Raw genomic sequence first — 230,686 nt, forward strand, 5'->3', positions numbered from 1 at the left:
CTCAATAGCTCAGTTGGTTAGAGCATCTGACTGTTAATCAGAGGGTCCCTGGTTCGAGTCCAGGTTGAGGAGCCAAAGGCAACGTAGAAGCCGATAATTTCTACAACAAATATAGATTGTTCTACATGAACATTCCTCAATAGCTCAGTTGGTTAGAGCATCTGACTGTTAATCAGAGGGTCCCTGGTTCGAGTCCAGGTTGAGGAGCCAAAAAAATCCGATCTACGAAAGTAAATCGGATTTTTTATTTTGCCTAAACTTAAAATTACACAAAAGCCCAACTTACAAACAACTAGTAAGCCAGACTTCTGCTCTTGTATATGCTAAATTAATGAAACAAAGCTTTCATTATAAGGTTATTGCGCACTCCAACCACCATCTAAGGCAAATGAAGTTCCAGTAATAGTTGATGAAGTGTCTTTTGCCAATAACAGAGTCATATCAGCAATTGTTTCCAACGGAACAAACTGTTTTACCGCCTGTTTTTTCAGCATTACTTTTTCAACAACTTCTTCTTCTTTCATCTGATGCGCTTTGCCCTGGTCTTTTATTTGCCCTTCTACTAAAGGTGTTTTTACATACCCTGGACAAATTGCATTACATGTTATATTATAAGGCGCACCTTCTAAAGCCAGAACCTTTGTCACACCTATTACACCGTGTTTTGCTGTTACATAGGCTGTTTTAAACTCAGATGCCCTCAAGCCATGAACTGATAAAACATTGATAATTCTACCAAATTTCTGATCCTTCATAAAATTCCACGCTTTTTTTGAAGCATAGAAAGCAGCATTCATATTAATAGCAATAATTTTTTCATACTTATTATTCGGAAAATCTTCTACAGGAGAAACATACTGTATCCCTGCATTATTAACCAACACACGCAATGCATCGAACACTTTTATTGTTTGCTCTATTAATTCTTCAACCTCATCTGTAACCAATAAATTTGCATTTGAAAAAGAAACTTTCACATTATACTTATCTCCTACGCTTTTTGCTATTTTAGCACCATCCTCCTCCAAACCATGAAACATAATATTGTAACCTGCTTTGGCAAAAGCCTCTGCAATACCTAAGCCGATACCGCTAGTACTTCCTGTTATCAACGCTACTTTATTCATGATTCAGAAAATTTCCAAGCACTTTGTTAAAAGCTTCAGGTTGATCTATTACCGCTCCATGTCTTGAGTTTTCAATTACAGACAGTGTTGCATTCGGCATTCTTTTCAGTAAAGCTGATAAATTTAACCTTATTTAAGTGAGACTTTTACACAAAACCCATCAAAAACTTTAATTTTTAACTAAAAACATTAAGGAATTAAAAATGAGACTTAAAAAAACAAACACTTTTGCCTCTAAAAGATTTCTAACTAAATAGCTACGATATTAAAAAGCGCTTCTTTATTTTTACATTATGCAATTTCCTAAGAAACTACATAAAAAAATTATACAACGAGAGACACAAAACTCTTTAAGAAAACTTGGTAAAGAAAATTCATTAATCGATTTTTCTTCCAACGATTATTTAGGATTTGCTAAATCGGAAATTATCTTTGACAAAACACATCAATATTTAATTAATAATAATAGTAAGATTAACGGAGCTACAGGTTCTCGTTTACTCTCAGGAAACCATGCACTTTATACTCAAATTGAAAAACAACTTGCTAATATTCACAACTCAGAAACTGCATTGATTTTTAATTCTGGTTATGATGCTAATATTGGCTTTTTTGCTTCGGTGCCTCAACGTGGTGATATCATTTTATATGATGAACTTATTCATGCATCCATAAGAGATGGAATTCAATTATCCAATGCAAAATCTTTTAAGTTTAAACATAATGATATAACTCATTTGGATGAGATGCTGAAACGAGTTCAGCATGACGACATAGAAATTTATGTAGTTACCGAATCTGTTTTTTCTATGGATGGTGATTCTCCTAATTTGGTAACAATGTCACAAATCGTAAAAAAACACACCAATGTTCATTTGGTAGTAGATGAAGCGCACGCTTTGGGTGTTTTCGACTTCGGTTTAACTCAAAAACTACAGTTAGAAAACGCTGTTTTCGCTCGAATTATTACCTTCGGAAAAGGCTTAGGGTGTCACGGATCAGCTATTTTAGGATGCAAGCAATTACAACAATACCTCGTTAATTTTGCGCGTAGTTTTATTTACACAACAGGGCTTTCTCCTCATTCGTTAGCTACTATAAAAGTTGCTTATAATGAATTATCAAACTGTCATTCTAGAGAAAAATTAGAGCAAAACATTCAACATTTCATTTCAGAATCAAACAGGCTACAATTACATTTTATTGAGAGTACTTCTGCAATTCACTGTTGTATTATTTCTGGTAATGAACGTGTAAAAAACATCGCTTCTCAATTGCAACAAAAAGGATTTGATGTAAAACCTATTTTATCACCAACCGTTCCATTAAATCAAGAACGTTTGCGTTTTTGTTTGCACTCCTATAATTCTAAGGAAGAAATCACCAATGTTTTAGAGAACCTTGCTACTTTTGCTTAAAAATTTAAGTAGATGAGAAATGATTTTACCATTTTGGCACTTTTTGAATATTCTACTGAAGCTCAAGTAATAAAAGCTAAATTAGATTCAGAAGGTATTCAAACGATGTTAATGGATGAAAAAACAGTAGATTCTGATCCATTAATTAGTCAAGCTATCGGCGGAGTAAAACTACTTATACATAATACTGATTTAGAAAAAGCCACTATTATTTATAACGACATAAGGAGCTATCAAAAAGACGAACGTGGAAATGATATTCATTCTCCTAAATGTAATTCAACAAAAACATTAGTTGCAGATTTACAACGTAAAAATATCTTTTTTATGCTTTTTCCTTTTTTTGAAAGCAGAAAATTAATCTGTAACGATTGCAAAACAGTTTTCAAATGAAAAAATATTTTATCACAGGAATTTCAACAGAAGTAGGTAAAACAGTTGCTTCTGCTATTATAACCGAAGCCTTACAAGCCGATTATTGGAAACCTATTCAATCAGGAGATTTAGACTATTCCGACACTCATAAAGTTCAAAAACTAATTTCAAATACAAAAACCGTTTTTCATCCAAATTCGTATGCTTTACAGACTCCTATGAGTCCACATGCTGCTGCTGAAATTGATGGAATTACTATTGAAATTGACAACATCAAAGAACCTGTAACCAAAAACCACTTGGTTATTGAAGGTGCAGGTGGATTACTGGTTCCTTTAAATGATAAAAACACCCTACTTGACGCCATAAAACCCGGTTATAAAGTAATTGTAGTGTCTCGTCATTATTTAGGAAGCATCAATCATACACTACTAACAGTAAACTTATTGAAAGAAAAAGGTTTTGATGTTTCATTAATTTTCTCAGGAAATGAACACAAAACTACCGAGGATATTATCAAAAAAATGACTGAAGTTCCTGTAATTGGTCGTATTGAAGAAGAGCCTTATTTTGATCAAAATGTAATTAAAGAATATGCAGATAAATTCAAAGAAAATTTATGACTTTAACCGAAAGAGATAAAAAACATTTGTGGCATCCGCTAAAACAACATCAAACACATCCAAATAGTTTAGGAATTGTAAAAGCAAAAGGATGCATACTAACCGACGAACACGGTAACGAATATATCGATGCTATTTCGTCTTGGTACACCTGTATGTTTGGACATTGTAACGACTATATTACAAGCAGAGTTTACCTACAAATGCAAACATTAGATCAAATAATGTTTAGTGATTTCACCCACGAACCTGCTGTAAAATTATCAGAAGAATTGATTAAAATTCTCCCTGAGAATCAAAACCGAATTTTCTTTAATGATAACGGTTCTACTGCTGTAGAGGCGGGAATTAAAATGGCGCTACAATACTATTTTAATAAAGGTGAAAAGCGCACAACTTTTATTGCCTTTGAAGATGGTTTTCATGGCGATACTTTTGGCGCCATGTCGGTTTCTGGATTATCGGTATACAACGGTCCGTTTGAAGATTTTTTAATGGATATTCAACGTATTCCTGTTCCAAACGGAGAAAATAATGACCTCATAGCAGAACAACTACAAGAAATTATTTCAGAAAATAAGGTTGCGGGATTCATCTACGAACCTTTAGTTCAAGGAGCGGCTGGAATGAAAATTCACCAAGCTGAAGATTTAGATAAAATCCTAGAAATTTGCAAAAAGAACGACATTTTAACTATTTCTGATGAGGTTATGACTGGTTTTGGAAAAACAGGTAACAATTTTGCTTCTGATGAAATTACCACCAAACCAGACATCATGTGTTTAAGTAAAGCGTTGACTGCTGGATTGGTTCCTATGTCCATTACTTCATGTACCGAAGAAATTTACACGGCTTTTTTAGACAATGATATTTCTAAAGGTTTTTTCCATTGCCATACATATTCTGCAAATCCGATAGCTTGTACTGCTGCTTTGGCTAGTATTGAATTGTTACAGACACAAGAAATTCAAGAGAATATTAAAACTATTGAAAGAAGTAATAAAGCCTTTGCTGAGAAAATAGAAAACCACCCAAAAGTAAATTCAACAAGATGTAAAGGTGTCATTTTAGCGATTGATTTAAACACCAATTCTGGTCGTTATGGAACGCTTCGAGACCAACTTTTAAAGTCTTTTATGGATGAAGGCGTTTTCTTACGTCCGCTTGGAAACACTGTTTACATTCAGCCACCATACGTAATTACGAAAGAGCAACTTGAAAAAATATATACAACTATTAAAAAGGTTCTAGATACTCTCTAGAGCCTTCACTTTTTCTAACAAGTTAATCTCTTCTTGGGTATCTCTAATTCGAACGTACAAATCTTCATAAACCCATTCTCCATCTACCTTAATTCCTCTAACTACAAGAGTTCCTTCCTCTTTATCTCCTCTTATCGGAATAGAAAAATCTACATTCCCATCGTCATTCGTAAGAGAAATATTTCCTGATGGAATTCCATATTTTTCAATAGACTGTCCCAAAATTTCAATAACCAACTCGTTTTTAGATGCCTGCTCAATAGCATATTCAACAGGAGTAGAACTTGTCATTATTTTCGACACTCCGAAAAATGCTGCTCCCACACCTAAAACAATTAATAAAACAACCCCTAAACAACCAGTTAATGGTATAAACCACAACCAGTTTCTTCCAAACCAACTTTTTTGATTTTGCTCACTCATAACTTCAATAATTTTATCCCAAGATAAATATTTTTATTTTCTTTAGAATACTTGATTTTACCTTTATTTTTGCTGAAATTTTATCGTGTTGAAAGAACTTATCTCTATAACATCATTTGCATCTGTTTCAGCCTTGGGAAGCACTTCTGAAAAAATTTGGGAAAACTACCAAAAAAAGCAACATTTTTTAAGCTCTAAAGAGTTTGAGGATTCTAAAGCATGGGTAGCACAATTGACTGATGAGGATAAACACGCTATTGAGGAAGTTCAAAATTCAGATAACAAGTATAAAAACTTAGATCCGTCTGTTTTATATACATTATTTGTTGCTCGAAAAGCAATAGAGCAAACCAATTGGAAAGCTTCTGACAACTTCGGAATTAACATCGGTTCTTCTCGTGGAGCCACTTCTTTGTTTGAAAAGTACCACAAAGAGTTTTTAGCAACTGGCAAATCATCTACCTTAAGTTCTCCAACTACCACTTTAGGGAATATTTCTTCTTGGATAGCACACGACTTACAAACCAACGGACCAGAAATTTCACATTCTATAACCTGTTCAACCGGATTACATTCTTTGTTAAATGGTGTCGCTTGGTTACAATCTGGAATGTCAGAAAAATTTATGATTGGCGCTAGCGAAGCTTCACTAACTGATTTTACCATCGCGCAAATGCAGGCATTAAAAGTATATTCTAAAGAAAATGATGAATATCCATGTAAGGCTTTTGACCTCAACAAAACCAAAAACACCATGGTATTGGGAGAAGGTGCTTCTGTATTTTGTTTAGAGAGTGGAAGTAAAGAAAATGCTATCGCTTTTATTGAAGGAGTTGGATATGCTACAGAGGTTTTAAAACACAATACCTCCGTAACTACCGATGCTGAATGTTTTCAAAAATCAATGAAAATGGCATTAGGTACTGTTTCTCCTGATGAAATTGACGCTATTGTAATGCATGCTCCAGGTACAATTAAAGGAGATCAATCGGAAATTAATGCGATTCAAAAAGTATTCTGTAACAAAACTCCATTTTTAACTACTAATAAATGGAAACTCGGTCATACGTTTGGTGCTTCTGGCTTGTTAAGTTTAGAGTTAGCAATGTTAATGATACAACATCAACAAGTAATTGAAGTTACTTTTGCTGAACCTCAACAAACTCCAAAAAAACTCAATAAAATACTAGTAAATGCTGTTGGTTTTGGAGGGAATGCGGTTTCTGTTTTAATTACAAAATAAAAATTGTCGATTTCAGGCAATTTATATACTTTTAGTCACTCATTTAAATAATTGCTTTATGATGGAATGGTTTTCTGAATTGACCTCTTTTCAACAAGTTTATTGGGGAATAGCGGGTGTTTTTACATTAATTTTTGTGTTTGTTCTTATTAGTAGCTTTGTAGGCGCTGATACAGGTGACATAGGCGATATCGATACTGAAATAGATGCCGACACTGGTGCTGGATTTCAATTTTTTACCTTTAAAAATATGGTTGCATTTTTTACCATTTTTGGGTGGAGTGGTATTGCTAGTATGGATGCTGGTAATTCAAATACAATCACACTACTTATTTCTGTGATTTGCGGATTGATCATGATGACTATCATGGCAACCTTATTCTACTACATTAGCAAACTAACAGATAGTGGTACCTTACAAATGAAAAATGCACTAAATCAAATTGGCGAAGTGTATTTAACCGTAGGAGCAAATCGCTCTAAAATGGGAAAAGTGCATATAAAAGTACAAAACTCCCTTCGTGAACTTGATGCCTTAACAGATAACGATACTGACTTAACACAAGGCATGGTTGTTAAAGTAATCGAAGTTACCTCAAATGGAATATTAATTGTTGAATCTCAAAAATAAAAATTAACTATGTTAAAACTTACATTATTACAAATTGATGGCTTTGGATTTGCAGGTCCTATTGGACTTGTTATTGCCATTCTATTTATTTTTATCTTACTAATAACTTTAATAAAACGCTATAAAAGGTGTCCTTCTGACAGAATCTTAGTTGTATATGGTAAAGTTGGTGGCGGACAATCTGCTAAATGTATTCATGGTGGTGCTGCATTTATCTTTCCAGTAATTCAAGATTATGAATTTTTAGACTTAACACCAATTTCTATCGAAGTAAACTTGGTAAATGCTCTTTCTAAACAAAATATTCGTGTAAACGTGCCTTCACGTTTTACCATTGGGGTTTCTACAGAGCCAGGAGTAATGCAAAATGCTGCCGAACGTTTACTTGGTTTAGCAATGAACGATGTTCAAGAATTAGCTAAAGAAATTATTTTTGGACAGTTACGTTTAGTGGTTGCTTCAATGGATATTGAAGAAATTAACTCTGATAGAGATAAATTTTTAACCAACATTTCACAAAGTGTAGAATCGGAATTAAAAAAGGTTGGTTTAAAATTAATTAACGTAAACATTACTGATATTGTTGACGAATCAGGATATATCGAAGCATTAGGTAAAGAAGCTGCTGCTCATGCAATTAACGCCGCTCGTAAATCTGTTGCTGAGAAAAACAGAGATGGTTCTATTGGGGAAGCAAATGCTGTACAAGATGAAAGAACTCAAGTAGCTGCCGCTAATGCACAAGCTGTAGACGGAGAAAACACTGCAAAAATTGCTGTTGCAAACTCAGACTCTTTACGTCGTCAAAGAGAGGCTGAAGCGGAAAGAGTAGCTATTGCTTCTGAAAAAGTGCAATCAGCAAAAGCTTTAGAAGAATCGTATGCTGCCGAGAAAGAAGCTGAAATTGCCAGAGCTGAAAGAGAACGTTCTTCACAAATGGCAGATGTAATCGTTCCTGCTGAGATTGATAAACGAAAAGTAGAAATTGATGCAGAGGCAGAAGCTGAAAGAATTCGTAGAAAAGCAAAAGGTGAGGCAGACGCTATTTTATTCAAAGCACAAGCAGAAGCTCAAGGTTTATACGAAGTATTAACCAAACAAGCAGCTGGTTTAGACCAAATAGTTCAAGCTGCTGGTAATGATTCTCAAAACGCTGCTTTATTATTAATTGCTGATAAATTACCTGAATTGGTAAAATTACAATCTGAAGCAATTAAAAATATTAAGATTGATAAAGTTACTGTTTGGGAAAATGGTGGAGGAAAAGATGGAAAAACATCTACTTCAAACTTTATTTCTGGAATGTATAATGCAGTACCACCACTACAAGAAATGTTTAATATGGCAGGTATGCAATTACCCGATTATTTAAAGGGGAAAGAGCTTCCTAATGAAGACTCAAAAATAATTGAAGAAGACAATTCTCCTTCCAAAGAAAAATAAGACTCATAAAATTCCGCTTTCGAAGCGGAATTTTTTATTTTTACCACCACAAACAACTCGAATTTATGACTGAAATTAGACACGATTGGACGAAAGAGGAAATTCTAGAAGTATACAATAAGCCTTTAATGGAGCTTTTGTACGAAGCTTCAACTATGCATAGAAAATATCACGACCCAAATACAGTACAAGTAAGTACCTTAATTTCTATAAAAACTGGTGGGTGTTCTGAAGACTGTGGATATTGTCCGCAGGCAGCACGTTATCATACCAATGTTGAAGGAAATGATTTGATGACTGTAAACCAAGTTAAGGCACAAGCTTTACGTGCCAAAGAAGGTGGATCATCAAGAGTTTGTATGGGTGCAGCTTGGAGAAACGTAAAAGACGGACCAGAATTTGACCAAGTGTTAGAAATGGTACGTACTATTAACAAACTAGACATGGAGGTTTGCTGTACCTTAGGTATGGTTACCGAAAATCAAGCAAAACGTTTAGCCGAAGCTGGTTTGTATGCTTATAACCACAATATTGATACTTCAGAAGATTATTACGATGATGTAATTTCTACACGTGCCTTTAAAGATAGAGTAGACACTATTGAAAATGTACGTAAAACAAATGTAACTGTTTGCTCAGGAGGTATTATTGGTATGGGAGAATCGTTAGAAGACAGAGCTGGAATGCTGGAAACGTTAACTCGTTTTTCTCCACATCCTGAATCTGTGCCTATTAATGCATTAGTTGCCGTTGAAGGTACTCCGTTAGAAGAGCAACCTCCTGTAAACATTTTTGAAATGGTTCGTATGGTAGCTACTGCTCGTATTGTATTACCAGACTCACAAGTACGTTTATCAGCAGGTAGAACGCAAATGAGTAGAGAAGGTCAAGCAATGTGTTTCTTTGCTGGTGCAAACTCAATTTTTGCAGGAGACAAATTATTAACTACTCCAAATCCTGATATTAACGAAGACATGAAAATGTTTGAAGATTTAGGTTTAAATACGCAGAAGCCTTTCTTTAAGCATGAACAAAGAGAATCTGTTGAAGCAGAAAACTCACAATACCAATCGTTAGGTGAAAAACCAAAATGGACAAGACCAGACCATAAAATTGAGCGTAACGAACAAAAGAAGCAAGAGGCTAAAGAAATAAGAGCCTAACATCAAATAAGAAATAACCGTTGAATTAAATTTAACGGTTATTTTTTTATCATTTTCACAAACAACTCCATACCTTTTCTTCCTCCTGATGAATTGTAACAAGGTTCCATACTTCCTGTAAAATAGGGTGTGAAGTATTTTTCATATTCATTTTTATTCCCTCCAAAAGGTGGATGGTCTTCATTTAGTACTGCATCAAACAGCAAACCAACTAGTTTACCTTTATCAGTTAGTAATTCATGTGCTTTTTGTGCATATTCTGCTCGTAATTCTGGATTGATAGCACAGAAGAAAGTTTGTTCTATAATTAAATCAAAAGTGCTTTCTAATTCAAAAAAATTAGCGTGAATTAAATTTTCCTTCGGGAAATTAGGAACTCTTTTTTGAATTCTCTTTAAAGGTTCTTTGGCAATATCAACTACAAAAACATTCTCAAATCCTTTATTAAATAAATACTCCGCTTCATAAGAATTTCCTCCTCCAGGAATCAGAATCCGTAAACTTTTATCTTCTAACTGATTAAAATATTCTTTTAATGGGTTAGAGATTTCACCTAAATCCCATCCTGTTTTATTATTCAAATATTTATTATTCCAAAAATTCTCAGATAATTCAATCATTGTATTAACTTTATTATACCACAAATTTAAGGATAAAGTGTCGTAACGATTTCTTAACTTTGCTTTTTTAAACAACATGTTATGGGATTAAATCTTTCTCAAATCGAAAGAGTCGAAACAATTACCAAAGAAGACTTTATCAAGAATTATTTTAAACCGCAAAAACCTGTGGTTATTGAACGTTTTATTGAAGATTGGCCAGCCTATTCTAAATGGTCTTTAGAATACATGAAAGAAGTAGCAGGCGATAAAACGGTACCTTTATACGATGACAGACCTGTTGATTATAAAGATGGTTTTAACGAACCTCATGCGACCATGAAAATGAGTGAGTATGTTGATTTATTAAAACGTGAACCAACTAAATTTAGGATTTTCTTATGGAACATTTTAAAAGAAGTACCTCAATTACAAAAAGACTTTAAATTTCCTGATTTTGGTCTAAGTTTAATGAAAGGCTTACCGATGTTATTTTTTGGCGGACGTGATTCGTACACGTTTATGCACTATGATATTGATTTAGCTAACATTTTTCACTTTCACTTTGAAGGAAAAAAGAAGTGTATTTTATTCGATCAAAAGCAAAACAAATACTTATATAAAATTCCGCATTCGTTAATTACTCGTGAAGATATTGATTTTAACGATCCTGATTTTGAAAAATGGCCTGCATTAAAAAATGCCAAAGGTTATGTTGCTGAATTAGAGCACGGAAATGTTTTGTATATGCCTGAAGGTTATTGGCACTATATGCGTTATGTAACCCCAGGTTTTTCAATGAGTTTACGTGCCATTGCTCGTAACCCTAAAAACTTAGGAAAGGCTGTTTATAATGTATTTATTATGCGTACAATAGATAATGTGATGCGTCGTATTAAAGGTCAAAAATGGATTGATTGGAAAAACGAACAAGCCATTATTAAAACAAACAAAGCAAATAATATTGCCTCATAAAAAAAGCGCCTAATAGGCGCTTTTTTATTATTTCTTTCCAAAAAGTCGTTGAAAAAAACTTTTTGTTTTGGTTTTAGTTTCTTGAAATTCTTCTTTAGTATCTTCTGCAAAATCGGCTATATGTTCACTAGCTTCTCCTGCAACTTCTGAAGCTTTTTCAGTTATATCTTCTAATACTTCTTTTGCTTCATTAGTTAATTCATTTGCTTTTTCTTTAGCTTTCTGAACTGATTCATCTGAAATAATTTCTTCAACTTTTTCTTTTACATCTTCTACTATATCTACTAAATGTTCACCAGCTTCTCCTGCTAAATTACTTGACTTTTCTGTTATATTATCCATAACTTCCTTAGCTTTATCTAGCCCTTTGTTTAAGCTATCATTGGTGTTTTTATTTTCAGACATAATATAAAAATTAAAAAAGAATGTTTAGAACCAACCTTTTTTGTTAACCTGATATGTTTCTACAAACTCTTGGTCTGATTTTGTTAAGTACATAATTCCTTCTATCAAACCTATAATGCTACTTATAAAAGCTCCCATACCACAAGTTAAAATAGTTATTAGTAACATTATTACACCTTCTTTAGTGTATCCTAACACAAACTTATGAACTCCAAAAGCACCTAAAATAATACCTAAAACACCAGCTAACACACGTTTACTTTCTTGATTAGGAACAGTATTCCCATTTTCATCAATTACATTCATTTTTTTAATTTTTTATTTATTAGACGGTGCTAAATTTATAAAAAAGCTTCGTCTTTTGGCTCCCATAACTCAATTTTATTTCCATCTAAATCTAAAATCCAACCGAATTTCCCATAATCATACTCTTCTATCTTATCCATTACCTTAACTCCCTTTTCCTTAAGATCTTCTAATAATTCAACTAAATTTTCTACCCGATAGTTAAACATAAAATCTTTTTTAGATGGCTCAAAATAGTTGGTGTCTTTTGCAAACGGACTCCATTGTGTAGAAGCTTTTTTATCTTCATTATCTTTCCACCAAAATGTACAACCCCAATCATCTGTATTAAAACCTAAGTTATTTTTATACCAATCTTTTGTTGCTTTTAGGTCTTCTGTTTTAAAGAAAACACCTCCTATACCAGTTACTTTACCTTTTTTCTTCATTTTATTTCTTTTTTACAGCTGATTCATAAGTAGAAACCCATTCATCAACAGACATTTTAGTACACAATTCAGCAATTAATTCATACGGAATATCATCTAGTTTTTTAAAACGAATACAGCTTTTTCCCATATCTAGTTTCCTTTTTGAATATTTAGGATATTCTGCTACAAACCAATCGTGTAAATCTTTATTTGCATAGATTCCACTATGGTATAAATTCACTGAATTCTTCTGCGAAGCTAAATTCATAAAAGGTAACGGAAGTTTTGGATCACAATGATAACCATCTGGATACTTCGAATGAGGAACATAATACCCAATCATATTATAATTGATTCCTTCTTCAAAACCTTCAGGTAAGTTTTCCTTAATTATATTTCGTAGTTTTTGTAAAACTTCTTGACGTTCTTCAGGAAGTTGAGAAATATATTCTTCTACTGTAGATGCTTCATACTTCATGTTATATGAGTTTAAAGCTACAAGTTAGCAAAATTTCTCTCTAATTTTATCAACTATCGTTTGTGCTAGTTTTTCCTTACTTTCTATGGTCCAACCTGCTACATGAGGAGAAAGCAACACATTTTTAGTATTGATTAAATATTTAAAAGCTTTTGGTACTTCGGCTACGCTCAGCACCCCATCTTTTGTTTTAAACAGGTTTTCGAAAGATTTTTTCTCATATTCCAATACATCCAATCCTGCACCTAATACTTTTCCTGATTTTAAAGCCTCAACCAAGTCTTTCGTTACTACAGATTTTCCTCTCGCCGTATTTAACAACCAAAAAGGGTTAGAAAAATTAGCTATGAATTCCGCATCAATCATATTTGTTGTTAATGCTGTTTGTGGAGTATGCAAACTTAGAACATCTGCTCTTTTTTGCAGTTCTTCTAAAGAAACTTGAGCACAGTTTTCATCACCAACATTTGGTTTGATATCGTAACAAATAACATTTACATCAAAACCTCTAAGCTTTTTAGCAAATGCCTTACCCATATTACCATAACCAATAATTCCTACGGTTTTTCCGTCTAACTCAATTCCTCGATTTTCTTCTCGTAACCATTTACCTTCGCGAACTTCTTTATCTGCCTTGTTCAATTTATTAAAAAGCGAAAGCAACATTCCTAAAGCATGCTCTCCTACTGCATTTCGATTACCTTCTGGTGCTGATATTAAACGTATCCCTTTCTTTTCAGCATATTCACAATCAATATTTTCTAAACCAGCACCTACTCGTCCAATAAACTTCAAGTTTGATGCTTTGTCTAAAAACTGCTTATCAATTGTAAAACGACTACGAATTATAATTCCATCGTATTCATGAATTTTTGCTTCAATTTCTGATTTAGTAGAAGTATAATCCTCGTGATTTTCAAAACCTAACTCTTGAAGTTGTTTTATTAATAAAGGATGGTTTGTATCTAAATGAAGTGTTTTCATTAAAATAGATTTGTTGGATTTTTAGATCTTTAGATTTTTGGATAGTTTAATGGCTGGATCTAGACTAATGTTGAATTGAATTTAGACATCATTTTTACAATACTCATAAGAATTTCTGTATGTTTTTCTAAATCATTTGAAGAAATAAACCCCAAATCATAACTAAGTAATAATTGAGTTTCAACTTCATAACATGAACCTAATGCAATGACCAAAAATCTAGAAAAATCTTTATTGGATGTTCTTGAGCAACCTTCTGATATATTAGAAGGAATTGACACAGAAGCTCTTCTTAATTGAGATACTAATCCATACTTTTCATCTTCAGGAAATTTTGATGTGAGCAAATAAATACCTTTACAAAAAGACCTGCTCACTTGCCAAAATTTAAAATCCTTGTATCTGTGCATCTCTTAACTTCTAGAAATTGAATAATCCAACTATCTAAAAATCCAATAATCTAAATTAATATTGTTCGTTTTCGTTTGGAAAGTCCTTGCTTTTTACATCAGCTATAAACTGTTCAAAAGCATTTGTCATTTCGGTATGTAAATCTAAATATCTACGTAAAAAACGTGGATTAAATTCGTGAGTCATTCCTAACATATCATGCATAACCAATACTTGACCATCTACTCCACCACCGGCTCCAATTCCTATTACAGGAATCGTTAATGCTTCTGCTACTTTTTGAGCCAATTTAGCTGGCACTTTTTCAAGTACTATTGCAAAACATCCTAATCTTTCTAACATTAAAGCATCTTGCATAAGCTTCTCTGCTTCTTCCTCTTCTTTTGCTCTTACTGTATAAGTACCAAATTTGTATATAGACTGTGGAGTTAATCCTAAATGCCCCATTACTGGAATTCCTGCATTTAAAATTCTTTTGATTGAATCTTTTATTTCTTTTCCTCCTTCTAATTTAATCGAATGCGCTCCACTTTCTTTCATAATTCGAATAGCAGAACGTAATGCTTCTTTAGGGTCAGATTGATAGCTACCAAAAGGTAAATCAACCACAACCAAACAACGGTCAATTCCTCTTACAACAGAACTTGCATGGTAAATCATTTGATCTAAAGTAATAGGCAATGTAGTTTCATGACCTGCCATTACATTTGATGCAGAATCACCTACCAAAATCACATCAATTCCTGCTCCATCAACAATTTTTGCCATGGTATAATCGTATGCCGTAAGCATCGATATTTTTTCTCCGTTGGCTTTCATCTCAACAAGAGATTTTGTAGTAATTCTTTTATATTGTTTTTTTGCTACTGACATTTCTTTTGTTTTATAGATTGTAAAAATACACAATTATTCACTGGTTTTATTTATTACGTTTTTATAACCTGCTTAATTCCCTTTTTCAATCGCCGTTAATCTTGTGTTAATTAAATTTTAGCCCTTTATTTTTTTAATAGCTTTACCTAACTAAATCAAACTAAAATGCAAAAGATATTTACTTTACTTATTGTTTTTGTAATTTCTACTGTTGTAAATGCTCAAGAAGATCTTCAAGAGAAAGCCATAAAAAACACCGTTGAAACCTTTTTTGAAGGCTTGCATAAAGGTGATAGTACAATCGTAAGTTCTACTTTACACCCAACAATTACTATTCAAACTACATTTACCAATAAAGAGGGGAAAAATGTATTAGTTACCGAAAGTAAAAACAAGTTATTAACTAGTATCGCTAATAAAAAACCTGAACATACTTATTTAGAAAAGTTACTATCATGGGATATAAAAATTGATGGAAACTTAGCTTCTGTATGGACTCCTTATGAATTTTATTTAAACAATAATTTTAGTCACTGCGGAGCAAATTCATTTCAACTTTTTAACAACAACGGTAAATGGGAAATTATTTACTTAGTTGATATGAGACGTAGAAGTGATTGTGATGCTAATAAACAATAAATACATGAAAAAGTTCAGTTTACTTTTCTTACTTTTTTCTTGTTTCAGTTTTGCTCAAGAATCAAAATTATTTCATCCAGAATTGTTTAATAGTTTACCAAACGTCAGAGATTTTTCAATGAGTAAAAATCAAAATGAATTTTACTTCACCATTGAAAGCTACTTGAAAGAATATTCGTTTATAGCTTATTCAAAAAAAGTAAATGGAAAATGGCAAAAACCTGAAGTTGCTAGTTTTTCTGGGCAATATAAAGATTTAGAGCCTTTCCTTTCTCCTAACGGATTACAACTCTTTTTTGCTTCTAACAGAAAAGACAACTCCTCTGGCGAAATAAAAAATGACATGGATATATGGTATGTTACTAGAAATTCTTTGGAGGATGCATGGTCAGAACCTATAAATATTGGAACGACTGTAAACACAAATGCCGATGAATTTTATCCTTCTGTAACCGAAAAAGGCGATTTATTTTTCACTGCAGAATACAAAGACAACACCACAGGAAAAGAAGATATTTACGTAAGTAGATTGGTGAATGGAGTATACACAAAACCAACTCCACTAAGTTCAGGAGTGAATTCAGATAAATATGAATTTAATGCCTTTGTTGCACCTGATGAAAGTTTTATAATTTTTACCTCTTACGGAAGAAAAGATGATTTAGGCAGAGGTGATTTGTACATCAGTAAAAAAGGAACCAATAACGAATGGTTACCTGCTACTCATTTAACAGGTGTTAATTCTAATAAACTAGACTACTGTCCGTTTGTCGATTTACAAACGAACACCTTGTATTTTACTTCTAGTACTTCTTCAATTCCTAAAGTACTTTCTAAAAAAATGACTTTGTCTGAATTTAAAGAGTATTTGAATACTAACCCTAATGGATTGAGTAGAGTTTATGTTAGTCCTTTCAGTAAAAAATAACCTATCTTTGAAAAGATGAGCCAATCGAATCCTGCAAATATTTTATTTCCTAATAAATGGGTAGACAATTATGCTGATTATTTGTTTAATTACGCTATTGCTCGTGTAAACAACTCAAATATTGCTAAAGATTTAGTGCAGGAAACTTTTTTTGCTGGATTAAAATCTGCTAAAAATTTTGAAGGAAAATCTAGTGAAAGAACCTGGTTGGTTTCCATTTTAAAAAGAAAAATTATTGACTATTATCGAAAAATAAATTCTAAAAAAGGACAAGCTGAAATTAGAATGAGCTTTTATGATAGCGGTGATAATGAAGGAAATTGGATTGAAGAACGCGTTCCTCAATCATGGAACAATGAAGCTGAAAAGAACATTGAAAATGAAGAACTGAAAAATCAGCTAGATAAATGTATTGATAGCCTTCCCGAAAAATATGCAATAGTTTTTAAAATGAAAACTATTCAACAATTTGAAACAGAAGACATTTGTAAGGAACTAAATATTACTCCGTCAAACTTATGGGTAATGATACATAGAGCAAGAACACAACTAAGAAACTGTATGGAGCAAAACTGGTTTAATAAGTAAAAAGATGTTTAAATTTTTTAAAATTACATGTGATGAAGCCACTACTATTTGTGATAAAAGCCAATATGGTGAAGCCTCAATATATGAAAGAATGCAGCTTAGTTGGCATTTAGTAGTTTGTAAAATTTGCATTTTATACTCTAAACAAAACAGAAAAATGTCTGATATTTTAAAACTAAAATCAGGCAATTGTAAAAAAAATAACCCTTGTTTTTCTCAGAAAGAAAAAGAGGCTTTAAAAAAACAATTAAATAACTTTAATTAACAAGTTTGGTTTTTATAACCAATTTTTGATTTTTTGTTAGATTGAAACGGAATTTATTGTAGCGATAAATTCCGTTTTTTTAATTTTGCCACAGAAAAAATAATCACATGCACTTTTTACCAGAAAAACTAGATAATTATGTTGTTGAGCATTCTCAAGCTGAACCTAAACTACTACAAGAATTAAGTAGAGAAACTTGGCAAAAAGTATTAAATCCGCGTATGCTAAGTGGTGCTTTTCAAGGTAGGGTTTTGTCAATGATTTCTAAATTAGTACAACCAACAACTATTTTAGAGATTGGTACCTACACAGGGTATTCTGCCTTATGTTTAGCTGAAGGACTTTCAAAAGATGGAATGATTCATACGATTGATAAAAATGAGGAATTGGAAGAATTGCAACACAAATATTTTCAAAAATCGGAATACAAAGACCAAATAACTCAATATGTTGGAAACGCCATAGACATTATTCCTACAATTGATGCTAAGTTTGACTTGGTATTTATTGATGCCGATAAATCTAATTATGTAAACTATTTTCATTTGATTATCGAAAAAATGAACAAAGGAGGTATCATTTTATCTGATAATGTGCTTTGGAGCGGCAAAGTAATTGAGGAGCTAGATCCTAAAGATATAGACACAAAAGTGCTTCTTGAATATAATAGACTTTTAAATGAAGATAGTCGCTTAGAAACGGTTTTATTGCCTATACGCGACGGATTAACAATTAGTAGAGTTATTTAAAACAAAAAGGTAAATCATATGATTTACCTTTTTGTTTTTATGATATATTGAAATTAAAATTTAATTACACGTTAATCTTTCCGCAATAAATAGTTCTTTTTTGTAATCTTCAACAAAAGCATCTATTTGCCATTCTTCAGTTCCTGGAACACATATAATATGCGCCATATCATTTTCTGAAGCTAACTGATACTTTTTACATAAAATATCTGAAGGTTTATCTAGTACAACAGTTAATGCTTCATTATTTCTCCATGCATTAACACCTATTTCTTTTAACTTTTGTTCTGTATAAGCAGCTAATTCTTGTGATTTTTTTGTTCTTGAAATTAACCCTTCTTTTCCGTGCTTTTCTATAAAAGCCCATAATAATAAAGGTGTTAATCCATTTCTTGATCCTGTAATTGTAGTATCTAAAGTTCCTACATACGAAACTGAGTTCACAATTCTATCTCTATGTTTTCTCTTTGCTAAAACTATTCCACAAGGTATTGGCCCTCCAATGAATTTATGTCCAGATATAGAAATACTATCAATCCCTTCAGCAAAGTCAAATTTTGGTTTTGGTTCAACAAAAGGAGCTATACATCCTAAAAATGCAGCATCACAATGAATATAATAATCTTTGATAGCGTACTTTTTAATAATTGCTTTAATTCTATCTAAATCATCAACAGCCTCTGTCATGGTAGTTCCTATATTTAAAAAGAAAACTGCTGGTTTATCTCTGTGTAATGTTATCAAATTCTCTAAATCTTCATAATCCATTTCTCCATTATCTTGACTTCTAACAACGATATTCTTTAAGTTTAATAAGTGTAAATTCTTTTTAACACTATAATGTGTAGATTCACTATAATAAACCACTGGATTATTAAAACTCTCACGTGCTAAATACAGACCGTATAGATTTCCTTCTGTTCCTCCATTCGTTACATAACCCCATACATCTTTGGTTGAAGATGATAATATATCAGCAAAAAAACTAACTACTTCTCGCTCTATATCTTTTGTATCAATAGATAATGTAGAAGGAGATTCTGGATCACCTACATTGTTAATACATACATTTAAAAAAGGTGCAAATTCACTGTAATTGAAATCCTTTGCTAAAGGATACCCAAGAAAGTTAGCTGAAGCATCACTAATTCTGTCATAAATGTCTTTTATTCTACTCATAACTACCTGTTTTTAAATATTAATAAATTACTTAACAAATATATTCTTAAAGTATAAAAATCTGCAATAATACTATCAATAAAGAAAAAACACCTATTTTTAACCTTTAAAAAGATTAAATTTCTTTTTAAATTCTGAAAATCATTTTAAAACAGAAAAACATACCATGCATCAACTAGATAATGTAGATAAAAAGCTATTAGAAGAATTGCAAAATGACTGTAAGCAATCTATAAAACAACTAGCCAACAAAGTAAACCTATCTATAACACCTACTCACGAACGTGTAAAAAAGATGGAGGCTAACGGAATTATAGATAAATACGTGGCTTTAGTAAACTTAGAAACTATTGATAAGAGTTTAATTGTTTATTGTCAAGTTACTTTAGTAAAACATCAAGAAAGTGCTTTTAAAGAATTTGAAGAGTACATGTCTAAAATAGATGAAATAGTAGAGGTGTCTTATATAGCTGGTGTGTATGACTTCTTGTTAAAAGTTGTTTTGAAAGACATGAATGAATATCAGGATTTTGTACTAAAAAAATTATCACAGTTAGAAATAATATCAAACATTCAGAGCTCGTTTGTAATGAAGCAAGTTAAGAATACTACAAAAATAAAATTGACATAGTTCTTACGTACTATGTCAATTTTATTGATTTAACGGCTTCTTTTTATAGGGCCTGTAAAATCATCAATATTATCTTTTACTTCGTTAATTTCATTGTTTATGTCTTTAACAAAGTCTGTATCTATACCTTGATTTTTTGCACTGTCATTAATCTCTCGCTTAATGTCGTTTGTTGCATCTTTAATTTGACGCATTCCCTTTCCTAGCCCTCTTGCTATTTCAGGAATTTTATCAGCCCCAAATAACATAACTACGATTAATAAGATTACAAAAATCTCTGGTCCTCCAATAAATAAAAATATTCCATTCATCACTGCAAAGATAGTTAAATTCAATGTCCTATACTTTATTGAATAAAAAAAAGCAACCAAATTTGGTTGCTTTTTTATTTTATATAAAATGCATTAGTCTGCAAGAATAATCACTTTATTATCTTTCATTTCAAGAGTTCCTGATTTGATTTTTAAAGTTAATACTTTATCATCTTCTGGTAATCTTTCAATGTTTGCATGTAAATCATCAAAAACTAAATGAGTTTGAGTGTGTACATGTACTTTTATTCTTCCTTCAGTTAAAATAGACACCACTGGTGCGTGATTATTTAACATTTGAAATTCTCCATTTACACCTGGTACTGCTACAGAATCAACTTCTGATGAAAACAAGATAGCTTCTGGTGTTACAATTTCTAAATACATATTTTAATGCTTTAGGGCTTTAAGCTATTGCTTAAGGCAATTAATTACGCTTCGGCTAACATTTTCTCTCCAGCATCGATTGCTTCTTGAATCGATCCTTTTAAGTTGAATGCTGCTTCAGGATACTTATCTAATTCACCATCCATAATCATGTTGAATCCTTTGATCGTATCTTTAATATCTACTAATACCCCTGGAATTCCTGTAAACTGCTCTGCTACGTGGAATGGTTGAGATAAGAAACGTTGTACACGACGTGCTCTGTGAACTACTAATTTATCTTCTTCAGATAATTCTTCCATACCTAAGATTGCGATAATATCTTGTAATTCTTTATAACGCTGTAAGATTTCTTTTACTCTTTGTGCACAGTTATAGTGCTCATCTCCTAAAACATCCGCAGTTAAAATTCTTGATGTAGAATCTAATGGATCTACCGCTGGGTAAATACCTAACTCGGCAATCTTACGAGATAATACTGTAGTAGCATCTAAGTGAGCAAACGTTGTTGCTGGTGCTGGATCCGTTAAATCATCCGCAGGTACGTAAACCGCTTGTACAGATGTAATAGATCCTTTCTTAGTAGAAGTAATACGTTCTTGCATTGCTCCCATCTCTGTTGCTAATGTTGGTTGATATCCTACCGCAGATGGCATACGACCTAATAATGCCGATACCTCAGAACCTGCTTGTGTAAAACGGAAGATATTATCTACGAAGAATAATACATCTTTTCCTTGTGCTTCTCCTGCTCCATCACGGAAATACTCAGCAATTGTTAATCCAGATAAAGCTACACGAGCACGTGCTCCTGGTGGCTCATTCATCTGACCGAATACAAAAGTTGCTTTAGAATCTCTCATTCCTGGCTTATCAACTTTAGATAAATCCCATCCTCCATCTTCCATAGAGTGCATGAAATCATCACCATACTTGATAATTCCTGATTCTAACATCTCACGTAATAAATCGTTTCCTTCACGAGTTCTTTCACCTACACCAGCAAATACAGATAAACCTCCGTGTCCTTTTGCGATGTTGTTAATTAACTCTTGAATTAATACAGTTTTCCCTACTCCTGCTCCTCCAAACAATCCAATTTTACCTCCTTTTGCATAAGGTTCAATTAAATCGATTACTTTAATTCCTGTAAATAGTACTTCGGTAGAAGTTGATAATTCTTCAAATTTTGGTGCTTGACGGTGAATTGGCAAACCTGCATCACCTTCTTTAGGTAAATCTCCTAATCCATCAATAGCATCACCTGTTACATTAAATAAACGACCGTAGATATCATTACCTATTGGCATTTGAATTGGGTTACCTGTAGCAAATACTTCTTGCCCTCTTTGTAAACCATCAGTTGCATCCATAGAAATGGTACGAACTGTATCTTCACCAATGTGTTGTTGAACTTCTAAAACTAAAGTTGAACCGTCTGCTTTTTTAATTTCTAACGAATCATAAATCTTTGGCAATTCAGCATTTTCTGTATTAAACTCAACATCGATTACTGGACCAATAATTTGAGAAACTTTACCTGTTATTGTAGACATTACTATATGTAATTAAAGTTATTTTATTTACTATATGAGTTTTAACTCATTTTTTCAAGGTGCAAAGGTAATTTTTTTAGTGGAATTTAAAAAACCTTTCGAAGTATTTTTCCATAAAAAAAAGCCTCACGAATGTGAGGCCTTTATTGATGTTATAATTGTAACTAAATTACTTTACTAATTTAATCTCAACACGTCTGTTTTCAGCTCTACCAGCTCTTGTTTTGTTATCAGCAATTGGGTAGTCTTCACCAAATCCAGCAGAAGTTAATCTTTTTGAATCAATTCCTCCTTTAGTGATTAAGTAATCTAAAACAGCTTTAGCTCTTTTTTCAGATAATCTTTGGTTTAAAGAGTTAGATCCTGAACTATCAGTGTGACCTTGAATGCTAAAGTTAGCTTTAGGGTACTCCTTCATAATCCCTGCAATTAAATCTAATTTACCTGTAACTCCTTTTCTGAATGAAGCTTTCCCTGAGTTAAAGTAGATAGCTCTTGCGAACTCGTTTAATTTCTTGACAGCCTCTTCTTTAATTACTACTTCAGGACATCCGTTGTTAGATGCTACACCTGCTTCGTTTGGACACTTATCGTCTTTATCTAATACTCCGTCTCCGTCAGTATCTGGCCAAGGACATCCGTTGTTAGCAGCTGGACCAGCAGTGTTTGGACACTTATCTTTTCCGTCTACAACACCGTCTCCGTCAGCATCAGGACATCCGTTGTTAGCTTTAGTTCCTTTTTCAGTTGGACAAGCATCATCTTTATCAGCGATACCATCACCATCAGCATCAGGACATCCGTTTAAAGCAGCTAAACCAGCAACTTCTGGACATGCATCGTCAGAATCTTTGATTCCATCTCCATCTGTATCAGGACATCCGTTGAATTCTTTTAATCCAGCAACTTCTGGACAAGCATCTTCTTTATCGTATACTCCATCTCCATCAGTATCTTTTCCTCCAAATTTGAATACTAAACCGATTGAGTGTTGGAAGTGATCTTTTACTTTATCAGCAAACTCTTTCTTACCTCCTGTTTGGAAGTTTAACCCTAAATTGTCGTTAAACCAAACGTTGAATCCAGCACCAGCATTTAACATACCTTCACCTAAATCATCAACAGAAGTATAACCTCCACCAACGTATACATAAGGATCCCACCATCCAGTGTGTCCAAATAAGTTGTTCATGTCATACTTTACGTTAGCATCAATAGCCCAGTAAAGCATATCTGAATCGTTTTCTGCGTAAACAGTTTCGATTTTATTTAAAGACCCTGCTAATTGTAAAGAGAATCCATCGTTTAAATATCTATCAACAGTTACTCTTGAGATAGATGGTAAAATGTTCCAGTCACTAGTACCGATGTAATCTTTAGCATAATCTCCAAATTTAGAAGGAACTCTAATGTCTACTGCATTAGCCCCGAAACCAACCGCCCAAGGGTTGTCTGAATCCTGTGCGCTAACGTTTACAGCAGCAAACGCAAATAAAGCCATCACAGCTAATTTTAATTGTTTCATTATTAAAAATTTAAATTAAAAGTTCGTTTATATATTACGCAAATGTAAGTTGTTAAAACTTATTTACAAAAACAAATCTACAAAAACTTACAACAAATACAAGTTTTTGAGCTACTAATTTAGATTACTTTCAGTTCTTTTCCTACCTTAATAAATGCATTTATTGCCTTATCTAAATGCTCTTTTTCATGAGCTGCTGACAACTGTACTCGAATTCTTGCTTGTTCTTTTGGCACAACTGGATAAAAGAACCCAATTACATAAATACCTTCTTCTAATAGTTTATTCGCCATTACTTGCGATAACTTTGCATCGTATAACATTACAGGCACAATAGCAGCATCAGCCCCTACTAAATCAAAACCTGCTTTTTCCATTTCTGTACGGAAATAGTTGGTGTTCCACTCTAATTTATCACGTAACGATGTATCGTTTGATAATAAATCAAATACTTTTAAAGAAGCTCCAACAATAGCTGGTGCTAATGAGTTTGAGAATAAATACGGACGAGAACGTTGACGTAAAATTTCAATAATTTCTTTTTTTCCTGTTGTATATCCTCCCATAGCTCCTCCAAGAGCTTTCCCTAAAGTTCCTGTAACAATATCAACACGATCCATTACATTTTTAAGCTCTACTGTACCTCTACCTGTTTTTCCAATAAATCCAGCAGCATGACATTCGTCTACCATTACCATAGCATCGTACTTATCAGCTAAATCACAAATCTCATCTAACTTAGCTACGATTCCATCCATAGAGAAAACACCATCAGTTACAATAATTTTAAAGCGGTGACCTTTCTTGTTCGCTTCTATTAATTGCTCTTCTAATGATGCCATATCATTATTATTGTATCTGTAACGTGCCGCTTTACACAAACGCACCCCATCAATAATAGATGCATGGTTTAAACTATCAGAAATAATTGCATCTTCTTTAGTTAATAACGGTTCGAAAACTCCTCCATTTGCATCAAAAGCTGCTGCGTACAATATGGTATCTTCTGTCGTATAAAAATCGGCAATCTTTTTTTCTAATTGCTTATGAATATCTTGCGTACCACAAATGAAACGTACAGATGACATTCCAAAACCATGAGTATCCATAACATCTTTTGCTGCTTGAATTACTTCTGGGTTATTCGACAACCCTAGGTAATTATTAGCACAAAAGTTAATTACCTCTTCTCCCGTAGAGATTTTAATTACCGCATCTTGCGACGAAGTAATAATGCGCTCTGATTTATACAGTCCAGCATCTTTAATATCCTGAATTTCTTGTTGTAATTGTTCTTTAATTTTTCCGTACATAATTTATGTTTGAAAGTTGTTTGCTATGAGAGGTCAAAGTTAGGTTTTAAACTTCTTCAACCAAAATTTCTTCATCAATATATATGAGGAGTTTCTTCTGAACTTTAAAATTCATCGTTTGCAATACTCTTGCATACTTTAATAATTGTTGATGATATACTTTGGAAGACTTCCCTGTTTTATAATCAATAATCACTACTTCATTATCTTGATTAAACACCAATCGGTCTGGAATTACAATTTGACCATCGACATCTACAATTTCACGTTCATTATAAATTGTTACCTCATCCGAAAAATATTCTTGTAATAATGGATGATTTATAATTTGTTCAATCTTCTTAGTTATTCCTTCTATTTTTTCTTTCGGAAGAGCTCCTTGCTGCTCATACCTGAGTATTGCTTCATTAATATCTTCTTTAGTGGTTACTTCCGCCATCATTTCATGGATTAAGTTACCAAACTCAATGGCTTTTCCTTGTTCAGTATCCCATAATTTAGAAGCACTAGCCAACATTTGAATATTGTGCTCTTGCCAAGGAGTAGAAATAAACGCTTCTTGAATTTCAGTTGCGTTATTCTGTTCTTTGGATTCACTCATCCTTTCAGGAATACCAATAGTATATTCTAGTTGGTCATCATTCCATAAATTTTGAGCTTTTAAATAATTGATAAAAACCCCTGAGTAAAAATTCGTATTCTCTTCTCCTTTCGAAGAAATTTTCTTTTCGGTTATAACATGTAACTGTTCTACAGCTCTTGTTAATGCAACATACAACAAGTTAAAATTATCCAACTCTAACTCCTCTCGCTGCTGCTGATAAATCTCCGAACCACGATCATTTACATAATTCAAATCTTTATTGAAGGGAACTAATAATTCTTTAAATCCATCAAAATTATCAGGTAATTCATCTAACCAAACTTTCGGATTGACTTGTCTATATACATCTAAATCATACGGAAAGATAACCACAGGAAACTCCAATCCTTTCGATTTGTGAATCGTCATTACTTGTACCGCCTTTCCACTTTCAGGAGCCACGATACTCAGTTTATCTTTTTTTTCTGACCAGAAATCTAAAAACTCTTGAATACTTGTTCCTCTTCGTTGTTGTTCTAGCACTACATCTAAGAAAAATTGCACATAGGCATCTGAAGAAGTAATTAATTGAAAACCTCTGATAATCTCTTCTACTTTTTCATAAAAAGGTAGTTGATGAAAAGTTGATAATTCAAAAGTAGTTCCGTAGTTTTTTAATTGTTGAAAAATAGCTTCATTAGGTAGACTAATCAACTCAGCAATAAACGAATGTTTATGTTCTGTTACTTTTAAATGTTCTTGCAAAAAATAGAGCATTTCTAAGCATGTTTCTTTATCATTCGGATGTTGTATTACCTGCAAAACATCTATAATAAACTTGACTTTAGAACTATTTTCTAACAATAAGGTTTCTGAAGAAATGATATCAATTCCGTTTTCTGACAAGTAATTTGCCACAGCAATTCCATCTTTCTTTTTTCGAACCAGAATACAGATTTCATTCAGCGAAAACTCTTTTTCTAATCTTTTGACAAGCTCTAGAACTTTCTTCGGATATTTTATCTGTTCATCTTCTTTTTCATCTTCTTTTTCCAAAAAAGTCAGCGATACACAACCTCCTTTTTTTGAGTTTTCAAGCTGTTTATTTCCATCAATAAACAATTGTTTGTAGGATTCATTTTGCAAGAAATTTGCTGTATGTTGAAAAAACTGATTATTAAAATTAATCACCTCAGCATAACTCCTAAAATTAGTTTCTAAAGTTCTAACTTCTTTCGAAACAGGAAACGGATTGTCTTTCTCTGATCCCAAGCCTATAAACTGTTCCGACTTTCCTCCTCGCCAGCGATAAATAGCCTGTTTACCATCACCCACCAATAACAAATTACTATTTTCTTGCGCCAGTGCATTATCGATTAACGGAATTAAATTTTGCCACTGCAAAGTGGAAGTATCTTGCATTTCATCGATAAAGTAATGCATGAATCGTTGCCCTATGCGTTCATAAATAAATGGCGCAGGCTGATCTTTAATATTGTCAGAAATTAACTGATTGAACTCAGCATTTAGTCGTAAGTTATTTTCTTCTTTTAAGTATGAAAGTTCTTGATTAATATTGTTTAAAACTGCCAGCGGAATCAAACTTTTTAACGCCAAGTTATTCATCAAAAATTGTTGATACAATTTTTCTGACTCAGTATATAATCGTAGTAACTCTGGCAAAAGTCCTTCAATAGCAGCTTTTACATCATCTGACTTTGACTTGGTATAAAAATTACTCTCCTCAATTCGCTCTCTTAATTTACTTTGATCAAAAAACTTTGCTTTTTCAGGATTATTGGCTAGCGCTACAAAATGATTTGGCAACATTGATCGATAAAAATCTTTATGATTTAATTGTACTAATTGAATAGCTTGCAAACCTTCTTCTCCAATTTCTTTCCAACGTTTTTTTATTTCTTTTTGATGTTTGGATAGTTTTGTTTTTAAATTGGTAAAATCAGCGAGCTGTTTATCTGCTAATTTTCTAAAATGCTTTGTATCGTCTTCATTCAATAAAATTTTAGAAAACTCATTTAGTTCACGAGAAATATCCCACGATTTATCATCATCTGCTTTATCTAATGAAAAATCAATCAACAACTTTGTTAAAGCTTCATCGGTTCCAATTTTTGAAATGAGTACATCTACTGCCTCATTCAATAATGAAGCCGCATCCATTTCTACTTCAAAATTGAGCGGCAATCCTAAGTCATAGGCAAAACTCTTAATGATTTTATGTGTAAAACTATCAATCGTAGTAATTGAAAAAGCAGAGTAGTTTCGAAGAATTTCATCTAGTATTTTTTTACTTCGGTCTTTTACAACAATTCGGTCAAGTAAAGTTTCTTTTAAAATAATCTCTAGTAAATCATTACTCTCCCCTTCTGAAAAAACTTCTAAGTTTTGCAACACACGCTCTTTCATTTCACCCGCAGCTTTGTTGGTGAATGTAATTGCCAATATTTTTTGAAAACGGAAAATATCTTCAGATTGCAGCAAAACTTTTAGATACTCTTTTACTAAAGTAAATGTTTTACCGCTACCTGCCGAAGCGTTATATACCTGAAAATTTGATGGATTTTGTAACAAAATGAAAATATAATTGAGCTAGCAATTTAACCAAAAAAAAGATTCCCGCTTTCGCAAGAATCATAATTTTATGCTTATCAAAATAGCTTACACTCTAGCCAAGACCGACATCTAACGACATCATAACAATGAATCCGCCAATAAAACCGAGTGTAGCAATATCTGTATATTTATCTCGTTGAGTTTCAGGAATTACCTCTTCTACAACCACAAAAATCATTGCTCCTGCAGCAAATGCTAAAGCATACGGTAAAATTGGTGTAAAAAACGATACCGCTACCGCTCCTAAAACAGCTGCCATTGGCTCTACAATTGCCGACATTTGACCATACCAAAAACTTTTAAAACGACTTACTCCTTGTCTACGAAGCGGCATTGCTACTGCAAATCCTTCAGGAAAGTTTTGAATCCCAATACCAATAGCTAATGAAATTGCTGCAATAATCATTTCCGTTTGCTCTACTCCTACCATTGTTGATGCTGCCCCAAACAACACTCCTACTGCTAATCCTTCCGGAATATTATGTAAGGTTATTGCTAAAACTAACAAAGTTGTTTTATGCCAGCTCGTCTTAACACCTTCAACTTCATGTTCTTTAAAATTAATATGTAAGTGTGGTAATAATTTATCCATTCCGAATAACGCTAAAGCTCCTAAAGCAAATCCAATTGCTGATGGAATTACTTTTACAAACCCTTCACCTGGACTATTATCAATTGCTGGCGATAACAAACTCCAGAAACTCGCTGCAATCATTACTCCTCCTGTAAAACCAAGCATTCCATCTAAAACTGCTCGGTTCATTTTTTTGAAAAAGAACACTAAACTAGCTCCTAAAGCTGTTAATCCCCAGGTAAAAAGCGATGCATATAATGCTGCTTGAATTGGGTGTTCCTTCCCAAATTCTACTAATTGATTAAATAAATCCATCTATAATACTATCTCTTATTAGTTGTTTAACGTGATTTTTGAATATATAAGTTACTTGCTATTTTATTTGAAACAGACAGTGTTTTTCCATCCATTTCTATAACTAGAGAACCATCAAAAGGTTCTTTTTCTACTACTTTTATTTGTTTTCCTAAAGCAACTCCTTGTTTATCTAAAAAGCGTAAAAATTCTGAAGAACTGTCATCAACCCCTACACAAACTCCTATTTCATTTTCCTTCAACGTTGATAATAAACTTTTTTCTATAATCTGTAAATTTCCTTCCTTATCTGGAATAGGATCTCCGTGTGGATCTCTCTTAGGGTACTCTAAAAAAGCATCTAGTTCGTTGATTAATTTCGGAGACTTGATATGCTCAAGCTGTTCTGCTACCTCATGTACCTCATCCCAAGAAAAATTTAATTTATCTACTAAAAAAACTTCCCATAATCGATGCTTACGAACAATATTAGCTGCTGTTTTTTTTCCAAAATCGGTCAAGGTTACTCCTTGATATTTTTTATAAGTCACAACATCTTTTTCAGATAGTTTCTTAATCATATCTGTTACCGATGATGCTTTAGTATCTAACTTTTTAGCTATAGCATTTGTACTTATTCCTTTTTTAAAATCAGCTTCTAAATGATAGATCGTTTTTATATAATTTTCTTCAGATTGACTAAACATCATATTCTTTTTTAGATGTACAAATATATAAATTTTAGTTTAATAAAATATATTTTTAGACTAACCTAAAAATATATTTATATTTGTATCAAATTTTATTTAGAAACCACCACAACAAACTATTTTCAAGATGAAAAATCTAGTTGCTTTCACAATTCTATTGCTATCAAATATTGCTATCGGACAAACTATTAAAGGAAAAATCAGCACATCATCAGGCGATATAGTACCATTTGCTAGTGTATTTATAAAAGGAACAGAAAAAGGAACAACTACTGATGAACATGGAAACTACAAGTTAAAAACCACTAAACGTAAATTTGTTTTAGTTGCTTCTTTCGTAGGTTTTTTATCTGAAAGAAAAACAGTAACCTTAAACTCTTCCGAAGAAAAAATAGTTGATTTTATATTGACTGAAACCGCAGAAATTTTAGACCAAATAACCATTACGGGAACACGCACAGATAAACGTAGAACGAATAGCCCTGTGATTGTAAATGTTATCAATAGTCAAACTTTAGCAGATGTTCAGGCATGTAATTTATCTGAAGGATTAAAATTTCAAACGGGTTTACGTGTAGAAACTGACTGCCAAACTTGCAACTACACACAACTTCGCATGAATGGTTTAGCTGGCGGATATTCACAAATATTAATTAATGGTCGTCCTATTTTTAGTCCATTAACTGGTTTATACGGATTGGAGCAAGTACCTACCAACATGATTGAACGCATCGAAGTAGTTCGCGGTGGAGGTTCCGCTTTATACGGTTCAAGTGCGATTGGAGGGACAGTAAACGTCATTACTAAAATTCCAAAGAAGAACAATTATAGTATAGGATATACTCATCAGAATATAAAAGGAGTTTCTGACCATATTATTACTGGAAATGCAACCATAGTTAATGAAGACAGAAACGCAGGTGCTTCATTTTTTATCAACAACCGAAGAAGAGCCATGTATGATGCTAACGATGATAACTTTTCTGAACTTCCAGAGTTAAAAAACAACTCATTTGGAACAAACCTATTCTTCCTTCCAACTGAAAACCAAAAAATAGAAATCAACTTCAGTAAAATGAATGAATATCGTTATGGTGGAGAAATGATTGATAATGCTCCGCATTTTACAATGCAATCGGAAGAACGTGTGCATGACGTGTATGTGGGAAATGTTGATTATCAAATTAATTTTAACGATGATAAAAGTTCAATCATTACCTATTTTGCTACACAATATACTGGAAGAGATCATTACACAGGTATTCGTCCAAATGTTGGAACTACTGAAGACACAGCACATTTAGCAAATCCACCTTATGGAAATTCAACCACAACCACCTTTCAAGTAGGACTACAACTCAACCATAAATTAGAAGAATTTCTTGGAGGTAACAACGTACTTACACTAGGAAGTGAATTTGTACAAGACGATGTTTTTGATGTTATTGATGCATACCAATACAAAGTAGATCAGCTTACTAAAAACTACGGATTCTTTTTTCAAAGTGATTGGGAAATCTCAGATAAATGGAACTTATTATCAGGAATACGATACGACAACCATACATTAAACACACTTAAAACAGATGGTACTCAAAAAAACATTACGAACAATGTTGCGAGTCCGAGAGTATCATTATTATTCAAACCATTTGAAAACACTCAAATTAGAGGAACTTGGGGCACTGGTTTTAGAGCTCCGCAAGCTTTTGATACCGATTTACACATTGCTTTTGCTGGTGGAGGAGTATCACGAGTTGTATTAGCTAATGATTTAAAAAGAGAGCGTTCTAATAGTTATACGCTTTCCTTTAATTACGACAAACCTACAGAACATTATATATATGGTTTTACCATTGAGAGTTTTTACACCAGTTTAAAAGATGCTTTTTATTTAGAAGCTATTGATAGAGATAATTTTGGAGAAATTTTTGAAAAAAGAAATGGAGACGGAGCTGTTGTACAAGGAATTACTTTAGAAACCCGTTTAAATTACGATGGAATTTTTCAGTTAGACGCAGGATTCACATATCAATCTAGTAAATTTAATACAGCTGTTGATAATTTTCACAACCTATCACCTAAAAGAGAGTTTTTACGAACACCCACAACTTACGGGTACGCTACAGCTACCTATACTCCTAATCAAAAATTTAAAACTGCTTTAAATTTAGTATACACAGGACAAATGGATGTTTTACACATTATACCTAATCCTGATTTTAATCCACCAACTGATAACAATGAAAATATTGGTGAATATTTTAGCTCTCCTTCATTTTTTAACTTAGGTGTTAACACTAGTTATACTTTTAATGTAGAAAAACTTAACACCAATATAGAACTTAACGCTGGTATTAAGAACATTTTAGACGATTATCAAAGTGAATTTGATACAGGAAAAGACAGAGACAGTAACTTTATTTACGGTCCTGCTACCCCAAGAACCTTTGTTTTTGGTATAAAGTTTACCAGTAATTAACATTAAAGAAATATAACTAAAAGCACTTAACATTAAGTAAACATTCTAATAATACAAAAGTAATCCCTACATAACATTAGCTTTACTGTTTAACTTGAATTTTGCGCCATAAATAAACAGAATTCAAAGATTAGAATGAAAAAAATATTATTTATAGCTTTTTTAAGCTTATGTAATTTAGCATTTTCTCAAAGCAAAGGTACTGTTACTGGTACTGTTACTGACAAAGAAATGAGCGGTGAAGCATTGCCTTTTGCTAATGTTTTTATTAAAGGAACATCTATTGGTGCTACTACCGATATGGAAGGTAAATACACTTTAAGTGTTCCAGCAGGAAATCAAACTATTGTTTTTAGTTTCGTAGGATACCAAACAGAAGAAAGAGCTATAGTTGTTAAAGCAAACGAAACACTTGCAGTAAACCAAGAAATAGGAGCTAACCAAGGAGTTGCTTTAGATGAAGTAAAAATTAACGCAACCGTTAGTAGAGAAAAAGAAAGTGCTTTACTTTTAGAACAAAGAAAAGCTGTAACTATTGAAACCAAAATTGGTAATCAAGAACTTTCAAGAAAAGGAGTTAGCGACATTGCTACTGCTGTAACAAAAACTACAGGTGTTTCTAAACAAGAAGGCTCTGGAGGTAGTGTTTTTGTTAGAGGGCTTGGAGATAGATACAATGTAACTTCATTAAACGGACTTCCACTACCATCAAATGACCCATCAAGAAAAAACATCGACTTAAGTATATTTTCTACTGATATTGTTGAATATATTGGTTTAGATAAAACGTACTCTACTAAAAACTACGGAGATTTTGGTGGAGCTAACATCAATATTGCTTCAAAAGTATATAAAGGTGCCGGTTTTGCTGAAGTTAGCTTAGGGTCTTCATTAAACACTGTAGCATCGCAAAAAAGTAAGTTTTACGTTGCTGATGGGCCTAACAATTTCGGATTTTACAAAACATATTATCCTGCTTTTCCATTAAACAACTACAACTTTACAACTAGTTGGGACAGACAAACGGGTAACTTCCCAGTAAGTTCTTCTATCGCTATTAAAGGAGGGGATTCTTACAACTTATCTCCTGAAACTAAAATAAGCTTTTTTGCTGTTGGATCATTTGACAATGGTTACAGTTATAAAGAAGGAGTAGCTAGAGGAGATGTTAACGTTTCTGGAGTAGCTAGAAAAGATTTAACTAGAGAATCTTATTCTTATGACACTAATACTACTTTTATGGGTAATATTAGATTAAAGCACAAAGGTCAAGAGATAAAGTATAACGCCTTAATGGTAAACAACTCTAGCAATTCTCACGATGATTACCAAGGAATATATGATGTTTTTGATAATGCGCCTGAAGGTGGAGCTGTAATTCAAAGACAAACATTTATGAGAAACACTTTATATGTTCACCAATTATTAGGAGATCATAGAATTAGTGATGCTTTTAAAGCAGAATGGGGAGCAGCTTACAACTTTAACAAAAATAATGTTCCTGACCGTAGACAAACAACGGTATTACCACATAGAAACGACGATCCAAATGGTCCTAAATCATTTTTCTTAATCAGTAATGATTCTGACAACCATAGATTCTACTCAGATTTAGAAGAAGAAGAAATAGCAGCTAACGCAGCATTTACATATCAATTTGCTAAAAACAGTGATGATATATACAGAGCTAAAGTTAAATTAGGGTATAGTGGAAGATTTAAAAATATAGATTTTGATGCTACTCAGTTTAACTTTGTGATTAACCAAAGAACAGCGCAACCATTCATTGATGATGTTTATAACTTAGATAGCTATTTTAACCAAGCAAACTTTAATGCAGGTTTATATTCTATTGGAACTTTTAGAGGAGGTTTAAATGCTTCTATTGATGTTTTATTACCTCAAACTTACGGAGGAAATCAAAATATAAACGCAGGTTATTTAGAGTTTGAATACAAATTCTCTGATAAATTCACAGGTGTTTTTGGTGTAAGAGGTGAGCAAGTTAAACAATCATTAAATTACAACACTTCTGTTAATGTTGGTCAAAGTGAATTAGATGAATTCCAAATATTACCAGCAACATCTTTAAAATATGCTCTTAACGATAAGCACAACTTAAAATTTGCTGCAAGTAAATCATATACTTTACCTCAATTTAAAGAAAGAGCTCCTTTCCTTTACGAAGGTGTAGTAAATAGTTCTCTTGGTAACCCTAACTTATATTCTTCAGACAACTATAACGCTGACTTTAAATGGGAATTTTTCCCTGAAAGAGAAGAGATTATCTCTGTAGGTGTTTTTGGTAAATACATTGAAAACCCAATTAACGAAATCAGAATTAACTCTGCTTCTAACGATATTAGTTATGCTAATACTGGAGACTGGGGTATGGCTTATGGAGTTGAACTTGAATTAAGAAAAGTATTATTCAACAAAGAAATTGGAGAAAATGCTTTAAACAACAAATTATCTTTTGGTTTAAACGCTTCATACATGAACCATGAGCAAGAACTAAATAAAGATAAAGTTATTGAAGAAAACCCTGGAACTAGTGTAGACTTTAGTAAAACTGAAGACGGCTTTGCTGGTGCTTCTGATTTACTAATCAACACAGATTTAAGTTTTTCAAAAGACTTCAATAATGGAATGAACTTTCAATCAACATTAATATACAATTACTTCTCTGATAGAATCTTTGCTTTAGGTACTGATGGAAAAGGAAACTTAGTTGATAAAGGTTTCGGAACATTAGACCTAGTATTAAAATCTAAATTAAACGAAAGATTAAGTCTTGGGGCTTCTGCAAAGAACCTTTTAAATCCTTCAATAGAAAGATTCCAAGATAATCAAGACGTTAGAATACTTTCTTACAAAAAAGGTATTGACTTTAAGTTATCATTATCATATAACTTTTAATTAACAATCCAATAACCCAACATTAATTTTAGCAGAACACTAAGTTAATGTTGGGTTCTTTCTTTTGTAGCATTAAAATAAATTAACTAAAAAAAATGAGAAAACAACTTTTTACTTTAATGATAGCAGCTGCTACCCTAACAATGGTAGTTTCTTGTGGAGAAGATGATCCAATACAGACTTCTTCTTGTTCTGATGGAATTCAAAATGGAGATGAAACAGGTGTAGATTGTGGAGGATCTTGCCAACCATGTACTTCAGTAGATTTAGCTGGTGAAGTAACTACTGAAGTAACTTTAGACGCTAGCGTTACTTATAAATTAACTGGGTCTTATATAGTAAAAGAAGGTGGAATTTTAAGAATTCCTGCTGGTACAAGAATCGAAGCTACTGGTGGTACTTCTGCTTACATTGCTGTAGCTCAAGGAGGAAAAATATTTGTTGATGGTAGCAAAGAAAACCCAGTAGTAATGACATCTGGTGCAGCTACTCCTGCCGCTAAAGATTGGGGAGGATTAGTAGTATGTGGTCAAGCACCAACAAACGTAGGTGATACAGCTACTTCTGAGGTTGCTGGTTTAACTTATGGTGGTAACGTTGCTAATGATAACTCAGGATCTATCCGTTACTTAAGAATTGAGTACACTGGAGCTACTTTTAACTCTTCTAAAGAATTTAACGGACTTTCTTTATTCGGTGTTGGTTCTGGAACTACTGTAGAGTATGTTCAATCATACGAAGGTGGTGATGACGGAATCGAGTTCTTCGGAGGTACTGTTAACGGTAAATATTTAGTTTCAACTAACTCAGGAGATGATTCAATTGACTTTGCTGACGGATGGGCTGGAACTGGTGAATACTGGTATATCTCAGGAAGTGCTAAAGCTGGTATCGAAGGATCTAACAACGGTAACGATGGTGATGCTGCTCCTGTAACAAACGCAACTTTAAGAAACATCTCAATCGTAGGACCTGTAACTGAAGGTGCTTTATATTACAAAGAAGGTGGTGGTAACTTTACTATCGAAAACTTCTACGTATCTGGTGTAGATTTAGGAGTAAAAGTAAAAGATACTGACGCTGAAGCTGCTGTAAGAATTGAAAATGGAGATTTAAAAATGACTAACGTTCAGTTTGCTGAAAATGTTGATGGTTTCGCTTTAACTGACTATACTGGAGCTAATCAAGATTTCATCGGTCAAGGAGTTACTTCTGGTGCTGGTAATGGTGCTGCTGCTCCTGATTGGACTGCTGGTTGGACAAGAGGACTAAGTAACAGTGGAGTTTCTAAAGAAAACTTAGCTGGTGAAGTTACTGGTGAAGTTACTTTAAAAGCTGATATTGAATACCAATTAACAAGCTCTTTCATAGTAAAAGATGGTGGAAAATTAACAATTCCTGCTGGAACAGTTATTAAAGCTACTGGTGGTACTTCTGCTTACATCGCTGTAGCTCAAGGAGGACAAATCTTCATTGATGGTGAAGCAAACAATCCTGTAGTAATGACATCTGGTGCAGCTACTCCTGCTCCTAAAGATTGGGGAGGATTAGTAGTGTGTGGTCAAGCACCAACAAACGTAGGTGATATTGCTACTTCTGAAGTTGCTGGTTTAGCTTATGGTGGTAACATTGCTAATGACAACTCAGGATCTATCCGTTACTTAAGAATTGAGTACACTGGAGCTACTTTTAACTCTTCTAAAGAATTTAACGGACTTTCTTTATTCGGTGTTGGTTCTGGAACTACTGTAGAGTATGTTCAATCATACGAAGGTGGTGATGACGGAATCGAGTTCTTCGGAGGTACTGTTAACGGTAAATATTTAGTTTCAACTAACTCAGGAGATGATTCAATTGACTTTGCTGACGGATGGGCTGGAACTGGTGAATACTGGTATATCTCAGGAAGTGCTAAAGCTGGTATCGAAGGATCTAACAACGGTAACGATGGTGATGCTGCTCCTGTAACAAACGCAACTTTAAGAAACATCTCAATCGTAGGACCTGTAACTGAAGGTGCTTTATATTACAAAGAAGGTGGTGGTAACTTTACTATCGAAAACTTCTACGTATCTGGTGTAGATTTAGGAGTAAAAGTAAAAGATACTGACGCTGAAGCTGCTGTAAGAATTGAAAATGGAGATTTAAAAATGACTAACGTTCAGTTTGCTGAAAATGTTGATGGTTTCGCTTTAACTGACTATACTGGAGTTAACCAATCATTCATTACTGAAGGAACTGCTACAGGTGCTGGTAACGGTGCTGCTGCTCCTGATTGGACTAACGGATGGACAAAAGGTTTATAATAGCCTAAAACATAAATCAAGAAAAACCGAGCTATACGCTCGGTTTTTTTTATTCCTTTTTATTAGAAATACTGTAAAGTAAACCTTCTAACTTCTTTAATTCCGTTGGAGGGTTCCCAGCATCAAACGTAATCGATTTATATTCCTTATCACCTATTTTTATGGTGAATTCTGCATGTAAGGCTCCATCAGTAATTCTTTTTTCACTCGGTGCAGTTAAACTCCCTATTTCTTCTAAGTTCAACTCATCTATTACTTTTTTTAATTCTTCGAGTTGTTCTTTTGAAATTTCCTTTGTTCCTTCTTCTTGATTAGTTTTATAAGTTACCTTATTATCATCAACAGTTATTTGTATTAAACTTCCTCTTGTTTGCGCTTCATAAGCGATCATATCAAAGTTTTTAGAGGTGTTTTGTGCTGCACAGTTCATCATCAAAAAAAATACCGCAGGGGCTATTACTTTTAGATATTTCATGTATTCTTAGTTTTTATAATTTATAATAATGAAAAGACGCTCTTTAAGTAAAGAACGTCTTTAAGTATGAAATTCGTATGAGTTTTGATTAGTCTGCCATTGTAGCTCTAAATCCTCCTGGAGCGAAAACTGCATTCATTCTAGCTTTTTGATCTTCTGTAAACATATACATACAGCTATCATCAGAGTAGTCCATGAAGTTCATAGTCATGTTAGCACTTCCACACTCAATTACTGGGTAAGTAGGACATCCTCTACTATTTCCATCAGCGTCTGGAGTATTAGCAACAAAGTCGCTAGCACCACATCCACCATCACCCCAAATGTGACTTAAGTTTAAATAGTGACCAACTTCATGTGTAGCTGTTCTTTGATTACGACCTACAAATTGATGTGCTAAAACTATACCGTCTGTAGAACAACTACCTCCTGGAAATTGTGCATATCCTAAAATTTGCCCTCCTCTATATGGCATTACGTTAACAATCCAAATGTTTAAAAACTCTTGTAGATTAACAACGTCACTACCTCCTGAAGAAGTGAATTTCATTGAATCATCTGGTCTGCAACTTCTCTTTTTAGTGTTTTGAACTCTGATTACATCTTCTATAACAAAATCGATATTTACATTTGCTTCAACTCCAGCAAACTCAGCAGGCATTGCTCCTCTGTTAGGGTTCTGCATGTTAAAATCTTCATTCATTGCATCAATTTGGTCTTGTAATACTGATAAAGATAAGTTTTCACTTGCTTGACGGTAAATTACCTGATAAACAACTGGAGTTTAGATTTTTCCGTTTACTAATCTAGCCTGAATCTCTCCTTTTGCTATTTTTTAAAGATAATTAGCTGTAAAGCTTTTCATGTTGTGAAAATTTAGTTTTTTAAAACACTTAAAGTGTCTTTTTGTTTTTAAAAAACGACAAACAAAACTTTTAAGGAAGATATTGTTAATTTTTTGTTGTTTTAATAACGAAATGAAAAGTTTCTTAACGATACGCAATATATAATTTTCACCATACAATCAAAAATATTTTTAAAGACTGTATTACAAGTACTTAAACCCTTTAAATATTACTTGCGAACAATAATAGACAATAATATCTTTTTTAAAATTCATAGCGATTAATAGAGTTATAAAAGTCATTTTAACCATAAAGTATAAAAAAAGGTGCCTAATTAGGCACCTTATATGTTCTATATTAAAGTAAGTAATTACTTAAGTTTTTTCTTAACTGCTACTTCAGTATAAGCTTCTATAACATCACCTTCTTTAATGTCGTTATAACCTTTGATTTGAAGACCACAATCGTATCCTTTGGTTACCTCTTTAACATCGTCTTTAAAACGTTTTAACGAAGCTAATACACCGTCATGAACAACGATTCCTTCTCTAATAATACGAACTTTAGAATCTCTTGTAATTTTACCTGACATTACCATACATCCTGCAATGTTACCAACCTTAGAAATTTTATAAACTTCTCTAATTTCAACATTACCAAGAACTTCTTCTTTCATTTCAGGAGATAACATTCCTTCCATTGCATCCTTCAAGTCATTAATTGCATCATAGATAATTGAATACGTTCTGATGTCTACTTCTTCTCTGTCAGCTACGGCACGTGCATTTCCTTGCGGACGTACATTGAACCCAACAATAATTGCATCTGAAGCTGTTGCTAATAACACATCAGATTCTGTAATTGCACCAACTCCTTTATGAATTATATTTACTTGAATTTCTTCTGTAGATAATTTTTGGAATGAATCTGTTAAAGCTTCTACCGAACCATCTACATCTCCTTTTAAGATAATGTTTAACTCTTTGAAGTCTCCTAGTGCAATACGACGACCAATTTCTGCAAGTGTTAATGTTTTTTGTGTTCTAACAGATTGTTCACGTTGTAATTGAGAACGTTTTGCTGCTATTTGCTTAGCTTCACGCTCATCCTCAAATACATTGAACTTATCACCTGCTTGTGGTGCACCGTCTAAACCTAAAATTGATACTGGTGTAGAAGGTCCTGCTTCTTTTACTTTTCTTCCTTTATCATCAAACATAGCTCTCACTTTTCCACTATGTTTTCCTGCTAAGATATAATCTCCAATTTTTAATGTACCTGCTTGTACTAATATTGTAGATACATATCCTCTACCTTTATCTAATAAAGCTTCTACAACAGCTCCGTTTGCATTCTTATTAGGGTTTGCTTTTAACTCTAATACTTCAGCTTCTAATAATACTTTTTCTAATAATTCATCAACCCCCTGTCCTGTTTTAGCAGAAATTTCTTGTGATTGAATATTACCTCCCCAATCTTCTACTAATAAGTTCATAGAAGAAAGTTGTGTTTTAATATTATCTGGATTTGCGTTAGGCTTATCTACCTTGTTTATTGCAAAAATAATTGGAACTCCTGCTGCTTGTGCATGAGAAATTGCCTCTTTTGTTTGTGGCATCACATCATCATCGGCAGCTACTACGATAATTACTAAATCGGTTACCTGAGCACCACGAGCACGCATTGCTGTAAAGGCTTCGTGACCAGGTGTATCTAGGAAGGCTATTTTCTGATCCCCTACCTTTACTGCATAAGCACCAATGTGCTGTGTAATACCTCCTGATTCACCTTCAATAACATTCGCATTACGGATGTAATCTAGTAACGATGTTTTACCGTGATCTACGTGACCCATTACTGTGATAATTGGAGCACGTGTAACTAAATCTTCTGGTTTATCTTCAGTTTCTTCAATAGATTCTTCTACTTCAGCCCCAATAAACTCAACTGTATAATTGAATTCTTCAGCTACAATTGATAACGTTTCAGCATCTAAACGTTGATTCATTGTTACCATCATTCCTAACATCATACAACTAGAAATAATTTGAGTAACAGGAACGTCCATCATCGTTGCTACTTCGCTTACAGTAACAAATTCCGTTACTTTTAGCACTTTACTTTCTGCTTGTGCAGCCTGTAATTCTGCTTCTGATTGTTGACGGTGAGCGTCTCTCTTATCACGACGATACTTGGCACCTTTCCCTTTTTTAGATTTACCTTGAAGTTTTTCTAAGGTTTCTCTAACTTGTTTTTGGATTTGTGCTTCTGTTAGTTCTTCTTTTGGAGCGGTATTTTGTCTTCCTCTTCCTCGTTGTCCTCCGCGGTTTTGACCTCCTCTGTTTTGACCTCCTCTGTTTTGTCCTTGATTTGATCTAGTGGTATTGTTACCACTTCCTGCAGGTTTGCTTATTCTTTTACGCTTCTTCTTATCTCCATCATTTGCTGCAGCACCTTTATTATCAGGTTTCTTCTTCTTAGGTCTTTCAAACTGCTTTAAATCAATTTTTTGACCTGTAAAGTTAGGACCATCTAATTTCTTATACTGAGTTTTAATCTTTTCAGCATTCTCAGGAGTAACTTCTACCTCTTTTGTAGGTTGCTTTACTTCCTTAGCCTTTTTCTCGATAGGCTTATTTTCTTGCTTAGGCTCTTCAGCTTTCACCTTCTTCTTTGGAGTTTCTACTATTTTTTCTTCTTTTGAATGCTCTACTTTTTGAGGCTCTGGCTTTTTCTCTTCTACTTTAACTGTAGTTTCTACTGGCTTTTCTTCCTTAGGCTCTTCTTTCTTAGAAGCTTCTACCTTTTTTTCTACTACAGGCTCTTCCGCTTTATCTTCTACAGCTTTACCTGTTTCAACATCAATCTTACCTACCGTTTTAAGCTCTAACTTTTCTGCTTTGGCTTTTAAAACTTCTTGCTTTTTAGCTTCTTCCTCTAATCTCTTCTTTTCTTGTTCTTCTTCTAATTGCTGACGAATTGCCTCTTTTTCTTTTCTCTTTTCTTCGCTAACTTCTTTAGAGGCCACCTTTTTAGATTTATCAGTTTGAAAACCATCAAATAAAATTTGATATTCTTTATCTGATATTTTGGTAGTAGGGCGAGCTTCTATCTCATAGCCATTTTTAGCTAGGTGTTCTACAGCTCTATCTAAAGAAATGTTTAGTTCTCTTAAAACCTTATTTAGTCTTAACTTTTTGCCTTCAGCCATATATTGTTTTATACTTTTTATTGAAAAAACACACTTTACACGTAATACGCATAGTTATGCTTTTTTTCTACTTTTTGCTAGATTTTATATGGATTTCCCACAAAGGATACTAGCTTCCTCACTATATATTAGTCTTCGAATTCTTCTCTTAAAATTCGTTGAACATCTAAAATTGTTTCTTCTTCTAAATCGGTTCTTTGTACTAGCATTGATACGTCTTTTTCTAAAACGCTCTTTGCTGTATCTAAACCAATCTTCTTGAATTCTTCAATTACCCAAGCTTCGATTTCATCTGAGAATTCTGTTAATTCAACATCTTCTTCTTCAATTCCTTCTCTCTGAACATCTATTTCGTAACCTGTCAATTCACTTGCTAAACGAATATTAACACCTGCTCTACCAATTGCTTTTGATACTTCTTCTGGCTTTAATAAAACGTTTACACGTCCTTTTTTACCATTTTTCTCTTCCTCATACATTTCGATATCTACAGAAGTTACTTTTGCAGGGCTTAATGCTCTTGCTACGAATAACTGCTCGTTCTTCGTGTAATTGATTACATCAATATTTTCATTACCTAGTTCACGAACGATACCGTGAATACGAGAACCTTTTACACCAACACAAGCTCCAACAGGATCAATTCTATCATCGTAAGAATCAACTGCTATTTTTGCTTTGTCTCCAGGAATTCTTGCAACACCTTCAATAGTAATTAAACCGTCGAAAACTTCAGGAATTTCTTGTTCGAATAATTTTACTAAGAACGCTGGCGAAGTTCTTGATAAAATAATAGCTGGCTTGTTACCTCTTAATTCTACTGATTTTATCACTCCTCTAACTGCATCTCCTTTTCTAAAGAAGTCAGAACGAATTTGTTCACTCTTTGGTAAAACAATCTCGTTTCCTTCGTCATCCAACAAAATTACAGCATTATGACGAATATGATGCACTTCTGCACTATAAATTTCTCCTTCTAAATCTTTAAATTGCTTAAAAACGTTTGTACTATCGTGTTCGTGAATTTTAGAAATTAGGTTTTGGCGCAATGCTAAAATAGCACGTCTACCTAAATCAATCAACTTAACTTCTTCAGATACGTCCTCACCAATTTCAAAATCTGGTTCTATTTTTCTTGCTTCAGAAAGTTCTATTTCTTCATTATCATCTTCAGACATCCCATCAGCTACAACTACACGGTTTCTCCAAATCTCTAAATCTCCTTTATCAGGGTTGATAATGATATCAAAGTTTTCATCTGACCCAAATCTACGCTTTAAGGCTGCACGAAATACTTCTTCTAAGATAGACATTAGGGTTACCCTGTCTATGCTCTTATTATCTTTAAACTCCGAAAATGATTCAATTAATGCAATATTTTCCATTTCATTCTCTAATTAAAATATGATCTTCACTTTTGCTTCTTTTATATCTTCATACGCTAGTGTTTTTGTTTTTTCTACCGTATGTTTTCCCTTACCTATCGGTTTAGGCTCTCTTGCTTTCCAAAACAAGGTAATAGTATCTTCTGTTACCTCTGTTAAGGTTCCTTCGAATCCTTCAGTTGCTGTTTTAACTTTCAGAATTCTATTAATATTCTTTTTATACTGACGCTTAACTGTTAATGGCTGAGCAATATCCGGTGTTGTAACTTCTAACGAAAAATCTTCTTCTTCTCTATCTAAGTTATGCTCTATATTTCTACTAATACGAATACATTCGCTTAGAGGCACACCAGAGTCACCGTCTACTATTACTTTTATTTTATTGTCTGACAAAAACTGTAAGTCTATTAAATATAACGACTCATTTTCTTGTAAGGCTTCTTGTAATAATTCTTTAACTCGTTCTTGATTCATACTAGGTATAAAAAGAGGGGACTAACGTCCCCTTCATCTATCTGATTAATAAATTTGCTGCAAATATAGTAAGTTATTCATTAACACACAAATATCTTTTATTTGTTAATTGTTTTTTCGTATATTTAAGAGACTATCTCTCTTTAAATCTTCTTATTATGAAAAAAATACTAGTACCAATCGATTTTTCAAAACCTTCGGAATACGCTTCGAAGCTTGCCTCGACAATAGCTAAAAAGGCTAATAGCGAAGTTCATCTACTTCATATGATTGAACTTCCTACTGGAATTATTGACATGGGCTCAGGAACTAACTTTAGTATCCCTGAAAGCATGCTGTATATTAGAAAAGTTCGTGATAGAATGCTTGATTACAAAAAACAGTTTTTTCCAAAAAACGATAACATCAAGCACGCTATCAGGTTTCAAACTCCTTTTGATGGAATTCAAGATTATTCTAAAAAAACTGGAACAGATCTTATTATTATGGGAGCCAAAGGCCACACAAACTTAGAAGAGATTCTTATTGGTTCTAACACTGAAAAAGTTGTAAGAAATTCTGAAGTCCCTGTTATTTTTACTAAAAAAAATGGGGATCATTTCGTTCCTGAGAATCTTGTTTTTGCTTCAAGCTTTAAACCTAATAAAACCAAAGCTTTTGAACGGTTTTTAGACTTTGCTCAAAATTTTGATAGTAAAATCAACTTATTAAAAGTAAACACGCCTCAAAAATTTGAAAACACTCAAGAAACCAACAAACAAATTAAAAAATTTATCGAAAAATATGGTTTAAAAAACTACACTATTAATGTTTACAACGATTTTTCTATTGAAAAAGGAATTCTAAATTTTTCTAATAAAATAAATGCTGATATTATTGCTCTAGCTACTCACGGCAGAAGTGGTTTATCACATATTTTTAACGGAAGCATTACAAAGTATTTATCCAAAAAATCAATAAAACCAATGCTTACTTTCAAAGTTTAAAAAAACAACAAATATAAAACCGCTAAGATTTACTCTTAGCGGTTTTATTATTCAAAAATTTATAATATTACTCTTAACTTTTAGAATAAGTTTAGAGGAGTATAAATTTTTACTCCTCCAAACTATTCCTTTTTATAATTCAGATTACTTTCTTTTCTTAGGACGCATTGCTATAATTTTCTTATTAACAACACCTCTACTTGTAATCATTCTTACAATTAAAGCTTGATTTTGAACATCTGATAAATCTATTTTTATTTGTTCTGAAGTTCCTTTGATGTAAGAATTATTTTCAACTCTCTTAATCAAAATACCATTCATACTATAAATCTCAATAGCTACATCTGTATCAAACTTATAATTATACTCAAGTGTTAGAGCTACCCTTCTTCATGTGGTTTAAATCTTGCGGAGCTTTGAACTTATTTTTAATCGCTAAATTTTATTTTCAAGAAAAACCCTTAATTAAGTCAGGTTCTACTATATTTTTTAACATAAAAAAACCATCACCTTTTAATTATAAAAATGATGGCTTTTTGCTTATTTATAAACAAATGTTTATGCTTTCTTATGCAAATCTTCTTTCTATAATTTCTAACAATCTATTTTCGTATTCTTCTTTAGCTGACCAATCATAGTCTGGCTTAATCATTTTATTGATAAATTTTTTTGCTTCCTTTTCTGTTTTAAAGGTGTTCAATTGGGAAATAACTCGATTAAAATCGTTTTGATCACCATCAAATAAGTGTTTTACAAAAGCTATTCTGTCATTCAAGTCAATTTGAATTGTAGTCTGAAAATGATCATTCAATGATTTCTTAGGCTCTGCTTTAGTAAATAAATCTGCCATTACATCTACCGAAATAGTATCTTGTAACTCATCTTCTAATGTTGGTGTTTTTCTCTCTCCTACATCTTTTACATCATTCTTTACATCTTCAGCATCGCCATGTAACAGTTTTTCTAACTCATCAAAAGGTTGTTCTATAATTTCATTAGTAATTATTTCCTCATTAATCCCTTCAATTACCTTTTCAGCTATTTCTTCTGCTTCTTGATCAAAACCTTTTTTTAAATCTTCTTCTAAATGATGAACTGTTCTTCCCTCTAAAGGCTCCTCTTTATGTGCTTCTTCTATTTCTTCTGTAAACTCCTTTTCTTGAATTGGCTCTTCATTTTCTACCTCAGCTTCTAAATCACTTACAACCTCTTTATCAAGCTCCTCGTTTATTTTTTCTTCCTTAGAAGAAATTTCTTCAACAACAACTTTTGTTTCCTTTTTCTCTTCAGCTAACAATACGTCTTTTAATAACTCCTCTTTAGTTTTTGTAGGATTAGGAGTATTATTTATATATTCTTCTACGTACGCTAAAACCGAAAGTTTTTCGTAAACCTCATATGCCTTTTGTTTTAACTCAAACACATCTTCTCTATTTTTCATCTGTAAGATACTGTGTGCTAAACTGGTTAAATCCGATGCTAGTTTTTTGTGCATAAGTTGTTGTTTGAATTTAATTTTTGCTGTTAAATTTTAATAAATTTGTTCCTCATTCGAAAGTAATACAAAAATCAATAATTAGAGCTTAAAATTACAAAATGTTTCTTGAAAATACAGTAAATCATACAGAACAATTTGGTTGGATTGAGGTAATTTGTGGCTCAATGTTTTCGGGAAAAACCGAAGAATTAATTCGTAGACTTAAACGTGCGCAATTTGCTAAACAACGTGTTGAGATTTTTAAACCTGCAGTTGATACAAGATACGATGACGAAGAAGTAGTATCGCACAATGAAAATAGGATTCGTTCTACACCTGTTCCTGCATCTTCTAATATTAGATTATTAGCCAATGATGTTGATGTAATAGGAATAGACGAAGCCCAATTTTTTGATGATGAAATTGTAGCTGTTTGTAACGATTTAGCTAATAGAGGAATTCGTGTTATCGTAGCTGGTTTAGACATGGATTTTAAAGGAAAACCGTTTGGTCCTATGCCTGCTTTAATGGCTACTGCAGAATATGTTACTAAGGTTCATGCTGTATGTACACGCACGGGAAATTTAGCCCATTATAGTTATAGAAAAGCGCAAAGTGATGACTTAGTATTTTTGGGGGAAACTCAAGAGTACGAACCTTTAAGTAGAGCCGCCTATTATAAGGCTATGAAAAAACACGAAACACCTAATAAAAAAGACAATAATGGACAATAATCACGTAACCGTATTAGAAATTGACGCTAAAGCTGTGCTACACAACTTAGCCTATTTTAAACAAAAGCTACAACCCAAAACAAAAATTTTAGTAGTTGTTAAAGCTTTTGGTTACGGAAGTGAGTCTACAGAAATTGCAAAAATTGTAGAAGACCAAGTTGATTATTTTGCTGTTGCTTATTCAAATGAAGGAATTGCTTTACGTGAAGCAGGAATCTCAACTCCTATTTTAGTTCTAAACCCTCAAATTCAAAACTTAAAAGATATTGTTAAGTATCGTTTAGAACCTAATCTATATAATTTTAAAATCTTTGATGCTTTTTTAAAGCTTGCTGATGAAGAACCTCTGATGAACTACCCTATTCATTTAAAATTTAACACAGGGTTAAATAGAGTAGGCTTTTGGCATACTGACGTTCCAACTATTGTAGCTGAGCTAAAAAAATCAAACAATGTAAAAGTTGAATCAATGTTTTCTCATTTGGCTGCTAGTGAAGATCCCCGTGAGCAAGAATTTACTATCGGTCAAATTAACAACTTTGCTTACATAGTAAAACAAGTTTATGAGCACTTAGGATACCAACCTATGATACACATTTTAAATACATCTGGTATTATAAATTATCCACAGGCTCAATTTGATATGGTACGCTTAGGCATAGGCTTATATGGTTTCGGAAATGATGAACAGGAAACAGCTCAACTTAAAAACACACATACGCTTAAATCTATAATTTCTCAAATTAATATAGTTCAACCAGGTGAAACAGTTGGATACAATAGAGCTTTTGTTGCTAATCAACCTACAAGAAGCGCTACCATTCCTATAGGACATGCAGATGGTATATCAAGAAAGTTAGGAAATAAAAATGGATTTGTGTTCATTAACAATAAACCAGCTCCTATTATTGGAAATGTTTGTATGGATATGATAATGGTTGATGTTACTAAAATTGATTGTAATGAAGGTGACGAGGTCATTATTTTCAACCATCAACAACACGTAGAATATATGGCTCATAAGTGTGAAACTATTTCGTATGAAATACTTACTGCCTTATCTCAACGTATAAAAAGATTGGTTAAAAGCTAATTTTTTTATATTTTTCAGTTCAATTAACTATTAAAAATCAAAAATATGGGAATGCTCAAAGAGTTTAAAGACTTTGCAATGAAAGGAAATTTAGTGGACATTGCAGTAGGTTTTGTAATGGGTGCTGCTTTTAAACAAGTGGTAACTTCTTTCACTGGAGGAATTGTTTCTCCTTTAATTGGACTTATTTTCAAAGCCGACTTTAAAGACGTAAAATACATACTTAAAGAAGGAGTTGCTGATGAAGCAGGTAAAGTAACAGGAGAAGTTGCCTTGATGTATGGTGAGTTTTTAACCAATGTTATCGATTTTATTATTGTAGCTTTTGTTATGTTTATGGTGGTAAAAGCAGTAAATGCTATGAAGAAAAAAGAAGAACCTGCTCCAGAAGCTCCAAAGGGACCTAGTCAAGAAGAACTATTAGCAGAAATTAGAGATTTACTAAAAAAGTAATCCGATTAAATATTAAATAGAAAAGCTCGCAATTGCGAGCTTTTCTATTTTCTGATAGTTCTATATAATTTACACATGCTTTCCTTTCTCCCAACCATGTTTTCCTAAATACTGTTCACCACTTTCAACCGCACCATCTTCAATACTTGTTCCCATAGAATCATTCCAACGATTTAAATATCCGAAGAGAGAAATTACTCCTAACATTTCAACTATTTCCCCTTCATCCCAATATTTATACAATTCTTCTTTAACTTTCTCATCCACCATATTTGGAACCATAGAAGCTGCCAATGAAAAATCTAACGCAGCACGTTCAGCATCAGAAAAGGCAGAGTGTGTTTTGTACTCCCAAATATTATCTAATTGTTCTTGTTCTGCACCATAACGCTCAGCAGCACGAATTGCATGTGCTTGACAATAACGACAACCTGTAGCATTGCTACTTACCCAAGCAATCATCCGTTTTAAAGCAGAAGTTACGCGACCGTGGTTAGCCATTACCGCTTTGTTTAAATTGATAAATGCTTTGGAAATTTCTGGTCGTCGTTGCATGGTTAACACTGAATTCGGACAAAAACCTAAGGTTTCATTATAAAAATCAGATAATTGTTTCGTTTCCGCATCATGATTCGGATCTAAAGGAGTTACTAAAGGCATAGATTTATTTTTTAAGTTTTTAATACTAACTTTTTACTGTAAGTTTGTGTTACTATTTAAATGTACTAAGTCGAAATACACACAGGCTTACTTACGCAATAAACAAAAAACCATCAAGATATGGCAACAAACACAGTTACAACCGTTTGGAAAGAAAACATGCAATTTGAAAGTGACAACCCTAGTGGACATTCAATAGTTATTGATACTTCTGAAGAGCATGGAGGAAATAATACTGGTTTACGACCTAAAGCTATGATGCTTTCATCGTTAGCAGGTTGTTCTGGTTTAGATATCGTACCTATGCTAGAAAAAATGCGTGTAAAAATTGATGATTTTAAAATTGTTGTTACTGGTGAATTAACTGAAGAGCACCCAAAATATTATCATAAAGTTTTAGTGGATTATCATTTTTACGGAAGTGATTTAGACGAAAAAAAAATTAACAAAGCAGTAGATTTATCGATAGAAAAATACTGTGGTGTTATGGAAATGTTTAGAAAATTTGCTGATGTAACTACTGCTATTCACTTACATAATAACTAATCTATTTTCGATAAAACTGCTATGCGCTGGACATTAAAACCGCAACCAGACACTATTAAAGTAAAACAATTAGCCAAAGAACTATCTATCGACACAACCTTGGCTAAAATTTTAGTACAACGTGGTATTGAAACCTTTGAAGAAGCTAAACATTTCTTTCGCCCTTCGTTGAGTGATTTACATGATCCTTTTTTAATGAAGGATATGGAGCTTGCAGTACAACGCATAGAAACTGCTATTACTAATAACGAAAATATTTTAGTTTTTGGCGATTACGATGTTGACGGAACTACCGCTGTTTCTTTACTATCTTCTTACCTAAAAACAATTCATCCTAATATTGCAACCTATATTCCTGATCGATATGAAGAAGGATATGGTATTTCTTTTCAAGGAATTGATTTTGCTGAAGACAATGGTTTTTCACTTATCGTAGCTTTAGACTGCGGAATTAAAGCTATTGATAAAGTTGCCTATGCTACTGAAAAAAATATTGATTTTATTATTTGTGACCACCACAAATCTGGAAATGAAATTCCTAAAGCAGTTGCTGTTTTAAATCCTAAGCAAATAGATTGTAACTATCCATATGATGAACTGTGTGGCTGTGGTGTTGGTTTTAAATTAATTCAAGCATTAGCTTCAAAAAGAAATCAAACAATTGACGATTTAATTCCATATTTAGATTTAGTAGCTACTGCAATTGCAGCTGATATTGTTCCGATGACTGGCGAAAATAGAGTTCTAGCTTATCATGGATTACAAGTCATTAATTCACAACCCAGAAATGGTATTAAGGCTATTATTCATCAGTTACAAAAAAAAGAACTCACTATTACCGATGTTGTTTTCATAATCGCTCCGCGGATAAATGCTGCTGGGAGAATGAAACACGGAAACTACGCTGTTGAATTGTTAACCGAAATGGATTTTGATTCAGCAGTTGAATTTGCTTCTGCAATTGAAAAGTTCAATTCCGATAGAAAAGAGCTAGATAGAGCAATTACACAAGAAGCTTTATTACAAATTGAAAAAAATAACGAACAAGAAAATTACACCACAGTTGTTTTTGACGAAAATTGGCACAAAGGAGTCATTGGTATTGTAGCCTCACGCTTAACAGAAACCTACTACAGACCTACCTTGGTTTTTACTAAAAGTGGTGAAAAATTAGCTGCCTCAGCTCGCTCTGTAAAAGGATTTGATGTATATAATGCTCTAGAACAATGCTCAGAGTTTATTGAACAATTTGGCGGACATAAATATGCAGCGGGTTTAACCTTGTTACCCGAACAATATGAAAATTTTAAAAATAAGTTTGAAGAAGTAGTGAAAGCCACTATTGATAAAGACTTGTTAACTCCAGAAATTACTATTGATGCTGAGCTTGACCTATCAGAAATCACACCTAAGTTTTTCCGTATAGTCCAACAAATGGCTCCGTTTGGCCCGCTAAACATGAAACCAATTTTTACTACTTCAGCAGTAAGAGATAATGGATATGGTAAACAAGTAGGAGCTGACAGTAGCCATTTAAAGTTGAATATCATTTATGGCTCTGACCAAAAAACATATAATGCTATTGGATTTGGTTTAGGCAATAAAATATCAGCTGTACATAACGATTTTGACATTGTATATACTTTAGATGAAAACACATGGAACGGACACACAACTATACAATTGATTTTAAAAGACTTAAAATAGTCGCTACTTTTATTTAGAATAATTCCAAATAATCTTATATATTTGTTACGGTAATAAAATATAGTTATGGACGGAATTACTAAAATATACGACAACAACATAGGTATTTCATTTCACTGGAAAGATAACAACTCTAAGCTAGTTCAATTAATATTTAGAGATACAGGGTTTCATTTAACTGAAGAAGAAATTGAATTATTTTTAGAAAAAGTTACTGATTCAAAACTTCAAAAAAACTGCGCTACTTGTAGCAAAGGTAAAGACTGTAGGTCCATTCTACTTCAAACTCCCTCTGATAAAGTTAGTATGGCAGTATCATCAATTGAATTATGGCAAATAGACGACCTTTTAAAAGGTACTTTGTTTCAACTGAGAATGAACAATTATTTAAATGATATATGTAAAAATTAAAAAGGCTTGCAATTGCAAGCCTTTTTAATTTTTAATCTTCTTTAATTAAGTACATATATACTGGATAATGATCACTATACCCTCCTGTATATCTCCCATAAGAAAAACTTCTGAAAGGATACCCTTTATAACGCCCACTCTTTTGGGTTAAAAAACGTTTATTAAAGATTCCTGACTTAAACATTTTGTATGTTGAAAAATCTTTTTTCCCTTTGTCTAATAACGGAAAGGTGAACATAATTTGATCAAATAAATTGATGTTATCTCTGTACCCTAATGTATTAAATCCACGACGGAACATATCTTCATAAGGATTATAAATATCTCCTTCTTTTACATTTTTCTTTTTACTCTTTGTTTGTAAAACAGTTTTAAAACTAGAGTTGATAGGATCATCGTTAAAATCACCCATAATTAACACTTTCGGGTTCGGGTCGTTCAGCTTAATTTTTTCAATAATTTGCTTCACCTTATAAGCCGCCTTTTCACGCAAAGGTCTACTTTTAGCTTCTCCTCCTCTACGAGATGGCCAGTGATTTACAATAACATGTATCAATTCGTCATCTAAATAACCTGATACTAATAAAATATCACGTGTATGAACTTTATAGTTTTGATCATAAATATTAGGGTCAAAAGCCTCAAAGTGTATTGGTTTAAAATATCTTGGTTGGTATAAAAGAGCTACATCAATTCCTCTTTTATCAGGAGAGTCAAAATGTATAATACTATAACGTTTCTTTTTTAATCTTTCAGAAGCAACTAAATCTTCTAAAACTTTTTTGTTTTCAACTTCAGCAACCCCAAGAATTGCAGGGCTTGTATTCGCTTTTTCTTCTCCTAATTGTGAAATTACCTCACCAAGCTTATCTATTTTATCCCAATAAACCTCTTCCTTATCTCCTTTCATTTCCATGATAGGGCTTGCTTCATCATTCTTTTCAGGATCATTTTCAGTATCAAAAAGGTTTTCTAAATTATAAAACCCTACAGTTCTAATTTTATATTTCTTTCCCTCTTGTTGTGCGTAAGTAGAAAAACCAACAAAAATTAAAACTAAAAGTGTAGCTATATTTCTCATTTAATAAATTTTACCCTGCAAAAATAAAACAATTTTTCATGTCTATTTTTTATAATTAAATAATTAATTTCTTAATAATACTGTCTTAACCTAAACATAATGAGAAATTTCTTAATTTTGTCACCCTTTGGTTTTTAATAGAATCAGAGGAGTTAACAAATTTAAATATTTTATAAACAATCATTTATGAGAAATTTTACGATGACAATGTTGTTGTTGTTTTTAGGCTTTACAAGCTTAAATGCGCAGAATGTTGTAAAGGGGATCGTAATAAACAGCGATTCTGAAAATCCCATGCAAGATGTTTCTGTAAGTGTAAAAACTGCTAATGTTTCTAGTGTTACTGATGTTAGCGGAGCTTTTACATTAACTGGTTTACAAGACGGAAGACAAATTGTAACGGTATCATTAAACGGGTATGAAACCCAAAACTTTCCAGTTGAACTATCTGGAAAAACAGTAGATTTAGGTACAATCTTTATGTATGAAGATTTGTCTGAAGATCAAGATTTAAGCACCATCACTATCACAGATGATGAATTAAATGATGACACAAGTGCTGCTGATAATATTTCTGGTTTACTACAAGCTTCCAGAGATGTATATTTACGTACTGCTGCTTTTGAATGGAGTGGTTCTTTTTACAGGGTTCGTGGTTTAGATTCTGAAAACGGTAAAGTTTTGATTAACGGAATTGAAATGAACAAACTATACAACGGAAGACCTCAATGGAGTAACTGGGGAGGTTTAAACGATGTATTGCGTAACCAAGAATTTAGTAATGGACTAACTCCTTCAAACTATGCTTTTGGTGGTGTTTTAGGTTCTACAAATATTAACACAAGAGCTTCTGAATATAGTGAAGGTGGACGTATTTCTTATGCTTCTTCTAATAGAAGTTACAACCACCGTCTAATGGCAACATACTCTTCTGGTTTATTAGCTAATGGATGGGCTATAACAGTTTCTGGTAGCAGAAGAGCTGGTAATGAAGGGTACGTAGATGGTACTTTTTATGATGCTAACTCAATCTTTTTATCACTTGAAAAGCAAATTAACGATGCTCACAGCTTAAACTTAACTGTGATTGCTGCTGAAAACGAGAGAGGAAAATCATCACCTAACACTCAAGAAGTTTTTGATATTAGAGGAATTCGTTATAACTCTTACTGGGGGTATCAAAATGGAAAAATGAGAAACTCAAGGGTAAAAAGATTATACGAACCTATTATAATGTTAAATCACTATTGGAATCTTTCTGACAACACAACCTTAAATACAAATATTGGTTATCAATTTGGTGAAATAGGGAATAGTCGTTTGGATTATAACGGTGCTAATAACCCAGACCCTACATACTATAGAAAACTACCAAGTTGGTATTTATCAGACCCTAACGGACCTGATTATGAAAATGCTTATAAAGCCTTAACTGGCTTTCAAAATGACGGACAAATTGACTGGAACGAATTATATTTTGGGAATCAAGGAAGTCCTGAAAATGCACGTGCTATTTTATATGAAGACAGAAATGACGATAAGCAATTAACTGCTAACATGATTTTATCTTCTGAATTAAATGAAAACATTACGTTAACAGCTAGTGCTGAATACAGAACATTAAGATCTGAAAACTTTGCTACACCTATAGATATGTTAGGAGCAACTGGTTATTTAGATGTAAATACATTTGGTGATACTTTTGACCAACAACAAAGCAACTTATTGACACCAAACAGAACTATCGGATTAGGTAATCGATTCAAGTATAACTATAATTTCGATTCAGAAATATATGGTGGATTTGCTCAATTACAGTTTAAATATAGTAATATTGATTTTTACCTAGCTGGTCAAGCTAATAACACTACACATCAAAGAGAAGGATTATTCCAAAACGGATACTTCCCTACGAACTCTTACGGAAAGTCGAAAAAATTAGACTTCTTTAACTACGGTGCTAAAGGAGGTTTAACCTATAAAATTTCTGGTCGTCACTTAATTGATGTAAACGGAGGTTATATTACAAAAGCACCATCTTTACGTAACTCTTTTGCCAATTCAAGAGCTAACAATGTTACAGTTGCTGATGTTGCTGAATTGAATAGTGAGAAAATATTATCAGGAGACATTAGCTATATTTTTAGAAGCCCATTAATAACTTCAAAAGTTACAGGGTACTTTACTGATGTTAAAGACGCTACTGAAATTTCATTCTTCTTTGCTGATGGTATTGGAGGAGATACTTCGGCATTTATTCAAGAAATCTTAACTGGTATAGATAAAAGACATTTTGGTGTTGAGTTTGGGATTGAAGCGCAAGTTACTCCTACAATTAAATTAAAGGGTGCAGCTAATATTGGTCAGTACACCTATAATAATAACCCAAATCTTGTAATTACTACCGAAAACGCTAATACAGTAGGTTTCATTGATGGTAAAAGAGATATGGGGCTTGCTTCTCTTAAAGATTATAAAATTGCTGCCGGACCTCATAAGGCTTATTCTTTTGGTTTTGAATATAGAGACCCAGATTATTGGTTTGTTAGTGTTACTGCAAACTATATGGATGAAGCTTATGTAGATGTTTCTCCTATTAGAAGAACTGCTAATTTTATAAGTGATGCAGACGGAGCTGCTTTTGCAGATTACGACCCAGTGTTAGCTAGACAATTATTAACTCAAGAGCAATTTGGTGATTATATGGTTGTAAACGCTATCGGAGGGAAATCATGGAAAGTAGGCGATGGTAAATACATTGGCTTGTTTGCTAGTGTTAGTAACTTATTCAACGAAGAATATAAAACAGGTGGTTTCGAGCAAGGAAGAAATGCAAATTATCACCAATTACGAGACGATAATGCTAACGGAACACCAACCTTTGGAAATAAATACTGGTACGGTAGAGGTACTACTTATTTCTTAAACTTAAATTATAGATTCTAAAAAACACTCAAAATGAAAAAAATAAATTTATACAAGATTTTTGCAATACTTTTTATTGCAATTTCTGCTTCATGTGTTGACAATAACGATTTTGAATTACCAACTATTGGACCAGACAAACAGTACGAAAACTTAAAGTCTTTAGACGAAATTATAGCACAATACAATGGTGATCCTGTAGAGTTTGTAGAGGATGTTACTGTGTATGGTTATGTAGTTTCTGATGACAGAGAAGGGAACTTTTTTAAATCAATCATTATTCAAGATAAACCAGAAAACCCAACAGTTGGATTAGAAGTAAGAATAGATGATACTAATTTAGGAGCTCGTTATAATGTAGGTAGAAAAATATACATTAAATTAAAAGGACTTGCTTTAAGTAAATACTTCGCATCTTTTCAAATAGGTGTTTTAAATGGAAATAGTACGGATAGAATTGACGCAAACGATTATATAAACTTTATTGACAGATCTTCTGAAATTGCTGAAATAGTACCAACCAATTTAAGTATTGGTGAGTTAACTGATAACCATATTAATACTTTAGTTAAAATAGAAGGGCTACAGTCTGAAGAAAAAGGGTTAACCTATGCTGACCCAGATCCTGATAATACTTTTTCAGTAAACAGGTACTTTACAAGTTGTGAAACTTTTGAATCTATTATCATGAGAACAAGCGGTTTTGCTACTTTTAAATCTTACCCTATCCCTGATAAAAAAGGAAGTGTTACTGCTATTTTAAATAAATTTAGAAGTGATTACCAGTTATTCATAAGAGATACTAATGACGTTAACTTTACTGAAGAATACGGTTGTAACAATAACCCTACTGAAGCTTCTTTAGCAGAAGTTAAGGATTTATATACTGGTAGTGAAACTACAGTAACTCAAAACTTAAAATTAAAGCTTGTAATTACTTCAGACCTTTCTACAGATAACATTTCAAATCAAAATGCTTTTGCTCAAGATGCAACAGCTGGTATTGCTTTACGTTTTAGTGATGCTTACGATTTAAAGTTAGGAGACGAAATAGAAATTGCAGTTGGCGGAGCTAAATTAAGTGAGTATAATGGCTTATTACAGTTAAACGTTTCTCCATCTAATATCCTTAGCACAACAACTGGAACATTACCTACTCCTGAAATAATTACCATAGCACAGGCTTTAACAGGAGACTACCAAGGAAAGTTAGTACAAATTGAAGGTGTACAGTTCAAAGACAATACTAAAACATATAGTGGTAATAATGAGTTAATTGCTGAATGTGATGGTACTCCATTAACAACATATGTTAGACCTCAAGCTACATTTGCTAACAACCCAATAAGCGATAAAAAAGGAACTATTACAGGAGTAATGTCTGACTTTAATGGAGTTCAAATCTATTTAAGAAATGAAACTGATGTTAACTTTACAGAAGACTATACTACTTGTGGTGGAGGCACACCTACACCTTCTGGTTCTTTGGCTTTTGCTGGAGGTGATTTTGAAGATTTCACTGCCTTTACTAATGGTTTAAACACTTATGGTCTTAAAAGCTACGCTACAGAAAGCACTGGTAATGGAATTGATGGGAGTACAGCTTTAAGTATTAACATGAGTTCAACAGGAGGTAATGACTATGTATTTACTTCTTTAGCTCAAAACGGATTGCCTAGCACCTATAACTCAATTACTTTTTATGTAAAAGGTACTTCTACAGGAAAAAGTATTTCTATTAACTTATATAAAACAGATGGATCTTATTATAGATTCAACTTAGGAGATATTACTAGTGACACAACTATTTCTGCTGAAGGTAGTAATAATTATAATGGTACTATCAACACTAATGGAGAATGGGTTAAAATCACTTTAGATTTAAGTGGTATTACAGACTTAAACACATCTAACCTTAATGAGAGTTTCTTTGCTCTAAAAGTTGGAAAAAGTGCTCCTTTCAACTTATATTTAGACAACTTTACTATTCAGTAGGAACACAGAATTTTAAGTTGTAAAATAATAATTCTAAAAACTCAGGAGGTTAACCTTCTGGGTTTTTGTTTTAAAAGTTCTTTTTTTTATGCATCTTTAGCTAGTAAAATAACACCTATGTTTTCTTCTAACAATAGATTAAACCGAGCTTTTAAAAAAGCAAAAAAACTACCTTTAAACGAAGCATCTAAGTATGTTTTATTTTCCGATTGCCATAGAGGCGATAATAGCTTTGCTGATGATTTTGCTCGTAATCGAAAAATATATCATTTTGCCTTATCCCAATACCTGCAAAAAGATTTTACCTATATAGAATTAGGGGATGGTGATGAGTTATGGGAAAATAAATTTGTGAATATTTTTAATGCAAATAAAGATGTGTACTTATTACTTCAAAAATTTCATCTAAAAAATAAGTTGCATTTTATTTGGGGAAACCATGATATGAATTACCGAAAACCCAAAAATGTTAGAAAAAACCTAAGCTATTATTACGATACTATTGATGGAAAAGAAAAAGAGTTACTTCCTAATGCTTCCTTTTCTGAAGCCATTCGATTAACTCAAGATGATGGAAAATCAATTTTCTTACTTCATGGCCATCAAGCAGATTGGTTTAATTATACCTTTTGGAAACTCAGTCGCTTTTTAGTAAAAGTTTTATGGCGACCATTACAAATACACGGAATTAAAGATCCTACAAGTCCCGCTCAAAACTTTAAAGAACTTATAAAAGTAGAACGCCGTTTAGAAAACTGGATAAAAGCCAATAACAACCAAATGATTGTTACAGGGCATACACACCGACCTAGATTTCCTTCTTGTGAAGAATTACCTCATTTTAATGATGGTAGCTGTGTCCATCCAAGATGCATTACTGGTTTAGAAATTGAAAACAACGAAATTACACTCATTAAATGGCATTTAGTAACCAACAATAACGGGACCATGCAAATTACACGAACTGTTTTAGAGGGGCCTGAAAAAATAGCAGAATACTTATAAACACTTTCCTATATCAAATTAACCTAAAATTTACCTTGGTAACAGTTTATTAAATTGTACTTAATATTAGAATCAGAAAAAGCCAGTAATTTTGACCTACCTCGCTCTAGAGGCGTACAGTCATTATAAATTATTAGTTTTTGTCGACTATTTATCTGACTTACATAATACTGCCTTGTATAAAGGCAGTTTTTTTAATATTCAGTTAACACTCACTTAACATTAGAGCTAGTTATTTGCAGCGACAAAAACTAATAACTAAATCTAATGAACTGTAAAGCAGCACTTACAATTGTAAGTATGTTTGTACTCTCTTGTACTTATGCACAACAAACAAATGCTCCTAAATTTGGCAAAGGCTTATTTAACTTAGTAGGAAAAGACAGCACTTGGTCTATGAACATGAGTGCTCGAATGCAATTTTTAGCAACTGCTGAATGGGATTCTAACAAAGAAGGATTGTACAATCCATCATCTTCAATGCTAGTTAGAAGAGCTCGTTTAAAATTTAAAGGTTTCGCCTTTTCTCCAAAATTAAAGTACAAATTAGAAATAGGAATGTCTAATAACGATATTAGTGGAGTTTCTGAACACACAGGTAATGCACCAAGATATATTTTAGACGCGGTGGTAAAATGGAACTTTTACCAAAATTTCGAACTTTGGTTTGGGCAGACTAAACTACCAGGAAACCGTGAACGTATTATTTCTTCTGCAGATATGCAGCTAGTAGATCGTTCTTTATTAAACAAGCGTTTTAATATTGACCGAGATATGGGGATGCAATTACGCCACCATTTTAATTTATCAGAAAAATTTGTAGTTAGAGAAGCCTTAGCTTTTTCACAAGGGGAAGGAAGAAATATTACTGTTGGAAATCTAGGTGGTCACCAATATACTGCACACCTTGAATTTTTACCTTTCGGATTATTTGAAGGAAAAGGAGATTATAAAGGAGGGGATTTAAAAAGAGAAAAAACGCCCAAGCTAGCTATCGGTATGAGTTACGACTTTAACAACAATGCCGTAAAAACAAGAAGTAACCAAGGGCAGTATATGGTAAATGATGCGGGATACTATGAAACAAACATTTCAACCTTCTTCTTAGACGCCATGTTTAAATACAAAGGATTCTCTTTTATGGGAGAATACGCTTCTAGAGATGCTGAAGATCCTTTTGCAAAAAACTCTGATGGTACTCCTGTATTAGACAGTAAAGGAAAACAAGTCGTAGTACAAGAAGGCAATGCTTTAAACCTTCAAACAGGATATTTATTTAATAAAAACTGGGAAGTATCTGCACGTTATACCAATATTGCACTAGACAAAAACATTACAGGAAAAGGAATGGAAAATCAATATACTTTAGGGTTATCGAAATACATAGTAGGACATAAATTAAAAGTACAAACCGATGTTAGTTACCTAGATATACCTACGGCTACCAATCAATTCATGTTCCGATTACAAGTAGATATTCACCTATAAATGATAACATAAACATAACACAAGAGCATTCTTGTGTAACTAAATTTGCAAAACTTAATTAAAAACTAAAAAATGGGAGATCCATATATTTTGATGCTAGTCGCACTAGCTGTTTTAGCTATCGTCGACTTAGTTGTGGGAGTTAGTAACGATGCTGTTAACTTTTTAAATTCAGCCATCGGTTCTAAAGCAATTAAAGTAAGAAATATTATGATAATTGCCAGTATTGGGGTATTTTTTGGTGCAGTAACTTCAAGTGGAATGATGGAGGTTGCTCGTAAAGGAATCTTCAACCCTAACATGTTCATGTTCCAAGACATCATGTTTATTTTTATGGCAGTAATGATTACTGATATTTTATTACTTGATATCTTTAATTCACTAGGAATGCCAACCTCAACAACGGTTTCTATTGTATTTGAATTATTAGGAGCAGCTGTATGTATTTCATTAATCAAAATTGCAGCTAACGACGCTCAATCTATTTCAGATATTTGGAGCTACATCAATCATAAAAAAGCAGTTGAAATTATAAATGGAATACTACTCTCCGTTGTAGTTGCCTTCTCTGTCGGAGCTATCGTTCAGTTCTTTTCTCGTTTAATTTATTCTTTTAATTTTGAGAAGAGACCTACTTATATAAATTCATTATTTGGTGGTTTCGCTATTACAGCAATTACTTATTTCATCATTATTAAAGGGATGAAAGGAACTCCTTTTTACAGTGATGTAAAACATTTAATTGAGGGTAATACTATACTTATTATTGCTGGAAGTTTTGTTTTTTGGAGTGCTATTTCACATGCACTAATTCAATTCTTTAAAGTTAATATTCTAAAGTTAATTATTGGTATTGGTACTTTCTCATTAGCAATGGCGTTCTCTGGTAACGACTTAGTTAACTTTATTGGTGTACCAATCGCTGCATGGAACTCTTACCAAGCTTGGGAAATATCTGGAGTTGCTCCTGACGCTTTTTCTATGGGGATTTTAGCTAAAAAAGTACCTTCTAACGTTTGGTTATTATTATTAGCCGGAGCTATTATGGTAGTTACTTTATGGACTTCGAGCAAGGCTAGAGAAGTAATTAAAACAGGTATTGATTTATCTCGTCAAGGTGATGGACATGAAAAGTTTCAACCAAACCCACTATCAAGAGTTGTAGTAAGAAGTGCTATGGGTATTAACGCTGTTGTTAACTTTATTGTTCCTAAGAAAGCTTTAACCTTTATAGATTCTAAGTTTCAAAAACCTGTAATTGAATTACCAAAAGACAAAACGTATGAAATGCCTGCTTTCGATTTAGTAAGAGCATCTGTAAACTTAATTGTTGCTGGTATTTTAATTTCTATTGCAACTTCAATGAAATTACCATTATCAACTACTTATGTAACATTTATGGTAGCTATGGGTACCTCTTTAGCTGATAGAGCTTGGGGTCGTGAAAGCGCTGTTTATAGAGTTGCTGGTGTAATTAATGTTATTGGTGGATGGTTCTTAACTGCCATTACAGCTTTCTTAACTGCAGCTTTAGTAGCTTACTTAATTAGCTGGGACATGGTAATGATTCCTGTATTATTATTAGTAGTTGCACTTTTAATTGCAAGAAACACTTTACAGCACAGAAAAAAATCTAAAGAAGAGAAGAAGCAAGTACATATGGAAAGAGCAGAATTAATCACTATTAACGGTGTAATTGAAGAAAGCTCAGATCATATTGCTGGTGTTGCTAACCGTATTAACAAACTATATTCAAGCGTTGTGAAAGATCTAGCTACGCACGATTTAGTGAAATTACGTAAAACAGATAAGCACGTTACGAAACTAAACGATGAAATTGATAATTTAAAAGATGGTGTATTCTACTTTATTAAGTCATTAGACGATACTTCTGTGCAAGCAAGTAGATTCTACATCTTAATTTTAGGTTATTTACAAGACGTCGCACAATCTATTAGCTATATTTCTAGAGCTACATACAAACACGTAAACAACAACCATAAAAACCTTAAAAAAGGTCAAATTAAAGACTTAAAGAGCATCGACAATACTCTTTCTAAATTATTAGAAGATATTAGTGAAACTTTTGAAAATAGAAGTTTTGACAACTTAGAACATATCATTAATGAGAAGAAAGAATTATTAAAAGATGTTTCTCAATCTATTGAAAAACAAGTAGACCGTATTAGAACTGATGAAACGAGTCCTAAAAACACTACATTATACTTTAGTATTTTAATCGAGACCCAAGATTTAGTTTCTGGTTTAATGAGTTTACTAGAAACATACGAAGAGTTTCACGTCAGTACAAAATCTGCTGAAATAGACGCTTAACAAATAAAAAACCGAGTTCCTAAGTAACTCGGTTTTTTTATTCCTTTTATTTCTTATATAGTCTTACTAGCTTCTTTTCATTGGTCTCATTAATCCTTCTTGAGCAACCGAAGCTATTAATTCTCCGTCTCTAGTATAAATATTACCCATAGCAAAACCTCTAGCTCCAAAAGCGTTTGGGCTTTCTATTGAAAATAACATCCAATCATCAAAATTAAAATCACGGTAAAACCACATTGAGTGATCTAAACTAGCCAGTTGAGTATTTCCAAAATTAGCAATACTAGCATTCGGATTTAAACATGCTGATAAAATATTGTAGTCGGAAATATAAGTAAGTATTTGCTGCTTTATTCCTAATGGTAAATCTTTCGCATCTCCTTTCAACTTAAACCAAACATCAACCACAGGTGGTAAATCTTTACGATCTAACGGATTTACTATTTGTACAGGTTTAAAATCTATAGGACGTTCGATACTTAAAAAATCTTTCATTTTTTGAGGTAGAAAAGCTCCAAATTGATCTAACACATCTGTCCAACTCAACAATTCCTCTGGTTGTTTTATATCTTTTTTTATTGGTTTTTGATGTTCATACCCTTCTTCTTCTTTATGAAATGAACAAGACAAAATAAAGATAGTTTTATCTTCTTGATGGGCCGTTACTCTTCGTGTAGAAAAACTGCCACCATCACGAATCGTTTGTACATTATAAGTTATTGGTAACTCTAAATTTCCTGCTTCTAAAAAATAGGAGTGCAATGAGTGTAAAATACGCTCTTTAGAAGTGGTTCTATAGGCTGCGTTTAATGCTTGCGCTAATACTTGTCCTCCAAAAACATTCGGACTTCCTATATCTCTACTTACTCCATTAAAGTTTCCATTTCCTAAATCGTCGAGGGTAAGTATATTTAATAGTTCTTGAGTGTTTTTCATCTTATTTTATTAGGAAAACAAATTTGAGAAAAGTTTTTGGTTTCTCAATACAAAAAAGCCTCTACATTTTCATGTAAAGGCTTTTGATTAATAATATTCTATAGTATTGTTACCCTACAATATTAATAATTTTACCAGGAACGATAATTACTTTCTTTGGCTCTCTTCCTTGTAATTGTGCTTGTGTCTTTTCGTGCGACATTACCGTTTTTTCAATTTCTTCTTTACTCATATCTAACGGTAACTCTAAAGTAAATCGCATTTTTCCATTGAAAGATACCGGATAGTTTTTAGAGCTTTCAACTAAATGCTTTTCTTCAAATTTTGGAAAAGCTACGGTTGCAATAGACTCATCATGTCCTAACTGACTCCATAATTCTTCTGCAATATGTGGTGCATACGGAGAAATTAGCACTAATAAGGGCTCTAATATTTGTCTCTTATTACACTTTTGAGCAGTCAACTCGTTTACCGCAATCATAAAGGTAGAAACTGACGTATTGAACGAGAAGTTCTCGATATCTTCTTCTACTTTCTTAATCGTTTTATGTAAGGTTTTTAATTCTTCTTTAGTTGGCTCTTCGTCTGAAACGTTGATACCATTTTCGTCAGCAAATAATTTCCATAATTTCTTTAGGAAAGAATACACTCCTGAAATACCAGATGTTTTCCAGGGTTTGGTTTGCTCTAACGGCCCTAAGAACATTTCAAATAAACGTAAACTATCCGCACCGTATTCTTCACAAATTAAATCTGGATTTACCACATTGTATTTCGATTTCGACATTTTTTCAACCTCACGACCAACAATGTATTTTCCGTCTTCTAAAATAAATTCAGCATTTTTGAATTCTTCTCTCCAATTCTTAAATGCTTCAACATCTAGCTCATCAGAAGAATTTACCAACGAAACATCAGCATGTATAGGTGCGATATACTCTTCTAAAAAATTAATTTCAATGTTATTAATATCAGGTGAGTCTTTTCTTAATTGCTCTCTTATTATTTCACAACAAATATTAAAAACATTTTCATTTGCTTTATTATTTACCATGTATCCTTTGGAAAGCATAAAACTCTTTTTGTATGTGTAAAAATTAGAAATATCTTCTATACCATCAATTTTTACTGTACATTCTAAAGTATATCTATACACAAAAGCAGAAGTTCCTAAGATCATTCCTTGGTTGATTAGTTTTTTAGCAAACTCATCCACAGGTAACAATCCTCTATCAAATAAGAATTTTTGCCAAAAACGTGCATATAATAAGTGTCCTGTAGCATGTTCAGAACCTCCAATGTATAAATCTATGTGCTTCCAATAGTCAACCGCTTCTTTACTTACGAATTCTCCTTCATTATTCGAGTCCATATAACGGTTAAAATACCAAGAACTTCCTGCCCACCCTGGCATTGTGTTTAACTCTAATGGGAAAACAGTTTCGTTGTCTATCAACTCATTACTCACTACTCTATTCTCAATACTATTCCACGCCCAAACCTCAGCATTTCCTAACGGTGGTTTTCCGTCTTCAGTAGGTAAATATTTCTCTACTTCCGGTAATACGATTGGTAAATGCTTCGCTTCAATCATTTGCGGCATTCCGTCTTTGTAATATACTGGGAATGGTTCTCCCCAATAACGTTGACGACTGAATACTGCATCGCGTAAACGATAGTTTATTTTTCCGTAACCAAATCCACGTTTTTCTAATTCGTAGATTACAGTTTTCATTCCTTTCTTATAATTTAAACCGTCTAAAAAATCAGAGTTTGCTAATTTAATTCCGTCTTTAGCATCATTCGCTTTTTCAGAAATATCAACATCTGCAAAAATATTCGGAATCTCTAATCCGAAGTGTTTTGCGAAATCATAATCACGTTGGTCACCACATGGTACCGCCATAACAGCCCCTGTACCGTAGCTTGCTAATACGTAATCACCAATCCAAATCGGCACTTGTTTTCCTGTAAATGGGTGTAAAGCATACGCACCAGTAAACACTCCTGAAATGGTTTTTACATCTGCCATACGATCACGCTCAGAACGTTTTGCTGTAGCTTCTACGTAAGCTTCAACAGCCTCTTTTTGTTCAGCAGTAGTAATTTTCGCCACCAAGTCGTGCTCTGGAGCTAAGGTCATAAAAGACACTCCAAAAATAGTATCAGGACGTGTAGTAAACACGTCTATTTTAGCATCGTGTCCATCAACATCAAAAGCAACCATCGCTCCTTGCGAACGACCAATCCAGTTGGTTTGAGAGTCTTTTAAAGGTTGTGGCCAATCGATATTTTGTAATCCATCTAATAAACGTTGTGCATACGCAGAAATTCGCATAGACCATTGGGTCATTTTTTTACGAACTACAGGATGTCCACCACGTTCTGAAACTCCGTTAACAATTTCATCGTTTGCTAATACCGTTCCTAAAGCAGGACACCAGTTTACTTCTGTATCAGACAAAAAGGTTAAACGGTATTGTAATAATATCTCTTGTTGTTCTTTGTCAGAGAAGTTTTTCCATTCTTCTGCAGAAAAAACAGCTATATCTTCATCAGAAACAGCATTTACGTTCACGTTCCCTTCTGCTTCAAATTTAGCTACTAAGGTTGCAATATCTTCTGCTTTATCTGTGTCTTTATTATACCAAGAGTTGAATAGTTGAATAAAAATCCACTGTGTCCATTTATAATACTCAGGGTTCGAAGTACGAACTTCGCGAGACCAATCAAATGAAAACCCGATATTATCTAACTGACGACGATAGGTTTTGATGTTCGTTTCAGTAGTAATAGCGGGATGTTGTCCTGTTTGAATCGCATATTGTTCAGCAGGTAATCCGAAAGAATCATATCCTTGTGGGTGCAATACATTAAACCCTTTATGACGCTTGTAACGTGCATAAATATCAGATGCGATATATCCTAACGGATGCCCAACGTGTAATCCTGCTCCTGATGGATAAGGAAACATGTCTAACACATAATATTTTGGTTTATCAGAATTATTTTCAGCTTTAAATGTACCTTGATCTGCCCAGTACTTTTGCCACTTTTTTTCTATCTCTTGGTGATTGTATTGCATTTGTAATCGCTTGTTTTAAAGGATGCAAATTTACAATTATCGTTTGGATGTGAAAAGCTATAAAAACAAAAAGGCTTCATTAGTACAAAACCAATGAAGCCTTTTATTTATTTTAAATAAGTTTTACCCTTTAATCGGTACAGTAACTACAACATTACCCCAACCTAAATACATATTAAAAACATCCTCTTCACCATCAAAAGCGATTGAGAAAGCTTCAATATTTTCGTTTGCTCTAGAAACTTTTCCTGTAACACGTACTACATCATCTGATTCGTTGTAAGAATAAGCTCCCCAAACATTTTTAGCAGTATTTAAAATAACCGTCCACTCTTTATCACCTGGAATGGTAAATAACGAGTATGTTCCTGCTTTTACTTTTTTTCCTCCAAAGGTTACATCTTTGTAAAAAGTAATTTCTGGGGCTTCATTTGCTCCTGTTCTCCATACTTTACCTGCAACTGCTAAACGAGATACTGGTCTTCTTTTTAACTGAGGACGACTATAAATAATTTTTACTTTTTTATCGGAATTTCTGTAACTACTTGGATATGTTGCTGCATCCATCGGACTTTTATCTAAATTAGGGAAGTCTTGAGCCACAACTTTGTTAGAAAATACTAGGGCTATAGCAAATACAATAATTGAGAAAATTGATTTTTTCATTTTTAAATTTTTAGTTAATATTTGGGAGATTAGTCACCAAATTTAAGTAACCTTACTCGAAAATTAAAATTTATACTGTAAGAATGCTGTAAAGTTTCTTCCTGGTTCATGAATTCTTACCATTGGCAAATCTGCTTGGTTTTTATATGAAAAGTTTAAGTGGTTGATATAATTCTCATCAAACACATTTAAACAAGCTACCCCTAACGTAAAATTTTTAAACGGTTTTACCCCTAATTTTATATCAAAAGTTTGGTAACCTTCTGTTTCAGTTTCACCAAAAGAAGGAGCTATATCTTTTTGAGTTGACACTACGTTATACTGTGCTTTTGCCCAATACTTTTCTTTGTCTACTCCCATAGAAATTTTTGAAGTGAAAGGCGGATTCAATGGCAACGATTCATCAAAATCTTTGTTTTCTGTTTTTACATAGGCTACTTCTGTTTGAAAATAGTAATCATTAAACATTTGCAACTTTGCAGCTACTTCAAATCCAGTTTTGCTAGCATCTTCAATATTGGTAAACACTTTTGTAAACTCTGGTTTTTGATTTGGCATGAACTTCCTTGGAATGGTTGGATCAACCACTGCTGAAATATAATCTTCAAAAATTGAGTAAAACGCTGATGTTTGATAATGTAATTGCAAGTTGTTGTTCAATCCTAATTTTCCTTTTAATCCTAACTCAAATTGGTTATTTACTTCTGGTCGCAACATCGGGTTTCCTAAATATTCGTACGAATCTGAACCAATCGTAAAATGATTGATATAACGCTCAGCCATATTTGCAGTACGTACTCCTCTACCAAATGCAGCTTCTAAAATTGCTTTTTTAGAAAATGCGTGTTTTACCGAAATGTTACCGCTCACATTGGTTTCGTTTGTTTTTACAACAGGATATCTTGCCGCAAAATCTGCTTCTAAATCTATGGCGTTAGCACTTACTAAATCTACTCGAAAACCTGTAGTTAATATAGTTTTAGGTGCCAGGTTAAATTTTGCTTCAGAAAACATTCCGAAATCATTAATATAAGCATCTTGCCAAATCTTGTCTACTTTAACCATTGGTGTTGGCAACATCATACCATTCATCATTTTAATAGTACGTGTACGATTTCCTTCTCTTTGTATATGGTTAACATCACTTCCCACAAACAAATCAAGATTTTTATGCAAGTCTAACTCAAACTCTATCTTACCTCCTATGGTTGTTGATTCTACTGGTGATGAAGCAAAAACCATGTGATAATTCGGACGATTTGTATTCGTCATTAAATGATCTACATAGCTGTAAAAACCTTTGGTGGTAATTGTTTTTAAGGTGCTACCTATATTTATTGCTTTGTAATCTAACGATACAATTGTACTGTTGTCATAATCGGTATCCATTGGTAAAGCAGCATGTTTTACGTCTCTACCAAACGATTGACGCCAATGTGCTTGCAAACGTTGATGTTCAGTAAGGTTATACCCTAATTTAACTCCATAATCGGTACTAGTGAATGATGAAGGAATCTCTGTACCACTTCCGTCTTTATAATCTCCAAAGTTTCGGTAGCCTACATTTCCTACCACATCAAATTTATTGGTAACATGTTGTAATTGCAACATGTTTACAAATGAATTTCCATTGGTTTCATATCCTGTTGAAAATTTTCCGTGGAATCCGTTTTCTAACTTGTTATGATTTTCTGTCACCATATTTACGATACCTCCAAAAGTTGCTCCATATCGTACTGTGAAAGGTCCTTTAATGATTTCTATTTTTGAAATTTCTTCTGGAATAATGTGTGTGGTGATGGGGTCCATTCTATTCGGACAAGCATTCACTGCTTTTGTACCTCCGTCGTACATCACATTTAACTGCTCGTAGGCAGCTCCTCTAAATGTTGGATCCATTGCATAGTTTCCTCTTTTTATCACCGAAAACCCGTTGATTTCAGAAAATAAATCTACTACATTTTTAGGTTGAATTACCTTTTTTTGATAATCATTTTTAACGGTAGCATGAACAGGATTTGTTTTTATTTTTCCTTCAACGATTACTTCATTTAACTGTATAGTTTCTTGTTTAACTGTGTCTTTTTTTTGTTCTTGAGCAGACATAGCTATTGTGCAGATGCTAAGAAGCATCCATCCTAAATTTTTCATTAAAATTGAATTTAATTTTTACATAATTGTATAGCAACACCTATCAATTCAAAAGTTTTTTGAATTGTTTACGATGTAAAAAACTGTATAAAAAAATTAAAATGTAGGAGGGTGAAATACTTCCTGATTAAATAAGTAGTAATAGTTTTTCTTATAAGAAAATGATTCTTTTTCTTTTACAAATAGCTTATCGTCTACATCAACATTTAAAATAGAAATAAACCCGATAGGATATTCTTCCATTGAAATTCGCAACGATTTAAAATCATCATCTTGTTGTTGTTCAAGCTCCATCATTAACTGGCATTTACCATTACAGTTTGACTCTGGTTTATCTTTATTGATACACAAAACTTTTGAGATATAATCGTAATTTATTGCATATTCTACAAAAGGAGCTATGGGGCGTAACATGGCTATCATGTACAATGCAACAAAAAAATATATGCTAAGTTTTTTCAACAAGAAAAAGGGGCTTTTTTACTTCTACAAAGATACGATTATCCCTTCTGATAAGCAATAACAAAGAATATGATTTTTTTCCTTTATTTTAATTTATTCTAAATAAAAAACTTATATTTGCACGGATTTTACGAAAAGATAATGATTGTTTTTTATACTGAAACCAAGAAAGTTACCTCTATTACCCCTGTAAAAAAACTGCAGGAAGTTACAATTTGCAATTCACCTTGCTCAAGTAACTGCATTAAACCTAAGAGTAAATGCTGTAATAAGTACCAAAAGAAAGGCATTAATTGTAAAAGATGCCCTTTAACATTCGATTTTAAAGCTGTTTCTTAAAAGTTTCCCTTTGTTTATAAACGCAAAAAGCCCTTGGTAGAATTTCTATCAAGGGCTTTTTAAATTATATTAGGTATTACTTATGCTACTTTTAATAAAAAATAATTTTTCTTACCTCTTTGTAGTAACACATACTTATCAGCTATTAAATCTTTCGAAGTGATTACAAAGTCCTCACTTACTTTTTCCTTATTTACTGATATTGAGTTTTCTTTTAAGGCTCTACGAGCATCTCCATTAGATTTTAAGAAACCTGTTTTAGCGGCTAACGCTGAAATCATGTCTAAGCCTTCAGAAACATCTTGAGAAGTTACCTGAGCTTGCGGTACACCATCGAAAACGTCTAAAAAAGTTTGCTCATCCAAGTTTTTTAAATCATCAGCTGTTGACTTGCCAAATAAAATATTTGAAGCAGCAATCGCTTTATCTAACTCTTCTTTAGAATGTACGAAAATTGTTACTTCTTCAGCTAACTTCTTTTGTAATGCTCTTTGGTGTGGTGCTTCTTTATGTTCAGCAATTAAAGCATCAATAGTTTCTTTATCTAAAAACGTAAATATTTTAATATACTTTTCAGCATCTTCATCCGAAGTGTTTAACCAAAATTGGTAAAATTTGTAGACTGACGTTTTATCGGCATCTAACCAAACATTTCCTCCTTCGGATTTTCCAAATTTAGAACCGTCAGCTTTTGTTATTAATGGGCAAGTAGCTGCAAATGCTTTTGCATCTTCTCCTGGTGTCATTCTACGAACTAGTTCTGTACCTGTGGTAATATTACCCCATTGGTCAGAACCTCCCATTTGTAATTTACAGTTTAAGGTTTTATATAAGTGATAGAAATCATACCCTTGAATTAATTGATACGTAAACTCTGTAAAGCTCATTCCGTTACCTGCTTCTCCTGTAATACGCTTTTTTACAGAATCTTTTGCCATCATGTAGTTTACAGTGATTCTCTTACCAACATCACGTACAAATTCGATAAATGAAAAATCTTTCATCCAGTCGTAATTGTTTACTAATAAAGGAGAGTTTTTAGCCCCGTTATCAAAATCTAAAAAGCGACCTAACGTTCTTTTTAAACCTGCAACATTTTTAGCTAAAGCTTCTTCATTTAATAAATTACGTTCATCAGATTTTCCTGTTGGATCACCGATCATACCGGTTGCACCTCCTACTAGAGCTACTGGCTGATGCCCTGCTTTTTCTATGTGAACTAGTAAAATAATTGGAACTAAACTACCAATGTGTAACGAATCTGCAGTTGGATCAAAACCAATATAAACCGATGTCATTTCTTTTTGAAGTTGCTCTTCGGTTCCTGGCATAATGTCGTGAATCATTCCACGCCATCGTAATTCTTCTACTAAATTCTTGGTCATTTTATTCTATTTTTAAAGACGCAAAGATAAGTTTATCAACCAAAATAAACTAAATTCGCTGTATGATTTTAGTTACTGGAGGAACAGGTTTAGTAGGCTCACATTTATTATATCATTTAAGCCAAAAAAACGATACAATTCGAGCTATTTTTAGAACAGAAGAAAAGCGTGAGCACGTAAAAAAAATCTTTTCTTTTTATACAGATGATGTTCAACAACATTTCTCTAAAATTGAATGGATTCAAGCTGATATTACCGAAACCCCTTCATTAGAACCCGTTTTTAACAATGTTACCGAAGTTTACCACTGCGCTGCCTTAGTTTCTTTTAAACCAAAGGATTATAAAAAAATGCGTCAAGTTAATATTGAAGGAACTGCAAACCTTATTAACTTTTCTATTGATGCATGCGTTAAAAAATTCTGTTTTGTAAGCTCTATTGCTGCTGTAGGAAATTCGATTAGCGGAAAGCTAATTAATGAAGAAAACGAATGGTCTGATGCTGATGAAAATCACGGATATGCAATTACCAAATATGGTGCAGAAATGGAAGTGTGGAGAGGAAGTCAAGAAGGATTGAATGTTGTAATTGTAAATCCTGGTGTTATTTTAGGTAGTGGTTTTTGGCAAGAAGGCTCAGGAAAAATGTTTACTCAAGTAAATAATGGCTTTAACTTTTATACCGAAGGTAAAACTGGATTTGTTGGAGTTAAAGATGTGGTAAAAGCAATGATTAACTTGATGAATTCTGACATAAAAAATGAACGTTGTATTTTAGTTTCAGAAAATAAATCGTTTCAAGAAGTATTTAATGCTATTGCTGATGGTTTACAGAAAAAAAGACCCTCTAAAAAAGTAGGGAAATTAGCAACTGCTATTTTTTGGAGAATTGATTGGCTTATAACAAAACTTACAGGAAAAGAGCCTTTATTGACCAAAAACTCAGCTAAATGTGCCCATAACACCTCGTTTTATACTTCAAAAAAGATTATAGAACAACTTGATTTTGAATTTGAATCAATTAATGAAGTGATTTCAGAAACTTGTAGAGACTTTAGAAAATAGATTCTTATTTTACTTTCTCTAGTTCTTTATAATCTCTTTCTATTAATAACTCTTCAGGAACTTCTTTGAACACTCGCTTGTCATTTAAAACAGAATCTTTTAGTATTTTGTCTTTTCCTTTTATAGAGTCTTGCTCTTTTTTCATTTCTTTATAGAAAGTAGCTAAAGAGTCTATATTACGTTTTACCTTTTTTAAGATTTCTGTATATTCATCAACTTGTGAGGTGTAATAAACATTGCTAATATCAAAACGAGTAGTGTCTATTTTATATTTTTCATACACCAAAAACATGTAATTATCCTCTCGTTCTAAAAACTTATTTTTTTGATTTTTAGCAGAAGAAGCTATATACATATCAGTTAACAACAAAACCATCGAATCTTTTGAAATCAGATTTTCTGGCTTTTTATAAATCGTATTACTGGTACACGAAACTAAAAATAAACCGATAAGTATATAAGCTGCTTTTCTCATCTATCTGTTAAATAATAATCGTTTCCCTTTAATTTCTTCGTTAAAAATTCCCTCGTTATACATTAAGTTTCCATTTACAAAAGTATGTGTTATTTGATTTGAAAACTCAACACCTTCAAACGGAGACCATCCGCATTTATATAACACATTTTCTTTATCAACAGTCCATTTCTTATCTGCATCAACTAAAACCAAGTCAGCATAAAAACCTTCTTTTATAAATCCTCTTTTTTCGACTTTAAAGATTTTTGCTGGATTGTGACTCATCTTTTCTACTGCTTTTTCTATTGACAGCACTCCTTCTTTCACCTTTTCTAAAACAGCTAGAACTGCATGTTGCACTAACGGACCTCCACTAGGTGCTTTTGTATATACGTTATCTTTTTCCTCTATCGTATGAGGGGCATGGTCGGTTGCAATAATATCAATTCTATCATCTAACAAGGCTTTCCATAAACCATCTTTGTCTTTTTGAGTTTTCACAGCTGGATTCCACTTAATATGTGTTCCTTTTTTATCGTAATCAGCATCGGTAAACCATAAGTGATGTACACAAACCTCAGCAGTAATTTGCTTTTCTTCTAATGGAATATCATTTCGGAATAAGTGTGTTTCTTTTTCTGTAGATAAATGAAAAATATGTAAACGTGCTCCTGTTTTCTTTGCTAATTCAATTGCTTTTGAAGACGATAAATAACATGCTTCTTCACTACGAATCAACGGATGGTATTTTACAGGAATATCATCACCGTATTTTGCTTTGTATTCTTCTGTATTTTTTCTAATAGTTGCTTCATCTTCACAATGCACAGAGATTAACATCTTAGTTGATGAAAATATTTTTTCTAATACTTCTTCATTATCAACCAACATATTTCCTGTTGAAGAGCCTAAAAACAACTTGATCCCCGCAACGTCTTTTGGATTCGTTTTCAATAGTTCTTCTAAGTTGTCATTAGTTCCACCAAACATAAACGAATAGTTAGCATACGATGTTTTACTTGCAATATCAAACTTGTCTGCTAATAATTCTTGAGTTGTTGCTTGTGGTACTGTATTTGGCATTTCAATAAACGACGTAATTCCTCCTGCAATTGCTGCCTTACTTTCTGTAGCTATGTTTGCTTTATGTGTTAAACCTGGCTCACGAAAATGCACTTGGTCGTCAATCATACCAGGAATTAAAAACTTTCCTTCTGCATCTACCATTAATACGTCATCGGTAGGAATTATATTTTCTCCTATTTCTTTAATAAATTCTCCCTCTATTAAAACATCGCCTTTAAAAACCTTGTTTTCGTTAACGATTTGTGCGTTTTTAATTAAATATGATTGCATGTTGTTATTTTGGTAATCCGTTAATTCTCATTTTTATCACGCCAAAAACAGCTTCCTTGATAATTCCTTTACTAAGTTTCGATTTTCCTAATACTCTATCCGTAAAAATAACTGAAACTTCTTTTATATTAAATTGATGTTTCCAAGCTTTGTATTTCATTTCAATCTGAAATGCATAACCCACAAACTTCACTTTATCTAACTTAATTCTTTCTAACACTTTTCTTTTATAACACACAAAACCAGCTGTAGTATCATGAATAGGCATTTGTGTAATCAATCTCACATACTTTGATGCAAAATACGATAATAGTACCCTACTCATTGACCAGTTTACTACATTTACTCCTACTGAATATCTTGATCCTATTGCTACATCGGCTCCTTCAATAGCACATTCGTTATACAATCGAATTAAATCGTTGGGGTTGTGTGAAAAATCGGCATCCATTTCAATAATGTAGTCATACTTCTTGGCAATGGCCCATTTGAATCCATGAATGTAGGCAGTACCTAAACCATTTTTACCTTCTCTTTTCTCTAAAAAAAGCTGACTAGGGAACTCTTGTTGTAAATTTTCTACGATTTTTGCAGTTCCATCAGGTGAGTTATCATCAACTACTAATACATGAAACGCCTTTTCTTGACTAAAAGTTGCTCGAATAATAGCTTCGATATTTTCTTTTTCGTTGTAAGTGGGGATTATGACTAAGGCGTCTGACTTCATGTAATTTTCATATAAATCAAGGCAAAGATACACTAATTTATTACTAATTTTGTGTTAATTAAAAGTATAAAACAATTGCAAGCAATAGAGCGAATTATTAATGATAGTAGTTGGGTAACCTTGGTTATTGTTGCTGCAATTATACTACTAGCATTAATGAAACTAATTAAGCCCACTCAATTGTATGGCTACGTTGTTGCTTTTATTTCTCCTGGTTTTTTTCATAAAAGAATTGAAGAAGGAGATTCTTTTTTCACTCCTTTTAGATTGTTTTTATTTTTCTTTTCTACGATTGTAATTTCTTTGTTTTTATTCCAAGCTGTACTTGCAGAATTTTACCCTCAAGGTTTTTTAGCTTTTCTGGGAGTATTTTTATTTGTTACAACTTACCTTTCTTTACGATTATTTTTAGATCACGCAATTATTAATATATTAGGGCTAACTCCCATTCTTAACTATTTTTTATACACAAAATCAGGTTATTTGTATGTACTTTGTATATGGCTACTTCCTGTCATTATATTGTATCAATATACTCTTCCTAATAAACTATTCTTAGTTTCCTCTTTCTTTGTATTACTTATCATTAGGGCTTTTTTAATACTAAAAAATAATAAAAAGCTTGTTCTTAGTAAGTTGTTTTATTTTATTTTGTACTTTTGCACCCTCGAAATAGCACCGCTATTAATTCTTTATAAAACAACAACTACGTAATAAAGAGAATGTTTATGAAAGTGAAAACTATTTTAGTCTCTCAACCAAAACCAAAGACAGAAACTTCACCGTATTTCGACTTAGCCGAAAAACAAAAAGTAAAAGTTGACTTTCGCTCATTTATACATGTCGAAGGAATCCCTGTAAAAGAGGTAAGAGCTCAAAAGGTAGACTTAAAAAACTACACTGCAATTATTTTAACTAGTAGAAATGCTGTTGATCACTTTTTTAGAATTGCAGAAGAAATGCGTTTTACAGTACCTGATGACATGAAATATTTTTGTCAATCAGAAGCAGTAGCTTACTACTTACAAAAGTATGTAGTTTACAGAAAGCGTAAAATTTATGTTGGAAACAGAACGTTTCCTGAATTAACTAAATTAATTAAAAAACATAAAGACGAAAAATTCTTATTGCCTTCTTCTGATAAATTGAAAGATTTAATTCCAGAAGAGTTAAATAAGTTAGGTGTTGACTGGAAACGTGCTGACTTATATCGTACAGTAGTCAGTGATTTATCTGACTTAGAGGACGTTTTTTATGATATTTTAGTGTTCTTTAGTCCATCAGGAATTGATAGTTTATTTGAAAACTTCCCTGATTTTAAGCAAAATAATACTAGAATTGCTGTATTTGGTAACTCAACTATCAAAGCTGTTGAAGATAGAGGTTTACGTGTAGACATCGCTGCACCAACACCTGAAACTCCTTCAATGACGATGGCTTTAGAAAAGTACATTAAAGAGACTAACAAAAAGTAAGTAAATTAATTTTTTACATACAACCAAGAGACTGTCTACAAAGGCAGTCTCTTTTGTTTTTAACAAATCATTGTAACCTAGGTAACATTTCAAGCATATTTATTTCATTAAATTTACGAAATATTTTTATCTGAAAAACATATGGATAAGTACCTAGACATCATAAAAAACTCATACACTGGTTACTGGAACTATATTAAACAATCAGTACTAATGGAGTTGAACTGGGAAAATTATTTTTACGGATTAATTATTATTTCTCTACTGGTATGGGGATTAGAAATTGTGTTTCCTTGGCGTAAAAATCAACCTTTATTTAGAAAAGATTTTTGGTTAGATACATTTTACATGTTCTTCAATTTCTTTTTACTAAACCTTATCGTACTTATTGCTTTGTCAAATACAGCAGAGCAGTTTTTTAATGATATTTTAGGTTTGGTTGGACTATCCGTTGCGAATTTTCAATTATTCGACATCAACACATTTCCTTATTGGGCGAGGCTCTTAGTATTTTTTATCATTATTGATTTTGTTCAGTGGTTTACACACACGTTACTGCATCGGTATGAATTTTTATGGAACTTCCACAAAGTACATCACTCAGTAAAACAAATGGGGTTTGCTGCTCACTTGCGTTACCATTGGATGGAGCCTGTTGTTTACAACTCAATGAAATATATCCCGTTAGCTATTATGGGTGGGTTCACAGCACAAGACGTTGCTATTGTTCATTTTTTTAATATTACTATTGGTCATTTAAATCATGCCAATATTAATTGGGACTATGGTTGGTTAAAATATATTCTAAACAATCCAAGAATGCATATTTGGCATCATGCAAAAGAGCTTCCTGAAGACAGAAAAATGGGAGTGAACTTTGGTATTACACTAAGCATTTGGGACTACATTTTTAAAACAGACTATATTCCGTATAACGGACGAGATATAGAACTTGGGTTTGACGGGGATGAAAAATTCCCTAAAGATTTTCTTCATCAAGAAATATATCCAATAGGAAAAAAATAACATTTTAAGTCTTTTTTAACCTATTACTTAATACTTTCAATTAGCTGTTTTGCTGCCAATTTGTATCTTTAGCTTTTTAAAAATAAACAGATGAAGTATATAAAAATTCTATTCTTATTTATTGTCGTTCAAGTTACTGCACAGCAAGGAGGTATGTGGATTCCTTCTCTTTTAGAAGGAATGAATGAACAAGAAATGACCTCTTTAGGAAGTAAACTTACCGCTAAAGACATTTATGATGTAAATAACTCAAGTTTAAAAGATGCTATTGGGCATTTTAATGGAGGTTGTACTAGTGAAATTATTTCTCCTGAAGGATTAATTTTAACCAATCACCACTGTGGTTTTGGGCAAATTCAATCACACTCTTCTTTAGAAAATGATTACCTAAAAGATGGTTTTTGGGCAATGAATAAAAAAGAAGAATTACCTAATAAAGGGCTATATGTTGAATTTATTGTTCGTATTGATGATGTAACTGCTAAAGCGTTAAACGGAGTTACCAACACAATGAGTGAGCGTGAAAAGCAATCTACAATTGATAAAAATATCAATGAAATTCAAAAAAATGTACAAAAAGAAGCATGGCAAGGTGTTAAAGTAAAACCTTTTTACAAAGGAAACCAGTATTTCTTATTTGTTACTGAACGATTTGATGATGTTCGTTTAGTAGGTGCACCACCAAGTAGTATCGGAAAGTTTGGTAGTGATACAGATAACTGGGTTTTCCCACGTCATACAGGAGATTTTGCTTTATTCAGAATTTATGCTGATAAAAATAACCGTCCAGCCAAATACAGCAAAGACAATGTTCCTTACAAGCCAAAACACTTTTTACCTGTTTCTTTAGACGGAATTGAAGAAGGTGATTTCACCATGGTTTTTGGATTCCCTGGTCGTACAAACGAATACTTGCCTGCTGTTGCCATAAAACACATTACACAAGAATTCAACCCTAGTAATATTGCTATTCGAGAAGCTGCATTGAAAGAAATTGATGCACAAATGAAAGCAAGTGATGCTGTTCGTATCAAATATGCATCAAAACAAGCTCGTATTGCAAATGCATGGAAAAAATGGATTGGTGAAAACTTAGGTATTAAAAAAAGTAATGCTATTGCAGAGCGTCAAGCTTTCGAAGCCACTTTCAAAAAAGCACTAAAGGAAAAAGGATTAGAAAAAAACTACGGAAATATTCTTCCTGACTTCGAAAAGTTATATGCAGATTTTGCTGGTATTAATATTAAAAGAAGAAACTTTATTGAAGTTTTCTTGGTTACCAACGAATTGATGCAAATGACTTTTAGAGCATATCAATTAGAACAAGTAGCCTTAAACAAACCTGAAAAGTTTGAAGAAGCCAAAACTTCTTTGGTAAATCGAATTAAAGGAATTCACAAAAACTTTGATGTAAATGTTGATAAAGGAGTGTTTAAAAATGTAATGCCTTTATACAATCCTACTAATGTAGATGCTTCTATTTATGACAAAACAAATTTTACTGATTTAAATAAAGCTTTACAATTATTAGAAGGAGACGCTAAAAAGGTGGTAAAAAACTTAAACAAAGATGCTGCTTACCAATATGCTAAGCCTATGATTGAAGAGTTTTACACAAAAATCAATCCTGAGTTTCAACAGAAAAATCAGCCAATTACAGCGTTACAAAAAACATACATGAAAGCATTAATGGAAGCATTACCAAATGCACGCTATTTTCCTGATGCTAATAGCACTTTACGTGTTACTTACGGTCAAGTTCGTGGATACTCTCCTAGAGATGCAGTATACTACAACCCCGTAAGTTATTTAGATGGTGTTATTGAAAAATACGTTCCTGGTGATTATGAGTTCGATGTTCCACAAAAATTACGTGATTTATATGACGCTAAGGATTTTGGACAATACACTGATAAAAACGGAAAAGTTCCTGTATGTTTCTTAGGAACCAACCACACAACAGGAGGTAACTCTGGTAGTCCAGCTATCGATGCTCACGGAAACTTAATCGGATTAAACTTTGACCGTGTGTGGGAAGGTACGATGAGTGATATGAATTACGATCCTGAAATTTGTAGAAACATCATGGTTGATGCTCGTTATATTTTATTTATCATTGATAAATATGCTGGAGCAAAACATTTAATTGATGAAATGAAATTAGTACATCCTAAAAAGAAATAATTCTTCAATAAAACTCAACTTAAAAAACCGATGATAATTTCATCGGTTTTTTTCTACTCTCATTTTTAACAACTATTTATATCGATTTTAAATATCCTTTCTTTGTTAAGTTCTTAACTTTAGCAACGACCTAAACTGCAAATCAATATTTATGGAGCATGTTGTTATAATTGGTAATGGAATTTCTGGTGTTACTGCTGCAAGACACATTAGAAAATTATCAGACAAAAAAATCACCATTATTTCTGCTGAAACTGAAGAGTTCTTTTCAAGAACAGCATTAATGTATGTGTATATGGGACACATGAAATTTGAGCATACAAAACCTTATGAATCATGGTTTTGGAAGAAAAACAACATCGAACTCAAAAAAGATTATGTTGCTAAAATACATTCATCAACCAAAGAAATTGAATTTAGTAATGGTGAAAAATTAGCGTATGATACATTAATCATCGCTACAGGCTCTAAACCTAATAAGTTTGGTTGGCCAGGGCAGGATTTAGAGGGAGTAATGGGCATGTATCACAAACAAGACCTAGAGTCACTTGAAAAATATGCTCCAAATAATCAAATATGCAAAAGAGCGGTAATTGTTGGTGGAGGATTAATAGGTATTGAACTAGCCGAAATGCTTCATAGTAGAAATATTCCTGTTACTTTTTTAGTTCGTGAAGATAGTTTTTGGAACAACGTATTACCTCCAGAAGAATCAGCTATGATAAATCGTGAAATTTTAGAAAACCATATTGATTTGCGTTTAGGAGTGAATCTTAAAGAAATTAAAGCTGATGAAAACGGACATGTAAAATCTGTAATTATTGAAGAAACTGGTGAAGAAATCATTTGTGATGTTGTGGGATTAACCGCAGGAGTTTCTCCAAATATCGATTTTTTAAAAGGTTCAGAAATTGAACTTAGTAAAGGAGTTAAAGTAAATCGTTTTTTAGAAACCAACATCAAAGACATCTATGCTATTGGCGATTGCGCTGAACAACACGAAGCTATCGGGTTTCGACGTCCTATTGAAGCTGTTTGGTATACTGGTAGAATGATGGGGGAAACCGTTGCGCAAACTATTTGTGGCAACAAGACCCAATATAAACCTGGGCATTGGTTTAACTCTGCTAAATTTATTGATATCGAATACCAAACCTATGGTTGGGTATGGGCACAACCTAAAGAAAATGAAACTCATTTTTATTGGGAGCATGAAAATGGTAAAAAATGTATTCGATTAAATTATGATAAAAACACGCAAGAATTTATCGGAATAAACACTTTAGGAATACGTATGCGTCATACCTTTTTCGATAAAGTTCTGACAGAAAAACGTTCTGTAACTTATGTATTAGAACATCTGGCAGACGCTAACTTTGACCCAGAATTTTATAAGCTTCATGAACCAGAAATTGTGGCAAAATTCAACAAAGAAAATAATACTACTATTCAATTAAAGAAGAAAAGCTGGAAACGCATTTTTAGCATTTAAACCTAATCGTAATGAAAGTAATACAAAACATAGGATTAAGCATATTTTTACTTGGATTAAGTATTTTCGTTTCTCTCATTTTCTTAGGGAAATATGAACTTAGTTCAGAACTTTTTGAAAAAGTAATCTCTAATAAAGGCATCAAAAGTGAGCTTTTTATTAATGATATAAAGAATAATGTTGTTGGAAAAGAATTCACTAATCCTTTTTCATTTTCTTCTAAAATTACTTCTGCCCTGGAAGTAGCTAATACTACTCACAAAGAAAATAGTGAATGGGATAAAGTTATTTGGAGTAAACCCCATAGTTTTTCTTATGAAATTGCAAAAGAAGCTGGAACAGGAATTGTAAAAGAAAATAAAAGTCTTTTTTGGCTACTAACCTTCGGTTTAGGAATCATTGGTTCTTTATTATTTATCATTCCAACTGTAATTACCCAAGGACCTCCAGGTATTAAAAACAATGGAGTTTGGTTGAATTCTTCCACTAATAGAGGCTGGATTGGTTGGTTTGTTTTTTTGTTCTTAGTTACGTTTTACATACTTCTTTATTTCTTTCCAGATTATATAGTAAACTGGACATACATTGTTGATCCAATCAGCCAATATTTAAGTGGAAATTTAGCGTCTCAATGGTTTTTGTACGGATTTTTGTATTGTGTGGTAATGGTTGTAATGGCAATAAGAATGTACATTAAATACCGTCATAATAAATACCAAACCCTTAGAACAACATCTGTTTTATTCTTTCAAATTGTTTTTGCTTTTTTAATTCCAGAAATATTAGTTCGTTTTGAAAAACCTTGGTACGATTTTAAAAATGCTTTTCCGTTAGATTATGATTTCTTTTTTAGTTGGAATTTAGATCAGCTAATCGCAAGCGGAGGCTTCGGGTTGTTCATTTTAGTTTGGGGAATCGTACTCACCTTAGTCATTGTTCCGGTTATGGTATATTTCTTCGGAAAACGTTGGTACTGCTCTTGGCTTTGTGGTTGTGGTGGATTAGCAGAAACTTTAGGGGACCCTTACCGACAACTATCAGACAAATCATTAAAAGCATGGAAATTTGAACGTTGGATAGTCCATGGAGTTCTTGTATTTGCCTTAATAATGACTGGCTTCACATTGTATTCTTATTTTTCTGGAAGTCAAGAAGTATTAGGAATTAAAACGCAAACCATTCAAGATATTTATGGTTTCTTAATCGGATCCATTTTTGCAGGTGTTATTGGTACAGGGTTTTATCCAATTTTCGGGAACCGTGTTTGGTGTCGTTTTGGATGTCCGTTAGCCGCTTATTTAGGAATTGTACAGCGTTTTAAATCTCGATTTAGAATTACTACCAATGGCGGACAATGTATTTCTTGCGGAAATTGTTCTACGTATTGCGAACAAGGAATTGACGTACGTGCTTATGCTCAAAAAGGAGAAAACATAGTACGTGCTAGTTGTGTTGGTTGCGGAATTTGTTCGGCTGTTTGTCCTAGAGGTGTATTAAAATTAGAAAACGGACCAGAAAAAGGACGCATCAATCCTACAGAAATTTTACTTGGTAACGATGTAGACTTGATGAAACTGGTGAATAAAAAATAAATTTTATTCAATTCTAAAAACACAATACCTTGCAAGCTTTAAAATAACAAATGAAACCTTTAATTAAAGTAATCATCCCCGCCTATAATGAACAAGACTCTATTGCTCTTGTTATAAACGACATTCCTTCTATAGTAGATGAAGTCATTGTAATTAGTAATAATTCAACTGACAATACCGAAGTTAATGCAAAAAATGCAGGTGCTACAGTACTTTCTGAAAATAGAAAAGGGTACGGATATGCTTGTTTAAAAGGAATGGAGTATGTTTCTTTAAAAAACGAAAAACCAGATATCATTGTTTTCTTAGATGGAGATTATTCTGATTACCCTGAACAACTCAACGAACTTGTTGAACCTATACTTAAAAACAATATAGATTTTGTAATAGGGGCTCGAGTAAAACACTTGCGTGAACAAGGTTCTATGACTCCACAACAAATTTTCGGCAACTGGTTAGCTACAACTTTAATGAAACTATTTTTTGGCGCTAAATTTACCGATTTAGGTCCGTTTAGAGCTATTAAATACGACAAACTATTAGCTTTACAAATGGAGGATAAAACCTACGGATGGACAGTTGAAATGCAATTAAAAGCCTTAAAGCAAAAATTAAGCTATACTGAAATTCCAATGAAATACCGAAACAGAATAGGCGTTTCAAAAGTTTCAGGAACTGTAAAAGGTAGTATATTAGCTGGCGTTAAAATTTTAGGTTGGATTTTTAAATATAGCTTTAAATAATGGTCTTAGAATATACAATAATTACGCTATACACCATATCGCTAGTTCTTATTTTACTATATGCTTTAGCGCAATTTAACTTGCTGATAAATTACTTAAAAGCAAAAAAAAAACAAGACAACTCACCTAAATTTGATTTTTCAAACCCGAGCGAAATTCCTTATGTAACCATACAATTACCCGTTTTTAATGAGTTGTATGTCATGGGGCGTTTATTAAACAATATAGCAAAACTTGAGTATCCCCGTGAAAAATTAGAAATTCAAGTACTAGATGACTCTACAGATGAATCGGTTGAAAATACTGCCAAACAAATAGCAGAACTTCAAAAAACAGGATTAGACATTAAACATATTAGACGAGAAAATCGTCAAGGCTTTAAAGCTGGAGCTTTAAAAGAGGGGTTAAAAACTGCTAAAGGAGAATTCATTGCCATTTTTGACGCAGATTTTTTACCTAAAGAAAACTGGTTGTTAGAAACGGTTCCTTATTTCAAGAATCCTAAAATTGGTGTGGTACAAACTCGTTGGGGGCACATCAACAGAAACTATTCGACCTTAACAAAAATTCAAGCTTTTGCTTTAGACGCTCATTTTACTTTAGAACAAGTGGGGAGAAATAGTCAAGGGCATTTTATCAACTTTAATGGTACCGCTGGTATTTGGCGTAAAGAATGTATTTATGATGCAGGAAATTGGGAAGGAGATACCTTGACTGAAGATTTAGACCTAAGCTACCGCGCACAATTAAAAAACTGGAAATTCAAATACTTAGAAAATGTTGTAACTCCAGCTGAACTACCTGTGGTTATTAGTGCTGCTCGCTCACAACAATTTAGATGGAATAAAGGTGGAGCCGAAAATTTTCAAAAAATGCTAAAAAGAATTTTTACTAGCAAGAATATTTCTTTGAAAACTAAAATTCACGGAACTCTGCACCTTCTCAATAGTTCAATGTTTACTTGTATTTTTTTAGTAGCTATTTTAAGTATACCTATGCTGTATATTAAAAACGAATATGCACATTTAAAAATTTACTTTTTAGTGATGAGTTTCTTCATCATAAGCACACTGATTTTCTTTATTTGTTATTGGTTTATGTACAAGAAAACTTATGGAGGAGGTATGTTGAACTTTATAAAATATATTGGAGCTTTTTTTGCCTTTTTCTCAGTTGCCATGGGCTTTTCACTACACAACACCATTGCTGTTTTAGAAGGTCATCTAGGAAAAAAAAGTGAATTTGTTAGAACACCTAAATTCAATATTAAATCGTTAAAAGATAGTTGGAAAAACAACAAATACATCCGTAAAAAACCTTCGTTACATATAATTTTTGAAGGAGTATTAACCCTGTATTTTGCATTTGGAATGTATAGCGCTTTTATTGTTGAAAATAAAGGTGGTGATTTTGGAATGTTCCCTTTTCACTTAATGTTGTTTGTTGGTTTTGGTTATGTATTTTACAAATCTCTGTTTTCTAAGGCATAAATGTCTTTACTAAAAAAATACAACGTACTTATACTAACATTTGTTAGTGTATGCTTTTATACCTTTTTTGCCTACTCTTTAGAACGTACCGAGTTTTACAAACTACTAATTTTGTGGATTGGCTTATTTGGTTCTTTTTATTTTTTACTACAAAACAAACAGATTTCTTTTAAATATTGGGTTGCTATTGCAATTCTTTTTAGGTTGATATTCTTATTTGCTGTACCTAATTTATCGCAAGATTTTTATCGATTTATTTGGGATGGCCGTATGATTTTAGAAGGATTTAATCCGTATTTATCTTTACCTCAAACTTTAATTGAGCAAAATAATGCTCCTATTTTACAAGCAACAGAATTGTATAAGGGAATGGGACAATTAAACGGAAGTCATTATACTAATTATCCTCCCATTAATCAGCTGTGTTTTTTATTAGCAGCTTTGTTTTCAAAACACAGCATTTTAGGAAGTGTCATTGTGATGCGCCTCCTCATTATTTTGGCTGATATTGGAATTTTATACTTCGGAAAAAAGCTCTTAGAAAAATTACAGTTACCCATTCATAATATCTTTTTATATATTTTAAATCCTTTCGTAATTATAGAGTTTACTGGGAATTTACATTTTGAGCCTGTAATGCTGTTTTTTGTAGTTTGGAGCTTGTACAAGCTTCAACAAAAAAAATGGATTTGGGCAGGTGTTTTGTTAGCTTGTGCGGTTTCGGTAAAACTAATTCCTTTGATTTTTTTACCCTTATTTTATCAATGGTTTGTAAAAAATAAAACGTCTTATACTGTCGGTATCAAAAAATTAATTAGTTTTTACACAGTTGTGCTATTAACAATTACCGTAAGCTTCCTTCCGTTTTTCTCTCTTGAATTCATAGCGAATTATTCGAATTCTGTAGGACTTTGGTTTCGAAGTTTCGAGTTTAATGCTAGCTTCTACTATATTGCAAGAGAAATAGGTTATTTATTTAGAGGATACAATGAGATTGCTATTATAGGTAAAATAATCCCTATTCTTACTGTTAGCTTTCTTTTGGCTCTTACTTTTTTCCGAAGAAATACATCTACGATGCAATTGATAACAGCAATGTTGTTTAGTTTATCGTTCTATTATTTTGTAAGTACAACAATGCACCCTTGGTATATTGGTTCTCTTCTAATTTTATCAGTATTTACCAAATATCGTTTTCCTGTAGTTTGGAGCTTTGTTATTATATTAAGTTATCAGGCTTACGCTAATATTCCTTGGAAGGAAAATCTTTGGCTAATTGCCTTAGAATATGTGGTTTTATACTCTTTCCTGATTTGGGAATTGAGCATAAAAAAACCCACTCATAATTGAGTGGGAAAAATTGCTATGAAAAAGAAAAAGAAAGTGGTTTTTCAACCACATTCCAAAGGTAAATAAGTTTTTCTTTTTTACAAATACTTTTTTAAAGATTTTTAATCTTTTTTTTACCCTTTACAAACCTTTGGTTAACACTTTGTGACTTTATTATCTTTCAATTGATATTTTTCTTCACTTTCTGGGCAAACAGCGTATCCCTTTTCATCAAAATCTAAGCGATGCCCATATTCACTTATCCAACCAATTTGCTTAGAAGGATTCCCTACAACTAATGCATAGGGAGCAACTTCTTTAGTTACTACGGCTCCAGCACCTATAAAAGCATATTCACCTATATTATTACCGCAAACAATTGTTGCATTGGCACCTATGCTGGCACCTTTTTTTACAATGGTCTCTAAGTATTGATCTTGTCTTTTAATAGCGCTACGTGGATTAATAACGTTCGTAAATACCATAGACGGACCTAAAAAAACATCATCTTCACAAATAACCCCTGTATAAATAGAAACATTGTTTTGAACTTTTACATTACTACCCAAAACAACTTGTGGTGATACTACTACATTTTGACCTATATTACAGTTACTACCTATTGTACAGTTAGACATTATATGGCTAAAGTGCCAAATTTTTGTTCCTTCTCCAATAGTACATCCGTCATCTATAACAGCTGTTTCGTGTGCAAAAAACGTTTTATTTGTATCCATATAAACAAAAATAAAAAAACTCAACCTAAATGGTTGAGCTTTTAATTATTATTCAACTTTAAAAAGAATCGGTAAGGTATATTTTACTTTTACTTCTTTGTTGTTCTGTTTTCCTGGTTGAAACTGCGGAATTTTATTCACAACTCTATCCGTTTCCTTTTCTAATTTAGCATGTGGTGCTCTAATTTGAATATCGATAACGCTTCCAGATTCATCAATTACAAACTGTGTTAAGATTTTATATTTTCCAGAACTTAACCCTACGTCTTGCGCAAGTACTGAATTAAAATTACGTTGTATATGTTGCTGTATTTTTCTTTCAAAACACTTTCTATTTTCTTCTTCTGATAACCCTTCGCATCCTTTAAATACTGGTGTGTTTTGTACATTATTGATTGAAATTGGATCGTCTGCTTTATCAATTATTTCTTCTTCTTTTTCCTGCGGAATTGCAGTTACATCTATTATAGGTTCATCAACAGGCATTTCAATTACCGCAGTAATTTCAGTATCATTGTCTACTACTTTTGGTTTTTGAATTTCTTTAAGTACCTTTTTTTTCTTTGGATATTCCGTTACCTGTTCAACTCTTTTTAAAATAACAGGCTGTTTAAAGCTGTAAACGGGTTCGTACAACTCACTACTTGAGGGTTTTAAAACCGCTACTTCCTTTTCTGTTTCATGCTCTAAAGCTAAAAAAACTATAAATAAAGTGAGTACTAAGCCTAACTGAGTAAAAATTGTTGAGAATTTTTCTAACTGCTTTCTAGCATGTTTTTTTGTTGTTTTCATAGTGCATTTATTTTAAATTACTAATCATCTAAAAACAAGAAACATGCCAATAAAAAAAGCAATCCGAAATGGATTGCTTTTAAGTTTTTATAAGTAAGATAATTTACTACTCTACGTTAAATGTAATAGGTAATGTATAACCAACTCTTACTGGTCTTCCTCTTTGTTTACCTGGTTTCATTTTAGGTATTTTTCTAGCTACTCTTTCAGCCTCTTTCTTTAACCTTGGGTGTGGTGCTCTCGCAGCCACACTAGTAATAGAACCATCTTTATCTATTTTAAATTGGACATAGATTCTCTTTTTACCTGGAGACAAACCTAATTCATTAGCCAAATCGGCGTTAAAGTTACGCTGAACATGTCTTTGTAATTTCTTGTTTAAACAGTTTTTCTTTTGTTGTTTTGTACCTGTACACCCTGGAAATACAGGAACTTCCTCAATAATGGCGAAAGGTACATCCTCTACAACCTCTTCTACTTCTTCAACTTCTTCTATATCTTCAACAACTATTTCTTCAGATTCATCAGTTTCTGTAGATTCAATAATTGTTTCTTCTACTTCTTTTTCATCTTCTACTACTTCAATTTTTTCAGGAGCTGGTGGTGGTGGCGTATTTGGCTTTGGTTTTGGTGGCTCAATTTGAAGTTCAATAGTTTCTTCTTCAATTTCAGAAGCCATATTTGCCATACCTAAGTCAGCATATTCTTTATCATATGTTTTATGTTCAATAGCAACATACGTTACAAATAAAGCAAAAACCAAACCTATTTGTACAAATAGCTTACTGTAGTTTTCTAAGTTTGATTTTGGATTTTTCTTGATTTCCATCCTAAATGTTTTTAATAGTTCGCTAATTTAATTAATTTATTTCAACTTATACAAGCATAATCTTTAAATAGCTTCATTTTTCTTAAAAAAAGAATTATAAATGATAAAAGCTATTAAAATACCCGTCGTGTTTGCGATTACATCTAAAATCTCTCCTGATCGATGTGATGTGGTTGTAACTTGTAGAGTCTCAATAATTATGCCGTAAAAAAAACAACAAAAAACTATTAAATACTTACTAATTTTTGTTGTTCTTAAGGCTATCAACCATACGAAGCTTAGTACAAAATAAGCAAAAGCATGCTTAATTTTATCTAAATGGTTTATCTGTATGGGTGATTTTCCTAGCTTTATTAAACTAAGAATAGCAATACCTAAAGTAATAAGTATTGCTATTGTTGTTAGTTTATCCTTTAATAAGCTCTTGATATTGTTCAGCACTTAATAAATCTGCTACTTGTGAATCGTCTGATAATTTTACTTTTATCATCCATCCTGCTCCATAAGGATCAGAATTTACCAATTCTGGTTCGTCTTCTAAAGCTTCGTTAAATTCTACTACTTCACCTGATAATGGCATAAAAAGATCTGAAACCGTTTTTACTGCTTCTACCGATCCAAAAACCTCTTCTGATTCTAATTCTTCATCTAAGGTATCAACATCTACATATACGATATCTCCTAACTCACCTTGTGCAAAATCAGTAATACCAATAGTTGCTACACCGTCTTCTACCTTAACCCACTCGTGGTCTTTGGTATACTTTAATTCTGATGGAATGTTCATTGTAATTATTTTTTATTGTGTTTGTTTTAATTTCCTAGGTTATATACTATATTAATTCCTGCATTAATTGATTGTCTTGGAAAAGTAGTAGAAACCGCATACTCAAACGTTTGATGATTATAATAAAAAGAAGCAGTTAAATTACTTGTTAAATTATAATCGGCGATAAATTTTAATCCGAATAACTTTTCTCCTCCTGTTATTTGACTATTCTCTTTATCTACACTTCTTATTAACGTTAGGTTGTCTCTTAACGAAACATCTGCTCTTAAATTTATGTCTCCTTTTAAGGTTTCTTTCTTTCCTGTAAATCTGGTGACAAATTTAACATCTCTAATCTTATATCCAAATCCTAAAACATATTCTGTTCCTTTAATATCTGTTAACGTGTTATTGTTAAAGTTTAAAGTTAACGTTCTATCTTTTCTTATTTCTCCTTTAAACGAAATAGAGTTTTTCATTCTAAAGTCTACTTTTATTAATGGAGAAAATTCATCAATTAAAGTTGCCGACGAAATTAAGAGTTCTGGTTGATAATTACCAGAAGTATTTGTATTTGTTGAACTATTCGCATCATACTGTAAATTATTGGTGTAATTACCTATAGTATAAAGAGAATTATATCCGTGTGATAAGGTAAATGAGCTAAAGTTTTTCTTAAACCATTTGTACTTCATAAATCCGTTATAACGCAGAGTCCAGTTAGGGATTGGAATGTTTTTAAAGATTCCTGTACTTACCGAATTAGGACTATTACCAGAATAAGCTGCAATAAATGCAGGTAACATTGCTTGCTGTCCGTTTGTTTTAAACCCTGGATCATTATTAGCTGGATTAGGGTTATTGGCTGCTATGCCTTGTTCGTTAGCAATTCTTCCTGAAATTTCTTGTCTATAATCTAAAAAGTTTTGATACAAAGTTTCATTATCAGTAAAAACAGTTCCTAACATAAAGTGACTAATACTATAATTACCTGTTTCAAAAGGTTTGATATTAGGGTCTTGCTCAAAACCTCCACTTCCGTTAGAAACAACATCTAACTGTTGGGTTAAATTGCTTGTTTGGATCCTATTTCCTCGTAAATCAATTGTTAAATTTCTAAACGGCTTTACCGATACGTTATAATCTAACTTTTTGTATCTTGTTTTAGCGTAGTTTTTACTGTAATATTCTTCGCCGTCATTTCGGGTGATTAACCATCCATTTTCAATTGCTCTATTTAAAATATCTGTTTGACTACCAAAAACGAATCCTAAAGTTGGTGCTAAACCTCCATCATAACTATTTCTTCCTAAGAATCCTACCGAAGGTTTATATCCTTGTAACAATGTTCCGTTATTTTGAGCATAGCTAATTTTTGCTCTTTTTACTGATGTTAACACATCATATACTCCTTTTCCTAGCTTTTGTCCAAAAGTAGCTTTCTTTTTAAGCTTTGCTTTTTGAGCAACTTGACTTCCTCCCAAAACTGCAGTGCCTTGTTGCGTTGGTTGTTTTCTTGTTCCTTTTAATAATAGTTTATCTATACCTATAACTTTATAAAAACGTCCAAAATCTATATTAGTGTTTAGGTTATGCGTATTTGCATTTTGAATCATATTTCCAACTTCTTCAATATAACTTTGCGAACCTGCTTTCCAATCAAAGTCTGCGGTATAACCATAATCAGCATTAATAAAGGTTAAAAAAGGAAACTTATCTAATGGCAATTTATAGGTTGCGTTTAGTTTTTGATGATAATTATCGGGTCTACCAATACTAAAAAATTGATCATAAACCTCTAATTGTTCATCTTCACCAAAACTATCATATATGTAATTGTTCGTTGCATTGAAATTTAACTGTAACGATTTTGTTAAGTCAAAACCAACTGTATAATCCCAGTTAAATAAAAACCTACGCTGTATAAGTTCTGGTTGCGGTGTTAACCCAATATCTTGAATTAAATTTCGTGATTGTTGGCTATTGTAATTTCTATTAATTCTTGAATTTATCGCTAAGGTTTTAGGTACTGGATTAAAGTTTAAATCTTTTATAAATTGTAAATACCTGCTCTTAAATCCTTCTGAATTTTTAAATGGTTCAATACTAAAAGGCACAAAATTAAAATTATAACTAGCTCCTGCCATTACATTTTTATTCACGTACTTTTCAATATTGTAATCTTTGTGAAACTCTTCACTGTGTGCATACGAAGCAGAAAAATTTTCAACATCGTAAAACTTAGGCTTTTTCTTACTCTCAGGGTTCCTGTTTTTCTTTACATTGATAAAACTAATACTCTTTCTTCTTGTATAATCTTGAGCGTTTTTACTGTTTGGATTTTTATCAATTGCGTCTTCTAACTCTACATCTTGAAACTGCGGATCGTATTTCGGATCTCTGAATTCTTCTCCATACGTATAGCTCATAGGTACTTGCATGTTCCATTTTTTAGGCATCATTTTACCTAACTGAACATTGGTTGCTACACTATATTGTTTAACCTCTTCAATACTTCGTTGCTGAACTCTATCTTCAACATTACCAAAACCTATCGTTGACATTCTTCCTGCTAAAGACACATCCATCACATCAGCCATGTTAGCATCTGCATTTACCACAGCTGCCCAACCTCCTTTATTATCAAAACCTACAGCACGTAATTCATTAAACCAAACTTCTACTGATTTTGGTGAAGCTGTTGTGTTTTTAACCCCTAACATTATGGTTCGTATTTGTGCCAATGTTGGATTTCCTTTAACCGAGATATCTAACCCTTTAGAGCTTACCCCTTCAAAAATATTAGAAATTGGGTCACCTGTTGGTCTTTGGATTTTTAGATTTGCTAACTCTTCAAGCAAGATGTCTAAATTGTTTTCAGTTGGCCAAATATCTGTAGCCGTGGAAGAGTTAGAAGGAGATATTTTTAACGGTTTTTCTATTTGGTAATAATTATCATTTAAGTCAGTACCTAAACGAATAATTGCTACCATATCATCATTACCTGCTCCTTCTGTGGTATTAGGACTTTCGGCATGCAAGAACATACGTAAGTTTTTATACCTACGCATATCTATACTTATATTTTTATAAATTGTTCGTGATTCATCTGCTTTTAAATCGGTAACTTTTAGAGTTACTGACTGTTCATTCTGACGTTGAATTCTATTCGTTCCTTGTAGTTCTTCTCGTTCAATTCCTGGTGGTAATTCATAACGTTCTGGGTTTTGTTCAATACTTACAACTCCTACTTCAAACTTATTTAAATCTACTGTCTGTAAAGGAACTGGTGTACCTGACTCTGGTAAAGTTTTGGTATACCTACGCCAATCTCCTCTAACTAATTCAAACTCTCCGAAACGTAAAACTACTGGCATTTTAAATCCTGCAAGAAACATTCGTATAAAACGAATACTGTTAAAATCGGAAATACCATTAATTCGTTGAAAGTCTTCTACATTTCTTACTGGAATTCTAAATTGATACCATTTAACATCTCTCTCTGCTCCATTAAGTAATGTTACTCTTTCATTTTTAACATCTATAATGTGATTTTTATTTGTTCTTCCTGCTAAATCATTATTGTCTTGAGGTAAATCTGTTTTATTTAATGAAACCTCGTACTCAAAATAACTATTTACAGGATTCATCGTTTGATCCTTATTGATGTCTTCTGTATCTGGATAAGTGGTTGATGATGTTGGATACGATTCCCCTGATTGACTTGCCGTTGGCGAATTTCCTTCTGTACCGTTATAGTTTTTATAACGTGATAAAACCGAAGGATCAGTACTTTCAATTGCTCCTCCTCTAAAAAATTGGAAATTATCTCCTGCCGGATCATCTAATCCTGCAAAAGCAGGAAACTTTGCTCTTTCTTCTTCATCGCTCAATCCATCTAAACCAACATCTTGGTTTGTTCTTGCATCGTTACTAGAATCAAAAGCATATATGATTGATGGATTGATAGGTGTGGTTCCCCAAATAGATGTTTCAACATTTCCTCCATCTACTTTTTGTCCATCTTCAGGAAGTCCATTTTCGTACTGTTTTCTTCCGTCTTTTAAAATATCTTCAGAAACATTTCCTAAGTTAATAAACAGCTTTCCTACTCGGTTAGTTGGGTCATCTGGATTAACTCCTGCTGGCAATCCTTCTTCCGCAGTAATTGAATAATTATCATACGGATCCATTAACCAAAACTGAATGTACTCTACGTTTGCTTGCTCAAAATTATTCGTGGTTAATGCTCGCATAATACCTCCCCAACGCTCTTCTGGCAACACCGTGTTAGCATTTTCATTATAGTTATACGGACCCCTTTCTGCAGGATAATAGGCTAAATCTAATGTACGAACTAAATTTTGCTGCGTAATATCTAAATCTGTTTCAGGAAATAACTCATTGTAACGTATTTGACGAACTTCATCTCTCGACAACTCATTTTCATCAATATTACTTGGTCTGTTTCCGCTTCCGTAAAATAACTGATCAACATTATACCATGCTAATTTCCCTCTTTTATAATTGTATTCTAAGCCAAAAGCACCACCATCAAATCCTTGTGATTCTGGTGTACTTGCTAAAAACCATTGTTGTGGCGAACTTAAGTTGATAGGAATTTGAGAAGCTTCAAAATCATCTAAATATGAAGTTGCTGTACCGTCTACATTAATTCCGCTTGGAGCACCTGGTAATAAATAAGCCATATCTGCTCTTACCGAAACATTTGAAGGTACTTCGGTTTCTACGAATGGCAGTTTATTTGCTAATTTAGTTAAATAAGGTACTTCAGAAGAGTAATCTAAATTTAACCCTAACATGATATTATCAATAGGCTCTCCACCAAAATTTACTTTAGGTGTGATAGGTTTTTCGCTAACATTTAAAAAGGTTCCTCCTAAAATAAAATCTTCTGAAAAACGATGCTCTATATCTACTCCAATAAACGTTTTTCTTTGTTGATTGAAAAAGGTGTTGTTTTCTACGGAAGCATTGATTGGAATTCCTGACGCTTCTAAACCTGGGTCTAAAATTTGTACACGACCTAACTGATAATCTACTACATAATCAACCCCTTCAACCAGTTGTCTTCCTCCTGCAGTAACACGTACTGAACCTCTTGGAACATTGAATGCTCCTAAAGAAATCCCTCTACTAGTTTCCGATTTAAAATATCCTTTTAAAAAGAATTTATCTAGATTTTGATATTCGTTTTTTGCTTGAATCTTAGTAGTTAAATACAATTCCTCAAAACCATATTTTTCTTGATCTAGCGGATTCGTTAATTTTAGTAATAAATCTTCTCCAAAGGGTTCGGGTTCGGGAAACAAAATGTATCCTCTTTCAGAATTTACTGTAATTCCTTCTACATAATCAAAAAAACCATCTCCATTCGTAACTGCATACTCACTTTGGTCTAGCTTATCTAAATTCAGTAGCCTTAATAAAGGCTCATTCTTTAACGCCGTAGTTGTCGCGTTTTGTAAGGTGTTTTGTAGTGTTCCTGTTTCGTCATCTCGATACAATAACTCAAAACGAAAACCATCACGTTGTAATGGAAATGCTCCTAAAGCGTACACGTTTTTCATCATTAAACGCCACGTAGGGAAAGGCTCACCAGGATTCGTTGGTGTTGATGTTCCTGGACGTACTGTGTTTAAAATTTCACTACGTAATAATTTTACGGCAATGTTTGATGGCGCTACAATTCCGTCGTTTGAAAATTCACCTACTCTAAAAACTGTTTCGTTATTAGATGCACCAACAACAGTATACTCAAAAGCTACTGCTAAAACTTCTCCATCGTTTAATCGTCGGTTTAACGAAATAAATCCTAATTGTGGATGTAATTTAAATTCATTAGGTTGTAACCTACGAGCATTTTGTAAATATGTATAGTTAAAACCTTGTCGGGCCGGAACACCAATACCGTTTATGGCATTATCTACCGTTGCAACATCTCTAATTCCTCCACTAGTAACAGTTAATAAAGAACTTAAATTGTTTACTCCGTTATAAGGTAAAATCGTAGAATTAGCAGATATTGCTCCTGGAGTAGTGATAATTTCAGACGGATTCACCTCGTTGTCATCATCTGACTCTCCTAAATCGGCAAAAGCAACAATGCTACGATAATCGCTTACATTTTGGTTTCTATTCGTTACCCAAACTTCTATACGAGTAATGTTTATCGGGCTATTAATTAGCGGGTATCTTTCTAATGCTTTTGAGTAATTTTCTCTAAAATATTGCGATAAGAAGAAGTGACGATCATTATCGTAATCAGAAGCTCTTAACTCAAAAGGTTCAATCGTTGCCCCTCCTTCTGCTATTACCGTTTTAGACTGTGAATTTTGTTGTGAAAAAGCAGCTGTAACATACGTCTTACCGAATTGCAATTGTGTTTTTACTCCAAATAACGATTGCGCTCCGTTAATTAATGAGTTTTTAATCGGCATACTAATATTACCTGCTTCAATATTTCTTATAATATCGTCTTCGGTAGGTGTGTACTCTAATTTTATAACATTTTGAAAATCGAAAGTAGATTGAGTATCATAGTTAGCCGTTACTTTTAATCGTTTCCCTACTTTGGCTTGTATACTCGCACTAATTTGTTGATCAAAATCAAACGTAAAACTACTTTGGTTTTCTACAGAAATTTGAGGGTTCTCGTTATTTTGATAAACTCCTCCTAATTTGATATTAATTTGTCCTGTTGGATTTACCTCCACTGTATTTCCACCAAAAACAGATTCAAAAAATTTAGAATTTACATAATATTTTGGGAGTAAGTTTTTACGAGCAGCATCACTTCCTTTTTTCTTCGGATTGGTAGCATCTACCTTTTCTTTGAAGTAATCTTTTAAATCGTTTTTTAAACGATACTCATCATACTCTTTTGGTGTCATAAAAATAGGAGTTCCTACATAGTAATCTCCTACTTTTTCAACAATCATAAACTTGTTCAACACCTTATCATAAGTAACTACTTTTTGACTAGGGTTACTTAAAAAAAGAGCGCCGTTTTGGTTGTTTTTAAAATTATATTTGAGAGGAACAACAGTATCTTTCTTAACAGTTTTTGTACTATCGTTTTGCGTATTTTGCGAAAACGAAACAACACTTACTAAAAAAGCAAGCACTGTTACTAGTCTGTTCATAACTGATTTTTCCAAACTTTTCTATAATTTTTTCAACGCCTGCTTTATAAGTATTTCAACACTTGCATCAGGTGTTTCTTTTAATATTCCCCCTATTACTTTATCGGACTGCTTCCTAACAAAGCCAAGAACCTCTAAAGCAGATAACGCTTCTTCTTTATTTGTATTGTTCTGTACTACAGAAACTTCATCAAGATCAAAAGTTTTTAAAACTTTATCTTTTAAGTCGACAATAACGCGTTGCGCTGTTTTTGCTCCAATTCCTTTAACTGATTGTATTAGTTTTACATCTTCTGAAGCAATAGCTTGTTGAACTTCTTGAGAAGTCATTGAAGACAACATAGTTCTTGCAGTACTTGGTCCTACACCTGAAACTGAAGTTAACAATAAAAAAACTTCTCGTTCCATCTTGGTTGAAAAACCATATAACGTGTGTGCGTCTTCTCTAATAGATAAGTGTGTATATAACAACACAAATTCATCATTTGGTAATGATGAATATGTGTTTAGTGAAATATGGAGTAAATATCCTACCCCGTTACAATCTACAACGGCGTATGTAGGATTTTTCTCCACAAGCTTCCCCCTAATTTGTGTTATCATCTAGCGATTTTTTTCTATTTGCCTAAAATAGACAAAATTATTTTTTAAAAAAAGTTTCCTAACTCATTAAGAGTTCTGAAGAGCTTTCTTTTTAGCTTTCATTTCTTTGTTCTGAGCGTCAACAACTGCTACGGCAGCCATGTTTACCATTTCATCTACACTAGCACCTAATTGTAAAATGTGTACTGGTTTACTCATTCCTAATAAAATAGGCCCTATAGACTCTACTTCATCTACAGCTTTCATTAATTTGTACGTAATGTTTGCTGATTCTAAGTTAGGGAAGATTAAAACATTGGCTCTTTTTCCATTTAATTTAGAAAACGGGAATTCTTTAGCTAATAACTCAGGATTCAACGCAAAATCTGCTTGTAATTCACCATCAACAACAACATTAGGGTAATTACGGTGGATATATGAAACTGCTTCTCTTATTTTGGCTGAACTTTCAGATTTAGATGAACCAAAGTTTGAAAAACCTAACATTGCTACATTTGGTTTCATCCCGAACATTTTAGCTAATACTGATGTTAACTGTGTAATCTTAGCTAAATCCTTCGCTGTTGGATTGATATTAATCGTCGTATCTGCCAAGAATATTGGTCCTTGCTTGGTTAGCATCATGTTGGTAGCCGCTACTCTTGTTACTCCTTGATCTTTTTCAATCAACTCTAACATTGGCTTTACTACAGAAGGATATGGTCTTGAATATCCTGTAATCAATGCGTCTGCTTCACCAGAATTTACCATCATTGCAGCAAAATAGTTACGTTCACGCATCCATTTTTGAGCTTCTAAAAACGTAACTCCTTTACGTTGTCTTGTTTTCCAGAAAGCTTCAGCATAACGATTTCTTCTATCTTCTTCTTCATCTGTTTTAGGATCGATAATCGGAATATCAGCATCAAAACCTAACTCAGCTTTTAACTCTAAGATGATTTCTCTTCTTCCTAATAAAATTGGATGTCCAATTTTTTCTTCATAAACTCTCTGTGCAGCTTTTAACACATCTAAATGATCTGCTTCAGCAAACACTAATCGTTTTGGATCTTTCTTAGCTCGGTTATGTAACATCCTAACCTCTTTACTTCCTGTCCCTGAACGATCCATTAACTCTTCACGGTACTTGTCCCAATCTTCAATAGGCTCTTGAGCTACACCAGAATCCATCGCAGCTTTCGCAATTGCTGGAGGAATTTCATAAATTAATCTTGGATCAAATGGTTTTGGAATGATGTACTCTTTTCCGAAGGAAAGACTTACCTCATCGTACACAATATTTACTTGCTCTGGCACTGATTGCTTAGCTAAATCTGCCAATGCATGTACCGCAGCTATTTTCATTTCTTCGTTAATCTTTTTAGCACGAACATCTAATGCTCCACGGAAAATAAAAGGGAATCCTAACACATTATTCACCTGATTAGGATTATCTGACCTTCCTGTTGCCATGATAATATCGTCTCTTGTCGCAATTGCTAAATCGTACTCAATTTCTGGTTCTGGATTTGCCATTGCAAAAACAATAGGGTTTTTCGCCATTGACAATAACATCTCAGGAGATACCACATTTCCTTTTGACAAACCAATAAACACATCAGCATTTAACATTGCTTCCTCTAAAGTACTCACATCTTGACCTGTAGCAAACTCTGCTTTTTGTGACGTTAGATTATCTCTATCTTTTCTGATAACCCCTTTACTATCACACATAATTACATTTTCACGACTCGCGCCTAAGGCTAAGTATAAACGCGTACATGATATTGCTGCTGCTCCTGCTCCGTTAACAACAATTTTTACATCCTTAATATCCTTTTCATTAATTTCTAATGCATTTTTTAAAGCTGCAGCTGAAATAATTGCTGTACCATGCTGATCATCATGCATTACCGGAATATCTAATTCCTCTTTTAATCGCCTTTCTATTTCAAAAGCTTCTGGAGCTTTAATATCTTCTAAGTTAATTCCTCCAAAAGTTGGTGCTATAGCCTTAACAGTTTCTACAAATTTATCTACATCTGTTGCGTCAACTTCAATATCAAAAACATCAATATCAGCAAAAATTTTAAATAACAATCCCTTTCCCTCCATTACAGGCTTGGATGCTTCAGGACCAATATCTCCCAATCCTAAAACCGCTGTTCCATTTGAAATAACAGCCACTAAATTGCTTTTTGAAGTATATTTATAAACGTTGTTTTTATCTTTCGCTATTTCTAAACAAGGTTCAGCAACTCCTGGTGAATACGCTAATGATAAATCGTGTTGAGTTGCGTATTTTTTGGTAGGTACTACTGCTATTTTTCCTGGCTTCGGTTTGGCATGATAAAGTAAAGCTTCATGCCTTTTTCTAGAATCTCTCATAGGTTCGTTCTTGTTTGTTTGAACTTACAAATATACATTTTGTTTGTTAAGTAAAAATAATTTACTCTCCGATAAAAGTTATAGTACTCCTTATACTATTTATGTTAAATTTAAGAGTTACAGAACATCAATCAAAAAATAATTGACAACCTGATAAAAGTCATATTTAATCTTTCTTTTTCTTCTCAAATTTGCCCTAACCTTAAACCAATAGAAAATGGAAACTACACAAAGACACATTATTGACGAAGAAGTACAATGGGACAAAACTAAAACCATTGTAAGTAAAACCGATATCTACGGAACAATTTTATATGCTAACGATGTTTTTTCTAACACCTGTGAATACAGTACCATTGAGTTAGTTGGCGAACCTCATAATATTATCCGTCACCCAGATATGCCCAAGGTAGCTTTTAAAGTTTTATGGGACGCTCTTAAGAAAGGTGAAAACTTTCATGCAATTGTTAAAAACCTAACAAGAACTGGAAGATACTATTGGGTTATTACCGATTTTACTATCGATAAAGATGAAAACGGTAAAACTATAGGGTATACTGCAAGAAGAAAAGCGGTACCTGATGGTGTTGTTAAAAAGATTGAACCTATTTACAAAACTCTTTTAGATATTGAAAAATTAAAAGGAGAGAAAGCTAGCGAAATGTATTTCGAAGCGTATTTAAAGGAAGAAGTAGGTAAAACTTACAATGAGTTTGTTGTTGATTTATTTAACGAAGAGCTAACAAAAGAAGAAGCTGAAAAAGTTAAAGCAGAAACGAACCCGCTAAAAAAAGGATTAAACTGGTTCTTCTTTGGAGATACCAATCCAACATAAAAACATAAGTATCCCCAACAATCCCCTTTAAAATGTTTTTGATAGGGCTGAAGCTTTTGTTTCAGCCCTTTTTTATTTTAATAAATCTTCTCTTTTTCCAACTGTTCTTATCTAAAAAATAACACATTTCTATCATCTTTCTTTGAAAGATAACACATTTCTACACTGATATTTAACTAAACCTAAATAAAGCTTTGTTTTTAAACAAACCATAAAATTTTTTGATACAAAAATCTTATCTTTGCTCCCCAATTGCAAGTAAAACCACCCCGAATAACTATTAAAACAAAAAACAAATGGACGCAAACAACGCTCTTAGACCTTCTAAAGTCATAGACGAAGAGGTTAAATGGGACAAGTCTAAAACTATTATTAGTAAAACAGACCCTGTAGGGACTATTTTGTACATGAATGACACTTTTGAAGAAGCTTCAGAGTACAATAAAATAGAACTTATTGGAGAGCCTCACAATGTCATTAGACATCCTGATATGCCTAAAGTTGTATTTAAGGTATTATGGGATAACCTAAAACAAGGAAACAATTTCCATGCTATTGTAAAAAACTTAACCAGAACTGGTAGATACTATTGGGTTATTACCGATTTTGATGTTGAAAAAGATGATAAAGGAAAAATTACTGGTTACACAGGTAGAAGAAAAGCTTTACCTCAAAGTGTAATTCAAAAAATTGAACCTTTATACAAAACACTTCTAGAAATAGAAAAAGTAAAAGGAGAAAAAGCTAGTGAATTATACTTCAACTCTTACTTACAAGAAGAAGTTAGTTCTACTTACGATGATTTTGTTGTAAAGTTATTTGAAGATAGTGGAGCTGCTGGATCAAATGGAGCAGTAGAAGACACTCCTAAAGAAGGAGGTAAAATTAAAAAAGGAATTAATTGGTTTTTCTTTGGAGAGACCAATCCTAAATAATCTTTAAAACATAAATAAAAACCGCTTTAAAAAGCGGTTTTATTATTTTATAAAGTCAATGTTTCTTAATAATCCTGTAAACTTTGTACGTTTGACTGCTGATTTTTTGAACACTTTACTAAAGGTTTCTTGTGTTAACTCTTGCCAATCACGTTTTGTCATTTGTAGTAAGTTTTCTTGAGGCATAAATAAACTTTCTTCGTGTGGTTGTGAAAAACGATTCCATGGACATACATCTTGGCATACATCGCAACCAAACATCCAATCTTGCATTTCTCCCTTAAATTCTGATGGAATTGCATCCTTTAACTCAATTGTTAAGTACGAAATACATTTGCTTCCATCGACCGTATTGTTAGGTAAAATAGCTTGTGTTGGACAAGCATCAATACAACGAGTACAACTACCGCAATGGTCAGTTTTAAAAGGTTCGTCATATTCAAGTTCTAAATCAATAATCAATTCAGCTAAAAAGAAAAACGAGCCTTGTTGCTTTTGAATTAATAACGAGTGTTTCCCGTTCCAACCCAATCCTGATTTTTGCGCCCAAGCACGTTCTAACACAGGAGCAGAATCAACAAAACAACGACCAGAAACTTCTCCTATTTCATCGTTAATCAACTGTAATAGTTCCCGTAATTTATCTTTGATGATGTGATGATAATCTTGTCCGTAAGCATATTTAGAAATCTTATAACTTCCTTCTTGCTGAACTTCCGAAGGGAAATAATTATACGATAAAGAAATTACTGATTTCGCTCCATCAACCAATAACCTTGGATCTAAACGTTTGTCAAAATGGTTTTCCATATAATGCATCTCTCCATGATATCCGTTCTGCAACCATTTTTCTAACCTAGGAGCTTCCTCTTCTAAAAAATCAGCTTTTGCAATACCACATTCCAAAAAACCCAAGCGTTTTGCTTGTTCTTTTATAAAGTTTGAATATTGCTGTTTCTTATTCAAAATACGTGATTTTATCAGCGCAAAATTACCAAAAGAAAATTTATCATTTCATTGACTTTCTATTTACAAATAAATGTTGAAATTTGTTCGTTAGTATTACATGATAAACTTTATTCTTTATGAAAAAGATCTATAAAATAATAATAGCTATAGTAGTTTTTTTCTTTGTCCTATTGGTTAGCATTCCTCTGTTATTCCAAGATAAAGTAATGAACTTGGTAAAAACTACCATTAACAACAACGTAAACGCTAAAGTTGATTTTAGCGACTCGAGTTTAAGCTTGCTTAGAAATTTCCCAAACGCATCAGTACAATTATCTAATCTAACGGTTATTAACAATGCTCCTTTTGAAGGAGATACTTTAGTATATGGTAAAGAAGTAAACTTAGCCTTAAAACTTACCGAACTTTTTAAAGCTTCATCTGAGCAACTAAACATCAAATCGTTTACTATTGATGATGCCTTGGTAAATGTACTAGTTGATGAAAAAGGAAATGCGAACTACGATATTGCAAAACCTACTGATACTAAAGAGGTAAAAGATGAAGAACCATCAACTTTTGGATTATCAATTAACTCATACGCTATTAACAACGCTACGATAAAATATAATGATAAACAAGGGAAACTAAATCTTGAATTAATTGAGTTAAACCACAGCGGTAGCGGTGACTTCTCTCAATCAAACACAGAATTGGACACTCAAACTTCTACCTTAGTTTCTTTTGGAATGGACGGAAATTCGTACGCAAACAATCAAAAAATAGAGTTAGATGCTATTTTAGGTATGGATTTAACCAACATGAAGTTTTCTTTCTTAAAAAATGAAGCGAAATTGAATAATTTACCTTTAATTTTTGACGGATATGTTCAAATAAACGAAAACAACCAAGAAGTTGATATTAACTTTAAAACCCCATCGTCTGACTTTAAAAACTTTTTAGGATTGATTCCTGAAGCTTATACGAAAAGTATCGCTAACGTTTCTACTACTGGTAGCTTTAGTGTAGATGGAAAAGTAAACGGAATTATTGACGATAACCATATTCCTAAGTTAGACATTTCTATGAAGTCAAATAATGCTTCATTTAAATATCCTGATTTGCCTAAAAGTGTTCAAAACATTAATATTGATGCGCAAATAAAAAACACTACTGGTAAAACCGAAAATACGTTTGTTACCATTAATGGTCTTTCTTTTAAGATTGATCAGGATACTTTTTCTGGAAAAGGAAATGTCTACAATTTAACAACTAATCCTAAAGTTAATGCTACCGTAAAGGGGACATTGAATCTTGCTAAATTAAGTCAAGCTTACCCTATTGATTTACAAAATGAATTAAGCGGTGTTTTAAAAGCAGATTTACATACCGAATTTGATATGAAAGCTATTGAAAATAATGTTGTAAGTCGTATTAAAAACAACGGAAAAATGGAGGTAAGCGATTTTGTTTTTTCTCCAAAAGATGTTGTAAACCCTATCCATATTAAAAATACCGTTGTTACTTTTACACCAAGTACCGTTAGCTTAACAAAGTTTGATGCTACAACTGGAAAAAGTGATTTAAATGCTACTGGAACGCTTAAAAACTTATTAGGTTTTTTACTTTCTGACAAAAAATTACGTGGAAACTTCAAACTGAATTCAAACAACTTTTACGTAAGTGATTTTATGCAAGAAAATCCTGAAGCTGTCGAAAACGAAGATGACTCTAAAAAAGATACACCTAAAGAATCTTTAAAAATTCCTGCATTTTTAGATTGTGCTATTTCTGCAAACGCTCAAACCGTATATTACGATAATTTGACTTTAAAAAATGTAAGAGGAACACTTCTTTTAAAAGATGAAAAAGCCATTTTACAAAATATGAATGCTGGTATTTTTAATGGTCAAATTGCCTTAAATGGAGAAGTTAATACACAAAAGGAAAAACCTACTTTCGATATGAAGTTAGATATCAAATCTTTTGATATTGCTCAATCGTTTACTAGTTTAGATTTACTACAATCAATAAGTCCTATTGCAGGTGCTATGAATGGTAAATTAAATTCTGACATTGACTTAGCTGGAAGTTTAAATGATGATTTTACACCAAACCTTACCTCAATTTCTGGTAATGCTTTAGCTGAACTATTGACAACTAGCATAAACCCTGAAAAAACAAAAGCACTTAGTTTATTAAACAATAAATTGTCTTTTATTGATTTAAAAAAACTAGATTTATCTGATATTAAAACACACCTGTCTTTTAAAGAAGGTAAAGTGGTGGTAAAACCATTTGATTTAAAATATAACGACATTGGTATTACTGTTGGTGGAAACCACGGGTTTGACAAAACAATGAACTACAACGTTACGTTAAACGTTCCTGCTAAATATTTAGGTAACGAAGTACAAGGATTACTTTCTAAACTAAGCGCTAAAGAACAACAAAACATAACAGTTCCTATTACTGCTAATATTACAGGTAACATGACAAGTCCTTCTGTAAAAACAGACATGTCTTCATCGGTTAGTAAATTAAGTCAAAAACTAATCGATCAACAAAAAGATAAATTAGTCAATGATGCTTTAGGTGGTTTATTAGGAGGCAAAAAGAAAGATAGTACTAGTACAACCAACAAAAAAGAAGAAACCGTTAAAAAAGTAACCGACGTATTAGGTGGTTTATTTGGAAAGAAGAAAAAACAACAAAAAGATACTGTTAAATAGTCTTTTGTAACATTTTTTCTACTTCATAGTCTTATTTATATTAAGAGAACTTTGTAAGTTATTTAACACTTCTTAAATACACTTTACAAAGTTCTTCTTTTATGTTTGTTACCAACAACTAACTGACTATGAAAACCATAACTACATTTTTATTTTTAGTATGCTCTTCAATTACTTTTTCTCAAATTACAGGAAAGGTTACCAATACTAAAAACCAACCTATTTCTTTTGTAAGTGTATATTTAGAAAACACTATTACAGGTACCACAACCAATACAAATGGCGACTATGAGTTAGCCTTTAACTCAACAGGACAGCACACTATAATATTTCAAATGTTAGGTTATAAAACCATTAAAAAAACGGTTGACATCAACTTTTTTCCTTTTATCTTAAATGTTGTTTTAACTGAAGAAGAAGTTACCTTAGATGAAGTTGTAGTTTCTTCTGAAGAAAACCCTGCTAACAAAATTATTAGGAATGCTATTGCTAATAAAGTTAAAAATACCGATAAGTTTGCTGAATATACTGCCGATTTTTACTCTAGAGGTTTGTTTAAAGTAAAAGATCTTCCTAAAAAGTTTTTAGGACAAGACATTGGCGATATGGGAGGTGGATTGGACTCTACCCGAAGTGGTGTGGTATATCTTTCTGAAACGGTATCAAAAATCGCTTTCCAAAAAAGACCTAAAAACTTTAAAGAACATATTATAGCTTCAAAAGTTAGTGGACAAGACAACGGAATTAGTTTTAATCAAGCAGAAGAAGTAAATTTTAACTTCTATGAAAACTCTTTTAATCTAGCGGATGTTAGTATAATTTCCCCTATAGCAAACGGAGCTTTCGGATACTATAATTACAAGCTAGCAGGAGTATTTTACAATGAAAATGGAAAGTTAATTAACAAAATTCAACTACTGCCTAAACGTAAAAATGACCGTGTTTTTAATGGATATATTTATATCGTTGAAGATGATTGGGCTGTGTATGGAGCCGATGTTATTGTCACTGGTGCACAAATAAGCTTGCCTATCGTAGATTCACTACACATTAAGCAAAACTATAATTTCTCTACTAAAAACAAAGCTTGGGTACCCGTTACACAAACTATAGATTTTAAAGCAGGGTTATTGGGCTTTCATTTTAACGGTCGATTTTCTGCTGCTTATTCTAACTATAATTTTAATCCTAATTTTACTGAAGATACTTTTGGTAACGAAGTACTTTCGTTTGCTGAAAATGCTACAGAAAAGGATTCGTTATACTGGAATAAAATTCGTCCCGTGACTTTAACTTCTGAAGAAATATCGGATTACAAATTAAAGGACAGCATAAAAACCATTCGAAAATCAGAAAAATATTTAGATTCAATCGATACCAAAAACAACAAATTTAAACCGCTAGATATTCTTTCTGGTTATACCTACCGAGATTCTTACAACAAATGGTCGTTGAGCATTTCTTCTCCCATTGAAAACATCAATTTTAACACCGTACAAGGCTGGAATTCTTCTTTAGGAATTAACTACCGAAAAACTCTAAACAAAAAAGGTAAACGATTTGGTATGGGAGCCGATGTTAATTATGGCTTTTCAGAAAAAAAAGCACGCCCTACTGCCTACTTCAACTACCAGTGGAATAATACAACAAGACCATACCTGCATGTTTCTGGGGGAATTGGCACACCACAATTCAACCAAAAAGAACCTATTTCTAAGTTTTGGAATACCATAAGTTCAATTGGTTTTGAAAGAAATTACCTGAAAATCTACGAAAAAACCTATGCAAAAGCTTCTTTTTCACAAGAAGTAACCAACGGAATTCGTATGTTTTCTTCTCTAGAATTTGCCGACAGAAAACCGCTATTCAATACCTCAGACTATGTAATGTTCCCTAAAAAAGATGTTGATTACACTTCTAACAATCCACAAGGACCAAACAACTTTACTTCAGGATTTACTCCGCATCATATGTGGACATTTTCGGCGGGAGCTAACATCAATTTTGGTCAAAAGTATTTATCATACCCTGATGGAAAATACAACATTACCAGTCATAAATATCCATCGTTATATATTGGTTATCAAAAAAACTTCGGATCTGGAAATTCTGAGTGGAATTCAGATATCATATTCTCACAACTGTACCAACATATTAATTTAAGCAACTGGGGAGAATTTTCCTACAAAGCTAAAGGAGGGTTGTTCTTAGAACAAAAAGATATTCCGTTTATGGATTATGCTCATTTTAACGGAAATCGTTTATTAATAGCTCCTAACAACAATTATTTAAACAACTTTTACATGCTTCCTTATTACAAATTAAGCTCTAACGATAAATATGCTGAGCTTCATGGAGAATACAATTTTAAAGGAGCATTATTAAGTAAAATTCCTTTATTAAATAAGCTGAACTTTTATTTAGTTACAGGAGCAAAAGGACTGTTTACAGCAGGCAACAAACCCTATTCTGAATTTGCTATTGGTTTAGATAATGTTGGTATTGGAAAATGGCGTTTTTTACGTGTAGATTTTGCTCGCTCAAACTTTAACGGAAAAAATGAAAACAGAGTCCTTTTTGGGATAAAATTATAGTTTATACCCAATACTAAACAACATAACCCTTGGCATTATGTGTGTTTTAGTATCAGAAATTAAATAGTCTGAAAAGCTGTTACTTTGTTTAAAAGTTGTGTTAAATAAGTTTTGAGCAGTAAACTTAAATAACCATGGACTATCTTCTTTTTGATACGATAGAGTAGCATTTGCAACATTGTAGTTATTTTTTGCTCCTAATGCTTTATTTTGGTAATCATAATGTGTGTAATCAAAATTAAAAATAAAACTTTTTAAAAAATCGTAATCTATAGTTACAAATGGCTCGTTAGTTATAAATTTTGATACAGAGTTACTTGATGTATAATTTCCTATCGTTCGTTTATAACCAACCTCTATTGTAGGGAAATTATCAAACAAGGTTTCCGCTCCCAATTCCATGGAATAGTTTGTATTTCTATTATTTACAAATACACCGTTGATGCTTTGAAGATATTTAGAGTTGTTATAACTCCCTATAAAATTATACCGAATTTTCTTTATTCTTTTTCGTAAAGAGCCTCTAATATTCCAATCTTCACTTGGATTTTCGAATAATTGTGTTGTTAAAAAACGGTTTACTCCATCAAAACTTACAGCATTTCTGTATCCGTTTACTTTTTTAGTGTAATTCGCACTTGCGTGTAGCATTAACCCTCGGTACAAACTAAAACGCCTATAGCGTAATCGTGCCGAATGATACAATTCATTTTCTAAATTAGGATTTCCCTTAAAAACTGAATTATACGACTGTAAATAAAAACGATTGGCTAGTTGTGAAGCATTAGAGAAATTTGTTTTTAAATTATAGTTCAGTTCTATTTTCTTTGATTTATTGAATTCAATTTTTAGTAGAAAATCGGGCAATAAAACCCATTTACTCTTTTCTATAAACTCTTCTTGATTTACTTTCCAACGATAGTTGTGTAAATACGCTCCTTGTTTAAAAGTGAAGATTCCTGTTCTAAATTTATAATGGACTCCTGCAAAAAAATCATTGTGTTTAAAAACAGTACTATTGTTAAATCCGCCCGATATAAATTCATTGATACTATCATCATCCAACAACTGAAAATCATTACTTGTAAATTTTTCTTGTTGATGAGTGTTACCAATTGTTGAATAAATATGATTGTTATTATTCAATACCCAAAAATCTTTAAAAACGGTATGTAAATAATGTTTTTCAGTAAATTTATCTTGAAATAAACGCAATTGACTCTGTGTAGTATCTACAGGTTGTACGATATTTTGTATCGTTTTGGCATACGAATTTGAGGCTAACCAATTAGCGGTTGGCGTATTTTTATCAAACGTATAATCGGCAATTGCAGAGAAAGTGTGTTTCTCAGACTGATCTTTATGCCATTCAAAATTTTGGTTTATATACCAAACATCATTGTTTCTATCAGTTTCAATACTATTGTTATCTGTATTAATTATGGATAAAATTGTATTCTCCTTCGTAACATCTGATTTTTTTACTTGCGTTCTTGCGTACCATTGCTCTTTGGTATTGGGTGCATATTCAAGATTTAATTTACCAATACCTAACAAATTATTACTATTCGTTTTACTGGTTTTATCTTCTATAAACGTCGTGTATTCATTACGAGTTTCATTAAAACTCTTGGTATCACTATGTGAAAAAATAACATACCCAGAAACATCTAATTTACTCGCCACGGTTTTGGTTATATTTAGTGCACCAAAACGTTGATTACTACTTAATACGTCGCGACTTTCTAAGAACTGAGAAAAATCACCACCTTTCCAATTAAAATTACCACTAAATACTGCGTTAACTCCTCCTTGAAAATTCATATAATCTTTAAATGTAAAAGTTTTTTCACCTATGTTGTTTAGGTTCCCTATGAAGTTTACATTGGTTTTTGGGGAGTAATAAAAAAGGTTAGCGTTTGCTTTATGATAAGAATCATACCCCACATTTGCTCCTGCTTCAACATCACCAAAAACAAAACGCTTTTTATCTTCTTTTAACTGGATATTCATTGCCATATCCTCAGAGTCAGATACATTTTTTAAAAAAGCAACTTCGTTGTAGTTATCAATAACTTCTACTTTATTAACTGCATCAGCAGGAATGTTCTCTACCCCAAGTTTTGTACCTCCCCCAAAAAACTTTTTACCATCTACTAATAATTTGGTTACTTTTTTTCCTTGTACCGTAACACCTCCATTTTTATCTACCTCAACGCCTGGTAGTTTTTTAAGTACGTTTTTTAATTTACGTTCGCTTCCATCAACAAACTTATCTGTGTTGTAAATAATGGTGTCTTGTTTTACAGTAACGGGTAATTCAATAACAACTTCATCTAACTGGTTTTTTGCTTCTTTTAAAACAATATGTTTTGTTGTGTTTTCAACTGATGTTATATTAAAACTAGTAGTCTCATACCCTAAATAACTAACACTAATCGTATAGTTATTATCTTTTTTGAGTTCTAAACGGTAGTTTCCCTCTTCATCTGAAATAGCAAAACTCATGTTTTCTGTTGCCTTTTTGGGTTTAGCAATAACGTTAGCAAACGATAATGAATTTTGTAAACTATCTTTTACTACTCCTTTAAAAACAATGGTTTGGGCATATGAAAAAACACTAAAAAATAAGATAAAAACAACAACAACTATTTTCTTTTTCATAAAAACTATCTTTTACCTCTTTCTAAATTTTTAAAGAATTGTTTACTCATTTCTGTATATTCTTTTTCTGTCATTCTCTTTCCCTTATTGGGTTTTTCAATTTTTATTTCTTCTTTAGGGTTTAAGGTTATGCTCGTAGCTTTTATAAAGAATTGATCGTGAGAAATCTCTAAGATTAATCCAGGGAGACCAAAATATTCTTTGGGCCCGAAATTAACAGGGATCATTGGTGTAAACCACGCTTCTACCATTCTTGTTGGTTTATCATCCCTAACTTTTTGCCTTGCTACTGCTTTAAAACACTGATAATTCCCTATCATTTTAGTTTCTTGGGAAATACTCCATTCAAGTGTAGGCATTTCTACGCGGAGTGACTCACCTACTTCAATTTGTTTAAAATAATCTTTCTCTTTTGAGTTGCTGTAATATTTACTTTTAGCTCCAGCCGCAAGGTAGGTTACGCTCATTACTGTCCCTTCATTTTTCATTTTATTTTCTACCTGATACAACGACTCTGCATTAGAAAACAACAAAACACCCATAACATCTTTACTATTTTGCAACATTTTTCGAACATAAGGCTGTACATGCTTAGGTGTTTTTTGTTTTTTTAGTATTGAATCAACCGACTTATTACTAATTGGATTCATAGAAATGGTATAAAAAACTTTACCTTGTATGGTATTTTGAGAATTTAGTACTAAACAATATGTTATGAAGACAAAAAGGAAAAACTTGTATTTCATTTTTTATAAAAAATAACTATTTAAAAAATTCTTTTTCTTTAAAGTTCTTTAAACTCTTTTCTCGCTTTTATAAGCATGTTTCTATATTGTTCCTCAGTTATTACCTTTCCTTTATTAGGTTTATTTACAATCACTTCTTTTTGTGGATTTAAGGTAATACTTGTAGCAAAATATTTAATACCATTTCTTTCTAACTCCAGAATTAAACCAGGTGTTCCTGAAAAACCTATGGGTCCAAATGACACATTTATTTCGGGTGCATACCATGCTTCTATCTTATATTCTTTAAACCCATTTCTAGTTTTAACTTTCTCTATTGTCTCTGCTTTAAAACAAGTATAATTTCCAATTTTTTTTGATGTATTTTTTAACTCCCATTTTAGACGATTATACTTTATAATGAAAACTTCACCGAAAGTATTTTTCTCTCTCAATCTTTCTGTAACAGAATTATAATAAATTCCTTTACCTTCTGACCCTATAGAGAATTTTAGAAATTTATCTTTAGGAGTATTCATTAAGTCTTGTACATTAAATAAACTTTTTTGTTCATTAAATTTGAGATAAAATTTTAAAGATTTATGAGCTTTTTTTGTCGTTTTCTCAAGTTTAGAAAACTTTGTATATTTTTTAACTCCAAGTTTTTCTTTCTTATCTTCGGTATAAATAGCATTTAATTTTTCTTTTTGATAAGTTACTATACCTTGAATATTATTTTGTGACCATATATTCAAGGAAAGTGTTATACAAATAAAGAAAAGCAAATTATTCTTCATTATTTTTTATCTGAATATTTTTTATAAAACTCTTTTAAGAACTCTTCCTCTGTAATTCTCTTTCCTTTTTTTGGTTTTTTTATCTTATCTGAGATTGAAAACTCTATTTTTTTTAAATTATAAGTTAATGTATTATTATTAAGCTGTACAATCAACCCAGGTAACCCGTGATATTTATTAGGCCCGAAACTATAAGGTATTTCTGGTGCATACCATGCAACTGTTGGTCTAAACTTTTTACTCTTATTAATATTTAATGTTTCAGCTTTATAACATAGTAAGTCACCAATTTTCTTAGATTCTTGTAACAATTTCCATACTACTTTCTTATAAGAAACAAAAAGATTGTCGCCTTCAGTTTCATTTAAATAAAAACAATTTTGTTCTTTTCCGTAACTTGTATAGTATTTATTATTATTTCCTGCGAGTACTTTTGTCAAGTTAATTCCTTTTTCAAAATCATTTTTCAACACCTCTTTTTCAAAATAATAAGATTCTACTAAATTAAATAACATCTCATATTCTACATTTTTAGCATCTTCTATTAAAAGTTGAGCTCTAATGTTTTTTACTTTAGTTGTTTTTTCAGGTTTGTTTAATATTATTTCGTAGGTGGCTTTGTTAACTTTTTGACCAAAAGCAACTGATACTGCTAAAAAAAATATATATTTTACCATAAGTATTAATCTTAAAACAAGGTTGTAAAAACAACCTTGTTATCTGTATTATTATAAATTATTATAACAGTCTAAATAAATCGTTTTGAATACTTTTACAGCAAATTCAGACTCTGACCCCCCATTATGAATATCCCATCCAAACTCTTCTGCTAAAGCCTCTACTGCATCTCTTGAGCTTTTTACACAATCACTTGCTGTTCTTTCTTCAACACTAACATTAGCATTCACTAAACTGCTTGTAGCAAATAACATTGCTACTATTAACATTACTTTTTTCATTTTTAAAATTTTTAATTTGATTAATAATTTACTGTACACTCTTTTGTAAGTTAAAGAGCATAATCAGTTTTATAAAACAAAAAGAAAAATGTGCGCAATTTTATAAACATTCTTCTTCTTTTACTAGCTAGTGGGTAATAAGAAAAGTGATCAAATTTTTATTATTACCTTTCTCAAACATATAAAATTACTTTTTAACAAATGTTAAAGCCTATCAGGGATAACCCTGAGTTGGCACCATTTTCTTCTCAGGGTTATCCCTAATTTAGTTTTTTTTAATACTAATAATCAATCACTTACTATAAATGTTAAAATTTTGTTAAAAAGTAATTTTGAAGCTTTTTTATAAAAATAAGAATACTTTTACTTTATGAAAACAACCCTATTACTTTTTGGTATCGCTGCAGATTTAGCTGATAGTTCTTCATTAACCCTAGAACTACCTAACAAAAGCACAGTTGCTAGTTTTAAAGAATTTCTTTCTAATGAATTTCCTGAGTTTCAAAAAATGAGTTCGTATGCTGTGGCTATTAATGAGAGTTATGCAAGCGATGATACACTCATACGAGAAAATGATGTAATAGCCATTATACCTCCAGTAAGCGGAGGGTAGTTGTTTAATGATATACTTACTAATGTAATAATGATTTAATGTAGCATGAACTTTAAGAATGTCATTATTACATTAAATCACTAACACATTAAATCAATATTATACTGTTTCTTGCTTAAGATATCTCCCTACGAAAAAGGTTCCGAAAGGTAAAATAGACAACAAACAAACAATTCCGAAAGTTTTACTGTTCCAGTTTAACTCGTATTTCAACATAATTGCTAATACGATGTACCCTACAAATAGTAATCCGTGAGGCATTCCTAACATTTTTACATATTCTGGATTTCCTTGCATGTATTTAATTGGAACTGCTATAAAAAGCAATAAAATGTAAGATAATCCTTCTAATAAACTTACTAATCTGAAAAAATTAATCATTTGTTTGCGCTTAAAAATTCGTTTGTAAAGATACTGAAATATTGCGTCCTGCAGAAGATACTCCAGAGGCAAATTCTTTATAATGCTCGTCAAATAAATTAGACAATTGCGCTTGTATTGCAATGTTTTTAGTGAACTGATATTTTCCGTACAATCCAACAGTCATCCAACTAGGAGTACCGTAATACATATCAATATCATTTGTTGCATCAGGGTTCACAATTGGTGTTTGTTGGTGATTATCTATACCTTCTGTTAGGTTATAATCAGAAATGTCTTTTTTAGCATTAAAAACTAAGTTAGCTCCTCCTTCAAACTTCTTATTTACATAACTTAAATCGAAACGACCAAATAATGGTGGAATAGATGATAATGGTTCATCTGGCACTCCTTTTTCTTCCGACTTTAATGTATTTCCCTTTGTGTACGTTATTGATCCCGATGTTTTCCAATTTTTAGAGATTTTACCTTCATAACTTGCAGTAAATCCTGTAATGTAAGCTCTTCCTCTGTTATAATTCGTTAAAATTTCTCCATCAGCAGTATTGTATTCATCTCCATCGTAGAACACAGTACTTTGTCCAAAAAATTCATACGGAATTCGAGTGATATTTCGATCTAATATTGTGTAATAGGCATTCATTCCTACTCTAAACTTTCTATTATTAACATATTTTTGAAGTCCTATTTCGAAGTTATATGCGTATTCGGGTCCTAACTCGGTATTAGGAACTGTTAACCTACCGCTTTTCTCTCTAATTTTTCCTACATCATCAATATTTGGAGAACGGAAACCTGAAGAAATAACTCCGTTTAATTGCCAATTTCTTGTTGGCTTATATACATAACCTATCGTTGCTGTAATGGATTGATTATCTAATCGAATATCGTTTTGTGGAATATCTATGAATGTTTCATCAATCCACTTAGCTTTTAATACTGTATGCGTACCTCTAATACCTGTGTTTAAAGTAGATTTAGCATTGATATCCTGACGGTAATCTACATAAAAAGCAGAGCTTAAATAACTACTTCCACCATCAGGATAACGAGATTGAACTGCAAAATCACCATCAAACCCGATAATTTCATTTCCGTTTAATCGCAATGTTTTTCCGTAAGAATTAGAAGCAACGTCATTATAAGCAAGCTCAACTCCATACCCTAAATTTCTATGCGCTGCTAACGGAACTGTAAAATCTCCATTCAAACTAAAAACATCTACTGCTTCCTTTCTATACGATCTATCTAAACTTCCAAATTTTCGTTGAACACGACTCTCTTTTATGTTTTGATATGCTAAGGTAATTGTTCCTTTATCCATCCATTTTTTCTTTGAATTGATGAGTAATTGTGGCGAAACTAATAATCTTTCTTGCGGACCATAATACCACTCAGCAAATTTTAAATCTCCATTTCCTTTTAACTCTGTTAATTTATCAAAACGTGGGATATTTGAAGAGTTTGAATATTGAATGTTTAACTTAAAATCGGTGTCTTTTGAAAAAGGAACATAAAACTTCTGCAATACATCTGTTTGACTGTAACCAGTATTTCTCTGAATATTTAAATTAGAATTTGCAACTGGTGTATCGTTGTAATAACTATCAGTATTATTAGAGTAGAAAGGTACTTTGCCCCAGTCATTAAAACCATGAGAACGATTTTTTCCCATTCGTAAATCACCAAAATTACTGTGAGCTACACTGGTAAATGATGCCCATTTTTTAAATCTAAGTTCGGTAGAAACTACATTGGTTACCTCATTATTTGCTGAACTGTATCGTAAAAAGGCACTTCCTTTTACTTCGCTACCTTTTTCTGATATTTTTGGTGTTTTTGTATAGTAGTGAATTACTCCACCTAAAGCATCTGAACCATAAATTACTGATGACGGACCAAAAACAATTTCAGTTCTATCTAATAAATTGGGAGCTACTGTAATTGAATTTTGTAAGTGTCCTTTTCTATAAATCGCATTATTCATACGAACACCATCAACCACTAATAACACTCGGTTACTTTCCATTCCTCGCATTACAGGACTTCCTCCCCCAAATTGTGATTTTTGAATTTTTATTCCAGGTACACTCGATAATAAATCTGCTGATGTTTGTGGTGATAATTTTTCTATCTCTTTTGATGAAACTACCGCAATTTGTTCTGCTATACGATTTGTTTTTTCTCTGTTCTTAAATACCGAAACGACCACCTCATCTAACTGCTCTGAGTTTTTTGACAAATACACATGATAATTATTTACCTTTAAAGCTGATTTTTTCTCTTGATATTCTGCATACGAAACATGCGAAAAAATTAGCACTTCATTTTTTGAAAAAGCTGAAATATCAACTTTTCCTAACTCATCGCTTACAGCATACGTTGTATTATTTTTATTAAATACAGTAACAGATTCAACAGGTTTTCCTGTTTCAGCATCAATAACAGTAAGGTTTTGTGAAAAAATTGTGGTTACAATTAGTAAAAAAAATACAGTAATTATTTGTTTCATAAATTAACTAAAAACAGTTTCTAACACGTCTAACGACTTGGGTTTCCGAAATCCTTCTAAATGTAATTCATAATATTTTATGATAATTCGAAGAATAATTTGCCTATCATTTTTAGAATAGGAAATTGAATTTATTGCATCAAAATTTATGCCTAACAAGCTTTTAAAAAGATTAATTTCTTTACCTGTTAAATTCCCTTTTTCATATACCAAATCAGTAAAACTTCCTTCTAACAAACTAAAGGCTTTTTTATCAGATTCGGAAGTATCAGGATAAAACCCTAAATACTTTGATAAATTTAATAAAAACAACAAGTGAAAATTAGCCACCTCATCGTGAGTATCTATCCAAACTAAAGAGGTTTCTAAGTACTGATACAATGGAATATTTTCTTCTTCTTCTTGAATGATTTTTGATAATATTTCAGACAAAAACAATATGATAGATTGCTTTACTATTGAAGTATGTATTGTTTCATACGGATGAATTACCTGCACTTCTTTAATAGAGTGTAAAGAACTTTTATTACTATGATTTGCTGTGATTTGTAATTGTGTTAACGGTTGAAAGTGAGCTGCCTTTAATTTTCCTTTTTTAGCTTTTAAAATCCCTTTTAACATATACGACTTCACACCTTCTTGTAACGTAAAACACTTTACAATTAAACTTGTATCACTGTACTTTAGTGAACTTAAAACAATAGCTTTGGTAGCAACAACCGCCATTTAATCGAATTTATCAGTTAAAATCATCAATCAAAGATATTTAATATTGGCTATAAAAATGGTACTTTCGTACAAATTTGACGCATTTTGGTATGGCTGTAGAAATAGAAAGAAAATTCTTAGTAAAATCAGAAGCTTTTAAAGAAAGTTCATTTCAAAAAAATTATATAAAACAAGGGTTTTTAAATTCAGACAAAGAACGAGTAGTTCGAGTTCGAATAAAAGACGACAAAGGTTTTTTGACTATAAAAGGAGCTTCAAATACTAGCGGAACAACCCGTTTTGAATGGGAAAAAGAAATTGATAAAAATGAAGCTAAAAGTCTTTTTAATCTTTGTGAAAAAGGGATTATAGAAAAATACCGATACTTAGTAAAAATTGATAATCATACTTTTGAAGTAGATGAGTTTTTAGGAGAAAACAACGGTTTACTAATTGCCGAAGTTGAACTAAAAAATGAAAATGAAAATTTCACAAAACCAGAATGGTTAGGAGAAGAAGTTACAGGTATCGCAAAATATTACAACTCAAACTTAAGTAAACATCCTTTTATTAATTGGTCTTCTTAGATACAGAAATAAACAGCTATAAAGTGGCTTAAACTCCCTAATAATACGAAGACATGAAACGTTGCATGATTGTATTTTAGTTTTTTAATCGAATAAAAAACAGCACCAACAGTATAAAAAACACCTCCCAAAAAAAGATAGAATAATCCTTCGCTAGAAAAACTATCAATTAACGGTTTAATTAAAAAGACTATTTGCCAACCCATTAATAAGTATAATGCTGTTGATAATTTGTCAAACCTTCCTGTAAAAAACAACTTTAAAACGACGCCTGTTAACGCAAAACTCCAAACAACAATAAATAAATACCAACCTAAATTCGGTGATAAAACCAGCAAGCAAAAAGGAGTATATGTTCCTGCTATAAGCACGTATATAGCAGCATGATCAAAAATATTGAGTTTTCGTCTAAGCTTGGGCTCTTTAGCAGCATGATAAAAAGTAGATGCTGCGTATAAAACAATCATGCTGATTCCATAAATCACCAAACTAATACCCTTCCAAAAAGCATTATATTCAAATGATTTTTGCAGTAATAAAGGAAAAGCAATAATACTTAAAAGCAATCCTAAACCATGAGAAAGCACATTAAGTCTTTCCTCTTTATCACTATAACGATGATTTAATTTCTCACTCATTATTTAATCGGTTTGTATCTTTCATATACAACTCATCATTAACCAATTCATTGTATATAATACTGTAAGTTTGCTCTTTAAGTTTTTTCTTATCTTCTTGAACTAAGTTTTCTGTTTCAATAAAACTGCATTGTTTTACTCTAAATGTTCCAGGAGATCCTTTAAAAAAATCCCAAGAAAACAAACGTTTTCCATCATAGTATACTTGAGGAACTATTGGTATATGGTGTTCAATTGCTAAACTAAACGCTCCATTTTTAAACGGTGCTAAAACTACATTTTCATCAGGAACCAATCCTTCAGGAAAAATAGCTACGCTTGTTCCGTTTTTCAATCTGCTATGTGCTTGCTCATATACTTTTCTTCTACTTTCTGCATCACTTCTATCAACCATAATAACCACTTTCTTGTAAAAGAACCCAAAAACAGGAAACTTTACCAACTCTTTTTTTCCTACAAAAACAATTGGATTTTTACTCATGGCTATTAACACCCAAGGATCTAAAAAAGAAGCATGATTTGCACAAAACATATAACTTTTATTTCTATCAATCTCTTGCTCTTTTTCAATTTTTAATCGGAAACCCATTCCGTAAATTAAAAAGAAAGCCCAAGCTCTAACAACTTTCCAAAAAACTGGATAGTACTTTTCATCTGATGTTAAAATCAACATAAAAGGAGCCATTAACAAAATTGAAGCGACCATTAACAAGTAAAACCAAACACGCCAAATAAATCGAATAGGGAAAAAAATATACTTCAAGCCTCTAAAATTAAAAATGGATAACTCTTTTTTCTTATCAACTTAAAAAAGAAGATTAAATAAGAAATGCGAATGTAGTAATTTCTTTTGTTTGATGAATTTTAAGCTTATTTTTGCTTACTTAAGTAAAAAATTTTCAAAACAGATTTATGTCAAGAATTTTAACAGGTGTACAAAGTACAGGAACCCCACATTTAGGAAATTTATTAGGAGCAATTTTACCTGCTATTGAAATGGCTAATGATTCACAAAACGAATCGTTTATTTTCATTGCAGATATGCATTCTTTAACTCAGATTAAAGATGGTAACGAATTGCGCGAAAACACCTATAGTGTAGCGGCTACTTGGCTTGCTTGTGGTATTGACATTAACAAAACCGTTTTTTATCGCCAAAGTGATATCCCTGAAACTACTGAGTTAACTTGGTATTTAAGCTGTTTCTTTCCGTTTCAACGTTTAACTTTAGCACATGGTTTTAAAGACAAAGCAGATCGCTTAGCAGATGTGAATGCTGGTTTATTTACGTATCCTATGTTAATGGCTGCTGATATTTTATTGTATGATGCTGAAGTTGTTCCTGTAGGGAAAGACCAGTTACAGCACCTAGAAATGACACGCGATGTTGCCAACAGATTTAACAATATTGTGGGTGAAACATTGGTTCCGCCTCAAGCAAAAATAAATGAAGACACCAAATTAGTTCCTGGGACTGATGGTGAAAAGATGAGTAAATCTCGAAATAATTTCATTAATATTTTCTTACCAGACAAAAAGTTACGTAAGCAAATTATGACTATTCAAACGGACAGTAAAGCTTTAGAAGACCCAAAAGACCCAAATACTGACAATGTTTTTGCTATATATAAATTATTAGCTTCAGAAGAGCAAATTGCTGAAATGCGTGCTAATTATGAAAATGGAGGTTATGGGTACGGACACGCTAAACAGGCTCTTTATGAACTAATTATTGATAAATTTGCTGATGTACGCACAAAATATAACCACTACATGGAAAACCGTCATGAAATTGATGAAGCTTTAGCTGTAGGTGCAGAAAAAGCTCGTATAATAGCTAAAGATGTGCTACAAAGGGTTCGAGGTAAAATAGGATATTAATAATCCTACCCAAACTAGTAACTTAAAACTCTCAATAATATGAAAAAACTAGTATTTCTTTTTTTCTTCGGAATCTTGGCTTGTAGTACTCCAAAAGAAAAAACACAAATAGTAGAAGCTTCATGCGGACAATGTAAATTTGGATTGAAAACCCAAAACGGATGCGATTTAGCAGTTAAAGTTGATGGGCAAGCCTATTTTGTTGATGGTGCTCACATAGACGATTATGGAGACTCTCATAATGAAAATACTGGTTTTTGTAATGTAGTTAGAAAAGCTGAAGTTACTGGAAAAGTAGAAGACGGAAGATTTAAAGCTACTTCTTTTAAAATAGTTGAAGAATAGTTTTAAACAAAAAATAAAAAAACCGAAGTAAGATTACTTCGGTTTTTTTTGTCTTATTTCTATTTACATTACGGTGCTGGGTTCGGGATTACTTTGTGCACCGCTTCAATCTCTGCTAAAATATCTTCTGACAATTCAATATTGATAGAATTGATATTTTCTTTTAACTGACTCATTTTCGTAGCTCCAATAATATTACTGGTTACAAATGGTAACTGATTGATGTATGCTAAAGACAGCTCTGTTAATGTCAATCCGTGTTTAGTTGCTATTTTTTGATACGCTAAAACTGCTTTTTCTGAACCTTCATTTTTATATCTAGCGATAAACCTTGGAAATAAAGTTCCTCTTGCTCCTTCTGGAGTTTTTCCATCAATATATTTTCCTGTTAACACTCCTTGTGCTAATGGAGAATAGGCTAGTAAGCCAATATTTTCTCTCATAGAAACCTCAGACATTCCCACTTCATATCCTCTATGAATTAACGAGTATGAGTTTTGAATCGTAACCATTCTTGGCAAACCGTGTTGTTCTGCTGTTTGCAGATATTTCATCGTTCCCCAAGGTGTTTCGTTAGACAAACCTACATGCTTTATCTTTCCTTGTTTTACAAAATCGTTCAAGGTTTCTAAAATCTCTAAATGCTTTTCAGCTTCTTTAGTAGAAGTTTTATACGGATAATCACGCACTCCAAAACAGTTCACTCCACGATCTGGCCAATGTAACTGATACAAATCAATATAATCGGTTTGTAAACGTTTTAAACTACCTTCAATCGCTTCAGATATATTTTTTCTATTGAAACCACCTGTTCTGATGTGTGCCGTATAATCTCCACCTCCAGCGATTTTAGACGTCAACACTACTTTTTCTCTGTTTCCTGTTTTCTTAAACCAAGAACCAATAATTTTTTCCGTAGCTCCGTATGTTTCTGGTGTTGCTGGTACAGAATATAGTTCCGCCGTATCAAAAAAGTTTACCCCTTTCTCTAAGGCGTAATCCATTTGTTCATGACCTTCTGCTTCCGTATTCTGTCGACCCCATGTCATTGTTCCTAAACAAATTTTAGAAACTTTTACATCGGTATTGGGTAGTGTTGTGTATTTCATTTATTCTGTAATTATTAAAGATTTACTGTAAACCAATGATCATTTCGAAAGAGGTACAATTGAGAAATCTTTAATTTAAAAAGTTACTCCTTTATGAGATTTCTCGCTACCACTCGAAATGACGAATTATTTTAAAATTGCTTCAATACCAGGTAAGGTTTGTCCTTCTAGCATTTCTAACATTGCTCCTCCACCTGTAGATACATAACTCACTTTATCAGCAAATCCGAATTGTTTTACCGCAGCAACCGAATCTCCACCACCTACAAGTGTGAACGCTCCATTTTTAGTTGCTTCTTCAATTGCATTTCCTAAACCAATGGTTCCTTGTGCAAACTTTTCCATTTCAAAAACTCCTAAAGGACCATTCCATAAAATTGTTTTAGACTTTGCGATAACTTTAGCAAATTTTTCAACGGTTTTAGGTCCGCAATCTAACCCCATCCATTCATCAGGAATTTCGTTTGTATCTACTACTTGCGTATTCGCATCGTTTGAAAAAGCATCTGCAATAACTGCATCTACTGGTAAATGAATTTCTGTATTGTTTTCTTTTGCTTTCGCTAAAATTTCTAATGCCAACTCTAATTTATCCTCTTCAACTAATGAGTTTCCTATCTTACCTCCTAAAGCTTTGATAAACGTAAACGTCATACCTCCACCAACAATAATGTGATCTACTTTCTCAATAATATTTTCAATCACACCAATTTTAGACGACACTTTTGCGCCTCCTAAAATAGCCGTTACTGGTTTTTCTGAATTGTTTAATACCTTATCGATGCTTTCAATCTCCGTTGCTAATAAGTTTCCGAAGCATTTATTTTCTGGAAAAAATTGTGCAATAATTGCAGTAGAAGCATGTGCTCTATGCGCAGTACCAAAAGCGTCATTTACATATACATCTCCACATTTAGATAATTGTTCGGCAAAGGCAACATCTCCTTCTTTTTCTTCTGGATAAAAACGTAAGTTTTCTAGTAATAAAACTTCTCCGCTTTTTAAATTTGCTACTGCCTCTTCAACTGCTGAGCCTATACAATCATCAACAAATTTCACTTGTACACCTAACACTTCTGTTACTTTGCTAACAATATGACGTAACGAAAACTGATCTTCTTTACCTTTCGGACGCCCTAAATGCGACATTAACACACAGCTACCTCCATCTTCTAATATTTTTATAATCGTTGGTTTTGCTGCTTGAATTCTTGTATCGTCTGTTACTTCAAAACTATCGTTTAAAGGCACATTAAAATCTACACGGATTAATGCTTTTTTATTTTCGAAATTGAAATCGTTCAATGTTTTCATCTTAAGTTGTGTTCTGTTTCAGCTAACAAAAATAATTATTTAAATCTGATTGGTTTCTATTCTTTTTAAGCTTTCAATCTTTTATCTTTGTTAAACTTACATACCTATATGAGCACGACTTCTATAAAAATTTCTTCTGAAAAACTTAATTTACAAGAATGTTACGATTTTGTAACTGATCCTTCTTGTGGTGGAATCGCTGTTTTTGTAGGTACTGTAAGAAATGCTACACAAAACAAAAAAGTAACTCAACTAGATTTTTCTACCTACAAGCCTATGGCAATTAAGGAAATGCAAAAAATTGCGGATGCTGCTTTGGAAAAATTTGGAGTAAAAAAGATTGCCATTCATCATGCAGAAGGTTTGTTAACTATTGGTGATATCCCTGTAATTATTACGATTTCTTCTCCGCATAGAAAAGCTGCTTTTGAAGCTTGCCAATATGCTATAGATACCTTAAAAGAAACAGTACCTATTTGGAAAAAAGAATTTTTTGAAGATGGCGAGGTTTGGGTGAATGCGCATCCTTAAAAATGTTATATTTGATATTAAGTCATTTCTAATAATGTAAATGCATAACAATCTTTATTGGGGCATTAGCTCAGTTGGCTAGAGCGTCCCGATAAGTCGGGAAGGTTTAGTGTTCGACTCCGATATGCTCCGCTATTTAATACGGTAAATCGGCAGACTCAACAAAACTAGTTGCCGGATTGTACAATTCTGTTAAAATGCTTTTTATTTCAGCCATGAATTCTCCTAATTTTTCTTCTGTAATAGCATTATCTGGAGTTCGATAGTTGGATGAGAAATTCATCTGTAAAAAGCCACTTTTTAAGTTTTTGAAGGAGATAATTCCTGCTGCCAATCGTTTCTCAAAATTAAATTGTGTGTGTTGAGTATATAAAAACGCATATAACATTACCTGAATGGCTTTGTGGTATTTTAAATCGCGTATCACTTCAAAGTCGAGTACTTTTAAGTTCGTACTATCAACCATTCCTGTTTTATAATCAATAATTCTAGTAACACCGTTGAGTTCATCAATTCGATCAACAATTCCTTTTATTTTTATTGGAAAATCAATTCCTTCAACCTTTATTTCTGAAGACAATTCCTGCTCAGTAGCAATTATTTTTAGTTGGTTATTCTCATCTTTCAGCAATTGTTTTTCCTTTAGTAAAAAATTCTCTACAAAACGATTTGCAACTTCAAAAATTAATCGATTCTTTCCTGTAGTTAAATCTCCGTTTTTAAAATGTTTTGAAAAATAAAAAGTTACGAGTTCTTTGGTTTTCTTCTGCATATTTTCAACATCTCCTAATTGCAAATATTTTCCTTCAAAGGGTTTATATAATTCTTCTAAGGTATCATGCACAACAGTTCCCATCGTATTTGCAGCAACTGTTTCTTCAACGTCGTCTAGTTGATTAATTTTTAAAATTTTCTGTTTGTAAAAGGCAATCGGATTGTACAAATAATTGGTTAATGCTGATGGAGAAATCCCTTTTTGAGCTAATTCTTGTAAGCGTTCAAGAACTTTTTCATCCTTCTGAATTTCTTTCAATTGAACAGGCGATGTTAGTACTTTAGGACTCACTATTTTTTCGGTAATATCGTCTCGCATCATTTCTAACTGCGTTACAAAACGACTTTTTTCTCCGCTTCCAAATACATCATGCTCTGTATTGTACAAAATGTAAATGTTTTTAGCACGTTGTAACAATCGGAAAAAATGGTAGGAGAATAGCGCATCTTTTTCTCTGTAGGTTGGCAACCCAAATTCAATCTTTACATCAAAAGGAATAAACGTGTTTTGTTGCTGATTTGCAGGTAAAACTCCTTCATTCACAGAAGTTATAATAACATTTTCAAAATCTAATACACGTGTTTCTAATACTCCCATTAACTGCAGGCCTTGTAAGGGTTCTCCTTGAAATGATAAACTTTCAGATTGTATTAGTTGTCTAAAAAATTGATGCAAAGTTTTTAAATCTTGTACATATCCAAATTCATTATGTAAGTTTTGCAACTGAGTAAATGCTGTGTAAAAACGGAATAAATATTCCTTTTCTAACTCGTTAGTATTTTCCTTCAACAAGTTGATTAACTCTATAATTCTGTTTAAAAACTCACTAATTGATACTAACGGATTAAAAATTGTCGTTATAGTTTTCTTTACTTCTTCACTTGCAACAGACAAAAATGTTACAATCTCTTTTTGACTAACAAACGTGTTATTTTCATTAGCAATCGCTTCTGAAAGTGTATCTGCTATATTGGTTTGCTCATCTATCTGTAATAATCGATAAATGGTGGTATCTTTTACTAATCGAATTACATCTTTATGATAAAAAAGATTTTCTTTCTTCTTTTCTAACTTTTCTTGATTGATAAATAGATGGAAAATAGCAAATACTAAACTTGTCGTAGGAACATCTTTTAAGGGGTACCCCATTGTAATGTTAACTGCATTTACAGTTGCGGGTAATGAATTTAAGGTAATTGGCAACAAAGTTTCATCTGCCAAAACCAATGCTGTATTGTTGTAATTAGGAAGTTTTGCTAAAATTTCGCCTGCGTATTTTATCTGCGTAATGTTTTTAGACGCTCCAATTACCTCAATATGTTTCTTTTCAGAAAAATATTCTTTAATCGTTTGAATTGGGTTCTGTTGATAGAATTTCCATCGAGTTTTATACTTTCTTAAAAAGCTTCCTGCTTGATGTTGACTTTCGTAAAACGTTTTGTCAATATCCCAATAAGCTTCAGCATTTCCATTTAACAACAATTGTTCAAACAGTAATTCTTCCGCAGCATTTAACGCATTAAACCCAATAAAAAAGTATTTTTTCTGTTGATTTCTATGGATGAAATCCGCTACTTTTTTAGTTGATTCTCTGTATAAAACTCCTTGATATCCGATATTATTTTTAATCAAAAACTCATAAAAAGCATCGTAATATTTATTCAACTTTTCCATGAAAGCAAAATGATCTTTCACCAGTTCAGTTTCTTGAAACTCTCCCTTTACTGACCATTTTCGTAAGCGATGAATATCTCGTAAATACACAAATATCTCTCGTGTGTTAATCAAATGCTGATCGATCTCATTAAAATCTTGCAACACTGTAAATGCCCACGATGAAAACACATCAAAAGAATCTGGATTTTCTTCTTGTTCTTTATAGATTGTATAAAAATGGAAAAGTAGCTGAACAGCATCAATCTTTTTCATTTCAGAAACTTCTTCAACAAAATCACCAACATTGATAATCTCTGGTAAAAAACCTGCTGAAATTTTCTTTTTAAACGTTTCTTTTACAAAAACTCCTGCCCTTTGTGAAGGCAATATAAACACAACATTTTCAAACGATTTGGTGTTTTGTAAAATAGTATCTAACGTTTCTGAAATAAAAGACTGCATATTTTTTAGAGTAAAAAGGTATTAGGCGTTAGGCGAAAGGAAAATCGGTTGTTTTCTTTTACCCAAATCGAAAGTACAATTTTTATCCTATTTTTGATAATACAAACGGTGCATATTCATGAATACAACGAATATTTTAAAAGTAGCTTTGATTCAATCGGATTTGGTTTGGGAAAATCCAACAGAAAACAGAAAACGATTTGAAAAAAAAATCAATGGTTTATCAGACGAGATTGATTTAATCGTTTTACCTGAGATGTTTACTACAGGTTTTACCATGAATGCTTCAGCAGTTGCTGAAACTATGGAAGGAGAAACAGTACAATGGTTGCAAAATTTAGCACAAGAAAAGAGCATTGCTATTACTGGAAGTATAATTATTAGTGAAAATAATAATTTTTACAATCGTTTATTATTTGTGCATCCTTCAGGAAAAATAGATTCGTATAACAAAAAACATACGTTTACGCTAGCAGGCGAACATGAAGTATTTTCTGCAGGAACTGAAAGAATCATCGTTGACTACAAAGGATGGAAAATTTGCCCGTTAATATGTTATGATTTACGTTTTCCTGTATGGGCTAGAAACACCGATAATTATGATTTATTACTGTATGTGGCAAGTTGGCCTAAACCTCGTATTGAAGCTTGGGACAGCTTATTAAAAGCGCGTGCTATCGAAAACATGAGCTATACCATTGGTGTGAATAGAGTAGGAGTAGACGCTAAAGATTATGAATATACTGGTAATACCGTTTGCTATGATACCTTAGGAAACTGTTTTGCTAAAAACAACCAAGGAACTGAAGAAGTATTGATAGTAGAATTAAATGAAGAAGCACAAACGAAAATTCGTAATCGATTTCGCTTTTTGGATGACAGAGATGCCTTTGTTATTAAAAAATAACGTCATTACGAGGAATTTATGACGAAGTAATCTGTTTGTAGAATAACTATAAACCAGAAGATTACTTCACTACCGTTCGTAATGACGCTACTTAATCAATTTATGCAGGAATCATCCATTTAAAATTGAACTTTGTATCAGGTACTACGATACGTTCTGTGATTCGGTACATTCTGTCTGGTAATTTCATTAAGAAATCACGTGCTTTTTCTGCTTCTGGAGTTAAATTGGTGATTTTATCAATTTCCCAAGTTTCATTCAACTTTTTAAGAATGTCAACATAGTCAAAGCCAGTGTATACACCTATTCTTTGCGCTACTGTTGAAAAGTCATCAAATAAGCTTCCTTTTTCTCCAAAAGACTCTCTTAAATGCATTGCAGGCATTACAATTTTGTGTTTCATCATGTGTTGAAATGCCAACATCATTTCACTTGGGTCAATCTTGAAGATTTCCTTTACAAACTCTGTATACGCTAGGTGATGACGCATTTCATCTCCTGCAATGATTTTAGACATTTTTGCCAAGGCTTTGTGTCCTTGCTTTTTGGCAATTTTAGCTACGTTATTGTGTGAAATGTACGTTGCTAACTCTTGAAAACTTGTGTACACGAAGTTTTTATACGGATCGGTAGCTGTACCAATATCAAATCCGTCTGCTATTAAATGCTGTGTAGATACTTCTACTTCTCGCATATTCACTCTTCCTGAAAGATATAAATATTTGTTTAACACATCTCCGTGACGGTTTTCTTCCGCTGTCCAAGCACGAATCCATTTTGCCCAACCATTATCTGGTTGTTGTGTTACTCCATCAAGGTCTAATAACCACGACTCATACGTTGGCAAAGCTTCTTCAGTAATAGTATCTCCTACTAAAACCACCCAAAAATCATCATCAAGTTCTTTTGATAGTTCTTGAATTTCTTTTACTTCATCAATAAAAGAATCTTTTTGTGAATTGGGGAGAAAATCGGTTGGCTGCCAAATCTTTTCGATTGGCATCAAGAATTTGTCTACAAAACTGTCAATGTTTTTTTCCAGCGTTTGCATTACTTCCTTTCTAATGTTTTGTATCGACATAATTTAAGGGTTTATATTTATTGTTGTTTGTTTTCGTTTAAGTATATCTAGTATATCCCAGACTTTACTGCTGCTTCAGTTTTTGCTATTAACTCATCAAACGGTAAACTGTTTACTTTTATAGGTTCGTGAGTTTGGATCTTTATAGGACTTCCTATTCCTAATGGAAATTTTCCGTATTTAAATACTTTCCACGAATTATTGATTGATAGCGGAACAACATAGGCTTCTGGATTGTATTTAGCGATCATTTTAAGTCCGTTTACAGAGAATGCCTTTGGTTTTCCTGTTCTGCTTCGGGTTCCTTCTGGAAAAATAGCTGCAGACCAATTATTTTTATTAATTCTCTTAGCAAACTTTCCTAATTCAGATAAGGCTTGTTTAGGGTCTTTTCTATCAATTAAAGCAGCTCCTCCGTATTTTAAATTGAAGGAAATGCTAGGAATTCCTTTTCCTAGTTCTTTTTTTGATACAAATTTTGGGTAGTGTCTTCTAAGATACCAAATAATTGGCGGAATATCAAATGTACTTTGATGATTGGCTACAAAAATCAAGGTGGTATTTTCTGGTAAGTTGTGTTTGTTTTCAAATTGAACTCGTATTCCTAAAATCAATAACGATTTAACAAGAAACCAATTCATGAAATTTACTACATTTTGATGCCCTTCTTGACCAAAAAGCTTCAACCCAATCCATTGTATTGGATGAAAAATTAACAATAGCGAAAAAAACACCAATGCAAAGATTGATGAGAGAATATAACTTAAAATCTTCATTCTATTTAGTTGTTTTGTTGTTTACTAGTTTAGTTTTTTACTAATTAAAACCGCTACAAAAACATACCGATTTCATTTTTAAAACTTTACTAGTGCGTAAAAATAAAAAATCCCGCGAAAGCGGGACTATAATTTTATCTTAAAACCAGTTGCTCCAAGGAATTCTTGAGAGAATTAGTAATAAAGCCAATCCGTAAAAGATGGCAAAGGTTTTAAACTTAGCTTCGCTTTTTACTTGTTTTTTGTGTTTAGACCATCCAATTGTTATTAATACAATAGCAATTATCATCATTAATGGGTGCTCTACAGCTAGTAATCTTGCTGCTGATTCTTTCATTACTTCTCCTCCATTAGCTTTTAAAGCTTTATACCAAGGAGACATAAAATACCATCCTAAACCAATTAATAATTGAATATGAGCTGTTATTAATGTAAATAACCCTAAACGGAACTCTTTGTGGGTAAATTCTTTTTTTTGTACTAATCCTATAATAGCATTTACCACCGTAAATATTAAAACTGCTAATACAACGTATGCCCAATAAGAGTGTAAAGTTTTCATCATGATTTTTAAATTTTATATCTGTAAAAGTACTGATTTTTCTGCATAAAAAAACCACCTCGTACGAGGTGGTTTTTGAATTTATTTTAATCTGTTATAGATATTAGAAGCTTAATTTAACAGATGCGTTCCATGTTCTACCATAACCAAAACGTCCATTATTGCTTGTATTTACACCTTTCCAGTTTTCTGATGGGTTGCTAGAAGCTTGAGTATTTCCATTTACAGACTCTAAATATAACTCATCAAATACGTTATCTACATTAACTCTAAAGCTAATACCTTTTAAATAAGTACCTTCTTTTAATTTAGGACTAAAAGACAAACCTAAATCAGTTAAATTATAAGTTGGTAATTTAAATGTTGCTTGTGTTAGAGAACCTGTTGAATAAAGATTTTTATAGAAATTCCAGTTACCATCTATAGATAAAGTAGGTAAAACTTTATAGCTAGCCATAACACCTGCAGTTGTTTGAGCTGCTCCACCAACTTTAAATCCATCTAATACTACCTCTTGCTCTGTTCCTATTTGATTTCCATCTGAGTTAAAAGTTCTTTGGTTTCCATTACCGTCAAATTCCCAATTTCCAATAGACACATAACCATCTAGCTTTAAACCTGGTAAAGGATTAGTCATTATTTCTAACTCAACTCCAGAGTGTATCTGTGTTACACCTTGTGTTTGGTAAGACTCATAAGCAGGAGTATCAAAAACTTCTCCATTGTTAGATAATAAAGTTCTATTTGCCCATTTAGTATAGTAACCATTTAAATTAGCTGAAACATACTCACTACCAAACTGGTAACCTAATTCTAATCCTGTAATCTCTTGATTATCTACTGCTGGAATAATTAAATCATTAGAGTTTCTGATATTATCAAAAAGATCATCATGGAATGGTTGACGAGAATAATAACCTGCGTTGGTAAAAATCTTATGATTTTCATTTATTTCGTATGCTGCTCCTACTTTTAAATTATATCCAAAATTAGAAACTTTTTCAGAATCAGTTGCCTCAGTAAAGTTATAATAATCAGTTTTTACGTGATCTTGATTTGAAACAGCTCCTTGGAAGAAAGCAGAAAATGCATTTTTAGAATATTCTAATTGTGTAAATAATCCATAATAAGTAATATCTTCCTCATAATCATAACCTAATCTTTGATCATGATCTGAATTTGGGTTAAATACTGCAGACCAAGGATTGATACCTCCGTAAGAGTTAGTAATTGTATAGTTACCAGAGAAAACACTAGACTCATCTAATGAAGAAACACCAATAAACTCATTTACACCTCTAAAGTGAATACCGTTATATGCTCTTACATCTGCACCTACGTTAAAATCAAGGTTATCAGCTAATTTTGTAGAATAATTAGATACTAAACCATACCAGTTATGGTTGTTATATGAACCTCTAGCATATAATGCTTCTCCAGTATTTCTATCTGTAATTAAAGAAGCAAAAGAACCTCTACCTAATGAACCGTATAATACTGTTGATAAAGATGATTTTTCATTAATTGTCCAGTCCCAAGAAAGGTTTGCTACTGGTTTGTGGTATATGTTACGTCCTCCAGGGTAAACTTTCGAACCTCCTAATGTATTAGGGCTATTTACGTTATCTGTATTCCAGTCGTTATATCTAATTCCATTATCTAAGAATGTTTGTATAGTTCCTCTTCCAGCAGCAGCGTGCCATTGAGGAGCACCAGTTAATAAGAAATTGAATGTATTATTCTCATTTGGTTGGTATCCTACAGATAAGAAATACGTTTGACCTTGACCATGAGTATTATCTACATAACCATCACCTTGCCAGTGACCAAACATTCCTGAGAAAGACCATCCTTTTTCAGACACTCCTGTAGAATAATAAGCAGTTGTTTTAGTATATGCATTGTTACCTATTGTTTGTCTAACATAACCACCTTCTTTATTATCAATAGTCTTTGTTACAATGTTTACAGTTCCTCCAACTGAAGAAATAGCTAATTTAGAAGAACCTAAACCACGTTGAACTTGAATTGCGTTAGCAACATCCATAACTCCTGACCAATTCGACCAGTACATTTTACCGTCTTCCATTCCATTAATAGGCTGTCCATTTAATAAGAAAGCCGTATTAGTTTGATCAAATCCACGTAAGAACATTTGACCATCTCCAAAACCTCCTGCTTTAACATTTTGTACAGAAGGAGTAGATTTTAATACTTCTGGTAAGTCCCATGCTCCAGATTTAGCTTGAATTTCAGAAGCTTTAATAGTAGACACTGCTACTGGAGTCTTTCTATCTTCAGCTAAATCAATTACACCTGACGCAGTTACAACTATCTCTTCTAAAGTATTAGAAGGCTCTAAAGCGATTGTTCCTAAATCAGAAGCTCCTGAAAAAGAAACAGTTTTATTGGTATAACCAACAAACGATACTACTACTGCTCCTGTATTTGAGCTAGCGTTTAGCATAAATTTTCCGTCGAAATCAGTAGCTGATCCGTTTGTAGTTCCTTTAACTACAACGTTAGCTCCTGGTAATGGTTCCCCCATTTCGTCAACTACTTTACCAGTAAGTTTTGTTTGACCTAAAACCGTAGCTGTTGCAAAAAACAAAGCTACAAGTAATACATTTTTAAATGTTTTCATTTTTTAATCTAATTGTTATTAAATGCAGGTGCAAATATCCTGCTTTTACATATGGCTAATATTAAATTAATGTTAAGTTTTAACAAGAATTTAAGACGCTTTAAGTTAATAAAACTAAAAAACAAATCTGATTACCAGTTAATTACATATCAACAGAGTTGTTAACAAAACCTAATTATAAGTTAAAGAAATAAAAATCAATACGATTAACAGAGGTTTAATCGTTAACTAAGTTCTTTTGAGCCAATTCTTTTCCTAGTTCTACTCCAAATTGATCATATGAAAAGATATTCCATATTACTCCTTGAGTAAAAATTTTATGTTCGTAAATAGCTAATAACATTCCCAAAGTATAGGGAGATAGTTTATCGAATAGCATGGAATTACTTGGATGATTCCCTTTAAAAACCTTATATGGTAAAAGTTGGTTTATTTGACTTGTTTGACCATTTAATTTCAATTCTAAATGAGCTTCTTCTTTTGTTCTTCCAAAAGCTAGTGCGTCTTGTTGAGCATAATAGTTTGCCATCAATTTCTCATGATGGTCTTCAAAGTCGTATAATGGTTCTCTAAAACCAATAAAATCCGCTGGAATTAATTTAGTACCATGGTGTAGTAATTGCATGAACGCATGTTGAGAGTTTACTCCTGTTCCTCCCCAAATAATGGTTCCGGTTTGGTAATCGACTTCATCTCCATTTCTATCAACATTTTTACCATTACTTTCCATTATAGCTTGTTGTAAATGCTCTGGAAGTTTTGCTAAATATTGACTATAAGGAAGCACTAATTCTGTTTCAGAATCAAAAAAATTGTTATACCAAATACTTAGTAAAGCTAATAAAACTGGAATATTTTCATCAAAATTAGTTGCTCTAAAATGTTCATCAACCTTTTCTGCTCCTTTCAATAACTCTTTAAAATTATCAAATCCAACAGATAAGCAAATTGACAAACCTACTGCAGACCAAAGAGAAAATCTACCTCCAACCCAATCCCACATTGGGAATACATTTTTCTTATCAATTCCAAAACTATCAACAGCTTTCATATTACATGAAACTGCAACAAAATGTTTAGAAATATCAAAAACTGTGGCTGATTTTAAAAACCAATCTCGAATGGTATTTGCATTACTCATTGTTTCTTGAGTTGTAAAACTTTTTGAAACAACAATAAACAAAGTAGTTTCAGGGTTTACTCTTTTTAAAACTTCCGCTACATGATCTCCATCAATATTAGATACAAAATGAGTGTTTAGCTTATTTTTATAAAACTGAAGTGCTTCAACAACCATTTGAGGTCCCAAATCTGATCCTCCAACACCTATATTAACAATATCTGTAATAGGTTTTCCTGTAAAACCTTTCCATTTCCCTGAAATAACCTTATTACTAAAGGCTTTCATTTTACGTAAAGCCGTTTGGATTTTAGGTTTTACATCTTTTCCTTCAACAAAAACTGGGGTATCAGAACTACTTCTTAAAGCTGTGTGTAATACTGCTCTATTTTCAGTAACGTTAATTTTATCTCCTGAAAAGTATTTTTCAATAGCATCTTTTAGTTCCGCTTCTTCAGCCAATGAAACCAATAAATCTATCGTTTCTTGAGTAATTCTATTTTTAGAAAAATCGAATTGGAATTCATCTATAGAAATAGAAAACTCTTCTTTTCTGTTCTTATTTTTAAGAAACAATTCTTTCAACTCATACTCTTTTGCTTGTTGAAAATGTTTTGTTAATTTATCCCAAGCAACAGTTTCATTTGGCTTTATGTTAAGTAAAGGCATAGTTAATTCGTAGCTAATATTTCTTTTTCTTTAAATGAAAGAGGTTCTGGTTGAGGAAATTGTATACTGTCTAATTGTGTCTTCAGTGGTTTTATAAACTCAAAATAAGTAGGTTTTATCTCTGCGGCTAAAGGTTCAGCTGAAGGGAGCTTTTCTCTAAACGGGTCTACTTGTCTACCATTTTTCCAGAAACGATAGCACACATGCGGACCACTCGTATTTCCTGTCATACCTACCCAACCTATTACATCTCCTTGTTTTACGTAATCTCCAACGCGTACATTACGTCTTTTCATGTGCAAATATTGCGTTGTATAGGTACTATTATGTTTTATTTTAACATAGTTTCCATTCCCCCCTCTTCTAGCAGATTCTACAACTGTTCCGCTAGCAGTAGTCATAATTTCTGTTCCATATCTAGCTGCAAAATCAGTTCCTTTATGAGCTCTTACTTTATTACCGTATAACTTAATTCTTCTTCTTAAATTATAACGTGAAGAAATTCGGTATTGAAATTTAATTGGAGATTTTAAAAAAGCCCGACGCAACATATTTCCATCTTGATCGTAATATTCAGGGATTTTCTTAATTGAGTCTGCAACAAATTTATACGCATATAAATCTTCACCTCCATGGCTAAAAACAGCTGCTTTTACCTCTCCATAACCTACAAAAACGGTATCGTTTATAAATTTTTCCTCATAGATTAATTTAAACTTGTCTCCCTTCTGTAATCGATAAAAATCTAATGTCCATGCGTAAATATCTGCCACGGTATTCGTAAGTGTTGGTTTTAGTTGTAAACTATCCATCGTAATCGAAAGGTTTGAATAGATTTCACCTGCTATTTCTTTTTCAACCGTTTTAATTGGTTTTCTATATTTATATGCTGAAATTATAGAATCTTTAAAATCAATAATTGTAGCTTCTACTTTATTATGTTTATAAATAAAAACTTTTGCTTGTTCTAAGGTGTCTTTGGATGCTAAAATTGTGTATGCTCTTCCTGATCGAACTCTTCTTACATCAAAAGTATCTTTAATTTTTGTAGCGATTTCATTTATTTTAGGATACATCACACGATGTCGATCCATAATCACCCCAAAACTTTCGCCTTCCTTAATCGTATCGTTAATAACAGTAAAATTATCTAAATTAAAACCGTAAGCTATAACTGGCTCTGGTTCTTTTATTTCAACAGGTTCTGGTATAACATCTTTTTTTTCTTCTTTACAAGAAAACAAAAGAAAAGCGATAATAAATGGAAGGATTATTTTTTTCAAAAAAAGCTGCTTTAGATTTGAGTTTATGCGCAAAAGTACAAATAAATAGTATTTTTTCTTACACTTTAACAATTCATAAACAGCATATATTACTTTTTTAATCTACAACAATTTCAAAAGGGTTTGCTAAACCTCTATATGCATCTAAATCTGCACGCAATGAACCAACAGCTAAAGAAGCTCTCATCTTGATAGGTATTTTATTATCATCTGCTGAAATCCAAATAGTTACACTTTCTTTTTCCTTGAAAACTCTACCTGCTTGAACTAAAGGTCTAAACTTTTGGGTTTTTACTTTACCAAACTTTGTTTTAACCGTTTCGTTGCCTAAAAAACGTAATTTGAACGGATAACTTTTATTATCAAAAAACATATCGAGTTCAATTTCTTCACCTTTTTTCATGTTTTCTGTATCTTGACTTCTTAAGAAATAAAAGGTAGAAATCATATCTTGAGGGGATTTTACTGAAATCAATGTATCTTTTTGTTTCAAAAAATCTTGAACGTATGCCGTATTTTTTTGATGGTTAAAAGTTATATGACGATTCTTTTTATGCCCACCTTCATCAATTTTTCTTTTGAATAAATACGGTTGAACTTTATCAATTCCAAAATAACTCTCATACCTGTCTTCAACCTTAAAAAACCAGCTAATAACTCCTGTTGTTTTTCCAGTTCCTACAGCATGAAGCACTTTTTTATTATTTAAGTTCTTCTCCTTTAATTGTAAAACAGCCGTTCCTGCTTTTAAAAATCCGCTATAACTCATATCAAATCGTAACCACTCACCGCTCTTATATGCTACAGGGTTTTCTTGCGCAAAGAAACTTTGCACAACGACTAAAAACGTAAAAAATAATATTCTTTTTCTCATAATATTCAAACTTATGAAAATTGATAAACAATTACTATTCCAAAAATCAAAAAAGCTGTTTAACGGAACATTAAACAGCTTTTATTTTATTGTTATACTGGTTAAAAAGTTCCCCAGTTTTTTAATTCTTCTTCACTCCATAGATATGGGAAGAAAATTCTTCTCTGATATTTAGGATGCAAGTATTTACGCCAGTTACTACCACCAGTAGCTTCTATATCACCTTCTTCACCTCCAAGGTATTTTCCTGCGGCATTGTAATGAGCCATTACCCACTTTACATTTACAGTATAATCGTAATGACGCATTGCTTTGATTAACGCTTCATCATTTTGAACATCATCTGGTAATTGTTTGAATTTTTTTGAAAGGTTACAATCGTTATAATCTTCCATAAAATCGATAAAATCACCCATATACTTCTTTTCAAACAACGTTAATAAGGTGGTTTTTTGACCTGTGGTATAGTTTTTCCCTGCTGCTTGCCAATACAAATGATCGTAAGCATTTTTAAATGATGAATTTCTATCAATCGTATCTCTATAACGAGCATCAATTAAATTAATAAGATCGGTAGATGCAAACTCAATTTTACGGTATTGTGCACTTTGAAAACCACTTGCTGGTGTAAGTGTATTGCGGAACTTCAAATATTGTTCTACATCCATTCCGTCACCCATTACTGTAAATGAACTACATAACATATCAAAATAGCGGCTAATACGCATTAGATGTTTAGAAAACTTTTCTGCTGTAATTTCTTCAGATTTTGCTACCTGATCAATTTCCCACAAAATCATTTTAAACAATAACTCATTTACTTGATGATACATGATAAAAACCATTTCATCTGGCAACGTAGTTCTAGGAATTTGTAACCCTAAAAGTGCATCTGTTTGTATGTAATCCCAATAAGTTATAGGCTCACTCCAAAGCAGTCCTTCTAGCATTGCTTCAACAGGAACACCTAACTTATCGTATTTTTCTTCTATTGCTTTTAATATTTCTTCTTTACTCATTTTACATTTGTTTGAGAAAAAAGAAAAGAGAAAAGAGAAAATAGATTGTAAAACCATCTATTTTCTTTTCTCTTTTTTTCTATTATCTATTAGTCTATAACGTTCCTCTTAATTCTTGCTCTCTTTCGATTGATTCGAACAACGCTTTAAAGTTTCCTGCTCCAAAACCACGAGCTCCCATACGTTGGATAATTTCAAAGAATAACGTAGGACGATCTTCTACTGGTTTTGTAAAGATTTGTAATAAATACCCTTCTTCATCAGCATCAATCATAATTCCTAGAGATTTTAGCTTTTTAATATCTTCTCTTAACTCGTGACTAAATTCTTCTAATCTTCCTGGAACTGCTTTGTAATATTCTTCTGGTGGAGTTGATAAAAATTCTACCCCTTGAGATCTTAATTGACTTACTGTTTTTATAATATCATCAGTAGCAACAGCAATGTGTTGTACTCCTGCTCCTTCATAAAAATCTAAATATTCTTCAATTTGAGAACGTTTTTTTCCTTCAGCTGGCTCGTTAATTGGGAATTTGATTCTTCCGTTTCCGTTAGACATTACTTTACTCATTAAAGCAGAGTATTCTGTATGAATTTGTTTGTCATCAAATGATAAGAAGTTTTCAAATCCCATTACATCTTCATACCATTTTACCCAAACATCCATTTGATTCCAACCAACATTACCAACCATATGATCGATATATTTTAATCCTGCTGTTGGTGGATTATAATCTGATTCCCATTTTTGGAAACCTGGTAAAAATGTTCCGTTGTAATTTTTACGCTCTACAAACATATGAACTGTTTCTCCGTATGTGTAAATACCAGCTCTTACAACTTCTCCGTGCTCATCTGTTTCAACAGTTGGCTCCATGTATGATTTTGCTCCTCTTGAAGTTGTTTCTTCGTAAGCTTTTCTAGCATCCTCAACCCAAAGCGCTACTACTTTAACTCCATCACCATGTTTTACAATATGCTCATTAATTGGTGACTTACTGTTTAAAGGAGTCGTTAATACTAATCGGATTTTATCTTGTACTAACACATAGCTTACTTCTTCTTTTGAACCTGTTTCTAGTCCTTTATAGGCTAAGGATTGAAACCCGAATGCTGTTTTATAAAAATGCGCTGCTTGTTTTGCATTTCCTACATAAAACTCTACATAATCTGTTCCTAAAAGTGGTAAGAAGTCTTGAGCTCCTTCAAATATTTTTTCTAAACCGTAGTTTACTGATTTTATTTCTTTTGACATGTTTGTTCGTTTTTAGATACGAGAAAAGAGAAACGAGAAACTAGACTTTTAAAGTTTATTTTGAAAACCCATTGTCATTTTTTGAAACTCTGCTATCTTTTCTTGAATCAATGTTAATTCTTGTTGTGTTATATAATTCCTTTTACAGGCTATAATCAGTTGTGTTTCTAATTCAAATGATGAGCCTAAAGCTATATCAATAAAGTGAGAAAAAAGACTTATCTGTTCTTGACGAACCTTCTGCAATATTACTAAGCATCGAAACTGAACATCTATTTATTTGAGAAACTAAACCAAACTTTTCTTCTTTAGGAAACTTGTCCATAAGTTTAAAAACATCTTCAACTATATCTATCCCAATATTCCAAATTTTAAGATTTTTATAGTTGTGTCTTTTCATAGTTAGGAATTGTCTCTTTTCTTTACTCTTTTTTCTATATTCTCAAAATTACTCCTCTAACCAAGATTTGTAATAATCTGCATCTGCTATTTTCATAGCTTCTTCGGTTACTTTTAACGGTTTAAAAGTATCAACCATTACGGCTAGTTCTTCAGTTACAGTTTCACCGATACTTCTTTCAGTAGCACCTGGATGTGGTCCGTGAGGAATTCCTGCTGGGTGTAACGATATATGTCCTGGAGCAATATCGTTTCTACTCATAAAATCACCATCTACATAATACAATACTTCGTCAGAATCAATATTACTGTGGTTGTATGGTGCTGGAATAGCCTGCGGGTGGTAGTCGTATAACCTTGGTACAAAACTACAGATTACAAAAGCATCTGTTTCAAAAGTTTGATGCACTGGTGGCGGTTGATGAATACGCCCTGTTATTGGTTCGAAATCGTGAATTGAAAATGCATACGGATAGTTATATCCATCGTATCCAACCACATCAAATGGATGTGTTGCGTAAACCATTTCAATAATTTCATCTTGTTTTTTTACATTGATAACGAAATCTCCTTTTTCATCATGCGTTTCTAACTCTTCTGGTCTGCGGATATCACGCTCACAAAATGGTGAATGTTCTAATAATTGCCCAAACCAGTTACGGTATCTTTTTGGAGTATATACCGGACGATATGATTCTACGATAAATAATCTGTTATCTTCCGTATCGAAATCTAATTTATAAATGATTCCACGAGGAATTACTAAATAGTCTCCGTATTTGAAATCTAAATTCCCTAACATCGTGCGTAATTTCCCAGTTCCTTTGTGGATGAAAATCACCTCATCTGCATCTGTATTCTTATAAAAGTAATCTTTGGTAGATTCTTTTGGAGCCGATAAAATGATATTACAATCAGAATTGGTAAGAACTACTTTTCTACTTTTTAAGTAATCATTTTCTGCTGGAACTTGAAATCCTCTGAAGCGATACGATTGAATATTGTTTTCTTTCGCTACTTTAGGCGCAATAGAGTATTGCTTACGAATTTCTTTGACCATTGTTGGTCTATATTCATGATAGCTGTTGGTTGACATTCCGTCGAAACCAATTGTACCAAATAATTGTTCGTAATATAAACTTCCGTCTTCTTTACGAAATTGTATATGTCGTTTATGTGGAATTTTTCCTAATTTATGATAAAAAGGCATACTTGATAATTTGATAATTAATTAATGTGTTAATTTGATAATTAACTCCTTTTTTAACTAACTAGTTGCAACTATTCAGGGTTGCGCTTTATCATAAATTTTAAATGTGATAAAAGGTCTAACCAATACATTTCTAGAACTTTAGTTGTTGTTCTACAAATATACAGAAAAGTGTGGTTTTTTATTAACTTTCAGGAGCTAATTCTACCTCTAAACCATCTAAATCTGGTGTCATTTGTATTTGACAACCCAATCGGCTATTGTCTTCTACATAAAAAGCTTCGGCTAGCATTGCTTCTTCATCATCTCCCATTTCTGGCAATTCATGATCTGATTTTACATAGCATTGACAAGAAGCACACATTGCCATTCCTCCACAAATACCAATGGTTCCTTCAGGAGCTAATTCGTACGAACGAACTACTTCCATTAAGTTCATAGCCATATCTGTTGGTGCTTGTACCTCGTGAGTTACTCCATCACGATCGGTAATTTTTATCGTAATATCTTGTTCCATTTTACAAGTTCATTTTTTTTCGAAGTGTTTTTGCTCTTTTATCTTCTCCATCATGTGTCCAACCTGGTGAATTGAATATATAATTGAGTTTATCACTCCATTTATATGCTCTTTTTACATCATTCCAAATTGCAGCATATTCATGTGTTGCCACTTTTACTGGGTTAAACGTTTCAATATTTACGGTTAATCCATATACTGGTTTATCAACTTCTTTTAATTCTTCGGAAAAGGTACCAAACATACGATCCCAAATAATTAAAATTCCTGCATGGTTGCAATCTAAATATCTAATATTGGAAGCATGATGCACTCGGTGATGTGATGGTGTATTGAAGATTAATTCAATAGGCTTCGGAAGTTTATCAACCAATTCTGTATGTACAAAAAACTGATAAATTAAACTGATTCCCATCATGGTAAACATCATTAATGGATCAAACCCAAGTAATGGAATCCACATCCAAAAGAAAAATTTATGAATACGTTCACCGACTCCTTGGCGTAACGCTGTTCCTAAATTCATATGCACTGACGAATGATGTGGTACATGACCTGCCCAAAACAAGCGTACTTCGTGATTTAAACGGTGGAACCAGTAATAAGCAAAATCATCAGCCAACAACAATAAAATCCATGCCCACCATTGACGTTGTACAATACCTTTTAATGGGCTAATTTCATGCAAGTAGAAAAAAGCCACAAATGCTAAGATTTTTGGAATAAATTCAACAATAGCAGAAAACACCATCATTAACATTGATACTCTAGTATCTTTACCATGATATTTTTCTTTTGCTATTCGGTATTCCACTAACATGGAAATCAAAAATATAGGCAAAGCGAAGTACAATAATTTGTCTTCGGATAATTGTTGTATGCATTCAGTTAATGTCACGCTTAATTTATCGCTTTAACTACAGCTTTAGGTGCTTCTTTTCGAGTACCGTCAAACCCGTCAACTCCACCAACCGTTGTATATTTCATCACATACTTTTTGTCTGGATGAATACGTTTATAAGCACTCTGACACATTAACGTTGCTTCATGAAAACCACATAAAATTAACTTTAATTTTCCAGGGTATGTATTCACATCGCCTATTGCATAAATTCCTTCTACATTCGTTTGATAGTCTAAAGCGTTATTTACTTTTATGGCATTTTTTTCTATTTCTAATCCCCAATTGGCTATTGGTCCTAATTTTGGAGATAGTCCAAATAACGGAATGAAATGCTCACAAGGTAATGTAAACGGGTCTTTATCTTTTTGCTCTACTAATACACCTTCTACCTTTTCTTCTCCTACAATACCTTTAACTTCTGCTGGTGTAATTAACATTAGTTTTCCTTCATTTTTTAATTCTTGTACTTTATCAACAGAATCTAAAGCTCCACGGAACTCATTTCTTCTGTGAATTAAAGTTACAGATTTTGCTACGTCTGTTAAGAAGATAGACCAATCTAAAGCAGAATCTCCACCTCCAGCAATTACCACATCTTTACCACGATAAATTTCTGGTTCTTTAATCATGTATTCCACTCCCTTATCTTCAAAATCAACAATATTTGGAATAGGTGGTTTACGCGGTTCAAAACTTCCTAAACCTCCTGCAATTGCTACTACTGGTGCTTGGTGTTTTGTTCCTTTATTGGTGGTAACGATAAACGTTCCGTCCTCTTGCTTTTCAATAGTGTCAGCACGTTCACCCAAAGTAAATCCTGGTTCAAATTGTTTAATTTGTTCCATTAATTTATCGGTCAAATCTCCGGCTAAAATCTCTGGATATGCTGGGATATCATAAATTGGTTTTTTTGGATAAATTTCTGAACATTGCCCTCCTGGTTGTGGTAAGGCATCAATTAAATGACAGCGTAATTTTAATAATCCTGCTTCGAAAACCGTGAATAATCCTGTAGGTCCTGCTCCAATAATTAATATATCTGTTTGTATCATTTTATAACAAAATTCTCTTATTTATACTGAGATTCCTGCCTTTTGATATAAGACAGGAATATATATGCGTTAGTGATTGAGTGGCTTGTTTGAGCTCTCCCGATTTTTTTAATCGGGTAGCGAGTAACGAAAGCACGCCCGAACACCCAAAATTACAGTAATAATTCAGTTTAAAACCTGACTTTTATCAGTTAAGCTACATTAATTACTTCTGTAACTTCTGGTGCGTATTTTTTTATTGTTGCTTCTACTCCGTTTTTCAAGGTCATTTGATTGACTGAACAACCGCTGCAAGCTCCTTCTAATTGTACTTTTACTGTACTGTCTTCTATAGATATTAGCTTAATATTACCTCCATCACTTACTAAAAAAGGTCGGATTTCTTCCAACGCTTTTTCTACGTTATTTCTTATGTCTGCTGTTGCCATAACTGCTTATTTTGAGCTACAACCACTCATGGTAGTAATTCGTACTACTTCTGTTGGTGGTAAGTTTGCATTTCTTTTTAATAGTTGCGAAACCATTTCTTTAGTTACCTCTGTAAAAGCTTCTGCTAGCGGTGTGTTTTCTTGTAAAGCTACTGGATGTCCAACATCTCCTGCTTCACGTATGCTTTGTACTAATGGTATTTCTCCTAAGAAACTTGTTTCAATATCTTCTGCTAAATTTTTAGCACCTCCTTCTCCAAAAATATAATATTTATTGTTAGGAAGTTCTGCTGGTGTAAAATACGCCATATTTTCAACGATACCTAATACTGGTACGTTAATACTTTCTTGTTTAAACATTGCTACTCCTTTTTTAGCATCTGCTAAGGCAATGTTTTGTGGTGTACTTACTACAACTGCTCCGTTAATTGGTACTGCTTGTACTATTGATAAATGTACATCTCCTGTACCTGGAGGTAAGTCAATTAGTAAGAAATCTAACTCTCCCCAATCTGCATCAAAAATTAATTGATTTAGTGCTTTTGAAGCCATTGGTCCACGCCAAATTACTGCCTGACTTGGATCGGTAAAGAAACCTAGTGATAATAATTTTACTCCGTAACTTTCAATCGGCTTCATTTTTGAACGCCCATTTACGTTTACCGCTAATGGCTTTTCTCTTTCTACATCAAACATTAAGTGCTGTGATGGTCCATAAACATCGGCATCTAACACTCCTACTTTAAAGCCCATTTTTGCTAATGAAACTGCCATGTTTGAGGTAATGGTAGATTTTCCTACTCCACCTTTACCTGAAGCTATAGCTATGATGTTTTGAATATTGGGAATTTCTTTCCCTCTAATTTGATTTGGGTTTTCTTTTTGTTGAACCTCCACCTTCACATTCACTTTTACATCGATTTTTTGATCAACGTGTTCGTGAATTGCTTTCATAATTTCAACTTCTATTTTCTTTTTTGCTTGCAATGAAGGGTTTGAAATTGTTACATCAACAATTACTTCATTTCCAAAACTTACAACGTTAGTTACATTTTCGTTTTCAATTAAGCTTTTACCTTCTCCTGGTGCTGTTATTGTTTCTAACGCTTTGTATATATCTTGTTTTTTAAAACTCATGTTTTATGCTATATGCTTTAAACAGCAAGCGATAAGCTTGTTGCTTATTTTTATTTAATCTTAACTGCAAAGATACGTTTTAGCCCTCAGAAAATAAAGTCTTTAGATTGGTAATATTTATGGTTTTATCAACTTGTTTTATAGACACAAATTCTGCGGATTAACTCTGTTTTAGAAATGTGAGATACAAACTTTTAAATAGCCAGAGCTAGTGTAACTCTTCACTCGGATTCCAAAACACCTTTTCAAAGTCTTGAATTTGGTTGTCAATAACTTCTATTCCTTCGCTTTCTAATAATTGTTGCATGAGGTTTGTCCCATCAAAATGGTGTTTTCCTGTTAACAATCCTTTTCTGTTTACTACTCGATGTGCTGGTACTTCTTTTTCTGAAGAATTATTCATTGCCCAACCTACCATTCTTGCTGAGCGAGCTGCTCCTAAATAGGTTGCTATAGCTCCGTAACTTGTAACTCTTCCATGCGGTATTAAACGAGCTACTTCATACACTTTTTCGAAGAAATTTTTATCTGCCATTTGGTAAAGATAATGACTTTAACGAACACCTTTCGACCGAAGAAAAGCCTAAAAACAAAAAATCCTGCAAAAAAGCAGGATTAGTAATTAAGTTTAAATTTTATGTAAGTAATCGGTTTTCCGATTTCTAAATATTGTTTTTCGTAAAATGTTTGCGTACCGGTTACCTCTTCTGGGCTATAGACATTTTTATAAACATTGTGGTTGGCGTGTAATATTTCGTGACCTTCTCCATGTAATAAACCTAAAGTGTAACCGTGCATGAATTCACTATCGGTTTTTAAGTTAACTGTCCCTTCTGAATTTAAAATTCCATGGTATTTCTTTAAAAATTCAGAATTCGTCATACGGTGCTTAGTGCGTTTATACTTAATTTGTGGATCTGGGAAGGTTATCCAAATTTCAGAAACCTCATTTTCAGCAAAAATATAATCTACTAACTCTATTTGAGTTCTAATAAAAGCTACATTTTCCATGTTATTTTCTAGTGCTGTTTTAGCTCCTCGCCAAAATCGCGCACCTTTAATATCAATTCCAATAAAGTTTTTATCAGGATTTTTTTCTGCTAAAGCAATCGTATATTCTCCTTTACCACAACCTAGCTCTAAGACTATTGGATTGTCATTTTTAAAAAAAGTATTCCACTTTCCTTTATAAGAAAAGTTATTGGTTACTTCTTCTCGTGTTGGTTGAATAACGTTAGCAAACGTTTCATTTTCTTTGAAACGTTTTAGTTTGTTTTTGCTTCCCAAAGTGTATAGAAATTAGGCTCTATCTTCAGTTCCTTCTTTTTTGAAACGCGCTGCTTCTTTCATCCAATAAGCAAATAACACTAAAAGGATTAACAAAAAGAACCAGTTTACAGCATTGGAAGTCCACCAACCTGCATCTGATTTAGCGATTGTTAAACGTAACCAATTAAACGGAGCGAATAAAAAATCGGTAAATAAACTACCAATCCATTTAAAAATATTGCCTGCTATCATATCTTAAGTATCTTTACAGCTGCAAAAATATAAAAAGAAACAATGTTAGCCAATTTTTTCGGTAAATCTAAACCCATAAATTTTATTGTACTCCTTGTTCTTTTTTTAGGGTATTTTGTTTTAAGTATTTTTTCTAAAGAATTATCATTCAATCTTCTTACAGAATTAGGGTGGTTTTTAGTAGTTTTTTCTGTTTATAATTTTATCATTACCAAAAACTTACTAACCTACGATAACTCTTTTGCTTTTCTGTTTTTTGTAATACTAATTGGTTTTTTTCCTGATGTTATTAACATAAACAAAACTTTTTATGCGAATTTAACTGTACTACTCTTCTTACGAAAAGTATATAGCTTACAGTCATCTAAAAACCTGTTTCACAAATTGTTTGATGGTGGTTTGTGGTTGGGTATTTCTTTTTTAATAGAGCCTTATACAGCTTTGTTAATTATACTACTTTACCTCTCTACTTTTCTACACCAACGGTTTACATATCAAACCTTGTTGATTCCTGTAATCGGAATTTTCGGACCTGTATTTTTATACTTTACCTATTGTTTTTGGTATGATGAAACAGAAAAATTCACAGCTCTTTTTAACTGGAATTTATATCCGGATTTAAGTTTTTACTCGCATCAAAAATCATTATTCCCTATTCTTTTTATTAGTTTCTTTTTAATAGCCTCTATACTTTTAAAAAGTCCTAAAGCTCTATCTGTACCTAATAAGTTTAGAAAAAACTGGATTTTAGTACTGACACAGTTTGTAATTTCAACTATAATTTTTATTTTAGTTGAAGATGGTTCTGGAACTGAATTTTTATATGTGTTTTTCCCTGTATCTGTTATTCTAGCTAACGGAATTGAGTTTTTTCAGAAGAAATGGTATGCTGACGCTATTATTACCTTGTTTTTACTTGCTTCTTTTGCAGTAAGTGCATTTATGTAAGGTTCTACAACTTTGCTCCATAAGCTAAATCGCCTGCATCACCTAAACCTGGAACAATATACCCTTTATCGTTTAGCTTTTCATCAATATCTCCAATCCATAAAGTTGTTTCTTCAGGAACATGTTTTCCCACATACTCAACGCCTTCTTCTGAACCTATTACTGATACAATTATTATTTCTTTAGGTGTTCCGTATTTTTTAATTCCTTCGTAAACCTCAACCATTGAGCGACCAGTTGCTAACATAGGGTCTACTAACAACAATGTTTTTCCATCAATTGACGGTGCTGCAAAATATTCTACCACTATTTCAAACTCCTCATCATTGTTTGGATGGTGGCGATACGCCGAAATAAAGGCATTTTCTACATCATCAAAATAATTCAGCATTCCGTTATGCAACGGCAACCCTGCTCTAAGAATTGAGCACAACACAATATTATTAGTTGGTAAGTTTGTTTGTTTTGTACCTAAGGGAGTCGTTATTTCTTTAGTGTCATAATTCAATTCTTTACTAAGTTCATATCCTAAAACTTCACCTATTCGTTCTATATTTCTACGAAAACGCATTGAATCTTTTTGAACCGTAACATCTCTAAGTTCTGCTAAGAATTTATTAAGAATAGAGTTTTGCTTTGCTAAATGATGAACTTTCATTGACTTAAATCTTTTAAAACTTTACAAAAGTAACAGAAAATTATTAGGATTTCACAAAGTTAGCTAACGCTTTTAAGAGCTCTTCTTTTGCTTCAATATGACTCATATGACCGTTGGGTAACTCAATTAAAGTGGTTTTTGTTCTGTTCGATTCTTTTACAACAGCATCATAATTTAAAATTGAATCTTGTTTACCTGCAATCATCAATCGTTTATCAATTGTTTGCAAAACTGCTTCTTTGTTTTCACGCAAACGCATTCCTTCACTTGCAGCAATATATCCTCTCACAGGAGTTTTTAATGCTTCAACTCTTACTTTTTCTATTACTTCGGAAAATTGCTCTCGAGTTTGTTCAGCAAATAAATTACCTATCGACATTTTTACCAAGGTCTCATAATTTTCTTTTGCCATTTCATTAGCTCTAAGGCGTAACTTTTTTCTTTCTTCGCTGTCTGCTTGAGAAGTAGAGTTTAGCAAACACAATCCTTTTACATTCTTCGGATATTTTTCTGCAAAAGCAAGAGCAACATAGCCTCCCATTGAATGCCCTACAAAAATAGCTCTGCGAATTTTTAATTCTTGTAACACAGCTTTTACTGCTTCTGCCATTTCTTCCATCGAATGAATATACCCAATACACCCTGTTTTTCCATGCCCTAACAAATCAATACAAATCATACGGTTTCTTTTGGAGATTTCCTCAACAACAGCATCCCACATGGTATTATTTTCTAAAAATCCATGTAACAAAACAACGCTATTCCCTTTACCAGTATCTGTGTAAAAAACCGTGGTTTCCTTAAATTTTACAATCATTTTTTAATGTATATTGGTCGCCTATTAATTTGTTAAACGATGCACAAAACTAAGGAGATATTTATAAACGGGTTTGCTTTATTTTCAATGTTTTTCGGAGCTGGAAACTTAATTTTACCTCCTCTTTTAGGTAAAAACGCAGCAAACTTATGGGTTTGGGTTACCCTTGGTTTTTTTGTTACAGCAGTATTTATTCCTATGTTAGGAATTTTAGCACATGCTAAGTTACAAGGTACCATGTACGATTTTGGTAAAAAAGTATCTCATCCTTTTAGTCTTGTTTACTGCTTTGTCATGTATGCTATTTGTCTTGCCTTACCAGCGCCCAGAACTGCATCTGTAACACATGAAATGGCTATTGCACCTTATTTTGAGAGCAGCTCTTTACTAACTAGTAGTATTTATTTCGGGTTGGTTTTTGTCTTTTCAATAAACCGATCGAAGGTATTAGAGTTGTTAGGGAAGTTCTTAACCCCACTCATCATCTTTATTTTATTGGCAATAATTTTTGTCGGAGTTTTCACCGCTCCTGAAACTGTAAACCCATCATCTTTTAAAATGCCTTTTGTAGACGGTTTGCTAGAAGGGTATCAAACTTTTGATGCTATTGCCTCCATAGTAGTTGGTGGAGTTTTAGTTGTTTCGATGAACTTCAATACCAATGCTTCGTTTGAAGAGAAAAAAGAATTAATTACCAAAGCTGGATTCATTGCTGGTTTCGGTTTATTAATTATCTACGCAGGACTTATTTACAACGGAGTTTTATTTAGTTCTACTTTTGGTGAAGGTGCTACCAGAACAGAAATTTTAAACTCTTTAAGCTACCAAACACTTGGTAATATAGGTAGTGTTTTTTTAAGTGTTTTAGTTGCTTTAGCATGTTTTACAACAGCAGTTGGAATTATTACGGGTACAGCGGATTACTTTAAAGGAATCAACAACAACTCTCAAAAAGTTTTTGTAATCACTGCTATTATTGGTTGTTTATTAGGAATTGCTATTGGACAGTTTGATGTAAAATATATCATAAATATTGCTTTACCATCATTGATGTTTATTTACCCGATAACCATCATTTTAATTGTATTAAACGTACTTCCAGAAAGATACACTTCAACTACCGTGTTTAAAATTGTGGTTGCAGTAACTTTCTTGTTGAGTATTCCTGATTTTTTAGGGTATATTATTGATACTGAATTTTTATCTGAAATAAAAAATACCATTCCGTTTGCTAATCAAAATTTAGGATGGGTATTACCTTCTATTTTAAGTTTTGTAATCGCTAATTTGATTCAAAAGAAATAACCTACTCTAACGGAGTAGGTTATTAATTACGGTTTATAAATAACATTATCATAAACTAAAAAAAGCTCGCGATTGCGAGCTTTGTTATTCTTTATTTAAGTTGAATATTTTAAAAACGATATCCTAAATTTATTCCTACCCTAGGCACAACTGCACGAGATTCAGAAGTAAATAAATTTCTACCTAAACCTCCGTAGATATCTACCACAAAACCCCCTGAAGACACATATTTTGATCCAATCGCTATACCCAAAGCTCCATCCGTATATTCTTTGTATTGTTTAAGCGTTGTTCCTTCTACCGTAATCTCTCTTTCACCTGTGTTTATCCCCATAAAAACCTCACCAAAATAATTCCAGTTACTGCTATCGCTAAAATAATGACGGAAGAAAGGAGTGAACATTTGCTTTTCGTTGTACTTAAAATCAGCCGATCTTTTTTCAAAATTAAACAATGCTGAAATACCGATTGACGAACGTTCTGTTGTATAATATTCGTACGATAATTCTAATGTTTTAAAAGCTAAAGCATCAAATAAATCTGCTTTAATTTCTTGCTGCGCCTGTGCAAAAGAGCTGACAAAAACGACAACTACTAAAAGTATTTTTTTCATCTGTTAATTTTTTTCTTACTTATCAAATATAATACCGCAAACTTACATCTTTTGCTAAAATTGAAACTGCAAAGTATTGTTAAAGGTTATTAAGAACAATTACAATTGGTATCGCATTTATTTTTTTTAGCCTTAAAGAAAAACTTTTTCACTAAAAAAATAACCGCTCCTAAAACAACTAAATATGTTAAAACTTCTTGCATTAGCTTAAAATTTGATAGACTGCAAAAGCAGATAAGTACGCTAAAACACCCATGCTTACTAATTGAACCAATGGCCATTTCCAGCTTTTTGTTTCACGTTTTACAATTGCCAAGGTTGCCATACATTGCATTGCAAATGCATAAAACAACAATAACGACATTCCTGTAGCAAAATTGAATCGTTTTTCACCAGTATCTGGGTTTATCTCTGACTCCATTTTTTGTTTAATTGTAGTTGAATCTTCGCTGTCATCTTCAACACTATAAATGGTAGCTAGTGTACCAATAAACACTTCACGAGCAGCAAAAGAACTAATCAATCCGATTCCTATCTTCCAATCATAACCTAGCGGTTTAACAATAGGCTCAATGGTTTTACCTGCTATTCCTATATATGAGTTTGCCAACTTAGCAGATGCTATTTTTTTAGCTAAATCTTCTTCTGAAAGATTTTTATTTGCAGTATTCTCTATAACACTTTTCTCAGCATTTTCAAAAGCTGATGGTCCGTGAGATGCTAAAAACCACAATACTATTGAGATTGCTAAAATGATTTTTCCTGCTCCAAAAACAAATGCTTTTGTTTTATCTAAGACATCAAAAAACACATTTTTTGCTGATGGTATTTTATAATTAGGCATTTCAACTACAAAAAGTGAGTTGTTTTTTATTTTCAATGTTTTATGCAAAATATATGCTGCGATAATTGCTGCAGCAAAACCTAAAATATATAATGCTAATAAAGTAAACCCTTGTAAACTTAAAAAACCAAACAACTTAGTATCAGGAATAATTAATGCTATTAAAATTGCATATACGGGTAATCGTGCCGAACAGGTTGTAAATGGTGTTACCAAAATAGTAATTAAACGCTCTTTCCAGCTACCAATAGTACGAGTTGCCATAATTGCTGGAATAGCACATGCAGTACCTGAAATTAATGGAATTACACTCTTACCACTCATTCCAAAGCGACGCATAATTTTATCCATTAAAAACACCACTCTACTCATATATCCTGATTCTTCAAGAATAGAAATAAACAGGAATAAAATAGCAATCTGCGGAATAAAAATAACCACTCCACCAATACCAGGAATCACTCCATCGACAAGTAAGTCGGTGAACATTCCTGCTGGTAATTGTGCTTTGGTAAATTCAGCAATATCTGCAAATAAACCATCTATAAAATCCATTGGAGTAGACGCCCAATCAAAAATAGATTGGAATATCAGTAGTAATAATCCGAAGAAAATTACATACCCAAATATTTTATGTGTAAAAACTCTATCGAGCTTACTTCGTACATCTGTAGCTTTTGATTTATCTACCTGATACGTTTTCTTTAAAATGTTATTTATTTTCTGATATCTGTAAATTGTTTCTTTATGTTGATGCTTTTTCTGAGTTGCTTCTTCACTTTCAAACTCCTTTATTTTCTCTTTTTCTACATCAGAAAGTAATGAAGTGTTCTTTTTGGTAAGTAACATCCACATTTCATAGGCTGTAAATTCATCACTTACTAAAGACAGCTTCTTAAAATAATTCGCATCTATTTTTTCTGTCAACTCATTAAAGTTAGAATGCACTTGCAACGATTCATAATTGGCAATTACGCTTTTTAAATCATCAACTCCTTCATTATTTCTTGCCGACATTAACACTACTTTGGTGTGCAATTCTTTTTCTAAAGCAGGGATATCTATCGAAATTCCTTTACGTTGTAGCTGATCTGCCATGTTTAAAGCCAAAACCGTCGGAATTTCTAAATCTTGAATTTGAGAAAACAGCAATAAGTTTCGCTTTAAGTTTTCAACATCAGCAACCACAACAATCATATCAGGTTTATCATCTCGATGCGCTGTCATCAAGGTTTTTAAAACGATACTTTCATCTAAAGAAGTTGGGTTGATACTATAAGTACCTGGCAAATCGGTAATCGTTGCACTTTTACCATTGGGTAGTTTAGAAACTCCTTGTTTTTTATCAACAGTAACCCCTGGGTAATTACCCACCTTTTGATTTAAACCTGTAAGTTGATTGAATAATGATGTTTTTCCTGTATTCGGATTTCCGATTAATGCTACTTTAATACGATTACTCATCGACTATAATTTAAATATTGATATTTGACAAGCTGTCTCTTTTCGAATTGCTAAATGACTCCCATTTACACAGATGTACATAGGGTCTTTTAACGGGGCTATTTGAAGTAATTCAACCTCTGTTCCCGGCAAACACCCCATTTCTAATAACTTTAACGGAATTTTATCTAAACATTCTTCAGATATAATTCCTTTTTCTCCGATTTGTAATGATGCAATTGTACTCAAAAAACACGTATTTTTAGCTAGCAAATATACCAAAATAGAATCATTCTAAACAATATATCAATACAATATATCATTTACTTACAATCGATTGTTCTCTTTGTTTGTTATCTTATATTTGTGGTATGAATTTCAACGAAATTATTGGGCAAGAACACATTAAAAAACACTTACAGCAATCGGCTGAAAATAATAGAATTCCGCATGCACAACTCTTTGTTGGCAAAGAAGGTAGCGGAACATTACCTATGGCAATAGCCTATGCTCAATACTTATTGTGTAATTTTTCAAACAATGTTGAAGCTTGCAATATTAAGTGTAATAAATTACAACATCCTGACTTACATTTTGCTTTTCCAGTTACCACAAACGATTCCGTTAAAAAACACCCTGTCAGTAATTTATTTTTAGAAGATTGGAGGTCATTTATAGAAGAGCAACCTTATGGAAGTTTATTTAATTGGTTACAACACATTGGTGTAGAAAACAAACAAGGACAAATTGGAGTTGATGAGGCAGAAGACATCGTAAAAAAACTACAACTAAAATCGTACGAAGGAGGTTTTAAAGTGATGATTATCTGGATGGCAGAAAAAATGAATGTTGCCGCCTCTAACAAATTACTGAAACTGATTGAAGAACCACCAAGTAAAACTATTTTCATCCTTGTTACTGAAGATGAAGAACAAATTATAAATACCATAAAGTCTAGATGCCAAGCTTTACACTTCCCTGCTTTAAGTGAAAGTGATATAGCCAACAATTTAGTACAGCAAGAAAATGTATCAGAAAATGAAGCAATTAAAATTGCTCATCAATCGGAAGGAAGCTATAACAAAGCACTACATGTTTTAAATAACAATTCTAACGACTTAGTTTTTGAACAATGGTTTATTACATGGATTAGAGCCGCATTTAGAGCCAAAGGAAATGCTGCTGTTATTAAAGATTTAATAGGTTGGTCAGAAGAAATTGCTAAATCTGGTAGAGAAACCCAAAAACAATTTTTACAATATTGTTTACAGTTTTTTAGGCAAGCTTTACTATTAAATTATGGAACACCCGACTTAGTGTTTTTAGAAACTCAGTCTGCAAACTTCGAACTCGCAAAATTTGCTCCGTTTATTCATAGCGCCAATATCTTAATCATAGAAAAAGAAGTAAGTGACGCACAATATCATATTGAAAGAAATGGAAATGCTAAAATTATTTTGTTAGATTTATCTATTAAACTAACGCGTCTTCTGCACACCAAAGAAGAAAAAATCCAATCTTAATCATGAAAACAAAACACATAATTACTGCGCTTATTTTCGGAATACTTTTTGTTACTTGTAAACAAGAAAAAAAAGAATCTTTATTACAAGAGTATTTGGTTGGTAGTTGGGAAACCACCTATTTAAAAATTGAATATTTAACTGCCAACGAAACCGACAGTACTTCTGTTTTTGAAGATGATTTTAGCAAACCTAACTCAGGAAAAGCACAATCTACCTATAACAACGATGGTACTTTTTCTGCATGGTTTGTGCAAGCTGATGGAAAAAAAGTCGGTGAAACTGGTGGGAAGTGGAAAACTAGTGGTGATAGTCTGTTTGTTGATTATCCGTATTTAGGGAAGCAAGTACAGGCTTGGTATAAAATTACACAAACCAATAATGGATTTAGCGCTACCTCTACTTACGACTGGGATGATGATGGAGAGGTAGATGATACTTTGTTTATGAAAACTAAAAAAATTGAGTTATAAAATTGCGCATTTTTAACAACATATCGCTACGAATTAGAATTTTCTTGTCAATGATACTTTTAGTACTATTGGCATCTATTTTAATTGTATTGGTTACGATTTACCAGTATGACGAACAAACTAAAGACTATAACATAGCAAGGTTTGAACGTAAAGAAGCATCTACAAAACAAGATATCGAAATAGAGTTAAAGAGGAGAACAACGTATCCTGTAACTACTCAAAATTTAGCCAAAATATTTCAAGACAGGATTTACGATATTGCATATGTACACAAACTTACCATTTCAATGTACGATATGAATGGTAACTTGTTAAAGTCATCAATTCCCTATAATTTTGACAAAAAAGAAGGCATAAATCTACCCAAAGAAACTATTCAATATCTTGCAAACAACTCTAACCATAAAGTTTTAAAAAGCAGAACAGAAAAAGGAATTACTTACCAGTCTTCTTACTCATATATTAATGATCCTCGTTTTAAACGAATTGGGATTTTAGAGCTACAAATTGCTCAAGACAACGAAGAGCAACAGCACGAACTTCGCGAATTTATTTCACGCTTGTCATTAGTATATTTATTAATGCTCATCATTGCTATTGTTTTAGCTTACTTCTTATCAACATATATTACACGTTCTATTCAAACAATTTCAGAAAAAATTAAAGAAACACGCTTAAACAAACGCAACGAAAAAATTACGTTGAACTCTGCTAGTTCAGAAATTAACTCGTTAGTAGCTGCCTATAACAATATGATTGATCAGTTAGAAGATAGCGCTGCTAGACTTGCTAAAAGTGAACGTGAGCAAGCTTGGAGAGAGATGGCAAAACAAGTAGCACACGAAATTAAAAACCCGTTAACCCCAATGCGCTTGTCGGTACAAAGTTTTGAAAGAAGATTTGACCCTAACGACCCCAACATAAAAGAAAAGATGTCTGAATACAGTGAAACTCTTATTCAGCAAATAGACGTTATGAGCTCTATTGCTTCTGCCTTTTCTGATTTTGCTAAAATGCCAACACAGCGTCGTGAAAAAATGAATGTTGTTGATGTCGTTAAGCATTCATTAGATATTTTCACAGAAGATTATATAGAATACATTCCGCAAGAAGAAGAACTTTACGCTAGTCTTGATAAAACTCAATTAATACGAATTGTTACCAATTTGGTTAAAAACTCTATACAAGCAATAAAAGAAACTGATAAAAACCCTAAAATAGAAGTTAAAGTGGCTTCAGAAGGAAACAGCGTAAAAATTACGGTTTCTGATAACGGCAAGGGGATTAGTGATAAAAATAAAGAACTTATTTTCGAGCCTAAATTCACCACAAAAACAAGTGGAATGGGCTTAGGTTTATCGATGATAAAAAATATAATTGAAGCGTATGATGGGGCCATTTCCTTTACTTCAACCAAAGGAGTAGGAACCGTTTTTACCGTAATTTTACCAAAAACATAAATAGTATCATGAATTTTGAAAATATTTTAGTTGAACAGGCTAACGGATTAGCAACTGTAATCATTAACAGACCAAAGAAATTAAATGCTTTAAACAAAGCTACAATTGAAGAACTACATAATGCTTTTAAAGCTTTAGAGAATGATTTAACCGTTAAAGCAATTATCCTTACAGGAAGTGGTGAAAAAGCTTTTGTTGCCGGTGCAGATATTTCTGAATTTGCTCATTTTTCTGTTGAAGAAGGAGGAATGTTAGCAAGAAAAGGGCAGGAAATTTTATTTGATTTTGTTGAAAACTTATCTACACCTGTTATTGCTGCTATTAACGGTTTTGCTTTAGGAGGTGGGTTAGAGTTAGCAATGGCTTGTCATTTTAGAGTAGCTTCAGACAATGCTAAAATGGGCTTACCTGAGGTATCTTTAGGAGTTATTCCTGGATATGGAGGTACACAACGCTTACCACAATTAATAGGTAAGGGAAAAGCTATGGAATTAATTATGACAGCAGGTATGATTTCTGCTGATGAAGCAAAAGACGCTGGTTTAGTTAACCATGTAACTTCACAAGAAGAACTACTTCCTTTAGCTGAAAAAATAGCCTCTAAAATTATGCGAAATTCTTCTGTAGCAATCAGTGCAGCAATTAAAGCAGTAAACGATAATTTTAAAGATGGAGTTAATGGTTTTAAAACAGAAATCACTGAGTTCGGAAATTGTTTTGGAACCGAAGATTTTAAAGAAGGAACTACTGCCTTTTTAGAAAAACGTAAACCAGATTTCCCAGGAAAATAATACGCTATATCACACAAGCAAAAAAAGCATCTAACCTAGGTTAGATGCTTTTTTTTCATTAAGGGGATTACATTAATAAATAGGGGGCTTATTAACTGAAGCAAATATATATTAAATTCAAAAACAACCAAATTTTAACGTAAATTTTTTATTAAAATAACCATATTTTTACATTATTATTTTAAAAAACACTAAACCTTTCCATTCCACTCATTGTAAAACTGCTGTAAAAAGTCCTCCATGTATGCGTGTCTTTGTGCTGCAATAGCTTTACCTGCTTGTGTGTTCATTTTATCTTTTAATAATAATAACTTTTCATAAAAATGATTAATAGTTGGCGCAGTAGACTTTTTATACTCCTCTTTTGTCATCTTTAAATTCGGAGGAATCTCAGGATTGTACAATTCCCTGTTTTTAAATCCGCCATAATTAAAACAACGAGCAATACCAATAGCGCCAATAGCATCTAATCGGTCTGCATCCTGAATTACATCAAGTTCAGGAGAAGTGAACTTTTGTTCAAAATTCCCTCCTTTAAAAGAAATGTTCGTAATTATCTTTTCTATATGAGTAATGATTTCTTCAGAAACTTTCTGACTTTCTAGAAACACTCTCGCTTTTTGGGACCCAACAGTTTCATCTCCATTGTAAAATTTGCTATCCGCTATATCATGTAGCAAAGCTCCTAAAGAAACCACAAACACATCTACCTTTTCATCTTTTGCAATCAACAATGCGTTTTTATATACGCGTTCAATGTGAAAAAAATCATGCCCGCCCTCTGCTCCTTGTAAAGTTTCTTTTACAAACTTAATTGTGTTTTGTATTATTTGCTCTTTGTTCATATTCCAAAAATAAAAATCCTGCACTTGTAAGTACAGGATTTTTACATATTATTTATGTTTACTTCTTTCTAAGCAGTAACTGATGACTTTACTAAATTGTTAGCCACTAAATATTCTGCTATTTGAATTGTATTGGTCGCCGCTCCTTTACGCAAATTATCTGCAACAATCCACATATTTAAGGTATTTGGTTGAGATTCGTCTCTTCTAATTCTACCCACAAAAACCTCATCTTTATTATTTGCTAAAATTGGCATTGGATAAACGTTGTTTTGCACATCATCTTGTACAATAACTCCATCTGATTGATCAAGTAATTCACGAACTTTCTCTAATTCAAAATCGTTTTCAAACTGAACATTTACAGCTTCAGAATGTCCACCCGCTGTTGGAATTCTAACCGCTGTAGCTGTAATACTAAAAGAATCGTCTCGTAAAATCTTTTTAGGTTCTTTTACCAGCTTCATTTCCTCTTTAGTGTAACCATTTTCTAAAAACACATCACAATGTGGTAATGCATTTCTTCCAATAGGGTGCGGATATGCCATTTCGCCTTCAACTCCCGCTTCTTCATTGTCTAATTGTTGAACCGCTTTAACACCAGTTCCCGAAACTGATTGATACGTTGAAATTACCACACGCTTCATTTTATACTCTTTGTGTAACGGAGCTAATGCCATTACTAACTGAATAGTAGAGCAGTTTGGGTTTGCAATAATCTTATCTTCACTAGTTAGTACATCTCCGTTAATTTCTGGAACTACTAACTTCTTTGTTGGATCCATTCTCCAAGCTGATGAATTATCAATTACAGTTGTACCAACCTCAGCAAATTTAGGAGCCCATTCTAATGAAGTATCTCCTCCAGCAGAAAACAACGCAATATCTGGTCGCATCGTAACTGCGGTTTCTAAACCTACTACTGTATAATTTGTTCCTTGAAATTCAATTTGATTTCCTACTGAACGTTCTGACGCAACAGGAATTAATTCTGTTACTGGGAAATTACGTTCTGCTAATACTTGTAACATTACATTACCTACCATTCCGGTAGCTCCTACCACTGCTACTCTCATCTTTTTACTATTTGAGTATAAAATTAATTGTTTGTATGGTACAAAGGTTTAAAAAAATTAAATTGGTTGTATCTTATTTGTATAAAAAAAAGCGTTAAAGTTTAAAATTACATCACTTTTCATTTAAAAGTCTTGTTTTAAACAGTAAAACACCTAAAAACTAGCCACTAATCATTTAGTAAATATAATTACAATTTTAAATGTTTAAGGCTCAATTACCGAGTAAAATGCAAAAAATCAGTACATTTGCACCGATTTTATGCAAAATCAATAAAATATTGTTTAACTTAAAAGGTATAGCATGCAACTGTACAACAAGTTAAGCGCAGAAGAACGCGCTAAATTAATAGACGAAGCGGGTAAAGACCGTATTACTATTTCTTTCTATCGATATTACAAGATAGAAAATCCAACCCTATTTAGAAATAAACTATTCCTAGAATGGAATGAGCTAGAAGTATTAGGAAGAACCTATGTTTCTTATGAAGGAATCAATGCTCAAATTTCTGTTCCTGCTGAAAATTTCAACGCTTTAAAAAAACAATTAGACAGCATTTCTTTTTTAGAGGGAATTCGTTTAAATGTAGCTGTTGAACACGACAATAAATCATTTTTAAAATTAAAAGTAAAGGTTCGTGATAAAATCGTAGCTGACGGATTAAACGATGACACTTTTGACGTTACTAACAAAGGAGTTCATTTAAATGCAAAAGAATTTAACGAAATGTTAGCAGATCCAAATACGGTTTGTGTAGATATGCGTAACCATTACGAAAGTGAAATTGGGCATTTTGAAGGTGCAGTAACTCCAGATGTTGATACGTTTAGAGACTCTTTAGACATTATTGAAGAAGATTTAAAAGACCATAAAGAAGATAAAAACTTATTAATGTATTGTACAGGTGGAATTCGATGTGAAAAAGCCTCTGCCTACTACAAACATAAAGGCTTTAAAAATGTTTTCCAACTTGAAGGTGGAATTATTGAATACACTCGTCAGGTAAAATCAGAAGGTTTAGAAAACAAGTTTTTAGGCAAGAATTTTGTTTTTGATCACCGAAGATCTGAAAAAATTTCTGATGATGTAATTGCCAATTGCCACCAATGTGGAAAACCTTGCGACACACATACCAATTGTGCTAACGAAGGTTGTCACTTATTATTCATTCAATGTGATGAATGTGCTGAAAAAATGGAAAACACCTGTTCTCCTGAGTGTCAAGACATCATTCACTTACCTTACGAAGAACAAAAAGAATTGCGTAAAGGAAAACACGCAAGCAATAAAATATTTAAAAAAGGGCGTTCAGAAGCTTTAAAATTTAAAAAGTAATGCAAAAGATTGAGTTAATGGCTCCTGCTGGTAATTTTGAATCGTTACAAGCAGCTTTAGATAATGGATGTGATTCTATATATTTTGGTGTAGAGCAATTAAATATGCGCGCTCGAGCATCTATCAACTTTACCTTAGATGATTTAGAAGAAATATCACGTAGATGTTCAGAAAAAAATGTTCGTACCTATTTGACTTTAAATACGATTGTTTATGATCATGATTTATCGATTGTAAAAACTTTAATCAAAAGAGCCAAAGAAGCTAATATTACTGCGGTAATTGCAATGGATCAAGCTGTAATTGCCATGGCTAGGGCTGAAGGTATGGAGGTTCACATTTCTACTCAAATTAACATTACCAATATAGAAACGGTTAAGTTTTATGCCATGTTTGCTGACACTGTGGTATTGAGTAGAGAATTGAGTTTACGTCAAGTAAAAAAGATTACTGAACAGATTGAAAAAGAAGAAATCAAAGGACCTTCTGGTCGTTTGTTAGAAATTGAAATTTTTGGTCACGGAGCACTTTGTATGGCGGTTTCTGGAAAATGTTACATGAGCTTGCATTCACACAACTCATCAGCAAACAGAGGTGCTTGCAAACAAAATTGCCGTAAAAAATATACAGTGATTGATCAAGAATCTGGTTTTGAAATGGAATTAGATAATGAGTACATCATGTCTCCAAAAGATTTATGTACTATTGATTTCTTAGACCAGGTTGCCGATGCAGGAATTAAAGTATTGAAGATTGAAGGTCGTGGTCGTGCTCCTGAATATGTAGCCAAAGTTATCAAGTGTTATCGCGATGCCATCGACAGTTTATACAACGGAACTTACGATAAAGAAAAGGTAATTAGCTGGATGCAAGAGCTTGAAAAAGTATACAATCGTGGTTTTTGGAACGGGTATTACTTGGGACAAAAATTAGGTGAGTGGAGTAAAGAACCTGGTTCGCACGCTACTCAAAAGAAAGTATACTTAGGAAAAGGAATGCACTATTTTTCAAAAGCAGAAGTTGGAGAGTTTAAGATTGAAGCGTATGATTTAGCTGTGGGCGACACTATTTTAATTACAGGACCAACAACTGGTGCGCAAGAAATGGAATTAAAAAGTATGTTTGTAAATGATAAGGAAGCACAAACTGCTACCAAGGGTGATGAAGTTACTATGAAATTAGATTTCAGAATTCGCCCATCAGACAAGTTATACAAAATTGTAAAAACTGAATTTGCTAAAAACTAATGGTTGTAATTACGTTACAAAGAAACAAGTGTATTGGCTGTAATTATTGCGTGGAGTTAGCTCCAGCACAATTTCAAATGTCGAAGAAAGACGGAAAATCAGTTTTATTGTATTCTACAGAAAAGAAAGGTTTCTTTACCATAAAATCACACGATGATAGTATTTTTGAGCCTTCTCATGAAGCTAAAAAAGCGTGTCCGGTGAAAATTATTGAAGTAAAACAAGTATAGTTTTAGAGAAAAGAATCAAGACTAACAAAAAGCTCTCTTACGAGGGCTTTTGTTATTTTTACAGAATGGAATTACAACCTCCTTTTCGTAAAATTATTCATGTAGATATGGATGCTTTTTATGCATCTGTTGAGCAATTGGATAATCCTGAACTAAGAGGAAAACCAGTTGCTGTGGGTGGTAGTGAGATACGAGGTGTGGTTTCTGCTGCCAGTTACGAAGCTAGAAAATTTGGAGTTCGTTCTGCCATGAGTGGTGTGTTGGCAAAACAAAAATGTCCACACATCATCTTTGTACCTCCTAGATTTGATCGCTACAAAGAAATATCCTCTAAAATCAGGAAGATATTTTACGATTATACCGATTTGGTTGAACCTCTATCGTTGGACGAAGCTTATTTAGATGTTACTGAAAATAAAAAGGGGAATCCCTCAGCTAGTATGATTGCTCAAGAAATTCGTCAGCGAATTTGGGATGAATTAGAGTTACGAGCATCCGCGGGAATATCTATTAATAAATTTATTGCCAAAGTAGCTTCCGATATTAACAAACCCAATGGACAAAAAACTATCAACCCTGAAGAAGTTCTAGAGTTTCTAGAACAATTACCTGTAAATAAGTTTTATGGTGTAGGAAAAGTTACAGCCGCTAAAATGCACAATCTAGGTATTTTTACGGGATTGGATTTAAAACAGAAATCACTGGAAGAACTTTCTAAACTGTTTGGGAAATCTGGCGTACATTATTACCATATTGTTCGAGGGATTCATAATTCAGTAGTAAAACCTAATCGTATTCGAAAATCAATTGCTGCCGAAACTACTTTTAGAGAAAATCTATCTTCAGAGGTTTTTATGTTAGAACGTCTTGATAAAATCGCTGATGAGTTGGAACGCCGCATGAAAAAATCGAATACCAAAGGAAAAACAGTTACTTTAAAAATCAAATACAGTGATTTTACACAACAAACCCGCAGCAAAACTACCAATCATTATCTTCAGCTAAAAAAAGAGTTCTATCCTATCGTAAAAGAGCTGTTATACCAAGATACACTTAATAACTCTGTTAGATTATTAGGCATCTCTTTTAGTAATTTAAATACTGAGAAAACTGAACCTGTTTGGGTACAGTTACGATTTGATTTTTAAAGTATTGGTATTCTCAACGAAACTTTGGTGCCTTTAGGGTTTCCTTGTTCATCAATTATATCTGTATAAATTAATGAATAATTATTGGCGTACTCGTTGGCAAAGTTTCGTAATCGTTCTTTAGTCAAATCTATACCTATCGACCTTCTATTCAACGATTTGTTTTTTCTAATTTTCATAGCCGCGTCCCTACCAATTCCATTATCTACAATATCAATTTGTATAAATTCGTCTGATATTTTGGTAACTGACAACGAAACTTCTTTTTTTCCTTTCTTAGATGAAAGTCCATGCCAAATAGAATTTTCTAAGAAAGGTTGCAATATAAGTGGTGGAACTTTTATTCTTTCAATATTTACACCTTCATCTACTTTTTCTATATAGTTTACTTCGTTAGATAGTCGAATATTTTCAATACTCATATATAAATTCATTGTTTTTAGTTCTTCACTTAATGTTACCTCCTTTACAGATGAAGATTCTAAAATACTTCGAATTAACTTTGAAAACTTGTTTAAGTAGTGTACCGCATTCTTTTGTTCGTTGTTAATAACATACAACTTTATTGAATTTAAGGCATTAAAAACAAAATGTGGATTCATTTGAATTCTCAATGCTTCCTGCTCTAGTTTCAATATTTTTTTGTCGTTATTTAACAAACGTTGTCTGTACATAGAATACAACAATACCCCTAATAACGCTATAGAAACTAAGGCAATGATTAAAACATTTCTGTTTCGAAGTAATTTAAGTTTAGCAATCTCATTTTCTTTTGCTAAGCTTTTAATTTTATTTCTACTTACCTCATTATCATATTTATTAATAAGGTTGTTTACGTAAGAAATATTTTTGTCATTGAAAGTTTTTCGTTCTCCTTCTATTGCTTTTTTATAAAAATCATATGCATTTTTAAAATCTCCTTTTTCTTCATAAAATTCAGATAAATACAGGTTAGACTTGTTTATTCCTGAAGGAATTTCATGCTTTTTTGCAATTTCTAATGCTTTTTCGAGGTTCACTTTTGCCTTACCTAAACTATCTAATTTTAATTGGATGTATCCTAAAGTTGCAAAGATCTCTGAGGTATAATACTGATTTCCTATTTCCTCAGAAACAGGAACAACTTCATTTACATAATTATAAGCCTCTTCATATTTTCCTTGCATTAATAAAACATCACCTATACTTTTGTGGCATATTACTTTTCCTAAATCTGATTTAATTTCTAAGTTATACGCCAACGATTTTTGATAATGTTCTAATGCTACATCAATATCTCCTAAATTCTTAAACGCAAATCCTATATTCTGATGATTTATTGCAAGTCCTCTTTTATCTCCCGTTCTACTTTGTATTAAAATAGATTTTTTAAACTTTTCTAATGCTAACTGATATTGTTTTAAGGCTAAGTAGATGTTACCGATACTGTTGTTAGAAATACTAATACTTATTTTAGTATCTATATCTGGCCGCTCAATTTTATCTGCTAGCTCTAATGCCATTTGATGGTAGTTAAGAGCACTTCTAACCTTGTCTTGGCGCCTATAAACCACTCCTATTTGATTAAGAGTAACAATCTCTGCATTTACATCGTTTATTTCTCTTGCAAGTTCTAAAGCTTTTAAGTGATTTGCTATAGATTTATCAAAAAAGGAATTATTTCTAAAACTTCTTCCTAATAAGTTATACGCATAAACTTCTCCTAGACTATAATTGTTTTTTCTGCTTTCTTTAAAGAGTAAATCGATCTCTTCGCTATCAAATCTACCTCTTTCAAAAAAACGGTACAGCTCGTAATAATTATCAATTTTTTTATTTACTGCCGTATGGATGAGACTATCTTTACTTTTTCCATCATTTTGAGCATAACTAGAAAAAATTGTATAAAAAAGAAAAGAAATTATTACTAATTGCTTCATTTAAACCTAAAATTTTTCTAAGAAATTAGATTTTCTCTGACGAGATACAGGAATTTTATGGTTGTTTTCTAACACTACATACCCATCTGACTTTAAAAACTCTTTAATCTTATTTAGGTTAATAACATATGAATTGTGTATTCTAAAAAAATGATCTTCAGGCAATAACGAATTAATCTCTTTTAACTTCTTTGTTACTACAATATTTTTATTTCCTGAAGTATGTATGGTTGAATAATTTCCGTCAGATTCTACAAACAGAATTTCGTCTTCCGATAAAAAAACCAGTTTTCCATCGGTGTTTATCGTAATTTTTCTTCTATTAAATTTTTTATTGAAGCTAGATAATATTTTTTCCACCTTTTCTGTATTGTTATACTTCTTATGGTGAAGCTTTATTCTACCTATAGTTTCTTCTAAATCATCTGAATCAATTGGTTTTAGAAGATAGTCTATTGCTTGGTTTTTTAATGCTTTAATAGCATATTCATTATATGCAGTGGTAATTATAATAGCAAAATCTTTGTTATCTAGTTTTTCTAACAACTGAAAACCATCCATCGTAGGCATTTCAATATCTAAAAAAAGGCAATCAATATCATTTTCATTAATATATTTAATTGCTTTTTCTGCTTCGGTAAATGTTTCGATAATTTCTATATCTTCATGAAAATTTGACAACTCCCAAGACAACCCTTGTATTGCTTTGGGCTCGTCATCAACTATTACAGCTCTTAACATTGTGTGTACATTTGTACCAAATGTAATAGATAATATCTTAAAAATAAAATATATAGATAACGCTTTATTTAAACCATAACTAAAGAGCTATAGTATCATGAAATAATTACCATTTACACAAAAAAACAAACCATTTATACATCTACTCCCTAAAAACATCTTTTTTCCTCTGATATTTGTAGTGTAATACACAAGGGGAATCATATTGATAAATTGGGGGATTAATCAATAATGATATTAAGTTATGAAACACCGCTTTAACGAGCGGTGTTTTTTTTGTATAAATTTTAATGTTCGGTTTATATACAAAAAAAGCTCAACTATTTCTAGTTGAGCTTTTATCTTATCTAATCAGTTAGTTTCTTAAGCCTCGAATGGAGTTACAGAAACGTATGATTTGTTATCTCTTTTCTTTTGGAATTTTACAACACCATCAACTTTAGCGTGTAAAGTATGATCTTTACCCATGTAAACGTTTTCACCTGGATTGTGTTGAGTTCCTCTTTGACGAACAATAATGTTACCTGCAATTGCAGCTTGTCCTCCAAAAATCTTTACTCCTAATCGTTTCGATTCTGATTCACGACCGTTCTTCGAACTACCGACACCTTTCTTATGAGCCATCTTTGTAAGTTTTTAAAGTTAATTATTTACTTAATGCTTCAATTAATTCTGCTTTCTTTAAAGAAGTGTATCCTGAAATACCTTTTTCTTTAGCTAAAGCTTTTAATTCTGCAACAGTCATTGAACTTAAATCTGTCGATTCTTCTTTAACCTCTGTTTTAGGAGTTTCTTTTTTAGCTGCTGCCTTTTTAACTCCTGATGCAGAAATTCCTTCGATTTGGATTTCAGTTAAATACTGTCTGTGTCCATTTTTCTTTTTGTAACCTTTTCTTCTTTTCTTTTTGAAAACGATTACCTTATCACCTTTTAAGTGACCTAAAATCTTTGCAGTTACTCCTGCACCTTCTATAGCTGGGGCGCCAATAGTTACGTTTCCTTTATCTTCAATAAGCATTACATTATCAAAAGTTACTTTTGATCCTTCTGCTTCTGGTAAACGGTGTACGTATACTTTTTGGTCTTTTGCTACTTTAAATTGCTGCCCTGCTATCTCTACGATTGCGTACATACTATTTGTTTTGCGTTTATACTTTATTCACACTTTCTTAATAAAAATGCGGGTGCAAATATACATTTTTTACTTCAAAAAAAAATGTATTACTCAGAAAATTACTCTTTTAAGATAAAAAAGTTTAATTTTTATTGTTTTGAATGTAACAATTACTATAACTTCACGTCCCATACACGAAAATATTAAAAATTAAACTTTAATCAATGAGAAAAAGAGTTATCACTCTAGCTTCAGCTTTTATAGCATTTCATTTTACGTATGCTCAAAAAGTTGATTTTGAAGAGTATGATTTAAGCAATGGAATGCATGTTATTTTACATCAAGATAATACAGCACCAGTAGTAACAACATCTGTTATGTACCATGTAGGCGCGAAAGATGAGCAACCAAATAGGACAGGAATGGCTCATTTTTTTGAGCATTTATTATTTGAGGGTACAAAAAACATAAAAAAAGGAGAGTGGTTTAAAATAGTTTCTTCTAATGGAGGTACTAATAATGCTAACACTACCGATGATAGAACTTATTATTACGAGGTTTTTCCTTCTAATAATTTAGAATTAGGCTTATGGATGGAGTCTGAACGTTTATTACATCCTATTATAAGTCAAGAAGGTGTAGATACACAAAATGAGGTTGTGAAAGAAGAGAAGCGCTTACGTGTAGATAACCAACCTTACTCTCGTTTTTTAGAAAATGTTAAGAAAAACATGTTTAAAAAACATCCATATAAGGGAACTACTATAGGTAAAATGGAACACTTAGATGCCGCTACCTTAGAAGAGTTTTTAGCATTTAACAAAAAATACTACGTTCCTAATAATGCTACTTTGGTAGTTGCTGGAGATTTTGAGGTTAAAGAAGCCAAACGACTTATAAAAGATTATTTTGAGCCTATACCTAGAGGTAAAGATATAGTAAGAAATTTTCCGAAAGAAGACCCTATTACAAAAGAGTTTTTTGCCAAAGCTTACGACCCTAACATTCAAATACCTGCAATTATGGCTGCTTATAGAACTCCTTCTATGAAAACCAGAGATGCTAGAGTGTTAGATATGATTTCTACTTACTTAAGTGGTGGAAAAAGCTCTGTACTTTATAAAAAATTAGTTGATACTAAAAAAATGGCTTTACAGGCTGGTGCAATAAACCTAAGTCAAGAAGATTATGGGACCTATATTTTATTTGCACTTCCGCTAGGAAATAACTCTTTACAAAGTTTAGTAAAAGAAATTGATGAAGAGGTCGTAAAACTTCAAACAAATTTAATTTCAGAAAAAGATTATCAAAAGCTACAAAATAAATTTGAAAACAACTTTGTGAATGCAAACTCAAGTGTAGAAGGTATTGCTAATTCATTAGCTCGCTACAATGTATTGTATGGTGATACTAATTTAATAAATACTGAAATTGATATTTACAGGTCAATTACACGTGAGGAAATTAGAGACGTAGCAAAAAAATACTTAAACACTAACCAACGTTTGGTAATGGAATATTTACCAGAATCAAAAAAATAATTCAGTAATAAGACATTCAATATGAAAAAAATAATAATAGCAGCATTAGCAGTTGTAAGCATGTCTTTTGCTGTAAATGCTCAAATAGATAGAAGTGTACAACCAAAGCCAGGGCCAGCTCCTAAAATTAAGTTAGGGAAAGCCGAAAAATTCAAATTAAACAATGGTTTACAAGTAATTATGGTTGAAAACCATAAATTACCAAGGGTTTCTGCTTCATTAACAATTGATAACCCTATTTATTTAGAAGGTGATAAAACAGGTGTTTCTCAGGTTATGGGAGAAATGCTAGGTAACGGCACAACAAATATACCTAAAGATGAGTTTAATGAAAGGGTTGATTACCTTGGAGCAAATGTTTCTTTTAGAAGTAATGGAGCCTCAGTAAGATCATTAACAAAGTACTTTGGAGAGGTTTTAGGCTTAATGGCTGACGGGGTTAAAAACCCTAAATTTACACAAGAGGAGTTTGATAAAGTAATTGAACGTACTTTAGAAGGAATTAAATCTAACGAAAAAAGTGTAGAAGCTGTTGCTAGAAGGGTTGAAGATGCTTTAGTATATGGTAAAAATCATCCGTATGGCGAGTTCATAACTAAAGAAAGTATTAAAAATATTACACTACAAGATGCAAAAAACAATTATAACACCTACTACAAGCCAAATAACGCATACCTTGTAATAGTTGGAGATATTAACCCTAATGAGACTAAAAAATTAGTTAAGAATTTATTCAGCGATTGGAAAAAAGGAACCATACCTACCACTAGCTACAATGTACCTACCAATGTTGAAACTACTGAAATTAATTTTATAAACATGCCAAATGCAGTACAATCTCAAGTAGCTGTAATTAACACAGTTGATTTAACATTAGGTGATAAAGATTATTACGCAGCTCTATTAGCAAATAATATTTTAGGAGGCGGTGGTACTGCTCGTTTATTCATGAACTTACGTGAAGATAAAGGCTATACATACGGGTCTTATTCGAATCTTTCACAAGATAAAAATAAAAATGCTGGTGTTTTTAAAGCAAGTGCAGCTGTAAGAAATATAGTTACAGATAGTGCTGTTGTAGAAATTCAAAAAGAAATTAATAAAATTCGTTATCAAAAAGTAACACCTGAAGAATTAAAAAATTCAAAAGCTGAATATATAGGTAGTTTTGTACGTAATGTTCAAAAACCATCTGTAGCAGCGAATTTTGCATTAAATATTGCTCGTTATAATTTGCCAAACAATTTTTATGAAAAATATTTAGAAAATATCAACTCTGTTACTTTAGACGATGTACAAAACGCAGCAATTAAACATTTCAGAGGAGATAAAGCTCGTATAATTATTACAGGTAAAGGAATTGATGTTTTAAAGAACTTAGAAAAAACATCAGAATATAAAATAAATTATTTTGATGCGTATGCTAACCCTACTAAAAAACCTGAAATGAGCTTACCTATTCCTGAAGGAACTACAGCAAGTTCAGTTATTAACAATTACTTTAAGGCTATTGGAGGATTAGATAAAGTAGGAAACGTGAATTCTTTAATGATTTCTTCTGAAGCAAAAGTTCAAGGAATGCAATTAAGTTTAGTCCAAAAAAGCGCTACTCCTAATAGATCTTCTGTAGTTGTTTCTATGATGGGCAACGTAATGCAAAAAGTAATTTTTGACGGAACTAAAGGATATCAAGAAGTTCAAGGTCAGAAAAAAGAAATGACAGGTGAAGATTTAGAAGAAGTTAAAAACACTGCTGCTCCTTTTGCTGACAAAGCTTATAAAACAGGCACTTTGGACAGAATTGAGCCTATAGACGGAAACAATGCTTATGTGATTAAACATGGTAAAAAAGAAATCTTTTATGATGTAAAATCTGGGTTAAAGGTTAAAGAGGTTAAAACCGCTAAAGGACCACAAGGAGAAATGAAAGTACCTGTTGTTTTTTCAGATTACAAAGAAGTAAATGGAATTAAATTCCCTCATAAAATGATTCAAAAGAATGGACCAATGACTTTTGAGTTCATCACGAAAGAAATTAAAATTAATGAAGGGGTTTCTGACGCTGATTTTAAATAATAGTTAGACTTAAATCTATAAAAACTAAAAAAAGAGCCAAAATATAATATTTTGGCTCTTTTTATTTAAGTCATTTTTAAAATTATCTTGCTTTATTTACCAACCAAACTCCAAGCAGAATAATTCCTCCCGCTAACAACTGAATTAAACTTAATTTTTCTCCATCAATAATTCCCCACATTACAGCAACTGCTGGAATTAAATATGTTACAGAAGCTGCAAAAACAGGAGATGATAAATGCACCATTTTATTAAATAACACTTTTGCTACTCCTGTACCTACAACAGCTAATATTGCTACATAACCCAATGCAGAAGTTGTTTCTGCTGTTATTGCAAAAGTTGAAAAAAAGCCAGAAAACGCTAAAACGATAAATGCTGGAACAGTAAGCACTACAAAATGTCCAACTGTTATTGCTAAAGCATCCAAATCAAATAAGTATTTTTTTATTGTATTAACGTTAAAAGCATAACCTATTGACGCAACTACTACTAATAATGCATACCAGTAATTTTGGTTAGGATTTAACTCTGCTCCTTTTAAAATTAAAATTAAAGTACCTATTAAACCTATTAAAATTCCAACTAATTGTTTCTTTTTAAAAGAAAACCCAAAAACTAATGCTCCAAAAACAAAAGTGTTAAAAGGGGTAAGCGAATTTAAAATAGCAGCTATTGAGCTATCTATTCCCTGTATTGCAAATGCGAATAGAAATACAGGAAAAAAAGTTCCTAAACCAGCCGTAATTATCACATACTTCCAGTGTTTTTTTTGAATTCTTTTTAAACTCTTAAACCCAACTAACAATAAAAAAAATGCTGTAATTAACATTCGTAAAGCACCTACCTGAATTGGAGTTAATCCTATCAAGGCCTTTTTCATCAAAATAAAAGAGCTTCCCCAAACTAGCGAAAGCACAATTAAAAACAACCATTTTTGCTGTTGCTTATTCATTATCAAGTATTTTAAACACAAAAGTCGTCTATTTATATTTTTAATTTTGATTTTATTGATAAATTTGCAGAATAATTCAATAGATAAAAATGATGAAATTTTTAAAAATATTTTTTGTTACTGCTTTTGTAAGTTTAACAATGATTGCTTGTAAAAGTGAAGCTAAAAAAGAAGAAGCTCAAGAACAAAAAACTGAAACAGTAGCAGAAGCTAATCCACAAGAACTTTCATTAAACATTTCAGGAATGACTTGTGAAATAGGATGCGCTAGAAAAATAGCTTCTGATTTAAATAAAAAGGATGGAGTTTTAGAAGCTAACGTTGTATTTAACGATAGTATTGCAACTATAAAATACGATGCTAACAAAACTAACAAAGCTGAATTAATTGCCTTTGTTGAAGGAATTGGTAGCGGTGATATGTACAAAGCTGCTGAAACTACTAAAAAAGCAGATGAGAAAGCTTGTAAGGCTGATTGCACTATGGCATGTTGCGCAAAAAAAGATGCTGATAAAAAAGCTTGTGGTGACGATTGTAAAAAAGAGTGCTGTACAAAAACAGAAACTGAAAAAACTGCTTGTGCTACAAATTGTGAGAAGGCATGTTGTACCGAAACAAAAAAAGCATAATTTGCTTATTTTAAACAATATTGAAAGCTCCTAATTTAGGAGCTTTTTTTATGGCTTTTAAGTATCTTTGCTAAAACTTTTTATCAGATGAAGAAACATTTTCCTCTCATTGTAAAAATCTCGTTAATTGCGGTATATATTATTTTTTTAGCTGGCTCTGTTGTTCGTATGACAGGTTCTGGAATGGGCTGTCCTGATTGGCCAAAGTGTTTCGGATATTACATTCCGCCAACTTCTGAAGAAGAAATTACTTGGCAACCTAATTACGAGTACAAAAAAGGAATGATTATCGTAAAAGATGAAGCGTTATTTGTTGCGGGTCATAACATTAAAACCACGGAGGAATTTAATGCTAACAACTGGGAAAAGTACACCAAACACGATTACGCTAAGTTTAACAAATTCCATACTTGGACGGAGTACATCAACCGATTAAGCTCTGCTTTGGCTGGAATTCCGTTTCTATTTTTAATTTTTGTTTCTGTTAAATTTTGGAAGGAAAAAAAGCTAATCACACTTTTATCATTCGGAGCTTTCTTTTTAATGCTCTTTGAAGCGTGGCTTGGAAAAACGGTGGTAGACTCAAACCTAAAACCTACAATTATCACCATTCACATGGTTGGTGGTTTGGTAATTATAGCCCTGTTATTATGGCTACTTTACATCGTTTCTGATCGTAAAAAAGCATCTTACAAATACAATTCATTATTTAGCAAGCTAGTTATTATTTCAGCTGTATTTTCTTTAATTCAAATTGCTTTAGGAACACAAGTACGCCAATTTATTGACGAACAAGTAAAATTACACGGATTTGAAAACAAGCACTACAGCTTAATGGATCCTAACCTTAAATTTTACATTCATCGCTCGTTTACCATAGCAATTGTATTGGTAAATTTGGGATTATTTTACTTAAATCAAGTAAAGAATTTAGGATATAAACTGGTAAACTGGGTAGTCTTTTTAATCTTTTTAGAAACGATTACAGGTATTTTAATGTACTATGCAGAATTCCCATTAGGAACACAAGCTGTACACTTATTATCAGGTGCTATTTTATTCGGATTACAATTTTATTTGTGGTTACAGAGTAGGAAAGTAACGATTCAATAGCTTAATCTTTCCATTCAAGCGTTTCCATCATATGAATCATATCTTTTTTGATGTATTCAACTGCTGGTAAAATAGAATCATAATTTGGTTTAGTATAAAAGAATAAAGACCCTTTTAAAAAGTGTTTAGAGCTATCTGTTGCATGAAACTGCACTTGTGATGCAGCATTCCCTAAAATTTGATATAAACTCCCATAAACTTTCGTATTTGGGTTTACATATTCTACAGGTGCGGTAATTTGATCTGCTTTTATAGCATGTTCAAACACTAATTTTTCCGACTCCATTAACAACTCTCTTAAATTTCCTTCAATTGGACGATACGTAATATCAACCGAAGCTTTTAAGGTCGGATACTCAACCTTCATCCAGTTTTTTGGTAAGTTTTTAGATTGAGTTATTTGAGTTGTTTCAAAAGAATATGGCTTTTGAAGTGGCATTTTGCTGTACCTTTTACTAGGATACTCTAAACTTAAATATGCTTTAGGTTTAGGTAAGGTTTCTTCACTACAACTTATCAAAAATATTGCTGATGCCAGCAAAAAGAATTTACGCATTTCGGGTAACTTTTACTTGTTTTATACGTTTTTTAGCCAACGCTTCAATAGTAAACGTATAATTACTGAAGTTTATTTTTTCGCCTTTTTTAGGAAACTTTCCTGAGACTTCTAAAATAAAACCTGCTAAGGTTTCACTTTCTCCTTTGGCCTCTTCAAATTTCTCTTCATCTTCATCATCTAAGACACGGCAAAAATCTTTGATGGTTATTTTTCCTTCAAAAATATAATTATTTTCATCAAGTTTCGAATAGATCAAGTCTTCATCATCAAATTCGTCATTAATATCACCTACAATTTCTTCGATAACATCTTCTAAGGTTACGATCCCACTTGTTCCTCCGTATTCATCAACCACAATGGCTAGGTGTTTTTTCTTTTCTTGAAACTCAATTAATAAATCATCTAACTTTTTGTTTTCAGGCACAAAGAACGCTTCTCTTAATAGGTTTTGCCATTTAAACGTCTTCTTATTCAAATGTTCCAATAAATCTTTTGCATACAAGACCCCAACAATGGTATCCATATTTTCACGATATACAGGATTTCTTGAATAACCGTTCTTTAAAATCATTTGTAGTACCTCTCCATAACTTGCATCTTCTGAAATGGCACAAACATCAGTTCGAGGTTTCATAATTTGCACTGTTTCGGTATTTCCAAAACTTACAATCCCTTCTAAAATTTTTTGTTCTTCTTTGGTTGTAGCATCATCTGAAGTTAGCTCTAACGCTTGTGATAAACGCTCAACTGAAAGGTTGTTGTTTTTGTTTCCTAATCTATTTTCTATAACGCTAGTTAACTTGATAAGCGGAGAACTTAACGGAGTTAATAGAGTGTTTAAAACCTGAATTGGCTTTGCCATCATTTCAGCAAACTGCAATGATTTTCTGCTTGCATATACTTTTGGTAATACTTCTCCAAACAATAGAATTAAAAAAGTAATCAGTACAATTTCAATCAAAAAAAGTACAGAAACATTGAAAAAATAAAAATCCAGCTCATAATCTAACCCCGTAAACAATACCTTGCCAATATTTGCAAATAACAGTACAATAAGAATATTAATGAAATTATTGGTAATTAAAATTGTACCTAATAATTTTTTGGGATCATCTAATAGTTTTACTACTGTATTTTCTTCTTTCGAATTTGATGACAGCTCATCTAACTCAGTTTGAGAGATTGAAAAAAATGCTACTTCAGTTCCTGAAACCAATGCAGAACAAATCAATAAAAGTAGTAAAAGCAAAAGGTTAACGGTCGTTAACCAATCAAAACTTGATAATAATAAAAATAAAGGTTCGGGTTCTGGATCCAATTTTTAAAATTTAATTATACTAAAATGGTAAATCGTCATCTTCTTCAGGACCTACACTTGGCGGTGTAGGTTTTCCTTGCATTGGTTGTGCACTGGGTTGTGGATTATTTGAGTCTTTTTTAGTCGATAAAAAAGTCATGTCTTGCACATGAATTTCAGTAGCATAACGTTTTTGCCCATCTACTTCATACTGACGTGTTTTTATACGACCTTCGCAATACACACGATCTCCTTTGGTTAAATATTTCTCACAGATTTCAGCCAGTTTATTACGCACTACAATATTATGCCATTCAACATTGGTTACCTTTTCTCCGGTTTGACGATTGGTATAGGTTTCATTAGTAGCTAATGGAAAACGACCTATTGAGTTTCCTCCTTCAAAATAGTGCATTTTAACCTCATCTCCTAAATGTCCTATCAAAATAACCTTGTTTATTGTTCCTGCCATAGCATTATAGTTTAGTATAAAATCAAATATACAAAAATTAGGATTCCTCGTTTAAATATTCCTCCAAAAACTTATCAATAAGCACAGGCACAGGCTGCTCTTTTACTTTTGACCAACTCATTGTTTTTTCACTAACATTCGTAGTTTTTACTACCCAAAACTTCGTAATTAAATGCTGGTGTGACAATTTGTGAACAATATCTTCTTTATTAAAAAGTGATATGGTAGTTTTTTCAGGAAACAATTTTACAAACTGATTATGTTCTATCAATTCTTTTTTATCTGTTTCCTTTTTAGTTTCCACAAGTGGAAATTGATACAGTCCTTGCCAAATTCCTTTACCTACACGTTCCTTTAACACTGTTTGATCATCCTCTGTAACTGGAACCAAATAATTAAAATAACGTTTCTTAATTTTTACTTTCTTCTCCTTTACAGGAAGTTCTTTTACACTGTTATTTCCCTGCGCTACACAACTTTCAGCCAACGGGCATTCACCACACAACGGATTTTGGGGCTTGCAATGTAAAGCACCAAAATCCATAATAGCTTGATTGTACACTCCTGGTTGTGTTACATCAATTACAGTTTGTGCTAACTCTTTAAACTCTTTAATTCCTTTGGTAGAATTAATTGGTGTAGTTATTCCAAAATAACGAGATAAAACTCTATAAACATTACCATCAACAACCGCAACAGGTTCATCATAACAAATAGATGCAATTGCTGAAGCGGTATAATCTCCTACTCCTTTTAATTGTAATAATTCTTTATAGGTTTTAGGAAACACACCATTCAATTCTTCTGAAATATATTTAGCAGTAAAATGTAAATTTCTTGCTCTTGAGTAGTAACCCAAACCTTGCCATAATTTTAACACTTCAATTTCTTCAGCTTTTGCTAAATCAAACACTGTTGGGAAAGCTTTAGTAAACTTTAAAAAATACGGTAAGCCTTGCGCAACACGGGTTTGTTGTAACATAATTTCACTTAACCAAACACGATACGGATCTTTAGTTTTTCGCCAAGGAAGTTCTCTTTTGTTTTGTAAATACCAGAAAATTAATTGTTTAGATAAAGACATTTATGTAAATTGTGCCAGCAAAATTAACATATTTTATTTAGATATTTTTATTCTTATTTTTTTCGGAATAGATTAATTATCATATATTTGCACCCTCAAAAATTCAAAAAGTAATTTCAAAAAAATATATAGAATGACAAAAGCAGATATCGTATCTAAAATTTCAGATAAGAGTGGAATTGAAAAAGCAGATGTTTTGGCGACTGTTGAAGCATTTATGGACGAAGTAAAAGATGCATTAGAGAATGGAGATAATGTATATTTAAGAGGTTTCGGTAGTTTTATTATTAAAACTAGAGCAGAAAAAACTGGTAGAAACATTTCTAAAAATACCACCATTAAGATTCCTGCACACAACATACCTGCTTTTAAACCTTCTAAGGTATTTACTGAAGGTGTAAAAACTAAAGTAGCCGTAAAATAATTTAAAAAGTATTAACCCAAAGCCTTTCCTACAAAGGTTTTACAAAACATTTTAACTATGCCAAGTGGTAAAAAAAGAAAGAGAGCTAAGATCTCTACACACAAAAGAAAGAAAAGAGCAAGAGCAAATCGTCATAAGAAAAAGTAAGCAGTAGCTTACTTTTTCGTTGCTTTTATAAGCTACGTTCATTGAAATTAAGGTTTTAACACCTTAAAATGGTATAAATAATATACCTGTTTACAAATTTTAATCCGTCTTCGTAAATTTTACGTCGGCACAAAACCATATTCAGAATGAAAACAGAATTAATAATTCGTTCCAATTCTTCTGATATTGATTTCGCCTTACTAAGAGATGGTAAACTTATTGAGTTAAACAAAGAAACAAGCGACAATAATTTTTCAGTCGGTGATATTTTTCTTGCTAAAATAGGAAAAGTGATGACTGGTTTAAATGCCGCTTTTGTAAATGTTGGATATCCTAAAGATGGTTTTTTACACTATCACGACTTAGGTCCGCAAGTACAATCTTTAAACAAATTCATTAAGAAAGTAAGCACAGGTAATTACAAAGAGTTCACTTTAAAAAACTTTCGCTTTGAAGAAGATATTAACAAAGACGGAAGTATTAACGATGTACTAAAATCAGGTCAAAATTTATTAGTACAAATTGTAAAAGAACCTATATCTACCAAAGGTCCGCGTATTAGTTCGGAACTTTCTATTGCAGGTAGGTTTTTAGTTTTAGTTCCTTTTTCTAACCGTATATCGGTATCGCAAAAAATAGTAGATCCGAAAGAAAAGGAGCGTTTAAAAAAATTAGCAAAAAGTATCAGACCCAAAGGGTTTGGTCTTATTTTACGTACTGTTGCCGAAGGTAAAAAGGTAGCAGAACTTGACAAAGATTTACAAAACTCACTTGACCGTTGGAAAACAATGTGTAAACGCATTGCTAACAACAACACTCCAACCAAAATATTAAGTGAGTTAAACAGAGCATCCTCTATTTTGAGAGATGTAATGAATGATTCTTTTACAAGCATTGTAACCAACGATGAAACTTTAAAAGTTGAAATTAAAGAGTATTTACAAGAGATATATCCTGAAAAGGAAAACATTGTAAAGCTTCACCGTTCTGAAGTCCCTATTTTTGAAAAGTATGGAATAGAGCGTCAAATTAAAACATCGTTTGGTAAAACAGTTTCAATGAGCAAAGGAGCTTATTTAGTTATTGAACATACCGAAGCTTTACACGTTATAGATGTAAATAGCGGTAACCGTTCTAACAAATCCTTAAACCAAGAAGAAACTGCTTTAGAAGTCAATTTAATTGCAGCCAGTGAAATTGCTCGTCAGTTACAGTTACGAGATATGGGCGGAATTATAGTTGTTGACTTTATAGATATGAAGTCTGCTGAAAACAGACAGAAATTATATCAACACTTAAAAGACGCGATGGCTTTAGATCGTACTAAACACAAAATTTTACCTCCAAGTAAATTTGGTTTAGTACAAATTACAAGACAACGTGTACGACCTGAATTAGAGATAAAAACGCGTGAACCTAATCCAAATAAAAATGGAGAAGTGGAAGCTCCTATTGTCTTATTAGATAAAATAGAAGCAGAACTTGAACGCCTTATAAATAGTGGTAAAAACTATAAAGATATTACTTTAAATGTACATCCTTTTATAGCTGCTTATTTAACAAAAGGCGTGAACTCTATCCGTTTTAAATGGTTTGTTCAATACAAAAAGTGGATTAAAGTATTACCAAGAGACGCTTACCAGTACTTACAATATAAATTCTATTTTAAAAAGAAAAAAAAAAGTAAGTAAGGCAATCTTATTATGAAATAAAAACCCGTATCGTTTGATACGGGTTTTTTTATTCTTAAAACCAAAAACCAAGATTAAATAACCAATAGTGTTCTGAGTGATCTGGTGACCATGCATATTTTAACTCAATAGGTCCCATAAAAGTCTCTACACTATATCCTAACGCGTAACCTGATTTAGTGTTTTTAAATAAGCTTCCATTATCAAAAATATCTTCTTCTACACGAGCATAGTTGGCAATAAACATTGCGTAATGATTTTTTAAAACCTCATAACGCAGATTAAATTCTGATCTTAAGTAAGACTGATTGTTTAAACCTCCTGTATCATAACCATACATAGGAATGAAATTATTAATATAGTTTTGATTGTATCCTCCTAAGTGATAATCAAAAATTTCGAATGATTTTTTTCCTAAGGTATATCCTGCTTGTGAGGTATATTGAAAGGTCAATTTATCATAAAAAGTAGTAGCAAACCCCAAAGTTCCTCCTAATTGTGAAAATTGATGAAAAGGTTCGCTATTTTCTATTAATTCATCTAGCCTATTATTTCTATCAGACCATAAAAACCACTTAAAGCCTATATCTGCATAAAACCCTCTTGTAGGGAACATTTCTTTGTTGTAGGTGTCTAATTTTAAATATGAATAGGCATTTATATAATTACTTCTATCAAAAAAGTCTTCTTTACCATCAGAAGATATATTTTGTGTACTTGCATCTATATTTTTATGCTCTGTTCCTATACCAATCGCAAACTTTTTATCGAAGGTTGTTTGAAAGTATAATGAACTTGAAAAATCTGAATACTTTCCGTTTATAAGTCCTGTATCATAAATGAAATCACTATTGAAAGAGTTGTATCTTGTACTAAAACCATAACTTGTTAAAAATCCGTTATCCACAAAATATTCTAAGTTATATCTGATTTTATCACCAATACCAACATCAACAGAAAGTTCATCATTTTGAAAAAGCAACTTTTTATGATTATAATTCAATAAGACTGCTGACTTATACAGTAAATCATAATGTAACCCAAGACGTAAATAAGACTGAATTTTTTCTTCTTTTACTGTTAGCTCTAGTTTTTTTCCTTGGAAAGATTTATCGAAATGATAATCAATTCTAGTAAAGTTTTTTGTCGCTGTTAAGGTGTTTATTTTCTTAGAGATTTCTTTGTAAGAAACACTATCACCTTCTCTTAACTGTAACTTTCCTAAAATATAGTTATTTGTGTAGTTTTTATTTCCTTTTATAATAATTCTATCAACCAAAAACCTTTTTCCTTTAGGTGATATTTTAGAGATTTTCCTTTTTTTAGGTTGCATTTTTGCAATACTATCAAAAACTACCCTATACTTTTTTGCTGTTTTTTCTCCTTCTGCTAAAATTTCATTCTTAACATCAAATGAAATCACACTGTAGTCTATAACATTTGGTCTTATATAAATGTCTAATAATTCTACCTGTTCATCAGACTTTTTATACATCTGAAAATTAATAATCTGTAACAATAACGAAGCTACAGACACTAATTCTTCTCTTTTTAACAACTCTCCTTGAACACTGACTCCTATAATGATATCAACTCCCTTGTTTTTCATAACGTCAGCTGGAAAATTATTAACAACTCCTCCATCTACTAATAATTTACCTTCAATGTCTACAGGGTTTAACAAAGAAGGAAAAGCAGCACTTGCTCTTAGCGCTAAGGGCAACGAACCTGTTTCTAAAACTTCCTCTTCACCTGTTTCAATATTGGTACCTATACAGTAAAAAGGTATGGGTAGTTTAGAAAAGTCATTAATTTCATCAACAGGAGCTAATAATTCAGTTAAAAAACTCAAGACGTTTTGCCCTTTAGACAAACCTAAAGGTAAACCTAAACTTCCTTTCTTAATAGGGAGAGATACTGCATATTTTTCTCCGTGAAGTTTACTAAAGAATGGTTTTTCTTTCCTTGGAACTTTATCTTGTAGCAAATTCATAAAATCTGTTTCGAAAACAGCTTTTTCTATTTGATCCGCAGTATATCCAGCAGCATACAAACCTCCAACAATGGCTCCCATACTTGTACCTCCAATATAATCTACCTGAACTCCCGCTTTTTCAAGCTCTTTTAACACACCTATATGGGCTATCCCTTTTGCTCCACCTCCACTAAGCACCAAACCTACTCTAGGTTGATCTTGCGCTAACATAAATGCTGGTAGTAATAATAAAATTAGCAACTTTTTCATTCTTCTTTTTTTTGATAGTGTTTGTATATTTTTTGAGCTCTAGCATTACCTACTACCTCTTTTAACTCTTCAAAAGTAGCTGCTTTTACTCTTTTAGCTGATTTAAACTTGCGTAATAAATTAGTAATAGTTTGTTTACCTATATCTGGAATTTGTTCCAACTCTGATTGTATAGCACTTTTGCTTCGTTTGTTTCTATGAAAAGTGATTCCAAAACGGTGCGCTTCATTACGTAGATATTGGATAATTTTAAGTGTTTCTGATTTTTTATCTAAATATAACGGAACCGGATCTCCTGGGTAAAAAATCTCTTCTAATCTTTTCGCAATACCAATAATAGCTATCTCCCCTCTTAAACCTAAAGTGTCTAAACTCTTTAAGGCGGAAGATAACTGCCCTTTACCTCCATCAATTACTATTAACTGTGGTAAAGGTTGTTCTTCGTCTAATAACCTCTTATATCTTCTATATACTACTTCTTCCATTGAAGCAAAATCATCGGGGCCTTCAACTGTTTTGATATTAAAATGACGATAGTCTTTTTTACTTGGTTTTCCGTCTTTAAAAACTACACAAGCAGCAACAGGATTTGTTCCTTGTATGTTCGAGTTATCAAAACATTCAATATGACGTGGTTCTTTTCCTAATCGTAAATCTTTTTGCATCTGTGCCATGATTCTTTTTACATGACGATCAGGATCTACAATCTTTATTTGCTTAAACTGTTCTTGACGGTAAAACTTTGCATTTCGTTCAGATAATTCTACAATACGTTTTTTGTCTCCTAATTTTGGAACAGTTACTTTGATATCCTTACCCACATTTACTTTAAACGGAACAAAAATTTCTCTTGACAACGAATGAAAGCGCTGACGAGTTTCAATAATAAACAACTCAAGAAGCTCCTTATCCGTTTCTTCCAGTTTTTTCTTAATCTCTGTAGTATACGATTGCACAATTGAACCATTCATTATCTTGAAAAAGTTTGCATAACCATGCGATTCATCAGAAATGATAGAAAACACATCTACGTTATTAATTGATGGATTCACTATTGTTGATTTGGCTTGATAGTTTTGTAAAGAAGCTAATTTTTCTTTGATTTTTTGTGCTTCTTCAAATCGCATATCTGCAGCTAAATCAAACATTATTTTTTCAAACTGCTGTAAACTTTCTTTAAAATTCCCTTTAATGATGTTTCTAATAGCTCTGATATCCTCTAAATAATCTTCCTCGGTTTGATATCCTTCACAAGATCCTTTACAATTCCCTAAATGATATTCTAAACAAACTTTATACTTATCAGCTTCAATCTTTTCTTGACTTAAATCATAATTACAAGTGCGTAGCGGATATAGTTCTTTAATCAAGTCTAACAATGCATATACAGTTCGTACATTAGTATAAGGTCCAAAATACTCCGATCCATCTTTAACAACTCTTCTTGTAGAAAATATACGAGGAAATCGCTCTTTCTTTATACAAATCCACGGATATGTTTTATCATCTTTTAACAAAACATTGTATCTAGGTTTATACTTCTTTATAAGATTATTTTCAAGAAGTAGCGCATCTGTTTCAGTATCAACCACCACATGTTCTATTCGAACAATTTTTTTTACTAAAACTCGTGTTTTACCATTCTCGTGATTCTTAGTAAAATAAGACGAAACTCGTTTCTTTAAATTCTTAGCTTTTCCAACATAAATAATCGTATCATCTTTATCAAAATATTGATAAACTCCTGGCGAGTTTGGTAGCGTTTTTATTTGAAGTTCGAGTGATGTTGGCATACAACGAAAATACAATTTTCTTAAAAGATATTTGTTTTAATACTGTACATTTATCCTTTTCAATTAAAAATGCAACAACCACAAGATTTTTATAATAAAGAGCTGAAAGATTTAGCTGTTCAACTTTCAAAAATAAATAGTAAAATAACCTTTATAAGAATACTCAGACTATTTGTTTTTTTAAGCTTTTCTTTTGGAGTTTATTTAACATTCTATCAACCCTACACACCTTTTATAATTGGTTTTATAGGTGTTTTACTGTTTGTTTTTTTAGTTATACAACATCAGCACGTAAAAGAGAAACGTACTATTCTTCAGCTTAAAAAAGACAACAACCAACTAGAAATTGATGTTCTTAATGGTCATTTTGAATTACTTCCTGAAGGAACAGAGTTTACAAATTCCACGCACTATTATAGTAATGATATTGATTTGTTCGGAAAAGGTTCTTTTTTTCAATACATCAATAGAACTGCAACTACCAATGGTAAAAAGCTATTAGCTTCCTTACTAACAAACAATTCGATTACTTTTATTGAAGAAAAACAAAAAGCACTTAATGAATTATCTGAAAAGATTCATTGGCGACAACATTTTACTTCACTAGCACATTTAGTTTCATCAACTACTCAAGAATCCTCAGTGATTTCAAAATGGTTAATCAACTATGAGTCAAAACTAACAGCTACTTTAAAATGGGTTTCTCTGTTTTTCTCAACCATTTCAATAGTTTTAATAGTCTTATTGATTTTTAGTGCTATTCCTTTTTCAGTTGTTTTAATTTGGTTTTTTATCGGTTTAACAATTACAATCTTCCATATTAAAAAAACACAACATATTTACACCTCTTCAAGTAAGGCTAAAGATACTTTTAAACAGTATTATTTGCTTCTGGAACAAATAGAAAAGGAAACTTTTACTTCTGCTCTTCTAAAAGAAAAGCAACAAAAAATTGCTACCAAAACAAAAAAAGCGTCTGTTATTTTTAAAGAGTTTTCTAAAATTTTAGATACTTTCAATCAACGTAATAATATTGTTATTGCTATTATTGGAAATGGCTTGTTTTTATGGGATATTACCCTTAGTATAAGAGTAGAAAAATGGATTCTTTCATATAAAGAAACTACCGATGAGTGGTTTAACGTTGTAGATTTTTTCGATGCTTATAACTCTTTTGCCAACTTCGTTTTTAATCATCCTACTTTTACTTTCCCTACTCTTCAAAAAGAAAACAACGGTATTATTGCTCAAAACCTTGGACATCCGCTTTTGAAATCCTCAAAAAGAGTTAACAATGACTTTACGATTTCTAAGGAACAATTTTTCATTATAACTGGCGCTAACATGGCAGGAAAGAGCACATTTTTGCGCACCGTTTCTTTATCCTTAGTCATGGCAAATTGTGGACTACCTGTATGCGCCACTAATTATCAATACACTCCTATAAAATTAATTACCAGCATGCGAACATCTGACTCATTAACCGAGGATGAGTCTTATTTTTATTCAGAACTAAAACGGTTAAAATTTATTGTTGATACTATTGAAACCGATCGCTATTTTATTATTCTTGATGAAATTTTAAAAGGGACAAACAGTAAAGATAAAGCATCAGGCTCTAGGAAATTTGTTGAAAAACTTACACGTTCAAAATCTAATGGAATTATAGCTACTCACGATGTAAGTTTGTGTGAACTAGCTAATGAGTATCCTCAAATACTGAATTATTATTTTGATGCTGAAATTGTGAACAATGAATTGTTTTTCGATTACACAATAAAATCTGGAACTTGTAAAAACATGAATGCTTCTTTTCTTCTTAAAAAAATGGAAATTGTGTAACCTTTTTGTTTTAAGAAAGCCTGTATTATCCATGGTAAATGACAGGAAAAATTGATTGATTAATCCGTACCTTTACACTATGAGTACACTCATAGATAATTTTGGAAGACAAATTAGCTACGTTCGTTTAGCAGTAACCGATCGTTGCAACTTACGTTGTCAATATTGTATGCCTGCTCAAGGAATTAATATTGTACCTCGTAAAGAGCTACTTACCTACAAAGAAATGTACCGAATAATTCGAGTACTTACTGAGTTGGGCGTTAACAAAGTTCGTTTAACAGGAGGAGAACCTTTTGTTAGAAAAGATTTTGTCTCTTTTTTGGAGATGTTATCATATAATGATTTGTTAGAGGATATAAATATCACAACCAACGGAGCGCTTATTTCTAAACACATCAAAACAATAGAAAACCTTAAAAAGGTAAAAAACATTAATTTAAGTATTGATAGTTTACACCCTAAAAAATTTGCTAAAATTACTCGTAGAGATGTTTTCCCTGAAGTATATAAAACATTTGAGTTATTAGAAAAAAGTTCGTTGAATTTAAAACTGAATGTAGTTGTTCAGTCTGGATTTAATACTGATGAAATTAACGATTTTGTTAGGCTTACTAAAGATAAAAATATTGCAGTTCGTTTTATTGAAGAAATGCCTTTTAATGGTAAAGGACAACGAAACGCAGAAGAAGTTTGGAACTATAATAAAATCTTAAACAACATACAATCTGAGTTTACTGTTACTGAACTTCCCTCAAAAAAATCATCTACTTCTAGAAATTTTTCTATAGAGAATCATAAGGGAACTATAGGGATAATCCCTGCATTCACTCGTACTATCTGTAATGATTGTAACCGAATTAGGATTACCTCAACAGGAACTTTTAAAAATTGCCTGTTTGATGATGGCGTTTTCAACTTACGTGACTTTATTAGAAATGGTGCAAGTAATGAAGACTTAAAAGCCTTGTTTTTATCGCTTATTAAAGAAAAGCCAGAAAATGGTTTTGTGGCTGAAGCAAATAGAAAAGGTAATGTAACTGAAAGTATGAGTACAATTGGGGGATAATTATGATATATAGTTTACTTTCTATATTAATTGGAGTTATAACTTTACTTTTTGTTTTTAAACTCTACAAAAAAGACGATAATCTATGGGGTGTTTCAACTTCATTGAAAGGTCTTGTAGGTGGGTTAGGTCTTATCATTATAGGTTTAATAACTTTATTTAAAGGATGGAAATGATAACAGTAGAAGAAGCAAAACATATAATTTTAGAAAACACACAAGATTTCGGAATTGAAGAAGTTCCATTTTTAGAAGCTGTCGGAAGAGTTTTAAAGGAAGATATTGTTGCTGATAGAGATTTTCCTCCGTTTAACCGAGTGGCAATGGATGGTATTGCGATTAATCATCGTTTTTTTGAGCACGGTGTTCGCGATTTTAAAATTGAAGGAGTCCAAGCTGCTGGAAGCCCACAACAAACACTGGATAATGCAGCCAACTGTTATGAAGTGATGACAGGAGCTGTATTACCTAACAATACTGACACGGTAATTCGCTATGAAGATGTTGATATTAACACGTTAGTCGCTACTATTACTGTTGATAAAATTAAAGAAGGACAAAACATACACACACAGGGTTCTGATAAAAGTGAAGGTACAATTCTAATAAGAAGGAACACTATAATTTCTGCTGCTGAAATAGGCGTATTAGCTACTGTAGGCAAAGCCACTGTAAAAGTAGCTAAACAACCTAAAGTAATGATTGTTTCTACAGGTGATGAATTGGTTGATGTAAATGAAAACCCGTTAGACCACCAAATTCGTAGAAGTAATGTATACACGTTAGTTTCCTTATTGAACGATTTAAAAATTCCAGCAGAAACAGCCCATATTACTGATGAAAAACAAATTTTAAAAGAAAAAATCGAATCTTACTTAAAAGAATATGACGTGCTTTTATTTAGTGGTGCTGTAAGCAAAGGGAAGTTTGATTTTTTACCTGAGGTTTTAGATGAACTGGGTGTTAAAAAGTTATTTCATAGAGTTTCGCAACGACCAGGGAAGCCATTTTGGTTCGGCACTACTGATAACTGCAACGTGTTTGCTTTTCCTGGAAATCCAGTTTCAACCTTTGTAAATTGTTTGGTCTATTTTTATCCTTGGTATTATAAATCTATAGGTGTACAACAAGAAAAACAAACAGCAACTTTAGCAAAAAACATTACTTTTAAACCTAATCTAAGCTGTTTTTTACAAGTAAAATTAACCTCGGAAAACGGACAAGTATATGCAACTCCAATACAAGGAAATGGTTCTGGTGATTTAGCTAGTTTGGTTGAAGCTGATAGTTTTGTTGAACTTCCAAAAACTGAAGAGATAGAATTTAAAAAAGGAAGTATTTTTCCGATACTGACGTATCGTAGTTTTTAATTATTAATGTTTAGTTTTGAGTTAAAAATTTAAAATGAAGGAAAGTATTGTTCAAAGCAAGAGTTTTCAATTCTCTTTAAAAATAATTTCTCTGTACAAAAAACTACAACAAGAAAAAGAGTTTATAATTTCAAAACAGCTTTTAAGAAGTGGAACTTCAATAGGAGCTAATATAGAAGAGGCTTTAGCAGGACAAAGTAAAAGAGACTTTATAGCTAAAATGTCTATTTCTTCAAAAGAGGCTAGAGAAACTAAATATTGGTTACGCCTATTAAAAGAAAGTAATTTAACAAATATTGATGTTACAGATATACTTTCGGACAACCATGAGCTAATTAGGCTATTAACAGCAATTGTAAAAACATCACAACAGAATTTAACTAAAAATTAAAAACTCAACATTCAAAACTTATAAAAAGTGAGCAACTTTTCCCATATAAACGAACAAAATCAACCTAAAATGGTAAATGTTTCTGATAAAAAAATCACGAAACGTACCGCCATTGCTAAAGCTACCATGTTTTTAGGTTCAGAAATTGTGAGTCATTTTAACAACGATGAACTCATCACTAAAAAAGGACCTGTTTTTCAAACCGCTATCATTGCTGGAATTCAAGCAGTGAAAAAAACTTCTGATATCATCCCAATGTGTCACCCTTTGTTAATAAACGGAGTGGATATTGACATCAATATTGTAGACGATGAGCATGTAGCCATTTTTTGTAAAGTTACTATCGAAGGAAAAACAGGAGTAGAAATGGAAGCCCTTACAGGAGCTTCTGCAACTTGTTTAACTATTTACGATATGTGTAAAGCTATCAGTCAAAAAATGATGATTCAAGAAGTGAAATTGGTAGAGAAAACTGGCGGTAAATCGGATATTAAAAATGGATAAAAAACATACTAAACATACAAATCTAGTTAAGAAGTATAATGATAATTTTGCGCCTAATGAAGTAGCTATCTTAGGAGCCAAATGTGGAATTATTGCTGATTTGGTTCATGAAGTCTCAAAAAAATTATCACAATACAATTTAGGATATTTCGACGCTTCACATGCTAAAGATGTCGAACAAAATACGTTAGCTGAATATACCTTTCATCATGAAGGAAATTTACAAATAAACACTTCTTCACCTGTAAACAAGTACGAACAACGTTTACAGTTTTACAATCACGATTTTGTCTTTATTAATGGAAATCATTACCAAGGGGCGAAACAAATTTTGATTTTAGATGATGAGAAAGAAGCTTCTGTAAAAAAAAGGTTAGATCAATTAACAAACATCCAGTTTATAATTAAGTTGAATGAAGACTCAAGATATTTTGATTGTTTACTAGAACGCTTTCCAAACATCAAAAATAGTATTTCTTATACAATTAATGAGGTTGATAAAATCTCTAGTCATATACATAATCTCATTAAAGAAAATATTGCTCCTGTAAAAGGATTGGTTTTAATAGGTGGTAAAAGTACTCGAATGGGTCGTGACAAATCGGAATTATTGTACTATAAAAAGCCTCAAAAAGAACATGTAAAAGAGTTACTAGAAAACAACAATTTAGAAACTTTTTACTCTGTAAGAGATTTATCTACCTCACCAGAAACGACAAATGAAATTCACGATACCTTTTTAAATCTAGGACCTTTTGGAGGTATTTGTTCTGCTTTTCAAAAAAATCCAAACTCAGCGTGGTTTGTTATGGCTACAGATGTTCCGTTTGTAAATAACGAGCTTATTCAATTGTTATTACTAAAGAGAAATCCGTCTAAAATAGCAACTACTGTAAAAGGGAAAAACAAAGAATTTCCTGAACCTTTAATCACAATATACGAACCAAAAGCTCACGGAAAATTATTAGCCTATTTAGCACAAGGCTATTCGTGTCCTCGCAAAATGTTAATTAATTCTGATGTTGAAATTATTGAGGTTGATGATAATTTAATTAGAAACATCAATACTCCGGAAGAATTTGAAGAGGTTAAAAAAGAGCTTTATACATAATAAAAAGGCACTTAAATTTAAGTGCCTTTTTGTACCAAAGGTGGGACTCGAACCCACACGCCCTTGCGAGCATCGGATTTTGAATCCGACGTGTCTACCAATTCCACCACTTTGGCTTTTGGTGATTGCAAATCTATAAAATATTTCATTTAAAATATCTTTTAAACTCTTAAAATAGTTTTATTTTTGCTCCAACAACAACACTAACTAAAAATATTTTTTTTGTAAATGGCTACAAATCAATTAAGTCCAAAAATCTTTGCGTGTTCACAAAGTATTGAACTAGCAGAGGAAATTGCCAGTGCCTACGGAACCAAATTAGGAAATGTAATTACCACACATTTTAGTGATGGTGAATTCCAACCAGCTTTTGAAGAATCAATCAGAGGAAGAAGAGTTTTCATCGTTGGATCAACCTTTCCTTCTACTGATAACTTAATGGAAATGTTATTAATGTGTGATGCTGCAAAACGTGCATCGGCAAGACATATTACCGCTGTAATGCCATATTTTGGTTGGGCTCGTCAAGACAGAAAAGACAAGCCTCGTGTGGCAATTGGCGCTAAATTAGTGGCCAAATTATTAGAAACTGCTGGAGCAACTAGAATTATGACCATGGATTTACATGCTGATCAAATTCAAGGTTTCTTTGAAAAGCCAGTAGATCATTTATATGCTTCTACAATTTTTTTACCATATGTTAAAAGTTTAAAGCTTGATAATTTAACGATTGCTTCTCCTGATATGGGAGGTTCAAAAAGAGCTTATGCTTATTCTAAATACTTGGAAAGCGATGTAGTTATTTGCTACAAGCAGCGTCAAAAAGCCAATGTAATTGCTCATATGGAACTCATTGGTGAAGTAGAAGGTAAAAATGTAATTCTTGTTGATGATATGATTGATACAGGAGGAACGCTTACAAAGGCAGCCGATTTAATGATGGAACGTGGCGCAAAAAGTGTGCGTGCTATTTGTACACACCCAATTCTTTCTGGCAACGCTTATGAAAGAATTGAAAATTCTCAACTAACAGAGCTAATAGTTTCTGATACAATACCCTTAAAAAAGAGTATATCTAAAATAAAAGTTGTATCTTGCGCCACTTTATTCGCTGATGTGATGCATAAAGTTCAAGACAACACATCTATTAGTGATCAATTTTTAATGTAAATAAATTTAATAAATAAAGTAATGAAATCAATTACAATCAAAGGATCTCAAAGAGAAAGCGTAGGTAAAAAAGCAACCAAAGCCTTACGTAATGCTGGAAAGGTTCCTTGCGTATTATACGGAGGAGACAAGCCTGTTCACTTTTCAGCTGACGAAAAATCGTTCAAGCCATTAGTATATACTCCAGATGTATTTACTGCTACGATTGAATTAGATGGTGTAACATACAATGCTGTATTACAAGATATACAGTTTCACCCAGTAAATGATAACATTTTACATGTAGACTTTTATCAATTATTTGAAGATAAAGCTGTAACAATGGATATTCCTGTACGTTTAATAGGATCTTCTAAAGGTGTTATGGTAGGGGGTGCTTTACGTCACAACTTACGTAAATTAAAAGTAAAAGCATTACCAGCTAACTTACCAGATTTTATAGAAGCTGATATTACTGAGTTAGAAATTGGTAATAAATTATATGTTACTGAGTTAAAGAATGATAAATATACATTATTACACCCAGACAACACAGTAGTTGCTCAAGTACGTATGTCTCGTAACGCCGCTAAAGCAGCATCTGAAACTGAAGAGGCTTAGACAGCAAAACTATAATTATACAAAAGCGTTACCATGTGTAGCGCTTTTTTTATTTTTGGTGTATGGCTTTTACACCTTTTTTAAAAAAATTATTTGATTTTCCACAAAACGACTAACAGAAAAAGAAGACAATACAATGAAGAAATTTTTAATTGTAGGATTAGGTAATATTGGTGAAAAATATGACAATACGCGTCATAATATTGGTTTTAAAATAGTAGATGCTTTTGTTAAAGAGTATGAAGGCTCTTTTGAAACCGAAAAACTAGGTGATATTGCCAAACTTAAGATTAAAGGTAAAACAGTTATCGTTTTAAAACCGAGCACTTATATGAACTTAAGTGGAAAAGCGGTTAAATACTGGATGCAAAAAGAAAACATTCAAGTTGAAAACTTGTTAATTATTACTGATGATCTAAATATTGACTTTGGAAAAATTCGTATTAAAGGAAAAGGAAGTTCTGGCGGACATAATGGGCTAAAAGACATCCAAGATAAGTTTAACACAGGCGCTTATCCTCGTTTTCGCTTCGGTGTAGGAGCTGAATATAGTAAAGGTCATCAAGTAGATTACGTTTTAGGAAAATGGAATCCTGATGAGGAAAGCGCCATGATTGAACGCATTCCAACTTCTGTTAATGCTATTACCTCATTTATCAATGCAGGATTAGCAAATACAATGAATGAATTTAACGGAAAGTAGTCTGTGAGTTTGTAGTTCATTGAAGAATTAATACATTCATTCCTTAAATCAATAACTCATTAGAGCATTTCCTCATTAGCCAATTAAATCATTCGCTAATTATCCGAAGCATACCACTCTGCAAAACTAGTTTCTGTTTCCTGTAACTTAATTGCATGTAGTTTGATGTTTTCTGGTAAACGCGATTGAATTTTTTGAGCAAAATCAATCACCATCATTTCACTGGTTGGTTGATAATCTACCAAAATCACATGATGCCCTCTATCTTTTAGTTCTTTTGCTAGTTCAATGTGAGGTGTATTTTTATTAAATACTGTTGCATGATCAAAAACATCAACAATTTCTTCTTTTACAATCTTTTTTAGATCTCCGAAATCGATAACCATACCGTATTTAACATTCGATGTATCTCTAATTGGTGAACCAATTACTGTTACCGATAGTTTGTAACTATGTCCGTGAACATTTTTACACTTTCCATCATAGCCATATAAGGCATGCCCAGTTTCGAAGTTAAATTGCTTGGTAATTCTAATCTTGCCCATAAGTTTTCTATTTTAAAAGAAGTGATGAAAAATTACTTCACTATAGCTTGTCTTAAGCAACAACTAAAAGATTGTAATACATTATTTTCTTTTAAATTTCTTGTTTGCTCTGTATTTATTAAAGAAATACACTACCGCTACACCTGCTGCTAAAATGGCAAATAAATAATCTCCGCCCATACTATTTTGTTTTTATTCGCCGAAAGTACGAATTTGTTTTACAACTTTTGTTAAAATCCACACAAAACCTACTGAAACTACGACTCCAATCAATAGTGTTAATATCGGATTCTGTGCTACCCACTTTCCTACTTCATACCCAACTTCATATCCTGCATTGTAAGCTGCAGAGCCTTTTTCTTCTTGTACTAAAAGCATCGCTTATTTTTTAAATTTTTCTAAAGCCTTTTTGGTAAAGTCTGACAAGACTAATTTTCCAGAAGTTTCAGCTCTTTCAATTAGTAATTCTTCCCAGTGTTCGGTTCCTTTCCATAATGCTCTCTTCATTTCTGCTAACGCTTCTGGATTGTACGATGCTAATTTCTCTGATAAAATCTCAACCTCTTTATCCAATTCATTTTGTGTTTCAAAAACACGAGCGTATAAGCCTTTTTCTTTCGCCCAATACGCATTTTTCCAACTAGTCGCATCCAACGTTAATTCTGCTAATCCACTTACATTTATTTTGCGTTCTACAGCTGGTGCAATTACAAATGGACCAATACCTATCGTAAACTCAGAAAGTTTAATAGCGGCTTGCTCTGTAGCTAACACATAGTCACAAGCAGCTGCTAATCCAACTCCGCCTCCTACAGTTTTTCCTTGTACGCGACCTACAATTAATTTTGAACAACGACGCATCGCATTAATTACATTCGCAAATCCTGAGAAAAAAGCTTTTCCATCTATTAAGTTATCAATAGCAACCAATTCATCAAACGAAGCACCTGCACAAAAAGCTCGATCTCCTTCCGATTTTAGTATAATTATTGAAACCTCATCGTTTGTTGATAATTTATCAAACTCGTTGGCTAAACGCTCTAACAATACACTTGGAAAAGAGTTACTTGCTGGGTGCCCGAATTCAACTGTTGCTATTTTATTTTCAATATGCGTATATAAACTTCCTTTTTCTCTAGTTGTTGTCATTTGTTTTATCTTGTTTCTTCAAAATTACATTTTTTGAGCAAGCGGTAAAAACTTTCTTCTAAACTTTACAATTAGCGGTGTTCCTCTGGCAATCATCCATAAGAAAAACGCAATCCAAATCGCATATAGCTTATAACCTAATGAATCAAAAAATAATAAGGTTGGGACGAATACGAATCCTGTTGCTAATAATAAAACGTTTCGTAAAAATTTCATTTCTCCCATGCCTTTGAACATTCCGTCATAAATAAAAGCGATGGAACATACAGGCTGCATGATTAAAATAATCCAAAAGGTATTGTAAAACTTCTCTAAAACTTCTGGTTCTTTAGTGAATACTTTTCCTATAAATTGATATAAAACAAACCCCACAACGGCTAATAATAATCCGAAGAGGAATCCATATGTAATTAATCTATTTCCTAAAGCTACCAATGTTTTATAAGCTTTGGCTCCTAATAATTTTCCTGAAAGTATATTTCCTGCAGAAGAATAGCCATCAATCATAAAAGCGCCCATAAGCCATAAATTAAAACCAATGGTATAAGCCGCTATATAGGCATCTCCATAATCAGTAGCATACGAAGTTCCAAGGTATAAGGCTACATTTAATGCTATTGTTCGCACAAACAGGTTCAACACCATTATGATAAACTTTGGTATTTCTGCATTAAAAGGCATACTAAATCTTAACGAAATATCTGTCTTTTTTAGTAATAACACCCCCGAAATTATTGCCATCGTAACTTGCGCTACAACACTTGCATAGGCTGATCCTTGAATGTGCATTGCAGGAATATATCCTTCAATTCCATAAACCAACACAACATCTAACACTATATTTATAACAGTACCTACCAAAGCAATGATCATCGGATAATAGGTGTTTTGTAAACCTCGGAATGTACCAAAAACAGCAATGGTAAAAAGCGTAAACGGAAACCCGAAAACACGGATTTTATAATAATCTACCGAATAGTCTAATATAGTTCCAGAAGCATTATATAGCTCAAAAATTTCTTTAGCAAACGGATAACTAATCCCTAAAATAAGCGCACTTACGCCTAATACAATAACAATAGCTTGTGCAGGCAGATTTTTAATCTCGTCAAGTTTATCAGCTCCTAAATATTGAGAAACAATAGAAGAAATTCCGCTCCGTGTTTGCCCGAACACCCAAATTAACATCGAAAGAAAAGCACCTACAATACCAATCGCAGCGATACTTTCAGTAGCATTGTATTCAATATTCCCCACAATGGCTAAATCGGTGGTAGAAAGTAAGGGTTCTGCAACACCTGCCACCAATGCAGGAAAGGCTAGTTTGTTAATGTATTTAAAACTGATATCGTGTTGCATAGTTTGTTTTGTCAAAAATATCAAACATCTTTATTTTTTAACTCTCTACAAGAAGCAATTTAGTAGTTTTTTGTTAAAGAAATGTTAACAAAAACTCAGGGTTTTCCCTAATGCTAACTAAAAACAAATAGGGAAACCCCTTGTCGCAAAAAATAATAAACTCTTCTATATTTACCTCGAATTACACGTAAAAAAATAACCTTGTAATTCACACTCATGCATGAAAAAGGAGGTAAAGCAGAAAACCCTACACAACAGAGTATGCTATGAATCATTTAAAAAATTTATAAAATGAAAAGAATTAAAATTTTATTACAAGTATTTTTAGTAACACTTTTGGTGTTAAGTTGTACTAAGAATGAAGAACAACTAAATGAGAATCAAACTCTAAACATTTCTTCTGTAAATATTGCCTTATTAGGAAAAACTAGCACTAACTTACTCAACAAGTACTATAATAAAAGTAGCTCTAAAAACACTGATGAAGTAAGTTTTAGTGATGAAGATAAAATAATTATGGGAAGTTTTATTGAAGAAAAGCTAACTTTAATCGAATCGAATGATTATGATGTCAGATTTTTGGATAATAATTTCTCTCTTGAAGCTAATCAATTTCTTGCAGAATTAATGGTTTCAGTTGATGAATTAAAAAGTATAAATGATTTTAAATTAAAAATATCAAGTCTAGTAGAAAAAGTAGATAATTCATCAATTAATGATTTTGAAAAAAAAGCAATAATTGGAACAATCGAAGTTACAAAAAATTCAACCATAATTCACGCTCCTATCGAGTTAGGAGGAGAAGGCTTAACAACTCTAAATCCTGATTTAGCGGCCAAAAAATGGAGCTGGAGGAGAGCTGCAAAAGGTGCTGCTGCAGGTTCAATGACATTCTTTTTAGGTATTGGTTTAGCTGTTGTTGCTCCACCAGTTGGTTTGGCTGTTTTAAGTGGTTGGGCTTGGTCTGCAGCTGCTGGAGCTGTAGTAGGAGGTAGTGGTATTATAAATGACTTATAATAAGGAATTAACAATGGTTATTAAAAAAAAGCAAGTCTATTTTTTCTTAGGAAGTATCTTTTTAATTTATTTTATTTTATTTGATGAATGTGAACATACTACCTTTTCGAACAAAATTTTTATAATTAATATACTAAAATCTATTCTATTATCATTCATTATAAGTTTAATTCTTCATTTTTATCAAGGCAAAAGGGATTGATTTTAATCAAAAACAAGGAGGTTAAAATTAACCTCCTTGTTTTTTCAACAAAAAGCTTGCCTTTTTAATATATATATTTGCCGCCATTATCTTTACAATAAAGATAAAAATTGCATGCAAAAAGAAGGTAAAGCAGAAAATCCTACACAACAGAGTATGCTATGAATCATTTAAAAAATTTATAAAATGAAAAGAATTAAAATTTTATTACAAGTATTTTTAGTAACACTTTTGGTGTTAAGTTGTACTAAGAATGAGGAAACTGTTGATTTAAATGAAAATAAATTAACACCAGAACAAATTGGAAAAATCCATAATATGGCTATGGATAACTTCAAGAACAACTTTAATAATCAAAATAATTTAGAAAGTAAAGAATTAATTGACGAAATAATAAAGTTCAACAATTCTTTTATTATATGTTTCAATTAGTTGTCATTCCGACCGAAGCAGAGGAATCACATTATTTAATTGTTCTCTTCCAAAACACCATATCTCTAGATAACAAATTACTTCTTCGTCAACATTCGTTTAATTTCATTCAACTTCATCAAGGCTTCAATGGGTGTCAGCGTATCAATATTCGTTGTTAAAATTTCTTCACGAATGTCTTCTAGTAATGGATCATCTAACTGAAAAAAGCTCATTTGCATATCTTCATGTTGTGCTTCTTTCAAGGTTTCTTTAACCTCTTTGTGTGAATGTGAGTCTTCTAACTCTTTTAGAATTTTGTTTGCTCTATGAATTACCATACTTGGCATTCCTGCTAATTTTGCCACATGAATTCCAAAACTATGATCACTTCCTCCTTTCACCAATTTACGTAAGAAAATAATGCTATTATCCAATTCTTTTACCGACACATTAAAATTCTTAATACGCCCAAACGTCGAAGTCATTTCGTTTAACTCGTGATAATGCGTTGCAAATAGTGTTTTTGCTTTCGATGGATGTTCATGTAAGTATTCTGAAATCGCCCAGGCGATAGAGATTCCGTCATAAGTAGAAGTTCCTCGTCCAATTTCATCTAACAACACCAAACTACGATCGGAAATGTTATTTAAGATCGATGCTGTTTCATTCATTTCAACCATAAATGTCGACTCTCCCATCGAAATATTATCACTCGCACCTACTCTGGTAAAAATCTTATCCACCATACCTATTCGGGCATTTTGAGCAGGAACATAACTTCCCATTTGCGCTAATAACACAATTAAAGCTGTTTGACGTAAAATAGCTGATTTACCAGACATGTTAGGACCTGTAATCATAATAATTTGTTGCTGATTACGGTTTAGCACAACATCATTCGCTATGTATTCTTCGCCGATTGGTAATTGTTTTTCAATAACCGGGTGGCGGCCATTTTTGATTTCAATATCGGTACTATCGTCCATTAGTGGACGTACATAATTATTCTCAGTAGCTAAGGTTGCAAAAGATTGCAACACATCAATCTTAGCTACATTCTGTGCATTTTGTTGTACAGGTTGTACAAACCCAATAATGTATTGTACTAGTTTAGCAAAAATCTCAGTTTCTAATTGCTGAATTTTCTCTTCTGCTCCTAAAATTTTTGCTTCGTATTCTTTTAATTCTTCGGTTATGTAACGCTCAGCATTCACTAAAGTTTGCTTACGAATCCAGTCTTCAGGAACTTTATCTTTGTGCGTATTTCTAACTTCAATATAGTATCCAAAAACATTATTAAACGCAATTTTTAAACTCGGAATTCCTGTTCGTTCCGTTTCGCGAGCTAGCATCGTATCTAAATACTCTTTTCCAGAGTTTGAAATATTTCGTAGTTCATCCAACTCTTCTGAAACTCCGTTTGCAATAGCATTTCCTTTATTAATGTTTACAGGAGCTTCTTCTAAAACAGTCTCGGTAATTTTATCAATTAATTCATCACAAGTATTAATTTTTTCTCCTAATAACCTAACGGCAGCGTTTTCGCTGCTTTCTGCGGATTCTTTTATCGGAAGAATCGCTTTCAACGAGTTTTTTAACAAGACAACTTCTCTTGGAGACACTTTGCCTGTTGCAACTTTCGATATCAATCGTTCGATATCAGAAATTTGTTTTAATTGATACGTTACTGTTTCAGAAAAGGCATCGTTATCAATTAAAAACTTCACTAATTCGTGTCGCTGCTGAATTTGGGCTAAATCTTTTAACGGAAGCGCTAACCAACGTTTTAATAAACGTCCTCCCATCGGAGAAATTGTTTTATCGATTACATCTAGTAACGAAACCGAATTCACAGAATTACCTCCATATAACTCTAAGTTTTTTACGGTAAAGCGATCCATCCACACATAATTATCTTCCGCAATTCTACTGATAGATTGTATATGTTCTATTTTGTTGTGTTGTGTTTCCGATAAGTAATACATTGCTACACCACCTGCCACAATTCCGTATTCTAATTCTTCAACCCCAAATCCTTTTAACGTTTTTACCTTAAAATGATTTCGAAGCAATTCATCTCCATAATCTTTTTGAAACACCCAATCATCCAAATAAAAAGCATGAAAAAGATTGGTAAAAGCTTCTAAAAATCGTTGTTTGTGTTTTTTTTCAACCAATACTTCACTCGGTGTAAAGTTTTGCAAGAGTTTATCGATATACTCTTCGTTTCCTTGAGCTATAAGAAACTCTCCGGTAGAAACGTCTAAAAACGAAACTCCTAATAGCTTTTTCCCAAAATGAACAGCTGCTAAAAAGTTATTAGACTTTGATTGTAATACCTCATCATTCAACGCAACTCCAGGGGTCACTAATTCTGTAACTCCTCGTTTTACAATCTTTTTAGTCATTTTTGGATCTTCCAACTGATCGCAAATTGCCACACGCAATCCAGATTTTACTAATTTAGGCAAATACGTATTTAAAGAATGATGTGGAAAACCTGCCAAGGCAGTTTCGCTTTCACTACCACTTCCTCTTTTGGTTAAAATAATTCCTAAAACTTTAGATGCTTTTATAGCATCTTCTCCAAAGGTTTCATAAAAATCGCCTACTCTAAAGAGCAACATTGCATCCGGATATTTTGCCTTGATTCCGTTATACTGTTGCATTAATGGAGTTACCTTTTTTGCCTTTGTTTTTGCCAAGTTTGTGGATTTTTTGGGTTAGTTTTGCGAAGATATAAAAGTTTAGAGTTTCTTTCGTTTCAAGTTATCCACAACTTTAAACTTTTGAACCTGAAAACCAATTTATGAGGAAATTAAAAAACAGCGAACTCGGTAGAAAAACCGTTGAAGAGTTTAAACAGACTAACAAAACTCCAATAATTGTAGTATTGGATAATATTCGTAGTTTGAATAATGTAGGTTCTGTTTTTAGAACTTCGGATGCTTTTTTAATTGAAAAAATTTATTTGTGTGGTATTACAGCAACTCCACCTAACAAAGAAATTCATAAAACTGCTTTAGGTGCTACTGAATCGGTAGATTGGGAATATATTGAAAACACCATGGATTTGGTAAAAAAGCTACAAACAGACAATGTAAAAGTCCTATCCATAGAACAAGCAGAACGTAGTACCATGCTAGATACTTTTACTCCTGAAACTGACCAAAAATACGCCGTAGTGTTTGGTAACGAAGTAAAAGGTGTACAGCAGGAGGTTGTTTCTGCTTCTAATATGTGTATTGAAATTCCGCAGTTAGGTACCAAACACTCTTTAAACATCTCCGTAAGTTGCGGTGTGGTTTTATGGGATCTGTTTACGAAAATGCGTTAAATCTTATGTTTTTTTAGTTAAAAAGTATACTTTAGTACGCAATTGCACACAAGTATTTTTTTAACTTAAGAAAACCCGTATAATATGGAAAACAAAAACTTACAAAAAACAGCTATGAATTTAAGCCCTGATACCGTAGATAACCCTACAACTGGCGGTAACAACGGAGGGTCTACTGGTGGTGGTGATGGTGGAAGCCAAGGAGGAGATGGTAAACATCTATAGTCAAGTTCCTAATTTAGGATAAGACTAAACTAATACTTTTTGTATAAATTAAAAATTAAACCATTACTTTTGAAAAGTAATGGTTTTTTCCTTCCCAATGAATAAATTATTCTTTTATTTTTTACTTTATTCTACTTTTATTTTTTCTCAAAGAAATGAAAAAGACTCCGTCCTTTTTTATTTAAAAAAAGCAAATGTAGTATATGGGAAGAAGAAAATTCCTTTACTCAGAAAAGCTACGTATTATGCAAACCATACGAAAATAGATTCTTTAATAAAGGAAACAAATATCGAGTTAGGAGTACATGGATATTATAACAATTCTGTTCAAGATATTTTAAATGCTAACACAAACATTTACAATTTATATCATAATACTAAAGACTCCACCTTATTAGCTAAACACCTGCATTTTAAAGCCTTAGAACAAAGAGTGAAGTTAAATATTGATAGTGCCTATTTTTATTATCATCAATCAAAAGATATTTCTAAAAAACTTCAAGATTCTTTAGCAATAGGAAGACGTTTGTTGAGCATAGGACTCATACAAAAAAATGTTAAAGATTATTTAGGAGCTGAAATTAGTTTAATAGACGCTTTAAAATATCTTGAACCTATAAATTCTTATGTGTATTTGGAAAGAACTTATAATGTATTAGGTCTAGTGTCTGAAGAACTTGATTTACAAAAAGATGCTTTAAACTATTACAACATTGCTCTTTCTTACAATAAAAGTAATAAAAACGATATTGGTTATTTATATATAACAAATAATATTGGTCTTTTGTATCAAAACCTTTATCAACACAAAGAAGCTATTCAGTATTTTAAAAAGGGGCTGGCTTTTGATAGTATTAAACATAAGTATCCTTCTCAATATGCTTTATTATTAGAAAATCTTGCTTTTAGTAATTATTCTATTGAAAATAAAGAAAAAGTACTTCAACAATATAATGAAGTATTATTTATTAGAAGAAAAGATAATAATTATAGTGGAATGAGTACTACTCATATAAATCTCTCAAATTACTACAAAGACCTTAACCAACCCCAAAAAGCCCTTTTTCATTCAAACGAAGCACTAAAATATGCCAAACAAACTCATAACAATAAAAAATGGCTAGAAGCTTTAAAAAACTTAGCTAACTTAACCAAAGGAGAAGAATCAAAACAATATTTATTTGAATATATCACCTTAAACGATAGTCTCTTTCAAAATGAACGTCGTTTAAAAAATCAGTTTGCTAAAATTAGGTATGAAACCGATAAAAAAGAAAAAGAAAATGTTGTTTTAAAAACAGAAAACCAACAAAAGCAAGCAGAAATTACTTATCAAAAACAACAAAAAACCATTGGTTGGCTGGTTGCTTTAAGTGGCCTTTTATTTTCTGGTTTTAGTGTGTTGTTTTACTTTCAACGTAAACGAAAAATACTGTATCAAGCGCAATTACAAAAAGTAGAAGCAAGAGAACACGAACGTCAACAAATTGCCAAATCTTTGCATGATGAAGTAGCTGGGGATTTACGTTTACTACATCAAAAGTTAGAAAAATCAAACCTATTAGAAGAAGCTGTAAAGCTAAATTCAGTAAAAGAGAACGTTCGTAATTTATCGCATCAATTAAGTAGTATCAGTTTCGATAAAGTGTCTTTTAAAGATCAAATTATCAATTTAGTAAGCGATTATTTTGAGTTAGATTTTAAAATAAAAGTCTACGGTATTCGAGATTATGATTGGACTTCCATAGACAATTCTATAAAACGATTACTCTATTTAAGCACTCGTGAAAACATACAAAACTGTAAAAAATATGCTAAGGCAAGTACTATAACTATCGATTTCTCAGTACACAAAAAATATGTACATTTGAATATTACTGATAACGGTGTTGGTTTTAATACCAAAATCAGTAAAAAAGGGATCGGTTTACAAAACCTACAAGACCGCGTTGAAGAGTTAAACGGAACGTTAACCATAACTAGTGAAATAGGTAAAGGAACCCAAACCCATATTCAAATCCCCTTCCATGTCTAAGAAAACGAAAATTCTTTTAGTTGACGACCATCAATTAATTATTGAAGGTATTCTTTCTTGTTTAAAGAATATAGATGGTCTAGAAATTGAAACAGCTAATTCTTGTGATGAAGCTTTTTCAAAAATAAAATCGAACTTACAAACAAGTCCTTTTCATCTTATTTTTACCGATTTAAGTTTCGATAATCAGAGTCAAAACAACACTTTTATTGATGGTGAAGCGTTGATAAAAGCAATTCAAGAAAAAGAAATTCCTATCAAGATTGGTGTAATAACAGGACACTCTGAAACAAACAGAGTTTTTAATATAATTAAAAACTTAAATCCTTTAGCCTATATTTTAAAAGGAAATTGTAGTGTCGATGAACTAAGGTTTGCAATTCAAAAAATGCTTAAAGATGAGGTGTATTATACACATGAAATACACCAAAAACTCTTAAAAAGAGCCTTAATTGAAATCCAAATGGATGATATTGCCATTCAAATTTTAAAAGAACTTCCTAAGCATCCTAAAATTTCAAACTTGGAAGGACTTATAAAAAAAAACGATGGTTCATTACTTAAAGTTAGATCTATAGAAAGCAAACTTTCAAAATTAAGAACTGATTTACAAGCAAATAACAACACAGATTTAGTTCTTAAAGCCAAAGAACTTGGGATTATAGATTAAATTTTGCGGAAAAACACATTTCTTTTTACGGTTTTCCCCTTTTATTACCTAAAAGGAACCTATATTTTCGCAGGGAAATTCAAAACTTGCTGGGAGAATTTTGAAAAAGAAAAACGTAAAAGCTTTTAGTTGCCTAGAGGCTTTTTTTTATTTTAAATAACTAGCTTGCAGAAATCTGCATTATTTTTTGCGGAAATCCCTTTTTTTTAAACAAATGATCTTTTTAATTTCGTGACATCTTTTTCCAAAATTGCATGGAAAAAAGACATTTAAGGGGAAAACTAACCTTCTAGAAAATCTAGGAGGTTTTTTTTGTTACTATAGGTAAAATTGTAAATTAGGCATTTAATCATTTTACGTTTAAATGACCCACAAATATATTATTGCTTTAGATCAAGGAACCACAAGTTGTCGTACCGTAATTATTAATAATGAAGAAAAAATTGTTACTAAAGTTCAACAAGAATTTCAACAATTATTCCCTCAATCAGGTTGGGTAGAACACGATGCTGCCGAAATCTTACAAACACAACTTTACACCCTACAAAAAGCTATTCAACAAGCTAAAATTTCGCCTTCTGAAATTGCAGGGATCGGAATTACAAACCAAAGAGAAACTACCGTGGTTTGGAATAAAAACACAGGAAAACCTATTTATAATGCCATTGTTTGGCAAGATAAACGTACTGCTGATATTTGTGAACAATTAAAAGAAACGGGACTAGAAAACTATGTTAGAAAGACAACCGGATTAGTTATTGATAGTTATTTTTCTGCCACTAAAATTAACTGGATTTTAACTCATGTTGAAGGAGCTCAAAAAGAAGCAGAAAAAGGAAATTTACTCTTCGGAACAATTGACACCTGGTTACTATGGAATTTAACCAATGGCAAAGTACATGCTACCGATTACAGTAATGCTTCTCGTACTATGCTGTACGATATTAAAAACCTTTGTTGGGATAAAACACTTGTAAACGAATTGAACATTCCTTTTTCTATGTTACCTGAAGTAAAACCTTCTTCTTTTCACTTCGGAAATTATGAGTTGGACGGAATTCAAATTCCGATTGCTGGAATTGCTGGTGATCAGCAATCTGCGTTATTTGGACAAGCCTGTTTTAAGAAAGGAGAAGCTAAAAACACCTACGGAACTGGTTGCTTTATGTTAATGAATACAGGTGAAAATTTAGAATATTCTGAAAATGGTTTAATTTCTACCATTGCTTGGGGAATTAACGATAAAGTGTATTACGCACTTGAAGGAAGTGTGTTTGTAGCTGGTTCTGCTATTCAATGGTTACGCGACGGTTTACAAATAATAAACAGTGCGGAAGAAAGCGAGTTGTTTGCTGAACAAGTTACTGATGAAAATCCTGTATATGTAGTTCCTGCTTTTGCTGGTTTAGGTGCTCCATACTGGGATATGTATGCAAGAGGAGCTGTTTTTGGATTAACCCGTGATACTGGAAAAAACCATTTAATTAAAGCCACACTGCAATCTTTAGCTTATCAAACCAAAGATATTTTAGATGTAATGCAAAAAGACAGCCTTTTACCGCTCTCTTCTTTAAAAGTTGATGGTGGTGCTTGCGCTAATAATTTATTAATGCAGTTTCAGGCAGATATTTTAAATGTGACCGTAGAACGTCCTGAAGAAATAGAAACAACAGTGATGGGAGCTGCTTATTTAGCAGGAATTTGTGTGGGTTTATGGAAACAAGACGACATTATAAATAGAAGAAAAATAAATAAACAATTTATACCTTCATTTACTAAAGAAAAAAGAGAACGATTGTATAAAAAATGGCAAAAAGCTGTTGAACGCACCAAAGATTGGGTTGACTAAAAAGTAATTCAATCTTTTAAAAAACTATGATAACATGAAAAAGTTACTTTCTGCAAAACGTATTACCTTCTTCTTAATACTCTCTTTTATACTTATCGCATTGGTGCCTTTTATACACTTCATAGATTATGATGCGAAAGATGATCGTTTTGGTTTGTGGCCTTTAATTGCTATAGCAATTATTTTAATCGGTTTGTTCATTTTACTTATCGATTATATTCTATTTAAAATTATTAAGGATAAAGTCTTATTAAATCTCATTGAAGTAATATTGTTACTTATAATTCTCTCTTTCATATGGTCTAATTAAGTAAGGTTAATTAAGTTTTATCTTACTGTAGCCTTACCGTTTATTTTCAAAATCCTGATAAATATCATGTTTTAATTTCGCTTTTCCCTATATTTTTGAGAAAACAAAGAACAAAGAAAAAATGACACAATTACTAAATATTCCATTAGTATCTTGGACAAACGGAACCATTATGATGATAATTTTCGGATTTGTTTGTGTAGGGTTGGTTGCCGCTCTTTTAATTCTAATTAACAGTGGCAAGAAAAAAGACAGTTAAATTATTTGTAACAAATAATACTATAAAATAATTGCATTGAAAAAGACGAAGGTCTTTTGAAAACCCGTAAAGTGGGTAAACTTTAGTTTTAATAGTTGATTGAAGAAGCACTCTATAATAATGTGTTAGTGGTTTAACGTTTGAGTGCTTCTTCTTCTTTTTTTATTTAAAAGCATTTAACCCGGTAATATCTAACCCCGTAATTAATAAGTGTATATCGTGAGTTCCTTCGTAGGTAATTACGCTTTCTAAATTCATTGAATGTCTCATTATTGAATATTCTCCTGTAATTCCCATACCTCCTAACATTTGACGCGCTTCTCTGGCAATATTAATAGCCATATCTACATTATTACGCTTCGCCATAGATATTTGTGCTGAGGTAGCTTTCCCTTCGTTACGAAGCACACCTAGCCTCCAAGCTAATAATTGCGCTTTCGTTATTTCAGTAATCATTTCTGCCAACTTCTTTTGTTGCAGTTGAAATTGTGCAATTGGCTTACCAAACTGAGTACGTTCTTTCGTATAACGTAACGCTGTATCGTAACAATCCATCGCAGCACCAATAGCCCCCCAAGCAATTCCGTAACGAGCAGAATCTAAACATCCTAACGGAGCTCCTAAACCAGATTTGTTTGGCAACAAGTTTTCTTTAGGAACTTTTACGTTATCAAAAATTAGCTCTCCAGTAGCAGAAGCTCTTAACGACCATTTGTTATGTGTTTCTGGAGTTGTAAAACCTTCCATACCGCGCTCTACAATTAGTCCGTGAATACGTCCTTCTTCATTTTTAGCCCATACCACAGCTACTTGTGCAAAAGGTGCATTAGAAATCCACATTTTTGCTCCGTTCAATAAATAATGGTCTCCCATATCTTTGAACTTAGTTTCCATTCCTCCCGGATTACTTCCGTGGTTTGGTTCTGTTAAACCAAAACACCCCATCCATTCTCCTGAAGCTAATTTTGGTAAGTATTTTTTACGTTGCTCTTCATTTCCGTATTTAAAAATTGGATACATTACCAATGAAGATTGAACAGAGGCAGTAGATCGCACTCCAGAATCTCCTCTTTCAATTTCTTGCATAATTAAACCATACGAAATTTGATCTAATCCTGCTCCTCCATACTCTTCAGGAATATAAGGTCCAAATGCCCCTATTTCTGCTAACCCTCCAATTATTTGCTTAGGAAACTCTGCTCGTTGTGCATATTCTTCAATTATAGGAGAAACTTCACGTTTTACCCATTCTCTAGAGGCACCTCTAACAAGCTTATGCTCTTCAGTTAATAAATCATCAATGTTATAATAATCTGGAGCTTGAAATAAATCCATAGTTAGTTGAGTTTTAGAATTCTTTCAAATGTAATTAAAAAAATGATTTTTATCTAGGGTTTCCGTATGTTTGCACCGATGAGATTTACTTTAGGAAAAGAGGAACGGTTAAAGAGTAAAAAGCTGATAGGCAGGCTTTACGAAGAAGGAAAAATAATTAAAGTTTTTCCACTTCGAATGGTATACATACAAGCCGAACATACCTCTAAATTTCCTGCACAAGTAGGTGTTTCTGTTCCGAAACGAAATTTTAAAAAAGCAGTAGACAGAAACCGAATTAAACGTTTATTACGAGAAACTTACCGAAAAGAAAAACATACAATTTATGAGGCTGTAGATAAACAATATGTGTTTATGATTTCTTATCTTGCAAGAGATGAATGGAAATATGCTGATATTGAGCATAAAATGAAGAAATTATTAACACAGTTTATTACAGAAGTTACTCAAGATGAAAAATAGAACAGTACTTATTTTCGGTTCCCTCATTATCATCTCTCTTTTCTTTTCTTTTCAATCTCGTTTTTTTGAGATTGCTAAACAAATAGAAATCTATAACAACCTTTTTAAAGAGTTGAACATTAATTATATTGATGAAATCAACCCTGGTGATTTAACTGACAAAGCGATAAAAAACACCCTTAAAAATTTAGATCCATATACTAATTTTTACAACGAACAAGATGTTGAAGATGCACGTATTCGTCGTGAAGGTGAATATGGAGGTATTGGTATTTCTACATTTTACACCAAAAGAGGAATTGTGGTTTCTGAAATTTATAAAGGCTTTTCGGCAGATAAAGCTGGCTTAAAAGCAGGTGATATTATTACCAATGTAAACGGACAAGAATTAGCTGCTTTGGAAAGAAGTCAATTTTCACAAATGCTAAAAGGTGTTCCAGGGAAACAACTTTCTTTACAAGTAGAAAGAAACGGTCAAACAAAAAGTGTGTCAGTTAAACTTGATAAAGTTGTTTTAGATCCTGTCCCTTTTTACGACATGATTGATGCTGAAACCGGATACATTGTTTTAACACGATTTATAAGTCAAAAAGCTACCGAAGGTGTTGTAAATGCTTTTGCTGACCTTAAAAAAAGAGGAATGACAAAACTTGTGTTTGATTTACGATACAATCCTGGTGGATCATTATATGATGCTGTTAATATTACCAATTTATTTATACCTAAAGGATTAAAAGTTGTAGACACCCGTGGTAAAAGTCAAAAAAATAGTAGAACTTATAAAACTAACAAAGATCCGCTAGATGCCAATATTCCTATTGTAGTGTTAATAAATGGTCGTTCTGCCTCAGCTTCAGAAATTGTTTCAGGAGCTTTACAAGATTATGACCGAGCAGTAATTATGGGAGAACGTTCTTTTGGAAAAGGCTTAGTTCAGCGTTACTTTGATTTAAGTTACGGAACCCAAATGAAAATTACTATTTCTAAATACTACACTCCTAGTGGGCGTTGTATTCAAGAATTAGATTACGCCAATAGAGACCCTAAAACAGGTAAAGTGCCTAAGTTTTCAGATACTACTCTTAATGAATTTACTACTAAAAATGGAAGAATAGTATACGATGGTGGAGGTGTAACGCCAGATATAACAAGTAAGTTTTCTAAAAAAACAGAAGAAACTGATCAATTACTTAAATCAAGAGCCATCTTTAATTTTGTAACCGATTTCACTTATCAAAACCCTAATTTATCTGCCGAAAACTACACGTTTACATCTGAGGGTTTTAATAGTTTTAAAGAATATTTACTTCGTAAAGACACTGCTTTTGTTTCTAACGAAGAAAGGTTATTTCAATCCGCATACAAGTCGGTAGAAAACAATAAAATCATCACTCCAGAATATACTACAATCATTCAACAACTAAAAGCTATAAAGGTTGCAAAGATTGTAGAAAATCAAGATTTGCTTTCAAAGGAAATTGAAAATGAAATTATTGAGCGTTATGCATACAAAGAAGGGATGTATAAGCATTTATTTAAAAATGATGTTACTATTAAAAATGCTGTTACGCTGTTAAACGATACCAAAAAGTACAACAGTATTTTAGAGAAATAGCTTCCAGAATATAATTTGTATATTTGTACTTTAAAAACACATGTCAAAACCTATCCAAAAAGAACGTACAAGAGCACACGAATCTACAAGCGCTATTGAGCGTTTATACATTTCAATGCGACACCTCTTTAGTCGTGGTTTTTATAAACCGATGGGAGTTTCAGGTGAAACTTTACGTAAATCACTTTTATCATTACGCCCAGAAATTTATGGGTCGATTGCTGAAGACAAAACCGAATTAAACGGATTGGTATACGTTATTGAACGTTTACCTGAAGGAATTGAAGAATGTCAATTTATTTACTTAACCGCCGACGAAGGCTATCGAAATTCTAAATTCAAAGCGATTGTACCTCCTAAAAGAAGGAGAAACTGCTATCGTATTGATAAAAACCAAATGAATATCGAAATTACGCGTGGTCGTTCAGAAATTTATGATATTCTAACACACTTGACATTTTTATTTATCGAGTCTCATAAAATAAAAGATCGTGTTGTAATTAACAATGGAGAAAGCTTTATTCGCGAATGGTTACTCTTAGAAGATATCGTACTACATAACAAAACTCTTACTGATGAAGAAAAAGATGTAATTGTAGTACATCTTGGTAACATTTTAGGAAGAACCTATGACGAAATTTATGACGCATACAACACCTTTTCTACAGAAGAAAACCCGAATAGATTTTTCCACTTAATTTACTGGTTAGGTAAGCTAGCCATTAACGAATCTTTATACGATCAAAAACGCTCTATAAAATTCAGTTCAGTGTTAACTGAAGAAATCGGTCATCATTATTACGGGGAATTATGGGCGAATAGTATCAAAAAAGTCTTGTTAGATAACGGACTAATAGAACGTCCTATCCATATCATCAGTGCAAACATGCACAGTGTAATGAATAGTATTTATGGTAAAAACGCATTACCTAAAGAAGCAAAAAAACACAAAGATTTTCAGTTATTTGAATTATTAAGTAACTCTAACAGTAGTGCTTTACAATCTACTGTAAAAAATTATGCTTCTGAAAACGGGTTGATTTATATTAAAGATACTTCAGGAACCAATATCAATGTACAAGTGATCGACACTGATAAAATTGATTTTGACACCAACTCTTTTAACAAAGTAAATTCAGTTGGAGAAAAACCTTTAATTATCGTAATGGATTATGCCTTTGGTGAGCAGGCTTTTGAAACCATGGATGAATTGTTAAAGCCTTATAAAACCGGAGGTAAAACAATTCATTTAGATGTTCAATCTGTTTCTATTATGGGTAAAGCAGGTATTTTAGAAGGCGGAAAAGGAGATATCATGATTCCTTCTTCACATATTTTTGAAGGAACTGCTGATAATTATCCCTTTAAAAACGAATTATCAAAAGAAGATTTAGAAGGTTTTGGAGTAAAAGTTTTTGATGGAGCCATGATTACTGTATTAGGAACATCGCTTCAAAACAAAGACTTATTAAAATTCTTCCACGATTCTACTTGGAATGTAATTGGATTAGAAATGGAAGGTGCACACTACCAAAAAGCCATTCAATCTGCTTCAAAAATTAGAGGAAATATTTCAGAAAATGTAAAAGTGCGCTACGCATATTACGCATCTGATAACCCGTTAGAAACTGGTGCAACACTTGCTTCTGGTGGACTTGGTATGAGCGGAGTAACACCAACTTACGCCATTACACAAAAAATACTTGAGCAAATTTTCTAGTCGTTGAACGACTATCTAAAATAAAAAAAGACTTCTTTTAGTTTAAAAAGAGGTCTTTTTTGCTTTTTATGCAATTTTAAAGACCGGTTTTGCCCATAGCCTTTTTTCTTATTTTATATTTGCACTCACAATACAACAACACACACAATGAATATTCTAATTTTAGGATCGGGCGGTAGAGAGCACGCCTTTGCTAAAAAACTTTCAGAAAGCACAAAAATCAACAACCTTTTTGTAGCTCCTGGTAACGCAGGAACCGATGCAATTGCTAAAAATATAGCTATCAATCCAACTGATTTTGCACAGGTAAAAGAAACCGTTTTACAACACAATATCAATATGGTAGTTGTAGGTCCTGAAGCGCCTTTAGTTGAAGGAGTTCATGACTTTTTCTTAGCTGATGAAGAGTTGAAAAACATCCCAGTAATCGGACCTAAAAAAGATGGTGCTTTGTTAGAAGGAAGTAAAGATTTTTCGAAGCAGTTTATGGAAAAACACAATATTCCTACAGCTCGTTATCAATCTTTTACTACTGAAACCTTAACTGAAGGAAAAAAATTCTTAGAAACGTTAGATCCTCCGTATGTGTTAAAAGCAGACGGATTAGCTGCTGGAAAAGGAGTGTTAATCTTAAACGATTTAGAAGAAGCCAAAGCTGAATTAGAAGAAATGCTTTCCAATCAAAAATTTGGAAGCGCTTCATCAACTGTAGTTATTGAAGAGTTTTTAAAAGGAATAGAATTATCTGTTTTCGTATTAACTGACGGAAAAAATTATAAAATTTTACCTTCTGCTAAAGATTACAAACGTATTGGAGAAGGCGATACAGGGCTAAATACAGGCGGTATGGGCGCTATTTCTCCTGTTCCTTTTGCAACGGATGATTTTTTAACGAAAGTGGAAGAATTAATCGTTAAACCAACAATTGAAGGTTTTCAAAAAGACGGAATTGATTACAGAGGATTTATTTTTATCGGATTGATGAACGATAACGGAAATCCTTCTGTGGTTGAATACAATGTTCGTATGGGAGATCCTGAAACAGAAGTGGTATTACCTCGTATTCAAACAGATTTAGTCGATTTATTTGAAGGAGTTGCAACGCAAACTTTAGGAGAAAAGTCATACGAAGTTACTCCACAAACTGCAACTACAGTAATGTTAGTTTCGGGTGGATATCCTGAAACTTATGAAAAAGGGAAAGAAATTACAGGTTTTAATACCGTAGATGATTCTATCGTTTTTCATGCTGGAACTACTTTAAAAGACGGTAAAGTTGTTACGAGCGGTGGGCGTGTGATGGCAATTACTTCTTTTGGAAACTCAATTGAAGAAGCTCTAGAAAAATCGTATAAAAGCATCGATAAAATCGTTTTTGATAAAATGAACTATCGAAGAGATATTGGATTCGATTTAAAATAACAACCAAAATAGGTAATGTGACTGAAAAGGAGAAAATGCTTAAGGGTGATTTTTATGATTCAAGAGATGTTGAATTAATAAAAATATACCATAGAGCGCGTAAATTATTGAAGCTTTATAATAATCTTGATTCAGAATTAACACAAGAAAAAGCATCAATTTTAAATGATCTCCTTCAGTTTAAAGGAAATGGTGTTTGGATTGAAGCCCCTTTTTTTTGTGATTATGGCGAAAATATTTCAATCGGTGAAAATACATTTGTAAACACAAACTGTATTTTTTTAGATAATAATAAGATTACGATTGGTAAAAACGGATTAATTGCTCCTTATGTTCAAATATATACGGCAATTCATCCTTTAAAAGCTTCTGAAAGAATAATTAAAACACCCAATACTCGATACTTAACAGCTGCTAAACCTGTTTTTATTGGTGATAATGTTTGGATAGGCGGCAACTCAGTTATTTTACCTGGTGTTACTATAGGAAATAATGTAACTATTGGTGCTGGTAGTATTGTTACAAAAGATATTACCGATAATGTATTAGCTTTTGGGAACCCGTGTAAGGTTATTAAAAAACTAGAATAAATTAAGGATAAAAAAGGAGTTGATAATCAACTCCTTTTTTATTTCATTGCTTTTTCTAACGTAAACGAGAATTCTGAACCTTCTCCATGTACACTCTTTAAAAGAATTGTTTCGTTATGCGCTTCAATAATATGTTTCACAATAGAAAGTCCTAATCCAGATCCTCCTTGTTCGCGAGACCTACTTTGATCTACACGATAAAATCGCTCAAACAAACGAGAAAGATGTTCTTGCTTAATTCCTTCCCCATTATCGTTTATTTTAATAATAAGTTTATTCTGATTGTATGGTTCAACACTCACTGTAGTAATACCACCTACTCTACCGTATTTAATAGAATTTACTACCAAATTTATTAGTACTTGCTCAATTCGTTCAACATCTCCTTTTACTAAGTGAGGAAAATCGTACACGCGATCGAAACGCAATGTGATGTTTCTCTTTTTAGCCTTCATTTCAAACAAATCAAACACATTTTGAATCAACTCAATAATGTTGAATGTTTGTATATTCATTTTCATTCCCTCTGTTTCTAACTTAGCAATCATATCTAAGTCTTTTACAATAGAGGTTAATCGCTCTACACCCTTATTAGCTCTATCTAAATATTTAGCAAGAATTTCTTTATCATCTGCAGCACCTTCTAATAGCGTTAAAATATATCCCTGCACCGTAAATAATGGTGTTTTTAACTCGTGGGCTACGTTTCCTAAGAAATCTCGACGAAAAGAATCTCGCTGCGTTAAATGGGCTATTTCTTCACTTTTCCCTTCAACGTATTCTTGTACACTTTTAGTAAGCTCTTCAACGTCGGTCGTTACTTTCTTTCTTTTTAAATCGTTGATATCTAAAATAGAAATATCTTCATACATCTTTCTTACTCGTTGGTAAATAAAATGTTCTGCTCGATATTGTATGACAAAAAACGACACAATAAACATGGCGATACCAAAAACGATAACTGCACCAATTCCTAAAATATTAACTAAAAACAGGTATGATAATACTGCTATTATCAACGATAATAACGTAGAATAGAATGCCGACCAAAGGGCGTATCTGTATGTTTTTTTTATTTTTACCATAGATAAAAAAATAGATTGCTAGCTAGCAATCTACTTATTATTTTTTGAGTTCAAAAATTATTTGTCTACTTCGTCTAGCACAAACTTATAGCCTACCCCTTTAACCGTTTTAAAATAGTTATCTCCTATTTTTTCGCGTAGTTTACGAATATGCACATCAATAGTTCTACCACCTACTACAACTTCATTCCCCCAAACGCTATCTAAAATTACTTCTCTTTTAAATACTTTTCCTGGTTTTGAAGTTAGTAAAGAAAATAGTTCAAACTCTTTTCTTGGCAACGCTATTTTTTCATCTCCTTTAAAAACAACATACTCATCTCGGTTGATGATGATATCTCCAATTTTCGTGGTTGTATCAGCTTTTTCTTCTGTTTTTAAACGACGTAGCAATGATTTTACCTTGCTAATTAACACTTTTGGTTTAACAGGCTTTGTAATATAATCATCAGCTCCCGCATCAAAACCAGCTACTTGCGAGTAATCTTCACCTCTAGCAGTTAAAAAAGAAATTAAAACATCTTCTAAAGATTTTATATTTCTAATTTTTTCACAAGCTTCGATACCATCCATTTCTGGCATCATGATATCTAATAAAATTAAATGTGGAGTCACTTTCTTTGCTGTTTTTACAGCTTCTGCCCCATTATTGGCAGTAAATACCTGATATCCTTCCGATTTTAAATTGTATCCTACAATTTCTAAAATATCTGGTTCATCATCTACTAGTAGAATTTTAATATCGCTAGTATTCATAGTTCATTTATAATTGATATCCAAAAGTAATCATAAAATAATAAACGCTTGATACACTCGCTTAACTTAACGTTCATTTAATATTTAATAAACTTTTACTTAAAAAAACACCTCGTAAAACACAAAATTTTCCATTTTTTCTTAGTTTTTGTATCTTTATAAAAAGAAATTCTATGAAAGTTATTCCATCTCTTGGTAATGTTGTATCAAAAGCTAAAAGTACGTTTAATCGCTTTCCTATAACACTTGCTTGGGTAGTTATTAGTACATTCTTTACTTTATTTACTATTGAAGCAGACACTTTTGATCGTACTGCTAATGGTAAAATTATTTTAACTTTTGTTTTAGGGGTAAGCTGGCTAATTGCTACTCGTTTTTTAAAAGAACAATTTAAGAAAAATCTTTCGTGGTTGTTCATCGTTGCCCTAGGTTTTATAGTAGTGTTTTATTTTACTTTTGAAACCAATGAAAACAAAATTCATCAAAACACACTCACAAGGTTTGTTCTCTACTTTATAGCAGGTCATTTGTTTGTGATGATTGCTCCTTTTATTACAAAATGGAATAAATCGGCTTATTTTAACTATTTAAAAGCTGTGTTTATTTCTATTGTTAGAAGCCTGTTCTTTTCCCTAATTCTTTATTTAGGAATCGTATTAGCACTGCTTGCTGTTGAGCATTTGTTCAATATAAATATTAAAGACGACCGTTTTTTACAAGTCTTTGTAATCTGTATAGGTATTATAAACACATGGATTTACCTTTCTGATTTTCCAAAAGATATTCACAACCAACTTGCTATTAATTACACCAAGGCTTTAGAGGTTTTGGTAAGGTATATTTTAATTCCATTGGTTATTTTATACCTCTTCATTTTATATGTATACAGTTTAAAGATTGTTATTAATTGGGATTTACCCAAAGGAGGGGTTTCATATTTAGTAATTGTTTTGTCTTTTTTGGGTTTAATCATTCAAATACTAATAAACCCTATTCAAAAAACGATCAACTCACGTGCTATTAGAAGGTTTCATCCTTGGTTTTATTACTTGTTATTACCTTTAATCGGACTACTTTTTGTTGCTATTTTTAGACGCATTAACGAATACGGAATTACCGAAAACCGTTATTTTGTACTTGTCCTTGCTTTTTGGATTTTAGCTATGACATTGTACATGATTTTTAGCAAACATCAAAAAATTAAAGTCTTTCCGTTAAGTCTAGCAATTTTAGCAATATTCGTCTCTTTTGGTTTTTGGGGTGCTTTTTCTGTATCCTCTAAAAGCCAAGTTAAACAATTTGAAAAAGTATATACCGATATAAAAAGCACTAATTTTTCAACCACTTTTGAAAAGAAAAATCAGCTACGTTCTATTATTAGGTACCTTAACAATAAACATGAATTGTATAAAGTAAAAAACATCTTAGGTTATAACCCAAAAACAACGTTTAAAACTGATAGTCATTGGCAATTACAAAATAGATTAATGGATAGTTTAGATATAAAAGTAACTGATAATGTAACTCAACCCTATACAAATCATTACTATAGTATTGGTGAAAATAACACCATTAACATTAAAAACTACGATATTTTAAAAAAGATATTTCTTAATAGTTATAATAAAGAAAATACAATTCAGGAATATCGTTTTTATTTAAGTGAAAAAACAAACACCATCAGAATCTCAAAAAGTAATGCTACCATAGGCGAAATTGATTGCTCTGAAATGATTAAAAAACTTAAGACTCAAGGAAAAAACTATAATATATCACCTGATTTAATGACCATTGAACAGTATTTTGAAACATTGAATATAAAACTTATTTTTCAAAGTGTTAGTTTGTCAAAAATAGATGATGATGCTACCGAAAGTTATTTATCTAGCGCCGATATTTATACCTTAATTAAAGAAAAAAATGCTGAATAAACTCAACTTACAAAACATTTTGTTTTTAGATATTGAAACCGTTCCTGAAGTAGAATTATTTGCTGATTTATCTCCTGAAATGCAAGAGTTGTATGCTTTAAAAACACAATATCAACGTAAAGATGAATTTACTGCGGAAGAGTTTTATCATCGAGCTGGTATTTGGGCTGAGTTTGGGAAAATAATCTGTATTTCAGTAGGGTATTTTGTAGAACGCAAGGGAGTAAACCAACTTCGGGTTACTTCTTTTTATGGTGATAATGAACACAAACTTTTGGTTGATTTTAAAAATTTGTTAGACACACATTTTAACCATCCAAACCATTTGTTATGTGCCCACAATGGTAAAGAATTTGACTTTCCATATATCGCACGACGCATGATTATCAATCAAATTGAATTACCAAGTAAACTCAACTTATTCGGCAAAAAGCCATGGGAGGTTCCGCATTTAGATACTTTAGACCTATGGAAATTTGGCGATTATAAACACTACACTTCTTTAAAATTACTGACTGCTATTTTAGGAATTCCATCACCCAAGCAAGATATTGATGGAAGTGAGGTTGCTAATGTTTATTATCAAGAGAAAAACTTATCTCGAATTATTGAATACTGCGAACGCGATACCGTAGCAGTTGCTCAATTGCTATTACGTTTTTTAAACAAACCTTTGATTGATGAAATAGATATTATCAACGTTTAATAGAAGAACAATCTAAACTCCCTCCCTTTGGGAGGGTTAGGGTGGGCTTCTACCCTTCCAACTTCATTGAAAGTTCAAACCAACGTTCTTCTTTTTCTTCTAAGCTCTCAATAATTTGTTGTAGCTCAAGCGATTTTTCATTGATATCGTCCATTGCTATTTCTCCATTGGTAAACTGCGCTTCAAGATTAACCTTCTTTTTTTGCAACTTTTCAATATCAACCTCTAACTGACCAAACTCACGTTTTTCATTATAACTCAACCTTCCTTTTTGAGGTGCTTTTTCTGGCTTTTCTGCAACTGTTTTCTCTTCTTTATGTTCTGGTGGTAAAGAACTCTCATACGCTCTGTAATCCGAGTAATTTCCTGGAAAGTTTTCTACTTCTCCTTCTCCTTTAAAAACAAATAAGCCATCAACTATCTTATCCATAAAATAACGGTCGTGCGATACTACCATTAAGTTTCCGGGATAATCCAATAAGAAGCTTTCTAACACATTTAAGGTCACTACATCTAAATCGTTGGTAGGCTCATCAAGAATTAAAAAGTTAGGGTTTTGAATTAACACCGCACATAAATACAAACGCTTTTGCTCTCCTCCACTTAACTTTTCAACAAAATCGTGTTGTTTTTTTCGGTCGAATAAAAAACGTTCTAATAACTGAGCTGCAGAAATTCTTCTTCCTTTAGTTAACGGAATTTCTTCTCCAAATTCTTTAATAACTTCTATTACTTTTTGGCCTTCTTTTATTTGGATTCCTTTTTGAGTATAGTACCCAAACTTTACCGTTTCACCTACAATTACCTTACCGCCATCTACAGGAATTTTGCCTGTTAAAATATTTAAGAAAGAGGATTTTCCCGTCCCATTTTTTCCGATGATTCCTATACGTTCTCCTCGCTTAAAAACGTAATCAAATCCGTCTAAAATTACCTTATCTCCAAAGTTCTTTTTTAGTTTATGAAGCTCTACAATTTTGCTTCCTAAACGCTCCATGTTAATTTCTAACTGAACTTCGTGTTCTTTTCTACGCTGATGTGCTTTCTTTTTTATTTCAAAAAAGTCGTCAATACGCGATTTAGATTTGGTCGTACGGGCTTTTGGTTGACGACGCATCCAATCTAATTCTTTTTTAAATAAGCTTTTTGCTTTACTTAAATTGGTAGCTTCTAAAGCCATTCGTTCTTCTTTATTTTGAAGATAGTACGAATAGTTTCCTTTGTATTTATATAGCTTTCCGTTATCTAATTCAATAATCTCATTACACACTCGCTCTAAAAAATAACGATCGTGCGTAACCATAAACAATGTAATTTTTTCTTTTGCAAAAAAGGCTTCTAGCCATTCTATCATTTCTAAATCTAAATGGTTTGTTGGCTCATCTAATATTAATAAATCTGGTTTATTAATTAAAATAATTGCTAACAATAATCGCTTCTTTTGTCCTCCAGAAAGATTTCCTACTTTTTGTGATAAGTCATCAAGTTTTAACTTGAATAAAATTTGTTTGTATTGTGTTTCGAAATCCCATGCATTGTGTTGCTCCATCAATTCAAATGCCTTTTGATACGCTTCTGTATCATCAGGGTTTTGCAATGCTTTTTCATATTGTTTAATTATAGGAAGAATAGTATTTTCTGTAGAAAAAATCGTTTCTTCAATAGATAAATCAGGATTCAAATCATCATCTTGCGCCAAATAAGCTATATTTATTCCTTTCCTACTGATAACTTGTCCTTCATCAGGCGTATCTTTTCCAGCAATAATGTTTAAAATAGAGGTTTTTCCACTACCGTTTTTTGCAACAAAGGCTATTTTCTGATCTTTATTAATTCCGAAGGAAATATCTTCAAACAACACTTTTTCACCATATGATTTTGCTATATTTTCTACTGATAGGTAATTCATCCTCTAAAATTTTATGCAAAGAAACGAAAAACCCAAGCAAATCGCTGTAATCTATTTTCTTTTTAAAAGTTTTAATTAAATGCTTATGATGAATTTTTTTAATTGTACTTTTATTTAAAATTATAGGATAGATGCTTGGTGTTAAAAATTTAGAAATCTCTTTTAAAAATGCACCTTCAGTTGTTCAAGGTATTTCTTTTGAACTCAAAAAAAATAAAACTTTGGGTATTGTAGGAGAGAGTGGTAGTGGAAAATCGATAAGTTCTTTAGCTATTTTAGGATTACTTCCTAAAACAGCTACTATAAAAGGTAAGCTTCTTTTTAACAAACAATCTTTGTTAGATTTTAATGAGCAAGATTTTCAAAAAATACGTGGTAACCAAATAGCCATGATTTTTCAAGAACCCATGAGTTCTTTAAACCCAACGTTGACTTGTGGTATTCAAGTTGCTGAAATGTTACAGCAACACACTCAATTATCTAATCAAGAAATTAAAGAAGAAGTTATCTCATTATTTTCAAAAGTAAAACTTCCTAGACCTCAAGCTATTTACGACTCGTATCCTCATCAAATAAGTGGTGGACAAAAGCAGCGTGTAATTATTGCCATGGCAATTGCCTGTAAACCTAAGCTTTTAATTGCTGATGAACCTACTACAGCATTGGATGTAACAGTACAAAAAGAAATAATTTTATTATTGAAAGAACTACAGCAAGAGTTTGAAATGGGAATTATTTTTATTTCACACGATTTAGCATTGGTTTCTGAAATTGCGGATTCTATTGTGGTAATGCATAGGGGAAAAATAGTAGAGAAGGGTAGTGCTAATCATGTTTTTTTACACCCAAAAGAAAGTTATACAAAAGCTTTAATCAATTCAAAACCAAACACAGAAAAACGATTAAAAACCTTGCCTACAGTTAACGATTTTATTAACGGAACTATAGACTCTACAGTGTATACAAATGAGGAGCGCACTGCTTTTCATCAAACAATATATAATAAACCTCCGTTGTTAGAAATTATTGATTTGCATAAAGATTTTATCAGCAATGCTTCATGGTTTTCAAAACCAACTGTTGTAAAAGCCGTGAATGACGTTTCTTTTAAAATTTATAAAGGTGAAACTTTAGGACTGGTAGGAGAGAGTGGTTGTGGAAAAACCACTTTAAGTAGGACTATTTTACAACTAGAAAAGGCCACTTCGGGAAGTATTCTATATAACGGAAAAGATATTACTAAACTCTCGAGAAAAGACTTTAAAAAACTTCGAAAAGAAATTCAGATTATATTTCAAGATCCGTTTTCTTCATTGAATCCAAGAATTACTGTTGGTGATGCTATTTTAGAACCGATGAAAGTTCATAACATTTTAAATTCTAATAAAGAGCGAAAAGAATATGTCTGCAACCTATTAGAAAAAGTAGGTTTAGAAGCAACTCACTTTAATCGTTACCCACATGAATTTTCTGGCGGACAGCGCCAACGTATAGGAATTGCTCGTGCTATAGCTCTACAACCAAAACTAATTATTTGTGACGAATCGGTTTCTGCACTCGATGTATCAGTGCAAGCACAAGTATTAAACTTATTGAATCAATTAAAAACAGAATTTAATTTTACTTATATATTTATTTCTCATGATTTATCTGTGGTAAAATACATGGCCGATCAATTAGTTGTAATGAACAAAGGTAGGGTAGAGGAAATAGCTGATGCAGACGAAATTTACCAACATCCAAAGACAAAATACACCCAAACTTTAATAGAAGCCATCCCAAAAGGGCTGTAACTTTTTTCACTGCGTTATTAATGGTATATTGCACCGTTAAAAACGAAAAGAAAGAATATGAAGATTATAGTACCAATGGCAGGAATTGGGTCTCGTTTAAGACCTCATACATTAACAACTCCTAAACCATTAACAGTTATTGCTGGTAAATCAATTGTACAACGATTAGTGGAAGATATCACTTCTGTTGTAGATCAACCTATAGAGGAAATTGCTTTTATAATCGGACCTGCTGCTAAAGGGTTTCCTGCAGATACAAAAGATAAATTAATAAAAATAGCCGAAAACTTAGGAGCAAAAGGTTCTGTATACGTGCAAGAAGAAGCATTAGGAACTGCTCACGCTATTTATTGTGCTAAAGAATCATTAGGAGGTTCTTGTGTGGTGGCTTTTGCCGATACCTTATTTAAGGCTGATTTTACATTAGATGCTAACGCTGATGGGGCTATTTGGGTGAAGCAAGTCGAAGATCCAAGTGCTTTTGGTGTAGTAAAATTAAAAGATGGATTTATTACTGATTTTGTTGAAAAACCAAAAGAGTTTGTCTCAGATTTAGCCATTATTGGTATTTATTATTTCAAAGACGCTGATAAATTATTAGAAGAGATAAAATATTTAATTGATAACGATATCAGACCTTCTGGTGAATATCAACTAACAGAAGCTCTAGAAGCTTTAAAAGTAAAAGGAGCCAAGTTTATTCCTGGAAAAGTAAATACTTGGATGGATTGCGGTAAGAAAGACCCTACAGTAGATACCAACAAACAAGTTTTAGGCTTTGAACATGCAGACGGCAACAATTTAGTATCTGAAGACGTTGTATTAGAGAATGCTGAAATTATTCAACCTTGTTATGTTGGAAAAAATGTAGTGTTAAAAAACACCAAAATAGGTCCTTTTGTTTCAATTGGTGAAAACAGTGTTGTTGAAAACTCAACAATTACAAACTCTTTAATTCAAACAAACGTGCATATTTCGAATGCCAATTTAGATAATGCTATGATTGGTAACCATGCAAAATACAATGCTAATTATACATCGGTAAGTATAGGTGATTATACAGAGCTTACATAAAACCTCAATAGAAAAGAGAAGAAAGAAAAGAGAAAAAAAGTTTTTTTCTAAAGCAATACTGTCTTTTTTCTTTCTCTTCTTTTCATACTTTCTAAACGCTCAAGATAGCATTACAGCATCAATTAACATTGCTGAAAAAAACAATGTTGAATTCCAACAATATTTTTTTAGAGCACTTTCGGACAAAGCTATTTTTAATTACCAAAAAGCTATACAAAATTTAGAAGAGTGTAACAGAATACTTCCAAATAACAAAGCTGTTTTATTTGAACTCTCTAAAAACTATGAAAAGTTAGGTAGAAACCCTGAAGCTCTATCTTACATTGATTTAGCTTTAGAAATGGAACCTAATAATGTTTGGATGCTTGAACACAAAGTTTTTATTTTAAGAAAGTTAGCCAATTTTGAGGACGCTATTATTGCTCAACAAAAAATAGCTGCAACATACCCAAAGAAAAAACAGTTACTTGTTTTTTTACATTTACAAAACAAAGATGTTACCTCTGCTAAAAAAGTATTGACAGAGTTAAAAGAAGCTAAATTATTAAATGCCAGACTTCGCTCTATTGAAAGAAAAATAAATGCTCGAAAAACAACCGAGGCACAACCAAAAAAAACCACTGAAAACCTTGATCCAAAATCACTTTTTGAGAAAGAAAAATCTTATACCAATTTAAAAACGTTACTAGATAAGTTGGCCGCAAACAATGATACTGACTTATTAAAATACAGTGAACAAGGTTTAGTTCTTTTTCCTGCGCAACCTTTTGTATATTTAATGAACGGAAAAGCGTTTAATAACAATAAAGATTATAAAAAAGCAATAGAAACCTTACAAAACGGCATTGATTTTGTTATTGACAATAATGAAATAGAAGCTAAATTTTACTTAGAAATATCTAAAGCTTACCAAGGATTGAATGATGTTAAAAAAGCCAATTCTTATAAAAAAAAAGCTGAAAAAATTTTAAAATAGGTTTCGTTAGTATAAAATTTATGAAATACACCACTTTATTACTTATATTATTTTTAGGTTTAACTTCATGTAAATCTACCAAAAACGTTACTGGTAATGTCGTTATTAAAGAATTATCGGCACGCAAAGTAGCTAAAAAACACATTGCCTCAAATTTTGACAAAAAAACGGTAGATGCTCGTTTAAAAGTTAATTACAAAAACAATAAAGAGAGTTTAGGCTTTTCAGTAAGAATGAAGATTAAAAAAGACGAAATTATTTGGTTAAAAGGAACCAAAATCATCTCTATTTTTAAAGCTAAAATCACTCCTACCAAAGTGCAATTTTACTCTCCATATGAAAAAAGCTACTTTGATGGAGATTTTATGATGCTAAAAAAATTATTAGGAACCGATATTAATTTTAAACAGTTACAAAGCATGTTATTAGGTGAGGCGTTGATGGATGTAAAATCTGAACGTCAAGAAGTTCAAATTCAAGAAAAATCGTATCAATTATCTCCAAAAAAACAACCTAGTTTATTCGATTTGTTTTTTTATGTAAACCCTAAACACTTTAAACTAAACAAGCAATTAATAGTAAACTCGTTAAAAGACCAACGTTTAGACATTAGTTATCCAAAATATCATAAGAAAAACACTACTTTTTTCCCTGAGAAAATTAATATAAAAGCTAAAGAAAAAAATAAATTTACTATTATTGATATTACTACACGCTCTGTAGAATATGATACGAAACTAAATGTAAACTTTAATATCCCTAACGGATATAAAGAAATTCAAATATAACTATGAAGTACCCTGTTTTTTACATCTCTTTTTTATGCCTGTTTTTTATGGGACTTTCTTCTTTTGGTCAAAGTAGAAAAGAACTTGAGAATAAGCGAAAAAAACTTCAAAATGAAATACAGCAGGTTAACAGTCTTATAATTAAAACCAACAAGAAGAAAAGCAATGCTTTAGACGATTTAAAAGATTTAAGCCAAAAAATTACGGTACGTGAGCGCTTAATTGAAACAATAGAGTTAGAGTCGAAAGCTTTGTCTTTAGAGATAAAATCAAACGAAAAAGAGCTTAAAAAATACAACGATGAATTGGCTAGATTAAAAGCTGATTATGCTGATATGGTCGTAAAATCATACAAAAGTAAATCGCAACAAAGTAAAACCATGTTCTTACTTTCTTCTGAAAGCTTTTATCAAGCTTACAAGCGTTTAAAATACATGCAACAATACAGTGATTTTAGAAGAAAACAAGGAGAAGAAATTGTTGTAAAAGCTAAAGAAATTGAGCAGTTAAATGATTCGTTAATTGTACAAAGAAAATCAAAAGAGGCTTTACTTTCTGATGAGAAAAATCAGAAAAAAGAAATTGAAGAAGATAAAAAAAATCAAGAACAACTCATTTCAAAAATTAAAAAGGAAGAAAAAAAATATAAAAACGAACTACAACAAAAGCAAAAAGAAGAAAAAAGAATTGCTGCTAAAATTGACAAGCTAATTAGAGAGGCTATTGCCAAAGCTAATAAAGGTAAAAAAACCGATAAAGGTAAAACGAGTAGTTCTGGATTTATTTTAAATGCTGAAGAAAAAGCCTTATTAGCTAATTTTGAGCAAAACAAAGGAAATCTTCCTTGGCCAGTTAATGGTATTATTACCAGAAAATATGGGGTACAACCGCACCCAACATTTCCTGGAATCAAAATCAACAGTCACGGATTGTACATCGCAACCAAAGCTGGTACCGATGTAAAAAGTATTTTTAACGGAAAAGTTTTAGTTATTCAATTACATTCTGATGGTAGAAAATCTGTTTTGGTACAGCATGGTAACTATATTTCTGCTTATAACAAGCTAAAAGAAGTATACGTTAATAAAGGAGATGTTGTAAAAACAGGCGATAAACTAGGAAAGGTTTTCACCGATAAAATTACAGGTAAATCACAACTTAGTTTTATGCTGTATAAAAACAAAGACCGATTGAATCCTTCACAGTGGATTCGCTCATAATAATTATGAAACGAACATTAATAAATTTTAAGCTTTTTTTCACAAAAGATTAAGCTTAAAATTTATTAATGTGAGAGCGTAGCGGTTACACACGTTCTCAATTTTATAATTAAACTTTTAATAAAACAATTATAAAAATTTAAACGTGTGAAAAACGCAGCCAACTTTATTATTGTAACCGTAGCTATTTTAGCTACACTGGTTATTGGAAAAGGAATTTTAATTCCGTTCATTTTCGCACTTATTTTTTGGTTTTTAACAAGAGAGATTCGAAAAACTATTTATAAAATCCCTTTTGCAAAGCGATTTATTCCTTTTTGGTTGAGTAATGTGTTTGTGTTTTCTCTTATTGTTTTAGGTTTTGGGTTTGTTTCTGAAATCATTACTAATAGTATTTCAAATTTAACTACGTCTTATTCAAAATATGAACCTAATGTTGATGCTATCATTAAAAGTTTAGATACCTTTTTTCATATAGATATCATTACTTCGGTAAAATCGGTAGTGGGAGATTTTGATTATGGCTCTGTTTTAGGCGATATAGCGAACGGAATTAGTAGTTTGCTAGGTGATACCTTTATGATTATTATTTATGCCTTATTTATCTTTTTAGAGGAAAGCAACTTTAAGTTAAAGCTACAACGTGTATTCTCTAATCATGAAGGAAGTTCAAAAAGCTTTCAATTTATCTTAAAAAAGGTAGAAAGCTCAATTTCTAACTATTTACGTTTAAAAACCTATGTAAGTTTATTAACGGGTATCTTAAGTTATTTTGTTTTGCTAATGGTTGGAGTAGATGGCGCACCGTTTTGGGCCTTCCTTATCTTTTTATTAAACTACATTCCAACTATCGGATCGTTAGTCGCTACAGCTTTTCCAGCAATTTTTTGTTTGATTCAGTTTGGAGAATTCACGCCTTTTTTAATCGTTGTATTTGCCGTTGGTGCTATTCAGGTAGTCGTAGGAAATGTTGTAGAGCCTAGAGTTTTTGGAAAATCGTTGAATTTAAGTCCGCTAGTTACCATTCTTTCACTAGCTGTTTGGGGAGAAATTTGGGGAATTACAGGAATGATACTTTCGGTACCTATTACTGTAATTATGATTATTATCTTTTCTCAGTTTGAAAACACAAAAAACATTGCCATTTTCTTATCTGAAAACGGCGATGTTGATGACATATAAACGATTTTAATCCATAAAAATAGATTTCAACTCCAAAGCCTCCTTAGGATCCATTTTACCTGCTAAAACTAAGCTTAATTGCTTTCTACGTAAAGCAGCTTCATATCGTTTTTTCTCTAATTCTGTTTCTGGTTCAATTTGCGGAATTGGCACAGGCTTTCCTGTTTCATCAACAGCAACAAACGTATAAATTCCTTCGTTTACCTTCGTTTTTTCACCCGATTGACGATCTTCAATCCAAACATCTACATAAATCTCCATTGACGATTTAAAAGCACGTGAAACTTTTGCTTCTAAGGTAACTACACTTCCTACAGGTACCGATTTGGTAAATGCTACATGATTTACTGATGCTGTTACTACAATTCTTCTCGAATGACGGCGTGCAGCAATACTACAAGCTCTATCCATACGAGCTAATAACTCTCCTCCAAAAAGGTTATCTAAATAATTTGTTTCTCCTGGTAAAACTAAATCGGTAAGTACAGTTAACGATTCTCTTGGTGATTTTGCTCTCATCAATTAAATTTTGATGCAAAGATACAGCAACAAAAAAATCTACCTAAAATAAATGTAGTTTATTTAACCAACAACCAAGCGTCTTCGCTAACAGATTCTTTAATAATTTCTAGAGCTTTTCTAGCTTCATCTTTAGTTGCATAGCTTGCAAAAGCTACTTGAGTTAAGCCTAATCTGTTCTTTCCAACAATAGAAGCATCATAGCCCTTATCTTCTAACTCTGTTAATTTGTTTTCAGCATTGTGTACATCTTGAAAAGCTCCAGCTATGATATGAAAGTTCTTCGCTTCTTTACTAACGTTTAAATTAATCGTTGGTAACGGATTCTCTATTACAAAAGTTGCTGATTGAATTTTCTTCTCAACAGCTTTTTCTTGATTTGCTAATACTTGTTGTTGTTGTTTTTGAACACCATTCCAACCCACATAGGCAATTCCTACAAAAACAGCTGCAGCAGCAGTCCTTTTTAAATACAACGGAATTGTTTTTCTGTTTTCTTTAGTAGTAGGTAATGACTTAATTGTTACTTCTTTTACTCTCTCTACTGAAGTAGTTTTAACCTCTGCTAATCCGAAAGATGCTGTTAAGAAATTACTTGTAAGGTTTGGTTCAAAAACTACTTGACCAGCTTCGTTTAATGCTAAACTTCCGACCGACGCAACTTCAACAGAAGTCGTTTTTAAGTTTTTATTCCACTCTTCAACTTCACTTGCAATAAAAGTAGTAGCTTCTTCAAAAGAAATATTTTTGTCAGAAGCAATATAGTTAGCCAATAGCCCATCATTATGTTGTAAATACGCATTAAATGTTAATTGTTTTTTTGGCGGATAAAAAGTGTGAGTAGTAGTATTTACCCTCGCACCAATAGTGTTGGTTACAAATCCTCCAAAATTAGGAACAATTACGCAGTCGTATCTATATAACAAATCGTTGATGTAGTTGGCTAATGTCATAAGAACAAATATAGCTTTTTCAATGTATAGTTTCAAGTGATTGTACAATTTTTATTAACAGTTTTTTTGTATATTGATACTCAAATTATTGCTATATGAATTCTGAAAAATTGCTTGCTTTACTACGATTACAAGCTACCAAAAATGTAGGTGATATCTTAGCTAAAAAGTTAATTACTACTGTTGGAAGTGTTGAACAAGTATTTTTAGAGAAGAAAAATGTACTCCATAAAATTAACGGAATAGGAACTCATGTAACTCAGCATCTTTTTGATGACAATAACTTGAAAAGGGCAGAGGAGGAGCTCAACTACATTCAACAAAACAACATTACATTTTCTTATTTTTTAGAGGATGATTATCCGCAACAGCTAAAACATTGTATTGATGCTCCAATCTTACTTTTTAAAGACGGCAACCTCAACCTTAACAACGATAAAATCATCTCAATAGTAGGTACTCGAAACATGAGTTTATACGGACGTGATTTTTGTAATCAACTTATTGAAGAGTTAAAAGAACACAATCCAATAATTGTAAGTGGATTTGCTTACGGAGTAGATATTTGTGCCCATAAAGCGGCTATAAAAAACAATTTACAAACCATCGCTGTTTTAGCACATGGTTTGGAAGAAATTTATCCGAAGACACATAAAAAATATATTCACGAAGTAAACAATAATGGAGGATTCATCACCGAATTCTGGCACGATGAACAGCCTATGAGAGAAAATTTTTTAAAACGAAATCGTATTGTGGCGGGAATTTCCAAAGCGACTATTATTATCGAATCTGCTGAAAAAGGAGGTTCGTTAGTTACTGCTGATATCGCCAATTCGTACAATCGTGATGTGTTTGCGCTACCGGGTAGAGCAACCGATATATATAGCAAAGGTTGTAACAACCTCATTAAAAACAATCAAGCACATTTATTAACCTCTGCTGAAGATATTGTAAAAATGCTTAATTGGGACATACGGCAAGCTGCCGTACCTAAGCAAGAAAAGTTATTTGTTGAACTTGATTCTTCCGAACAAAAAATCTATGATTATTTACAACAAAACGGAAAACAGTTGCTAGACGATATTGCTATTAACTGTGAATTGCCAATTTATCAACTCTCTTCTATCTTAATTCAATTAGAGTTAAAAGGCGTTGTAAAACCTTTACCCGGAAAAATGTTTGAAGTTTAGTATCTTTGAGCCATGTCAGAATATAAACTCATATCACAAAAAAAACCAGCTTTTCCTGTTACCAAAAAACTAGGAAACTACTTAAAAAGACATAACAGAACTATAAAAATTCCTATTTTTTATGATGATTTGTTGCGTTTTCAAGGTTCGGTTGCTGTGTATGATAAACATGATAATGATACCTTATGGATACGTGTTTTTTATAATGAGTTTGAGCGGGCTGAAATTGATTTATACCTAAAAAAAGTATATAATATCTTACACTCTAACGGTTCTGACGCCAGTATTAAGCATTTAAATGTTGATGCTATCGATTTTTGTACGTTTGGTAACTCTAAACCTTTTCGTATAAAAATTCGAAATATTTTAAATGATAACTACACCTATTTTTACGTAAAGAAAACCGATGCTTCTCGTATTTACGGACTAGAGTTAGAGGATATTTTATCTCCTTACAATCTAAACTTTTTGGTATATGAAGACACGTTGATAGAAGAGCATATATCAGGAATTCCTGGTGATGTTTTTATCAATGATTATTTAGATGATTGTTTAGATATTGAAAAAGCACAACTAGCTAAAGAGTTTGTTAAATTTAACGAGCGTTGTATGATTCGTTTGTTGGGCGATATGCGTTCGTATAACTACGTAGTAGTACCTACACACGATTTTGAAAATGTTGTGTATAAAATTCGTCCGATAGATTTTGACCAGCAATGTTACGAAGGGAAGTTTAAAGTGTATTATCCACAGTTTTTTAAAGAAAATTTAAAGCTCGTTCAACTGGTAGGAGATAAGCTTACTTCAGAATCTATTGAGCAATATCAAATAGAAGAGCGATCAATTGTTGCTAAAAGAATTTTAGGTTCACGTTCTCGATTGAATCGTTTGCTTTCCGCTATGAAATCAGATAATATTTCTATACCAAAAAATATCGAACAATTAAAATCAGAAATTTTTGAATTTACAGGAGATATTAATTTTAGAGATAGTGATGGTATGGGTGAAGTTTTAGACAGTGCATTAACTTTTGTTCGTAGAAATTACGAAGATGTGAGTATGAAAACCATTATTCAACAACAGCAAAGATTACACTAACCTTTTCTACTTCGAATACTTTCAATAATCACTGTTGCTAAAATTAAGCTTCCACCAATAAACGTGTTCCACGTGGGAATTTCGTTTAAGAAAATAAACGCTAACAAAATTCCGAAAACAGGTTGAATACTACTAATTATACTTGCGGTTGATGCTGAAAAAAACTGTAGTGAATGTACCATTAAACTATGTCCGATAGCCGTAGTTAACAAGGCTAATAATAGTAAATATGGGAGTTGCTCTTGAAATCCGGAAACATCCATAAAAAATAAGACGGGAACTAAGGTTACCGTGATTATAACTACTTGGTAAAACATGAGCATTACTCCATTATATTGCTGTACATACTGCTTTAAAATCAAAATTCTAACAGAATAACACAATGCAGAAAGCAAGCCAAATAACACGCCTTGTACTTGTGTGTTTTTAATATCAAAATCAGGAGCTAGAATGTATAAACCTAGCAACACCATCAACCCTAAAACAATATGAATCGGATTGAATTTAATTTTTAGAAACAAGGGTTCTAAAAAAGCAATCATTACTGGAAAAGTGTACAACGATAGCATTCCTATGGCTACGTTGGATAGTTTTAACGCGTAGAAATACGTAATCCAATGTACCCCCATAAAAATTCCGCCCATTAAAAAAGGGAACAAGTGTCTTCTTGATTGTATAGTTAAATCAATCTTTTTGAATCGGCAAAACACGTATAAAATTACCATAGCAAACACCGAGCGAAACCACACAATAACTTCTGAAGGCATTGCAATATACTTACCTAACACACCCGATGTACTGATAAACAGGGTTGCTAAAATAATTCCTGATAGGTTTTTTGCGTGATTGGTTTGCAAACAGTAAAAATTTGTTAAAATAAGCTTGAACCACATATACAAAGTATATGTGGTTCAAAAGTCATTATTCATAAGTTAAGAAGCAAAATATGTTAAAAACTTCAAGGAGTTTGTGAATAAGTATCACTTTTAATATAAATAAAGTCTTCCGATATTTGTGATAAGCCCCGTAAAAAATAAAGAGTTGGTGATGCTCTAAAGGAGTTAGAGATAATCTCTAATACAAAAACCTTGAATTTAAAATTCAAGGTTTCTTGTAAGTTTAATTTTTTTAAAACACAAATTATGAGTGATTTAAAAAATGCACCTGAAGGATATGAGTACATCTTTTGCAGGTACATCACCAAAAAAGGAAAAAGGATTTATCCAAAAAATTCTTCCTATTTCCGATTCTTAGTTAAAAAAAATAACTAAGAATTAATATCCTGGTAAGCTGCAACTTATCAGGATTTTTTGTTGTATCAACAACAACAAATATAAAAAAAAGTAAAACTTTGTATCACTAAAGTATCACTTTTTTATCATTA

General features: G+C 32.4%; 206 protein-coding genes, 3 tRNA genes and 1 pseudogene (1 of these 210 cut by a window edge). 100 read left to right on the forward strand and 110 right to left on the reverse strand.

Annotated features, from left to right (window positions below; genetic code table 11):
- Positions 1–133: 133 nt before the first annotated feature.
- Positions 134–210: transfer RNA gene (locus Q0663_RS00005), tRNA-Asn, on the forward strand.
- A gap of 146 nt (positions 211–356) precedes the next feature.
- Here the strand turns inward: Q0663_RS00005 and Q0663_RS00010 are convergent.
- Positions 357–1,127: a 3-hydroxybutyrate dehydrogenase gene (locus Q0663_RS00010; RefSeq protein ID WP_299004423.1), complete on the reverse strand. Its 771-nt coding sequence runs from the start codon at positions 1,125–1,127 to the stop codon at positions 357–359.
- Between the two features lie 293 nt (positions 1,128–1,420).
- On the opposite strand from Q0663_RS00010, the gene Q0663_RS00015 reads away from it, so the two are divergent.
- From Q0663_RS00015 to bioA, 4 genes are read left to right on the forward strand one after another with little or no spacing between them, the layout of a single operon-like run.
- Positions 1,421–2,545 carry an aminotransferase class I/II-fold pyridoxal phosphate-dependent enzyme gene (locus tag Q0663_RS00015; protein WP_299004426.1) on the forward strand — a complete coding sequence of 375 codons (1,125 nt, stop codon included), beginning with the start codon at positions 1,421–1,423 and terminating at the stop codon, positions 2,543–2,545.
- A gap of 12 nt (positions 2,546–2,557) precedes the next feature.
- Positions 2,558–2,938: a DUF2007 domain-containing protein gene (locus tag Q0663_RS00020; RefSeq protein WP_299004429.1), complete on the forward strand. Its 381-nt coding sequence runs from the start codon at positions 2,558–2,560 to the stop codon at positions 2,936–2,938.
- Positions 2,935–3,543: a dethiobiotin synthase gene (bioD, locus tag Q0663_RS00025; RefSeq protein ID WP_299004432.1), complete on the forward strand. Its 609-nt coding sequence runs from the start codon at positions 2,935–2,937 to the stop codon at positions 3,541–3,543. The genes Q0663_RS00020 and bioD overlap by 4 nt, the downstream gene beginning before the upstream one ends.
- Positions 3,540–4,805 (forward strand): adenosylmethionine--8-amino-7-oxononanoate transaminase, encoded by a 1,266-nt coding sequence (gene bioA, locus Q0663_RS00030; protein WP_299004435.1) that lies wholly within the window; start codon positions 3,540–3,542, stop codon positions 4,803–4,805. Before bioD ends, bioA begins: the two co-directional genes overlap by 4 nt.
- On the opposite strand, the gene Q0663_RS00035 is transcribed toward bioA, so the two are convergent.
- On the reverse strand, positions 4,791–5,228 hold the full coding sequence (locus tag Q0663_RS00035; protein ID WP_299004440.1) for a cytochrome c oxidase assembly factor Coa1 family protein: 438 nt from the start codon (positions 5,226–5,228) through the stop codon (positions 4,791–4,793). The genes bioA and Q0663_RS00035 overlap by 15 nt on opposite strands.
- A gap of 88 nt (positions 5,229–5,316) precedes the next feature.
- Here Q0663_RS00035 and Q0663_RS00040 point away from each other — a divergent pair, with 88 nt between their 5' ends.
- The 4 genes from Q0663_RS00040 to bioB all read left to right on the forward strand — a co-directional run bounded on the left by Q0663_RS00040 (position 5,317) and on the right by bioB (position 9,708).
- Entirely contained in the window at positions 5,317–6,471 is a 1,155-nt protein-coding gene (locus tag Q0663_RS00040) for a beta-ketoacyl synthase N-terminal-like domain-containing protein (protein ID WP_299004443.1), read from the forward strand.
- 58 nt (positions 6,472–6,529) lie between these two features.
- A complete protein-coding gene (locus Q0663_RS00045; protein ID WP_299004446.1) occupies positions 6,530–7,102 on the forward strand; it encodes a hypothetical protein in 573 nt (190 codons plus the stop codon).
- Between the two features lie 9 nt (positions 7,103–7,111).
- Positions 7,112–8,545: a flotillin family protein gene (locus Q0663_RS00050; RefSeq protein WP_299004449.1), complete on the forward strand. Its 1,434-nt coding sequence runs from the start codon at positions 7,112–7,114 to the stop codon at positions 8,543–8,545.
- Positions 8,546–8,610: 65 nt separating this feature from the next.
- Positions 8,611–9,708, forward strand: coding sequence for a biotin synthase BioB (gene bioB, locus Q0663_RS00055; protein WP_073182195.1), 1,098 nt, complete (start codon positions 8,611–8,613; stop codon positions 9,706–9,708).
- A 38-nt stretch (positions 9,709–9,746) separates the two neighbouring features.
- Here the strand turns inward: bioB and Q0663_RS00060 are convergent, their stop codons facing one another.
- Positions 9,747–10,328, reverse strand: a complete 582-nt coding sequence (locus Q0663_RS00060) for a methyltransferase domain-containing protein (RefSeq protein WP_299004460.1) — start codon at positions 10,326–10,328, stop codon at positions 9,747–9,749.
- Between the two features lie 81 nt (positions 10,329–10,409).
- Here Q0663_RS00060 and Q0663_RS00065 point away from each other — a divergent pair, with 81 nt between their 5' ends.
- Positions 10,410–11,282: a cupin-like domain-containing protein gene (locus Q0663_RS00065; protein WP_299003168.1), complete on the forward strand. Its 873-nt coding sequence runs from the start codon at positions 10,410–10,412 to the stop codon at positions 11,280–11,282.
- A 27-nt stretch (positions 11,283–11,309) separates the two neighbouring features.
- Here the strand turns inward: Q0663_RS00065 and Q0663_RS00070 are convergent, their stop codons facing one another.
- From Q0663_RS00070 to panB, 7 genes are read right to left on the reverse strand one after another with little or no spacing between them, the layout of a single operon-like run.
- Complete coding sequence (locus Q0663_RS00070) at positions 11,310–11,687, reverse strand: hypothetical protein (protein WP_299004463.1); 378 nt, start codon at positions 11,685–11,687, stop codon at positions 11,310–11,312.
- Between the two features lie 24 nt (positions 11,688–11,711).
- The gene (locus Q0663_RS00075) at positions 11,712–11,993 is read right to left on the reverse strand and encodes a TM2 domain-containing protein (RefSeq protein WP_299004466.1); all 282 of its coding nucleotides are present in this window, start codon (positions 11,991–11,993) and stop codon (positions 11,712–11,714) included.
- A 35-nt stretch (positions 11,994–12,028) separates the two neighbouring features.
- Entirely contained in the window at positions 12,029–12,421 is a 393-nt protein-coding gene (locus tag Q0663_RS00080; protein ID WP_299004469.1) for a VOC family protein, read from the reverse strand.
- A gap of 1 nt (position 12,422) precedes the next feature.
- Positions 12,423–12,881: a DUF1801 domain-containing protein gene (locus Q0663_RS00085; RefSeq protein ID WP_299004472.1), complete on the reverse strand. Its 459-nt coding sequence runs from the start codon at positions 12,879–12,881 to the stop codon at positions 12,423–12,425.
- Between the two features lie 24 nt (positions 12,882–12,905).
- Positions 12,906–13,865: a 2-hydroxyacid dehydrogenase gene (locus Q0663_RS00090; protein ID WP_299004475.1), complete on the reverse strand. Its 960-nt coding sequence runs from the start codon at positions 13,863–13,865 to the stop codon at positions 12,906–12,908.
- Positions 13,866–13,924: 59 nt separating this feature from the next.
- Positions 13,925–14,275, reverse strand: a complete 351-nt coding sequence (locus tag Q0663_RS00095) for a four helix bundle protein (RefSeq protein ID WP_299004478.1) — start codon at positions 14,273–14,275, stop codon at positions 13,925–13,927.
- A gap of 55 nt (positions 14,276–14,330) precedes the next feature.
- Positions 14,331–15,149, reverse strand: a complete 819-nt coding sequence (panB, locus tag Q0663_RS00100) for a 3-methyl-2-oxobutanoate hydroxymethyltransferase (protein WP_028892153.1) — start codon at positions 15,147–15,149, stop codon at positions 14,331–14,333.
- Positions 15,150–15,314: 165 nt separating this feature from the next.
- Here panB and Q0663_RS00105 point away from each other — a divergent pair, with 165 nt between their 5' ends.
- The 5 genes from Q0663_RS00105 to Q0663_RS00125 all read left to right on the forward strand — a co-directional run bounded on the left by Q0663_RS00105 (position 15,315) and on the right by Q0663_RS00125 (position 18,318).
- The gene (locus Q0663_RS00105) at positions 15,315–15,788 is read left to right on the forward strand and encodes a nuclear transport factor 2 family protein (RefSeq protein ID WP_299004481.1); all 474 of its coding nucleotides are present in this window, start codon (positions 15,315–15,317) and stop codon (positions 15,786–15,788) included.
- 4 nt (positions 15,789–15,792) lie between these two features.
- A complete protein-coding gene (locus tag Q0663_RS00110; RefSeq protein WP_299004484.1) occupies positions 15,793–16,716 on the forward strand; it encodes a hypothetical protein in 924 nt (307 codons plus the stop codon).
- Positions 16,717–16,731: 15 nt separating this feature from the next.
- A complete protein-coding gene (locus Q0663_RS00115) occupies positions 16,732–17,304 on the forward strand; it encodes a sigma-70 family RNA polymerase sigma factor (protein WP_299004487.1) in 573 nt (190 codons plus the stop codon).
- 4 nt (positions 17,305–17,308) lie between these two features.
- Positions 17,309–17,569: a hypothetical protein gene (locus tag Q0663_RS00120; protein WP_299004490.1), complete on the forward strand. Its 261-nt coding sequence runs from the start codon at positions 17,309–17,311 to the stop codon at positions 17,567–17,569.
- A gap of 107 nt (positions 17,570–17,676) precedes the next feature.
- Positions 17,677–18,318: an O-methyltransferase gene (locus tag Q0663_RS00125; RefSeq protein ID WP_299004493.1), complete on the forward strand. Its 642-nt coding sequence runs from the start codon at positions 17,677–17,679 to the stop codon at positions 18,316–18,318.
- Positions 18,319–18,378: 60 nt separating this feature from the next.
- Here Q0663_RS00125 and Q0663_RS00130 read toward each other — a convergent pair whose 3' ends face one another.
- Positions 18,379–19,497 carry a histidine decarboxylase gene (locus Q0663_RS00130; protein ID WP_299004496.1) on the reverse strand — a complete coding sequence of 373 codons (1,119 nt, stop codon included), beginning with the start codon at positions 19,495–19,497 and terminating at the stop codon, positions 18,379–18,381.
- Positions 19,498–19,663: 166 nt separating this feature from the next.
- Between Q0663_RS00130 and Q0663_RS00135 the strand changes: the two genes are divergently transcribed.
- Positions 19,664–20,128, forward strand: coding sequence for an Lrp/AsnC family transcriptional regulator (locus Q0663_RS00135; RefSeq protein ID WP_299003213.1), 465 nt, complete (start codon positions 19,664–19,666; stop codon positions 20,126–20,128).
- A gap of 29 nt (positions 20,129–20,157) precedes the next feature.
- Here Q0663_RS00135 and Q0663_RS00140 read toward each other — a convergent pair whose 3' ends face one another.
- The 8 genes from Q0663_RS00140 to Q0663_RS00175 form a co-directional block, all read right to left on the reverse strand.
- Complete coding sequence (locus tag Q0663_RS00140; RefSeq protein ID WP_028892145.1) at positions 20,158–20,439, reverse strand: twin-arginine translocase TatA/TatE family subunit; 282 nt, start codon at positions 20,437–20,439, stop codon at positions 20,158–20,160.
- Between the two features lie 93 nt (positions 20,440–20,532).
- Entirely contained in the window at positions 20,533–20,826 is a 294-nt protein-coding gene (locus Q0663_RS00145; protein ID WP_274634385.1) for a F0F1 ATP synthase subunit epsilon, read from the reverse strand.
- A 44-nt stretch (positions 20,827–20,870) separates the two neighbouring features.
- The gene (gene atpD, locus Q0663_RS00150) at positions 20,871–22,382 is read right to left on the reverse strand and encodes a F0F1 ATP synthase subunit beta (protein ID WP_299004499.1); all 1,512 of its coding nucleotides are present in this window, start codon (positions 22,380–22,382) and stop codon (positions 20,871–20,873) included.
- A gap of 169 nt (positions 22,383–22,551) precedes the next feature.
- Positions 22,552–23,907, reverse strand: coding sequence for an OmpA family protein (locus tag Q0663_RS00155; RefSeq protein ID WP_299004502.1), 1,356 nt, complete (start codon positions 23,905–23,907; stop codon positions 22,552–22,554).
- Positions 23,908–24,026: 119 nt separating this feature from the next.
- Positions 24,027–25,220: a glycine C-acetyltransferase gene (kbl, locus tag Q0663_RS00160; RefSeq protein WP_299004504.1), complete on the reverse strand. Its 1,194-nt coding sequence runs from the start codon at positions 25,218–25,220 to the stop codon at positions 24,027–24,029.
- Between the two features lie 46 nt (positions 25,221–25,266).
- Positions 25,267–28,395, reverse strand: coding sequence for an exodeoxyribonuclease V subunit beta (locus tag Q0663_RS00165; RefSeq protein ID WP_299004508.1), 3,129 nt, complete (start codon positions 28,393–28,395; stop codon positions 25,267–25,269).
- A gap of 94 nt (positions 28,396–28,489) precedes the next feature.
- On the reverse strand, positions 28,490–29,326 hold the full coding sequence (locus Q0663_RS00170) for a ZIP family metal transporter (protein ID WP_299004510.1): 837 nt from the start codon (positions 29,324–29,326) through the stop codon (positions 28,490–28,492).
- 26 nt (positions 29,327–29,352) lie between these two features.
- The gene (locus Q0663_RS00175) at positions 29,353–30,012 is read right to left on the reverse strand and encodes a metal-dependent transcriptional regulator (RefSeq protein ID WP_299003363.1); all 660 of its coding nucleotides are present in this window, start codon (positions 30,010–30,012) and stop codon (positions 29,353–29,355) included.
- Between the two features lie 130 nt (positions 30,013–30,142).
- Here Q0663_RS00175 and Q0663_RS00180 point away from each other — a divergent pair, with 130 nt between their 5' ends.
- The 3 genes from Q0663_RS00180 to Q0663_RS00190 all read left to right on the forward strand — a co-directional run bounded on the left by Q0663_RS00180 (position 30,143) and on the right by Q0663_RS00190 (position 37,722).
- Positions 30,143–32,497, forward strand: a complete 2,355-nt coding sequence (locus Q0663_RS00180) for a TonB-dependent receptor (RefSeq protein ID WP_299004511.1) — start codon at positions 30,143–30,145, stop codon at positions 32,495–32,497.
- Positions 32,498–32,632: 135 nt separating this feature from the next.
- The gene (locus Q0663_RS00185; RefSeq protein ID WP_299004513.1) at positions 32,633–35,416 is read left to right on the forward strand and encodes a TonB-dependent receptor; all 2,784 of its coding nucleotides are present in this window, start codon (positions 32,633–32,635) and stop codon (positions 35,414–35,416) included.
- A gap of 95 nt (positions 35,417–35,511) precedes the next feature.
- Positions 35,512–37,722: a hypothetical protein gene (locus tag Q0663_RS00190; RefSeq protein WP_299004516.1), complete on the forward strand. Its 2,211-nt coding sequence runs from the start codon at positions 35,512–35,514 to the stop codon at positions 37,720–37,722.
- Positions 37,723–37,771: 49 nt separating this feature from the next.
- Here the strand turns inward: Q0663_RS00190 and Q0663_RS00195 are convergent, their stop codons facing one another.
- The 5 genes from Q0663_RS00195 to rimP all read right to left on the reverse strand — a co-directional run bounded on the left by Q0663_RS00195 (position 37,772) and on the right by rimP (position 44,112).
- The gene (locus tag Q0663_RS00195) at positions 37,772–38,197 is read right to left on the reverse strand and encodes a hypothetical protein (RefSeq protein ID WP_299004519.1); all 426 of its coding nucleotides are present in this window, start codon (positions 38,195–38,197) and stop codon (positions 37,772–37,774) included.
- An 88-nt stretch (positions 38,198–38,285) separates the two neighbouring features.
- Complete coding sequence (locus Q0663_RS00200; protein WP_299004522.1) at positions 38,286–38,900, reverse strand: M43 family zinc metalloprotease; 615 nt, start codon at positions 38,898–38,900, stop codon at positions 38,286–38,288.
- Between the two features lie 512 nt (positions 38,901–39,412).
- A complete protein-coding gene (gene infB, locus Q0663_RS00205) occupies positions 39,413–42,253 on the reverse strand; it encodes a translation initiation factor IF-2 (RefSeq protein WP_299004525.1) in 2,841 nt (946 codons plus the stop codon).
- Between the two features lie 128 nt (positions 42,254–42,381).
- Entirely contained in the window at positions 42,382–43,638 is a 1,257-nt protein-coding gene (gene nusA / locus Q0663_RS00210) for a transcription termination factor NusA (RefSeq protein WP_299004529.1), read from the reverse strand.
- Between the two features lie 12 nt (positions 43,639–43,650).
- A complete protein-coding gene (gene rimP / locus Q0663_RS00215) occupies positions 43,651–44,112 on the reverse strand; it encodes a ribosome assembly cofactor RimP (RefSeq protein ID WP_299004532.1) in 462 nt (153 codons plus the stop codon).
- Between the two features lie 158 nt (positions 44,113–44,270).
- Here rimP and Q0663_RS00220 point away from each other — a divergent pair, with 158 nt between their 5' ends.
- Positions 44,271–45,098, forward strand: coding sequence for a universal stress protein (locus Q0663_RS00220; RefSeq protein ID WP_299004535.1), 828 nt, complete (start codon positions 44,271–44,273; stop codon positions 45,096–45,098).
- Positions 45,099–45,242: 144 nt separating this feature from the next.
- Here the strand turns inward: Q0663_RS00220 and Q0663_RS00225 are convergent, their stop codons facing one another.
- Positions 45,243–45,419 carry a hypothetical protein gene (locus Q0663_RS00225; protein WP_299004537.1) on the reverse strand — a complete coding sequence of 59 codons (177 nt, stop codon included), beginning with the start codon at positions 45,417–45,419 and terminating at the stop codon, positions 45,243–45,245.
- A gap of 247 nt (positions 45,420–45,666) precedes the next feature.
- A complete protein-coding gene (locus Q0663_RS00230; RefSeq protein WP_299004542.1) occupies positions 45,667–46,593 on the reverse strand; it encodes a hypothetical protein in 927 nt (308 codons plus the stop codon).
- A 101-nt stretch (positions 46,594–46,694) separates the two neighbouring features.
- Here Q0663_RS00230 and Q0663_RS00235 point away from each other — a divergent pair, with 101 nt between their 5' ends.
- Genes Q0663_RS00235 through mscL form a run of 3 tightly spaced genes read left to right on the forward strand, consistent with a single transcriptional unit; the run spans position 46,695 to position 48,855 of the window.
- Complete coding sequence (locus Q0663_RS00235) at positions 46,695–47,309, forward strand: thymidine kinase (protein ID WP_299004545.1); 615 nt, start codon at positions 46,695–46,697, stop codon at positions 47,307–47,309.
- Positions 47,299–48,402: an alanine racemase gene (gene alr / locus Q0663_RS00240; RefSeq protein WP_299004547.1), complete on the forward strand. Its 1,104-nt coding sequence runs from the start codon at positions 47,299–47,301 to the stop codon at positions 48,400–48,402. The genes Q0663_RS00235 and alr overlap by 11 nt, the downstream gene beginning before the upstream one ends.
- A 51-nt stretch (positions 48,403–48,453) precedes the next feature.
- Entirely contained in the window at positions 48,454–48,855 is a 402-nt protein-coding gene (gene mscL, locus Q0663_RS00245; protein WP_299006295.1) for a large-conductance mechanosensitive channel protein MscL, read from the forward strand.
- A 69-nt stretch (positions 48,856–48,924) separates the two neighbouring features.
- On the opposite strand, the gene Q0663_RS00250 is transcribed toward mscL, so the two are convergent.
- Positions 48,925–49,515 carry a carboxymuconolactone decarboxylase family protein gene (locus Q0663_RS00250; RefSeq protein WP_299004550.1) on the reverse strand — a complete coding sequence of 197 codons (591 nt, stop codon included), beginning with the start codon at positions 49,513–49,515 and terminating at the stop codon, positions 48,925–48,927.
- A 120-nt stretch (positions 49,516–49,635) separates the two neighbouring features.
- Between Q0663_RS00250 and Q0663_RS00255 the strand changes: the two genes are divergently transcribed.
- The 3 genes from Q0663_RS00255 (at position 49,636) to Q0663_RS00265 (ending at position 52,179) form a co-directional block, all read left to right on the forward strand.
- Complete coding sequence (locus tag Q0663_RS00255; RefSeq protein ID WP_120186037.1) at positions 49,636–50,061, forward strand: OsmC family protein; 426 nt, start codon at positions 49,636–49,638, stop codon at positions 50,059–50,061.
- A gap of 21 nt (positions 50,062–50,082) precedes the next feature.
- A complete protein-coding gene (gene recJ / locus Q0663_RS00260; protein ID WP_299004567.1) occupies positions 50,083–51,768 on the forward strand; it encodes a single-stranded-DNA-specific exonuclease RecJ in 1,686 nt (561 codons plus the stop codon).
- Between the two features lie 66 nt (positions 51,769–51,834).
- Positions 51,835–52,179 (forward strand): hypothetical protein, encoded by a 345-nt coding sequence (locus Q0663_RS00265; RefSeq protein WP_299004571.1) that lies wholly within the window; start codon positions 51,835–51,837, stop codon positions 52,177–52,179.
- Positions 52,180–52,210: 31 nt separating this feature from the next.
- Here Q0663_RS00265 and Q0663_RS00270 read toward each other — a convergent pair whose 3' ends face one another.
- Positions 52,211–53,260: an endonuclease/exonuclease/phosphatase family protein gene (locus Q0663_RS00270; RefSeq protein WP_299004573.1), complete on the reverse strand. Its 1,050-nt coding sequence runs from the start codon at positions 53,258–53,260 to the stop codon at positions 52,211–52,213.
- 186 nt (positions 53,261–53,446) lie between these two features.
- On the opposite strand from Q0663_RS00270, the gene Q0663_RS00275 reads away from it, so the two are divergent.
- The 5 genes from Q0663_RS00275 (at position 53,447) to Q0663_RS00295 (ending at position 63,007) form a co-directional block, all read left to right on the forward strand.
- Positions 53,447–56,206 (forward strand): TonB-dependent receptor, encoded by a 2,760-nt coding sequence (locus Q0663_RS00275; protein WP_299004576.1) that lies wholly within the window; start codon positions 53,447–53,449, stop codon positions 56,204–56,206.
- 12 nt (positions 56,207–56,218) lie between these two features.
- Complete coding sequence (locus Q0663_RS00280; protein WP_299004579.1) at positions 56,219–58,180, forward strand: DUF5689 domain-containing protein; 1,962 nt, start codon at positions 56,219–56,221, stop codon at positions 58,178–58,180.
- 117 nt (positions 58,181–58,297) lie between these two features.
- Complete coding sequence (locus Q0663_RS00285) at positions 58,298–59,185, forward strand: metallophosphoesterase (protein ID WP_299004581.1); 888 nt, start codon at positions 58,298–58,300, stop codon at positions 59,183–59,185.
- Positions 59,186–59,452: 267 nt separating this feature from the next.
- A complete protein-coding gene (locus Q0663_RS00290) occupies positions 59,453–60,673 on the forward strand; it encodes a porin (protein WP_299004584.1) in 1,221 nt (406 codons plus the stop codon).
- Positions 60,674–60,745: 72 nt separating this feature from the next.
- Positions 60,746–63,007: an inorganic phosphate transporter gene (locus Q0663_RS00295; protein ID WP_299004586.1), complete on the forward strand. Its 2,262-nt coding sequence runs from the start codon at positions 60,746–60,748 to the stop codon at positions 63,005–63,007.
- Positions 63,008–63,073: 66 nt separating this feature from the next.
- On the opposite strand, the gene Q0663_RS00300 is transcribed toward Q0663_RS00295, so the two are convergent.
- From Q0663_RS00300 to tyrS, 6 genes are all read right to left on the reverse strand, one after another.
- Positions 63,074–63,943, reverse strand: a complete 870-nt coding sequence (locus Q0663_RS00300; protein WP_299004589.1) for an acyl-CoA thioesterase II — start codon at positions 63,941–63,943, stop codon at positions 63,074–63,076.
- Between the two features lie 109 nt (positions 63,944–64,052).
- The gene (locus tag Q0663_RS00305; protein ID WP_299004592.1) at positions 64,053–67,028 is read right to left on the reverse strand and encodes a leucine--tRNA ligase; all 2,976 of its coding nucleotides are present in this window, start codon (positions 67,026–67,028) and stop codon (positions 64,053–64,055) included.
- 123 nt (positions 67,029–67,151) lie between these two features.
- Entirely contained in the window at positions 67,152–67,694 is a 543-nt protein-coding gene (locus Q0663_RS00310; protein WP_299004595.1) for a DUF2911 domain-containing protein, read from the reverse strand.
- Between the two features lie 63 nt (positions 67,695–67,757).
- On the reverse strand, positions 67,758–69,845 hold the full coding sequence (locus Q0663_RS00315) for a TonB-dependent receptor (RefSeq protein WP_299004598.1): 2,088 nt from the start codon (positions 69,843–69,845) through the stop codon (positions 67,758–67,760).
- Positions 69,846–69,941: 96 nt separating this feature from the next.
- Entirely contained in the window at positions 69,942–70,307 is a 366-nt protein-coding gene (locus Q0663_RS00320; RefSeq protein ID WP_299004601.1) for a hypothetical protein, read from the reverse strand.
- A 419-nt stretch (positions 70,308–70,726) separates the two neighbouring features.
- On the reverse strand, positions 70,727–72,031 hold the full coding sequence (gene tyrS / locus Q0663_RS00325) for a tyrosine--tRNA ligase (RefSeq protein WP_299004605.1): 1,305 nt from the start codon (positions 72,029–72,031) through the stop codon (positions 70,727–70,729).
- Positions 72,032–72,093: 62 nt separating this feature from the next.
- Here tyrS and Q0663_RS00330 point away from each other — a divergent pair, with 62 nt between their 5' ends.
- Positions 72,094–73,095 carry an SDR family oxidoreductase gene (locus Q0663_RS00330; protein WP_299004608.1) on the forward strand — a complete coding sequence of 334 codons (1,002 nt, stop codon included), beginning with the start codon at positions 72,094–72,096 and terminating at the stop codon, positions 73,093–73,095.
- Between the two features lie 4 nt (positions 73,096–73,099).
- Here the strand turns inward: Q0663_RS00330 and Q0663_RS00335 are convergent, their stop codons facing one another.
- From Q0663_RS00335 to Q0663_RS00345, 3 genes are read right to left on the reverse strand one after another with little or no spacing between them, the layout of a single operon-like run.
- Entirely contained in the window at positions 73,100–73,570 is a 471-nt protein-coding gene (locus Q0663_RS00335; RefSeq protein WP_299004611.1) for a DUF4296 domain-containing protein, read from the reverse strand.
- Positions 73,571–74,908 carry a dihydroorotase gene (locus Q0663_RS00340; protein WP_299004614.1) on the reverse strand — a complete coding sequence of 446 codons (1,338 nt, stop codon included), beginning with the start codon at positions 74,906–74,908 and terminating at the stop codon, positions 73,571–73,573. It abuts the gene before it with no gap.
- A 4-nt stretch (positions 74,909–74,912) separates the two neighbouring features.
- Entirely contained in the window at positions 74,913–75,635 is a 723-nt protein-coding gene (locus Q0663_RS00345) for a polyprenol monophosphomannose synthase (protein WP_299004617.1), read from the reverse strand.
- 75 nt (positions 75,636–75,710) lie between these two features.
- Between Q0663_RS00345 and Q0663_RS00350 the strand changes: the two genes are divergently transcribed.
- The 9 genes from Q0663_RS00350 (at position 75,711) to Q0663_RS00390 (ending at position 86,987) form a co-directional block, all read left to right on the forward strand.
- Positions 75,711–76,349, forward strand: coding sequence for a DUF4271 domain-containing protein (locus Q0663_RS00350; RefSeq protein ID WP_299004620.1), 639 nt, complete (start codon positions 75,711–75,713; stop codon positions 76,347–76,349).
- Between the two features lie 14 nt (positions 76,350–76,363).
- Positions 76,364–77,110, forward strand: coding sequence for a uroporphyrinogen-III synthase (locus Q0663_RS00355; RefSeq protein WP_299004623.1), 747 nt, complete (start codon positions 76,364–76,366; stop codon positions 77,108–77,110).
- Between the two features lie 141 nt (positions 77,111–77,251).
- Entirely contained in the window at positions 77,252–78,136 is an 885-nt protein-coding gene (locus tag Q0663_RS00360) for a sterol desaturase family protein (protein ID WP_299004626.1), read from the forward strand.
- A 90-nt stretch (positions 78,137–78,226) separates the two neighbouring features.
- Positions 78,227–80,320 (forward strand): S46 family peptidase, encoded by a 2,094-nt coding sequence (locus tag Q0663_RS00365; protein ID WP_299004629.1) that lies wholly within the window; start codon positions 78,227–78,229, stop codon positions 80,318–80,320.
- Between the two features lie 151 nt (positions 80,321–80,471).
- Positions 80,472–81,812, forward strand: coding sequence for an FAD/NAD(P)-binding oxidoreductase (locus tag Q0663_RS00370; protein WP_299004632.1), 1,341 nt, complete (start codon positions 80,472–80,474; stop codon positions 81,810–81,812).
- A gap of 11 nt (positions 81,813–81,823) precedes the next feature.
- Positions 81,824–83,404 (forward strand): 4Fe-4S dicluster domain-containing protein, encoded by a 1,581-nt coding sequence (locus Q0663_RS00375; RefSeq protein WP_299004635.1) that lies wholly within the window; start codon positions 81,824–81,826, stop codon positions 83,402–83,404.
- A 50-nt stretch (positions 83,405–83,454) separates the two neighbouring features.
- The gene (locus tag Q0663_RS00380; RefSeq protein WP_299004638.1) at positions 83,455–84,147 is read left to right on the forward strand and encodes a glycosyltransferase family 2 protein; all 693 of its coding nucleotides are present in this window, start codon (positions 83,455–83,457) and stop codon (positions 84,145–84,147) included.
- A complete protein-coding gene (locus tag Q0663_RS00385) occupies positions 84,147–85,637 on the forward strand; it encodes a glycosyltransferase (protein WP_299004639.1) in 1,491 nt (496 codons plus the stop codon). Before Q0663_RS00380 ends, Q0663_RS00385 begins: the two co-directional genes overlap by 1 nt.
- Positions 85,638–86,987, forward strand: coding sequence for a mannosyltransferase (locus Q0663_RS00390; RefSeq protein ID WP_299004641.1), 1,350 nt, complete (start codon positions 85,638–85,640; stop codon positions 86,985–86,987).
- Between the two features lie 134 nt (positions 86,988–87,121).
- On the opposite strand, the gene Q0663_RS00395 is transcribed toward Q0663_RS00390, so the two are convergent.
- The 8 genes from Q0663_RS00395 to Q0663_RS00425 all read right to left on the reverse strand — a co-directional run bounded on the left by Q0663_RS00395 (position 87,122) and on the right by Q0663_RS00425 (position 100,229).
- Positions 87,122–87,703: an acyltransferase gene (locus Q0663_RS00395; protein ID WP_299004644.1), complete on the reverse strand. Its 582-nt coding sequence runs from the start codon at positions 87,701–87,703 to the stop codon at positions 87,122–87,124.
- 48 nt (positions 87,704–87,751) lie between these two features.
- The gene (locus Q0663_RS00400; RefSeq protein ID WP_299004646.1) at positions 87,752–88,495 is read right to left on the reverse strand and encodes an energy transducer TonB; all 744 of its coding nucleotides are present in this window, start codon (positions 88,493–88,495) and stop codon (positions 87,752–87,754) included.
- A gap of 106 nt (positions 88,496–88,601) precedes the next feature.
- Positions 88,602–89,324: an energy transducer TonB gene (locus tag Q0663_RS00405; protein WP_299004649.1), complete on the reverse strand. Its 723-nt coding sequence runs from the start codon at positions 89,322–89,324 to the stop codon at positions 88,602–88,604.
- Between the two features lie 63 nt (positions 89,325–89,387).
- Positions 89,388–89,765 (reverse strand): VanZ family protein, encoded by a 378-nt coding sequence (locus Q0663_RS12640; protein WP_367171421.1) that lies wholly within the window; start codon positions 89,763–89,765, stop codon positions 89,388–89,390.
- The gene (gcvH, locus tag Q0663_RS00410) at positions 89,731–90,111 is read right to left on the reverse strand and encodes a glycine cleavage system protein GcvH (protein WP_299004652.1); all 381 of its coding nucleotides are present in this window, start codon (positions 90,109–90,111) and stop codon (positions 89,731–89,733) included. Before gcvH ends, Q0663_RS12640 begins: the two co-directional genes overlap by 35 nt.
- Before the next feature lie 26 nt (positions 90,112–90,137).
- Positions 90,138–97,259, reverse strand: coding sequence for a cell surface protein SprA (sprA, locus tag Q0663_RS00415; RefSeq protein WP_299004655.1), 7,122 nt, complete (start codon positions 97,257–97,259; stop codon positions 90,138–90,140).
- Positions 97,260–97,280: 21 nt separating this feature from the next.
- The gene (gene ruvA, locus Q0663_RS00420) at positions 97,281–97,862 is read right to left on the reverse strand and encodes a Holliday junction branch migration protein RuvA (protein ID WP_299004658.1); all 582 of its coding nucleotides are present in this window, start codon (positions 97,860–97,862) and stop codon (positions 97,281–97,283) included.
- A gap of 66 nt (positions 97,863–97,928) precedes the next feature.
- Entirely contained in the window at positions 97,929–100,229 is a 2,301-nt protein-coding gene (locus tag Q0663_RS00425) for an NADP-dependent malic enzyme (protein WP_299004661.1), read from the reverse strand.
- Positions 100,230–100,446: 217 nt separating this feature from the next.
- On the opposite strand from Q0663_RS00425, the gene Q0663_RS00430 reads away from it, so the two are divergent.
- Complete coding sequence (locus Q0663_RS00430) at positions 100,447–101,064, forward strand: PAS domain-containing protein (protein ID WP_299004663.1); 618 nt, start codon at positions 100,447–100,449, stop codon at positions 101,062–101,064.
- 296 nt (positions 101,065–101,360) lie between these two features.
- Positions 101,361–101,999, forward strand: coding sequence for a PAS domain-containing protein (locus Q0663_RS00435; protein ID WP_299004665.1), 639 nt, complete (start codon positions 101,361–101,363; stop codon positions 101,997–101,999).
- Between the two features lie 42 nt (positions 102,000–102,041).
- On the opposite strand, the gene queG is transcribed toward Q0663_RS00435, so the two are convergent.
- A complete protein-coding gene (gene queG / locus Q0663_RS00440) occupies positions 102,042–102,965 on the reverse strand; it encodes a tRNA epoxyqueuosine(34) reductase QueG (RefSeq protein WP_299004667.1) in 924 nt (307 codons plus the stop codon).
- A gap of 119 nt (positions 102,966–103,084) precedes the next feature.
- Here queG and Q0663_RS00445 point away from each other — a divergent pair, with 119 nt between their 5' ends.
- Positions 103,085–105,679 carry an AsmA-like C-terminal region-containing protein gene (locus Q0663_RS00445; RefSeq protein ID WP_299004669.1) on the forward strand — a complete coding sequence of 865 codons (2,595 nt, stop codon included), beginning with the start codon at positions 103,085–103,087 and terminating at the stop codon, positions 105,677–105,679.
- Between the two features lie 128 nt (positions 105,680–105,807).
- A complete protein-coding gene (locus tag Q0663_RS00450; protein WP_299004672.1) occupies positions 105,808–108,273 on the forward strand; it encodes a DUF5686 family protein in 2,466 nt (821 codons plus the stop codon).
- Here the strand turns inward: Q0663_RS00450 and Q0663_RS00455 are convergent.
- From Q0663_RS00455 to Q0663_RS00475, 5 genes are read right to left on the reverse strand one after another with little or no spacing between them, the layout of a single operon-like run.
- Positions 108,268–110,937, reverse strand: coding sequence for a TonB-dependent receptor (locus Q0663_RS00455; RefSeq protein WP_299004675.1), 2,670 nt, complete (start codon positions 110,935–110,937; stop codon positions 108,268–108,270). The genes Q0663_RS00450 and Q0663_RS00455 overlap by 6 nt on opposite strands.
- A gap of 5 nt (positions 110,938–110,942) precedes the next feature.
- Positions 110,943–111,683 (reverse strand): GLPGLI family protein, encoded by a 741-nt coding sequence (locus tag Q0663_RS00460; protein ID WP_299004678.1) that lies wholly within the window; start codon positions 111,681–111,683, stop codon positions 110,943–110,945.
- A 38-nt stretch (positions 111,684–111,721) separates the two neighbouring features.
- Positions 111,722–112,459 (reverse strand): GLPGLI family protein, encoded by a 738-nt coding sequence (locus tag Q0663_RS00465; RefSeq protein ID WP_299004681.1) that lies wholly within the window; start codon positions 112,457–112,459, stop codon positions 111,722–111,724.
- On the reverse strand, positions 112,459–113,136 hold the full coding sequence (locus Q0663_RS00470) for a GLPGLI family protein (protein ID WP_299004684.1): 678 nt from the start codon (positions 113,134–113,136) through the stop codon (positions 112,459–112,461). The genes Q0663_RS00465 and Q0663_RS00470 overlap by 1 nt, the downstream gene beginning before the upstream one ends.
- A gap of 51 nt (positions 113,137–113,187) precedes the next feature.
- Positions 113,188–113,418: a hypothetical protein gene (locus Q0663_RS00475; RefSeq protein ID WP_299004686.1), complete on the reverse strand. Its 231-nt coding sequence runs from the start codon at positions 113,416–113,418 to the stop codon at positions 113,188–113,190.
- A gap of 370 nt (positions 113,419–113,788) precedes the next feature.
- On the opposite strand from Q0663_RS00475, the gene moaD reads away from it, so the two are divergent.
- On the forward strand, positions 113,789–114,031 hold the full coding sequence (moaD, locus tag Q0663_RS00480; RefSeq protein ID WP_299004688.1) for a molybdopterin converting factor subunit 1: 243 nt from the start codon (positions 113,789–113,791) through the stop codon (positions 114,029–114,031).
- A 99-nt stretch (positions 114,032–114,130) separates the two neighbouring features.
- On the opposite strand, the gene Q0663_RS00485 is transcribed toward moaD, so the two are convergent.
- Genes Q0663_RS00485 through recO form a run of 3 tightly spaced genes read right to left on the reverse strand, consistent with a single transcriptional unit; the run spans position 114,131 to position 117,650 of the window.
- Positions 114,131–114,412, reverse strand: coding sequence for a DUF3817 domain-containing protein (locus tag Q0663_RS00485; protein WP_299004690.1), 282 nt, complete (start codon positions 114,410–114,412; stop codon positions 114,131–114,133).
- Positions 114,413–114,422: 10 nt separating this feature from the next.
- A complete protein-coding gene (locus tag Q0663_RS00490; protein WP_299004692.1) occupies positions 114,423–116,924 on the reverse strand; it encodes a TonB-dependent receptor in 2,502 nt (833 codons plus the stop codon).
- A gap of 3 nt (positions 116,925–116,927) precedes the next feature.
- Positions 116,928–117,650, reverse strand: a complete 723-nt coding sequence (gene recO, locus Q0663_RS00495; RefSeq protein WP_299004694.1) for a DNA repair protein RecO — start codon at positions 117,648–117,650, stop codon at positions 116,928–116,930.
- A 92-nt stretch (positions 117,651–117,742) separates the two neighbouring features.
- Between recO and Q0663_RS00500 the strand changes: the two genes are divergently transcribed.
- On the forward strand, positions 117,743–118,219 hold the full coding sequence (locus Q0663_RS00500; RefSeq protein ID WP_274633882.1) for a CYTH domain-containing protein: 477 nt from the start codon (positions 117,743–117,745) through the stop codon (positions 118,217–118,219).
- On the opposite strand, the gene Q0663_RS00505 is transcribed toward Q0663_RS00500, so the two are convergent.
- Positions 118,216–118,857 (reverse strand): hemolysin III family protein, encoded by a 642-nt coding sequence (locus tag Q0663_RS00505; protein WP_299004697.1) that lies wholly within the window; start codon positions 118,855–118,857, stop codon positions 118,216–118,218. The genes Q0663_RS00500 and Q0663_RS00505 overlap by 4 nt on opposite strands.
- Positions 118,850–119,542 (reverse strand): 1-acyl-sn-glycerol-3-phosphate acyltransferase, encoded by a 693-nt coding sequence (locus Q0663_RS00510; protein ID WP_299006298.1) that lies wholly within the window; start codon positions 119,540–119,542, stop codon positions 118,850–118,852. Before Q0663_RS00510 ends, Q0663_RS00505 begins: the two co-directional genes overlap by 8 nt.
- 227 nt (positions 119,543–119,769) lie before the next feature.
- Between Q0663_RS00510 and trpS the strand changes: the two genes are divergently transcribed.
- Both trpS and Q0663_RS00520 read left to right on the forward strand, forming a co-directional pair.
- The gene (trpS, locus tag Q0663_RS00515; RefSeq protein WP_299004699.1) at positions 119,770–120,738 is read left to right on the forward strand and encodes a tryptophan--tRNA ligase; all 969 of its coding nucleotides are present in this window, start codon (positions 119,770–119,772) and stop codon (positions 120,736–120,738) included.
- A gap of 39 nt (positions 120,739–120,777) precedes the next feature.
- Positions 120,778–121,083 (forward strand): DUF6370 family protein, encoded by a 306-nt coding sequence (locus Q0663_RS00520; RefSeq protein WP_299004701.1) that lies wholly within the window; start codon positions 120,778–120,780, stop codon positions 121,081–121,083.
- A gap of 68 nt (positions 121,084–121,151) precedes the next feature.
- Here the strand turns inward: Q0663_RS00520 and Q0663_RS00525 are convergent, their stop codons facing one another.
- The gene (locus Q0663_RS00525; RefSeq protein WP_299004704.1) at positions 121,152–122,192 is read right to left on the reverse strand and encodes an NADP(H)-dependent aldo-keto reductase; all 1,041 of its coding nucleotides are present in this window, start codon (positions 122,190–122,192) and stop codon (positions 121,152–121,154) included.
- A 126-nt stretch (positions 122,193–122,318) separates the two neighbouring features.
- Entirely contained in the window at positions 122,319–123,506 is a 1,188-nt protein-coding gene (gene pgk, locus Q0663_RS00530; RefSeq protein WP_299004707.1) for a phosphoglycerate kinase, read from the reverse strand.
- Between the two features lie 108 nt (positions 123,507–123,614).
- Here pgk and Q0663_RS00535 point away from each other — a divergent pair, with 108 nt between their 5' ends.
- The gene (locus Q0663_RS00535) at positions 123,615–124,037 is read left to right on the forward strand and encodes a molybdenum cofactor biosynthesis protein MoaE (protein ID WP_299004711.1); all 423 of its coding nucleotides are present in this window, start codon (positions 123,615–123,617) and stop codon (positions 124,035–124,037) included.
- 59 nt (positions 124,038–124,096) lie between these two features.
- Positions 124,097–124,169 (forward strand) — tRNA-OTHER (locus tag Q0663_RS00540).
- A 4-nt stretch (positions 124,170–124,173) separates the two neighbouring features.
- Here the strand turns inward: Q0663_RS00540 and Q0663_RS00545 are convergent.
- Positions 124,174–126,930 carry a PD-(D/E)XK nuclease family protein gene (locus tag Q0663_RS00545; protein WP_299004714.1) on the reverse strand — a complete coding sequence of 919 codons (2,757 nt, stop codon included), beginning with the start codon at positions 126,928–126,930 and terminating at the stop codon, positions 124,174–124,176.
- Between the two features lie 118 nt (positions 126,931–127,048).
- Here Q0663_RS00545 and Q0663_RS00550 point away from each other — a divergent pair, with 118 nt between their 5' ends.
- On the forward strand, positions 127,049–127,837 hold the full coding sequence (locus Q0663_RS00550) for an amidohydrolase (protein WP_299004717.1): 789 nt from the start codon (positions 127,049–127,051) through the stop codon (positions 127,835–127,837).
- Positions 127,838–127,937: 100 nt separating this feature from the next.
- Here Q0663_RS00550 and Q0663_RS00555 read toward each other — a convergent pair whose 3' ends face one another.
- From Q0663_RS00555 to Q0663_RS00645, 19 genes and pseudogenes are all read right to left on the reverse strand, one after another.
- On the reverse strand, positions 127,938–128,918 hold the full coding sequence (locus tag Q0663_RS00555; protein WP_299004720.1) for an acyl-ACP desaturase: 981 nt from the start codon (positions 128,916–128,918) through the stop codon (positions 127,938–127,940).
- Positions 128,919–128,965: 47 nt separating this feature from the next.
- Entirely contained in the window at positions 128,966–129,694 is a 729-nt protein-coding gene (locus Q0663_RS00560) for a 1-acyl-sn-glycerol-3-phosphate acyltransferase (protein WP_299004723.1), read from the reverse strand.
- Between the two features lie 139 nt (positions 129,695–129,833).
- A complete protein-coding gene (locus Q0663_RS00565) occupies positions 129,834–130,256 on the reverse strand; it encodes a hypothetical protein (protein WP_120186089.1) in 423 nt (140 codons plus the stop codon).
- Positions 130,257–130,359: 103 nt separating this feature from the next.
- On the reverse strand, positions 130,360–132,900 hold the full coding sequence (locus Q0663_RS00570) for a TonB-dependent receptor (RefSeq protein WP_299004726.1): 2,541 nt from the start codon (positions 132,898–132,900) through the stop codon (positions 130,360–130,362).
- 217 nt (positions 132,901–133,117) lie between these two features.
- Entirely contained in the window at positions 133,118–134,689 is a 1,572-nt protein-coding gene (pgi, locus tag Q0663_RS00575) for a glucose-6-phosphate isomerase (protein WP_299004728.1), read from the reverse strand.
- A gap of 2 nt (positions 134,690–134,691) precedes the next feature.
- The gene (locus tag Q0663_RS00580) at positions 134,692–135,972 is read right to left on the reverse strand and encodes a peptidoglycan DD-metalloendopeptidase family protein (protein WP_299004732.1); all 1,281 of its coding nucleotides are present in this window, start codon (positions 135,970–135,972) and stop codon (positions 134,692–134,694) included.
- Positions 135,973–136,069: 97 nt separating this feature from the next.
- The gene (locus Q0663_RS00585) at positions 136,070–136,846 is read right to left on the reverse strand and encodes a DUF3108 domain-containing protein (protein ID WP_299004734.1); all 777 of its coding nucleotides are present in this window, start codon (positions 136,844–136,846) and stop codon (positions 136,070–136,072) included.
- A 101-nt stretch (positions 136,847–136,947) separates the two neighbouring features.
- The gene (locus Q0663_RS00590; RefSeq protein WP_299004737.1) at positions 136,948–137,865 is read right to left on the reverse strand and encodes a tryptophan 2,3-dioxygenase family protein; all 918 of its coding nucleotides are present in this window, start codon (positions 137,863–137,865) and stop codon (positions 136,948–136,950) included.
- A 94-nt stretch (positions 137,866–137,959) separates the two neighbouring features.
- Entirely contained in the window at positions 137,960–139,120 is a 1,161-nt protein-coding gene (gene hppD, locus Q0663_RS00595; protein WP_299004739.1) for a 4-hydroxyphenylpyruvate dioxygenase, read from the reverse strand.
- A gap of 48 nt (positions 139,121–139,168) precedes the next feature.
- Positions 139,169–139,520: pseudogene (locus Q0663_RS00600) on the reverse strand (four helix bundle protein).
- Positions 139,521–139,568: 48 nt separating this feature from the next.
- Complete coding sequence (locus Q0663_RS00605; protein WP_299004741.1) at positions 139,569–140,729, reverse strand: homogentisate 1,2-dioxygenase; 1,161 nt, start codon at positions 140,727–140,729, stop codon at positions 139,569–139,571.
- Positions 140,730–140,913: 184 nt separating this feature from the next.
- On the reverse strand, positions 140,914–141,246 hold the full coding sequence (locus Q0663_RS00610; RefSeq protein ID WP_120185967.1) for a 2Fe-2S iron-sulfur cluster-binding protein: 333 nt from the start codon (positions 141,244–141,246) through the stop codon (positions 140,914–140,916).
- Position 141,247: 1 nt separating this feature from the next.
- Positions 141,248–142,066, reverse strand: coding sequence for a sterol desaturase family protein (locus Q0663_RS00615; RefSeq protein WP_299004746.1), 819 nt, complete (start codon positions 142,064–142,066; stop codon positions 141,248–141,250).
- A gap of 80 nt (positions 142,067–142,146) precedes the next feature.
- Positions 142,147–143,202: an NAD(P)/FAD-dependent oxidoreductase gene (locus Q0663_RS00620; RefSeq protein ID WP_299004749.1), complete on the reverse strand. Its 1,056-nt coding sequence runs from the start codon at positions 143,200–143,202 to the stop codon at positions 142,147–142,149.
- 191 nt (positions 143,203–143,393) lie between these two features.
- Positions 143,394–143,630, reverse strand: a complete 237-nt coding sequence (locus tag Q0663_RS00625; protein WP_299004755.1) for a NifU family protein — start codon at positions 143,628–143,630, stop codon at positions 143,394–143,396.
- 6 nt (positions 143,631–143,636) lie between these two features.
- Entirely contained in the window at positions 143,637–144,767 is a 1,131-nt protein-coding gene (locus Q0663_RS00630; protein WP_299004758.1) for an Mrp/NBP35 family ATP-binding protein, read from the reverse strand.
- A gap of 208 nt (positions 144,768–144,975) precedes the next feature.
- Positions 144,976–145,302, reverse strand: coding sequence for an MGMT family protein (locus tag Q0663_RS00635; protein ID WP_299004761.1), 327 nt, complete (start codon positions 145,300–145,302; stop codon positions 144,976–144,978).
- A gap of 80 nt (positions 145,303–145,382) precedes the next feature.
- Entirely contained in the window at positions 145,383–146,054 is a 672-nt protein-coding gene (gene trmB / locus Q0663_RS00640; protein WP_299004764.1) for a tRNA (guanosine(46)-N7)-methyltransferase TrmB, read from the reverse strand.
- A 12-nt stretch (positions 146,055–146,066) separates the two neighbouring features.
- Positions 146,067–146,288 carry a hypothetical protein gene (locus tag Q0663_RS00645; protein ID WP_299004769.1) on the reverse strand — a complete coding sequence of 74 codons (222 nt, stop codon included), beginning with the start codon at positions 146,286–146,288 and terminating at the stop codon, positions 146,067–146,069.
- A 42-nt stretch (positions 146,289–146,330) separates the two neighbouring features.
- On the opposite strand from Q0663_RS00645, the gene Q0663_RS00650 reads away from it, so the two are divergent.
- Positions 146,331–147,236, forward strand: coding sequence for a DUF6427 family protein (locus Q0663_RS00650; RefSeq protein WP_299004772.1), 906 nt, complete (start codon positions 146,331–146,333; stop codon positions 147,234–147,236).
- Positions 147,237–147,240: 4 nt separating this feature from the next.
- Here the strand turns inward: Q0663_RS00650 and upp are convergent, their stop codons facing one another.
- Positions 147,241–147,894 (reverse strand): uracil phosphoribosyltransferase, encoded by a 654-nt coding sequence (gene upp / locus Q0663_RS00655; protein WP_299004775.1) that lies wholly within the window; start codon positions 147,892–147,894, stop codon positions 147,241–147,243.
- A 43-nt stretch (positions 147,895–147,937) separates the two neighbouring features.
- Positions 147,938–148,711 (reverse strand): alpha/beta hydrolase, encoded by a 774-nt coding sequence (locus Q0663_RS00660; RefSeq protein WP_299004778.1) that lies wholly within the window; start codon positions 148,709–148,711, stop codon positions 147,938–147,940.
- Between the two features lie 39 nt (positions 148,712–148,750).
- Between Q0663_RS00660 and brnQ the strand changes: the two genes are divergently transcribed.
- Positions 148,751–150,016: a branched-chain amino acid transport system II carrier protein gene (gene brnQ, locus Q0663_RS00665; protein ID WP_299004781.1), complete on the forward strand. Its 1,266-nt coding sequence runs from the start codon at positions 148,751–148,753 to the stop codon at positions 150,014–150,016.
- Between the two features lie 109 nt (positions 150,017–150,125).
- Here brnQ and Q0663_RS00670 read toward each other — a convergent pair whose 3' ends face one another.
- The 3 genes from Q0663_RS00670 to Q0663_RS00685 form a co-directional block, all read right to left on the reverse strand.
- Complete coding sequence (locus tag Q0663_RS00670) at positions 150,126–150,629, reverse strand: DUF3575 domain-containing protein (RefSeq protein ID WP_299004783.1); 504 nt, start codon at positions 150,627–150,629, stop codon at positions 150,126–150,128.
- A 202-nt stretch (positions 150,630–150,831) separates the two neighbouring features.
- Positions 150,832–152,937 carry a ferrous iron transport protein B gene (feoB, locus tag Q0663_RS00680; protein WP_299004786.1) on the reverse strand — a complete coding sequence of 702 codons (2,106 nt, stop codon included), beginning with the start codon at positions 152,935–152,937 and terminating at the stop codon, positions 150,832–150,834.
- Positions 152,938–152,940: 3 nt separating this feature from the next.
- Positions 152,941–153,165 (reverse strand): FeoA family protein, encoded by a 225-nt coding sequence (locus tag Q0663_RS00685; RefSeq protein WP_274634219.1) that lies wholly within the window; start codon positions 153,163–153,165, stop codon positions 152,941–152,943.
- Between the two features lie 122 nt (positions 153,166–153,287).
- On the opposite strand from Q0663_RS00685, the gene Q0663_RS00690 reads away from it, so the two are divergent.
- The 4 genes from Q0663_RS00690 to Q0663_RS00705 are packed head-to-tail and all read left to right on the forward strand — an operon-like array spanning position 153,288 to position 157,166.
- Positions 153,288–154,439, forward strand: a complete 1,152-nt coding sequence (locus tag Q0663_RS00690) for a DNA polymerase III subunit delta' (RefSeq protein ID WP_299004789.1) — start codon at positions 153,288–153,290, stop codon at positions 154,437–154,439.
- Positions 154,440–154,441: 2 nt separating this feature from the next.
- On the forward strand, positions 154,442–154,912 hold the full coding sequence (locus tag Q0663_RS00695; RefSeq protein ID WP_299004792.1) for a hypothetical protein: 471 nt from the start codon (positions 154,442–154,444) through the stop codon (positions 154,910–154,912).
- A gap of 50 nt (positions 154,913–154,962) precedes the next feature.
- Positions 154,963–156,375 (forward strand): ATP-binding protein, encoded by a 1,413-nt coding sequence (locus Q0663_RS00700; protein ID WP_299004794.1) that lies wholly within the window; start codon positions 154,963–154,965, stop codon positions 156,373–156,375.
- A gap of 8 nt (positions 156,376–156,383) precedes the next feature.
- Positions 156,384–157,166 carry an enoyl-CoA hydratase-related protein gene (locus Q0663_RS00705; RefSeq protein WP_299004797.1) on the forward strand — a complete coding sequence of 261 codons (783 nt, stop codon included), beginning with the start codon at positions 156,384–156,386 and terminating at the stop codon, positions 157,164–157,166.
- A gap of 191 nt (positions 157,167–157,357) precedes the next feature.
- Here Q0663_RS00705 and Q0663_RS00710 read toward each other — a convergent pair whose 3' ends face one another.
- Positions 157,358–158,011: an HD domain-containing protein gene (locus Q0663_RS00710; RefSeq protein WP_299004800.1), complete on the reverse strand. Its 654-nt coding sequence runs from the start codon at positions 158,009–158,011 to the stop codon at positions 157,358–157,360.
- A gap of 68 nt (positions 158,012–158,079) precedes the next feature.
- The gene (locus Q0663_RS00715) at positions 158,080–159,087 is read right to left on the reverse strand and encodes an aspartate-semialdehyde dehydrogenase (protein WP_299004803.1); all 1,008 of its coding nucleotides are present in this window, start codon (positions 159,085–159,087) and stop codon (positions 158,080–158,082) included.
- Positions 159,088–159,388: 301 nt separating this feature from the next.
- Here Q0663_RS00715 and Q0663_RS00720 point away from each other — a divergent pair, with 301 nt between their 5' ends.
- From Q0663_RS00720 to dinB, 4 genes are all read left to right on the forward strand, one after another.
- Positions 159,389–160,420, forward strand: a complete 1,032-nt coding sequence (locus Q0663_RS00720; RefSeq protein ID WP_299004805.1) for a rhodanese-related sulfurtransferase — start codon at positions 159,389–159,391, stop codon at positions 160,418–160,420.
- Positions 160,420–161,667, forward strand: coding sequence for a peptidase U32 family protein (locus Q0663_RS00725; RefSeq protein WP_299004807.1), 1,248 nt, complete (start codon positions 160,420–160,422; stop codon positions 161,665–161,667). Before Q0663_RS00720 ends, Q0663_RS00725 begins: the two co-directional genes overlap by 1 nt.
- Entirely contained in the window at positions 161,667–161,897 is a 231-nt protein-coding gene (locus Q0663_RS00730) for a ferredoxin (RefSeq protein ID WP_299004810.1), read from the forward strand. Before Q0663_RS00725 ends, Q0663_RS00730 begins: the two co-directional genes overlap by 1 nt.
- 65 nt (positions 161,898–161,962) lie before the next feature.
- Positions 161,963–163,045, forward strand: coding sequence for a DNA polymerase IV (gene dinB / locus Q0663_RS00735; protein ID WP_299004813.1), 1,083 nt, complete (start codon positions 161,963–161,965; stop codon positions 163,043–163,045).
- Here the strand turns inward: dinB and Q0663_RS00740 are convergent.
- From Q0663_RS00740 to rplU, 4 genes are all read right to left on the reverse strand, one after another.
- Complete coding sequence (locus Q0663_RS00740; protein WP_299004816.1) at positions 163,042–164,964, reverse strand: tetratricopeptide repeat protein; 1,923 nt, start codon at positions 164,962–164,964, stop codon at positions 163,042–163,044. The genes dinB and Q0663_RS00740 overlap by 4 nt on opposite strands.
- Positions 164,965–164,970: 6 nt before the next feature.
- Positions 164,971–165,705 carry a LytTR family DNA-binding domain-containing protein gene (locus tag Q0663_RS00745; RefSeq protein WP_299004819.1) on the reverse strand — a complete coding sequence of 245 codons (735 nt, stop codon included), beginning with the start codon at positions 165,703–165,705 and terminating at the stop codon, positions 164,971–164,973.
- A gap of 363 nt (positions 165,706–166,068) precedes the next feature.
- Positions 166,069–166,329 (reverse strand): 50S ribosomal protein L27, encoded by a 261-nt coding sequence (rpmA, locus tag Q0663_RS00750; protein WP_028891690.1) that lies wholly within the window; start codon positions 166,327–166,329, stop codon positions 166,069–166,071.
- A 22-nt stretch (positions 166,330–166,351) separates the two neighbouring features.
- Entirely contained in the window at positions 166,352–166,837 is a 486-nt protein-coding gene (rplU, locus tag Q0663_RS00755) for a 50S ribosomal protein L21 (RefSeq protein ID WP_047787976.1), read from the reverse strand.
- Between the two features lie 206 nt (positions 166,838–167,043).
- Here rplU and Q0663_RS00760 point away from each other — a divergent pair, with 206 nt between their 5' ends.
- Positions 167,044–168,360, forward strand: a complete 1,317-nt coding sequence (locus Q0663_RS00760) for a pitrilysin family protein (RefSeq protein ID WP_299004828.1) — start codon at positions 167,044–167,046, stop codon at positions 168,358–168,360.
- A 21-nt stretch (positions 168,361–168,381) separates the two neighbouring features.
- Positions 168,382–170,436 (forward strand): insulinase family protein, encoded by a 2,055-nt coding sequence (locus tag Q0663_RS00765; protein ID WP_299004831.1) that lies wholly within the window; start codon positions 168,382–168,384, stop codon positions 170,434–170,436.
- Between the two features lie 82 nt (positions 170,437–170,518).
- Here Q0663_RS00765 and Q0663_RS00770 read toward each other — a convergent pair whose 3' ends face one another.
- Positions 170,519–171,391, reverse strand: a complete 873-nt coding sequence (locus tag Q0663_RS00770) for an EamA family transporter (RefSeq protein WP_299004834.1) — start codon at positions 171,389–171,391, stop codon at positions 170,519–170,521.
- Positions 171,392–171,480: 89 nt separating this feature from the next.
- Here Q0663_RS00770 and Q0663_RS00775 point away from each other — a divergent pair, with 89 nt between their 5' ends.
- Both Q0663_RS00775 and Q0663_RS00780 read left to right on the forward strand, forming a co-directional pair.
- Positions 171,481–172,020 carry a cation transporter gene (locus Q0663_RS00775; RefSeq protein ID WP_299004838.1) on the forward strand — a complete coding sequence of 180 codons (540 nt, stop codon included), beginning with the start codon at positions 171,481–171,483 and terminating at the stop codon, positions 172,018–172,020.
- 87 nt (positions 172,021–172,107) lie between these two features.
- On the forward strand, positions 172,108–173,133 hold the full coding sequence (locus Q0663_RS00780) for a COX15/CtaA family protein (RefSeq protein ID WP_299004841.1): 1,026 nt from the start codon (positions 172,108–172,110) through the stop codon (positions 173,131–173,133).
- Between the two features lies 1 nt (position 173,134).
- On the opposite strand, the gene gldD is transcribed toward Q0663_RS00780, so the two are convergent.
- Genes gldD through mutY form a run of 4 tightly spaced genes read right to left on the reverse strand, consistent with a single transcriptional unit; the run spans position 173,135 to position 176,545 of the window.
- The gene (gene gldD / locus Q0663_RS00785; RefSeq protein ID WP_299004844.1) at positions 173,135–173,689 is read right to left on the reverse strand and encodes a gliding motility lipoprotein GldD; all 555 of its coding nucleotides are present in this window, start codon (positions 173,687–173,689) and stop codon (positions 173,135–173,137) included.
- Positions 173,682–175,010 (reverse strand): gliding motility-associated protein GldE, encoded by a 1,329-nt coding sequence (gene gldE / locus Q0663_RS00790; protein WP_299004847.1) that lies wholly within the window; start codon positions 175,008–175,010, stop codon positions 173,682–173,684. The genes gldD and gldE overlap by 8 nt, the downstream gene beginning before the upstream one ends.
- Before the next feature lie 19 nt (positions 175,011–175,029).
- On the reverse strand, positions 175,030–175,461 hold the full coding sequence (locus tag Q0663_RS00795; protein ID WP_299004850.1) for a single-stranded DNA-binding protein: 432 nt from the start codon (positions 175,459–175,461) through the stop codon (positions 175,030–175,032).
- A 37-nt stretch (positions 175,462–175,498) separates the two neighbouring features.
- A complete protein-coding gene (gene mutY / locus Q0663_RS00800; RefSeq protein WP_299004853.1) occupies positions 175,499–176,545 on the reverse strand; it encodes an A/G-specific adenine glycosylase in 1,047 nt (348 codons plus the stop codon).
- 133 nt (positions 176,546–176,678) lie between these two features.
- Between mutY and Q0663_RS00805 the strand changes: the two genes are divergently transcribed.
- Both Q0663_RS00805 and Q0663_RS00810 read left to right on the forward strand, forming a co-directional pair.
- Entirely contained in the window at positions 176,679–176,969 is a 291-nt protein-coding gene (locus Q0663_RS00805) for an HU family DNA-binding protein (protein WP_028891679.1), read from the forward strand.
- Between the two features lie 293 nt (positions 176,970–177,262).
- Entirely contained in the window at positions 177,263–178,807 is a 1,545-nt protein-coding gene (locus Q0663_RS00810; RefSeq protein WP_299004862.1) for a ribonuclease E/G, read from the forward strand.
- A 55-nt stretch (positions 178,808–178,862) separates the two neighbouring features.
- Here the strand turns inward: Q0663_RS00810 and Q0663_RS00815 are convergent, their stop codons facing one another.
- Both Q0663_RS00815 and uvrC read right to left on the reverse strand, forming a co-directional pair.
- Positions 178,863–181,052, reverse strand: a complete 2,190-nt coding sequence (locus Q0663_RS00815; RefSeq protein WP_299004865.1) for a patatin-like phospholipase family protein — start codon at positions 181,050–181,052, stop codon at positions 178,863–178,865.
- The gene (gene uvrC, locus Q0663_RS00820; protein WP_299004868.1) at positions 181,049–182,845 is read right to left on the reverse strand and encodes an excinuclease ABC subunit UvrC; all 1,797 of its coding nucleotides are present in this window, start codon (positions 182,843–182,845) and stop codon (positions 181,049–181,051) included. Before uvrC ends, Q0663_RS00815 begins: the two co-directional genes overlap by 4 nt.
- A gap of 69 nt (positions 182,846–182,914) precedes the next feature.
- Between uvrC and Q0663_RS00825 the strand changes: the two genes are divergently transcribed.
- From Q0663_RS00825 to Q0663_RS00850, 6 genes are all read left to right on the forward strand, one after another.
- Positions 182,915–184,687 (forward strand): DNA mismatch repair protein MutS, encoded by a 1,773-nt coding sequence (locus Q0663_RS00825; RefSeq protein ID WP_299004872.1) that lies wholly within the window; start codon positions 182,915–182,917, stop codon positions 184,685–184,687.
- A 79-nt stretch (positions 184,688–184,766) separates the two neighbouring features.
- Positions 184,767–185,756 carry a GTP 3',8-cyclase MoaA gene (gene moaA / locus Q0663_RS00830; protein WP_299004873.1) on the forward strand — a complete coding sequence of 330 codons (990 nt, stop codon included), beginning with the start codon at positions 184,767–184,769 and terminating at the stop codon, positions 185,754–185,756.
- A gap of 172 nt (positions 185,757–185,928) precedes the next feature.
- Positions 185,929–187,125 (forward strand): molybdopterin molybdotransferase MoeA, encoded by a 1,197-nt coding sequence (locus Q0663_RS00835; protein WP_299004874.1) that lies wholly within the window; start codon positions 185,929–185,931, stop codon positions 187,123–187,125.
- A 34-nt stretch (positions 187,126–187,159) separates the two neighbouring features.
- Positions 187,160–187,516: a four helix bundle protein gene (locus tag Q0663_RS00840; RefSeq protein ID WP_299004875.1), complete on the forward strand. Its 357-nt coding sequence runs from the start codon at positions 187,160–187,162 to the stop codon at positions 187,514–187,516.
- Positions 187,517–187,543: 27 nt separating this feature from the next.
- Positions 187,544–188,020 (forward strand): cyclic pyranopterin monophosphate synthase MoaC, encoded by a 477-nt coding sequence (gene moaC, locus Q0663_RS00845; protein WP_299004877.1) that lies wholly within the window; start codon positions 187,544–187,546, stop codon positions 188,018–188,020.
- Positions 188,013–189,131 (forward strand): NTP transferase domain-containing protein, encoded by a 1,119-nt coding sequence (locus tag Q0663_RS00850; RefSeq protein WP_299004879.1) that lies wholly within the window; start codon positions 188,013–188,015, stop codon positions 189,129–189,131. Before moaC ends, Q0663_RS00850 begins: the two co-directional genes overlap by 8 nt.
- 32 nt (positions 189,132–189,163) lie before the next feature.
- On the opposite strand, the gene Q0663_RS00855 is transcribed toward Q0663_RS00850, so the two are convergent.
- Positions 189,164–189,247 (reverse strand) — tRNA-Leu (locus tag Q0663_RS00855).
- A 112-nt stretch (positions 189,248–189,359) separates the two neighbouring features.
- Here Q0663_RS00855 and Q0663_RS00860 point away from each other — a divergent pair.
- From Q0663_RS00860 to pth, 3 genes are all read left to right on the forward strand, one after another.
- Entirely contained in the window at positions 189,360–190,301 is a 942-nt protein-coding gene (locus Q0663_RS00860; protein WP_299004883.1) for a ribose-phosphate pyrophosphokinase, read from the forward strand.
- Between the two features lie 21 nt (positions 190,302–190,322).
- A complete protein-coding gene (locus tag Q0663_RS00865) occupies positions 190,323–190,901 on the forward strand; it encodes a 50S ribosomal protein L25/general stress protein Ctc (protein WP_299004885.1) in 579 nt (192 codons plus the stop codon).
- A 136-nt stretch (positions 190,902–191,037) separates the two neighbouring features.
- Entirely contained in the window at positions 191,038–191,604 is a 567-nt protein-coding gene (gene pth / locus Q0663_RS00870; protein ID WP_299004888.1) for an aminoacyl-tRNA hydrolase, read from the forward strand.
- 95 nt (positions 191,605–191,699) lie between these two features.
- Here the strand turns inward: pth and Q0663_RS00875 are convergent, their stop codons facing one another.
- The 4 genes from Q0663_RS00875 to Q0663_RS00890 form a co-directional block, all read right to left on the reverse strand.
- The gene (locus Q0663_RS00875) at positions 191,700–192,149 is read right to left on the reverse strand and encodes a 6-carboxytetrahydropterin synthase (protein WP_274635196.1); all 450 of its coding nucleotides are present in this window, start codon (positions 192,147–192,149) and stop codon (positions 191,700–191,702) included.
- A 192-nt stretch (positions 192,150–192,341) separates the two neighbouring features.
- Complete coding sequence (locus tag Q0663_RS00880) at positions 192,342–192,527, reverse strand: hypothetical protein (protein ID WP_299004891.1); 186 nt, start codon at positions 192,525–192,527, stop codon at positions 192,342–192,344.
- A gap of 3 nt (positions 192,528–192,530) precedes the next feature.
- Positions 192,531–193,298: an enoyl-CoA hydratase/isomerase family protein gene (locus Q0663_RS00885; RefSeq protein ID WP_299004894.1), complete on the reverse strand. Its 768-nt coding sequence runs from the start codon at positions 193,296–193,298 to the stop codon at positions 192,531–192,533.
- A gap of 24 nt (positions 193,299–193,322) precedes the next feature.
- The gene (locus Q0663_RS00890; protein ID WP_299004896.1) at positions 193,323–194,657 is read right to left on the reverse strand and encodes an MATE family efflux transporter; all 1,335 of its coding nucleotides are present in this window, start codon (positions 194,655–194,657) and stop codon (positions 193,323–193,325) included.
- A gap of 291 nt (positions 194,658–194,948) precedes the next feature.
- Between Q0663_RS00890 and Q0663_RS00895 the strand changes: the two genes are divergently transcribed.
- Positions 194,949–195,674 carry a hypothetical protein gene (locus Q0663_RS00895; RefSeq protein WP_299004898.1) on the forward strand — a complete coding sequence of 242 codons (726 nt, stop codon included), beginning with the start codon at positions 194,949–194,951 and terminating at the stop codon, positions 195,672–195,674.
- A gap of 388 nt (positions 195,675–196,062) precedes the next feature.
- A complete protein-coding gene (locus Q0663_RS00900; protein ID WP_299004901.1) occupies positions 196,063–196,308 on the forward strand; it encodes a hypothetical protein in 246 nt (81 codons plus the stop codon).
- A 77-nt stretch (positions 196,309–196,385) separates the two neighbouring features.
- Here the strand turns inward: Q0663_RS00900 and mutS are convergent, their stop codons facing one another.
- Positions 196,386–198,995, reverse strand: a complete 2,610-nt coding sequence (gene mutS / locus Q0663_RS00905; RefSeq protein WP_299004904.1) for a DNA mismatch repair protein MutS — start codon at positions 198,993–198,995, stop codon at positions 196,386–196,388.
- Positions 198,996–199,099: 104 nt separating this feature from the next.
- Between mutS and Q0663_RS00910 the strand changes: the two genes are divergently transcribed.
- From Q0663_RS00910 to Q0663_RS00935, 6 genes are all read left to right on the forward strand, one after another.
- The gene (locus Q0663_RS00910; RefSeq protein ID WP_299004907.1) at positions 199,100–199,627 is read left to right on the forward strand and encodes an RNA methyltransferase; all 528 of its coding nucleotides are present in this window, start codon (positions 199,100–199,102) and stop codon (positions 199,625–199,627) included.
- A gap of 84 nt (positions 199,628–199,711) precedes the next feature.
- Positions 199,712–199,852: a hypothetical protein gene (locus Q0663_RS00915; RefSeq protein WP_299004910.1), complete on the forward strand. Its 141-nt coding sequence runs from the start codon at positions 199,712–199,714 to the stop codon at positions 199,850–199,852.
- A gap of 97 nt (positions 199,853–199,949) precedes the next feature.
- Positions 199,950–201,887: an ATP-binding protein gene (locus Q0663_RS00920; RefSeq protein WP_299004913.1), complete on the forward strand. Its 1,938-nt coding sequence runs from the start codon at positions 199,950–199,952 to the stop codon at positions 201,885–201,887.
- A complete protein-coding gene (locus Q0663_RS00925; RefSeq protein WP_299004915.1) occupies positions 201,880–202,557 on the forward strand; it encodes a response regulator in 678 nt (225 codons plus the stop codon). The genes Q0663_RS00920 and Q0663_RS00925 overlap by 8 nt, the downstream gene beginning before the upstream one ends.
- Positions 202,558–202,921: 364 nt before the next feature.
- Positions 202,922–204,406, forward strand: coding sequence for a glycerol kinase GlpK (gene glpK / locus Q0663_RS00930; protein ID WP_299004917.1), 1,485 nt, complete (start codon positions 202,922–202,924; stop codon positions 204,404–204,406).
- A 431-nt stretch (positions 204,407–204,837) separates the two neighbouring features.
- Positions 204,838–204,975: a hypothetical protein gene (locus Q0663_RS00935; protein WP_274635109.1), complete on the forward strand. Its 138-nt coding sequence runs from the start codon at positions 204,838–204,840 to the stop codon at positions 204,973–204,975.
- Between the two features lie 162 nt (positions 204,976–205,137).
- Here Q0663_RS00935 and Q0663_RS00940 read toward each other — a convergent pair whose 3' ends face one another.
- Complete coding sequence (locus Q0663_RS00940; RefSeq protein ID WP_299004919.1) at positions 205,138–206,310, reverse strand: acyl-CoA dehydrogenase family protein; 1,173 nt, start codon at positions 206,308–206,310, stop codon at positions 205,138–205,140.
- 78 nt (positions 206,311–206,388) lie between these two features.
- Here Q0663_RS00940 and rnpA point away from each other — a divergent pair, with 78 nt between their 5' ends.
- From rnpA to Q0663_RS00965, 5 genes are all read left to right on the forward strand, one after another.
- A complete protein-coding gene (rnpA, locus tag Q0663_RS00945; RefSeq protein ID WP_299004921.1) occupies positions 206,389–206,772 on the forward strand; it encodes a ribonuclease P protein component in 384 nt (127 codons plus the stop codon).
- On the forward strand, positions 206,762–208,387 hold the full coding sequence (locus Q0663_RS00950; protein WP_299004923.1) for a S41 family peptidase: 1,626 nt from the start codon (positions 206,762–206,764) through the stop codon (positions 208,385–208,387). Before rnpA ends, Q0663_RS00950 begins: the two co-directional genes overlap by 11 nt.
- A gap of 40 nt (positions 208,388–208,427) precedes the next feature.
- On the forward strand, positions 208,428–210,107 hold the full coding sequence (locus Q0663_RS00955) for a hypothetical protein (RefSeq protein WP_299004925.1): 1,680 nt from the start codon (positions 208,428–208,430) through the stop codon (positions 210,105–210,107).
- A gap of 147 nt (positions 210,108–210,254) precedes the next feature.
- Complete coding sequence (gene purD / locus Q0663_RS00960) at positions 210,255–211,529, forward strand: phosphoribosylamine--glycine ligase (protein WP_299004928.1); 1,275 nt, start codon at positions 210,255–210,257, stop codon at positions 211,527–211,529.
- 17 nt (positions 211,530–211,546) lie between these two features.
- Entirely contained in the window at positions 211,547–212,119 is a 573-nt protein-coding gene (locus Q0663_RS00965) for a sugar O-acetyltransferase (protein ID WP_299004931.1), read from the forward strand.
- 38 nt (positions 212,120–212,157) lie between these two features.
- Here Q0663_RS00965 and Q0663_RS00970 read toward each other — a convergent pair whose 3' ends face one another.
- A complete protein-coding gene (locus Q0663_RS00970) occupies positions 212,158–213,204 on the reverse strand; it encodes an ATP-binding protein (RefSeq protein ID WP_299004934.1) in 1,047 nt (348 codons plus the stop codon).
- A gap of 57 nt (positions 213,205–213,261) precedes the next feature.
- Complete coding sequence (locus Q0663_RS00975) at positions 213,262–213,960, reverse strand: response regulator transcription factor (protein ID WP_274635306.1); 699 nt, start codon at positions 213,958–213,960, stop codon at positions 213,262–213,264.
- A 173-nt stretch (positions 213,961–214,133) separates the two neighbouring features.
- On the opposite strand from Q0663_RS00975, the gene Q0663_RS00980 reads away from it, so the two are divergent.
- Positions 214,134–215,891, forward strand: coding sequence for a DUF4153 domain-containing protein (locus Q0663_RS00980; RefSeq protein WP_299004940.1), 1,758 nt, complete (start codon positions 214,134–214,136; stop codon positions 215,889–215,891).
- Entirely contained in the window at positions 215,881–216,597 is a 717-nt protein-coding gene (locus Q0663_RS00985; protein ID WP_299004942.1) for a 3'-5' exonuclease, read from the forward strand. Before Q0663_RS00980 ends, Q0663_RS00985 begins: the two co-directional genes overlap by 11 nt.
- Before the next feature lie 49 nt (positions 216,598–216,646).
- On the opposite strand, the gene Q0663_RS00990 is transcribed toward Q0663_RS00985, so the two are convergent.
- A complete protein-coding gene (locus tag Q0663_RS00990; RefSeq protein ID WP_299004945.1) occupies positions 216,647–218,506 on the reverse strand; it encodes an ABC-F family ATP-binding cassette domain-containing protein in 1,860 nt (619 codons plus the stop codon).
- A gap of 131 nt (positions 218,507–218,637) precedes the next feature.
- Here Q0663_RS00990 and Q0663_RS00995 point away from each other — a divergent pair, with 131 nt between their 5' ends.
- The 6 genes from Q0663_RS00995 (at position 218,638) to Q0663_RS01020 (ending at position 225,539) form a co-directional block, all read left to right on the forward strand.
- Positions 218,638–220,299 (forward strand): ABC transporter ATP-binding protein, encoded by a 1,662-nt coding sequence (locus Q0663_RS00995; RefSeq protein WP_299004948.1) that lies wholly within the window; start codon positions 218,638–218,640, stop codon positions 220,297–220,299.
- A 57-nt stretch (positions 220,300–220,356) separates the two neighbouring features.
- A complete protein-coding gene (locus Q0663_RS01000) occupies positions 220,357–221,373 on the forward strand; it encodes a sugar nucleotidyltransferase (RefSeq protein WP_299004950.1) in 1,017 nt (338 codons plus the stop codon).
- Positions 221,351–222,349 (forward strand): hypothetical protein, encoded by a 999-nt coding sequence (locus tag Q0663_RS01005; protein ID WP_299004953.1) that lies wholly within the window; start codon positions 221,351–221,353, stop codon positions 222,347–222,349. The genes Q0663_RS01000 and Q0663_RS01005 overlap by 23 nt, the downstream gene beginning before the upstream one ends.
- Positions 222,350–222,369: 20 nt before the next feature.
- Entirely contained in the window at positions 222,370–223,137 is a 768-nt protein-coding gene (locus Q0663_RS01010; protein ID WP_299004956.1) for a DUF4292 domain-containing protein, read from the forward strand.
- Between the two features lie 2 nt (positions 223,138–223,139).
- Positions 223,140–224,357, forward strand: coding sequence for a peptidoglycan DD-metalloendopeptidase family protein (locus Q0663_RS01015; RefSeq protein WP_299004959.1), 1,218 nt, complete (start codon positions 223,140–223,142; stop codon positions 224,355–224,357).
- Positions 224,358–224,504: 147 nt separating this feature from the next.
- Positions 224,505–225,539 carry an AI-2E family transporter gene (locus Q0663_RS01020; RefSeq protein ID WP_299004964.1) on the forward strand — a complete coding sequence of 345 codons (1,035 nt, stop codon included), beginning with the start codon at positions 224,505–224,507 and terminating at the stop codon, positions 225,537–225,539.
- A 6-nt stretch (positions 225,540–225,545) separates the two neighbouring features.
- On the opposite strand, the gene Q0663_RS01025 is transcribed toward Q0663_RS01020, so the two are convergent.
- Entirely contained in the window at positions 225,546–226,058 is a 513-nt protein-coding gene (locus Q0663_RS01025; RefSeq protein WP_299004966.1) for an acyl-CoA thioesterase, read from the reverse strand.
- 59 nt (positions 226,059–226,117) lie between these two features.
- Positions 226,118–227,047 (reverse strand): SPOR domain-containing protein, encoded by a 930-nt coding sequence (locus Q0663_RS01030; RefSeq protein WP_299004968.1) that lies wholly within the window; start codon positions 227,045–227,047, stop codon positions 226,118–226,120.
- 59 nt (positions 227,048–227,106) lie between these two features.
- On the opposite strand from Q0663_RS01030, the gene dprA reads away from it, so the two are divergent.
- Positions 227,107–228,204, forward strand: a complete 1,098-nt coding sequence (dprA, locus tag Q0663_RS01035) for a DNA-processing protein DprA (protein WP_299004970.1) — start codon at positions 227,107–227,109, stop codon at positions 228,202–228,204.
- 12 nt (positions 228,205–228,216) lie between these two features.
- Positions 228,217–229,302 (forward strand): hypothetical protein, encoded by a 1,086-nt coding sequence (locus tag Q0663_RS01040; protein ID WP_047788036.1) that lies wholly within the window; start codon positions 228,217–228,219, stop codon positions 229,300–229,302.
- Here the strand turns inward: Q0663_RS01040 and Q0663_RS01045 are convergent.
- Together Q0663_RS01045 and mfd are read right to left on the reverse strand one after the other, a co-directional pair.
- Positions 229,299–230,159 carry a DMT family transporter gene (locus Q0663_RS01045; protein WP_299004976.1) on the reverse strand — a complete coding sequence of 287 codons (861 nt, stop codon included), beginning with the start codon at positions 230,157–230,159 and terminating at the stop codon, positions 229,299–229,301. The genes Q0663_RS01040 and Q0663_RS01045 overlap by 4 nt on opposite strands.
- 524 nt (positions 230,160–230,683) lie before the next feature.
- Positions 230,684–230,686, reverse strand: partial view of a transcription-repair coupling factor gene (gene mfd / locus Q0663_RS01050; RefSeq protein ID WP_299004979.1) — the final stretch only. It continues 3,366 nt past the right edge of the window; 3 of the gene's 3,369 nt are visible here — the last part of the coding sequence; the start codon falls outside the window, past its right edge; its stop codon occupies positions 230,684–230,686.

Source organism: uncultured Tenacibaculum sp., assembly GCF_947504135.1.
Taxonomy (GTDB): Bacteria; Bacteroidota; Bacteroidia; order Flavobacteriales; family Flavobacteriaceae; genus Polaribacter.

Excerpts from the sequence above, each read along its gene's own strand:
- Q0663_RS00815 (WP_299004865.1), bottom strand. The coding sequence starts at position 181,052 with ATGAAAAAGTTGCTAATTTTATTATTACTACCAGCATTTATGTTAGCG.
- Q0663_RS00200 (WP_299004522.1), bottom strand. The coding sequence starts at position 38,900 with ATGAATGAAGATTTTAACATGCAGAACCCTAACAGAGGAGCAATGCCT.
- Q0663_RS00490 (WP_299004692.1), bottom strand. The coding sequence starts at position 116,924 with ATGAAACAAATAATTACTGTATTTTTTTTACTAATTGTAACCACAATT.
- Q0663_RS00500 (WP_274633882.1), top strand. The coding sequence starts at position 117,743 with ATGGCTGTAGAAATAGAAAGAAAATTCTTAGTAAAATCAGAAGCTTTT.
- Q0663_RS00635 (WP_299004761.1), bottom strand. The coding sequence starts at position 145,302 with ATGGCAGATAAAAATTTCTTCGAAAAAGTGTATGAAGTAGCTCGTTTA.
- Q0663_RS00290 (WP_299004584.1), top strand. The coding sequence starts at position 59,453 with ATGAACTGTAAAGCAGCACTTACAATTGTAAGTATGTTTGTACTCTCT.
- Q0663_RS00070 (WP_299004463.1), bottom strand. The coding sequence starts at position 11,687 with ATGTCTGAAAATAAAAACACCAATGATAGCTTAAACAAAGGGCTAGAT.
- uvrC (WP_299004868.1), bottom strand. The coding sequence starts at position 182,845 with ATGCCAACATCACTCGAACTTCAAATAAAAACGCTACCAAACTCGCCA.
- Q0663_RS01015 (WP_299004959.1), top strand. The coding sequence starts at position 223,140 with ATGAAGTACCCTGTTTTTTACATCTCTTTTTTATGCCTGTTTTTTATG.
- Q0663_RS00760 (WP_299004828.1), top strand. The coding sequence starts at position 167,044 with ATGAGAAAAAGAGTTATCACTCTAGCTTCAGCTTTTATAGCATTTCAT.
- Q0663_RS00340 (WP_299004614.1), bottom strand. The coding sequence starts at position 74,908 with ATGCAATCATATTTAATTAAAAACGCACAAATCGTTAACGAAAACAAG.
- Q0663_RS00850 (WP_299004879.1), top strand. The coding sequence starts at position 188,013 with ATGGATAAAAAACATACTAAACATACAAATCTAGTTAAGAAGTATAAT.
- mscL (WP_299006295.1), top strand. The coding sequence starts at position 48,454 with ATGCTCAAAGAGTTTAAAGACTTTGCAATGAAAGGAAATTTAGTGGAC.
- Q0663_RS00840 (WP_299004875.1), top strand. The coding sequence starts at position 187,160 with ATGAAGGAAAGTATTGTTCAAAGCAAGAGTTTTCAATTCTCTTTAAAA.
- Q0663_RS00270 (WP_299004573.1), bottom strand. The coding sequence starts at position 53,260 with ATGAGAAATATAGCTACACTTTTAGTTTTAATTTTTGTTGGTTTTTCT.
- rnpA (WP_299004921.1), top strand. The coding sequence starts at position 206,389 with ATGAGATTTACTTTAGGAAAAGAGGAACGGTTAAAGAGTAAAAAGCTG.
- Q0663_RS00510 (WP_299006298.1), bottom strand. The coding sequence starts at position 119,542 with ATGGCTCCTTTTATGTTGATTTTAACATCAGATGAAAAGTACTATCCA.
- ruvA (WP_299004658.1), bottom strand. The coding sequence starts at position 97,862 with ATGATAACACAAATTAGGGGGAAGCTTGTGGAGAAAAATCCTACATAC.
- Q0663_RS00135 (WP_299003213.1), top strand. The coding sequence starts at position 19,664 with ATGCATCAACTAGATAATGTAGATAAAAAGCTATTAGAAGAATTGCAA.
- Q0663_RS00590 (WP_299004737.1), bottom strand. The coding sequence starts at position 137,865 with ATGAGTAAAGAAGAAATATTAAAAGCAATAGAAGAAAAATACGATAAG.
- Q0663_RS00935 (WP_274635109.1), top strand. The coding sequence starts at position 204,838 with ATGACACAATTACTAAATATTCCATTAGTATCTTGGACAAACGGAACC.
- Q0663_RS00365 (WP_299004629.1), top strand. The coding sequence starts at position 78,227 with ATGAAGTATATAAAAATTCTATTCTTATTTATTGTCGTTCAAGTTACT.
- Q0663_RS00940 (WP_299004919.1), bottom strand. The coding sequence starts at position 206,310 with ATGGATTTATTTCAAGCTCCAGATTATTATAACATTGATGATTTATTA.
- Q0663_RS00525 (WP_299004704.1), bottom strand. The coding sequence starts at position 122,192 with ATGAAATACACAACACTACCCAATACCGATGTAAAAGTTTCTAAAATT.
- Q0663_RS00155 (WP_299004502.1), bottom strand. The coding sequence starts at position 23,907 with ATGAAACAATTAAAATTAGCTGTGATGGCTTTATTTGCGTTTGCTGCT.
- Q0663_RS00900 (WP_299004901.1), top strand. The coding sequence starts at position 196,063 with ATGAAAAGAATTAAAATTTTATTACAAGTATTTTTAGTAACACTTTTG.
- upp (WP_299004775.1), bottom strand. The coding sequence starts at position 147,894 with ATGAAAGTTCATCATTTAGCAAAGCAAAACTCTATTCTTAATAAATTC.
- Q0663_RS00465 (WP_299004681.1), bottom strand. The coding sequence starts at position 112,459 with ATGAAGAATAATTTGCTTTTCTTTATTTGTATAACACTTTCCTTGAAT.
- Q0663_RS00145 (WP_274634385.1), bottom strand. The coding sequence starts at position 20,826 with ATGTATTTAGAAATTGTAACACCAGAAGCTATCTTGTTTTCATCAGAA.
- bioD (WP_299004432.1), top strand. The coding sequence starts at position 2,935 with ATGAAAAAATATTTTATCACAGGAATTTCAACAGAAGTAGGTAAAACA.
- Q0663_RS00780 (WP_299004841.1), top strand. The coding sequence starts at position 172,108 with ATGAAGAAACATTTTCCTCTCATTGTAAAAATCTCGTTAATTGCGGTA.
- Q0663_RS00570 (WP_299004726.1), bottom strand. The coding sequence starts at position 132,900 with ATGAAAACATTTAAAAATGTATTACTTGTAGCTTTGTTTTTTGCAACA.
- dinB (WP_299004813.1), top strand. The coding sequence starts at position 161,963 with ATGGAATTACAACCTCCTTTTCGTAAAATTATTCATGTAGATATGGAT.
- Q0663_RS00700 (WP_299004794.1), top strand. The coding sequence starts at position 154,963 with ATGATACTTTTAGTACTATTGGCATCTATTTTAATTGTATTGGTTACG.
- Q0663_RS00230 (WP_299004542.1), bottom strand. The coding sequence starts at position 46,593 with ATGCACAAAAAACTAGCATCGGATTTAACCAGTTTAGCACACAGTATC.
- Q0663_RS01010 (WP_299004956.1), top strand. The coding sequence starts at position 222,370 with ATGAAATACACCACTTTATTACTTATATTATTTTTAGGTTTAACTTCA.
- moaA (WP_299004873.1), top strand. The coding sequence starts at position 184,767 with ATGAGTACACTCATAGATAATTTTGGAAGACAAATTAGCTACGTTCGT.
- Q0663_RS00475 (WP_299004686.1), bottom strand. The coding sequence starts at position 113,418 with ATGAAAAAAGTAATGTTAATAGTAGCAATGTTATTTGCTACAAGCAGT.
- Q0663_RS00105 (WP_299004481.1), top strand. The coding sequence starts at position 15,315 with ATGCAAAAGATATTTACTTTACTTATTGTTTTTGTAATTTCTACTGTT.
- Q0663_RS00705 (WP_299004797.1), top strand. The coding sequence starts at position 156,384 with ATGAATTTTGAAAATATTTTAGTTGAACAGGCTAACGGATTAGCAACT.
- Q0663_RS00110 (WP_299004484.1), top strand. The coding sequence starts at position 15,793 with ATGAAAAAGTTCAGTTTACTTTTCTTACTTTTTTCTTGTTTCAGTTTT.
- Q0663_RS00545 (WP_299004714.1), bottom strand. The coding sequence starts at position 126,930 with ATGCAGTCTTTTATTTCAGAAACGTTAGATACTATTTTACAAAACACC.
- Q0663_RS00085 (WP_299004472.1), bottom strand. The coding sequence starts at position 12,881 with ATGAAGTATGAAGCATCTACAGTAGAAGAATATATTTCTCAACTTCCT.
- trpS (WP_299004699.1), top strand. The coding sequence starts at position 119,770 with ATGTCAAGAATTTTAACAGGTGTACAAAGTACAGGAACCCCACATTTA.
- Q0663_RS00620 (WP_299004749.1), bottom strand. The coding sequence starts at position 143,202 with ATGATACAAACAGATATATTAATTATTGGAGCAGGACCTACAGGATTA.
- Q0663_RS00300 (WP_299004589.1), bottom strand. The coding sequence starts at position 63,943 with ATGAAAAACACTCAAGAACTATTAAATATACTTACCCTCGACGATTTA.
- Q0663_RS00020 (WP_299004429.1), top strand. The coding sequence starts at position 2,558 with ATGAGAAATGATTTTACCATTTTGGCACTTTTTGAATATTCTACTGAA.
- Q0663_RS00995 (WP_299004948.1), top strand. The coding sequence starts at position 218,638 with ATGCTTGGTGTTAAAAATTTAGAAATCTCTTTTAAAAATGCACCTTCA.
- Q0663_RS00885 (WP_299004894.1), bottom strand. The coding sequence starts at position 193,298 with ATGACAACAACTAGAGAAAAAGGAAGTTTATATACGCATATTGAAAAT.
- kbl (WP_299004504.1), bottom strand. The coding sequence starts at position 25,220 with ATGTACGGAAAAATTAAAGAACAATTACAACAAGAAATTCAGGATATT.
- Q0663_RS00120 (WP_299004490.1), top strand. The coding sequence starts at position 17,309 with ATGTTTAAATTTTTTAAAATTACATGTGATGAAGCCACTACTATTTGT.
- brnQ (WP_299004781.1), top strand. The coding sequence starts at position 148,751 with ATGCACAAAACTAAGGAGATATTTATAAACGGGTTTGCTTTATTTTCA.
- Q0663_RS00950 (WP_299004923.1), top strand. The coding sequence starts at position 206,762 with ATGAAAAATAGAACAGTACTTATTTTCGGTTCCCTCATTATCATCTCT.
- Q0663_RS00805 (WP_028891679.1), top strand. The coding sequence starts at position 176,679 with ATGACAAAAGCAGATATCGTATCTAAAATTTCAGATAAGAGTGGAATT.
- Q0663_RS00175 (WP_299003363.1), bottom strand. The coding sequence starts at position 30,012 with ATGTTTAGTCAATCTGAAGAAAATTATATAAAAACGATCTATCATTTA.
- moaD (WP_299004688.1), top strand. The coding sequence starts at position 113,789 with ATGAAAACAACCCTATTACTTTTTGGTATCGCTGCAGATTTAGCTGAT.
- Q0663_RS00275 (WP_299004576.1), top strand. The coding sequence starts at position 53,447 with ATGAGAAATTTTACGATGACAATGTTGTTGTTGTTTTTAGGCTTTACA.
- Q0663_RS00400 (WP_299004646.1), bottom strand. The coding sequence starts at position 88,495 with ATGAAAACAACAAAAAAACATGCTAGAAAGCAGTTAGAAAAATTCTCA.
- Q0663_RS01000 (WP_299004950.1), top strand. The coding sequence starts at position 220,357 with ATGAAGATTATAGTACCAATGGCAGGAATTGGGTCTCGTTTAAGACCT.
- Q0663_RS00915 (WP_299004910.1), top strand. The coding sequence starts at position 199,712 with ATGGAAAACAAAAACTTACAAAAAACAGCTATGAATTTAAGCCCTGAT.
- Q0663_RS00520 (WP_299004701.1), top strand. The coding sequence starts at position 120,778 with ATGAAAAAACTAGTATTTCTTTTTTTCTTCGGAATCTTGGCTTGTAGT.
- Q0663_RS00115 (WP_299004487.1), top strand. The coding sequence starts at position 16,732 with ATGAGCCAATCGAATCCTGCAAATATTTTATTTCCTAATAAATGGGTA.
- Q0663_RS00255 (WP_120186037.1), top strand. The coding sequence starts at position 49,636 with ATGGCAACAAACACAGTTACAACCGTTTGGAAAGAAAACATGCAATTT.
- sprA (WP_299004655.1), bottom strand. The coding sequence starts at position 97,259 with ATGAACAGACTAGTAACAGTGCTTGCTTTTTTAGTAAGTGTTGTTTCG.
- Q0663_RS00130 (WP_299004496.1), bottom strand. The coding sequence starts at position 19,497 with ATGAGTAGAATAAAAGACATTTATGACAGAATTAGTGATGCTTCAGCT.
- Q0663_RS00470 (WP_299004684.1), bottom strand. The coding sequence starts at position 113,136 with ATGGTAAAATATATATTTTTTTTAGCAGTATCAGTTGCTTTTGGTCAA.
- Q0663_RS00720 (WP_299004805.1), top strand. The coding sequence starts at position 159,389 with ATGCAACTGTACAACAAGTTAAGCGCAGAAGAACGCGCTAAATTAATA.
- Q0663_RS00535 (WP_299004711.1), top strand. The coding sequence starts at position 123,615 with ATGAGCACGACTTCTATAAAAATTTCTTCTGAAAAACTTAATTTACAA.
- feoB (WP_299004786.1), bottom strand. The coding sequence starts at position 152,937 with ATGAGTAATCGTATTAAAGTAGCATTAATCGGAAATCCGAATACAGGA.
- Q0663_RS00065 (WP_299003168.1), top strand. The coding sequence starts at position 10,410 with ATGGGATTAAATCTTTCTCAAATCGAAAGAGTCGAAACAATTACCAAA.
- bioA (WP_299004435.1), top strand. The coding sequence starts at position 3,540 with ATGACTTTAACCGAAAGAGATAAAAAACATTTGTGGCATCCGCTAAAA.
- Q0663_RS00865 (WP_299004885.1), top strand. The coding sequence starts at position 190,323 with ATGAAATCAATTACAATCAAAGGATCTCAAAGAGAAAGCGTAGGTAAA.
- Q0663_RS00195 (WP_299004519.1), bottom strand. The coding sequence starts at position 38,197 with ATGAAATATCTAAAAGTAATAGCCCCTGCGGTATTTTTTTTGATGATG.
- alr (WP_299004547.1), top strand. The coding sequence starts at position 47,299 with ATGGACAATAATCACGTAACCGTATTAGAAATTGACGCTAAAGCTGTG.
- Q0663_RS00880 (WP_299004891.1), bottom strand. The coding sequence starts at position 192,527 with ATGCTTTTAGTACAAGAAGAAAAAGGCTCTGCAGCTTACAATGCAGGA.
- Q0663_RS00650 (WP_299004772.1), top strand. The coding sequence starts at position 146,331 with ATGTTAGCCAATTTTTTCGGTAAATCTAAACCCATAAATTTTATTGTA.
- Q0663_RS00280 (WP_299004579.1), top strand. The coding sequence starts at position 56,219 with ATGAAAAAAATAAATTTATACAAGATTTTTGCAATACTTTTTATTGCA.
- Q0663_RS01025 (WP_299004966.1), bottom strand. The coding sequence starts at position 226,058 with ATGAGAGCAAAATCACCAAGAGAATCGTTAACTGTACTTACCGATTTA.
- Q0663_RS00895 (WP_299004898.1), top strand. The coding sequence starts at position 194,949 with ATGAAAAGAATTAAAATTTTATTACAAGTATTTTTAGTAACACTTTTG.
- Q0663_RS00090 (WP_299004475.1), bottom strand. The coding sequence starts at position 13,865 with ATGAAAACACTTCATTTAGATACAAACCATCCTTTATTAATAAAACAA.
- Q0663_RS00485 (WP_299004690.1), bottom strand. The coding sequence starts at position 114,412 with ATGATTAATTTTTTCAGATTAGTAAGTTTATTAGAAGGATTATCTTAC.
- purD (WP_299004928.1), top strand. The coding sequence starts at position 210,255 with ATGAATATTCTAATTTTAGGATCGGGCGGTAGAGAGCACGCCTTTGCT.
- Q0663_RS00185 (WP_299004513.1), top strand. The coding sequence starts at position 32,633 with ATGAAAAAAATATTATTTATAGCTTTTTTAAGCTTATGTAATTTAGCA.
- Q0663_RS00425 (WP_299004661.1), bottom strand. The coding sequence starts at position 100,229 with ATGAGAGATTCTAGAAAAAGGCATGAAGCTTTACTTTATCATGCCAAA.
- Q0663_RS00190 (WP_299004516.1), top strand. The coding sequence starts at position 35,512 with ATGAGAAAACAACTTTTTACTTTAATGATAGCAGCTGCTACCCTAACA.
- Q0663_RS00370 (WP_299004632.1), top strand. The coding sequence starts at position 80,472 with ATGGAGCATGTTGTTATAATTGGTAATGGAATTTCTGGTGTTACTGCT.
- Q0663_RS00910 (WP_299004907.1), top strand. The coding sequence starts at position 199,100 with ATGAGGAAATTAAAAAACAGCGAACTCGGTAGAAAAACCGTTGAAGAG.
- Q0663_RS00810 (WP_299004862.1), top strand. The coding sequence starts at position 177,263 with ATGAAAACAGAATTAATAATTCGTTCCAATTCTTCTGATATTGATTTC.
- Q0663_RS00765 (WP_299004831.1), top strand. The coding sequence starts at position 168,382 with ATGAAAAAAATAATAATAGCAGCATTAGCAGTTGTAAGCATGTCTTTT.
- infB (WP_299004525.1), bottom strand. The coding sequence starts at position 42,253 with ATGGCTGAAGGCAAAAAGTTAAGACTAAATAAGGTTTTAAGAGAACTA.
- Q0663_RS00430 (WP_299004663.1), top strand. The coding sequence starts at position 100,447 with ATGGAAACTACACAAAGACACATTATTGACGAAGAAGTACAATGGGAC.
- Q0663_RS00670 (WP_299004783.1), bottom strand. The coding sequence starts at position 150,629 with ATGAAAAAAATACTTTTAGTAGTTGTCGTTTTTGTCAGCTCTTTTGCA.
- Q0663_RS00455 (WP_299004675.1), bottom strand. The coding sequence starts at position 110,937 with ATGAAAAAGAAAATAGTTGTTGTTGTTTTTATCTTATTTTTTAGTGTT.
- Q0663_RS00555 (WP_299004720.1), bottom strand. The coding sequence starts at position 128,918 with ATGTCGATACAAAACATTAGAAAGGAAGTAATGCAAACGCTGGAAAAA.
- Q0663_RS00725 (WP_299004807.1), top strand. The coding sequence starts at position 160,420 with ATGCAAAAGATTGAGTTAATGGCTCCTGCTGGTAATTTTGAATCGTTA.
- rpmA (WP_028891690.1), bottom strand. The coding sequence starts at position 166,329 with ATGGCTCATAAGAAAGGTGTCGGTAGTTCGAAGAACGGTCGTGAATCA.
- Q0663_RS00875 (WP_274635196.1), bottom strand. The coding sequence starts at position 192,149 with ATGGGCAAGATTAGAATTACCAAGCAATTTAACTTCGAAACTGGGCAT.
- hppD (WP_299004739.1), bottom strand. The coding sequence starts at position 139,120 with ATGTCAAAAGAAATAAAATCAGTAAACTACGGTTTAGAAAAAATATTT.
- Q0663_RS00690 (WP_299004789.1), top strand. The coding sequence starts at position 153,288 with ATGAATTTCAACGAAATTATTGGGCAAGAACACATTAAAAAACACTTA.
- bioB (WP_073182195.1), top strand. The coding sequence starts at position 8,611 with ATGACTGAAATTAGACACGATTGGACGAAAGAGGAAATTCTAGAAGTA.
- Q0663_RS00375 (WP_299004635.1), top strand. The coding sequence starts at position 81,824 with ATGAAAGTAATACAAAACATAGGATTAAGCATATTTTTACTTGGATTA.
- Q0663_RS00925 (WP_299004915.1), top strand. The coding sequence starts at position 201,880 with ATGTCTAAGAAAACGAAAATTCTTTTAGTTGACGACCATCAATTAATT.
- Q0663_RS00615 (WP_299004746.1), bottom strand. The coding sequence starts at position 142,066 with ATGTTAGTGGAATACCGAATAGCAAAAGAAAAATATCATGGTAAAGAT.
- pgk (WP_299004707.1), bottom strand. The coding sequence starts at position 123,506 with ATGAAAACATTGAACGATTTCAATTTCGAAAATAAAAAAGCATTAATC.
- rplU (WP_047787976.1), bottom strand. The coding sequence starts at position 166,837 with ATGTACGCAATCGTAGAGATAGCAGGGCAGCAATTTAAAGTAGCAAAA.
- Q0663_RS00695 (WP_299004792.1), top strand. The coding sequence starts at position 154,442 with ATGAAAACAAAACACATAATTACTGCGCTTATTTTCGGAATACTTTTT.
- Q0663_RS00585 (WP_299004734.1), bottom strand. The coding sequence starts at position 136,846 with ATGAGAAAAAGAATATTATTTTTTACGTTTTTAGTCGTTGTGCAAAGT.
- gcvH (WP_299004652.1), bottom strand. The coding sequence starts at position 90,111 with ATGAACATTCCATCAGAATTAAAGTATACCAAAGACCACGAGTGGGTT.
- Q0663_RS00060 (WP_299004460.1), bottom strand. The coding sequence starts at position 10,328 with ATGATTGAATTATCTGAGAATTTTTGGAATAATAAATATTTGAATAAT.
- Q0663_RS00385 (WP_299004639.1), top strand. The coding sequence starts at position 84,147 with ATGGTCTTAGAATATACAATAATTACGCTATACACCATATCGCTAGTT.
- recJ (WP_299004567.1), top strand. The coding sequence starts at position 50,083 with ATGCGCTGGACATTAAAACCGCAACCAGACACTATTAAAGTAAAACAA.
- Q0663_RS00560 (WP_299004723.1), bottom strand. The coding sequence starts at position 129,694 with ATGAAGATTTTAAGTTATATTCTCTCATCAATCTTTGCATTGGTGTTT.
- Q0663_RS00980 (WP_299004940.1), top strand. The coding sequence starts at position 214,134 with ATGAAAGTTATTCCATCTCTTGGTAATGTTGTATCAAAAGCTAAAAGT.
- glpK (WP_299004917.1), top strand. The coding sequence starts at position 202,922 with ATGACCCACAAATATATTATTGCTTTAGATCAAGGAACCACAAGTTGT.
- Q0663_RS00080 (WP_299004469.1), bottom strand. The coding sequence starts at position 12,421 with ATGAAGAAAAAAGGTAAAGTAACTGGTATAGGAGGTGTTTTCTTTAAA.
- Q0663_RS00630 (WP_299004758.1), bottom strand. The coding sequence starts at position 144,767 with ATGAGTTTTAAAAAACAAGATATATACAAAGCGTTAGAAACAATAACA.
- tyrS (WP_299004605.1), bottom strand. The coding sequence starts at position 72,031 with ATGACCAAGAATTTAGTAGAAGAATTACGATGGCGTGGAATGATTCAC.
- Q0663_RS01040 (WP_047788036.1), top strand. The coding sequence starts at position 228,217 with ATGTCAGAATATAAACTCATATCACAAAAAAAACCAGCTTTTCCTGTT.
- Q0663_RS00250 (WP_299004550.1), bottom strand. The coding sequence starts at position 49,515 with ATGCCTTTAGTAACTCCTTTAGATCCGAATCATGATGCGGAAACGAAA.
- recO (WP_299004694.1), bottom strand. The coding sequence starts at position 117,650 with ATGGCGGTTGTTGCTACCAAAGCTATTGTTTTAAGTTCACTAAAGTAC.
- Q0663_RS00645 (WP_299004769.1), bottom strand. The coding sequence starts at position 146,288 with ATGATAGCAGGCAATATTTTTAAATGGATTGGTAGTTTATTTACCGAT.
- Q0663_RS00265 (WP_299004571.1), top strand. The coding sequence starts at position 51,835 with ATGGACGGAATTACTAAAATATACGACAACAACATAGGTATTTCATTT.
- Q0663_RS00460 (WP_299004678.1), bottom strand. The coding sequence starts at position 111,683 with ATGAAATACAAGTTTTTCCTTTTTGTCTTCATAACATATTGTTTAGTA.
- Q0663_RS00140 (WP_028892145.1), bottom strand. The coding sequence starts at position 20,439 with ATGAATGGAATATTTTTATTTATTGGAGGACCAGAGATTTTTGTAATC.
- Q0663_RS00890 (WP_299004896.1), bottom strand. The coding sequence starts at position 194,657 with ATGCAACACGATATCAGTTTTAAATACATTAACAAACTAGCCTTTCCT.
- Q0663_RS00710 (WP_299004800.1), bottom strand. The coding sequence starts at position 158,011 with ATGAACAAAGAGCAAATAATACAAAACACAATTAAGTTTGTAAAAGAA.
- Q0663_RS00010 (WP_299004423.1), bottom strand. The coding sequence starts at position 1,127 with ATGAATAAAGTAGCGTTGATAACAGGAAGTACTAGCGGTATCGGCTTA.
- Q0663_RS00045 (WP_299004446.1), top strand. The coding sequence starts at position 6,530 with ATGATGGAATGGTTTTCTGAATTGACCTCTTTTCAACAAGTTTATTGG.
- pth (WP_299004888.1), top strand. The coding sequence starts at position 191,038 with ATGAAGAAATTTTTAATTGTAGGATTAGGTAATATTGGTGAAAAATAT.
- nusA (WP_299004529.1), bottom strand. The coding sequence starts at position 43,638 with ATGGAAAATATTGCATTAATTGAATCATTTTCGGAGTTTAAAGATAAT.
- Q0663_RS00795 (WP_299004850.1), bottom strand. The coding sequence starts at position 175,461 with ATGGCAGGAACAATAAACAAGGTTATTTTGATAGGACATTTAGGAGAT.
- Q0663_RS00075 (WP_299004466.1), bottom strand. The coding sequence starts at position 11,993 with ATGAATGTAATTGATGAAAATGGGAATACTGTTCCTAATCAAGAAAGT.
- Q0663_RS00345 (WP_299004617.1), bottom strand. The coding sequence starts at position 75,635 with ATGAAGTCAGACGCCTTAGTCATAATCCCCACTTACAACGAAAAAGAA.
- Q0663_RS00505 (WP_299004697.1), bottom strand. The coding sequence starts at position 118,857 with ATGAGTGAGAAATTAAATCATCGTTATAGTGATAAAGAGGAAAGACTT.
- Q0663_RS00825 (WP_299004872.1), top strand. The coding sequence starts at position 182,915 with ATGCAACAACCACAAGATTTTTATAATAAAGAGCTGAAAGATTTAGCT.
- rimP (WP_299004532.1), bottom strand. The coding sequence starts at position 44,112 with ATGAATCAAGAACGAGTTAAAGAATTATTACAAGAAGCCTTACAAGAA.
- Q0663_RS00835 (WP_299004874.1), top strand. The coding sequence starts at position 185,929 with ATGATAACAGTAGAAGAAGCAAAACATATAATTTTAGAAAACACACAA.
- Q0663_RS00445 (WP_299004669.1), top strand. The coding sequence starts at position 103,085 with ATGAAAAAGATCTATAAAATAATAATAGCTATAGTAGTTTTTTTCTTT.
- Q0663_RS00565 (WP_120186089.1), bottom strand. The coding sequence starts at position 130,256 with ATGAAAACTTTACACTCTTATTGGGCATACGTTGTATTAGCAGTTTTA.
- Q0663_RS00405 (WP_299004649.1), bottom strand. The coding sequence starts at position 89,324 with ATGGAAATCAAGAAAAATCCAAAATCAAACTTAGAAAACTACAGTAAG.
- Q0663_RS00605 (WP_299004741.1), bottom strand. The coding sequence starts at position 140,729 with ATGCCTTTTTATCATAAATTAGGAAAAATTCCACATAAACGACATATA.
- Q0663_RS00610 (WP_120185967.1), bottom strand. The coding sequence starts at position 141,246 with ATGGAACAAGATATTACGATAAAAATTACCGATCGTGATGGAGTAACT.
- gldD (WP_299004844.1), bottom strand. The coding sequence starts at position 173,689 with ATGCGTAAATTCTTTTTGCTGGCATCAGCAATATTTTTGATAAGTTGT.
- Q0663_RS00225 (WP_299004537.1), bottom strand. The coding sequence starts at position 45,419 with ATGAATGGTATTTTGATTAAGAGAGTTGAAAATAATTCTTACATCAAA.
- Q0663_RS00860 (WP_299004883.1), top strand. The coding sequence starts at position 189,360 with ATGGCTACAAATCAATTAAGTCCAAAAATCTTTGCGTGTTCACAAAGT.
- Q0663_RS00625 (WP_299004755.1), bottom strand. The coding sequence starts at position 143,630 with ATGGCAACAGCAGACATAAGAAATAACGTAGAAAAAGCGTTGGAAGAA.
- Q0663_RS00395 (WP_299004644.1), bottom strand. The coding sequence starts at position 87,703 with ATGGATACAAATAAAACGTTTTTTGCACACGAAACAGCTGTTATAGAT.
- pgi (WP_299004728.1), bottom strand. The coding sequence starts at position 134,689 with ATGCCTTTACTTAACATAAAGCCAAATGAAACTGTTGCTTGGGATAAA.
- Q0663_RS00330 (WP_299004608.1), top strand. The coding sequence starts at position 72,094 with ATGATTTTAGTTACTGGAGGAACAGGTTTAGTAGGCTCACATTTATTA.
- Q0663_RS00775 (WP_299004838.1), top strand. The coding sequence starts at position 171,481 with ATGATGAAATTTTTAAAAATATTTTTTGTTACTGCTTTTGTAAGTTTA.
- Q0663_RS00235 (WP_299004545.1), top strand. The coding sequence starts at position 46,695 with ATGTTTCTTGAAAATACAGTAAATCATACAGAACAATTTGGTTGGATT.
- Q0663_RS00955 (WP_299004925.1), top strand. The coding sequence starts at position 208,428 with ATGTCAAAACCTATCCAAAAAGAACGTACAAGAGCACACGAATCTACA.
- Q0663_RS00035 (WP_299004440.1), bottom strand. The coding sequence starts at position 5,228 with ATGAGTGAGCAAAATCAAAAAAGTTGGTTTGGAAGAAACTGGTTGTGG.
- Q0663_RS00730 (WP_299004810.1), top strand. The coding sequence starts at position 161,667 with ATGGTTGTAATTACGTTACAAAGAAACAAGTGTATTGGCTGTAATTAT.
- Q0663_RS00435 (WP_299004665.1), top strand. The coding sequence starts at position 101,361 with ATGGACGCAAACAACGCTCTTAGACCTTCTAAAGTCATAGACGAAGAG.
- Q0663_RS00360 (WP_299004626.1), top strand. The coding sequence starts at position 77,252 with ATGGATAAGTACCTAGACATCATAAAAAACTCATACACTGGTTACTGG.
- Q0663_RS00315 (WP_299004598.1), bottom strand. The coding sequence starts at position 69,845 with ATGAAAAATTTAGGATGGATGCTTCTTAGCATCTGCACAATAGCTATG.
- Q0663_RS00335 (WP_299004611.1), bottom strand. The coding sequence starts at position 73,570 with ATGAGAAAAGCAGCTTATATACTTATCGGTTTATTTTTAGTTTCGTGT.
- Q0663_RS00380 (WP_299004638.1), top strand. The coding sequence starts at position 83,455 with ATGAAACCTTTAATTAAAGTAATCATCCCCGCCTATAATGAACAAGAC.
- Q0663_RS00715 (WP_299004803.1), bottom strand. The coding sequence starts at position 159,087 with ATGAGAGTAGCAGTGGTAGGAGCTACCGGAATGGTAGGTAATGTAATG.
- Q0663_RS00990 (WP_299004945.1), bottom strand. The coding sequence starts at position 218,506 with ATGAATTACCTATCAGTAGAAAATATAGCAAAATCATATGGTGAAAAA.
- Q0663_RS00550 (WP_299004717.1), top strand. The coding sequence starts at position 127,049 with ATGAATACAACGAATATTTTAAAAGTAGCTTTGATTCAATCGGATTTG.
- Q0663_RS00305 (WP_299004592.1), bottom strand. The coding sequence starts at position 67,028 with ATGCAATACAATCACCAAGAGATAGAAAAAAAGTGGCAAAAGTACTGG.
- Q0663_RS00450 (WP_299004672.1), top strand. The coding sequence starts at position 105,808 with ATGAAAACCATAACTACATTTTTATTTTTAGTATGCTCTTCAATTACT.
- panB (WP_028892153.1), bottom strand. The coding sequence starts at position 15,149 with ATGTCAGTAGCAAAAAAACAATATAAAAGAATTACTACAAAATCTCTT.
- Q0663_RS00355 (WP_299004623.1), top strand. The coding sequence starts at position 76,364 with ATGAAAGTGAAAACTATTTTAGTCTCTCAACCAAAACCAAAGACAGAA.
- Q0663_RS00125 (WP_299004493.1), top strand. The coding sequence starts at position 17,677 with ATGCACTTTTTACCAGAAAAACTAGATAATTATGTTGTTGAGCATTCT.
- Q0663_RS00745 (WP_299004819.1), bottom strand. The coding sequence starts at position 165,705 with ATGTTAAGAGCTGTAATAGTTGATGACGAGCCCAAAGCAATACAAGGG.
- dprA (WP_299004970.1), top strand. The coding sequence starts at position 227,107 with ATGAATTCTGAAAAATTGCTTGCTTTACTACGATTACAAGCTACCAAA.
- Q0663_RS00390 (WP_299004641.1), top strand. The coding sequence starts at position 85,638 with ATGTCTTTACTAAAAAAATACAACGTACTTATACTAACATTTGTTAGT.
- Q0663_RS00770 (WP_299004834.1), bottom strand. The coding sequence starts at position 171,391 with ATGAATAAGCAACAGCAAAAATGGTTGTTTTTAATTGTGCTTTCGCTA.
- Q0663_RS00310 (WP_299004595.1), bottom strand. The coding sequence starts at position 67,694 with ATGAAAAAATCAATTTTCTCAATTATTGTATTTGCTATAGCCCTAGTA.
- Q0663_RS00050 (WP_299004449.1), top strand. The coding sequence starts at position 7,112 with ATGTTAAAACTTACATTATTACAAATTGATGGCTTTGGATTTGCAGGT.
- atpD (WP_299004499.1), bottom strand. The coding sequence starts at position 22,382 with ATGTCTACAATAACAGGTAAAGTTTCTCAAATTATTGGTCCAGTAATC.
- Q0663_RS00660 (WP_299004778.1), bottom strand. The coding sequence starts at position 148,711 with ATGATTGTAAAATTTAAGGAAACCACGGTTTTTTACACAGATACTGGT.
- Q0663_RS00170 (WP_299004510.1), bottom strand. The coding sequence starts at position 29,326 with ATGGATTTATTTAATCAATTAGTAGAATTTGGGAAGGAACACCCAATT.
- Q0663_RS00015 (WP_299004426.1), top strand. The coding sequence starts at position 1,421 with ATGCAATTTCCTAAGAAACTACATAAAAAAATTATACAACGAGAGACA.
- Q0663_RS00220 (WP_299004535.1), top strand. The coding sequence starts at position 44,271 with ATGAAAAAAATACTAGTACCAATCGATTTTTCAAAACCTTCGGAATAC.
- Q0663_RS00180 (WP_299004511.1), top strand. The coding sequence starts at position 30,143 with ATGAAAAATCTAGTTGCTTTCACAATTCTATTGCTATCAAATATTGCT.
- Q0663_RS00285 (WP_299004581.1), top strand. The coding sequence starts at position 58,298 with ATGTTTTCTTCTAACAATAGATTAAACCGAGCTTTTAAAAAAGCAAAA.
- Q0663_RS00970 (WP_299004934.1), bottom strand. The coding sequence starts at position 213,204 with ATGGTAAAAATAAAAAAAACATACAGATACGCCCTTTGGTCGGCATTC.
- Q0663_RS00095 (WP_299004478.1), bottom strand. The coding sequence starts at position 14,275 with ATGCACAGATACAAGGATTTTAAATTTTGGCAAGTGAGCAGGTCTTTT.
- Q0663_RS00985 (WP_299004942.1), top strand. The coding sequence starts at position 215,881 with ATGCTGAATAAACTCAACTTACAAAACATTTTGTTTTTAGATATTGAA.
- Q0663_RS00975 (WP_274635306.1), bottom strand. The coding sequence starts at position 213,960 with ATGAATACTAGCGATATTAAAATTCTACTAGTAGATGATGAACCAGAT.
- Q0663_RS00920 (WP_299004913.1), top strand. The coding sequence starts at position 199,950 with ATGAATAAATTATTCTTTTATTTTTTACTTTATTCTACTTTTATTTTT.
- Q0663_RS00295 (WP_299004586.1), top strand. The coding sequence starts at position 60,746 with ATGGGAGATCCATATATTTTGATGCTAGTCGCACTAGCTGTTTTAGCT.
- mutY (WP_299004853.1), bottom strand. The coding sequence starts at position 176,545 with ATGTCTTTATCTAAACAATTAATTTTCTGGTATTTACAAAACAAAAGA.
- Q0663_RS00740 (WP_299004816.1), bottom strand. The coding sequence starts at position 164,964 with ATGAAGCAATTAGTAATAATTTCTTTTCTTTTTTATACAATTTTTTCT.